This window comes from Niabella aquatica, assembly GCF_054779315.1.
Genome location: NZ_BAAGYM010000006.1, coordinates 57,672 through 242,182, shown reverse-complemented (window position 1 = coordinate 242,182; position 184,511 = coordinate 57,672). Strand labels below are relative to the sequence as shown.

The window sequence follows — 184,511 nt, the reverse complement described above, 5'->3', positions numbered from 1 at the left end:
AACTTAAAGCGAAAGAACTATCCTTACTTCAAAGACTTGCTAAAAAGCATGAATTGCAAGTCATTGGTATTTAGACAGTTGCTTCACTTGTCATTAACAGCTTGTCGAAGCATAGCCCGATAGTAAAATGTCCTTCGTCTTCCGATAGCTATCGGAACAGGACGACTATTTTTTTAAACAAATAATAAAAGCTTAGTATGGCTCTTACCAATCTGCTTCCTCATGACGGCGAAGCATTGTATTACGGAAAAATTTTTTCTGCTGAGGAAGCAGATCGTTATACTTTGGAACTGATGAATACTATTGCATGGAAAAACGATGAAGTCATCATTTTCGGTAAGAAAATCATTACTAAAAGAAAAGTAGCCTGGTATGCTGATGAGCCTTTGGAATACCGGTATTCCGGCATTACCAAAACAGCACTTACCTGGACAGATGAATTGTTGCAACTTAAAAAGGGTGTAGAAAAAATCTCAGGCGAAACCTATAACTCCTGCCTGCTGAATTTATACCATAATGGCAGTGAAGGAATGGCCTGGCATAGCGATGCAGAAAAAGATCTTAAAAAAGAAGGTGCTATTGCGTCTTTAAGCTTTGGGGCCGAAAGGAAGTTTGCCTTTAAGCATAAACAAACCAAAGAAGTGGTATCAGCAATTCTAGCGCATGGCAGCCTGCTGGTAATGAAAGGCACCTGCCAAATTTATTGGTTGCATCGTTTGCCACCGGCAAAAAAGGTTGACCAGCCACGTATTAATCTTACGTTCAGGACTATTGATGCTGATCTTAGAGACCTTCAAAAATAGGCTTCGTTTAATCATATCAGCAAACAACTACACAGCTGGTTCCTGCTGGCTCAGGCAATGAAAGCTACCCAGTCCCCAGATGATTTCGGTAGAGTCAATACCGGTAACTGAACGGTCTTTAAAATGTTCCTGTATGATCCTTAAAGCCTTATCATCCTTACTGCAACGGTAAGTAGGAACAATAACCGATTTATTAGAGATATAGAAATTAGCATAAGAAGCGGGTAAACGCTGGTCTTCGTAAATTACAGGGTCGGGCATGGGAAGTTCCACAATGTTTAGCTGTCTGCCATTTAATAACCGCATTTGCTGTAACTGCTTTAAGTTGTTTTGAAGCAATGCGTAGTTTTCGTCGTTCTTGTTTTCTTCAACAACAGTAAGTACCGTGTCTTCATTTACAAAACGAACGGTATCATCAATATGCCCGTCTGTGTCATCTCCCACAATACCGTCATCTACCCATAGTACCTGCTCGGCTCCATAATAATTGTACAAATATGCTTCGATCTGCTGCCGGCTCAAATGCGGGTTTCGATTCTCGTTTAATAAACAGGCTGTAGAAGTAAGTATAGTTCCTTTCCCGTTAAATTCTACCGACCCGCCTTCCATTACTATACCCGGATGAAAAACCGGGATTCCCAATCTTTCACCTATTTTAGTTGGTATCACATCGTCCAGGTCGTAAGGCGGATATTTGTCTCCCCACGCATTATAACCCCAGTCCACTATTACCTTTTTATTCGCTGTGGCTTCGGGGTTTACCAGGAAGGCCGGACCATGATCGCGGCACCACGCATCATTAGTAGGGTGGATATAAAATTCTATTTTAGAAAGATCTGCTCCCTGCTTTTGCAGATGCTTGGTAGCAAAGTTCTTCATTTTGTCGCCCGTTATATTGATACGAACGGTCTCACCTTTTGCAAGTTCTTTTACAAAATGGGCATAATAAGGAAATATAGCGTCCAGTTTTCCGGGCCATGATGCTTCTTTGTGCGGCCAGCTCAGCCAGGTAGCTTCATGCGGATGCCATTCGGCAGGGAAAAAATAACCGAGTTGGTTGGGAGTAAGTCTGGAAGTCTGATGTCCGATGTCCGAAGATATAGATAGAGTCATTCTCGTAATTTTTTGATAAGTGCGGAAATCATTGAAAGGATTTCTTCACACATTTTATAAATTTGCTCAAAGCTTCTTTTGAAATAATCGCTGCTCTTTTTATTTGAAATGTAAGAATGAAAAGCTCATCTTTAGGAAATTGCTCAGTCGATTATGTACGAGTTTTGTTCAATCTAAAGACTTTTGCCATACTCGTAACTGTTCAAATTTGAAAGCCATATTTTTTATTGAGAATATACGTATCAGCAACTAAATGATAAATTTAATTTACCGGGGCGGCTTCAGACTTCCCGACTTTCTGACTATCCTTCATCAATAAATCTTTTCGTAATAGACTGATACGAATCAATCCGTCTGTCTCTTAAAAATGGCCAGTGCATCCTGAAGCTGTCGGCTTCTTTCAGATCAAGTGTTACTACTTCTGTTTCTTCCCGCTCATGCGAAGCCAGGTAAAGTAATTTGCCCTGGCCGTTGGTAGCAAAGCTTCCGCCCCAGAATTTCATGGCGCCGTTTTGCTCAAACCCCACGCGATTTACGCTTATTACAGGGATGCCGTTGGCTACGGCATGGCTGCGCTGAATGGTTTGCCATGCATCGTACTGGTCTTTATTGGTTTGCTCATCCTGCTCTGTAGCCCAGCCGATAGCTGTGGGATAGAACAGGATCTCGGCGCCCATCAACGCAGTAATACGGGCCGCTTCAGGATACCACTGGTCCCAGCAGATCAATACCCCGATAGTGGCAAATTTTGTTTTGAATACTTTATAGCCCAGGTCTCCGGGAGTGAAATAGAATTTCTCATAATAGGCCGGATCATCGGGTATATGCATTTTACGATATTTGCCCAGATAGGTGCCATCTGCATCTAATACAGCCGTAGTATTGTGGTATAACCCTTCGGTCCTTTTTTCAAAAAGTGAAGCGATGATTACCACTCCCAGCTGTTTTGCTACATCCTGTAATGTTTCTGTTGAAGGGCCGGGAATGGGTTCGGCCAGCTTGAAATTTTCATAATCTTCCACATCGCAGAAATAAAGCGATGTAAACAGTTCCTGCAAACAAACGATCTGTGCGCCTTTTGCAGCAGCTTCTTTTATTTTTTCAATGGCTTTGCCCAGGTTCTCCTGCTTATTGGCAGAGCAGCTCATCTGAACCATGCCTATTTTTACTTTTGCCATAATGGGATTTTTTTTTGAAGTCTCCTTCATAAAGGGTGCAAAGGTACTTTAAATATTACTGACAGGAAGAAAACCTGTTTCTTTAGTCCATAAAAAATGCGAAGTATGAAAAACTCCGCATTTAAATGATTAGGTAGGAGCAAATTATCTTAATCTGTTCAGATCTTTTATTAGTTTCTGATCGTGCCGGATGCCCCTGATGGCAAAAAAGAAGCCAATAATAATAAGCAGGGTAAGAACAGAAGTTAATGCGAAAGTGCCTTGTGAGAAATTCTTAATGTACATAAAATAAACAACCATCAGGCCTATGGAGCACAGCAACCCTATAAGACTAAACCGGATCTGTTTTTTCCTGTCTTTAAACAGGAAAATGGTAACAGCAGATAATGCTGCTACTGCAACTGTTAATAAAATTAAATAGATGTTATCTGTTGCTGTAAGCTCCGGCCCTTCAACTCCGGTAGTATCAGGCGCTACTATGCCAATATAAAAAGGAAATTTGAAAGTAAGCGCGCTGCTGATGGTGGAGAGCAACAGCCATAGTGTCTGTTTTCTTTGGATCATGTTGGGAAAAGTTGATGGTTAATGGTTCATGGTTCATAGTCAATGAACTATGAACTATAAGCTATGAACTACATTCAGGAACCCAGCTCCGGGTACAGCGGAAACTGCTTCATAAATGCTTTTACGTCTTCACGTACCCCCGCAATCAATTGTTCGTTATCGGTGTTCATTAATACTTTATCTATCATGTCCACTACATCAATAACGTGATGCTCTTTTAAACCACGGGTGGTTACAGCAGGAACGCCCACGCGAATGCCGGAAGTTACAAAGGGGGATTTATCGTCAAACGGAACAGCATTTTTATTGAGCGTGATAAATGCTTTGTCCAGCGTTTCCTGTGCTTTTTTACCGGTAATGTTCTTATTGCGCAGATCGATCAGCATCAGGTGGTTATCTGTTCCCCCACTAATAAGGTTATAACCTTTATCAACAAAAGCTTTGGCCATAGCCTGGGCATTACTTACCACCTGTTGGGCATATACTTTAAAACTGTCGTCCAGTATTTCACCGAAAGCTACTGCTTTGGCCGCAATAATATGCTCAAGAGGTCCGCCCTGTATGCCGGGAAAAACGGCCAGATCCAGCAACTGGCTCATCAGGCGCGTATTTCCTTTAGGGTCTTTTAATCCCCAGGGGTTCTCAAAATCATGACGAATCATAATAACGCCGCCACGCGGCCCACGCAGGGTTTTATGTGTGGTGCTGGTAATGATGTGGCAATGGTCAAACGGGTCGTTCAATAACCCTTTGGCAATTAAGCCTGCAGGGTGTGCAATATCGGCCATTACAATAGCCCCGATTTTATCAGCCACTGCACGTATACGGGCGTAATCCCAGTCACGGCTGTATGCCGAAGCACCGCAAATGATCATTTTAGGTTTGTGCATCAATGCTTTTTGCTCCAGGTCATCGTACTCCACTAAGCCGGTTTCTTTATTAACGCCGTAAGAAACTACGTTATATTGCTTGCCGCTGAAATTGGCAGGGCTGCCATGAGTCAGGTGCCCGCCCATGCTCAGATCAAGGCCCATAATAGTGTCACCGGGCTTTAGAACTGCCATGAATACAGCAGCATTAGCCTGCGCTCCGCTATGAGGCTGAACATTGGCCCATGTAAGGCTGAACACCTGTTTCAGCCTGTCAATAGCCAGGTTTTCAATTTCGTCCACTACCTCGCATCCCCCGTAATACCTGCGGCCCGGATAACCTTCCGCATATTTATTGGCAGGTACGCTGCCCATAGCTTTCAGCACCTGGTAAGAAACAAAGTTCTCTGAGGCAATCAATTCAATATCATTGCGCTGCCGCTCTAATTCTTTATTGAGCAGATCAAATAGTATAGTGTCGTTTTGCATGGCGCAAAATTAAGGTTATCAAAATTTATGTACAATGTTTTTATTCGCAGTATTTGCACAAAGTTGCAATGTACTGCACTATTAAAAAAGTACGGGGCATTATTATATTCTTCAGCCGGATCAAAAAAAACGGGGCAAATCATAAAGACTCCATAATATTTCCATTTTTACTTACCTTCACGCTCTTTTTTACTAACTACATTCAGTATCTTACACATCACTTATTATGAAGGCAATTATTCCTGTTGCTGGTACCGGAACTAAATTAAGACCCCACAGTTATACGCAACCCAAGGCGTTGATTCCTGTGGCAAACAAAACGGTTTTAAGCATTATTATTGATCAGCTAAAAGAAGCAGGTGTCGATGAGTTTATTTTTATAATAGGATATCTGGGCGATAAAATTTACCATTATGTGAAAGATAAGCACAGCGATATTACAGCTCATTTTGTAAGCCAGGAAGACAGACGGGGAGTAGGACATGCTATCAGCCTTGCCCGAAACCTGGTAAAAGGAGACGAAGTACTGATCGCACTGGGCGATACCATTTGTGAGTACGACGTCAATGAAGTGCTGCGCAGCCCTGGTTCCCTGATAGGGGTACGTAAAGTAGATAACCCTAAGGATTTTGGTGTAGCGGAGATTGATGCCGGCGGTTTTATTGAATCTGTAATTGAAAAACCCAATATCCCCAAATCCAATATGGCGATGGTAGGGATTTATAAAATAACCGAAACCGATATTTTATTTGAATGCCTTGAGAAAAATATTACGGCAGGCCTGCTCACGCATGGAGAGTTTAATATTACGGACGCTATTGACTGTATGATAGAGAAGGGTGTAAAATTTCAATCTTTTAAAGTAGATAACTGGTTTGATGCGGGCAATAAAGATACGCTCCTCAAATCCAACGCCACCTTACTGAGAAAATCCGGCATAGAGAGCGATGCTTCAAAATATCTGAATACAGTAATTATTCCACCGGTAAGCATTGGGGTAGGCTGTAGCATTGAAAACAGTATTATCGGCCCTAATGTTACTTTAGGTGAATATACCAGCATGACACAATCTATTGTTAAGAACTCTATTGTAGGGGCCTATTGCAATTTGCACGACATTGTTCTGGAGGATTCCCTTATTGGCAGCGACACCAGCCTTAAAGGGGAAAGCCGCAGTCTTAATATTGGTGATAATACCAGCATTGACTTAGGGTGAATAGTGAGTAGGAAGGGGGATGTGCCTGACTAATTACGCAATAATCCCCGCCTGGCCAGTCATTCGGGCAGGAATGTTTAATGAATATTGAAAATTGAGGATTGAATGTTGATTATTTAGGTAAAGACATTAGATTTTAGTACTTAGACGTTAGATAGTAACCCATCACCAGCATCAGGTAAAATGTACGATGTAAGGTTTACGATGTACGATATGAAAGCGGAAAGGCCGGAGGCGGAAGGCGCCGTGCGGACCTGAAACCAGAAACTTGTAACCAGCAACCAGTCTCCAGCATAAAGTAAGAGGTACGATGTAAGGGGTACGATGTACGAGATGAAAGCAAAAAGCCTTATACCTCTTCCAGGTTTTCGGCCTTTAGCCATAAACCATATAGTACAGAAATTCTATACCTGAATAATCAATGTTCGATGTTTATTGACAGAACGCCTTAAGCCTTACGCTTCCAGCTTTATGCCTTCTGCTCGTAACCAGTAACCAGCATCCATATTTAAATCGTAAATTGCCGGTATCTGTCAACAGTCAGCAAAAGCGATGTCTATTATCCAGCTCTTCAATATTCAATATCCCATTATCCAGGCGGGTATGGTTTGGGCAAGTGGCTGGAAGCTTGCTAGCGCTGTAAGCAATGCAGGCGGATTAGGTATTATTGGTGCCGGCTCTATGAGCCCCGATGTTTTAAGGGGTCATATTCAGAAATGCAGAGCTGCTACAGATAAGCCTTTTGCGGTAAACCTGCCGCTTTTGTACCCCGGTATAGAAAAGCAGGTACAGATCATTATAGAGGAAAAAGTACCTGTTGTATTTACCAGCGCCGGCAATCCTGATACCTGGACCTCCACTTTTAAAAATGCCGGATTAAAAGTAGTGCATGTGGTGAGCAGCAGCAAATTCGCTGTTAAGGCAGCAGGTGCCGGTTGCGATGCGGTGGTGGCCGAGGGCTTTGAAGCAGGTGGTCACAACGGCAGAGAAGAAACCACTACAATGGTACTGGTGCCGCTGGTTGTGAAAGCTGTCTCCATTCCTGTTATAGCAGCAGGAGGCATTGCAACAGGCAGGCAAATGCTGGCTGCTTTTGCTTTGGGCGCAGAAGCTGTGCAAATGGGGAGCCGTTTTGTGGCCAGTGAGGAAGCCTCATCACATATTCATTTTAAAGACCGGATCGTAAACGCAGCCGAAGGCGATACGCGGTTATCTATGAAAAAGCTAACGCCGGTGCGATTGCTTAAAAATGAGTTTTTCTATAAAATAAGCGAAGCGGAAACCTATGGCGCTTCTGAAGAAGAGCTTTACTCTTTGTTAGGAAAAGGCCGTGCCCGTAAGGGCATGTTTGAAGGCGATCTGCAGGAAGGAGCGCTGGAAATTGGCCAGGTTAGTGCATTGATCAGCAATATTCTCCCCGCCGCAGAAATTGTACAGCAGGTTTGGAACGAATTTATTGCAGCTAAAAAAGAAATGACCGATCTTTAGCAACAGGATGTTCTGTTTATCAATATTCTATGCCAGGTATATGCAAAAAATAGGGTTTCTGAATGGTTTATTCCTTTTCCTTATTTCTGTGGCAAACGCACAATTTGACAGTCTTCAGCAAAAGATAGAGATGTATGATAGCATGGCCACTTTTGATGGAAGAGAAAAAATTTTTATTCATTACGACAGGTCGCAATATAACCTGAACGATACTTTATGGCTTAAAGGGTATGTTGTTGCCGGAAGCCTGAATATAGTAAATGACAGCAGCCGGATCGCTTATATAGAATTGATTGATGCCTCTGGAGAAGTGATAAAACGGATAAGCGCGGCGTGCAATATCGGCCTCTTTTACAGCAATATTACTTTAGGGGAGCAACTGTTTACCCAGGGCATGTATACAATAAGGGCATACACCAATCGCATGAGAAATTTCGGCGATTCACTTTTTTTTACCGGTACTTTTAAAATAATAGACCCGAAAGCTGAATTATGGAAAGCTACTTTGCATGAGCTTGGCTTTTCAGATAACCGGCTTTTTATATCTGCCGGTTTAAAACAGGATAACCAGGCTCCGGTGGCAAACAGCAAAGTGCAGGTAGCATTAATGTTTAAAAACAGGGCATTGTTTCGCCGGCGTATGGTTACTGATGCTGAGGGTAATATTTATATCGATACTTTATTGAAGGATTCCCGGTATCATAAAAATCTGCGGCTGGAGATCACCGGTAAAAACATGCAACTGCAAATACCGGTTCCAACCACCAACAAAAATACAGACCTCCAGTTTCTGCCTGAAGGAGGTAGTTTTATTGCCGGGTTTAAACAGCGGCTGGGATTTAAAGCCCTGGATATTTACGGAGCAGGCATAGATGTAAAAGGCGTCATTAGAGATAGCCGTGACAATATGGTTTGCCCCTTTGCTTCTGTTCACAAAGGAATGGGCATTGTATGGATAACCCCGCAGGCGGGTGAGTCCTATACCGCCCATCTCGAAAACGGTGTTGTTTATAAGCTGCCACCTGTGCAAAGCGAAGGCCAGGTTTTGCAGGTCAGTTATTCTGACAGCGGGGATAGTATTATTGTGAAAATAAATTTCAGCCCCCGTGCAGCCGGTAATACCTGGTTTATAACAGGGAGTACAAGGGGTGGCTTTTATGTAAAAGGGAGGCTGCAAAATAAAAAGCAATACGAGTTGAAAATAGCTACGGCAGCTTTTCCCAGCGGGGTGGCCAGATTTACGCTTTATAATGCAAACGGAACACCTGTAAATGAACGGGCTTTATTTGTGTGGCATGAAGATGCTTTAAAAATGAATATTGTTGCCAATAAAGAGGCGTATGCAAACAAAGATAGTGTAATGCTGGCGCTGTCTGTAAAAAACCATACCGATGAAAAAGTGCCCGGAAGTTTTTCTATAGCTGTTATTGATACCAGCCAGGTAGGAATCACGCCCGACGCCGAAAATATAGTAAGCTATATGGCATTAAGTGCTGATCTGAAGGGAAGGGTGGAGGAGCCTTATTATTATATTAAAAATGCAAAGAGCGAAGCCACTGATGCGCTGCTGCTGACACAGGGCTGGGTACGCTATGATTTTTCAGATACAGCGAGAAAATATGCGTATGAAAAAAGTTTCCATATTAGCGGTAAAGTAACCAACATTTTTAATAAACCGTCACCACATACCAGGGTAACGCTTTTCGGGCGTATGAATAATGCCGGCATGTTCTTTATGGATACGGTTACTAATAATGATGGTACTTTCATTTTTAAAGACTTTCCCTTATTTTATACAGATAGTGTCAGCACGCTTATTCAGGCGGTAAACAAAAAAGACAAATCATTTGGGATAGGAGTGGATGTATCCACTAAAAATTATCCTCCCGTTCCTGAGCCGGATGTGGTGTATGACCGTAACAATATCGTGTTCGATACAGTGCTTAAAAAATCGCTCGACCGGAGAACGCTGATCATGGAGCAATTAAAGCGTGATGGCCGCTACCTCGAAGAGGTGGTAGTAAAGGCAAAAGCCCGTGTTCCGGGATCGAAAAACTTAAATGAAGACGGCGGTGCTGATCAAACGATTACCCAGGCTATGTTAGAGAAAACGCCTAAAGCAGATTTGCTTACTGTTTTAAGCAGGCAAATACCCGGGTTCCCGGTTGTAAGAGGCACCCCGTTTTCTATTGGGAAAAGCCCGGTATGGATTATAATTGATGGCATGGATCTGAAGTTTTTTGAAATGAACCCTTATGATGTGTTGCAATATTATTCTGCAGAAGATGTGAAAGGCATAGAAATAATGAGAAGCATCAAATATGGTTTACCTTATCAATCTAAATATACCCCGGATAAAGTTAATTTTTTAGACCCTCCGATTGTTATTGAAATTACAACTCATGGAGGGGTGGGTCCTTTCCTCAAAAAAATACCAGGAATGTACCTGCTGAAACCTGACGTTCCGTTTGTCGGGCGCAGGTTTTACAGTCCACGGTATTCGTCACCTGAAGAAGAAACGGTATTTCCTGATCTGCGGCAAACGGTTTACTGGAACCCTGATGTGGTCACAGATCAGAACGGGGAAGCCCGGGTTTCGTTTTATACCTCAGAAGCCAGGGGAGGAGGATACCTTATTGTGGTACAGGGATCAGATCTGAAAGGTGATTTTGGGATGCTTATAGCACCTTTAAAATTGAGGCATGACTGATCATCCTTTAAAGATAAAGTACACCGCCGCTACCAGCAGTATAAATCCGATTAAATGATTTAACGAAAAATGAAAGTTTTCAAAAGCAATTTTTGAGAATGCCACAAATACCACTAAAGTGATCACTTCCTGTATCACTTTTAGCTGGATAAGTGAAAAAGGGCCGCCTGTTTCCGATGAGCCTATCCTGTTTGCCGGCACCTGGAAACAGTATTCAAAAAAAGCAATACCCCAGCTTACCAAAATGATGGCCCATACAGGCGTAGCAGCATGAGCGCTTCCTTTACCAAAAAATTTAAGGTGCCCATACCATGCAACGGTCATAAAGGCATTGGATAATAGCAGTAGTCCTACTGTGCTTAATGATTTCATTGATATTTAGATTGTAGACTTTAGATTTTAGTATTATACTTTATAGATATTAATATTTATATTGTCTTTGTCATCACCATCCTTCCGCGCTGTCATCTCCACGGATATCTGCTACTGCTTCAAATAAACCATTGGTTAATACTTTGATCACTTCTGTGCGGCCTATCTGACTGCGCTGGCTGAGCTTGTATCCCATGGCAGAAAGGCTGTCGGCAGTAGTACCTGAAAATCCTTTTTCAATAAATACTTCATCGGGCAGCCATTGGTGGTGGAATTTGGGTTTGTTTACAGCATCGCTTGTGCTCATTTTAAAATCAATGATATTTAAAATAGTTTGGAAAACAGATGTAGGAATGGTTGTGCCTCCCGGTGTTCCCACTACCAGGAACGGTTTTTTATTTTTTAGTACGATCGTTGGCGCCATAGAACTGAGCATTCTTTTACCCGGTTCTATAGCGTTAGCTTTGCCACCCACGGCACCAAACAGGTTAGGCGACCCCGGTTTGGCGCTAAAATCGTCCATTTCATCATTCAGCAAGAAACCGGCGCCCCCAACAACTGTTCTGCTGCCATAATTATTATTTAAAGTAGTAGTAACGGAAACAGCATTGCCCTTATTGTCTATAACGCTGATATGCGTGGTTTCTTCACTTTCGTAACCTGGCACAATGCCTGCAACTGTTTGCCGGCTGTTACCCGCTTTCCCCGGCATATAGTCTTTCATTCTTGCTTTTAGATAGGCATCATCTGAAAGCCCGGCTACCGGTACGCTATAAAAATCAGCATCGCCCATGTATTTTGCCCTGTCTGCATAAGCTCTGCGTTCAGCCTCTATCATCAGTTGCACTGATGTTGGGGTTTGAAATCCCGTTTTGCCTATATTAAACGGCTCTGTCATTTTGAGCATCTGGTGAAGCAGTAAACCGCCACTGCTCGGCATAGGCATACCAATAACGGTATAGCCTTTATAGGCAAATACCAAAGGCTCCCGGAATTTAGCTTTATAGTTCTTCAGGTCTTCTTTAGTTATCAGTCCTTTGCCACGTTGCATCTCCGCTACAATCAGGACTGCCGTTTCGCCTTCATAAAAGCCTTTTGCACCGTTGTTGCTTATTCTTTTGAGGGTAGCCGCCAAATCTTTCTGAACCAGAGTGTCGCCTTCTTGCCACAATTCCTCCTTTACAAATACCGGTTGCTGTGTATTATATTTTTCAAAGGAGCTTTTGGCATTGTTTAGTGCGGTCGCTTCAGCCCTGGTGATGGCAAAACCTTTTTCAGCCAGCTCAATGGCAGGCTGTATCAGCACTTTCATAGGAAGCTTGGCATATAAATGGGTAGTAAATAACCCGGCAACGGTTCCGGGCACACCGCTGGATAAATGGCCATAAAGACTTTTCTCACTGACGGCGTTTCCTTTACTGTCCAGGTACATATCTTTCCGGGAAGCGGCGGGGGCCGTTTCCCGGTAATCCAGAGCAATGGGCTTGTGTTTTAAGGACGTAGCTACCATAAAGCCTCCGCCACCAATATTACCGGCACCCGGATAAACCACTGCAAGTGCCCATTGCGTAGCAATAGCAGCGTCAAAAGCATTTCCTCCTTTTTTAAGCATGAGCAGCCCTGCTTTGCTGGCCAGCGGATGGGCAGATACCACAGCGCCTTTTTTGCAGACAGTTTTTTTGGTGCTGTTATAATTAAAGGCGTTATCCTGCGCCCGGGTATAAAAAACGGAGATCAGGGCAAAAAACAGTAAATAACAGCGCATATATTTTTGAGGGAAGATAAAAACAATCTATTAAAGGAACCGCTTCAATTATTTTGAATTTATTTCATTTTTTTACAATCTATCTATCAATAACGTGTAAACAAACTTGAACAACTAATAGAATTACAAAAATAAGCATAACCCAGCCAGAAAACTCCATAGGACTGACAGAAGGCACAGAACCCGGGAAAATTAGATGTGTTTTTGCCCTGATCATTTACCGATAAATGCCGTTTTTTGGAAAAGTTTTTGCATTTTTGCATAAACCGGCCTTTATCTACATGAAGATGAATATATACAATTCCCTGTTGGAAAAGAAGAAAAATGCGCAGAAGTCTTTTTCTGTGTTAATAGATCCGGATGGAGTTACAGCATCTTCACTTAACCAACTGATCTATTTGTCTGTTCAGGCAAAAGTAGATTATTTCTTTGTGGGGGGCAGTTTAGTTATTTCCAATCATTTGGATGAAGTTGTGCAACAACTGAAAACCAGCTGCGATATACCTGTAATACTTTTCCCGGGCAGCCCTTCTCAGGTAAGCAAATATGCTGATGCGTTGTTGTATCTTTCTCTTATTTCCGGCAGAAATCCTGAACTGCTGATTGGCCAGCACGTGGTATCGGCGCCTTTTGTAAAAAAGAGCGGACTGGAGATTATGCCTACCGGTTATATAGTAGTAGATGGGGGAGCTCCTACTACAGTTTCTTATATCAGTAATGCAGCTCCTGTTCCTTCCGATAAAAATGAGATAGCAATGTGCACCGCACTTGCAGGCGAAATGCTCGGCATGAAACTTATTTATATGGATGCCGGCAGCGGGGCTAAAACACCTGTTACCGAAAGCATGATACAGGCCGTAGCAGCACATGTGGAAATCCCCCTGATTGTTGGTGGTGGTATTACCGATCCTGAAAAGGCTTATCTCAATTGTAAAGCTGGCGCCGATGTGATTGTAATTGGCAACGCTATTGAAAAAGATCCTGCTCTTATTGCAGAAATGAGCCAGGCCATTCACGCCTCTTACAAGGTTGTTTAGTTAATCTGGAAAGCCCGGACGAGAAGTTACCGGAAACCGGTTTTCAAACAATTATTCCTTTGCTCTGTTAATCATATAATCAAATAAATAAGAGTTATATAATGGAATTAGGAATAGGTATGTTTGGTGATGTACAAATAGGCGTGAACGGAAAACCACAACCGGCACAGCAACGTTTGCAGGAAATTATTGAAGAAATAAAGCTGATGGATGAGGTTGGCCTCGATTTCTATGGGATAGGAGAGCATCACCGGCCTGACTATGCCGTTTCAGCACCTGAAATAGTTTTGGCCGCGGCATCAACCGTAACCAAAAATATTAAGCTGGGAAGCGCTGTTTCGGTTTTAAGTTCTTCAGATCCGGTAAAGCTTTACCAGAGCTTTGCAACCATTGATCTGATATCCAATGGCCGTGCAGAACTAATGGCAGGCCGGGGCAGCTTTATAGAATCTTTTCCCCTGTACGGGCAGGATCTGAAGGATTATGATGCTTTGTTTGATGAAAAGCTGAAACTTTTACTGCAAATAAATGATCAGGAAAAGATATCATGGAAAGGAAAATTCCGCCCCGAGCTTAAAAACCAGGCAGTGCTGCCCAGGGCATTGAATAATCATTTAAAAATATGGGTAGCCGTTGGGGGAACACCAGAGTCCGTAGTACGGGCTGCTACCCTGGGCTTACCGGTAATGTTTGCGATTATTGGTGGCAACCCGGTACAGTTTAAACCTTTGTTTGATTATAATAAAGCGATTTACCAGGAATCTGGTCATGATATAAACCAGTTTGAAGCAGGGGTGCATGTGCACGCATTTTTTGGTGAGCACAGCAGCGAAATAGCCGAGTATTATTATCCGGTTTATTCTGCTCAGATGGACAGGATCGGGCGCACCCGCGGCTGGCCGCCCTACCAACGCGCGCAGTACGACAGGGGACGGGGTAAAGGCGGACATTTAATTATCGGTGATGCCAGTGAAGCTGTTGATAAGATACTGGAGCTGCACGATATGTTCGGACTGACCCGTTTTTCGGCTCATATGGATGTAGGCGCGCCTTCCCATGATAGAATGATGAAGTCGATAGAAGTTTTCGGAACTAAAATTGCACCCAAAGTGAGAGCAGCGTTGCTCAAGTGATAAGTGATGTGAGAGCGTCAGCGCGAAAAATTCCCGTCAGGCAACATCATTATGGATCACCTTATGAACAAAGCGCAGTTTTTCTTTCACCTCCGGGCTGATAACGAACGGATATAGATCCTGTCCGCCCATACTCCGGTTAATGGTGTTCATGGCAAAAGTGAGCGGTAACCAGTATTCAAAAATGGTATCAAAATCTTTGAGCTGGTAAGGATTAAATAAAATAGCTGCACACATATTAGGGTCATTGGTAAAACCAGGGGGATTTATAGTTAATCCAAAAGAATAGGCTGCTTCAATAGTATCCACTATATGCAAATAATGCGCCCAGGTCTCGGCCCAGTCTTCCCAGGGATGCATGGTGGCATAGGCGCTGATATAGTTTTCATTCCAGGTGGGGGGCGCGCCTGCTGCGTAATGCCTGTTTAATGCCTCCTGGTAATTATGGGTTTCATTACCAAATAAAGTTCTGAATTCTTGCAGTAATAATGAGCCTTGTATCAGCAGATCCCAGTAATAATGCCCGATCTCGTGGCGAAAATGTCCCAGCAGTGTCCGGTAAACTTCGTCCATACTATTCCTGGCCATTTCCCTTTCTACATCATCGGCTTCTGCAATATTTATGGTTATAACTCCGTTTGAATGGCCGGTAAGTATGCGGGGGCTATCGTTTCCGGGGTCGGCCATAAAATCAAATACCAGCCCCGTATTATCAAAAGCTTTACGCTGCACCGGTAAACCCCACTGTAAAAGGGAATATATAAGTCTGTGTTTTGCTGCTTCTGTTTTTTCCCAGCGTGCACGGTACATCGGGTTACTTAAATCCGGGATGATCCGGTTTAATGCACAGGCAACACAAAAACCGGCAGGATCGGCATCCGGAATAACCCAGTTGCATACACCATAGGCATAATTGGCACAATAATGATAGTTTTTACCCGATGCCTGTTCTAATAAGCATCCATTATTTTGGTGTGCCAAAGCGATCATTGAAAGGCGGTCAGGGTCAAACCCAAGGTTACTCCCGCAAGACTGACAATAGGTATTTTGAAAATAAACAGCATAACCGCAATTTCCGCAAGTAAAAAGACGCATAAATGATTATTAGGTTGGAGTTTAAAAGAATCCGCTCAGGATGCGGATAGACCCTAAAAGTATGCCATAATTAATATTGCCATAAAAAACGCAGGCTAATAACCTGGTGTTTTAGATAGTTTTCTTAAGATTCAGCATTAATCGGAAACAGGTAACGATAGCGAAAACAGACCCGGCGCTTGCCTTGCTTTTTAAGATCAGAAACTCATTTTTTCTTTAAACTTTACAGTCTGCCTGCGGCTGATCTCTATTTTTTCGCCTCCTTTCAGCTCAGCCAGCAAGCCATTATTAAAATACGGCTCAATTTTTTCTACAGCCTGCAGGTTAATGATGTGTTTTCGGTTGGCACGGAAAAAAATTTGGGGATCCAGCCTTTCTTCCAATGCATTAAGTGATTTTAAAATAAGGGGTTTATGACCATTAAAGAAAACTTTTGCGTAGTTGCCTACGCTTTCAAAAAGCCTTACCTCGCTGAGTTTTATAAACCAGCAGCGATCGCCGTCTTTGACAAACACCCTGCTTTTATCAGTTAATATGTCATTGTTAGAGAAGCTTTCATCTTCTTTATTTTCTTTTATTTCGCCGATATGGACCTTTTTAATGGCGGCTTCAAGCCTTTTCTGATCAATAGGTTTCAATAAATAATCCAGTGCGCTGACCTCAAAGGCTTTGAGGGCATATTTATCAAAAGCCGTGGTAAAAATAACTTTAGGTACCATATCTAATTCTGTAAGCATTTCAAACCCTGTTTTACCCGGCATTTGTATATCAAGAAAAATAAGGTCTGGTTGCAGCGATTCTATTTTTTCTATGGCTTCATTGGCATTTGACGCTTCATCTACCACTTCAATTTCTGAAAAAGCCTGCAGCATTTTTTTGAGCTCGGACCGGGCCAGTCTTTCGTCGTCAATAATAATTGTTCTCATATAAAAATATTATAAGGTGACCGGGAGTTTTAGTTTTGCAGTAACAGTTGCCGGTGAAGATTGAACGATCTCAAATCCGGCCCTGTCGCCATACATTAGCTTCAGCCTTTCAAGGATGCTCCTGATGCCAAACCCGCTGCTTTTTTGCTGCTTTTTTAGGCGTCCGGTATTTTCCACTGTAAGCTCCATAAAGTTGTCCTTGAGCACCGACGAGAGTCGTACTGTACCACCATTTACCTCATGGCTGATGCCGTGTTTAATAGCATTTTCTACCAGCATCTGCAGCATCATGGGTGGTACAGGCTGCCCCGTGGTTTTATCATCAATACTATACCGGATGCTTAACCTGTCTTCAAAGCGCATTTGTTCCAGTGCAAGGTAATCTTTAACAATGTTCAGCTCATCAGCAAGCGACACTGTTTCCGATTTATCTATATTGATGCTGCTGCGCAGGATATTGCTCAACTCAGTAATAGCAGCTCTTGCCCTTTGCGGGTTTTCATCCACCATCGCACGTATACCATTAAGTGAATTAAAAATAAAATGCGGGTTGATATGCGTTTTTATAGTCTTAAGCTCCAGTTCTTTCACGTGCGATTTTAATTTCAGGTTATCGATCTGTTCTTTTTGGGATGCTGCAACATAATGGTAAATAAAATAAATAGCGCTCCAGGTAATAAAATAGGTGAACCATGCAAGGGAATTATTTAAAAAAATAAGGAGAACCGACCGGTTAACAATGATCCTTTCTTTCTCGTTTAGCAGGTTCAGTTTATTATAAATCATCAACTCGCTGATCCCCGCTATGAATGAAATGGAGATGGTGAGTACAATAAACATCCATACCTGTACGGCCACTTTTTGGTGAAGTACTTTTAGTTTCAGGATACTTATTCTCAGCAGATGCGTCATAACCAATCCCAATACCGCGAAGCCGGCAGATCTTTGTATTATTACCAGGCGTTCGTCTGGCAGGCTCATTCTTCCAACCGACCAGGCACCGAAAATATGCCATAGAAAAAAAACACCCCAACCCAGTACCTGGAACAGCCAGTAATACTTTTTGCCAATAACCATGATACAACAAATCTACATAAATTAAAATTTTAATATGTTATTAAATTATTAGTGGTTACATGGATTTATAAAGGAGGTATAATAATGATGAATGTAACGAACACTCCTGCATCTTACTTGAAATGCTTATTTTTGCGTAATAATTTTCTCTGAATGGCTATTACACCAGGTCCGTTACTTCAATCAGTTAATAATCCGGGGGATTTGAAAAAGATTCCTATAGAAAAATTGCATGAGTTTTGTGAAGAGCTCCGGCAATATATTATTGATGTGGTAAGCGTACACGGCGGACATTTTGCTGCAAGCCTTGGTGTGGTGGAGCTTACCACCGCGTTACATTATGTTTATAACACGCCTTACGATCAACTGGTTTGGGATGTGGGCCACCAGGCTTACGGGCATAAAATCATTACCGGGCGCAGGGATAGTTTTGAAACCAACAGGAAATATAAAGGAATAAGTGGTTTTCCCAAACGTTCGGAAAGTGTGTACGATACATTTGGAGTGGGGCATTCTTCTACCTCTATTTCTGCCGCTTTAGGTATGGCTATTGCAGCTAAATATAAAGGGGAGACAGACCGAAAGGTAGTTGCTGTGATCGGCGATGGATCTATGACGGCGGGGATGGCTTTTGAAGCAATGAACCATGCCGGTGTTGCGGATAGCGATATGCTGATCATCCTGAACGATAACGGTATCGGTATCGATCCAAACGCAGGGGCTTTAAAAGAATACCTTACAGATATAACTGTTTCGCCTACATATAATAAATTCAGGGACGACGTATGGAATGCTTTAGGTAAGCTGCCCATTGGAAAGAACTTTACCAGGGCTATGGCGCATAAGCTGACAGAGGGTATAAAAGGCATGGTGAATAGTAGCGCGAACCTGTTTGAGGCACTAAAGCTCCGGTATTTTGGTCCGATTGACGGTCATAACATCAGCAAGCTGGTAGATACCCTGAATGACCTGAAGCATATCCCGGGACCTAAATTGCTGCACATTATCACTACTAAGGGGAAAGGATATGCGCTGGCCGAAAAAGACCAGACGAGGTGGCACGCTCCGGGGCTTTTTGATAAGGTGACCGGTGAGATCTATCAAAAAAAATATGATACACCGCAGGCTCCCAGATACCAGGATGTTTTTGGCAAAACAATAATAGAACTTGCAAAACAAAATGATAAAATATTCGGTATTACCCCGGCAATGCCTTCGGGCTCATCATTAAAATATATGATGGAAGAAATGCCGGATCGCGCTTTTGATGTGGGTATATGCGAGCAACATGCAGCTACATTGAGCGCTGGTATGGCCACGCAGGGAATGAGGGTATTCTGCAATATCTATTCGTCTTTTATGCAAAGGGCTTACGACCAGGTGGTTCATGATATTGCTATACAAAAGCTTCCTGTGGTGCTTTGCCTGGACAGGGCGGGATTAGTGGGAGATGATGGCCCAACACACCATGGCTGTTATGATATTGCTTATTTCCGTTGCATTCCCAATATGATCATCAGCTCACCGATGAATGAGGCAGAGCTGCGCAACCTGATGTACACTGCTCAGCTGGAATCTACGCAACAACCATTTGTTATTCGCTATCCGCGTGGTGAAGGTGTAATGCCCGAATGGCAAACACCTATGGAGGAAGTGGAGATAGGTAAAGGCAGAAAATTAAAAGACGGGCAGGATATGGCCATCCTTTCTTTAGGCCATCCGGGTAATTTTGCCGCTGCTGCCATACGGGATCTTAAGAATGATGGTATCGGCCCTGCTCATTATGATATGCGCTTTGCAAAACCTTTGGATGAAACTTTATTGCATGAAGCGCTGTCTGCTTATGACAAAATCATAACTGTTGAGGACGGAACCGTTACCGGCGGGTTTGGCAGTGCTGTTCTGGAATTTATGGCGCAGCATGGTTATAAGAATGAAATAAGAATATTGGGCATCCCCGACAGGATAGTGGAACATGGTACGCTTAAAGAATTACACCGTGAATGCGGCTACGATGCTGAAGGCATTGCTGCTGCCGTAAGGGAAATGATGGAGGTTAAAGTTTCCGTTTCATTATAATAAAAAATTTTTGTTTGCGAGGCTGGTGCAGAGTGACATGGTTCAATTGTTTGATTATGCTTAAGCTTGAATAATCGTTACAGGAAACATCCATCATGAAGTGCTCATTTTTATCCTTCGGGTAATGAAAAGCTCATAACAGTGCCTGTTATCCGGTTGGATTTAAAAACAAAAAATATGCGGATGAGAAAATATTTTTGTTTACAGCTTACCCTTTGTTTTACATCCACCATTTTTTCCCAGGATTATATCGGGCAAAAAAGCTATGCCGGCGCTTCTTTAGGAACCTTCACCTATACAGGTATCTATAGTAAAAATGCGTCTTTTATCAGTCATACTTCTATGTCGGGATCGGTGTTTTATGACCATCGTCTTATCCTGGACAGACAGCTATTTATAAAAGGAGAGCTAATGCTTGGGGAAATAGCCGGAAACAACATGGATAAGGATAAAGAAGTATCAGACAGCCCCTTTAAAGGAGGGTTTAGGGGTTATGTTGTAGAAGGTAGCGCTAAAATAGAATATGAATTGCTTAATCTGTATCGTCACAGGATAAGCCCTTATGTAAGTGCCGGTATTGGAGCCTATTATTTATTCGATTATGAATTCAAACAAGGTGAGCCCAAAACCGCCGCTGATAGCTGGGGCATTGTGGCGCCTGTAGGTGGTGGTGTAAAGTTCAGGCTGAATAAAAGGGTGAGATTATTTGCCGGGGGCCATTACAGGTTCTTTGCCAGGAATTTTGATAACTTCCCTGACGAAACAATGAAGAATCCAAACAGGTATTATACATTGGTTGCAGGTGCGTCTTTTGCGCTTCAAAAACTGAACCGGCTTTGGTAATGGGTTTGTGGAAAATGTAGTTTATGTGTCTGTATTAAAGATACAACTACATTTTATGTGGAAATTGCCAATTGCAGCAATTGTTTTGATTATATCCTTTATGGTACTGGCGCTCACTGCCGGCAACCCATTGAAAGATAACTACCGTGCTGTTTCCTTTTCTTCATATTCTTCATATCCTGCTCAACACAAACCGGAGAGTTTTGTAATAAGTGAATTGCGAGCTGCAGCAGCAAAGACATTTACAGTACGTAATAAATACAATCAGCAGCTATGTTTTTTTATAGATATGTCTTTACCTTCCCGGAGCCCTCGTTTTTTTGTTTATGATCTGAAGAAAGATACTGTTATGAATGCAGGGCTGGTAACACATGGTAATTGCAACCAATATTGGCTGGAGGGCAGGCAGTATGGGAACACAGTAGGTTGCGGGTGTACTTCTCTCGGCAAATATAAAATAGGGAAAAGCTATTATGGTAAGTTTGGACTGGCTTATAAATTACATGGTTTAGACAGCACAAATGATAAGGCTTTTGAACGATTTGTTGTTTTACACTCGCATGGCTGTGTGCCGGACAATAAGCGTGAACAGGATATTTGCCAGAGCAATGGTTGCCCTACTGTCAGCCCTTCTTTTTTAAACATACTGCAAGCCAGGATTGATGCATCTGAACAACCAGTATTGCTGTGGATTTACGAGTGACGCTGAAGATGAATGGCAGGAACAGGGACTGACCGGAAGATGTTTCCTGGGGTTTATCTCAGCTCTGAAGGGGAGGGCATATAGTGCCTCTTATATTTTCCATTTTTAATTCTGCATTTTCAATTTATCTTCGCGGCTTATGAGTACTATTAATGAAGCCGTGCAGGCGGGCAGGCAGGTTGTGGTAAGTGGCGTTCGCCCCACAGGAAATTTGCATTTGGGTAATTATTTTGGTGCATTGCGTAACTACGTTAAAATGCAGCACGAATATCAATGCTATTTTTTTATAGCAGATCTGCATTCACTTACCACCCATCCCGATACTAAAGAACTAAAGGAAAATGTACTTCATGTTGTTTCAGAATACCTGGCCAGTGGATTAGACCCTGACAAAGTAACTTTATATTGCCAGAGCGATCTTCCTGAAACTTCCGAGCTCTATCTTTTTCTTAATATGATGGCTTACAAAGGCGAACTGGAAAAAACCACTACGTTTAAAGACAAAGTGCGCCTGCAGCCGGAGAATGTAAATGCAGGATTATTAACTTATCCTGTTCTGATGGCTGCTGATATACTCATTCACCGGGCTAAATTGGTACCGGTAGGTAAAGACCAGGAGCAGCATCTGGAAATGACGCGCACTTTTGCCAATCGCTTTAATCACAGGTATGGCGACGTATTCCCCGAACCGCAGGCATTTAACTTTGGAGCACAGCTGCTGAAAGTACCCAGCCTTGACGGAGCCGGGAAAATGAGTAAAAGCGAAAACCAGTATGCTACCATTTACCTGTCTGATGACGATGACCTCATCCGTAAAAAGATAATGAAGGCAAAAACAGATGCAGGTCCAACCGCGCTTAACAGCCCCATGCCAGATTATATTGAAAATGTTTTTGATCTCATGAAGCTGGTGAGTAAACAAGAGGTGATCAGTAAGTTTGAAGCCGACTATAATAACTGCAATATACGTTATGGCGATATGAAAAAACAGCTGGCAGAAGATATGGTGAACTATATTGCACCTATTCGTCAAAAAGCCAGGGATATTCGCGCTAATGAATCGGATCTGAATATTATTTTAAAAGTGGGCGCTCAAAAAGCTGCTGAAAGCGCAGACAGAACCATCCGGGAAGTAAGAAAGGCTATGGGGTTAAAATATTTTTAGTGCATTGAAAAAAAACACTACTTTGCTGAACTTTAAAATATCCTGCTGGTAAGCCTGTGCTTGGCGGCAATAAGCATTTTTCAAAATGGCCAAATCAAAACCTAAACCCAAGCACATTGCTGTTGCCGGAAACATTGGTGCCGGAAAAACTACATTAACCCAAATGTTGGCGAAGCATTATAAATGGATCCCTCATTTTGAAGATGTAGATCACAACCCGTACCTGATGGACTTTTATGAGGATATGCCACGCTGGAGCTTTAACCTGCAGGTTTATTTCCTGCATGGTCGCTTAAAACAATTGCTCGATATTCAAAACGGTACTGAAACCGTTATTCAGGACCGAACTATTTATGAGGATGCCAATATATTTGCACCGAACCTGCATGAAATGGGATTGATGAGCAAACGCGATTTTGATAATTATTTTGAATTCTTCCAAACCCTCAGAACAATGGTGAAGGCGCCCGACCTGTTGATCTATTTGAATGCATCGGTGCCTACGCTTGTAGGACAGATACAAAAACGCGGTCGCGAATATGAAGAAAATATCCGCCTGGATTACCTGAAGCGCCTTAACGAGTTTTACAATAAATGGATCGCTTCGTACAAAGAAGGTCCTTTGCTGGTAGTGGATGTAGATAAAAATAAGTTTGGCGAAAATGAAGAGCATTTTGGAGAGATCATCGCCAGGGTAGATGCCAGTTTATATGGCTTGTTTTAATAAATTAATGGTTAATTCCTGATACCTGGCATCTGTACGCTGTTATTTGCTAACTTATCAAAACCTGTTCCTGAGCGCGTTGATTCGTATTTCCCGGACTTTTCCTGAAAAAAAGGACCAGCATTGTTGCGTTTTTATATAAAGGATCGTTTTATATACTAAACACAATTGTAAATGCTATGAGAATAGGTACATCTTTTATTTTACCAGGATGCGTATTGCTATTGCTTGCCTGTCAAAAAAAATCAGCCAGAACTATGGGTTATGAACCCGTTTACGAAGATATCACCAGCTTTCTTGCCGTAACCTATCAGCCGCAGGGGCAGGCTGTTCAAAACGGAGGTAAGATTTATCTTTTGGGAGATACATTGTACCAGGTAGAAACTGATAAAGGCATACATATTATTGATATATCCGATAAAGCAAAACCTAAAAACACCGGTTTCATAGCCATAAAAGGGTGCAGGGAAGTAGCTGTGCAGGGAAACGTAATTTTTACCAATAATTATACAGAGCTGCTGGCCTTGCGTTTGGAAAGTAAGGGCCTGAGTGTGCTAAAGCGAGTACTGGAAGCTATTGCACCGGATAATTCCCAGGCGCTTCCGCCAGAGAAAGGATACTTTGAATGTCCGGTAACTGTTCCGGGGAAAAAGATTACCGGATGGATAAAGACAGAACTCACAGACCCTAAATGCTTTTACTAAAACTAAAAATTATTTTATGAGAAAATACCGGATACTGTTTTACCTGGTAGCCATGCTTATAGCCGGCAGTTGTTCAAAAGGGGACACAGGTAATGCCCATAGAGATTCTGCCGGCAGAAGCGGGTCTATTGCCCGGATGACGATCAGTAACAATTATCTGTACATTGTGAACCTGCAGGAGCTGAAAGTGTATGATATTGCTGACCCTTCCCGTACTGTTTTGAAAAACACTGTCTCTGTCGGGTTTAATGTAGAAACCATCTTTCCCTATAATGGTAAACTTTTTATTGGATCCGGGTCTGCGATGTATATCTATGATATCAGCGATCCTAAAAATCCTGCGTTACAGGGAACGGTAAACCATATCAGGGCCTGTGATCCTGTAGTTACGGATGGTAGCTATGCCTATGTTACTTTGCGTAATAACAATAGTGTTTGTGGGGGTACTCAAAATGTGCTGAATATATATGATATTTCCGGGGGCAAAATTTTAAACCCTGTACTTACCAGTACCACGGCGCTGCCCCAACCGTATGGCCTCGGTATTCATGAAAACACTTTGTACGTATGCTGTGCCGCTGCGGGGCTGGCAGTAGTAAATGTGACAGACCGGAAAAAGCCGGAGGTTACGAAAGTGATTACCGAAGGTAAAACCTATACAGATGTAATTGCTTTTGACAATACCCTCTTTGCTTATGTACAGGGTGGTATTGCGCTTTTCGATATATCTGATCCGCAAAACCCTGCTTTTATTTCGGAAATAAAAAATAATTTATGAGAATCATTTTATTAATAGCCTTTGCATGTTTTAATGCCGTTGTTTGTAAAGCGCAGGACAGTATTTTTTTAAGAGATAAAACGATTATCCCAGCCAGGATATTAGAAATAAACGAGAGGAGTGTTATTTATAAAAAAACGGGCAATCCCTCCGGGCCTGATTATAAAGTATCGGTTAACAGGGTGAAGCATATCATATTTGAAAGTGGTGCGGTAGAGGAATTTTCCAGGCGGGCACCTCATCCACCGGCACCTGTTAAACCCGATTTTTCCAGGAGAGTAGAAGCGATTATCAGAAATAAAAAATTATATCCTCATACTTTACCTGATAACCTGTTATCCGCCGGTTATTTTACCGGGCAGAATGTTTATTATGGTGCCCCAGATGATAAACTCGCCCATGGTTTATATATCAAATACCAACGGTTGCTATTTAATGAAGTGGTAGGGTTAGGTATTGCACCGTTTATTGCCTTTAATCAAAAGCAGGTGGGCGCTAAATTTACTGCTACAGCATATACCAAGTTTTTTGGAAAATTGAGGATCGGCGCAGGGCCCTATTACAGCATTTCTCATCAGGGATTTACACGCTATTATTGGGTTAAAGGCACCATGCCCGGATCCCGTATAGGATGGGTATATATGAATGATGACAAAGCTACTGTAGGAAGCGTTGGTCTGTCTGCTGTTGCAATGTTGCATTTGAATACCAGCTATCTCCTGTCTTTTGGTGCCGACATAGGTGGCGCAGCTCACATTAATAAGTACAAAACATTACCCGAAAGCTGGGAGCAGCAGCCGGTGGGTCATAATGTTACAATAGGTCAGCTAAGCCTGGGTATTACGCGCAGGTTTTAGGAAAGTGCTCGGATGATGGATCGTTGTTACGACTCAAATGTTATAGATGCTTCCGCAACGGTAGTTTGATCATAATCAATTTCGGCAAATAGCTCCAGGTGCGGGGCTATTTTATTTTCAGGTTATCTGGCAATTAATTATCACTGACCGGATTATTATCAAACACCATTTGGTTTATCTTTACCATCTTAAACACTTTTTGTTACGAAATAGCCATAAAAATGTTTTATGCGAAAAGGAATGATTATTTAGGCTATTCCATGTGACCATTAAAAACAATAAAAAATAAATACATGAAATATTTGCCAATAAATCCGAAGCTTTTCATTACCAATCGCAAAAGGTTTACGGATAAAATGCAAAATAATTCCATCGCCATTTTTGTCGCTAACGACGAAATGCCACAGAATGCGGATGCTGTTTATAAGTATAAGCCTAACAGCTCTCTTTTCTGGTTAACGGGTATCAGGCAGGAAGACTCTATGCTCATCTTTTTTCCTGATAACCCCGATCCCAGATATCGTGAAGTACTCGTACTGATGCGGCCTGACGAATTGAAGGAAAAATGGGATGGCAGACGTTTAAGAGCAGCTGAGGCTACGGCTATCAGCGGTATCCAAACAATAGTGTGGGCCGATGCTTTACCCCCGCTTTTCCAGGCGTGGATGCATGCCGCCGAAAATGTATATTTGGATTCTAACGAACATGACCGCAAAGGTTCCTGGTCCGATACTGCTCAAACGCGCTACATCAAATACCTGAAGGAGCGTTACCCGTTGCACCATTATATACGTGCAGCACCTGTCATGCGCATGCTGCGGGCTGTAAAAACGAAGTATGAAGTAGAAGTAATACAAAAAGCCATTGATATTACCGGGCATACTTTCCGGCGCCTGTTGCAGTTTATAAAGCCCGGCGTTTGGGAATATGAGATAGAAGCAGAAATTGTTCATTCTTTTCTGAGCCAGCGCGCTACAGGAGAGGGCTATAGCAGCATTATTGCCAGCGGTGATAATGCCCGTGTATTACATTATATTTTCAATAATAATCAATGTAAGGATGGCGCATTGGTATTGATGGATTTTGGTGCGGAGTATGGTGGGTATAATGCAGATCTTACCCGTACTGTTCCTGTAAATGGTACATTCACTAAAAGACAAAAAGAAGTGTATAATGCCTGCCTCGAGGTGCACCGGTATTGTGCAAAAATTTTAAAACCCGGCATTACCATAGCCGGGTATCATGAAAAAGCAGGCGATGCCTTTACAAAGCAATACCTGAAATTAGGGTTGCTTACCAAATCCGATGTCAAGAATGAAGATCCGCAGAACCGTGCTTACAGGAAATATACCTATCATGGTATTTCACATCACCTGGGTGTAGATGTTCATGATCTTGGCCCCAGTTTCTTTCAGCCCGTTCAGGCTGGTATGTTGTTCACCATAGAGCCTGGCATTTACATTGAGGAAGAAAAAATGGGTATCCGTATTGAGAACAATTTCTGGATCACCAAAAATGGCAATGTAGATCTGATGAAGCATATTCCAATTGAAGCAGATGATATTGAAAGACTGATGAAGAGAAGCTAATAGTTAATAGTTCATGGACCGTAGTAATCAATACTATGAACCATGAACCATGAACCATGAACTAAAATGAAACAAATTCCCAATCTTTTTACACTGTTAAACCTGGTATTCGGCTGCATAGCGATCATTTATATTTTTAAAAATGACGGCTTTCTGTTTACCAATGCTCCCGGCACGTTTTCTATGGGCCTGATAATCGGCGGTGTTTATATTTTTTTTGCTGCCGTTGTTGATTTTTTAGATGGTTTTGTTGCTCGCTTATTTAAAGCAACATCTGAAATGGGAGCGCAGCTTGATTCACTGGCCGACGCTGTAACATTTGGGGTAGCACCTGGTATGATCATGTACAGGCTGTTGCAGCTGGCGTTAGTAAAATCGGGTATGCCTGCGGATAATATCGGGTTATTGCTGCCTGCATTACTCATCCCATGCGCAGGGGTATGGAGGCTGGCAAGGTTTAATCTGGACAAAGAGCAAACCTATTATTTTAAAGGGGTCCCCATACCGGCAGCCGGCCTTGTAATAGCTTCATTGCCTTTTGTGCTTAACAACGATAATAACAGTTATATTGCGGCTTATCTTCATAATCCTTATATTTTATATACTGTTACCGGGATCGTTTCATTTCTTATGGTATCGCGTATTCCGTTGATCAGCCTGAAGTTTAAAAATTTTAGTCTGAAGTCTAATACAGATAAATTTGTTTTGCTGCTCATAGGATTGTTGTCTGTCATATTTCTAAAATGGCTTGCTGTGCCGGTTATATTTGCAGCCTATGTCGTATTGTCATTAATTTTCAGGCCCAATAAATAGTACCCGGCAATAAGCATAATTTGTAACTCGTACATCGAATAGTGTACATCATATATTTTATATGTTATATCTCGTTCCTACACCTATCGGCAATTTAAAGGATATTACATTAAGGGCTTTGGAAGTGCTTAAGGAAGTGGATATTATTCTTGCGGAAGATACACGCACTACTTCGCATTTGCTCAATCACTACGGGATATCAAAGCCGCTAACTCCTTACCATCAGCATAATGAGCATAAAATAGTGGAACACCTGATACAGCAGTTGGCCGGTGGCAAAACAATGGCGCTGGTAACAGATGCCGGTACTCCTGGTATTTCCGATCCTGCCTTTCTGCTGGTACGCGCCTGTGTGCAGAATCATATTGAAGTGCAAAGCCTGCCCGGCGCTACAGCATTGGTGCCGGCACTGGTCAATAGCGGGCTCCCTACCCATAGCTTTTGCTTTGAAGGCTTTCTGCCCTTAAAAAAAGGCCGCCACACCACGCTTGAGCAACTGAAAACTGAAGAGCGGACGATGATTTTTTATGAATCGCCAGTGCGGTTAGTAAAAACATTGAATGACCTGGCAGAGTACTTTGGTGCAGACAGGCCATGCAGTGTGAGCCGCGAGCTTACCAAAATGTTTGAGGAAACCAAACGCGGAACACTACAGGAAGTGGGGCAATACTTCTCTCAAAAAACAGTGAAGGGAGAAATTGTGATTGTGGTAGATGGTATGAAAACGGAGAAAGCAAAAAAGAGGGAAGATGATTGAACGGATGAATTTCAATTGCCTGCATTAAGCTATGGCCAACTGGTTCAATCCACAATAATCAATGCTCATTTCATTTGACAGTGGCTAAGCGGTTGAAGCTTTCTGCTGCTGTAACTGGATATTGAAATCGGATATTTGCGTATTGACAATTGTTTGCTGATTATTAGAATCATGCCGTTGCTGTCATCTTCTATGCGCTATTGATGCTTTGAGTTTCCTGTGCATCCCCTTATATTTGTATTTTTCGTATTTAAGGAAAATGATTATGACCAAAAATGTTGCAGCCTTTTCGGCTACTGTATTTTTATGTTTTTCATCGTTTGCCCAAAATGGTTACTGGCAGCAAAAGGTTAAGTACACAATGGATGTGGATATGAATGTACAAACCAACCGTTTTACAGGAACGCAAAAGCTGGAGTATTGGAACAATTCGCCGGACACACTGAAAAAAGTGTTTTACCATTTATTCTGGAACGCTTTTCAGCCCGGGAGCATGATGGATGAACGCAGCCGCAGGCAGGGTACTTTTATGTCTACCCGTGCAGATTGGGACCCGCGCGTAAAAGACCGGATACAAAAGCTACAGCCTGATGAAACAGGTTACCAGAAAGTAAAATCGCTGAAGATGAATGGCGTTCCTCAAAAATTTGAGGAACTGGAGACCATACTTGTGGCGCCGCTTACCAGGGCCATTTTGCCTGGGCAGAAGGTGATATTGGATATGGAGTTTGAAGCACAGGTGCCTTTACAGATAAGACGCAGTGGCAGGGATAACCCTGCTACGCAGGTACGTTACTCTATGAGCCAGTGGTATCCGCGCATCTGCGCTTATGATAAAGAGGGCTGGCATCCCACGCCTTATGTAGGCCGCGAGTTTTATGGCCCTTTCGGCACTTTTAATGTGAATATCAGCATCAATAAAAACTATATACTGGGCGGAACCGGCTCTCTCATCAATGCCAACCAGGTAGGCTATGGTTATGAGGCTGCAGGAATCAGGGCAAGGCTGCCGGCGGGTGAAAAACTTACCTGGAAATTTACGGCAGAGAATGTACATGATTTTATGTGGGCAGCTGACCCAGGGTTTATTCATAAGAAAACGCAGATAGCAGACGGTATAACATTGCACCTGCTATATAAACCTGCAGGAAAAGCACCTGAAGAATGGGAAGATATTCTGACCAAAGCAACAAAGGCATACCCATTCATAAAAAAACATTTCGGGCCGTATCCATATAAGCAATACTCATTTATCACCGGTGGCGATGGTGGAATGGAATATCCTATGGCAACTCTACTGGCAGGCCCGGGAGCATGGCTGCACGAGTGGCTACACAGCTGGTACCAGGGGGTACTGGCCACTAACGAAAGCAGGTATGCATGGATGGATGAGGGCTTTACCACTTATGCCGAACAAAGAACTGACGCCTGGCTGAAAGGTGATTCTGCCTCTTTTGCGCAGGCAGACAGCTATAAAGGTTATTATGCGCTTGTGCGAAGTGGTCTGGAAGAACCGCTTTCTACTCATGCCGATCATTTTAATACGAATTACGCTTATAGCGCTGCCAGCTATAATAAAGGCGCTGTTTTTATGGAGCAACTGGGTTACATTGTTGGAGCACAGACAAGGGATAAAATTTTGCTGGCGTATGATGCCCAATGGAAATTTAAGCATCCGAATGCTGATGATTTCATCCGGCTTGCCGAAAACATCAGCAATATAAAACTGGACTGGTATAAAGAGTTTTGGGTGAATACAACAAAAACGATCGATTATGCTGTCGATAGCGTATGGGAGCAGAACGGGAAAACGCAGATAAGGCTTCGCAATAAAGACCTGATGCCCATGCCTGTGGACCTGGTAATTACTAAAGAAGATGGCAGCAAAGAGATATACTATATTCCCCTGGACCTGATGTATGGGACCAAACCTGCCGAAAGCAGCATGCCACGCAGGATACAGCCTGTATGGCGATGGACCAGCCCGACTTATACGTTACCGGTTGAGTTAAAAAGAGCAGATATTGCTGCTATTGAAATCGACCCCAGCTTACGAATGGCAGATATTAACAGGCACAATAATAAGGTGAGTTTTTAAAAAACTATAAGTGCTACTCGTTAAAAAGTGCCGGGCAATTGCCCGGCACTTTTTTAATTAAAATTTTGTAATACAAAAATATATTCTACATTTGTAGAAATAAATCTATAATTGTAGAATGGTGAAATTATCAAAATCAGAAGAACAACTGATGGAATATATCTGGCAAAAGGAAAAAGCATTTATGAAAGATCTGATCGATTGCTTTCCTGATCCCAGGCCTGCCAGTACAACGGTGGCTACGCTTTTAAAGCGTATGATAGATAAAGGAGTGATCGCATTTACCCAATATGGTAATTCACGGGAGTATTACCCCCTGGTTAAAAAGGCGGATTATTTTTCCAGGCACGTGAACAGCATGATCAAAAACTATTTTGATGATTCCGTATTACAGTTTGCTTCTTTTTTTACTAAAGAAACCAATTTGAGCAAAGCGCAGCTGGAAGAGCTGAAAAAGATCATTGATTCTGAAATTAGAAAAAAGAACTAGTATGGTAATTTATTTGTTAAAAATGATCATATGCGGTGCGGCTTTTTACGCGCTGTATGCCTTGATTTTTCAAAGAGAAAAAATGCTGGTATTTAGCCGGTTTTATTTGCTGGGCGGGTTGGTGGTTTCTTTCTTTATTCCGTTCATTACAATCATGCTACCTGCTCGTACCGGCCTGCCAGCTATACGTTCTATAAATGAAGTAATTTTTTCCAAAGCGCTGCATGTGCAGCCTACAGGATTCCCAGCTACTGGCATTATTATTTATAGTATGACCGCTGTTTGGGTTGTAATAAGCTTTTACTTCCTTGTTCGCTTTGTGGTGAATTATTCAAAGCTAAGGACAACTGCAAGGAATAGCAAGAGCTTTTGTATTGATGATATAAAGGTTGTCTTGCTGGGCAGTGAAACGGTTCCGCATAGTTTTTTAAAAACGGTTTTCTTAAGCAAGGCCGAATATGAAGCAGGAAGGATAGAGGCCGAGGTGCTGGAGCATGAGCTGGCCCATATCCGGCAAAAGCATAGCTGGGATATTTTATGGGTAGAACTATTACAAATTTTTACGTGGTTTAACCCAATGATTTACCTGTACCGCCGATCTATAAAAATCAATCACGAATTGCTGGCTGATGCAGCTGTAATAAAAAAATTTGATAATGTGCGCAGTTATCAGCATATTTTATTACAAAGAGCCGTTGCGCAACCTGCTCTGGCCTTTGTCAGCAGCTTTAATTTTTACATCACTAAAAAACGATTCATTATGTTACAAAAGAAATACAAAAAAGAGAAAGCATTTTTGTTAGGAATGATTGTTGTTCCATTAATAGCTTTATTGCTATTATTTTTTACAGAAAAAGTGTACGCCCAGGAACCGGTAAAGGTTGAAACATTAAAATTGGAATCAGTACCTCACGATCCTGCAACCCGTAAAGACCTGGAATGGATTTCTATTACTTATGATAAAAATCAAAAACCAATTGTAGCAGAAATAAAACTTAAAAAAAGAAAGGTGATAAAAGAAAATATTTCAACACCTGAGCGATTAACAAAAGCGGAAGAAAAATACGGAGTGCAACTGCACCTACAGAATACTGCTCAAGCGCCGCCACCTCCACCACCTCCCCCCGGTAAGAATGAAGAACCTCATCATTTGATTCCTCCTAAGATTATCAAAAAGAAACAGGTGTCCTTCGCACCGCCTAAAATTGTGAAAGATGAAGTGGAATCGTTTTCTCCACCTATAATAATAAAAGATGATGAAGTGCAGAAAATGATCAAAGAATCTCCCAAAAATGAAGGCATTGATAAGCCTTTAGGGTTGAGCTTTTAGAAAGTAATAACATTAAAGACTGTTATCAGAAAGCGCTGTGCATTTTGTTCAGGAGCTGGTGATGACAAGGTTGCGGATAATAATTTCTCTCGTTTGCAGAAGAAGCAGATGAGAGAAATTTCATTGCTGCTATAATTCTGATCTTTTCAACGGTGCTGGCTGCTGTTTCCGGAATCTGGAAAATGATGCTTCGTAAGCAATTCTTTGTTTATATATTCGACAAGCGAATTGAGGAGCCCTGTCAGGCCCTTTGATGCGGGAGATTGCCCCGGGAAATACATCGCTGGACTTTTCCTGCCTTAACTCGCAGCTTGAAGTATACCCTCTAAATCGGCAGGAGAATAATTAACAGACTTAAGCACCTTGTTATCTCCCTTCCTATATACAAGGAACAGGTCTCCCTCTTGTTGACAGTAAGATTCACAGTCATGGAACTCCTTATAGAATTGCATGGTTTGCTCTGCTTCCTGGAGTGTTTTACAAGCTTTACTCATGTTCGAACGGTGCACTTCATCGAAGAGTGACTTAAATTGATCCGCCAGCCCAAATTCCAGTATTGCCCCGGATAGAACATATTGCAGATCACAAAGTGCGTCGGCAATTTCTACTATATTATCTTTATCAATACCCTGTTGTAATTCTTTCAGTTCCTCAGCTAGTAATTCAACCCTTAACTTGCACCTTTCCTTTGAAGGGATCTGCGGGCTCTTCAAAACCGGGTGTTTAAAAGTGTCATGAAATTCAGCTACTGCATTTAACGGAGTGGGATCAAGCATATTAGTAAGTTTATAATTTCGCTAAAAATAGGCGATAAATACTTTACTTAAAATTTATTGTTTGTAGCAGGCTTAAATAAGTATACGTAGGTGAAGATTGCAAAGTGGATTTAATTTCCTGAATGTTGCTGCCTTTATAACTTTGAGTATCTTCAGGGTATCTTAAACCTTCCTGCAGCAAATAACCAAAATTGACAGTATGAGAAATATACTTACAGCCCTACAGGTCAGATATTATGCTATCTGAAAACCATTTTGAAGACACAAAAACCGAACAAAGTACCCCTGCTTTTCCAATTAATGCAATTAATTACCTAAAATATATTTGGGAATTATCTGAATCATAAAGCAACTGGGTTGTCAAATCTAGAAATTGTTGAAAAGCATAGTAAAAATAAAATCTGCAAAGCGGTATTACGAATGCCGCTATGTGTTTATACTTTTCAGAGTGTAGCCAATTTAGCCCCCAGGGACTATTGTTGGGGATATAAGGCTCCCATATCTTTGAAGCCTCTAAAACCAAAAATTATTTTATTAAATATGCACCCTCTTTTACTCATGCCGTGCTTTCTAATTGAACGACCATGTTGAAAAACAAGTAAGGATCTGTAAAATCCGTCCAGTGTAATATAACCTGGGCCTCAATAGTATTTATTGATTACCGGCAGTGGCGTATTTCATGCAGGCTGTATAGGTTTGTTAGCAACCGTTACAGTCATTAAAACCTTTGATATTTTTAACTCTAAAACCATATTACATGATTTTTTGTAGGCGATCCGTGTTTGTATTATCACTACTTTTTACTGCTGAAATATTGAGTGCGCAGTGTATTTCTTTTAAAGAAGTTTTTTGCGGGCCGGGCTGCCAGAATACTTTCGTTATTACATCGGATGACAGGTTATTGGCAACCGGTAGAAACTATAAGGGTAGTCTCGGCAATGGCACTCCCAGTGATAACGCGCTGTATGGCCTGCAGGAGATTGTGCCGGGCACCCAATGGCGTTCTGTAGTCGGCACCTTCTCGTATACCATAGCCATCCAGTCCAATGGTACGCTTTGGACATGGGGAGATAATCTGTTCGGTCAATTAGGCAATGGCTCTACAACAGGTAGCACCATCCCGGTGCAGGTGGGAACCGATACCGACTGGAAGTCCATTGCGGTGGGTTATAATCACTCTTTAGCTTTGAAAGAAAATGGAACACTCTGGGCTTGGGGACAGGGTGGTGATGGCCAATTAGGTAATAGCTCCGCAAGTAGCAGTAACAGACCAGTGCAGGTGGGAACCGATACTGACTGGGAGTCCATTACAGGGTGTGGATATTCCTCTATGGCCTTGAAAAAGAATGGTACCCTTTGGGCTTGGGGAAGTAATCAGTATGGGCAATTGGGTAATGGCACTACCAGTAGAAGTAACAGACCGGTGCAGGTAGGTACTGCTACCGACTGGCAATCTGTAGTAGGTGCGGGGTCTTATTGCATAGCCATTAAATCGGATGGCACGCTCTGGTCGTGGGGATCTAATGAGTATGGCCAATTAGGCCTGGGTACTACTACTAATAGCCGGGTGCCGGTTCAGGTCGGATCGGCAACGAATTGGCGATCTATTGCGGCTAGCTACAATCAGGTCCTGGCTATCCAATCTAATGGCACGCTCTGGTCGTGGGGTTCTAATGAGTATGGCCAATTAGGCCTGGGCACCACTGTTAATAGCCTTGTACCTGCGCAGGTAGGTACTGCTACTAATTGGACCTCGATTGCCACAGGTTTTGGCCTTTCGCTCGCTGTGAATACAGGGGGACGTCTTATGGGATGGGGATGGTCTGCCGATGGAAAACTCGGATTTAAATCAAGTATAGTAGGGAATGTTGTTAAACCTTATCCTATTAATATTTACAATACAGGCTGGCCCGGCAGTAACGCCAGCGCCACCCAGGACTATCTGGTGGCGCTATTGCCGTATACCTTTGAAGCAGGCTGTAACCCTATTGCTACTGTTACGATTAACACCGCCGGCAATGTTACTGCTACTGTAAAGGTGTTAACAGGACAGCCGAAAGAGTATTTAAAAAGATATTACGAAATTACACCTGCTGTAAACCCGGCTACTACCAATGGAACGGTAAAATTGTATTTCACCAATGAAGAATTTAAGAGCTTCAACGGGCAGGTGCCTGCACCTGCTTTGTTATTGCCGGATATGGATGATGCTGCTACCGTAGCGGCACGTAAGGCGAACTTGCGAATTGAAAAGAGAAGCAGCGATGGCAGCTCCATACAGACCATAAATCCTGGTACTTCCGGCGTTGTATATAACGCTGATGCCGGGCGTTGGGAGGTGACTTTTAATGTAAGTGGTTTCAGTAGCTTCTATGTAAAAACCCAAACCGCTAACCTGGTATTACCGGTAACCTTTGGCCGTATAGCTGCTACGGTACAGGATAATGAATTGGATGTAAGCTGGCAAACCCTCTCAGAATCGAATAACGATCATTTTATAATAGAGGCTTCTGGCGACGGAGAGATTTTTAAAGCGATAGGGCAAACGCCCTCACTGGCAAAAGGCGGTAATGCAGATACAACCCTCAACTACCGGTTTCGGTTCAATACCCACAGTAATGGTATAGCAGCGATGCTCGGAGCAGGCCTTTTTGCGGGTTTACTGTCTTTGTTTAAAAGAAACCGGAAATGGGCAACAGCAGTGGCTGTAGCAGGTGTATTGAGTATTATTGCGTGCAATAAAGCGGAAGTGAAAGAAGTAAACGTTGGAAACAACCTCTTTATTCGTATAACACAGGTCGATAAAGATGGTACTGAAACTCAATCTGCCGTTGTAAAAGCGGTGAAGCATTAACCGGCTTGTTGAACAGGGAATTGCCTGCCTGGAAAATGGACTTCAATAAACTCAGTGATAAAGTCCTGGAAGACTTCTTTGTGAAGCAGGAAGAACCTCCGGTAAACACAAAGGTACAGGCTATGATGAACAGTTCCTGCCAGCCCAGGAAACAAGCAATATCATAGCCTGGTTTTCCCACTTTAACAAGTCAAAATTTAACCTGGTAAATGGCAGCGAAATGTTCAGATTATACCTTACATTTCAGTTGACTGCTGTAGTAAAGCATTAATTTTCCGCAATACTGCCGGCTATCTGATCCTTATGTAACAAGGCCCATTTGGTCAGAGCGCTGTTTTCATCTTTCAGATTAAGCTTACGACAAATACGGTGACGGTGATTCTTAACGGTGTGAGGACTGATAAATAAATCTGAAGCAATTTCCTGGGTACCCTTGTTTTGAGCAATTAACCGGATGACTTTAAGTTCAGTTGCACTGAGCACCTGTTCAAATGAGGATGCTTCACGCAGCTTTCCGATCCCTTGATTAGCGATCAGCGATGGCCAGGCCAGCTTCAGGCCTGCAAAGATGGTCGCTTCATCAACTGGTTTAATGATATAATTGAGCGGTTGGTGCGTAAGGGCCCGTTCGATCATACCTTTCGATTGATAAGAAGTAATGAAGATCACTTCAAATACATATTGTTGCCGGAGTTCTTCGATCAGTACGATGCCATCTTTATCTTCTTCCAGGTTGATATCGCACACAATCAGGTGAGGAAGAAATGCCGGCAAGCTATTCAAGACTTCTTCGCGGTTAAGCGCAATTACCGTACTGCAGTTAAAGTTTTCATTAATTTTATCCTCGATAAACCGGGCAATAATAATTTCATCTTCAATAATCAGGATCCGCATGCACATTTACGTTTTATTAGGAAAATTAAATTGATAATAGGTACCGTTGTGGCTATCTAATTGATAATGGCCTTTTAACTGTCGGGTAAGATCGGCAATAAGGGTCATTCCAAAACCTTTACGGGAATTGATAGCAATTCCTGTACCATTGTCCCGGAAATTCATATACCAGCATTCAGTTTCTGTTATTATGTCGACCTGTATCCGGGGCATAACCTGCTTTGAAAAAGCATGTTTATAGGAGTTGGTCAGAAGTTCTGTAACAATAAGTCCCACGCACAAACGGTCAGATGGGTTTAAAAGAGGACCTTCCTTTATATTCAGGGTGATGTCCACCGTTACGCTATGAGTAAACATATCTTTGGTATGCTTAATGATGCCTGCAAATAGTTTGTCACTGGACAAGGTATCACCATGGATGGGGTTAGCAGCACTAAGCTGGTCATTGGCCAGCATCATGGCATTGATACGGGATACATTGTCTTTTAATATATTACTGACGAAAACATCTTTGCTACCTTTGAGTTGAAGACTGTTGAGGCTATAGAGCAACTGCAGGTTATTCTTGACACGGTGGTTCAGCTCATTCATCAGCAATTCGATATGCTCACTTCTCCGGTGCAGCTCCATCGTTCGCTGGGTAACTTTGTCTTCTAAAAGCTGGTTTTGCTGTTCCTGCAATTGGTTGAGTTGTGCAAGGTAGGCTGCTTTTTCCTTTTCATTATTCCAGAGTTTACCGTTAATGCCGATCAGAAATAGCAAGCTGACGGTTATGAGTATACTGCCGGATAAAATATTAAATAAGCTATAAATTTTTTCTCCGACGATAAAGATGCCCGCGGATGCGAAGACTGCGATCGACAGGTAGATGATAACGCCATAAGCCAGGAAACGTTCCTGCCTGTCGAAACTCTTCCAGAGCAGCAGTACCCGGATGAGATAAATGGACTGGAGGATCAGGAAGCATCCGTTAAACTTACTCATGAGACTGAAATCGGCTGTTGTGTAATGGATCAGGAAGGATAAAACGGAAAGCAGGAGTATGCCCCATAATATCGCCCGGCCTATCCTGTAAAGAGGTGGGTTTTTTTCTTTTAGTTTCCAGAAGTTTAACAGCAGTAGATAGAATCCTGCCAGGCCCAAATGCAGGAAATGTATGATCAATCGCCAGCCCAGTTCAGGGCGGGAAGGGAAAACCCAGTCGATCAGGTAGCGACTTAACGCAAGATTGTACAGCAAAAGCCCGCAAATGAACAGAGCAAGCCACAGGTAGGGCCGGTACCGTGTGTTGATCCAACTGATCATTACATAGATCAATAGCAAAAAAGATGCGCCCTGGAACCAATAGTCAGCCAGCTCCGATTTGAATTTGGCTGCCATAAAACTATCGCGATCATCCAGCTCAAAGTCCAGGATGGGCTTGTATTGCTTGGTATGACGACTGCGGATTAATACCCGGTAATGAACACCCGCTTCCAGCCGGAACTGAAAATAAAAACGGTCGTCTCCCGGATATATATCTGTTGATGGCCGGAATGCTCCTGCTTTTCGGTGTGAGATGACTGCTCCCGGGATATCAGGCAGCAGGTAAAGGTCTGCATACGTAAGATGTTTGAAGGATAAAATTACTTCAGCATTGGTAGAGCTGTATAAATGAGTCAACAGCCAAAAGATATTGCCGGGCTTTGCAGCTGTAAAACCTTCGCCCGATTGGAAAATATCCGGGCATGTTAACAGCAGGCCGGGACTATACTGTGCCGCCTCATCTTCCACGATGCTGAGGTAGGGACGTATGCTAACCGCTTGGGCGGCTGCCTTAAAATGAATAGTACCTGATGTAGCAGATAACCTTCCGGCTACCATCAAAAAGAGCAAACAGAGAACTACGGCCCTTTGGGGATAATAAAATGATCTGTTTATTGAACCTAACCTGTTCGCTGATGACTGCACCATTAAAGTAAATAAGATCCCTGGATGTTTAGAGAAAATAGGGGTGCAAGCTAATTAATTTCACTTAGTATAATACAATTTAGAACCCCGGGGTCTATTGGCCCGGAGAGGCCTGCTGTATATCTTTTACGGGATAATGGTGGTTGCGGGACTAAGTACACAGGGAGAATTGTCGTGTTGGTGGACGCCACAAGTCATCGCTGTTCCCGAAATTGGGTCCGTATCCGGGTTTGGTTTTGTTCCGGACTATCATAAAGAATTGAAGGTAGAAGATCTGGTACCCGAAAGGATCGTTCAACACTTCAAATCCCCATAAAAATGGTTCAAAAAACTCCAGGGTCGTTCACCGAACTAAAGTATTTGCTTTGAAAATTTTCGAGTGAAAAACCATTGTGATTTTTTGAAAATTAAAGCTGGTATAGATCTGGTCATGATTACTATCTTTGTTCTCTCGAAAGAGGATACGGGATAAAATTTTAAATCATCTTGATACTATGAAAAAATTAGAAAACAAAGTAGCCTATATTACAGGTGGTACAAAGGGTATTGGTTTTGGAATAGCAAAGGCTTTACTGGAACATGGTATCAAAGTCGCAATTTCTGGCAGAGATATTGAAGCTGTTGAAAAAGCAAAACTAGCTTTGGGAAACCAGAATGTATTGGCCTTACAGGCTGATGTTAGAAATTTTAATGATGAAGTGAAGGCGGTTGAGCAAATCGTGGCAACGTACGGAAAATTAGATGTTGTTATTGCCAATGCAGGTTTGGAAAAATTTGCTTCGGTTGACGAATTGACGTTGGAAGATTGGAATGCCATGATAGATACCAATCTCACGGGTGTATTCCATACATTAAAAGCAACAGTTGACCAATTAAAACAGAATAAAGGATATTATATTTCAATTGCATCATTAGCAGGAACAAATTTCTTTGCACAGGCTGCAGGATATAACGCCTCAAAATTTGGAGTGGTTGGCTTTACACAGGCTGCAATGTTAGATCTGCGGAATTACGATATAAAATGTACAACCATTATGCCTGGTTCGGTTACTTCCCATTTTAACGGGCACATTCCCGATGAAGCAGATGAATGGAAAATTCAACCGTCAGATTTGGGACAAATCGTAGTGGATTTATTAAAAATGAACGCCAATGTTTTACCCAGCAAAATAGAAGTTCGTCCAACTAAAACAAAATAACCAAGCCAACGGGTAAACTGTTGACATGAGGTATTATGTTCCGAGCTTCAGGGTTCAAACATGTAAATTCAGCATTATATTCAGGAGTACACCATAACGCTATCATTTATATCTCCGCCAATCGCTCCAAACCCTCCAGAAATGGTTCGGAAAACTCCGGTCCCGGGTACAAAATGTTTTATTTGAACCGTTGCTGCCTTCTGAAAAGTATAATTTTCTTTTTCGGAACGATTCGACAAAAAAATGAACAAATTATACTATTAATTTTTTACTACTTGCAGTAGTAAAGTTTTGCTTAATTAAACACATCAATTGCTTTGAAATCGAATGTACGCTTGTCTTTGAAACTTTTGCATTATTAAGCTTAAGAACGGTTCCCTGATCTTTGTATCTTTAGCATAATATAACTGCTTTTTTTCAACGTTAAAACCTACGATCGATTTGCTGTAAATGATGTTCAATATTGCATATTGATAAAAAACATACATAGGGAGCAATATGTTATTTCTTTGTTTACCCAAGGAAGTGAGGAAGCGTTCAATGTAGTTGATGATCGCTATAAAAATCGTATTTACAGCCTGGCCCTGCGCTATTTGTCTTCTCCTGCACTTGTCGGGGAGGTTGTTCAGCTGGACCAGACAGGAGCTATAAGACGTTTACGTATACACTTACCAATTAAATCCATGAAAGTTTTGATGCGGAACATCTTTTTTTTACTGGCGATGGGAATGACCTCGCTGCTGAATGCACAGAAGGACGAAAAATTTAATGCAGATATCTGTATCTATGGTGGTACTTCTGCCGGTGTGATGGCTGCTTATACGGCGGCTCTTCAACAGAAGCGGGTGATATTGATCGAGCCCGGGCATCGCCTGGGAGGTTTATCTTCAGGCGGCCTGGGATTTACCGATATTGGTAATAAATATGTTGTTACGGGATTGGCCAGGGATTTTTACCGGCGTGTTGGAAAGCATTACGGGAAATTTGAGCAATGGATTTTTGAGCCTAAAGTGGCAGAGCAGGTTTTTTTGGATTATATCAAAAGATCGGGCTGTAAGGTTTTATACGGGAAGCGCCTGAATAAGGTGAATAAATCAGGGACCGTTATACAATCGGTCGTACTTGAAAATTCAGACGGTACACAAGGTACTGTTTTAGTAAAAGGCAGGCAATTCATCGATTGTTCTTATGAAGGTGATCTGATGGCCGGGGCTGGGGTGAGCTATACCACCGGGCGGGAGTCAAACGCTCAATATAATGAAACGGTAAATGGTGTGCAATTGAAAGACAAGCATCAGTTTCCTGATGGCGTGGATCCCTACAAGGTGCCCGGCGATCCGGAAAGCGGGTTGTTGTGGGGCATCAGTAGTGAGCCATTACAGGAATCCGGTTCCGGCGATCAAAAGATACAGGCCTATAATTTCAGGATCTGCCTGAGCAGCGATCCGCCAAATCAGCTGCCGATAGAACTGCCTGAAAATTATGACCCGGCAAAATACGAATTACTACTCCGTTATCTTTCTGTGAAACCGGTAAAGCATTTAGGCGAGATTTTGAAAATGGACCTGATGCCGAATCATAAAACGGATATCAATAACCAGGGGCCTTTCTCCACGGATATGATCGGCATGAACTACGCTTATCCTGATGGAGACTATGCGGTCAGGGATACTATTTTTAAGCAACATGTGGATTATACAAAAGGACTTTTATATTTTATAGGGCATGATCCGCGTATGTCGTCGCATATACGAGAACAAATGTTGCAATGGGGATATCCCAGAGATGAATACATAAAAACGCAGCACTGGACGCCTCAGCTGTATGTGCGCGAGGCCAGAAGGATGGTGGGGGCCTATGTAATGACACAGGCCAATTGCCAGGCAAAAGAGGTGGTGGAAGATGGAATTGGTATGGCTGCATACAATATGGATTCTCATAATGCACAACGCATTGTATGGAATGGCATGGTTAAAAACGAAGGGGATGTACAGATCAGGGGGATACAGCCTTACCCGATAGCGTACCGTTCTATAACGCCCGATCGCAAAGAGTGCACCAACCTGTTGGTTCCGGTATGCCTGTCTGCAAGCCATATGGCCTATGGCTCTATCCGCATGGAACCGGTATTTATGGTGCTGGCACAATCAGCGGCCACAGCGGCCGTAATGGCTATTGACAAAAAATCCGGGGTACAGGATGTGAACATCAGATCCCTGCAACAGCAATTAAGAGATAACCCGTTAGGAGATGGAAGCACTGCAGAAATACTGGTAGATGATGTGGATGTTACAACCATTAGCGGGCAATGGGAAAAAAGAAGTACAGGAGGTTATGGCCCTTCATTTTTATTGAACAGTACTAAGGCGGCAGCCAGCGTACGTTTTGAACCGTACATTAAAAAGTCGGGGAGGTATAATGTATATATTTATTATCCCCAATTGCCAAAAGCTTCAGATCAACTGGAAGTAAAAATACACGATGGCAAAAAGCAGGTATTAAAAACCATTCGCAGATCGGATATAAAAATAGCGGGCCAGACTTCAGGAGAATGGGTAGATGTTGGTGTATTTAGTTTACCTGAAGGCGACTCAAAAGTATATGTCGAAATAACGAACCGGCATGCCAATGGGGTAATAGCGGCCGATGCTGCTTTGTTCGTTCCTGTATCCAATCAAAATCCTGTAAGACAGAAATGAATCATTCAAGAAGGTATTTTTTAGAAAAAGGGATGGTATGCGTTGGAGGTCTTACGTTTGGAGGCTGTTTGTCTGCAATCGCAAGTGTGCCGGATAAAAAAAATGTAGTGCCTGTGGCGGATCAGCTTCCGGCAATCAACAAAGGCATTGGCGGAAACAATACCGTTGATTTGCTGAATCGCATGGACAAGGATTGCCTTGCATACAAGCCGCAACTTACTATTTTAATGGTAGGGACCAATGATATGAACAGTGTAAAGCATGTGCCATTGGATACTTATGAAAGCAACCTTTCAATAATTGCCGGTCGTATTGTGAAAAGCGGGAGCCGGCTGTTAATGATGACGATTTTGCCCATGTATGAGCCTTACCTGCTTACCCGCCATCCCGGATCTTTTTATCAACCTGAAGGAGTTGCTGAAAGAAGGAAGCAGGTAAACACCGTGATTAAAACCGTTGCCGGTCAATACAACGCAGTTTTTTTAGATATCGGGCAGCGGTTTGATGCCATCGGGAATGTTGGCACCGATGCTTCCTCCCTGATACAAAATGAAGCGAACGCAAATAAAACAGATGGTATTCATCCTACTGCAAACGGATACCGGTTTATCGCACTTTCGGTATTTGATTGTATCATGTACCACAGCCTTCCTAAAGAACAGATTGTATGTTTTGGCGATAGCATTACCAAAGGCGATGGCTCAAACGATCGTAATAGCTATCCCGGGTATTTAAACAAATTATTAACCATCATCTGATGATCATTCAGCACAAATATTATATGTTCAAAGCAAATCGTTTATCAATTATCGGAATTTTTACGGTACTGTCATTGTATTCAAATGCCCAGAAAGAAGCTTTTGAGATGACGCCTTCTGCAGCACAATCTGTTTTTTTAAAAACCGGCGAAAGCACCGGCGTTGCCTGGGTTATGCAAAAAGCGGATAAAACTGCATCGGGTGAAACGGTGTCTTCTTTGTCGTACAAGGCAGCAGGCTGGTTGCCGGCAATTGTTCCCGGAACGGTTTTAAACAGCCTTGTTCATAACAAGGAATATCCCGAACCCTATTATGGAGACAATAACCGCCGTTCGCGCAATCTTATACCCGATCTTCACGAAGCGGGGAACGATTTTTATCGTTATTGGTTCAGGACTTCATTTACGGTTCCTCCGGTATTAAATCGTGAAAAATTATGGTTGAAACTACATGGCATTAACTACAGGGCAGCTGTTTGGCTGAACGGGAAAAAGGTAGGCACGATGGCCGGTATGTTTGAGCCGGCCAATTTTGACATTACGGATATTGTAAACCGGAAAGGTCAAAATGTTTTAGCGGTAGAGGTGTTACCGGTAGATGTGCCGGGTGATGTGTATAGGAATAATAAAAAGCGCACCGGCGCCATTGGCGAGAACAATAATGGCGGTGATGGCGAGATCGGTAAAAATGTAACCATGCTGATGTCGGTAGGCTGGGACTTTACCACGCCGGACGGTATCCGCGACCGGAATACCGGTATATGGCGGGATGTGGAATTGTATACTACCGGCAATGTTATATTACAGCATCCCTTTGTGCAAACCAAGCTGCCATTGCCGGATACCAGTTTCTCTATGCAGACGGTAACGGTAGAAGTGCGCAATACAACGGACATTAAACAGAAAGGAAAAGTTGTTGGCACCATTGCCGGTACAGCCATTCGTTTAGAAAATGAGGTGGAGCTGCAACCAGGGGAAACAAGGTCCATTGTTTTCAGTCCCGACCAATATCCGCAGCTTCAACTAAAGCACCCTAAATTGTGGTGGCCGCTTCATAAGGGCAATCAGCATTTATATACGCTGAACCTTCAGTTCCTGCAGGGCGGCAGTGTTGCTCACGAATTAACGACGCGGTTTGGTGTGCGCGAGGTTCAAACCGATACGAATACGCCTGATCAATCACGCCGTTTTATAGTCAACGGGCACCCGGTATTCATCAGGGGTACCAACTGGGTACCTGAAGCCATGTTACGTACTTCTGCCAAAAGAACAAGAACAGAGCTTCGTTATACCCAACAGGCAGGCTTTAACCTGTTGCGTCTTTGGGCCGGTGGAATTGCAGAGTCTGACGAATTTTACAACGTTTGCGATGAGTTGGGGTTGCTGGTGTGGAATGAATTCTGGGTAACCGGTGATACACGTCCCCCTGCGGATACTGCGCTGTATTTTCAGAATGTACAGGCCACTGTTAAGCGAATCCGTTCGCATCCCTCAGTTGCTTATTATGTTGGTACTAATGAAGCTAAGGCAATTCCCGGAACAAAAGAAGTGATACAGGCATTGGATTCAACAATTGGTTATCAAGATGAATCAGAATGTTGCGGCATACATGACGGCAGCCCGTATAAATATGAAAATCCCATGCAGTATTTTGAAAATACAGCCTCTGCAAGGGGTAGCCGTGTAGACGGTTTTAACCCCGAGTATGGTACTCCCTGTTTGCCGTTGGCAGAATCCTTAAGGGAAATGATGCCTGAAAAGGATCTTTGGCCTATCAATGATTCGGTATGGAATTACCTGGACGGAAATGGTTTTCACAACGTGAACACGAAATACCGCGAAGCAGTGAACCAGTTAGGCCCTTCATCTTCTATTGATGAATATGCGCAAAAGGCACAACTGGTGGGTGCTATGAACTACCGCGCCATTTGCGAGGTATGGAACTATAATAAGTTTGGCTGGGGCGACCGCTTTGCTTCCGGTTTTTTGTTCTGGTATCACAACAGCCCGTTGCCGCAAACCGCCAGCCGTATGTACGACTGGTACCTGCGCCCTACAGCGGCATTGTACTATGCTCAAAATGGCCTTGCTCCTTTACATCCGCAGTTCGATTATTTGAAGAATACGGTTTCCGTGTATAATGATTACCGAAAGTCTTTTGCCGGTTATATGGTGGAAGCAAAGGTGTACGATTTTAACTCAAAGCTGGTGCAGCATCAATCCCAAAAAATAAACATCCCGGCAGACGGATTGGTAAAAGATGCGCTGAAGCTGGATTTTGATGCAAACATAACGCAGGTGCATTTTATTAAATTAATACTGAAGGCTCCTGATGGTAAAGAAATAGCTTCGTCTTTTTACTGGAGATCGAAAGATGCTTATAAAGGCGCCTGGACAATGACCGGTCCGGCTGTATCTGGTTTCTCAGATATCGGCAAACTGCCAAAAGCTGCTTTAACCGGCAACGTGAAAAAAAGAGTGGTTAACGGAAAGATGTTGTTGGGTGTGCACATCAAAAATACATCTGATAAAATAGCATTCTTTACACAGTTGCGCCTAACAGATAGTATGGATGCCGTATTGCCCGCTACATTCTATACCGATAATTTCTTTTCCCTGCTACCCGGCGAATCGAAAGCAATTACCATAGAAATAGCGGAAAACCACCGGAACAAAGCAAAACACCTGTCCGTACAGGCTATGAATTCAGATGCGGTCAATCTCAAGTTTTAAAAGTATAAACAGCATGGGTAGATCACAATGAAACCGGACCGGATATCGATTTTTGAAATAGCGAAACACCTGGGCGTTGCAACATCAACAGTATCACTTGTTGTAAATGGGAAGGGCAGGAGAACAGAATATTACAGGTGTAATCGTGCCGGATATTTCAGACCCACTATATTCAGGAATTGGCCGGGAAATCGAAAAGAAATTGCTTTTGCTGGGATTTAGCATGATTTTTATGAATAAAGGAAAAAACAACTATGAGTCCCAGTTCATGTACCGGAAAAAGGCTTTCGTGCAGCATACGGACTTTCTTACAGGCTGGGGGCAAACTGTAAACTGAATAAAGAAGAAGATAAGATAGACCTGCAGTTGAGCACTGAAAATTTTAATAATTTAAAGGGCGCGACTTTCAATATGTACAAGGGAATAGGTTATGAGGCAGAACCAGGGATATCGATGGGCCCGATAGCTTTTACAGGTATTTTTCCGGCGATAAAAGCGATCTGCATTTGGATGTGTAAGTGATATGCGGGCGCAGGAAACTACTGGTAAGTACACCGAAAATCCTGCGTCATGTTGAAAACCGGGATAACGCAAAAGCTTTAGTTATTGACTTGCAGGATCATGCTTATGGAAAGCCCTCCCGGACAGTTACCATAGATGCTGGTATGATTTTCTTTGATTGTTCAGGAGCAACGTGCTTTGGAGAAACGTTATGCAGGAATTGAAACGGGCGAAAATTCATATACCGATCCGGCAATGGGCGGCGTAAGCGAATCATTAAATTGATAACAATAAATGCGAAAGTATAGCTGTTGATTGCTGGAACCGGCCAACTACGCTAATCTGAATACAGCAACCACGTAGGTAAGAATATTGAAATGGTATTAGAAGGCCTATTTCAGTAATCGGATCTTAATATTCCTGTAGCTTACTTCATTACCATGATCCTGCAAAAGGATATGGCCTTTGTCGGCTTCTCCAAAATTTTTCCAGACCTTGTATTTGCTAACTTTAACCAGCTCCCGAAACTCAGGCGACTTGCGTTCATATTCCAGTACTTTTTTCCCGTTTAGCCAGTGCTCCACATGATTATTGGGATAAACAATTACTTTACCGGTATTCCATTCGCCGATAGGTCGGGTGGCCCCGGTCTTATCGGATGTTTTCAGATCGTAAAGAGAAGCTAATGTGCGGTTGCCATTGCGGCCCAGCTTAGCATCGGGATGAACCTCATCGTCGAGTATCTGATACTCCAGTCCAATTGCAGAGGCACCTGTTTTTTCTTTAAGGGTTACAAAATATTTCACCCCGCTGTTGGCTCCTTTGGTTAACTTAAAATCGAAGCTAAGTTCAAACGCGCTGTATTCATCTGTGGTGACAATGTCCCCTACATTCTGGGATTCTGATCCATCGGCCGCCTGGATAGTTAAGATACCATTCTTAATGATCCAGCCATTAGCCGCTGCAGGAAAGGTATTAGAATTGGCTCCGCGCCAGCCTCTGCTGGTTTTGCCATCAAATAATAGTTGCCAGCCTTCCTTTTTTTCTTTGGGAGTTAAGGTATTTATTTTTTGAGCCGATATGCTATTACCTGCAAATAATAGCACGGAAAAAGCAAATGCTTTACAGAGGATATGTATGTTCATGATGAGTTGTTTTAAGTTATAGTTGAATGAGACTGTTGGATACTGTTATATCCTCACTTGTTTAATATTTAAAAATTTTACCATTAGCCATCACTTCCTGTTTCTGTTCATCGAAGGTAGCTTTTGTACCGGTATGAGCCGCGGCTGTTGTCATAATATTGGCGATGCTGTGGCTGTAACCTGCTTCAACCGGGGCATTGGGTTGCTTACGGCTGCGCACACATTCCATCCAGTTGCGGACATGATTCGAAGTAAGCACATCGCCGCCCGTGTTGGCAGATGCTATCACCTGTTCATTATTGGGAAGGCTTAGATTAGGTAGCAGGTTAGATTTCATATTCATAGCAGCGGCCATCTTTTCGGTAAGGCCTCCTTTCGGTGATATTTTGTTCGTAATAAGATTGAGTTCACCACCATTAGAGTAGTAAATTTCTGCGGGGCGTTCCTCTCCGTTATGCATACGCGATCCGAAAGTTACCTGGAAGCCTTGCGACATATCATCCTGCGGGCCGTAATCAAAAACTGCCATGATCGTATCCCAGTTGCGGCGGCCGTCTTTCCATTGATAAATACCGCCGTTAGCTACCACGCTGCGTGGATGCCTGAGGCCGGTGAACCAATGTACAGTATCTACCTGGTGGCTCATCCACTGGCCGGGAAGGCCGGATGAATAAGGCCAGAACAGGCGGTATTCGAGGTATATGCGCGGATCGAATTTTTCAAAAGGTCGGTTCATGATAAAGCGATTCCAGTCGGTATCCTGTTCTTTCAGTACTTTAAGTAAGTCGGGGCGGCGCCAACGTCCTGGCTGGTTTACATTCCAGGTTAATTCAACCATAGTAATAGGTCCGAATTTACCGGATTTGATAAATTCATAAGCCGCATGATAGTTGGCTCCACTGCGGCGCTGCGAGCCTATCTGTACAATTTTCCCGGTTTCCTTTACCGCTTTAAGTGCCGCCCGGTTATCTTCCATCGTTTCTGCAAATGGCTTTTCAACATAGGCATCACAACCCGCTTTTACCGCTTCTATCGTATGCAGCGCATGCTGAAAGTCTGCAGTGCCTATAAAAACCGCATCTACCATTTTACTGTTATACATTTCCTCATTATTGCGGAAAGCCCTTACATCGTTTTGCATTTTTTCTTTCCACATAGCGGCTCCCTGTTCGCGGCGTAGCTTCCAGATATCCGATACAGCAACAACTTCAAAATTCAGCTCCTTATAATGGTTCATAAAGCAGGGCATATGAGAAAAGCGGTGACGATCTGAAAAACCTACTACACCAACCCGAACCCGCTCATTCGAACCCAGGATACGGCTGTAACTTTTAGCACTAAAAACCTTATTGGATAAGAAAATACCAGCGCCTGCTACAGACGCGTGTTTAATAAATGTACGACGTGATTTTTTCATCTGATTCATAAAAGTTTTGAGTATAATTATGATTGCAATCGAATAAGAAAGAAATCTGCAGCAGGAAGACTCACTGCCTCGCGAAAATAATAAAACGTCATAAACGATTCAACACGTTGTCGCCGGCATTGCCATAAACAGTAACATATACCTTTTAAAATCAATGTATTGCATGCAGGAGGTCTCATCTTTTTGAAACAATTAGACAAATAATTGAACAACGTGTATCCTGCCTGAAAAGCATGGCTATACTAACATAAAAAAAGAGTACAGGTTGCGAACAGGCATTTTTACTCCTTTCTCCCAGGGTTTTAGATATTAAATATTTTTATAATTCATTATAAAGTGTTAAGGGAAATTGTTTTCATAAGGCAATTTGGAACGATTCGACAAAATGTTGAATAGGGTGTGCAAAAAATGTTCTGTTGTTTTACATCCTGGAAAATGCGAAGGTTTAAACGATTGCGTCTGTAACGCAAGACTCTTTAAAGCTTGCCAGAAGAGTGAACAGGCCATCTGCAATAACCTCACTATCAGAAATCATACGCTCGAATTTCATTTAGAAACGATTAAAAGACTATCATGAAGAAAAGTTTCAGAAGAATCAGGCAATGCGAGGCCTTCTCCCTGTGCCGAAAATGTTTATTACCAAAATTATCTCCGCTCCTGGTGTTTTTACTGTTGCTCTCTTCTGCCACCTACGCGCAGGAGCCGGTTACAACCGGGAAGGTTACAGACTCTCTGGGTACCGGCCTGGCTGATGTTACCGTGGCGGTAAAAGGAACCGGCGTTAGCACAAAGACGAGTACAACCGGCGATTTTAGTATCCGGGCAGGCACGGGCGCTGTTTTAGAAATATCGCACGTGAGCTACATTAGCCGGGAAATAGTGGTAGAGGGCTCCGGACCTTTAACTGTTGTGCTACAGCAGGCAGCTACAGGTCTGGAAGATGTAGTGGTGATCGGCTATGGTACAGCAAGAAAAAAAGACCTTACCGGTGCTATCACACAGATTAAGCCCGATAAAATTGCCGACGAAAACCCCCGAACAGTGCAGGATGTGTTAAGAGGCACGCCGGGCTTAACCATCGGGTTAGACGCATCGGCAAAAAGTGGCGGTACCATCAACATCCGCGGGCAACGCTCCGTATATACCGACGGCGGCCATAACAACCCGCTGATTGTATTGGATGGGATGATATTCTACGGCGAACTTTCGGAAATAAACCCCGATGATATCGAGCAGATTGATGTGCTTAAAGATGCGTCGGCAGCTGCCATCTATGGTGCGCAGTCTGCCAACGGGGTGCTTATCATCACCACCAAAAAAGGGAAAAAAGGCAAGCCCAAAATTAATTTCACTTCCAACTTCGGACTTTCAACTATGTCTGTTAATCGGCCGGTTTACGGACCCGAAGGGTATATAAAGTACAGGCAGGACTGGTACGTAGGCGCCACTTATGGTATCAACCCCACAACAGGAGAGTATCTGCCTTATCAGGTAGTTTCAAGTACTGAGCCCTCTTCGAACAAGCCGGGCTATTATGAAAAACCAACCCCGGAATTATTAGCCAGGTATGGCATAACAGAAGACCAGTGGAAAGCCTATTCGGTAAACGAGACAGGCGCCACCATAGACCAGATTTACGCGAAACGCCTCCTGCTGGACCATAACGTGTATAATAACTACCTTACCGGGAAAACCTTCGACTGGTACGACCATAGCTTCCGCAACGGTTTTAACCAGGATTATAATATCAGTGTTTCCGGTGCCAGCGACAGGATAAACTATTACATGTCCGCGGGGTACCTTAAAAACCAGGGTGTTATTATGAGCGATAATTACCGTGCGGTACGCTCCAACCTTAAAGTGGATGGAAAAATTACCGACTGGCTGAATATTGGTGCCAACGTAAATTTCCAGGACAGGTCGGATGGCAATATAGATTTGGACTGGAACAGGGCGATTACCTCCAACAGTCCCTTCGCGTCTTACAGGGATGAGAACGGGAACCTGGAGAAAAACCCGCAAGGCTCTGGCTATACCGGTTATACAAGAGGCTATAACTATGATTTTGACAGGCAGTACAGAGAATTGGAAAAAGGGTATACGGTTTTAAACACCATTCTAACAGCCAAAGTAAAGCTACCTTTTAATATCAACTATTCGTTCAATGTATCGCCCCGGTATCAATGGTTTTATGACCGGTTTTTTGAATCAGCTCAGCATCCTGACTGGGTACCGACTGGTATAGGGACAAACCGCGAACAGGCAAAACGTTTCGACTGGTCGATGAACAATACCATCAACTGGGAGCAGACTTTTGCTGACAAACATCGGGTAAATGTAACCCTCGTGCAGGAAGCCGAAGAGCGCCAATCCTGGAGGGATCGTATTGAAGCACGCAATATACTGCCCACGGATGCCCTCGGTCTTCACGAAACCGCCACAGGCGACAAACTGTTAAGTTCATTTGACTCAGAAGATACACGCCAGACAGCGGATGGTATGCTGGCCCGTTTATTCTATTCTTACGACGACAGGTATATGTTCACCGGCTCTGTACGCCGCGATGGGTATTCTGCTTTTGGCACTTCCAATCCCCGCGCCACTTTCCTCTCTGCCGCCCTGGGCTGGACCTTTACCAACGAAAAATTCTTTAACTGGAATACATTAAGCAATGGTAAGCTGCGCTTGTCCTACGGGCAAAACGGTAACCGTGCGCTTGCAAACCCCTATATAGCTTTAGCCGATTTAGCCTTGGGTACAGGTACACAGGGCTACATCAATGCCGCAGGCGACTATGTGCAGTATTATTACCTGCGTATATCCCGTATGGCCAATAAAAACCTGCAATGGGAAAAAACAGCTTCCTTTAATGTAGGCTTAGACCTGGGCTTTCTTAACAACCGTATCACTACTACATTGGATTATTTCCAGATGTCTACTACCGACATGATTATGAACCAGTCCCTACCCGATTTTGCAGGATTTTCCAGCGTTACCTCCAACCTGGGAGAAGTGCAGAACAACGGGTTTGAAATATCTGTAAACTCCCGCAACATAGCGCGGAAGGATTTTAGCTGGAACACCACTTTTGGTTTTTCCTACTACAAGAACAAAATCAAGCACCTTTATTACCGGTATGAGGATGTGCTGGATGCTAATGGCAACGTAGTGTCGAGCAAAGAAGTGAATGATAGGGACAACGGGTGGTTTATTGGCAAGCCTATAAGTGCGATATGGGATTACAAAGTAACCGGTATCTGGCAGGTAAGCGAGGCCGAAGAAGCTAAGAAATACGGGCAGCGTCCCGGCGACCCCAAAGTGGAAAACAGCTATACGGCAGATGATAGGGTAAATGCTGACCAAACCACCACTCCTGTTTACAATAATAACGACAAGCAGTTCCTCGGGCAAAAACAGGCGCCCGTAATGTGGTCTTTGCGTAATGATTTTACCTACAAAAATTTGAGCTTCTCTTTCAATATCTATTCCTACATGGGGCATAAAAGCCTGAACGGAGCTTACCTGAACCAGGATAACAACACATCGCTGGTAACGGCCGGGGCCAATACTTACGAAAAACCGTACTGGACAGCCGACAACTCCAGCGATTTCTGGGGGCGATTAGATGCAAGAGGACCTTCAGGCCTTAACGCACCCAAACGGGTATTTAACCGTTCCTTCGCCAGGTTAGACAATATAACCCTCGGATATACTCTTCCCGGTAAATTGCTCCAGTCAGTAAATATTGAAAACCTGAAAGTGTTTGGCTCCATACGTAATGTGGCGGTTTGGAAAAAAGACAAGAACTGGCGCTACTGGGACATTGAAAATACGAATGACCCCAATAGTGAAATTGGTGTAATTGCGCCACGGATATTTACACTTGGTTTAAACCTGAATTTTTAAATGAATGCAATATGAAATGAGCCATAAAAATTATTGAGCAATTGATATTAAGAGCGAAAATAATTTTTATAGCGAATTCCATCTGACAAGTAAAAACATAAAAACAGATGAAAAGGAATAAGTTTTATATATCATCAGCTTTATTAGTAACGGGTATATTATCCCTTACTATATTTCCCGGCTGTAAAAAAGAATTTTTGAAGCCCAACCCGCTTTCATTTTACGAGCCGGACAAAACATTTACCGACCGTGCCGGCATTGAGGCTACCGGCTATCTGCTGGACAGGCACTTGCGCGCCTACTGGAGCCATTTATCCACAAGAGACATTTCCGTGCCAATGAACACGGAGTATATGCTGTCTGATGTGGCAGTGTCCGGCAAAACGGACGATGGCGGTATTTTTGCCGATGTGTCTACCCGCCTTACGCCTACGGATGGTATGTTTGACAATGACGTGAACATGATAAGGTACTTTTGGGGTGAAACCTATAATGGTATCAAATACGCCAATACCATAACTACTTATATTGACAATGTGCCGGGCCTGGATGAAGCCTCCAAACAGCAGTTTCTGGGAAGGGCCTATTTTCACCGATCGTTCCGTTACCTGGCGCTTTGCTTCCAGTTTAAGGATGTGCCGCTGGTAACTAAAATTTTGCAGAATGGCCCTAAGCAGAACTATAAGACCACCAGTCGTGAAGCTATTCTCAACATGATCACTTCCGATATGGAGAAAGCGGTGGCATGGGTACCGGACCAGTCGCAAATGGCTTATATAGGTATGATAAACAAAGGCGCCTGCCGCCAGTTGCTGCTCAAGTGCTACCTCGCCACCGGCCAGTGGGACAAAGCCATTGCCCAGGCAGACACACTTATCAACAATTCCGGTTATAAGCTGATGAATACCACATTCGGCAGCTTTGACAATCCTGCCCCGGATACCTGGCCCATTACCCGCAACGTGGTATGGGACCTGCACCGCCCGATAAATAAAGCAATCAAAAATAATACGGAAGCCATCCTGGTAATGCCCAACCGCGAAAATACCGATGCTACTATCAGGTACAAATCCATGCGTAACTGGGGCCCCATGTGGAACCAGCCCGCTCTTAAATCCCCAAGCGGAAAAGTGCTGGGGGCCTACCCGAAGAGTGCCAAACAATACAATGCGAAATATGATATCCTGGGCGCTTTTGGCAGGGGTATTGGCATGATACGGCCTACACATTTTGCCCAGTACGGCCTTTGGGCGGTAAACGGGATAAATGACGCTACCGACCTGCGCCACAACAGCACCGTAGGCAACTGGGTGCGTATGGACTCAATGAAGTACAACGACCCTACCGATCCTTATTTCGGCCAAAACCTGAGGCTTTACAATGGCAACACGATTTTGTGTACAGATACCATACGTAGCTGGTTCGACTTTCCACAATATAAAATGTATATTGACGACCCCGTGTTTTTGGCAAATCCCAACTCCAACCGGAATGATGGCGGCGCTGCCGACTGGTATTGCTACCGCCTGGCAGAGACCTACCTGCTAAGGGCGGAAGCGCATTTCTACAAAGGGAATATAGCGCAGGCAACAAACGATGTAAACATGGTAAGGGCAAGGGCGCAGTGTAGCCAGCTTTATACCACTGTAAATATTGGCGATATTGTGAATGAGCGCGCAAGGGAACTATGGATGGAAGAATGGCGCCACATGGAGCTGAGCCGTATCTCTTACAGCCTGGCTTTAAGCGGCAAAAGCGATGAGTGGGGCAACACCTATAATGTAAATACCTTGTCCGAAAACAACTACTGGTACCAGCGTATTCAGCATTACAGCGATTATTACAATAAAAATAAGGTAACTGTAAGAGGAAGAAGTTATACTATAGCGCCGCATAATATCTACTGGCCCATTCCCCAATCGGCAATAGACGCCAATCTTTACGCCAAATTGCGCCAAACCCCCGGTTATAATGGTTATGACGCGAATACAGAAGTATGGACGAACTGGCAGGATGCAGTTGCTGATGAAAATACAAATTAAGAACAGCAGAAGTACAAATAATCGCTACGGATACCAGTGTTGTGCGTTGATCGTTTGCCACGCTTTGAGTGCTGTTAAAACATAGGTCAACGCTGACAAATACGGAGGTTATACAAAAACCAAATTTTAAAACAAGTCCAACAAAACAGAATTATGTATAAAAAACTATTGCTGTCGCTAATTACAGTTCTTTCATTCCGGTTTATGTTTGCGCAACAAAACCTCCTGTCTGGTTTCCAAAAAGGATTCAGTCCTCACGAAATAGGCAAAAAGCTGGCCTATCATTTTATAGATGGCCGGCACGACTTATACGCAGCAAAATACATTCACTATGCCGAAGTGTGCAGCTGGAACGGTGCGCTCGACTACGCAGTAAAAGTAAATGACCGAAAACTCATTAAGCTTCTGCAGGACAAGTTTGAGCCGTTTTTTACTTATGAAAAAGTACTGCTGCCACCCATGAATCATGTGGACTACAATATGTTTGGCAGCCTGGCACTGAAACTGTACCAGATAACGAAAGATGAACGCTACAGGAAAATGGGATTGGCATATGCCGATACGCAATGGGAGCTTCCAGAGAATGCAAACCGTGAGGAAAAGGCCTGGGCAGATAAAGGTTTTTCCTGGCAAACACGCCTGTGGATTGACGACATGTACATGATCACCGTAGTGCAGAATGAAGCCTACAAAGTAACCGGCGACCGTAAGTATATTGATCGTGCGGCAAAGGAAATGGTGATGTACCTGGATGAGCTGCAACGTCCCAATGGTCTTTTCTATCATGCGCCCGATGTACCTTATTACTGGGGCAGGGGCGATGGCTGGATGGCAGTAGGGATGCCCGACCTGCTAAGCTTGTTGCCGAAAGATCATAAGGATCGCCCGCGCATTATGCAAGGTTATCTGACCATGATGAAAAGCCTGAAAGAACACCAACGGCCCAGTGGTATGTGGAATCAGCTCATTAACGAGCCCGACTTCTGGCCGGAAACCTCTGGTACTGCAATGTTTACTTATGCTTTTATCCGCGGCATTCAGCATGGATGGTTAAATGCTGCAGAGTATGGCCCTGCTGCCCGTAAAGCATGGTTGGCAATGGTTCCATATATAGATGAGCGAAACAATGTAATGGAAGTTTGTATTGGTACGGGCAAAAAGAATGATAAAGAGCATTACCGCGATCGCCCGCGCAATGCAGGTGATTTCCATGGACAGGCACCTTACCTGTGGTGTGCAGCGGCACTCCTGGGAAAATAGCATTAGCTATAACAGCCTCTTTTTTAAAAAAGATATAATGAGACGAGTGTTTTTATTATTTCATTTAATTGTTCTTTTCCTGGCCTGTTCCAATGGCAGTAAGGAAGATGTAACAACAGAACCTGTCCAACAGGTGTTTGAAGGAAAAAGCCTGACAACTTTTGGAAACAGCATTACGGCGATTTGCCGGCCGATGAAGCCTATAAGTTAAATATATCTTTTAATGGACTAATAAAGCCATCCTTCATGTACAATGCCGGGTAAATGGCAGCTTAGAGTGCAATAGTAAAATCTGCCTATAAGGGGATTGCTTCCAGCAATAGCGATAAAGGTCTGGATATGTTGTTGAAGTTGCTGAACCCCGTTCGGGTCTATAAGTGGTATATGTTACATAATCATAATCAGCCGATCGTTGCATTCTGTATCATTGGGAGCTGGATACGGTATGCTAAAGTTCAATTTTTAATATCAGCCCTGCAGTGTAAATTTGTAAATTATGAGTAATAATAGTTTAAAGTTACTGTTTCTGATAGGTTGTTTTCCTGTTGTGCTGTTTGCAACAGCGCAGCATCAGCTTCCCGATTGGTCTTTAGGTCCATTCAAAAGGCCGGCTAATGTCAATCCTATTCTTTCCCCGGACGTACAAAGTGTTTTTCTCGATCCTATGAGTCAGAAAAAGGTGGCCTGGGAGGCAGGCGATGTTTTTAACCCTGCAGCAACAGTGAAAAATAATAAAATATATGTGCTGTATCGTGCAGAGGATAAATCCGGGGTCGGGATCGGTAAGCGCACTTCCAGGTTGGGAATGGCCGAAAGCGGGGATGGTATTAAAATGAAAAGAAGCCCGGAACCTGTTTTTTATCCGGATGAAGACGGGCAAAAGGAGAATGAATGGCCGGGCGGCTGTGAAGATCCGCGTATAGCGGTTACAGAAGATGGCCTATATGTAATGTTGTACACACAATGGAACCGGAAAGTGGCACGCCTCGCTGTGGCTACTTCCAGGGATCTGAAGAACTGGACGAAGCATGGACCCGCTTTTCAGAAAGCGCATAACGGAAAGTTTAAAGATATGTTCTGCAAGTCGGGATCTGTTGTGACTAAGATTGAGCATGGCAGGCAGGTGATCGCCAGGGTCAACGGGAAATACATGATGTACTGGGGCGAAAGATTTATGAACATTGCTGTTTCTGACGACCTGGTGAACTGGGTGCCCACTTTAAATACCACTGGTAACCTGGATATGATCGTACAACCCAGGAGGGGTTATTTTGATAGCGACCTGACGGAATGCGGCCCTCCTGCTATCATCACCAACAAAGGTATCCTGGTATTGTACAACGGAAAAAATAAAGGAAACAGCGATAGAGATACCAATTATACGGCCAATACATACGCAGCGGGGCAGGTGTTGTTCGACCTGAATAACCCTTCAAAAGTTATAGGCCGTTTGGATAAGCCGTTCTTTATTCCTACAGAGGCTTTTGAAAAAAGCGGTCAATACCCGGCCGGTACTGTTTTTATTGAAGGCCTCGTTTATTTCAAAAACAAATGGTTCCTGTATTACGGATGTGCAGATAGCAGGGTAGGTGTTGCCATTTTTGATCCAAAGGCTGACAATTAATCAATCTTATGAGGTATTGCGGGGAGCTTGTTGAAAAGTTTTTCTTTGTAAATTAATTTCTTGATTATTTAAATGGAACGTTCGGCGCATATTACAGCATGCCTGGCACGGGTTGCTTTGGGCGATGAAGCGTCTTTCGAAACGTTATTTCGACTTTACAAGGACAGGACATATTCAATAGCGTTGGTATATACTGAAAATAGAGAGGATGCAGAAGACGTTGTGCATGATGTTTTTTTTCGCATCTGGAAATACAGAGCCCGGCTAACGGCTATAAGAGATTTTAATGCGTGGATAGTTATTGTTACAAAATATCGTTCACTAACCGTTTTAAAGAAGAAAGCAAAAGAATACGTTCAGCGGGAAGCATTGATGAAATGTCTCAGGTTCGAAATCAATGATGCTGAGAGTTCTTTATTGGACAAAGAATTGCAGCAAATGCTTCATGCGCTGCTTAACCGTTTGCCCGCCCAACAACGGAAAATATTTGAATTGTCCAGATTACAGGGGCTTGACCGGCATACAATTGCCCAAAAACTGCGTTTATCTCCATCAACGGTGAGCGTTCACCTGACAAATGCCCTAAAAGCCATTCGTCTGCTCCTTAACCAGCAAGGTAATGTAGACCTGATTTGCTTATTTCTATTTCTTTATATCTGGGAATAAAAAAATATTTCAAATCAACTAATAATGTTTCCGATTTCGTGAGTCTGTATATAAATAACGGAACCGAAAGAATAATGATATGCTTGTATGAATAAGGGAAGATTGCGCCTGCTTTTTAAAAAATATATTCAAAAGGACATTTCTGATACAGAAAGAAGTGAGTTTTTTCATTTAGTTCATCAACCGATGGCTGATAAAATACTACGTGAATTCAGCCGCGAGTTTGATATTCCGGATAGGTTATGGGAAAGATTGCCTGAAGATGCTACGAAAAAAATTTTACAGTCAATTTTTAAGAATCAATCCCCAAATAATAAGCTCACCGTAGTGGAGAACGCTGATAAGGAAAATGTGAAAGTGGTGAAATGGTGGAAAACGATGGCTGCAGCTGTTGCAGTTTTGTTAGTAATCGTTGGAGCTGGATATTATTATTCTGGAGCTTATATTAAGAACAAGGCCAGTGCGATTGCTAAGGAAAATAGGGTGATAAAAGATGCTCCGCCCGGTAAAACAGGGGCCATACTCACGTTATCAAACGGTGAGTCATTTTTGCTGGATACGATACAGAATGCTACATTAAAGCCGGGTATTGTAAAGTCAGATAGTGTTTTGGAGTTAAATGGTGCCAATGAACTGAACGCAATGGTTGAAACCCCTATGGCCCGGCAGCAGACTTTACTGTTAAGTGATGGTACCCGGGTCTGGCTGAATGCAGGCTCTTCAATAAAATTCCCTCTGGCATTTAAACATGAAAGAAAAGTAGAAATTACAGGAGAAGCATTTTTTGAAGTAAGCCATGATGCCAGGCGTCCTTTTATTGTCAAAACAGGCAAAGAAGAAATTGTGGATTTAGGTACCCGCTTTAATGTGAATGCATACAAAGATGAGATGGGGGTAACTACCACACTGGTAGAAGGCCGTGTTCAGATAAACAACCATATTTTAAAACCCGGAGACCAGCATATTAATAATAGAATAAGTAAAGTAGATGTAAACGCTGTGATCGCGTGGGTATCTGGCTATTTTTATTTTGACCACACTGATTTAAAATCGGTGATGCGCCAGATATCAAGATGGTATAACGTTTCCGTTGAGTATCAGGGAAATATTCCTGTACAGTATTTTGACGGAGAGATCCAGCAAAGTCTCAATTTATCACAGGTTCTGGAATTATTAAATGCCACTGGCATTCACTATACTTTAGATGGCAAACGATTGACCATCCGGCCATAAAAAGAACCAGGTCGCAACTGACGATCGGGACCTGGTTTGCCATTTGAATTAAAGCAATTCCTTTTTTAAGGAACTAATGATGATTTGTTTAACCCAAACATTGCAAAAATATGCAAAAAAAACTTTTATTAAGAGCCAAACTACAAACTGTTTTAACTATGAAGCTGGTTGGTGTTTTATTGTTTGCCGCAAGTCTGCAGGTTAGTGCAGCTGCTAAATCACAAAGAATAAGTATTTCCGCAACAGGTACTAGTTTAAAAGAAGTCTTTAATAGTATAAAGAGGCAAAGCGGCTACGTGTTCTTTTATAAACACGGCACCTTACAAAATACAAAACAGTTGGATCTGCGCGTTAAAAATGCGGGAATTAATGAAGTTTTGGATTTATGCCTTAAAGACCAGCAACTGTCCTACCGGATTATCGACAAAACAGTTTTAATAGAGCCCTTAAGAAATCAAAAGTCCGTTGGAGTACCTGAACCAACATCTATACCTCTTATAAAAGAAAATTTAGTTCGCACTATAAGAGGGCGTGTAACAGATTCTACCGGAACTGCGATTGATGGCGTTTCTGTTACGGTCAAGGGCACTTCAAAAGGAACCGTAACCAACAAAAATGGTGAATACCAGATCGAGGTTGAGAAGGGAGAGGTCTTACAGTTTAGCTACGTGGGATATGAAGTACAGGAGGTGGTTATTGGGAACAAGTCAGAGATCAATATTCAATTAGAAGTAAAGAAAACGAGCCTGGTAGACGTTGTTGTAGTTGGTTATGGTACGCAAAAGAAAGCAGATGTAACAGGCTCCATCGCTACTGTTAGCGAAGAGGCGATCAGGTCCGTACCAGTGAGTAACTTAGTCAGCGCGCTCCAAAGCCAGGCTCCTGGTCTCGACATTCAAAAAGCTGGCGGAAAAAGCAGCCCGGGTGCAACGCCGTCTATCTCTATCAGAGGCCAGCGTTCTTTAGCTGCCGGTGCCACAGACGATGTGTTGTACGTAGTGGATGGTATACCTTTTAATGGCACGTATATCAATGATCTTAACCCGGATGACGTTACTTCCGTGAATATACTGAAAGACGCTTCTGCTACCGCTATATATGGATCGAGAGGTGCGAACGGCGTTATTCTGATCACTACTAAAAGAGGTAAAACCGGTGCCCCGGCCATCACTTATAGCGGATATGCCGGCGAAGTAAAAGTATTAGGTTATTATGATGTAATGGATCCGAAGACCTTTGAAACCTATAAAAAATGGGGAGTTTATAACGCGAATAATCCGAATACAATTGGTGCGCCCAACCCTTACAATGGTATAGATGATCCTAAGTTCTACACGGATGGTGTTACTTTTCTGCCTGATGAATTAGAAGGAATCAAAAACGGAACTTTTACTGACTGGCAAAAACTGATCTTTAAAAATGGCCTGCAAACCAATCATCAATTGAGCGTTTCTGGTGGTACACAAACGACCAAATACGCGATCTCTGCCGGTTTTTTTGACGAAACCGGGGTTTTCCCGGGGCAGTCATTTAAACGTTATTCGTTCAAGGTAAGTATAGACCAGCAATTAGGGAAAATATTTAAAATCGGGGTGAGTTCACTGAATACGGTCAGCAAGATCAACGGTGAAAGCATCAATCCGATCGCACAAGCACTAACCACCAGCCCGCTGACCGTTCCTTACGATGCCGACGGTAATCTTATTCCTTTTCCTAACGGCGGCTCGTTAATCTATAATCCCCTGGCTAACCTTGTACCAGGCGCAGTTGTTCAAAAACGTTCCCGTTACAATACTTTTACCACCGCTTATGTTGAAGCGCAGTTAACTCCGCATTTAAAATATCGTTTCAATGGCGGTATTGAATTAACGCCTGAAACTTACGGCGATTTTTATGGAAGCGCAACCTACCAAAATTTAAGCGGGCCTTCTACTGCGCGAAACACCAATTATGAGTTCTATGACTACACGCTTGAGAACCTTTTAATATACGAAAATACTTTTGCTCAAAAGCATCACTTAACGGCAACTGGCCTATTTAGCTATCAGGAAGATTATAAGGCATCAACGACTTTCAACTACAATAATATTTTAGCGGATTATATTCAATATTTTAACCCTGCGTTAGGCGCTAATCTTAGAGGTTCCGGCACGTATTCTATGTTTAACATTGTGTCTTTTATGGGACGTGTTAATTATGATTTTATGAGCAAATACCTGGTGACGCTGACTATGAGATCAGACGGCTCTTCTACATTAGCGCCTGGAAATAAATACCATCTTTTCCCATCAGCGGCTATCGGCTGGAATATCGCAGAGGAAAATTTCATGAAAAATATCCCATTGATATCAAACCTGAAACTGCGGGCTAGTTATGGAACTGTAGGAAATGCTGCAGTAGACCCCTATCAAACGCTGGGAGGGCTGGCCTTGATTAATTATAACTACGGAGGTACAAATGTAACAGGAACTTATCCCAATAATGTACCAAATCCAAAGCTTGGCTGGGAATATACCTCTACCGTTAATTTAGGTTTGGATTTTGGGTTACTTAACAACCGTATTTCCGGTTCAGTAGATGTTTATCGGCAACATACCACCGATCTGATCCTGCCCCAGAATTTACCGATCACTACCGGCTACACTTCCCAGTTTTTCGCGAATGTTGGACAAACAGAAAATCGTGGACTGGAAATTAACGTTAACTCCGTTAATATCAAGGCGAAGGACCGGAAAGGCTTCGGTTGGACAACCAATTTCAACATTACCTTTAACCGAAATAAGATATTAGCGCTGCAAGATGGTGTAACGCAGGACATTGGCAGTAACCGTTTCGTAGGTGCTCCGATCAACTCGCTTTACAACTATGTAAGGCTGGGTATCTGGCAAAATACTCCCGAAGATTCTGCCCTGGCCAAAAAGTACCAACTCAGCTTAACGGGGACAGGGTCGGTTATAGGTACGATCAAAGTTGCTGACCATAATGGCGATGATGTGATCAATTCAAATGACCGAATCATCGTGGGTAACCGCCAGCCGAAGTTTTTGGGCGGGTTTACAAATCGGTTCAGCTACCGTGGAATCGATTTGGCAGTGGTGGGCACTTACCGTGTAGGCGGTACGCAAATAGCTTCCTGGCTCCAACCGGGCAGCACCGTCAATGGACTAACCGCTAAGCCGAACAATTTGAATATTAATTATTGGACACCGTTCAATCATGAAAACACCTATCCGAAACCCATTTTTGGCTCCAACACACCGACCTATGGTGATTTGCTGGGATATTATAGTGCTACCTATCTGAAAATCCGGACGATCAGCTTAGGTTACACTGTTCCGCAAAGGATCGCCGACAAAATCACTGCTAAATCCCTGCGCTTCTACGCCACACTTAATGATGCGATTATTCTTTTTTCGCCGTTACACAATCGCTTCCCTGGAGCTGACCCTGAATCGGCAGGTACGCTTGGTGTGGATACACCGCCAACCAAGTCGATTTTATTTGGATTGAATGTTTCATTTTAATTTATAAGAGTATGAGATATAACATAAATAAACTTATTGCACTTTCTATCATCATATTGGTGAGCATAAGCTGTAAAAAGCAACTAATCGAAGATCCCCATTCTTTATTAATCCCACAGTATTTCAGTACCGCGCAAGGTTTTAAGTCAGGGCTGGATGCAGCCTACGCTGGAAACCGCAACATTTGGGGTACCGAAAATTTCATGACTATGACCGTACCCGGCACAGATGAATTCCAGTCCGGTGGTGGCGGCAACAAAGATTTTAATATCTATTCCACCAGCTTCGATGCCAGGAGTGGCTGGGTTTCGGGCATTTGGAATGCCTGTTATACCTTTATCAATAATTGCAACGGTGTTATCGACAACGGATCAACAGTTAGTGGGATTGATGCCGCGACAATACAAAAGAGTATTGCGGAGGCTAAGTTCCTGCGTGCCAATTTTTATTTTATTTTGGTACGTTTCTGGGGCCCGGTTACACTGAACAAAAACTTTATTACCGAACCCTCCACAAGTGCCTCCCGTGCGCCGATCGCCGATGTCTACAATTTTATTATTCAGGATCTTAAAGATGCCGTTGCCGGCTTGCCTCCAAGCCCGGTGCAGAACGGTGTGTTGCCAGGTAAAGCTACAGCGGCTGCCGCAAAACACTTGCTGGCAAAAGTTTATCTGACCAGGGCTTATTCTTCCGCTAAACAACCTGATGATTTTCAAAATGCCTACAATACAGCCAAAGGGCTTATCGAGGGCAGTGCTGGCTTAGGATTGGGTCTACTGCCTGATTTTGCCTCGGTATATGCAGAGGGAAATGAGGCAAACAAAGAAGTGCTCTGGAGTGTACAGCACACCTCCAACCTGACCTACAATAATAATAACAACGAGTTGAACTATCATTACGTCATGGGCTATGAAAATTTTCCGGGATTAGTTCGATCCATGGCTTACGGCCGTCCGTTTGCACGCGTTCAACCAACCAGCTGGATGAGTGATACTTGTTTTGCGGATAAAACCAACGATACCAGATATTTTAAAACCTTTCAATCGGTTTGGTTATCTAATTCTGCTGCCAAAATCCCTAAGGACAACAACGGCGTGCCTAAATATGCACTGGGCGACACAGCGATTTATATGCCTGGCGTTGATGTTAGTGATGCCAAAATTAATTCCAGCCGCTATCTTTTGCTGCCACCCCGGAAATACACCTTGCAATTATTCCCGACGATGCTCAAATACCAGGACACTAAAAGGGCAGGTATTAATGACCCGTCGATACGCCCCATCATTGCTTACCGGCTTGCAGAAACCTATCTGCTGGCCGCGGAGGCCGCAATTAATTTAAGCGATAATCTTAACGCGGCGAAATATATCAACGCAGTACGTGAAAGGGCCGCCTATCCCACCGGAAATGCCGCAGCTATGGACATCGCGCCTGCCAATGTAACACTCGATTATATTCTGGATGAACGGGCCCGTGAATTAGCCGGTGAGCAAACACGCTGGCTGGATCTGGTCAGAACAAATAAGTTGTTGGAAAGAGTGAGACTACACAATCCGGATGCTTCGGTGAATATCAAGGATATACATACCTTGAGGCCTATCCCACAAAGTCAAATAGATCGAATTATCACTGGCGATAAATATCCTCAAAACCCTGGTTACTAAATAACAGGTGCACATCCGGGTTCAGGCCCGGGTGTCATTAACATATCTCTATGGTGATAAATTATAAAAAACATTTTTTTTCATTCTTGTTATCCGGTGTGGTGCTGATCGGTTGCACCGTACAGCGCAACTTAAATAAGCCTTTCTTCTTTATTCAGATGCGGGATCCTCAGTTTGGTTTTTTTACCGCAGACAAAGACTTCGCAAAGGAAACGGACAATTTCGGGATGGCTATTGCCACGGCCAACCGGCTGCATCCTGCTTTTTTAATTGTTACCGGAGATCTGATTAATCATCCCGGAGATCCGGTACTACTGGCCGGGTATCAAGGTATCGCAGCCAGACCTGATTCTGCCATAAAATTGTATAATATACCCGGCAATCATGACATAACCAATCACCCTGCACCGGCCACACTGGACGCTTATCGCAAACGCTTTGGCCCGGACTATTATATATTCCGGCAGGGGAAGTTATTTGATATCGTTTTAAATTCCACGCTTAATGCCGATCCGTCCGGGGCAACCGATGCTGCAGCAGGGCAGGATAAATGGTTATTAAAGGCCCTGCAGCAAGCGAAAGCTTCAGGATGCAAGCATATTGTTGTATTTCAGCACCACCCGTGGTTCTTAAAAGACCCGGGCGAAAAGGACGGATATTATAATATAACCATTAAGCGACATAAAAAATACCTGCAGTTATTAAGTGACTATGGGGTGAGTTATATCTTCGCGGAGTATTTGTATTATAGCTCTTTCGGAAAGTTTGGCAGCACCGGATCAATAGGGCGTCCGTTGGGTAAAGATCCCTCGGGCTTCCGTATGGTTATAGCAGGTGCTGATCATATCGAATATCAGTACTATAGCCTGGATTCTATCCCAAGCGAGGTTAAATCTTAATATAAAAAAGACAATAATGTTATGAAGAAACGAAGAGATTTTATAAAAAAAATGGCGATTACATCAGCCGGAGTTATGGCAGGGAACAGCCTGTTGGGCATGAGCGCCAAAAGCTACCGCAATATTATTGGCGCCAACGAACGGATCCATATAGCCATCCTCGGATTAAATGGCCGCGGTACCAGCATGGCAGGCACCTTTGCGCGGCAAAAAGATGCAGAGATACTTACACTTTGCGATGTTGATACGCGTGTATTTACCAAAGCCCTAAAAGCTGTTGCAGGTCATCAGCAAATAAAAACCCCAAAAACCGAAGGCGATTGTCGCAAGGTGATGCAGGACAAAAATATTGACGCTATCTACATTGCCACGCCCGATCACTGGCATACGCCCCTTACCATTATGGGTTGTCAGGCTGGTAAGCATGTATATGTTGAGAAGCCACTAAGCCATAACCCGCATGAGGGTGAACTGGCTATTGCTGCTGCCAGGAAATATAACCGGGTAGTGCAAATGGGTGCGCAACGCCGTTCGGCACCTATACTGACCGAGGGTATACAGCAGTTGCACGAAGGTATTATTGGCAGGGTTTACTATGCTAAAACCTGGTATACTAACGATCGTAAACCCACTTTCCTGAAACCCAGCACCGCCCCCGCAGAACTTAACTACGACCTGTGGCAAGGCCCTGCGCCACGCCTGGCTTACCAGGATGGGCTGATCCATTATAACTGGCATTGGTTCTGGCATTGGGGCACCGGCGAGGCGTTGAACAATGGTACGCACGAGGTTGACGTGGCCCGCTGGGGATTGGGCGTAGATTATCCTCTAAAAGTAACCTCCTCGGGTGGCCGTTATGCGTTTAATGATGATTGGCAAACACCGGATACTCAGGTAGTGACGCTGGAATATCCCGACCGCAAAATGATTATGTGGGAGAGCAGCAGCGTTAATGGCCGTAAAATCGAAGGCGAAGAACGCGGGATCATTTTTTATGGCGAAAACGGAAGCCTAAGCACCGGGACCGATGCCTACAAAGTGTTTGATTTGAAAGGCAAACTGGTAAAAGAGGTTGGCGCAAAAACAAAAGAAGAAGCTTTTGCAGGACGCAATACTGCCAGTGTGAGCCTGAGTTTGGATAGCCTGCACGTAGCCGATTTTTTGGATGCGATACGCAATAACCGTAAGCCAAATTGCGATGTGGAAACCGGGCATAAAAGCATCATAGGCATGCAGCTAAGCAATATTGCCTGGCGCGTGGGCCGCGAATTGCGTCTTGATCCAAAGAACGGCCATATCCTGAACGATCCGGAAGCGCAAAAGCTATGGCAACGCAGCTACGAGCCGGGATGGGAACCTAAAGTTTAATAGCAACTATCAATATAATCTGTATAACTATCAATTTCAAAATATGATACATTCTCTCAAAAAAGGATTACTGACCATGGGTTTGATAGGAGGCCTGGTCTGCAGCCAGGCATTCGCCCAAAAGCAGCTCTTCCCGGAAGCACCAGGTATAGTTTCATACACTTACAGAACCCAGTTTGCCAAAGATGTACCCGGCACACTGGATATGATAAAAGGTAACAAGATAACCGATGTCGAATTTTCGAGCCTGTTTAAACAAACCCCTGAAGATTTGCGCAAAATGTGCGATGCCAGGGGGCTCAAATGTTCGTCATACGGAGTAAGTTATGATGATTTGGTCGGTAAAACTGACGAGGTAGGCCGAACTGCCAAAACATTAGGTGCAAGCTATGTCAGAATAGCATCCATTCCTCATAAAGCCCCTTTTACGCTGGATGATGCCAAAAAGGCCGTCGCAGATTTTAACAAGTATGGTAAATTGCTGAAGGACAATTATGGCCTTACTTTCATTTATCATAATCACGGTTTTGAGTTTCAGCCTTATGAAGACGGAACCTTGTATGATTACCTGCTGAAAAATACGGATCCTAAATATGTAAGTATGGAACTCGATATCCTGTGGGCATTTTTACCAGGACAGGACCCGGCAGCTTTGCTGGCTAAATACGGTAGCCGCTACAAAGCCCTGCACATGAAAGACTTGAAAAAAGGTGTAGAACGTGGCAGCCTTTCAGGAGGTACCGCGAAGGATAACGATGTGATTTTAGGCACCGGCCAAATTGATATCCCGGCGATAATAAAAGCTGCACGTAAAGCCGGAGTAAAACATTATTACATTGAAGATGAAAGCAGTTTATCGGTTACGCAAGTGCCCGAAAGCATAAAATACCTGAATAGCTTAAAGAAAGACTAAAACAGCGTTCTTAGTTTCCATTTCGTTGCGTTGTTAAAAGTTTACACAAATAGCCTGGATAGATCTCCTTTCAATAAAACGGTAACCATTAGGCGTTTGGGTGTATACCGTCTGTTTTATTCGCGTTCAATTTATTCTGGATCAGGGATTTTTATCTATTCGTTTAATTACCTCGTTTACCTGGTCACGACAGCCTGCTGCTCCTTCCGGTTCATAGAATGCTTTAGGATGGCGGGTAAATAAATAGGGTTCATAACAGGGTAAAATGGTCATCATTAAAAGCTTGCTGCTCCAAAGTACCCGCATAATAAGGGGTATTCAAAAACTTACGCAAAGTCGGCATTTTACAATGATGTAATTAAAAAAACATCTTGTAAACTGTTTTAATACGATAACAAGGCGGTTTAGATGCCCGGAATCGGTTGCCCGTTAGTAAATAAAGAGAAAGCCTTATACCTGCTTACTCTCTGTATAATGAATTGAAATATTCGATGGGCGACATTTTAGAATACTTTTGAAAATTTCGCCTGCAGTTCAGGTATTTCAGGTGGATGCCAATATCGGGCCATGGCAAGAGAGAAGCAGCCGACCTGGCAGAAGAGCCCACCCTCCGCTATAAGGATTAAATAATACTTAAAAAAGTGTGGATTTAGCAGTAAAGAATTTTCGTCATCCAGATGAGGCGAAAGAGAAGATAAAAAGCTCATTGCTTCAGGGGTAAGTCAACCTGGATCGGTTCTTGTTTTATTCCTTAGTCAAAATCTTTATTTTTTTATTATTGCTGGCCGTTTCTTTTCCCCATTGAGCGATAGATCTAAGCAAGGGAACAAGTGTTCTGCCAAAGTCTGTCAGTTCATAGTCCACCTTCAACGGAGGTTTGCTGGTATGGACGGTACGTTTAACCAGACCGTCCTCTTCCAGTTCTTTTAGCTGCAGGGATATTGTTCGCTCAGTTACCATTGGAAGTTCTTTTCTCAATTCACTGTATCGTTTTTTTTTAATTAGGTGAATAAGAATTACCGCCTTCCATTTGCCGCCTATATACTTCATTGTCAGGCTGGTACTACATGGATATTGTTTGTTGTCTATACAATACATCGGCTACTATCATTTTTGACCGTTATTGTAAAGATACAGGACTATATTTATGTTTGTAACAGGAAAAAGTATAGTATAATTAACAATTATAGAAAATGAAAGCAATTATTTTAAACGAAACCGGAGGGGCGGACCAATTAACACTCTCAGCATTGCCCTTACCGGAAATCAAAGAAAACGAAGTCCTTATAAAAGTAAAGGCAATCAGTATCAACCCTGTGGACTACAAGACCCGCACGAGCCAATCGATGGTTCAGAATTTCTATGGCGGAAGATACCCGGTTGTTCTGGGCTGGGATGTATCAGGTGTGGTGGAACAGTCCAACTCTGGTAAGTTTAAGATTGGCGATGAGGTTTTTGGCATGATCAACTTTCCCGGTAACGGAAGTGCTTATGCCGAATATGTAGCCGCGTCTGACCAGCATATTGCACTTAAACCCCAAAATATATCGCACGAGGATGCGGCGGCTGCTACGCTTGCGGCACTGACTGCCTGGCAGGTGCTGGTTGCTTACGGTGGACTGACCCGGGGGCAGAAAGTGCTTGTACACGCGGCTTCGGGTGGAGTGGGGCATTATGCTACACAGATCGCAAAGGCGCTTGGTGCTTATGTCATAGGCACCTCATCGGCAAAAAACAGGGACTTTGTACTTGCCAATGGAGCTGATGAGCACATTGACTACGTCAAAGAAGATTTAGTAAAAGCAGTGGCTGATGTTGACTTGATACTGGACACAATAGGTGGTCAAAATGCACTTAAATCGGTTCGGGTTGCCAAGGAAGGAGGAAAGGTCATCTGCATCACTAACGGTAATTTTCCGCAGGAATACCTGGATGAAGCCGCCGGAAAAAATGTAGCGCTTTTCTTTATCCTTGTTAAATCTTCTGCTACGGATATGGAAATCATTGCCGAAATGCTGGAAAAGGGTACGCTTAAATCACACATATCTGAAATTTTCCCGTTTGAAGAAATGCCAAATGCCCACAAAGCCCTTGAAACGGGAAGAACGGTAGGCAAGATTGTTATTACGCCGTAAATTAATAACGAACAGAAATATAATATAAGGGGTAGCGTTTGGCATGTAAGCTAAAGCGCTGCCTTTTAGTTGAATCGATGGAGACAGGATCCATTAATTAAAGGCTGCCCTGAACGCAGAAGGAGTTATATCTGTTTTATTCTTGAACAGCTTACTAAAACCCTGAGGGTGTTCAAATCCAAGCTCGAAAGCTATTTCGTTAATGGAAAGCTTTGTGGTGGATAATTTTTCCTTTGCCAGCTCGATTATTTTATTGTGAATATGCTGTTGCGTAGTTTCTCCGGTTAATGTCTTTAAAAGCCCGCTGAGGTAACTCGGGGAAATACATAAGGTTTCTGAAACAAATTGTACAGTATGAATACCTTTTTCCACTATATCGTGACGCATATAGTCATTCAGGAGTTTCTCCATACGCCCTAAGATCTCGTGATTGGTTACATTTCTCGTGATAAATTGTCTTTGATAAAACCGTTCTGAATAATTCAGGAGTGTTTCTATATGCGATATGATAATGCTCTGGCTGAATTTATCCAGGTTAACCTGGCACTCCTGCCCGATATTGCTGATGATATTGTTCAACGTATCTTCTTCTCTTTCAGAAAGAAAAAGAGCTTCATTTGTGTTGTAATCAAAAAAATCATGTTGCTTAATGGTAGAAGCCAGGTGACTGTTCCAAAGAAAATCGGGCTGTATTAATAATAACCATCCGGTATGCTGTGGTGGAATATCCCGGCTGTGCTGAATGCTGAAAAGTTGTTTCGGCGCTAAAAAAAACAGGACACCCGAATCAAAGTCGTATTGCTGTTGACCATATCTTATTTTCGTACGTTTTAGCGAGATGGAGTAAAAATCAAGAATAAAACTATCAGACCCTCCATTTGTACGGGGTTGTATTTTGCTGTAGTCCACAACGCTGATCATGGGGTGCTGTGGTTGGGCCAGTTCCCTTTATTGGGGAACGCGCTAATGGTTTTTATCGGCCTGGGCTCTTCGCTTTTCATTTTCCCAAAGTTATTTTTTTAACGTAAAAGCCCTGGCAAACTCTTCAGCAAATTCCTCCAGTTTTACTTTTCCAGGTTGTGGTTGATGTAGATCGTAATCTTCACGAAGTTTTCCTGTATGAATGGCGTCACCTAATTCTATTAGTTTTTCGCAGTATTCATCTGGCAAGCCGGTTTTTTTTAAGTTATTCAAAACGTCCTGCTTTGGTAAGGTGACCCACTTTAGATCCGGTTTGTCAATAGCGTTTCCAATTACCGTTGCAATTTCATTACAGGTTCTGTCATCGCTTCCAACATAGCGGACACCGTGGATGTTTGATCCCTTAACCAGCTCTTCTGCAGCCGCTTCCGCAATATCTTTGGGAGACGCCAATGCTACCTGGTCGTTATCTCCATAAACAGCGCCTATAAATCCTGCTGTTCTGATCATAGGAATGAAGGCGAGCAGATTATAATAAAAGGAAGTTGGACGGAGGTGAGTGAGTTGTATACCGGGAATGGTATTCAGGATTTGCTCAACCTGATAAGACCCGGCGATAAATCCCGTACCAGATGGTAAATGCGCTCCGTAGCTGCTCAGATGCACTACTCTTTTTACCCCGGTTTCCACGATAGCTGCTTTATAATTCGCGCCGAGTTTTTTATAGTAAGCGATCTGATCTGGTTGTGTATAGCTGGGTGGGATCATACAGAATGCAGCGTCTGCACCAGCAAAAGCTATTTTCATAAACGCTATGTCTTCCAGTGAGCCTATTGAAGGTGTTGCTCCCAGTTTTTCAATTTCGTATCGCTTTTCCGCATTGCTGCTGATAACTATTACCAAATGTCCATTTTCAATTAGTAATTGACATAGTGGCCTGCCTATATGCCCTAAAGAACCTGTAATTGCTATTCTCATTTTTATTGATTTTATAATTGCAAAGTTCTTTGCTGATATGCTTACCGAGGTATCCGGATCTACTTTTGTTTTATCCAAAAGCACTCAGATAGCCAACCCGGGGAGTTTCCTTTAAGTTGTTCGTAGAACTCATAACTTTTTCCCAAGTAACTGACGTAAAAATCGATTGGATGACACTGTTTCATAAAGTATGTAAGTTAAAATCGAGTCTTAACGGGTTCGATTACACGATCGGCTACGTTTGTATGCGATTTACCAGGTTTCGCCGGGGCAACCAAGCCGAAAGTTGGAAGAGTTGTATAATAAAAAGAATAAAAGAATAAAGGAGTTACTTTTAAATGAATCACCGGATGATTTCGGGTTCAACATTGCTACCTGGACGGGGTCATTGTTAATAGGGTGGGGCAGGGAGCATTTTGGAGTAGACTATAAAAAAGCCCAGATATGCAATATTATTCATTCGCTGGGGCTAAGTTATCAAAAAGATAGCGGCATTTTCCCTGAGGCGGGCGAAGAAAAACAGAGGATTTTTAAAGAAGGGTTTAAAAAACTGCTCGAAGAAAAGGCTGATGCTGCTTTGCTTTATGAAGATGAGTTTTCCTTATCCAATACGGCCACTGTTAGTTATCAATGGTCTGCAAAAGGTAAACAACCCGAGTTGTCTTGTAAAAAAAGTAAAAGAGAGCGCCAAACGGCCTTTTGCTGTTTGAATTATAATACAGGGCAGATGACCATAAGTTTTACAGATAAAGACAATAGTAAAACATTCAAAAAATTTCTGCGTAAGGTCTTATCTGAATATAGAGATGTGTCGAAAGTAATAATGGTACTGGATAACATAGCCTATCATCATGCTCATAGAATCAAATACTGGGTAGAAGCTCAACCTAAATTGGAATTGTACTTTTTACCAGCATACAGCCCTGATCTGAACGCAGTAGAAAGAGCCTGGTGGTATGTGAGAAAGAAAATAACACATAACAGGTTTGTCAAATCATTAAACGAACGAAAGGTCGCATTTTGGAAAATGTTTTCACACTATCAAAAACCAAACAAGGATATGACAACAGTTTGTGAAGTCAATTATTAGACTTTATGTAACTTCCATGAATAAAATGAATTGATGCTGAAAAACAAGGATAGAAGTTTGCTGCGTTGTTTTAGAGACTCGCTTCAAAATAGGCGTAAAAGCCCTTTTTTGTTTTAGGTATCTTTAAGCAGTAAAAGAAAAAAGCCTTTAGCACATAAGCTAAAGGCTTGATTTTCAGTGTAGCGGGAACGAGAGTTGAACTCGTGACCTCAGGGTTATGAATCCTGCGCTCTAACCGCCTGAGCTACCCCGCCAACGGGCCGCGAAAATAGAGATATTTTTTTGAATAACGAAATGATTTTTAAAGGGAATTTTCTATAATCTCATCCATATAAATGGCACTATGACTTTCGTTGAAAATACACCTTCCATCTTTTATTAGCAATGCCTGGGGCGACTCATGGGCTACCTCGTATTTCTCCGCAATAGCATTGGAAATATCCCTGTTAGCGATCAGATCAAGGTAATAGAAGTCTATATTTTCAGGAAGGGTACCTTTATACAGCCTGTTTTTAATTACTGAACTTATAGAACAACGTGTGCTGTGTTTAAAGATCAGCTGAGGTTTGCTGAATGACTTTTTATTGATCTCATCCAGTTGTGCTTCTCTGTCTAAAATGATCCAACTCATACTTTGTATTTAAATGGCCGTTCGAACGGGAACGGCCTTATTCAGTTACAATCTTTTCAAAATTTCTTCTCCAATAGCATCTGTTCCCAAAATTTTATCTTTAGGAGTAGCCGCATCTGCTATATCGCCGGTTCTGAAACCTTCTTTTAATACGGCATCTACCGCATTAATTACGGCAGTACTTTCTTCTTTCAAGCCAAAAGAGATATCTAACAGTAAAGCTGCTGAAAGTACGGAGGCCATAGGATTGGCTACACCTTTTCCGGTAATGTCGTGTGCCGAACCGTGAATAGGCTCATAAACCCCTGTACCATCGCCAACCGATGCAGAGGCAAGCATGCCCATAGAACCGGCAATCTGAGATGCTTCATCAGTTAAAATATCACCAAATAAATTAGCGGTTACCACCACATCAAACCGTTTCGGGTCTTTTATTAGCAGCATGGCCACAGCATCTACAAACTGGTGCTCTACCTGAACCTCAGGATAATCTTTTGCTACCTGCTGTACCACTTCACGCCAAAGGCGGCTTGTTTCCAGTACATTAGCCTTATCCACACTGCACACTTTTTTATTACGTGTCATGGCCGCATCAAAAGCTTTACGTGCAATCCGCTCTACTTCATACCTGCTGTATTCGGCATGATCATAAGCCGTATCACCATCGTTCTTTCTTCCCTTCTCCCCAAAATAAATATCCCCCGTTAGCTCACGGAAAAACAGAATATCAGCGCCTTTTAAGATTTCCGGTTTTATACTGGATGCATCGAGCAGCTCATCAAAAAGCTTAATAGGACGCAGGTTGGCATACAGCCCCAGTTCTTTACGCATTTTAAGCAGTCCCTGTTCCGGTCTTACTTTTGCCGAAGGGTCATTGTCGTATTTAGGATGACCTACTGCTCCGAAAAGCACAGCATCACTATCTTTCATTTTCTGCAGGCTTTCGTCAGGCAACGCTTCACCGGTAGCTTCAATAGCCACATGCCCGATCAGGGCCTCGTCATAGGTAAACTCATGACCAAACTTTTCGGCGATTTTATCCAATACCTTTTTACCAACCGCGGTTACTTCCTGTCCAATCCCGTCCCCGGGAACTATTAGGATGTTTTTTTTCATCTGCTTATTTTATTTTTTATAGTATTTATCTGTGTCCTGTTTTAAAGCTATGGATAGTAAATAGCCGGTTAAAAGACTTTCTGTTATGAGTTCACCGCCATCTTCCAGTGTTCCTAAAATTACATTATATTTCCAGTTATACTGAACAATAGCAAGCCGGTGCACCTGGTCTATCACAATAGCACAAAATAAGAATAAAGCCAGTAATATAAATATGGCTTTTGAATGTTTCCTGAATAGCGCATCTCCTTTTTTGTAAGCTTCAAAAACCGGGGCCATAAAAATAAAGCCTAAAAATGCAGCGGCAAAAAGCTCCATGATTTTTCCGCCGCGCCTCCCGCTGGTCATACCAAACACATCATAGAAAAAATGGCCCAGAGCTCCATGTATCCTGAACACATCTTCGAGAAACAGGAAAATGAAAACCAGTATCCAGGTAAAGTATTTCTTTTCTTTTCTGAACAGGGCGATCATTGCGAGTGCAAGGATCATAATGATCCATTTGAAATTCTGAAAATCCTCGGCATAGCTGTCATCCACTTCTATTTCATACAGCCGCGGGTCTGGAAAAGGATGATAAAAATTAATTACATTAAGAACAATGAGTACAATGTCTATCGCCAGTAAAATAAATAACGGTATAAAATATTTTATGTTATGGAGCTTTTTCAAATCTTTTACGCTTTAGTGAACTCGTTGTGTCTGCCTTGAAGAAAGGCCTATGCCTATAGTAATTTTATGTACTGTACCCGAATAATCTAAAAAATTATTCTTAAGGGGTGTCGCAATAAAGTCATAACCTATACGGATGGATGTGGTAGCTATGGTACCCCGTGGATAATAGCTGCCATTGCTGTTATCTTTTGTTTTAAGCTTAATATCACTGATAAAACCAATGTTACCGGATATATTGGTTTTTATACCGGCGCCTTTGTAATCGGGCTCTTTGTTGGTGTCGGTGTTAGGATCCAGCCCAAACACACCGATGCCCAATAAGGGTGCAAATGCAAAATTTTTACGATCCACTATATATTTGCCTCCAGATAAATTTACCTGGCCGCCTATAGCCTTTGAATGTTTAGGCCAGGTTGTTTCATTGGCAGGCATATCGGTTTTGGTTTTGCTAAAGCCTATGGAAAGATTTAACTGGTAAACCCAGTTTCTTCTGATAGCTTCCAGGGATAAACCAAACAGGGTAGGGTGCCTGTAATAATCAGTTAAATTGCCGGTAAATAAAAATTTTCCCATATACAAGGAATACGCAAACCCATTTTGGGTTATTTCATATTTTACCCTGATAAACCGCCTGGTAAAACCAGCGTATTCGCTGTTAGGATACCGGCTCAAAAAATCATCAGCAAGCTGGTTCAGTTCTTCCCTGTTTCTTTTTTCATCTGTATTTTCTGATAAAAGATACCGCAGCTTCATCAGCAGAAACGATTTTTCTTCTTCGCCAAGCTTCGCACTTCTAATATGTTGTAAAAGTGTATCTTTTTTTTCAATCGATTTTTCAATCAGCTTGGGTATTAGATAGTCCCGTTGTGGCGGGATCTGCAGGTTTTTATTATTGCTAAGGCTATCCAGCCTCAGCGATTTATCAGAAAGCAGAATAGTTTCATAGTCTTCCAGCCAGTAAGAAAGCAACCAGAATTCGATAGGATAGAGGGCCAGATAATCGTTATTGTCAAGCATCAGCAGCCGGTCCATTTCTAACATGATCCCCAGCTTATCATCTTCCATGAACTTATCCAGTAATATTCTTCTCGTTTTTGCGATCTCCTCCGATTTCGTCATTGCAACGGCGGGACTGTTTTGGGCAAAGCTCCCTGAAACAACAGAAATAAAGAAAAGAAGCCAAATTATTTTCCGCATATTCGTTTTTTACCTATGATGCCGTACCTTATAAAAATACACAGTTTATATCAGGTTCAGCATTTTTTGTGTGGCTTTTATAGCTGCCACCGTTTGATCGCTATCTAAACCCGTAGTGGTAAATTCACGTCCGTTCAGCTCCCAGGTAATTAAGGTTTCACAAAGGGCATCAGTTTTGCCGCCCGGCGGAATACGTACAATATAATCGAGCAGTTTGGGCAGCGGCAATTTTTTCTTGGAATAGATCTTCTGGAGCGCCTTCATAAAAGCATCATACTGCCCGTCGCCGGAACCGTTTTCTTCCATCACACCGTCCTCGAACCGTACCCGTACGGTGGTTGAAGGACGCATATGCTTGGAATGGGTGAGTACATAATCTTCAACCAGCACTTTTTCTACAATAGTATGACTGTCTAAAACATCGGATATAATATAAGGCAGGTCATCCTGCGTAACAGTTTCCTTTAGGTCTCCAAGCTCAATAATGCGCTGGGTCACGGTTTTCAGGTCATCATCAGACAGCTGTATACCCAACTGGGCCAGGTTATTTTCAATATTAGCTTTGCCGGAGGTTTTACCTAATGCATATTTGCGCTTACGTCCAAAACGTTCGGGCATCAGGTCGTTATAATAAAGATTTTTCTTTTTATCGCCATCAGCATGAATGCCGGCGGTTTGCGTAAATACATTTTCCCCTACCACGGGTTTGTTAGCAGAGATCCTGAAACCGGAAAATGCTTCTACCAACCGGCTTACTTTATAAAGCGCCTTTTCATTTACTGATATTTTTACATTTTTCTGGAAATCATTCAATACGGCCACTACACTTTCCAATGGCGTGTTTCCTGCCCGCTCGCCCATACCATTTACGGTAAGGTGCAAACCTTTTACACCCGCTTTTACAGCTTCCAAAGCATTAGCCACGCTAAGGTCATAGTCATTATGACCGTGGAAATCGAAGTGCAGGGATGGATAACGTGCTACTATTTCTGAAAGAAATGCCGAAGTTTCGGAAGGAACTAATATGCCCAGTGTATCAGGTAATAAAATCCTTTTGACCGGCTGGGTTTGCAGAAAATCTATATACTGGAACACATAGTGCTTGGAATGGCGCATACCATTGCTCCAGTCTTCGAGGTATACATTGCAGTCAATACCCTTTCTAGCAGCCAGCTTTACAACAGCCGCAATTTCGCTGAAATGCTGTTCGGGTGTTTTTTTAAGCTGGTTGGTTAAATGATTTAACGATCCTTTTGTTAGCAGGTTCATTACCCTGGCACCGGCTTTTTGCATCCATTTAATAGAAGTGTCACCATCTACAAAAGTCAGCACTTCCACTTTATCTATAAGTCCGTTGGTTTTAGCCCAGTCGGTGATCTTTTTTACGGCCTGCAGCTCACCTTCCGATACACGGGCAGAGGCAATTTCTATCCTGTCTACTTTTACTTCCAACAACAGCAACTGTGCAATGGTCAGCTTTTCCTGTGCTGAAAATGATACACCGCTGGTCTGTTCTCCATCCCGCAGCGTGGTATCCATTATTTCAATGTGTCTTGGAGCCTGCCTATTCTGTACATTCATTACTCTAATTATCTTCGTCTATTTTTATTATTCGCTCAGCTTGCAGTGTGGAAGAGATCGTGGCATACGAACTGAAAATAAGCTCATCATTCAGATCAATACATACTTTTTTCTGAAAAATCAGTTATTTCTTTTTTCATATCCTGCAGATAATCAATATCATCGAAGCCATTCATTAAATTATGCTTTTTATAGCCATTAATATCAAAAGATTCACTTTGGCCGGTTGATAAGATCGTAACTTTCTGTTCGGGTAGGTTTACCTCAATTTCTGCTTTAGGATCTGCCTCTATGGCTTTGAAAATTTCGTCCAGAAATGCCTCGCTTACCGTAACAGGAAGAATACCCACATTCAATGAGTTTCCTTTGAAAATGTCTGCAAAAAAACTGGAGATAACGCACCTGAATCCATAATCATAAATAGCCCATGCTGCGTGTTCACGGCTAGATCCGCTGCCGAAGTTTTTGCCAGCTGCCAGTATCTTTCCGGAATAGATCGGATTATTTAATACAAAATCCTGCTTGGGCGTGTCATCATTGTTATAACGCCAGTCACGAAACAGGTTATCGCCAAAACCTTTGCGCTCGGTCGCTTTTAAAAAGCGGGCAGGTATGATCTGGTCTGTATCCACATTTTCGATAGGTAAAGGAACTACTGTGGACGTTAATACGGTAAATTTATCGTAAGCCATATTGTAACTTGTAATTTGTGATTTATGATTTTCGGTTTTAAGTTGACCTTATTTTTGTCATCAGTCTACTTATATCTGCTGATCTAAGCTGTAGCTTCTTCTATCAGCTCCCTCGGGTCGGTAACCACACCGGTAACCGCTACAGCCGCTGCAACATAGGGGCTTGCCAGCAAGGTACGTGCGCCGGGACCCTGGCGGCCTTCAAAGTTCCGGTTGCTGGTACTTACCGCGTATTTGCCGGCTGGGATTTTATCATCGTTCATTGCCAGACAAGCAGAACATCCGGGCTGCCTCAATTCAAAGCCGGCTTCGGTAAGGATATCTAAAATGCCTTCTTCTTTAATCTGGGCCTCTACAATGTGCGAACCGGGAACGAGCCATGCAGTAATATTATCCGCTTTCTTTTTCCCTTTCACAATTGATGCAAAAGCACGGAAATCTTCAATACGGCCATTCGTACAGCTACCTAAAAATACATAATCTATTTTCTTCCCAATCAATTGATCCTCTTCGTTGAAATCCATATAAGCTAAAGATTTTTTGTAGGATGCTTCCCCGTCTTTAACTTCTGAGGCTTTAGGTATTTTCCTGGTAATGCCGGTACCTAAACCCGGATTGGTTCCGTAAGTGATCTGAGGCTCAATATCAGCACCGTTAAAAGTGAGTTCATAGTCGAAAACGGCACCAGCATCTGTTTTTAATGTTTTCCAGTAAGCGAGCGCCTTATCCCAGGCCTCACCCTTTGGTGCTTTATCCCGGCCTTTTATATAGTTGTAAGTAGTTTCGTCGGGTGCTATCATACCGCCACGCGCACCCATTTCAATAGACATATTACAAACGGTCATGCGTCCTTCCATGCTCATATTTTCAAAAACCTCACCCGCATATTCGGCAAAATATCCTGTAGCACCGCTTGCGGTAATTTGGGAGATGATGTATAAAGCCACATCTTTTGGTAAAACACCTTTGCCCAATTTGCCGTTAATGGTAATACGCATTTTCTTAGGTTTGGGCTGCATGATGCATTGAGAGGATAGCACCATTTCTACTTCAGAAGTACCAATACCAAAAGCAATACTTCCAAATGCGCCGTGCGTGGAAGTGTGCGAATCACCGCAAACAATGGTCATGCCAGGCTGGGTGATGCCATTTTCGGGTCCTACTACGTGTACAATACCGTTTTTCGGGCTTCCTAACGCCCAGATAGAGATACCATATTTTTCCGCATTGCTGGATAATGCTGCCAATTGTTTGGCAGACAGGGGATCGTTTACCGGTAAATGCTGGTTGATGGTAGGTGTGTTATGATCGGCGGTGGCAAAAGTGCGTTGTGGGTACATTACGCCAATTCCCCTGCTCTCAATTCCCAGAAAAGCGACGGGGCTTGTTACTTCGTGAATAAAATGACGGTCGATAAACAATACATCAGGTCCGTCTTCAATTTTTCTTACCACATGGGCATCCCAAACCTTATCAAACAAAGTAGTTGGATTTGTACTCATTTGTAATAAATTCTTATAGTTAAAAATATCAATGCAAACGCTGCTTTTCGAAAGCATGTAAAGGTAGCAATTATTTAAAGTAAAATGAAGGGAACCGGCTGGTTTTTAACCAGTGTGCTATGTGGATGCACTATATTGGAAATTGTAAATACTCTAAACCAGACTAATGCAAAGAAGTGTGGAGTGCACTGCTTATTATAGTATTATTAATTTTATAAATTACTTATTATAAAATAATTATGAAATATATATTTACATAAATATAATATATGGTTTAGCTGATACATGTCTGCTGGAAAATGTAATAATAATTTGGATACTGTAATTGAAGTATCATTTTATACCAGACTTCAATTCTTTTACCATTACAAAATCATTCATCCAAAAGCCATTACCGATATCAATATCTTCTGTTTTTACAACTTTGTAGCCCTGGCTTTTGTAAAAATCCACAGCAGTATTTTGACGGTTTACATTAAGATAGAGGGCACCCGCGCCATAGTTTTTTACCAATTGCTCTATATATTGCAGCTGGTACTTTCCCAATCCTTTTCCATGCAGCTGATGCGAAAGATAAATTTTGTGCAGTTTGTATGATGTGTTATCTTTTTTTTCAATGGCCGTATAGCCTACATCTTCCCCTTTATAATTAAGAATATAAAATACTATGCCACGTTGCAGCTCTTTTTCAAGAACAGGAATGGCATACATCATTTCCATCATGTAAGCAATTTGTTGTTGAGAAAGAATGTGTTCAAAAGATCTTGGCCAAATGGACGTTGCCAGGTAATGTATCTTATCAATTTCACCTTTTTGACATTTACGGATCATGCAATTTTCGGCAGCTGACATTTTTCAAAGTTAATACCTCTCAGCGTTTTACGGGTATGATCTTTTGACAGGGTGTATAACAAAATCAACCTGTTACAGATCACAAAAGTAAAATATAATGTGTTATTATATCAGCGCGGCTCTTCTTCCTGTATCCTATGCACGTTGTTATTAACGTCATGTAATATTCCTCCTCTCTTGTCACAGGCAGGCTTACATAATGGAAAGGCTTTGGTGATCCGGAGTTAATCGGACCCTTTTAATGTGAACAAATCATACGATAGTGAGAAATTGATTACAAAGTTTTTAATATCGCTTATAGCTTTCTCTTTGGTGATACCGGTCAGCCCTTTTTCCAAACCTACCTGTGCAGAGAGTTTCTCCGTAATCTTATAACCTGCAAGAAGCCCTATACCAATATCAAATCTTTTGTGATAGGCATCATTGAATTGAGCTTTCTTTTTTTCTATACCTTCTACTTTGCTGTACAGGGATGTACTATAGGCAAAATAAGGTCCTGCGCCTGCATAAAATTTGTTGGATGCTCGCCCGAAGCTGTACACTGCATAAAGAGGGAGTTCGATGTAAACATAGCCACTGGTCCATTTTTTACGATTCTCTTCTGTATCGGTCATCCCTCCGTCCGCTACATCGATCAGCTTTTTGTAGCGGGCTCCTTTACTGCTGTACAGCAACCCTGTTTGGACGGAAAGGTTATTAATTACATCCATGTCTACATTAAGTCCCACATGATATCCCGGTTTTATCAGCTGATCTTTACGGCTATTCTTTCCGGTAAACTTCGAGGCATTAAAGCCTGCTCTCAAACCCAGATCTACCGTTTGCTGGGCCCGCGCCGCGCTGGCGAATAAAAGCATAACACAGATGCTGATAATTGTTGTTGTTTTCGCTGTCATTATTTTTATATGATGTTTATGTTATTTAATTGATCACCAATATATCATTGATCCGGGAAAGAAGCGGGTACAGCGTTGGTTCGCCATTTTTCCAGTAAATCCCTCCTTTGCTGGATGTACCACACACATATACATTATTACCGGCTACATAAATGGCAACGGGCTGTACAGCCGTGGTTCCTTCAGGTACCTTCAGCGGTACTTTGGTTTGATTCTTCCAGTACACGGGTTTGTTTCCGCTTTCTTCAAAGCCGCAGATATAGATATCATTCCCGCTTTTAATGATCGCCCTGGCGTTAGCGTTGCCAGTTGGAGCAATATCCAATGGCATTACCGTTCCGTTTTTCCAGAAAAGCGCCACGCTTTTAGAGGCTTCAGTAGCACTGTATATATTACCGTATCCAACGGCATATACATCATTTCCATCTACCAGTATGTCCATTACATAAGCATAATCTGCCGTACCATAGGGCAGCGACACTTTCGTATCGTTTTTCCAGTAGGTAGGCCGGTCCTTTAAATATGGTGCCTGGTTAATGCGTATCTCTTCATAACCGCCCATGTACACATCGCCGTTATTCACATATATACATTGCACCGACGTGGGATAATCGCCTCTGGGTATAAAATGCTGCTGGCCATCTTTCCAAAAACAGGACATGCGTTCGGTAGCTCCGGTAGCTTTATTATCTTCATAACCGGCAATGTAAACGCTTTTATTGTGCATGAAAATATCATAGGCCCTGGCATTTTTACTGCCATTGGTCAATTCAACAGCGGTTTGGTTTTTCCAGTATTTGGCTACAAGCCGTTTTTGATTAAATTCATTAAGCGATCCGGTACTTTCAAAGCCTACAGAATATATATCCTTCTCCAGGAAAGCCAGTTTATAATTGTCAGCAATATTCGACCTGTTGGTCAGCGCTTTTGCCTCCGCATCTTTTACATGAAGTGCCAGAATGTCATTATAAGCCCAAACCTGAGCACCGGATAGATATACGCCCGGATCAGGCTTTTGTTCCACGGGATCGGGTTCTTTTGGTTTACGCGGTTTGTCTTTTTCACACGCTGATAATAATATCATGAATATCAGTGCAAGGAATAATATGTTTTTTTTCATTGCTTGTTTAGTTAATTGTTTCATGCTTGTTCTTCAATACCGCACAAGAAAAGAGGGGTGTGCCCGCAAAATTTTTTGACAATATGTACAATCGTTATGGCTGTGTGGGCGATGTACCATTCGTAGCCGGCTTTTTAAATTTTTCATAATTTCATATTTATTTAGCTATATCTGAATAGAAGGCAAAAGGTCATCACCTTTTAATCCATTTTTTCTGCAGGCAATTCCTGGAAAACAGGCGAGGGGCAAATTTTTTTAACTTGATGTAGATATTCGTGCTGTTATAGCATTTGATCAGATCGCATACATCTTGTTGTACCCGTTTTGATTTATTTCACAACGGTGTACTTGCTGGTGCATCATTGATTGCTATGCCGAATGGTTTACCGGATATTGCTGGTACACATTCGTTTATTAAGGCTGGAAACAAATTTTCCCGCTGCTCAAAAATAACGGGGACTCCCATTACCTGCTGCCTGGTATCTCAATGGCAGCCACCCCTGAACGCGACAGGATAAAACCATAATTATATATTGGTTATCAAATAGTAATAGAAGAATATATCATACAACGGGAATGGGAATATTTAAGATTCGTGTTTGAAAGGCAGCCAGCTGTTTATGAATAACACGAAAATATGATCAAAACCGAAGGGGTTGACTGTTTTCAGGGAATAAAAAAAGCACCAAAATAAATTGGTGCTTTTAAAAAAAACTGAAAGCAGTTTATGCTAATTTCTTTTTCAGGTTTTCGTCGATAGCTTCTAAAAACTCTTCGGTATATAGATAATCTTTACCGTGCTCTACTTTATTACCATGGATACAAACAGCAAGATCCTTGGTCATTTTCCCTTCTTCTACTGTTTCAATACAAACGGCTTCTAAAGCATCAGCAAAATCAATTAAAGGCTGGTTGCTGTCTAATTTACCCCGGAAAGCCAAACCTCTGGTCCAGGCAAAGATGCTGGCAATAGGATTGGTGCTGGTGGGATTGCCTTTCTGATGCTCACGATAATGGCGTGTTACAGTGCCATGTGCCGCTTCAGCTTCCATCGTTTTACCATCGGGTGTAATGAGTACAGAGGTCATCAGGCCCAACGAGCCGAAGCCCTGGGCTACCGTATCGCTTTGTACATCGCCATCGTAGTTTTTACATGCCCATACAAAATTGCCGTTCCATTTCAAGGCGCTGGCCACCATATCATCGATCAGGCGGTGCTCGTAAGTAATGCCAGCTTCATCAAATTGTGCTTTGAATTCGTTTTCGTAAATTTCCTGGAAGATGTCCTTAAAGCGGCCGTCATATTTTTTAAGGATGGTATTTTTAGTAGAAAGATACAAAGGCCATTTTTTACTCAATGCCATATTAAAGCAACTGCGGGCAAAGCCTTTAATGCTTTCATCGGTATTGTACATCGTAAGAGCCACACCGTCTCCTTTATAGTTATATACGTCAAAGGTCTGGGGCTCGCCACCATCTTCAGGAGTAAAGGTCATGGTTAATTTTCCTTTTCCCTTGATCACGGTATCTGTAGCGCGGTACTGGTCGCCGAATGCATGACGGCCTACAATAATGGGGGCCGTCCAGTTGGTAACCAGGCGTGGAATGTTTTTTATTACTATCGGTTCCCGAAATACAGTTCCGTCTAAAATATTACGGATGGTTCCATTAGGACTTTTCCACATTTGTTTCAGGTTAAACTCTTTTACACGTGCTTCGTCGGGAGTAATGGTTGCACATTTAATGCCCACGCCATGCTCTTTAATAGCATGAGCGGCATCAACAGTTACCTGGTCATTCGTAGCATCGCGATGCTCAATGCCAAGGTCAAAATATTTAATATCTACATCTACATAAGGCAGTATCAGCTTGTCTTTAATAAATTTCCAGATGATGCGCGTCATCTCATCACCATCAAGTTCTACAACAGGATTAGCTACTTTAATTTTTTGAGCCATAGATAAATCTTTTAAAATTTTTGATTGCGGCAAATCTACATATAAAAGATTAATACACCATAATGGCACATTAGAATAAAACGCAAATATCAAGATATCATGACCAGAATCAGTATTTGATGCAGATCAATTTTTATTACCTTTGATTACATGGCAGTTAATGAAAAGATTGCAGGGGAATTCATAAAGTTTCTACGACACTTTGTACCTCTCACAGACAATGAAATAAAAAAGGAGCTGCTTCCTATCGTCAACGTTAGGGAGTTTACCAAAAAACAGGTTATTGCCGAAGCGGGCCAGGTTGAAAATTATATGAATTTCATCAACCAGGGGCTGATCCGGAAATATTATAAGGCAGGGCAAGATGAGCATATTGTGCAGATCTCAAGAGAAGGGCACCTGATCAGCAGCCAGGAGTCTTTTTATACACGTACTCCTTCCGAGTATATAATAGATGCTATTGAGCCTACTATATTACTTTCGCTTACTTATGAAGATATGGAACGGCTTTTTCAATCGAGCCACAGTTTCGAGCGCCTGGGCCGCCTGGTAACAGTACATACCATGGTATTGAAAGATAAATGGCAAACCAGCCTGATCATGCAGGCTCCCCGGGAAAGATTTTTAAATTTTGTAGAGAGCCACCATGAGATATTACAGCGGGTACCTCAAAAATATATTGCCTCTTACCTGAACATAAAACCCGAAACATTTAGCCGGTTTAAGCATCTGCTCAGAACAAAAAGGCCTGTATCCTGATGAATAAACGCCTCAGTTTTGTACTATTAAAACCGGTATCTTAATTAAATGGCGGAGATTATTGATGGTTTCGCCGTAAATCAGGTCCTTAAAGCCTTTATGTCCGTGTGCACCGATCACTAAAAGCTCTGCATCGGATTCATTGATGATCTTTGCAATGCTGTCTGCAGTGTTCCCAAAGCCCAGCCTGGCTTCAGCCTTGTAGCCTTTTTGCTGCAACTGTTCCACATAATTGTTAAGAAACTCTTTGTCGCTAAGCGTTTCATTATCTGCACTTTCATAATAGTTGGCACCGCCGGCCACACTTTCTGTTATATGAATCAGCATAAAAACACAGCCCGGCGCTCCCTGTGACAAAGCATGATTAATTACCTGTTGATCCAGCTCTTCGAAATCAACCGTAATAGCAATTTTATTGCGGGCTGCTACGGGCTGTATTTCCAAAGCCCCCGGTTGGTTATGTATTGTTATTTTTTGAAGGGCCCTCCTTTTCTTTTGAAGCGGGTAATAAGTAGTATAAAATAACAATACAACAAAGCCAGCAGCGCCCAGGATAATAAGGCTTTTCCATAATAAATTGTCTGATGCAGTAAAATAATCGGCCGCCTGTTCAACGATCAGCCTTATATTTAAATAAATCAATACTATTGTAATGAGCCATGCCGAAATTTTTACCACAGGCTTGATAGCAAATTTTCCCATAGTAGCTTTATCACTTACAAAATGAATCAGCGGTATAATGGCAAATCCCAGCTGCATACTCAGTATCACCTGGCTAAAAATCAGCAGGCTATCCACCTCTTTCTCTCCATTAATTAATATAACTAATGCGGCAGGTATTACAGCTATTAAACGGGTTATGAGCCTGCGTATAATGGGATTGATACGTAACCGGAGGTATCCCTCCATCACAATTTGCCCGGCAAGAGTGCCTGTTATAGTACTGCTTTGGCCTGCAGCAATAAGCGCTACAGCAAACAGCTTGGCAGCAAAGGTACTTCCCAGTTGCTGGGGAAGAAGCTCGTAAGCCTGCTTGATTTCTCCCACATCCGAACGGCCGGTTTTATAGAATACTGCTGCCGCAAGTATAAGAATGGCCGCATTTACCAAAAAGGCCATATTCAGGGCCACGGCGCTGTCGATAAAATTGAGCTTTAAAGCTTTTTTGATACTTTTTTCATCAGTATTGAATTTTCTTGTCTGCACCAGTGCCGAATGGAGGTAAAGGTTGTGCGGCATCACTGTAGCACCGATAATACCTATGGCGATATACAGTGCGGTATCGTTCTCAAGATGTGGTACAAAGCCCGATACTATTTCTGACGGGTCGGGCTTTGCCACGATAATCTGTATAAGAAAAGACATGGCTATAACGAAAATGAGGCCAATGATAAAAGCTTCCAGCTTGCGCATTCCTAACCGCTGCAATGCAATCAGTAAAAAAGTGTCTAATGCCGTAATAAGAACCCCCCAGATCAGTGGCATACCGGTAAGCAGCTGCAGGCCTATGGCCATTCCCAGTATCTCTGCAAGATCTGTTGCCGCAATAGCCACTTCGGCAAGTATATAAAGCGCAAGGTTCACTTTTTTAGGATATGTTTCCCTGTTCGCCTGTGCCAGGTCGCGGTTGCGGACAATGCCCAGCCTGGCTGAAAGGCTCTGCAATAACAGCGCCATAATATTGCTCATAACCAGCACCCACAATAAAGAGTAGCCAAACTGGCTACCCCCCGCCAGGTCTGTGGCCCAGTTCCCGGGATCCATATAGCCCACGCTTACCAGGTAAGCCGGTCCAAAAAAAGCCAGCACCCTGCGCCAACGCGACTTTTGGGGTAGGGTGGTGTCTACCGACTGATGTACTTCACTTAACGATATTTCTGAGTGATGCCTTGCCATTAGTTTTTGATAAAGATGTTTTGAGATAACTCTTTGGTGATATGAGATTGGTGCCTGTTGTCTGTTTTTACTTCCATCGATTCATCAAAAGGATATTTCTTTATCACCTGGATGCGGGTACCAATGGTAATATTTTTCTCATCCAGCATTTCCAGCACCTGGGGCGATTGGTTGCCTATCTGCGTAACAACCGCTGCCTTTTTCTCGGGGAGGCAGGCCAGTGAAATTTGTTGCTGCCTTACAATTTTTCCTTTGGCATCGGGTATGGGGTCCCCGTGCGGATCCGTACGCGGAAAACCTAAAAACTCATCGAGCTTATGAATCAGTTTTTCATTGCTTACATGTTCCAGTTCTTCTGCTACCTCATGTACTTCTTCCCAGCTAAAGCCCAGCTTCTGAGACAGGAAGTACTCCCATAACCGGTGCCTGCGGATAATTCCGAGTGCTTTATCGGTACCCGATAAGGTGAGATGGCAGCCGTAATAAGCTTTATAGCTTACCAGGCCCTTTTTACTTAGCTTTTTAAGCATATCAGTAATAGAAGCCGGGGCTGTGCCAAGCGCAGCAGCCAGTTCGTTTGTACTTACAGTTTCGGCTGCCTGCTGCAGGTGATAAATGGTCTTCAGATAGTTTTCTTCGGCAGGAGAAAAAGTTGCCATATCTAAATAATAATTTAGACAAATCTAAAAATATTTTTTATAGTACAAAAATAATTCTTGGTGTGTCGTGTTGGGTATATGCCACGGTTACTACCTGGTTTGTAAGCTCATGGATCAGAAAAATATGATGCACATAAAATAAGTATGGTATTATTCGCTAAGTATTGTTTATTTGTAATAATTAATATCACAATTATGCTGTACAGGGTTTATTTTCTGGTACTATTGATTCTGGTTCTTGCCTCCTGTAAAAATGAAAAGAAAAAGATGGCTGGCGAAGATAAGGTCAACCTGGAGGAGTTTGTGGCATTTTTCCCCGAAGTAAAATTGCCCTTTATGTACGCCGACAGCTCTTTGCATACCCCATCAGATGATAGCCTGCTGATAAGCGCGGAAATTTTCAACCAGTTTACTCCGGATAGTATTTTATCCGGTAGCTTTGCAGCCGGTGAAAAGCCTAAGTTGTATGCGATTGGAAAGCTGTCAGAGAAAAAAGGTACTACCTATCTTATATCGAAAGCATTAACAGCCAGGCAGAAGGTGATGCTTATTACTGCCTATGATAAGAAAAACAATTTTTTAGCTGGTTTTGCCGCTATGAAAAGTACAAAAGACAAGGGGATCACTACTGCTATTACTATTGATAAGCTTTTTAATATTAATAAGAAAACAGCAAAAAGGCTACCGAATGATGTTGAAATAAGTGGCGACGATGTGTATGTGCTAAATGCGGCGGCTAAAAAATTTATGCTGGTAATGACCGATTCGCTGGGAGATGATGCTGAAATTATTAATCCTATAGATACCCTTGGAAGGAAATACAAATATGCCGGTGATTATGGTACGGGCAACAGGAATATTATTTCGATAAGAGATAATGAAAAGCGTGGCCGCGTGCACTTTTTTATACACCTTGAAGAAAAAAACTCTCAATGCAACGGGGAGCTGAAAGGTGAAGCCAATATCGTTTCTGATAATACGATCGAATACAGGCTGCCGGGCGATCCCTGTATACTCCGGTTTATATTTGATAAAAACAGTGTAACCCTTCAAGAGGTAGAAGGCTGCGGGTCACGGATGGGCGCACTCGATTGCACTTTTAACGGAAGATATGCCAAAAAGAAAGCGCCTAAAAATACTGATCAACCGAAAAAATAAACCCGGGCATCGTATTCTCCTTCTGATAAGCGCCTGTTCCAGGCTGGTTACCGGTGGTTAGCCTGCCCAAACAATATGAAGCAGGCAGACCGATCAGGCAGTGGTACGCTTTATGAAGTAAAAAGGGACTTTTACTTTATCACATTTATGCTGTAATATACAATCGGCAACGATCTTTCCCATTTTTATAAAATCTGTTGTAATAACAGTTACATCCAGAAGTTCTTTCAGAACGGTTTCATTAAATGAAATAATTCCTACATCTTTTCCGGGCTTTAACTGCTGATGCCGGGCCTTTTTTATCAGAAGTGCCAGATCCTGCTCGGAGGTATCTATATAAAGGGTGTTTTTTTCAAGAATAATATCTTCTGCTCCATTTAAAACCTCAAATTTTTTCCCGGTCTCCGAGCAGATTTTTTTTACGCCATTAATAATTTCCTCCGGATGGTATTCTTCTTTCCTTAATATGATGGTAATTTTTTTATATTTTTTGATCAGCTTTTGCTGCGAATGCAGAGCGTGATAAATGTCATTTTTAAAATCCTGGTAAACCTCGGTACATTTTCTTTTAAATCCCTCAATTTTTTTGTCCAGTATAATTAACTGATTATCCGGAATAGCTCTCAGAATCTTCATTATACTATCCGGTGCCACATCATAATGAAAGTGCGGCATCAATATATAATAGTTGTAACGGCCCAGGCTTGAATCAATAATTTCTTTCAAATATTTTAAGCTATAATGATGGATCTTTAAATCCACTACCGCTTTTTTACCCAGCGTTTTAATAAGGCTGTTATACACATCTTTTTTGAAGGCGCTCAATTTATTCATTAATAAAAGAACTTTCACCTTTTGTTCGGGAGCGTCCAGCACAAAATATCCTTTCCCTCTAACGGAGGTTATATATCCGTCTTCCTTTAATATTTTATAGGCCTTTTCAACGGTATCTCTGGCAAAATTGTATGTTTTGCTAAACTCATTTATCGAAGGCAGTTGTACTCCTTTCTTCAACCGCTTAGCTTCTATTTCCTTTTTTACGGCCTCTGCCACCTGATTTACCTTGCTGAGCTGCCATTCATCTGTTATATGAAAAGTTATTGTCATGTAAAATTCTTAAAAAGTAGTTCTTTATTGATAGTGCTGACGAAAATACTTCTTTACCTGGTAATATATACATAATGCGGTAACAGATATGCAGTAGGGTGTACAAGGCTATATCTATTCGCAGAAAATGCGTGAGAAATAATTCCGGGCATTTTTGATCGGCGGCACGATACGCTTATATATCTTAGATTAGAACAGCAACAGGGAAAAGGAAGACAAAAAAGCATTGCGCTGCTCTGTTTGTTGCGCAGTTATCTTCTTTGTGCGAATTCTTTTGATAACTGCTCAATATTGTTCAGATCAAGATCTTTTGAAGCTATGGCTATCCTGTATCTGAAGGTAACGGATTGCCGGGGGAGCAGCGTATAGTTCAGCTCTTCCTTTCCGTTGCTGAAGACCTTTCTGCCTAAAGGATTGACAGCAAAAAGACCATATCCTCTTGCATGCCAGTAAGCAGGGTAACCTATATTCTGCGGATGATCGAAAATGGCTATTGTAACAGGCTTCCCGTCTTTTTCTCCTTTTAGCATGGCCCATGGAGCTTTACTGCTCCATACACTATCTCCTTTTACACCATCACTATTGTAGTACATTCCTGTAATACGATCGTTGCCAGATGGGTCAACCCTGGTTGTATTACCATGCATATCTATAAAGATGCCTGGTTCTTTAGATGGCATTTCGAGCGCTCTTGCTACCCGGATAGCAAAAAAGCCGTCTTTTACATCTTTAAATATAACAGGCTCCGTAGCTGCAGTGAGCGTTGTGACGCGATCTATAATAAAAACATCATTTTCCACGTTAAAAGTATATGAGCTGCTTTCCTTCAGAAAAAGACTCCCTTTATTATTATACCAGCCTGCCGTTGCAGTAAGAAAAGCTGTTTTCCCCGAAGCACCTGTTTTTACGATCTTTTCATGCTTAATGGTTCCGTACAGGTCTTTTTTTGCTGCAGGAATTGCAGTAGAGTTATTCCAGAAATCAATACCATTTACAGATTCATAATTCAGCCAGATACCTATATGATGCGGATGGTCTGTTCTTTCTCCTTCTTTTGGATTAATAGGGTAGCCTCGGGTTACAGTAATACCATCTATTGTGTTTACAGGAAACAAAACCGGTTTTGCAACAGAATCATAATAACAATAAGAGGTAAGCAGCTGACCATTATATAAGATATCGGCCTGCTTTTTTTCAGGCAGTGTATGAATGGAAAATCCTTTTTGAGCAGACAGGGCTAAGGCCGGCAGAATAAAGCATATAAAAGCAAGCGCATGTTTCATTTTATATTATTTACAGGGTGAGGCTCAGGCATTAAGTTACATATACAAAACGACATAGCATAATAAATATCTGTGACAGGCATAAAAAAAGCCGGATACTGACGTAGCCCGGCTTTAAAAAATGATAGAAGATTTATTTTTTTACAGCTCCTGCCTTGGGAGCGTGTATATCAACATGGGCCTTCTTTTTACGGATACCACCTTTAAGATCAACCAGTACCGGTGCTGCCACAAATACGGTAGAGTAGATACCGGTGATTACCCCGATTAACATCGCAAAGGCAAACCCACGGGTAACTTCACCGCCCACAATAAACAGGATAAGAATAGTGATAAACACCGTTAAAGTGGTCATGATGGTACGGCTTAAGGTTTCATTGATCGCCTTATTTACCAGGACTTTCTGATCCATATCCGGATGGAACTTCATATCCTCACGTATCCGGTCAAAGATCACCACCGTATCATTCATGGAAAACCCTATTACCGTTAATATCGCTGCAATAAAATGCTGGTCAATTTCAAGCGGGAACGGTACCCATTCTCTTGCGTAAGAGAAAACGATCAATGTTACCAAAGTGTCGTGTATTAACGCGAAAATGGTACCCAGGGAGAACCTCCAGTCGCGGAAGCGAAGGAAAATATAAAGGAATATGACCACCATTGCAAAAAGGGTAGCCTGCAAAGCGCCTTTCTTAAGATCATCGGAAATAGTAGGCAATACCTTTTTAGATTCTTTTTTATGTACCGTATCAAACTGCTGGTAAGTAGTACCTTCAGGAAGGTATTTTTTTAATCCCTCAAATAGTTTGTGCTCTACTATAGAATCGGCTACCTGTGTTCTCGGATCGCGTATCAGGTAAGAAGTGGTGATGTCCAGCTGGCTGTTATCGCCTACTGTTTTAATAATAGGATTTTCATCTTCAAATGTGGTTTTAAGATCGCTTCTTACAGCTTCAACATCTACTTTTTTTCCAAACTCTACTTTATAGCTGCGTCCTCCATCAAACTCAACTCCATAATCAAATCCATTGAAAATAGTGCCTATACCCAGCAGGATGATGATAATTGAAATTATGTAAGCTTTCTTCCTGAACTCAATAAATTTGAAATTTGACTTCTTCTCAATCGCATTGCTGATTTTGCTGAAATAGTTCAGGTGCCTGTTCTTGTTGGTGAACCAGTCGCTAACCCAACGGCTAACCAGGATACCGCAGAACAATGACAGGAACAGACCCAGGATTTGCGTGGTAGCAAAACCTCTTACAGGACCCAGACCAAAATAGTAAAGAATGAATGCTGTAAGCAAGGTAGTAACGTGTCCGTCTAATACAGGAGCCAGCGACCGGTTGTACCCGTCGTTAATGGCCGGTATATATCCTTTGCCTCTTCTCAGTTCTTCTTTGATCCTTTCGTATATAATTACATTGGTATCCACCGCCATACCAATAGTTAATACCAGACCTGCAATACCGGGAGCTGTTAAGGTGGCGCCTAAACCGGCCAGCACACCTACTGTAAACAGGAGGTTTAATATCAGTGCAATATTAGCTACCCAGCCGGCTGAGTTATAATAGATGATCATTAAAGTGAAGATCACTATAAATGATATGAGGAATGACCACATACCTCCTTTAAGCGCCGCGGCTCCCAGGGTAGGGCCCACTGTAGTATCAGAAACAATTTTAGCCGGCGCCGGGAGCTTGCCTATCTTAAGAATATTGGCAAGATCGCTTGCCTCCTCCTGCGAAAAGCTTCCCGAAATGCTGGAACGTCCACCTTCGATCGCTTCATTTACATTAGGAGCTGAATACACAGTGCCATCCACAACAATTGCAATAGAACGCCCTACATTGGCCCTCGTCAGATCAGCCCATATTTTAGCGCCTATAGGGTTCATTTCAAGGCTTACATTGGTTCTGCCTGCATGATCAAAGTCGTAACCGGCATTAGTAACGGACTCTCCTTCCAGCTTGGCTTTTTCGCGGCCAAAGGTTTTGATAGCATATAATCCAACGGCCTGGGACTTTTTTTCAGGTATGCCAAACATCCATACGAGGTCGGCAGGAAACTGGGCTTTTACAACAGGCGATTCCAGGATCTCCCTGATAGCGGCTGTATCTTTTAACAGAACCTGGCCAATAACACCATTGTCAATTAACTGGCCCCGTTGCGGATCAACAGAAAAACCGATCCATCCATATAAATGTTTTTTAGCTTCTGCTTCCTGGTTGTTGGCTGTAGCCTCAGCTTTGGGTGTTTCTTTGGTAGCCAGCTGTTTGAGCTGTTCCTGCAGATTACCTGTATCTGTTTTAGCAGTGGCCGATTTTGCAGAATCTGCCACCGTATTTCTGGCACTATCGCTGGCAGTGGAATCTGCAGTACTTTTACCGCCCTTAGCAGCAGTAAACAGCTCATCTGCCTTTTGAACATTCGGCCATATTTCGCTGATATTGTATACCTCCCAAAACTGGAGATTGGCGCTGGCCTGCAGGTTTTTCCTTACGCGCTGCTTGTCCTGAACGCCGGGCAGTTCTACGGAAATGATCTGCTTTTCAGCATCGGGGTTGATGCTTGGCTGTGCAACACCGAATTTATCAATACGGGTCGTGATCAGGCGGGCAGTGTTATCAAATGCCGATTTGGCCTGGGCATTTAAAAAACTGATCACTTTGCTATCGCTGTCAGTTGCCTTAATCTCACTGTTATTTGCATTGGCAAACACAGCCGCAAGGCGTCCGTTGGGAACCAGTTTTTTGTATTCTTCAACAAAAAGCGTTACAAAATTGGCATCACTATTACCTTTTCTGGAGTCTGCATTGGCAAGTGCTTTCAGAAAGTTGGGATCTTTAGAGTTATTTGCCAGTGTTTTTAAAACACCGCTCATCTCCACTTCCATAATCACGTTCATACCGCCCTGCAGATCTAAACCCAGGTTCAGCTCTTCACCCTTGGCTTTCTGGTAGCTGATGGGGCCGGTAAAGCCATAAGTAACCGTTTCGTCCTTTGTACTGTCTTTTAAACGATTTAATCTTGCTTCATAAGCTTCGTTCAGCCATTCCTGGTAAACCTCCTGCGAATCCTTATTGGCAGGATACTTTATAGCTGCAGAGGGGTAATTTTTTTCCACATAGCTGCGGGCTTGTTTTTCTAATTTCTTTTCGTGATTACGAACAAACCAGGTAAAGGATAACTGGTATAAAGAATAAATGATAAGCAAAATCGTAAAAAAACGAACCAGACCTTTTAGTTGCATACAAGTTTAAAATTTATAAATTCACTGAGCCTGGTAAAGAAATTTGACATAACAGTACATCAAAAAACCCTACATGGCCTTTTTTAAAGGCTGCAAAGATAGGGTGTTACGGTGAAAACTTAACCGGTTACTCAACCGGAAAAATTCACAGTCTTGGCACATTCCGTAAATAGAGCCTTTAAATAACATGGCTGTATAAAAAAGCTGCCCGAGTTTTAAGATTTTAAACGGATCAACCATTACTTTTGTGTGATTTTTTAATTAAACAGAAAAATAAAAAAAATGCAATTATCCTCTCTTTTAGAACGCTTTGCGGAGCCGGAAACGCTGAAAATGGCAAAACTGGGGCGTGAATTAAGGGCAAAAGGTGTTGACGTAATTGACCTGAGCCTTGGTGAACCAGATTTTGATACGCCCGATCATATTAAGGAGGCAGCAATAAAAGCTATTAATGATAACTGGAGCCATTATACACCGGTTCCAGGTTTCCTTGATCTGCGTGAAGCGGTTTGTACCAAGCTAAAAAGGGATAATGATCTTGATTATAAGCCCGAGCAGATTGTTGTTTCTACAGGAGCTAAACAGAGTCTTGCTAACGTATTATTAGCTTTGGTAGACGAAAACGATGAAGTGATCATACCAACCCCTTACTGGGTTACGTACTCGGAGCTGGTAAAAATTGCCCGCGGCAAGGTGGTGGAAATAAGGACCAGTGTGGATAAAGGTTTCAAAGCCAGCGCCGAGGAAATAGAAGCGGCCATCACACCCAACACCCGGGCTTTTTTATTTTCTTCTCCGTGTAACCCTTCAGGAGCTGTTTATAACAGGGAAGAGCTGGCAGCACTGGCAGAGGTATTCAAAAAACACCCCCAGATCACCATTATTTCAGACGAGATCTATGAATATATTAATTACGTTGGGGAACATGAAAGCATCGCCCAGTTTGAAGATATAAAAAACAGGGTGGTTATTGTAAATGGTTTAAGCAAGGGTTTCGCTATGACCGGCTGGCGTATCGGCTATACCGCCTCAACTATAGAAATCGCCAAGGGAATGGAAAAACTGCAGGGCCAATTTACCAGCGGCACGTGCTCTATTGCTCAAAAAGCAGGAGTGGCAGCTCTTACCACTGATTTAAGGCCTACACAGGAAATGGCAGCAGAATTTACCCGCAGGAAGAAACGCGTACTGGAGCTGGTAAACGAAATACCCGGTATCAAATGCTCAGAACCGGACGGGGCTTTTTATATTTTTCCCGATATGAGCTCTTACTATGGCAAAACAGACGGTGAGATCTTTATTAAAGATTCTGCTGACCTGTGCATGTATATCTTAAATACGGCGCATGTATCTTCCGTAATGGGGGCTGCTTTTGGCGAGCCCAATTGCGTGAGGTTTTCTTTTGCCAACAGCCTGCCTAATATTGAAAGAGGATGGGCAAGGATCAAAGATGCTTTATCAAAGCTGCAATAAACCGGTAAAGAGGCTGTATCAGGAAAACTGCTTCACAGCACACAGAGCATATAACGAAACAATCATCAGCGTTTGGTGTTCCCTGTTGTCTGTACTTGAATATGGCTAAGTTTTTTGATACGGCCTCTTTTGCACTGGAAGTAATAAAATATCTCCTCTATACAGCTCTCCATGGAATAAATTGGTTGCCCGTATTATCATAATAACTATATCTTTAGAAATACGTGTAAAGGTATTTTCGTGTTTTACTTCTTGATCAAAGTTCCGAACAGTAGGAGCATGGTTACTAATGGTTACTATACGTATTTTCACTCAGTAATTACTATTCTTTATTTGGGAAGAAGTTTTTTAATTCCCGAAAATAGAAAATCAGATATTGAAAAAAATATTTATATTTGAACAGGTGTTTTCAGGCCTTCTTAAAACTACATTAATTCCAAACTAAACCATGACCTGTTACAAAGAAATGAGGAAAGTCATATGCATTGCCATTGTAATGATATTATTTTTTTCAGCGAATTCTTTGTTATTAGCACAATCAGCAAAAAAATACCCGGTATTATTAATGCCTGACAGCAGGGAAAAAGTCGATTCCCTATTAATCACTGCAGAACACCTGCGCCAGGATCCTAACCGGCAGATTTTATATTCTGAAGCATTCAGGCTGGTTAAAGAGCTGAACTATAAAAAAGCGGAAGCCGCCGTTTACGATGCTTATGGGGTATACAAGAGAGATATGTCGCAGTATGACGAGGCAATTAATTATCATGATATTGCATTCGACCTGGCTTTACGAAGGGGCGATGTAAAAATGCAGATCAGAGCATGCAATAATCTCGGGGTAGCATACCGCCGGATAGATGATTATAATACGGCCATCGAATATTTGCATAAATCTTTAACCTTATCGGAAGGAATAGGAGATGATTATAATATAACTATTGCACTGAACAGCATCGGTAATATTTATCTTTCAATAGAAGACTATGCCGAGGCTATACGGCATTTTAAAAAATGTATTCCAATTGCTATTAAGGCAGGCAACAGCCGGGGTATAGCTATTAACCTGCAGAATATAGGCGATTGCTTCGAAAGGATGGATAAAACAGACTCTGCAAAAAAATATTATCAAAATGCGCTCGCTTATAATATAAGCAGGGGCGATGAAAAGGGTATTGCTATTTGCTATAACAGCCTGGGTAATATTTTTAAAAAACGGGGGCAGGTAGATAAAGGCCTGAACCTGCTCAAAAAGGCTCTTGCTATTAATACGAAACTCGAAGACCAGCTTTTTGTGGCAGTGAGCTATAACAATATAGGCGATGCGTATTTTCTGAAAAAAGATTATAAACTGGCTAAGCAATTTTTTGACACCAGCTTATTTATCGCTAAAAGTATAGGATCAATAGCTGAGGTTAAAAATGCGTACGAGGGGCTTACCAAAATTGCAGTAGCGGAAGAAGACTGGAAAAATGCATATGCTTATAATAATATTTTTAAAAGACTGTCGGACAGTATTTTTTTAAAAAGTAATATTACCCTAAGAAACCAGGAAAAAAAGTACAACGAGGATAAGATTGCATTACTTCAAACCAACGATCGAAATAAAAATATTATAGTTGCGGGAAGCCTTGTTCTTTTCTTATTACTACTGATATCGGGTGTCTTGTATTACTTAAGAAATCGCTTGCTGGAGCGCAACCGTTCTCTTCAACGGGAGCTGGAGATCAGATCGCAAATTGCCTCCGACCTCCATGATGATATGGGCTCATCTTTGAGCAGCATTCATATTTTCAGTGAACTGCTCCGGAAAAACGGGCACGATTCACACGATCTTTTATCAAAAATCGAAGCCAATGCCAAAGACACTCTTGAAGCGCTGGACGATATTATATGGCTGGTAAAGCCAAGTAATGATAAATTCAGTAATCTTAGTATGCACATCAGCGAGTTTTCTATCCCTCTATTCGAATCAAAAAATATCAGTTTTGAGATTGATTTTCCTGAATCAATTGCAGAAGTACCGTTGCCTATGGAAACCCGCAGGAATATTTTTCTCATTATTAAAGAGTCGGTAAATAACCTTGTAAAGTATGCTGAATGTACCAAGGCTTCTATTAAAGCCACTTATGATGAGCATACCCTGTGTTTTATCATTAAAGATAATGGTAAAGGATTTGACCCTGAAAAGCTTACCAACAGGAACGGCATTAAGAATTTAAAGGCAAGGGCCAAACAAATCAATGCTAACCTGCAAATTTATTCAGAGCCTGGTGAGGGCACCGAAATAATACTGGTAGTAAGGGATAAAGAGCTGACCGTGCTGCATGCCGTTTAAAATACCTAACCAATAATATCTATATCAGGATTTACTCTTTTCAGATGATCCAGGAACTCCTTTTGAAGGCTGGGTGAGATAATCACACAATCGTGCTCATTATATTCAATAACAAGCCGGTTTACAGAGAATCCGGGCCCGCTGAGCAGGTTCTTTCTTTTGCGGGTTACTTTCTTAATACTGTTAATTTTCAGGGATTCATTAAAAATAAAACCGCTTTTGATACTCAGGGTGTTTTCATAAATAACATAATAGGTATGGTTGAATATATAAATAATTACAGCGGATAGCGCAATAGCTACTGTGAATAAGGCAAGGCTTTTTTCTATTAAGGCAATAATGAGAACCACGGTCAGGGCTATTGCAAATAACAGTTTGATGATGAGACTGGCTTTTGTTTTATACACTATCATCATAGGGGCTTACATATTACCTCTAAGTTACATTAAAGTAATTGTTATAATGATAAGGTTATCCAGTATTTTTCAACAGGAAAAAATAGATACCATTGCAGATAGTATAACATTGCAACATCGTGTGCAATAGCTGCTATCCGGGAAAATTATCCATCCCTAACACCAAAAAGTTTCTCCTGCCTGTTCTGTATCCGCACCATGTAGTATTTCTCTTACATTGCTGATATAATGCCCGCCAAATAATACGGCATGTACCAGCAGGGGATAAAGCTGCGAATATGCAAGGCGTTGCTCCCAGCCGGTTTCCAGCGGGTATATATCCTGGTAACCCGCATAAAACTCCTGCGAAAATCCACCAAATAGCCGGGTCATGCCTATGTCCATTTCCCGGTGCCCGAAATAAACAGCCGGGTCAAAAATGCCGGTACACCCGTTTTTTGTGGTGAAGTAATTACCACTCCATAGATCTCCATGAAGCAGCGCAGGCTTTTCATCCGGAAAAACCGGATCCAGCGCAGCACAAAAGTTTTCTGCTGCTATTACGTCTTTTGCAGAAAATATTCTGGTATCAGCAAGTATTTTTACCAGTGGCAAGATCCTGTAATGGGCATAAAAATCAGTCCAGTTTTTGCAGGGGGTATTCACCTGGCGAAGGCTGCCGATATAATTATCCTCTTCCAGTCCGAAATAATCTGTTGTGGTCTGGTGCATTTGGGCTATACTTTTTCCAAACTCATATTGAGCACCCGTAATAGCCGGTCCTTTATCCAGCCATTCCAGCATCAGGTATTGTGTTGTTTGGCAAATGCCCCGTGCTATTACATGTGGTATCACCAAATCAGAATGTCGCTTTAGTAGCGCCAGGCCGTTTGCTTCCATTATAAACATGCCTGGAAAGCGATTGGCATTGTTTGTTTTCAGGAAATATCTCTTGTCACCGGTATAAATACACCAGGCATTATTGATGTCGCCGCCATGTACCTTTTCTACCCGTTGAACTATTATATCCAATTGATTAAAAATAGCTTCTAAGTTCATTGTTACCGTTTTTTACCGGACCCCACCCGCTGTTTACCGGTTTTTGTAATTATTTATGAAAATATGCGGAAGGTTCTTTTATTTTTAAAGGTTACCATACGCACAGATGTGTATTAAAAATAGCTTAGCAATAGCAAAATAGGTAATATATTTATGATTATATAAGGTGGAACAGGATGGAAAATGAAGGCATACATGGCTATTCTTTAAAATATAAGCTGGGCGACGGCGGAATGGCCGAGGTTTGGTATGCAGAAAATGATCTGCAAAAACCTGCTGCCATTAAAATTTTACTGAAAAAATGGTGTGATGAGCCGGAAATTGTTTCGCGCTTTCAAAACGAAGCGCAGCTTATGGTTCAGCTCGATCATCCTCATATAAGAAAGATCCTGGATTATGGAGAAATAGACGGAAGGCCTTGCATGGTTATGGAATACCTCGAAGGAATGGACCTTTCAAAACGCATGAAGAGCGGTGAAACATTTACCAGTGAACAGTTGATACAATGGTGGAACGATATGGTAGATGCGCTACAGTATACGCATGGCAAGCACATTATTCATCGCGATATAAAACCTTCTAATCTTTTTGTTACACAAAATGGAAATATAAAGCTGCTGGATTTTGGTGTAGCAAAGATCAGGGATAATATTACGGTTACTCAAACCGGTTCCCGCATGGGCACCTTAATGTATATGAGCCCCGAGCAGGTGTATGATGTAAAGAATCTTACTTATAAGACCGATATTTATTCGCTGGCTGTAACCTTTTATCACCTGATAACCGGTCATCTGCCTTATGACAGTTCTCGTATATCCGATTTTGAGATCCAGGAAAATATTGTCAGGAAAAATATAGATATTTCGGTATTGCCACAACCATGGCGTTACATGCTACCCGGGTATTTTCATAAGAATGCGGCGGAAAGAAAAGACCTGCATAAGATTGATAAGGAGCCGGATATAGCAGCAGAACCTATTTTGATCCATCCGCTTTCTGAAGCTGAAAAACCGGGAGCTACCCCCATACAAAAATCTCAGCGGCCTGAACCTCATTACCAAAGGCGAAAAAGCAGTCCTTCTTTTTTTACCCTGCTGCCTGTTGCCATCATACTGGGGCTTATTGCTTTAGTCCTTAATAAAGACAGGATAGCCCGGTATTTTGATAACCAGGAGGGAAAAAGTACGAAGCCAGCAGCAGCAAAAGTGGTAAAAAAGAAAACAACACAACCCATGGCTCAACCGGAAATTAAGGAAGATACTATGGTGCCGGATCCTGATACTGTTACCACTGACGGCGGCAACGGCAGCATTGACCAGGTGGTTATTGATGCAGATCTATCAAAAAAAGAAAGCAAAATAAAGAACTTAATCAATGACTATTATCGCAGCCGTAGTAATTGTGCTAATCTTTCAAGATTTTTTGGCAGTGTTGTCAAGCAATACTATAGTAAGTCCGATGTATCTTTAAGCAGCATTCAGAAAGAATGTGCTGATTATCATAGCAGGTGGAAGTTTATAGACGCGGATATAAAGGACAATTCGTACGTGTTTACACATCCGTCATCCCTTAATGATCGAACAGTGTATGTAGATTTTACGATGTTGTATTATATTAAACAAAAAGAAGAAGATCCCTGGATACCGTATAAGATAGACGTGTCGATGGTTATAGACGGTAACAATAAGATAGAGCGCATCGTGGAAAGGAGGATAGAGAAGTTGTAAGGAGGGAGTTGGAAAGTTGAAAGGTTTAAAAGTTGATAAGTGGTTTAAATCAATAAATATTAGATGTTAGGATGGACGTATAAAACTTTTTCGCAGTTTTCTTGTGGCTGTATCAAAAGTCAATTTGGTTATCATATTGAGCTTGACGAAATATTGACACCCAAATCGTTAGCCTTCGACAAGCTCAGGCTGACATACCTTTTGAGACAGCCTCGCGGGGGGTGAGGTTTTACTGCGAAAATGTTTGTGCCCAGTTAGTATTTAGACATTATGTCTATAATCTATCGTCTAATGTCTGTCATCTTTCTAAAATAAAAATTATTGAAGATGTTGAGTAAAATAAAAAAATGGCTTTTGGCTGATGAAGAGGATGAGGATAAAAAACTCACCAACCAGGCATTGGTCAACCAGGTAGTGGCATCGTTTAAAGAAACCGTTGAAAGGGAGTCTTTCAACAGGCGCATGATGTACGATTGCAGTTATCTTATACTGATGCGTCCCGACGATTATCACCATGCAGAGTTGCGCCTGGCGGGCATTACAGAAGGCATCCTTGATGAATTTTACGATTATATCAACGAAAAAAAGAGCCAGTACCCCCGGTATGATCCTATAGGCAGCTTCTGGGACTTTCAATATTGCCCGGCAGAAAGGGGCATCGATAATTCGGAGATAGAACCAGGTTCTGTACAGGTTATAAGCGCACCCACCTCTGAAAAATCATGGATAGAATTATCGGGCGAGCAAATTAAGGTTTCGGTGAGCAGTAAGCACTCCAGGTATTCAAAGTATGATCTGAATCCCAATACTTTTGCCAATATTGATATCTTATCTAAAGGACATTTCCGGGTCAGGTTCAATAAAGATCTTTTTGCCGGTGGGGCAGAGGCTTCCCGGACGGCAGCTGCCAATACATCAGTAACTCCAAAAAAAGATAAGCTGGCAACTATTCAGTTTGTAGTGAACAAGCAGCGTTACAGCTTCCCTATGCGCGAAAAACAACTGAAGATCACCCGGGCTGTAGAAGGCCTTACCAGCACAGCTACCTTGCTTTGTATTAATGAACCAACCGGCAGCCTTCAAAAGGAGCATGTAATGATAAAATATGAGGAAAGCGCCCGGTTGTTCTATGTCGCCTTATTTGCTGATGCTTTTGTAAACGAGCAGAAGCTGGAGCTCAGCAGGATGGGCGAAGCGCCCGTATGGCATCCGCTGAAAAGCGAATCAACTATTGTATGTGGCATTTTTCAACTGGATTTTAAAGCAGAAGTATAACGGGTCATGGCTTACAGATAATAGTTCATAGCTATTACTATCAATGAAGAACGATGAACCATCAACCATGAACTTAAAAAATGATTCAAGCACTTTTCATAGCATTTATATTATTGGTCTTTTATCTGCAAACAAAAACTAAGAAATGAGCAGGAATATAGTTTCTCATGTGCAAACGGATATTGGCCGCAGGCGCGATAACAATGAGGATAATTATGTATGGCTCTCCAACCTGTGGGCTAAACCCGGTATGGCTTTGATAGGCGCCATTGACGGGGTTGGAGGTTATGAAGGAGGTGAACAAGCCGCGGCTATTGCAAAAAGCACCATTGAAAATTATCTGCAGAATTTTAGTTTCGGTGCACCTTTGCAATTGCTGAAAGAAGCCATGATACAGGCTAACAATACCATTCATACCAGGCGGTCTGAGGCGGGTTTTGAAAGAATGAGTTGTGTGGCTTCTGTGGGTATATTGGATGCAGAAAAAGAGCTGCTGTATGTGGGTCATGTTGGAGATAGCCGGGGATATATTTACAGGAACGGGGAACTGATCAAATTTACTAAAGATCATTCTGCTGTCGGGTTTAAGGAAGACAGCGGCTACCTGACAGAAGAAGAAGCCATGCAGCATCCCAACAGGAACGAGATCAGCAAAATGCTGGGGGAATATATCATAGATGCGAATGACAGTGATAATTATTTCGATTTTTTTGAGCATAGTTTTTTACCCGGCGACATAGTTTTGTTCTGCAGTGACGGGTTAACAGATCTGGTAAACAGGACAGGTATTGCTGCCGTGCTTTCAAACGATATACCGCTGAGCGCAAAGGCACAGGCCTTAATTGATAAGGCCAATGAGTTAGGCGGCAAAGACAATATAACGGTGGCGCTGGCTACTTATCATGCAAAAGTTGCCGGCAAAAGAAAAACGTATAAAAATACGATTGAGGTTCCTGTTAACAACGAAGAAGAATTATTAACAATAATGGACAATAAGCCAGCACGTAAAAAAAAACAGTGGTTGTGGTTACTCCCGGTAGTGTTCCTGGCGGGGTACCTCGCAAACTGGGCGGGAACAAAAAAAATCTTCCTGCCAAAAAACGCAAACGTTGATACCGTTTATATAAGAGATACCATTGTTGTGCCAGACAGCCTGTTTAACAGGGATACATTAATACAGGCTACTGATACTATTTTTAACGACAGCACGCGTAACCGGAGCAATGCGGGATATTAATACAGGAATGAAGAAAAAGCAAAAAATAGAATTATACGCACGCAATACTGAAAGGCTGCTACTGGCATTTGTTACTGTGATCATAGCAGTAATGGTATTTTCCTTTTACTTTAATATTAAAGAAGCGCTTACCAAAGCCGGTGAAGGATATGCCAATGGGAATATGATTAACCTGTCTGCACCGCTAAATGCAGGTATTGTAAAAAATGCTTTCAAAAAGGGTGGATATTTTACGGATCAAGACTATATCAGCTTTATTGCCAACAACCTTAAAGTAAAAGTAGACCAGGAAAAGAAACTCCCTAATCTTGGCGCTTTAAACAAAAAACCTTTACTCCTTAAGGCAACTGATTTCCTGGAAACCGGAAGTGAGTCCGGCAAGCTCAGGTTCATTAATTCGCTGGCACATATCGGTTTAGACTCGGCCCTGTATGCCCGGGAAAAAAGAAATCCGCAGGCATATCCTCCAGAAGTGAAAGTAGGTGAATTGTCATCGGGTGTGGATTTGAGCGGATCAGTCAGTTTAAAGACAGAAGGTGAAGGCCCGGCTGATAAAAAGGGTATATTAATAAAACTAACGCGTATTTTTCCTGATGCTTATTTTGATACATTGCCTGGCGATAACAATACTGTTCAAACAGAGTTTTTTGCAAGAACTGATGAAGATGGTGATTATCAGTTTAAGGATCTTGACCCTGCAGGCAATTACAGTGTACTGCCTATCAAACCTGGCTACGAATTCGGCCCTTCAAAGGGAACCGCTGAAATAGGCAAAAGCCGTACTTATGATTTTACAGGTCAGCCACATCAGTTAAGGTTATTAGACAGGATAGAGTATCGGCAAATTAAGAACGATAAGATTTTTACAGTTAGAACGCCGGAAGAATTTAAAAAAGAGTTCTTCACCTCTGTGATTGTATTGGTGCTGGCATTTTGGGCATTACATATTGCCTTGTATCTGAAAAATTACCGGAGCGACCAGTTCATACTTCCCCTTATTATGTTTATTCTGGGTATAGGTGTAATGGTTTTATACAGTGTGCAAGACCCATTGCGCGATGAAGTATATGGGACCGGTATGGCAAAATATGCGGCCGCTATATTGCTGTTATTTTCGGTGCTCATCTTTGTGTTTCAGCAAAACCCCGTTAACCGGTTTTATCATTCAAAATGGTTTGATCCGGTCCATTATTTACAGGCTGCCGGAGGACACCTAAAAGCACCCCGGGGCTATACCTGGCTGCTGGCTTCTATTGCCTTAATGTTATTGCTGGCGCTTTTTGGTACCGGCCCGGAAGGCAGTGGTGTAAAAGTGAACCTGTTTGGTTTCCAGGTAAGTGAATTGTCTAAATACCTGATGGTGGTATTTTTCGCTGTTTATTTTACTGTTAATGCGGGATACTTCAGGAACATTCCCGACAACCGGTGGCTGACAAAGAAAAACCTTCAGATGTTTGCTTTGTTTATTTTTTTGCTGACTGTATATGCCTTGCTTGGCGACCTGGGTCCGGCTGTGGTACTTTGTTTGACTTTCCTGTTTTTCTATTCGTTTGCCAAAGATGAGTTTTTTGAAATGATCGTAGCAGCAGCGGTGTATGGCCTGCTGATCTTCTTAACGGCTAAGTTCATCAATGGTGCCGAAAGTAATTACCTGCCCTGGCTGGCAGTTGCAGCCTGCACCGGCACTTTCCTGTATGCTTTCTTTAAAAAGAAGCAGGAGTCGGTGTTCTTTATTACGCTGATCATTTCTTCATTTATATTGTTGGCAGCACTGCCTTTCAGCTTTACCCAGCGCCTTGCAGACAGGAACGGCATGTTTGCTGACATCTGGGAAAATAAGCTCGTTGGCGGCGACCAGGTAGCGCACGGGGTATGGTCGTTAAATTCCGGAGGATTTACCGGGCAGGGTTTAGGCAAAGGTTTTGCAGACGTGATGCCTGCGCATCATACGGATATGATACTCGAAACGATCGGCGAGGAGCTGGGCTTTCTGACTTTAATTACTCTCTTCTTTGCTTTCGGGTTATTGGTGTACAGGTGTATATTAGCTGCAAGGCGTACAGGCAAGCCTTTTATGTTTTACCTGATGTCAGGGATAGCTATCGCCACTATGCTCCAGCTGATGCTGATAACAGCCGGTACTTTAGGCCTGTTGCCGCTTACAGGCATATCCGTTCCTTTTTTAAGTAAAGGCAATGCGGGGATCATTGTTACGCTCGCTGCTTTTCTTTTGGTGTTGGTGATGTCCAACGAAAAGGGCGATGCACTTGAAATGGAATACGTAAAAAAGAATTTTGACAACGTGAACACGTATGCCATTCTCACGTTTTTCACTGTTGTTTTAATATTTACCGGAAGTCTTATCTGGTACCAGGTCAAAAGCAATGAATATATTACCAAACCTGCGCTGGTGCTGAATAAACGGGGCGAATGGCAGTACAGTTACAATCCGCGTATCGGGCTATTGCTTAAAGAGATCAAAGCGGGGAATATTTATGATAAGAACGGCATCCTGTTAGCGACTTCTGATAAAGCCGGCTTTCAAAAAAATAAAGGCAAGCTGACCGGCTATGGCGCTAATGTGGCGTTATATAACGAGCAGCTTTCACGTGATCAGGTCCGTTATTATCCTTTCGGCTCCGACCTGCTGTTCTGGCTGGGCGATTACAATAAAGAGATCGCGAGGGAAGAGAGCGCGGGCTATGCTGCCGAGTTCAGGCACTTTACATCGTTACGTGGTTTTGATGTTAGCTATACTACTACTGAAAAAACTACCGACCGCTACAAAGAAAATAAATTTTTACCGGAAACTACAAAAGATAACGAGCTGGCGCTTTACGATTACAGCGCGCTCGCCCCGTTTATAAAAGCCGGCAGGAACAGCGATCTTATAAATCAGCAAAACAGTAAGCAAAAAGATATATGGCTTTCGCTGGATATCGTATTGAACGAAAAGATCAATGCCCTTATCCAGAGCCGGGCTCCGTATAAAAATTTCCGCACTTCGGTGGTAGCTGTTAATGCTCAAACAGGAGATGTGCTGGCTTCAGCATCCAATCCTTCACCTTCCTATAAAGATCTGAAGCTGATCAGCAATATCGAGCCGGAAGATTATCGCAATATTTATAAGCAGATATTCAATGATAAGATAGTAGTGCCGCAGGATCTGGGCATTACCTATACTTCGCGTCCCGGTTCTACCGTTAAAATTATTGATGCGTATGCTGCAATCAATCAGTACGGGTTACAGGCCACAAGGTTCAGCTTTTTTGTTCATCCTGCAGAAGCGATACGTGCAGATGAGCCTTCCGGCGAAACCGTGGATATGCACAAAGCTATTGTACGTTCCAGTAATGTTTATTTTATCAAGCTGCTTAATGAAAAGAACCTGCAATCGTCGGTGTTTAACATGTATGATAAGCTGGGTATGAATCTCATCAACAGGGGCGGTTTCAATTTTAAACGACCTGCTGATTATAACAGTGAAAAATATTTTAAGGAATGGGCCGCATTTGCTCAGAAGGGTAAAGGCATTTATAATACAAAAAACAAGAACCTGGTCAATACAAGAAAAAGATTTAATTCTAATTATTCCAATATAGCCTGGGGGCAGGGAGAATTAATGGCCACTCCATTGCACCTGGCTAAAATGAGCGGCGCTATTGCTAATAAAGATTCTTTACAGCCTTCAAGATTTTTATATAAAGCCTGGAATCAACCATTGCGCAAAGAACCGGCAATAGCTATTTCGGGACATGTTGGGGCTTCGGGTATTATGGCAGGTTACATGAAAGAGCAATCGGCGAAAGTAAGTGTTGCAACGGGTTTGGAAGTATTTGGTAAAACGGGCAGCCCCGAACGGGATAAACTTATCAGAAAAAATGGAAAAACCGTTCGCAAACGTGTTACAGATGCCTGGTACACTTTTTATGTGCAATCGCCCAAAATAAGCGCACCTGTTGCTTTTACAATAAGAATTGAAGAGATCGGTAATTCGGAATCGGCCAAGCAATTGGCTATAGAAATGCTCAAGGAGCTGAAGGCCACAGGATATTTTTAACTTTGACAACGAACTATTAACCATCAACTATGCATTAAAAAATGAACTGGTTAAAACGAAAAATACAACAATTATCGGATAAGCTGAATGCGGATGAATCACCAGATTTGAAAAAGGAGCAGAATGCTGTGACCGGTTATACCACGGGATCAGCTCCTTTGAAGCAAGCGGCCCCGGATAATATCGAGGAACTAAAAGAAATAACTATTGGCGCCATTACCCGGGCTATAAAGATGCTGGGCTATGGTAATACTGTGGTATCTGGTTTAACTTTTCATTCGCGGTTTGCAGATAGCGCCGTGGAGAATGTAGGCTTGCAGGCTTTAATGAAAGATATCGATTTTGTAAAACAGATTAAGCGTACATTAAAATCAAAAGGTGTACGTTATAAAGATGATTTGAGGGTTGAAGTGCTCCATCAGTCGGAGCTGACTGATAAGGTAACGAAAATAACTGATGGTATAGGAGTGGAAGTATTGACACCCACCGAAATATCACGAAAAATAAGGGCCAGGCTTATTGCAACGGAAGGCATTACCTGGGAATCCGAATATATCCTGGAGCCTACCGGAAAACCTTATTTTATAGGCCGGTGTAAAGACCCTAAAATTGACCACGGTCCTAAAATACATAATGATATCGCTTTTGTGGGCATTGAAGAAAAGAATGAAGCGCTGTACCAGATCAATAATTATGTAAGCCGGTCTCACGCCTATATAGTTTTTGATAAGGAAACAGCCGCGTATAAGATATACCGTTCAAAGTTTTTGAACAATCCGGCCCATAAAATAAAAATATATAATACCGGCCTGGGCGATTTTACCGGCATCAGTCTTACACAGCCGGCGGTTCCTCATGTTTTAAGAAACGGGGATGCCATTTGTTTTAATGATAAGGTTGTGCTGGAGTTTTACGTGGTGAGTTGAGAATAAAAGTGTACGGATAAGTTTATTAAGAATAAAGTTCTTTGAAATGACAGGTTATGGAATCTCATAAAAGCATACTTGACAAATCATCAGTAAACACATGTCTGTCGCAGGCTGGTTTGTTGACGCTGATCCTGTTTTCAGCGTTTTGAGATGGCCTTGAAAAAATGGCGTTAAGGAAATAATCTTGTAGGCCGTTAAGAAGCCGCCACTGTCTGAGCCCGCGGAGTCTAAGTGATTATTAGAATCTACGGAGCGAGTTTGGCGGGTTTAGGTTTACAAGATTATTTTTAGCCGATTTTTTCACAGCCTTGTCCCGAAAGCTTTCGGGATTGCTCCACCTTTTTATCAAGAAAAAGGTGGATAGAATATGAATTATATATATGGTCATTAATTGATTGTGTAACTTGTCATTAATACCTTTTTGGCAAACAAAAAGCGTGGAAAAAATATTTGTCATTCAATAATGCCAGTTTACATACAACGATCATGGCATAAATATTATGAAAGAATTAGCATCAACATACGATATTTTAAAAGTCCTGGGACATGGCGGCTTTTCTGCTGTTTTTAAAGCACGCCGGAAAGCGGATGGAAATATTGTTGCCTTAAAACAGCTGGATCTTACCCTCGACAATGAGCATGATAAAGAGTACCGTGACTTTAAGGAAGAGGTGGACATGCTCAAGCAACTTGATCATCCCAATATTGTAAAGGTTTATGAGGAACATATTCTTGATCATAAACCGTCTCTGGAAATGGAATTTGTTGATGGAGAAACCCTGGAAACTATCTTAAGAAGAGATAAGTATTTTTCAATAGAGGATACGCTGGATCTTATTGAGCAGATCGCAGGTGCCCTGAACTATTGTCATCATTATTATATTCCGGATGCCGTTGCCCGGCATACAGATTCTGCATTGTTGAAAAGAAATGGAGTAATCCATAACGACATCAATCCCAAAAATATTATCCGAGCAAAAAAGGAAGATGGCAGCTATCGTTATGTACTGATAGACTTTGGCTTGTCTTTTTCCGATCCCGATACGGTTCGCCACAGTAAAAAGGAAGAGGGGATGGCAGAGTATAAATCGCCCGAAAAATGGAACGGTGCGATGGTAGATGCGCCCTCCGATATTTACAGCCTGGGCATTGTTATTTACGAGCTGCTTACAGGCTCTGTACCATTCCCTGTGAAGGATTACAAGACTACGGGCGAAATGATACAGTTAGAAGAAAAGCACAAGACGGCGTCTATACCTGATATGTGTGATAAGAGGGTGGAAGCCATAAAAGCCAGGAAGCCTGCTGATGATACGAACCCTGAAAATATAGAGTGCGATATTCCCGCATGGCTGGAGCTGATGGTAAAAAAATGCCTCGAAAAAGACCCGGCGAAGCGGTTTAAGACCGGGCGGGAGCTAAGCAGCTTTTATTATGAAGGCATTGAAGGAAAGATCGCCATTCCTGTATTGCAGGAGCAGCAGGTAATAGATATAGACCCGGTATCAGGTAATTCCAACATTACTTCGGGAGCTTATATTGAAGTAGTACCTAATTTTCTCACTACCACACAACATTTCTTTGTTAATAAAGAAATAACGACTATTGGCCGTTGGCACGATATGCCCGGCGCTCCTTTAGCCGATTTTGCAATAAGAACGGCTGACAAATTTATCTCCAAAAACCATTGCCAGATTACGCGGAAACAAACCGAAAACGGGCGTTATGTGTATCAGTTAGGCGATACCGGCTCCAGTAAGAACGGCACTTTTTATAACACCGATAAAAACACGCAACGCCTGGGCCAGTATATAAAAGTAAACCTGAAAGACGGGGATTATTTCTGGATAGGCAATACCAAGATCATTTTTCATGAATAACGTTTCCGCAAGAAAAGCAGGTTACTGCAATATTACTGTTCCTAACTGATCTGTTATTTCACGTTCCATATCTTTTAAGGATTTATGTATGAAATGCAGTTCGGGAAACTTCTCGTATCTTTTATCCAGCTCCATATCCTGTTGGTTTTGAAGCAACATGCGCTTTATTTTCTTTAATTTCAGATAGTGTATAGCAGATATAACAATATCTTTGGTGCGGTCTTCAGCACTTAGCTTAAAACTCTGGAGCTCATTTTCATTGCCATCGGCAACTGTCCTGATAAATTTCTGAAAATCCTGCCGGAACAAGGTATGCTGGTAGCCTTCGTTCTGGTCTTTTTTTGCCCAGTTCCTGCTTTCCTCGTAAGGATGATTGAGGAGTGAAATAGCAAATGTGCTCAACGCTTTATTTTCATTATAAACAAAGTACTTTTCACTGAAGTGTTCGGGCCGGCTCTGCAGGAGTTCTTTTATAGCATGTATAAGGCTGGCTACCTCTTTATCTTCAATATCCAGCTCATCAATCTCATTTAAAATATAATCCGCCACCAGGGTTTTGTCATCCCATTGCCTGTTACCATACTCCAGTAAGATCCTTGCCAGTTCACGTTCCTGCAGCTGATCCTTAAACAACATATCAAAAGTAGCATCGTCAAAGTTGGATGCTGCTGCTTCAGCAACTGCTGCTTTATCCGGGCCGCTGGCAATAGCTTTTTTTTCCTGGATGGTGATGCGGTCGCGTATGTATTTATTAACCAGTGCGTGCAGGCCGGCTTCGTCAATACCTAAGATCTGGGATGATTGTTTAATGTAGTCCTGCTGCTTCGTAAAGTCTTCCGCTTTATTAATACGTGAGATGGATTCAGCAATTTTATTAACCAGCTCTGATTTTTTTACGGGGTCGCTGCCGGCATCCTTCAACGACAGTTCCAGCTGGAAAAGGATGAAATCCTTTTTATGTTCCTGTACAAATGCTGTAAAAGCCGAAGCGCCGACTTTGTTAACATAGCTGTCAGGATCTTCATTATCTGGTATCAATACCAGTTTTACGTTCAGTCCCTCTTCCAGTGCCAGGTCAAGCCCGCGCAATGCCGCTTTTATACCAGCGCCATCACCATCATAAATAATGGTCAGGTTATTCGTGTACTTTTTTATGAGCCTTAGCTGGTCAACTGTTAAAGAGGTTCCGCCGGAAGCTACCACGTTTTCTATACCGGCCTGGTGCAGCGAAACAACATCAGTATAGCCTTCTACCAGCAAACATTCATTAGCTTTATCAATAGCAGTACGCGCAAAGTAGGATCCATATAGGATCCTGCTTTTTATATAAATTTCGTTTTCAGGAGTATTAATGTATTTGGGAGCACGATCATTAGCTTTTAAAATCCTGGCTCCAAACCCAATCACCTTGCCACTATTATTGTGAATAGGAAAAATAACGCGTCCGCGATAATTATCCTGCAGACTGCCATTACGTTCTGCGATCAGGCCGGTCTTTAAAAGCAGCTCTTTGTTATACTGATTTTTAACGGCTTCATCAGTAAAAGCGGTACGTGCCTCAGGCGAATACCCCAGTTTGAACTTTTCAATGATCGCCTCTCTAAATCCTCTCTCCTTAAAATAGCTCAGGCCAATATCACGGCCTTCCTCTGTTTTAAAGAGCTGGTCGGTAAAGAATTTTTCTGCAAAGCTGTTAATGATATACAGACTGTCCGCCGTCTGGAATTGTTCTTTCTGTTCCTGGCTTACAAAGGTCTCTTCTACTTCAATCCCATATTTATGGGCCAGCCATTTCAGCGCTTCTACGTAGCTGTATTTTTCATGCTCCATCACGAAGCTGATGGTATTACCGCTTTTGCCGCAGCCAAAGCATTTGTAAATTTCCTTGGATGGAGAAACTGTAAATGACGGTGTTTTTTCGTTATGAAAGGGGCAGTTGCCCAGGTAATTGGCGCCCCGTTTTTTCAGCTTTACAAACTCACCGATCACATCAATAATGTCGATGCGGGAAAGAATTTCCTGTATGGTTTGCTGCGAGATCACGCACCGAAATTAAGGAATTATTGAATCAGCTTCAGCAGGTTGTAGGTACGGATGCATAACATTTTTGAGGATGGGAGTAACGCACGGTGTATTATGAGGTTATCTTTGGTATACCCTCATACCCAAAATGTCTGTGGCGCAACACTATAGGAAAGACAGGTCATAAACAAACTGGAGCCGGTATCGGCCAATGAGTTCAGATATCAAATCCGGCATCTATAAAAACGCATGCTTCATTTCTTCCACCAGGTCTCCTGATATCATCGCGTCCATTCCATATTTTTCAGCTGCCCTGTCGCCTGCCAGGCCATGTATATAAACACCCATGATGGTTGCCTGCTCTGAGGTATAGCCCTGTGCCAGGAGTCCTGTGAGAATACCTGTAAGAATATCGCCGCTTCCGCCTTTTGCCATACCGGCATTGCCTGTAGTGTTAAAATAACCTTTGCCTGAAGGAGTAGCAATCAGCGTATAATGGCCTTTCAGCAATATAACCGCATTGAGCTCCCTGGCTTTTTGAAGCGCTATTTCGGTCTTTTCAAAGTCGTCCATAGTCTCATCGAACAGCCTGGTAAATTCTACCGGGTGTGGGGTAAGAATCGTGTTTTCAGGAAGAAGGGAAAACCAATCTCTGTTTACTGATAATATATTTAAGGCATCAGCATCCAATACCATCGGTTTTTTATAGTTCTGAAGCAGTCCGAACAGTAGGTTTGCCGTATCCTGTTCTTTCCCGATACCGGGTCCAATGCCTATGGCCGAATACATACCGAGGTCATAATCAATTTCTGAAACAATATCACCCGAATTGTCAATTTTGCACATCGCTTCGGGGGTGCTTGTCTGGATCGTGTCAATTCCTTTTTGCGGAACATGCGCAGTAACCAGCCCAACCCCACTGCGAAGACAAGCTCTGGTGCATAGAATGGCAGCGCCCATCTTACCAAAGCTGCCGGCTACAATAAGTGCATGTCCAAAGCTTCCTTTATGTGCAAATGCTCTCCTTGGCTTATAAAATGATTGTACAAGTGTTTTATCAATCAACTCAAACTTACTTTCAACTGTATCCAGATAACCGGGATGAAGGCCAATGTTTAAAATATGTACTTTCCCGAAATTTTCTTCATTTTCCGGGATGAGGAAAGCCTTCTTCAGGCACTGAAAAGTAAGTGTATCATCTGCTTTTATAGCAGTATAATTTTTGGAAGAGCTATCGCATAACAGGCCGCTTGGCATATCTATAGAAATAACCCTGTTAGGAAGACTGTTAATATAATTGACCAGCTTTTCACTAAGCCCATCCAGCGGCCGGTTCAGCCCTGTACCGAATATCGCATCAATAATTAAAGCATGCTCTGGTATATGAGGTAGCTCTGTATCGGGCTTCAGCCATGTAATCGGTACGGTAAAAATACTTTTCAACCGTTCTAAGTTGATGTTAAAGTCGTTGCTGTAAGTGCCGCCGTCATCTAATATAAGTGCCCTTACCTGAACGTCCAGTCTGCTTAACAGCCGTGCAATGGCCAGTCCATCCCCTCCATTGTTTCCATAACCGCAAAAAACAAAAAAAGTTTTTGCGTCTGTATTGCTTTCAAGCCAGTTAAAGCAGGCTTTAGAAGCTTTTTCCATCAGGTCAATAGACGATATGGGTTCCTTATGAATGGTATATTTATCCCATTCTTTCATTTGTGCAGCGCTGAGTAGTTTCATATCTTATTAAACTAAGGGATAAAGATAATATAAGTTGCCTAAAAAGATATGACAGAAATCATGATTAACGGATGACTTTTTTACGCAGCCTTTTTTCTTTTTGCGGGCTGCTTTTTTAGAGCAGGGGTCGTTTGTTTTTTTACAGGCTGCTTTGTATTTTTTTTAACCTCCTGTTTTGCCCTGGTTTTGGGAACAACAGGTTGAGTTGTGGATTTACGTACTATTTCCTTCTTAGAAGCGGGTTGTTTTTGTAGGGGGCGAACCACTTCCTTTTTCTTGGGCATTACTATCGGTTTCGGTGCAACAGGCAGGGCTGGAGCCGTTGCCACGGCATCTTCTTCAACGGCCATATCGTTCTGCATATAATCTCCAAAAACATTATAAGCCATTTTAGCGGTCTTGTAGATAGCTGCGTTATATTTATTACCTAAAATGATAATCACTGCTTTCTCATCAATGAGCCTTGCAAAAGCAGGAGTAAAGCCATGCCATTTGCCGTTATGATAAATAACATGCTTACCATTAGGCAGGTTTAATATACGCCATCCCAGACCATAATTGTGGATGGACGGACGTTCATTACTAAGCGGGTGGTAGGCGGAGTCAAGCAGTGACTGGCGGATAAATTGTTCGCTGTATAAAGCGGCATCCCACTTTAACAGATCTCGCGGAGTACTATAAATATTTTTGTCCCCGTAAGTATCGTCAAATATATCCTGCTCCCATAACGCTCCGGAAGGCTTGTAAGACATAATTACTCTTCCGGCATCTGTAGAATTGTACACAAAAGTATGTTTCATTCCCAGAGGGCCGAATATGGTTTGCTTCATATATTCTGGATATGATTTACCGGTTACTTTTTCTATGATCAGAGCCAGTAATACATAATTGGTATTACAATAGCTAAAGCGGCTACCTGTTCTGTAACTTAAATCAGGCTTATATTGTATGAGAAAATGAAGCACATCTTTGTTGCTCACCATTTTCCCGGCAGGCCACTTTTCTTTATCATCCATAAAATACAGGTAATTAGGTAACCCGCTGCGATGGGAAAGCAGATCTTTTACAGTAACACCTTCATAAGGAAATGCCGGGAAAAAAAGGGTTATATCATCGTTTAATCCTATTTTACCTTGTTGTACCAGTCTTAGTATAGCGACCCCTGTAAACGGCTTACTGGTAGATGCCAGGTGGAAGGATGAGCTATCAGTAATAGGAATTGCCTTTGATTTGGGGTCTGTAAAGCCTGCGTATTTTTCATAAAGAATATTACCTCCTTTTGCGACCAATACAGCCCCGTTAAAATTCGGATGGATCAGTTTGCTGTCAAAAAGTTCGGTCAGTTTATTATGATAAGCTGATAATTCAGTATTGCTTATTTTTTGCGGAGCAGGTAAACTGATAACAGACGAATCGGTTTTAAGAGCGGCAGGTTCAGATGAACCGGATTTACAACCCATAAAAAGCAAAACCAGACCAATAAGAGGAATAAATTTACTCAAGATTCAATACTTTTTAAGGTTGCAAATGTAAACGTATAGCCTTCTAAATAGGACTATGTTGACAAATATTTCAGGATTTTAACAGTATATGAACTGATCCGGTGAGCTATTTTGATCTCAGTATTTTTTTCGCCCTTGATTTAAAGGCTGGCGCTGCATTTGGTAACCTGCTTTCAATAATAATATCCAGCTCAGATTTTATCTCGGGGTATATTTTAGCCAGTTTAGCTAATATGCCCAGGGCAAATGCCTGTGAAGCGATGGCTTCATTTGGGTCTTCTATATACCTGAAGCAGGCATCCATTATAGCACCATGGTATAGCTCCGGTAATTCTTTTAGCTGATCGAAGGTCCTTAGAATGTTTCTTCTGACTGCAGTGGGCTTACCCGGTGCGCACATTTGAGCGAGCAACTTTGTATAGTGCTTATTTATTAAATGTGGATGTTTGGCTGCACAATAGCTTAACGGCCACGAGGCTCTCTGTATAATTGCCGCATTTTCTTCACTAAGAAAGATCTTTAGCAAACTATCAAAACGCTTTTGATGAGCACCCACCCAATTCACAATTTCATGAGCCTGCTGCTTTGTGTAAGGTTTTTGAAATACGGAAAGGAGATCCATAAAGTGGATAAACAAAGGTTGATTTAATAAAATATACATGATTTCAGGGAAGCACCAACAGCCATGAAAGTTTAGTTACCCTATTGGCCTCAAAATGGACCAAAATTTACCAGAGGTGTAACTTACGGTATCTAAGTATCATTAAAATACACTTTATGGCTACGGTATTATTCCCTGTTTATGTTGAGCGAGGCTGTAGCCCCGATGTTCATCAGCAAACTGTTGTTGCTTCAATTGCGGGTAAAGATATAATACCTGAGACAAAAACCCTCAATCAATCAGCCACATACGAAAATTATCCGGGTCTGTGGGTTTATAATGCACAATTTCGCCGCTTTTCAACAAATGCTGAAAAGACCGGAAGCCTCTATATATCTTACTAAATTATCTGGAGCATATTCAAATCCAGGATAGGCGCTCTTGGTTGCAACAATTTTCGTCATGGTTACAACAAGATTATCCATCACAATAATTGTATCCTACATCTTTTTGCCAATAAAAATTGTAAACTTTATAGCTTAAAGGAACGGGAATGGCTGCTTGACCTGGGCTCTTATAACTTTACACAACGGGCTGATGCCGGGAGCATATAGCCATCTTGCTGTGGTAAGTAGGCCGCGTTACAAGCTTGTTTTTACCAAACCGGTTATAAAACAATCTTTTTATTCAGTAACTGAAGAGGGAAAAGCCTGCTTTAAATTAATATACAAATGAAGTCAACTAAATATTACTGGTTAATGAGTATAAGCAGGAAATACAAATTACATACAGGTAGGTACCAGTATGAACAAAAGCGATACTGGATGTATAAAGTTTTTGGGCAGGAAGATCGCATGCCCGCCCGCTTTATACTACCTTACAGTATGAACCCGGTGAAGAAGGTAAGCCTGGTCAAAGCTTTTAAGCATCTGTTTTACACTATTATGATGCCGGTAATATTACTTGCCTCTTTTTCTCTTTCGCTCTTTGCACAATCTAACAGCGACAGTGCCTATGCGCAACCTTTAAAAGATGTATTAAAAGACATAGAAAAACATTATGGCGTAAAGGTCCGGGCCGATGAAAAGCTGGTAGCTGGTAAAATATTGAGGTATGCCAGGTGGAGATACAGAACTGATGTGGACGAAACGCTCCGGAATGTTTTAGCCCCATTTGATTTGAAAGTGAAGCCGGAAGGGGATAAAAAATATAAAGTAAGTGAGTTTGAATATTACCGCTGGCCTGTCGCGGAAGGTTGGGCCGAAATGGACCGCATCGCTGCGCAGTATAAAAATCTTAACGAATGGGAGGAAAGAAAAAAGCTGCTCAGACCCTGTTTAATGGAAGCTTTGCATTTGGCACGGCTACCTGCCTATCCCATAGCTCCACCCATTATCACCCCCAGGCGAACATATAATGGCTATACGGTAGAAAATATTGCTATTGAGATTTTAAGAGGTGTTTGGGTAAATGGTTCTGTTTACCGCCCTGCAAAGTTTAAAGGCAGGATCCCGGTTATCTTGAATCCTGACGGGCACTGGGCCGATCACCGCTTTCGCGCCGACTGCCAGTTGCGCAGTGCTGCATTTGCCAAAATGGGTGCCATCACCATCAGCTACGATCTGTTTGGCTGGGGCGAATCAAGTTTGCAGTTTAAATACGAAGATCACCGGAAAAGCCTTTCACAAACCATACAAACCCTGGGCGCTATCCGGATACTGGATTACCTGCTCAGTCTTAAAGAAGCTGATCCCGGCCGAGTTGGTATAACAGGTGGTTCCGGCGGAGGCAGCCATACTGTTTTAATGGCAGCGCTTGATGATCGTATTAAAGTCTCTGCACCGGTAGTTTCTGTATCTTCTTATATGTATGGAGGCTGCCCCTGCGAAAGCGGAATGCCTATCCATTTTTGTGTTGGTGGAACCAACAATGTAGAACTGGCTGCAATGGCAGCGCCTCATCCGCAATTATTGGTATCGGATGGGGGCGACTGGACAGATAAAATGCCGGAGCACGATTTTCCTTACCTGCAAAAAATATATAGCTGGTATGGAAAAAAAGACAATGTGGAGAATGTGCATCTTCCTGAAGAGAAACATGATTTCGGTATTAATAAAAGAACAGCCGTATACCGCTTCATGGCCCGGTATCTTGGTTTAAATATAGCTGCTATTACTGACAAAGCCGGCAACATAGATGAATCTGGCATTACCATCGAAAAAATGAGCGATATGTATGTATTTGGTGAAGACGGCAGGCTTTTACCGGCTCACGCAGTGAAAGGTTTTGAAAACCTGGAAGAAGTATTTGCCCGAGCCATTAAATAATGCACTTCGTCATATAGGCTCCTGTTTTAAATCATAAAATATTTAGTTCACCCTGCTTAGTTTCGCAGCGCGAAGCAAGAAAAATGTATAGATCGGATATGAAGAGAGAAATGAGAAGAATAGTCCTGGTTTTCATTGCAGTTGCATTATTTACGTTACCTGCATTGGCTCAGAAAGACAGGTATAAGATTGGCCTTATAGACCTGATGTTGTTAAAGCGGCAGAAACTGGGCGCCATTACAGTGGCAAAAGAGCTGGATGCAGATGGGATCGAAATAGATATGGGAGGCCTGGGCAATCGCCCCACTTTTGATAATAAGCTCTTAACAGATTCGGTGAGAGCACAGTTCTTAAAAACTGCAGCAGAGAATAATATAGAGATCTTCTGTCTGGCTATGACAGGATATTATGCACAGTCCTTTTGTGGCAGGAAGGCCTATGTGCAGTCCATTGAAGATTGCATCAGCACCATGCAGCTGATGCATGTAAAAACAGCTTTTCTTCCACTGGGCGTTCAGTGCGATCTTAAAAAAAATCCATCGGTGAGGGATTCCGTTGTGGCACGCCTGAAAGTTGCCGGTAGCATGGCCGAAAAAGCAGGCGTAACCATAGCTGTAGAAACGGCGCTAACGGCAAAGGAAGAGGTACAGCTGTTAAAAGAGATCAACTCCCCGGCGGTAAAAATTTATTTTAATTTTTCTGCACCACTGAAAGAGGGCAGGAATCTGTACAAAGAATTAAGGGTGCTGGGCAGAAAACGTATTGCAATGATCCATGCTACCAATAAGGATAGTGTATGGTTGCAGAACGATCCGCAGATTGATCTGCACAAAGTAAAAAGAACATTAGACAAGATGAAGTGGCGCGGATGGCTTGTAGTAGAGCGCAGCAGGGATGCAACACAGCCAAGAAACGTAAAATATAATTATGGGGCCAACGTGGCTTATTTAAAAAAGATTTTTCAGCCGGAACAGCAGAACGTACCAAGATAGCAGGCTATCTGATAGATTCAGGTATATACAACGCCTTTTACACGGGGATGTTCCAGGAAAGTCAGTAAGCATACAGTCACCGGATCCATAAAAAACATATGATGGGCTTCATACGGAGGGTGTATTAATTAATGGTACTTTTTGGAAAAAACACCCTTCGGCAAGCTCTTCTGAAAAAAATAAGGATGGCAAAAAAACGGGCAGCTGGACAGAACAGGATACAAAAAAATGAATTGTTTATTACACTTGCAGGGTTATATAAAGTTATTTTTGCCTGAATAATTATTTTATGAGTACAGATTTACTGCAATACAATACGAAGTATCCGTCTGTAGCGGACTTAAAGCGAAAAGCCAAAAAAAGAATTCCCAAATTTGCCTTTGATTATCTGGAGGGAGGATGTAATGATGAGCTGAATGTATGGCGTAATGAAGAAGATTTCAAGCATGTTTTTTTGATGCCTCAGTATTTAAAAAAACACAAAGGGGTAGATATGCGTACCGAATTGTTTGGCCATATTTATGACGCTCCTTTTGGTATAGCTCCTATAGGGCTGCAAGGTTTAATGTGGCCCAATGCGCCTGAAATCCTGGCTAAAGCTTCTTCAAAACATAATATCCCCTATGTATTAAGTACGGTATCAACCAGCAGCATAGAACGTATCGCAGCGCTTACAGAAGGCAGGTTTTGGTTTCAGCTATACCATCCTACAGAAAACTCACTGCGCGATGATATATTGCGTCGCCTGGATGAAGTGAATTGTCCGGTACTGGTTGTATTGATTGATGTACCTTCTTTTGGCCTGCGCTACCGGGAAATAAAAGCAGGTCTTTCTATGCCCCCCAAAAATACGGTCAGCAATTTCGTACAGGCGGCTATGCACCCTGTATGGGGTATAGAAACTTTGCGTGCGGGCATTCCGTCCTTTGCTACCTTAAAACCTTATATGAAAAAAGGGATGGATATGAAGCAACTGGGCAAGTTCATGAACGCTACATTTACCGGCCGTGTAGACGCGGATAAAGTGCAGGCGATAAGGGATAAATGGAAGGGAAAACTGGTAGTGAAAGGGGTGGTAAGCGAGCAGGATGCCGAAATATGTGCTAACATAGGGGCAGACGGAATTATTGTTTCTAATCACGGGGGTAGACAGATAGAGGCAGGGGAGTCTACTATAAAGCCACTGAAAGGTTTGGCCGAAAAATTTGGCAGTAAATATAAAGTGATGATTGACAGCGGGCTTCGGTCTGGCCCGGATATTGGCAGGTCATTGGCTTGCGGCGCCGATTTTACTTTCATGGGAAGGCCATTCATGTACGGTGTTGCAGCGCTGGGTAGAGAAGGAGGCGATCATACCATAGCCATGTTCAAAGCGCAGCTAAAACAAGTGATGGAGCAGGTATGTTGTGAGACCATAAAAGATTTTCCCGCAACGCTGATACAATAAAGACAACTACGAGATATAATATACTATTACTAAATACTGAGCAATGAACCGATCTGTGTACATTATTTCGCCATCCGCGCAAAGTGGAAAATTATTGATAAGCCTGGGGTTGATGCAGATGCTGCACCGTACCACTACCAAAATCGCCTATTTCAAGCCATTAATTGAAACGAAAGACGTTAAGGATAATCATATTGATACAATTCTTACCCATTTCAAAATAAATATGGCCTATGAAGATGCTTACGTCTTTACAAGGGCCGAATTAAGTGAGCTGGAAAACCAGGGAAAGATCAATGAGGTGTATGAGCAGATCATTAACCGTTATAAGGATCTGGAATCGAAGTTTGATTTTGTTTTGGTTGAAGGAAGTGATTTTAATGAGGAGGGATCCATTTTTGAGATAGATTTTAACGCTTCCCTGGCGCAAACGCTTGGTATTCCTGTACTACTGGTAACAAAAGATAGTTTTGAAACCACTGCCGAGCTGGTAAGCAATGCCATTGCCGAAGTACATTCCTTTATTGCTAAGGATATCAATATTATCAGCCTGTTCGTTAGCCGCTGTACCAAACAGGTGCAGGATGTAAAACAAAAGCTGGAAAGATATCTCTCCGATAAAATAGAAGTGTCTGTTATTCCTAATAATTATGAGCTTACCAAGCCCAGCATGAAGGAAATTGCAGAGCAACTGAAAGCGCATATCCTCTTTGGCGGTGATAAGCTTGAAACTATTGCTAAAACTTCTATCATAGGGGGTATGCAGTTAGGTAATTACCTGCCGCGCATGCAGGAAGATTGTGTTTGTGTGATCCCGGGAGACAGGGGAGATCTGATCGTAGGTACTGTGCTTGCCAATATGTCGCCGCAATATCCTAATGTGGCCGGCATTGTGCTTTCGGGCGGATTTTTGCCTGAGCGCTCTATTGTTAATCTGATGGATGGCACCCAGAAACCACTGCCTGTTTTAGCCGTTCCAACCGGCACTTTTGAAACAGCCAGCAAAGTAGCCAATATTAAATCACGTATTTCTCCCCGAAGCCAGTATAAGATAAAATTAAGCATCGATCTTTTTGAAGCGGCAGTGAATGCTACATCGCTGAACGAAAAGATCAACTCTGTAAAAACAGAAAGCATTACACCGCGTATGTTCCAGTATAATATGCTGGTAAACGCCAAAAAGCTGCAGCGTCATATTGTACTGCCAGAAGGAGGAGATGATCGCATTTTAACGGCTGCATCGCACCTGGCTAAAGACAAGATCGTGTACCTTACCATACTTGGAAATAATGAAGCGATCAAAGCAAAAGTTACCCAGTTGGGTTTGTATTGGGACGATTCTCGCATCAAGATCATAGATCCGGAAATGAGCGAGAAATATGAAGATTACTATCATACCCTTTATGAACTGCGTAAATCGAAAGGCCTGGAACTGACCACTGCGGCAGACCTGATGCTGGATGTTTCTTATTATGGAACGATGATGGTGCACAAAGGTGAAGCAGATGGTATGGTATCGGGTGCTGCCAACACAACAGCCCATACTATAAAACCGGCCTTACAGTTTGTAAAAACGCGGCCGGGTGTTAACACGGTTTCTTCTATATTCTTTATGTTGCTGCATGACAGGGTACTGGTTTATGGCGACTGTGCAATTGTGCCTAATCCCACAGCTGAGCAGTTGGCTGAAATAGCAATTTCATCTGCCGATTCGGCCAGGGCTTTTGGTATTGAAGTTCCTAAAGTAGCCATGTTGTCTTACTCTTCAGGTTCATCGGGCAGTGGCGAGGATGTAGAAAAAGTAAGAGCCGCTACTTTGATGGTAAAAGAAAAAAGACCGGATCTTTTAGTGGAAGGACCTATACAGTACGACGCGGCAGTTGATCCCGTGGTAGGTAAAAGCAAGCTGCCCAATTCACCTGTAGCTGGTCAGGCTAATGTGCTTATATTCCCCGATCTGAACACCGGTAACAATACGTACAAAGCTGTTCAGAGAGAAACCGGCGCCCTGGCCGTCGGACCGATGTTACAGGGCCTGAATAAGCCTATTAATGACTTGAGCCGTGGCGCTACTGTTGATGATATTTACAATACGGTTGTAATAACCGCTATCCAGTCGGCAAATAGTTAGGGAAATCGGTAAGAGCGTGCGTGCTCGTTTATCTCCCAACTATGGGGAATGCGATGCAATTTTGATAATATATATGTATAATAGTTGGCAAACAAAAAATAACAAAAATAGCAATGGAAATATTGGTTATAAATGCGGGTAGTTCATCTTTAAAATACCAGCTGATAAATGTGGAAAGTGGAAAGGTACTGGCCCGGGGACTTGCGGAACGCATTGGTATGGGAAGTGGTAATATCAGTCATACATGGACAAAGGGAGTGCAGGAGTTCAAAAAGAAGATCGATAAGGATCTGCCGGATCATAATATAGCTTTTGATATGATCTCTGAACTGTTGACCGGAGAAGAAACCGGGGTGATCAAACAGCGGGAGGATATAAAGGCAATCGGCCACCGGATAGTACATGGTGGTGAGCATCTTTCGGAAACACAGATTGTTACAGAAGATGTAAAACAAAAAATAAGAGATGTAATTCCCCTGGCGCCTTTGCACAACTTCGCCCATCTTATTGGTATTGAAGCAGCCGAAAAAACTTTTTCGAATGCGGTGCAGGTAGTTGTTTTTGATACTGCTTTTCACCAAACCATGCCGGAGAAAGCTTTCAGGTATGCTATCCCCGAAAAGTATTATAAGAAGCATGCCATACGGGCCTATGGTTTTCATGGTACCAGCCATAAGTATGTGTACGAGCAGGCGGTAAAATATCTTGAAAAGAACGATCTGAAGGCAATAACCATCCATTTGGGTAACGGCGCCAGTATGAGTGCTGTTAATGAAAACGGACAATGCGTGGAAACCAGCATGGGGCTTGGGCCCCTGGCAGGACTGATTATGGGTACCCGGTCAGGAGATATTGATCCTTCGGTCATTTTTTATATGGCTGAGGAGTTAAATATGTCGCTTACAGAAATTAAAAGCCTGCTGAACAAAGAAAGTGGTATGCTGGGACTGGCGGGCAGCAATGATGCACGGGATGTGTCAAAAGCCTATCATGAAGGAGATAAAGCTGCCATACTTTGTTATGAGATGTATACGCACCGTATCAAAAAATATATTGGTGCGTACGCAGCCGTCTTAAATGGAACCGATGCTTTGATATTTACAGCAGGCATTGGAGAGAACGATACTTTAACACGCAGTCTTTCCTGCGCCAATTTATCAGGGTTAGGAATCGTAATAGATGAGGCGGCCAATCTTTCCAAAAATCACCCTTCCGCTCCTGTAGAGATACAGACTGCCAATAGCAGGGTGAAAGTGCTTATTATTCCCACAAACGAAGAACTCGAAATTGCACATCAGACCTATGAGGTAGTGAAGAAGATGGGCTTATCATAGGTCAGAGAAGTGGTAGGAAAGGGTAGGTGAACCTATCAGATTGATGTGCTACAACGAATATACGGGCGGACTAAACTGGTTCCTGCTGTATAGCTTTTGGAGAACTGTTGTTTTGTGATTTTACATTGATGATGAAAAAAACAATAAGTAATCTGATATTAGTTTGATGATTAAAGTTTAAAAAATCAGGTTGAATATCCTGAAATATTCCGGTCGGTGAAAATCAGGATATTCAGAATCAATCTTAGTCCAGGAAAGATAATGCGGTTTGTCATACCCGTCTCCGCTAAATCCGGAACAAATTTTTTGAGTTAAATTATTGCCTGGATAAATTAATATAAAAAGCGATTCTTCTAAAATGCTATTAAGTTAAGTATATGTTTCCACGATAAGGTATCACCCGGTAGCAGACTCTTACAACAATTGACGTTTTTCACAAAATCGTTATCAGCCAAAGTATTTTTTCATTACTGACATACACCTGTCACTGCCTCAACAGAGCTTTGTTGTATTCAATCATCTAAAATGAATGTTATGAACACAACAACTACTATTGAACGTCCTGTTATCACTCCTGAAGAATTATTAGCTGCATGGCAGGGCCATAGAAAGCTTACCAGAAAAGTAATTGAGGTTTATCCGGAAAAGGACCTTTTTACTTTTTCTATTGGAGGTATGCGTCCTTTTTCTGAGCTCTGCAAGGAGATGATTGTTATTGCCGCCGGGGGTATGAAGCAGATTGTAACCGGCGTGATAACGCCGTTTGAAGATGCAATGCCGGAAGTAAAGGAAAAAGCAGATTTACTGGAAGCCTGGGACAATGCTACCGGGCAAATTAATATATACTGGAAGCAGATGACACCAGAAAAGTTTCATGAAGAAGTTAATCTTTTTGGCGAATACAAATTTCCGGCAATAGAAAACATACAGTATTTTATTGATAATGAAATCCACCATCGTGGGCAGGCATACGTTTATTTGCGGGCTTTAGGCATTGAGCCGCCTTTCTTTTGGGACAGGTATTGAGCTGGTTAATTTTCCTCACTGTTAACTGCATTGCTTTGATTAATACGCTGGGCAATATCATTTGCACATTCTTTTAACCGTAGTTTCAGGCTTTGCGGTTCAATGATATCTGCTTTATCTGCAAGCATAATGAACCATCGGATAAAATATTCGGGATTGTCGGCATATTTAAAGAGCATCTCAATTTTATCGCCAATATTTCTTTCAGATACAAAGCCGTAAAAATGACGGCTTTGTTTTATATATTTCGCAAAGGGCTTGTCTATTTCAATTTTAATAACGAGCTCCTGTTTTTCACTGCCGGGTCTCTGTAAATAAAAAGATAGCTCGCGGTGTTGAAGTTCAAAAGATTTGTTCAGCTTTACGATTTTAAAGATCCTGTCAGCCCTGAATTTCCGGTAGTCTTTGCGAAGGTGGCAATAAGCCATCAGGTACCAGTAGTCATGTTCATGATACAGCCCTATCGGTTCGATCACTCGTTCATTCGGTGCATCCGATTCAATGGACTGATAAGAAAACTGTACCTGCTTTTTGTTCGCTATGCCATACATTAACACTTCCAGCGCATTGGGAACTTCTTTATTAAACAGGTTTTCCTTAGGCTGTACCATTATTTTGGTATCCAGTTCATTTATCCAGTCTTTTTCAGCCCAGCGCAGTACCGATTTTACTTTATACATTGCCGACAGAAAGGCAGTACCTACAGATTCATCCGTAAAATGCTGCATCAGTTTTTCTGCTGCTACAAAACTCACAGCCTCATCGCGGGTAAACATTACCGGAGGTAATTTATAACCTTCTACTATGGAATAGCCTACACCTGCTTCTGAAGAAATCGGAACGCCCGATGCTTCCAGGGTCCTGATATCCCGGTAAATGGTGCGCAGGCTTACGCCAAACCGGTCGGCCAGCTCCTGCGCTTTTACAATGCGTTTGGATTGTAATTGCGTAAGAATAGCAACCACCCGGTCAAACTTTTTAGGACTTTCATCTATTTCTTCTCTGAATGACATAGCTGCAATTTATACAACAATTATAAATTATGGCAGGTTTCTGATCTTTAGTAAATTACCGGTCTCTGTTAGTATAATGCTCATAAAGCAACCGCACGATATTACAGGGTTTTACTGAGTACTTTAAAATTTATAACCTAAAGAAATACCAAAACCAACATTTTTGATATTGCCATTGGTTTGCTGCCCATTGTCTTTTGATGTTATATTAGCTATACCAAACTGGGCGTTTAGCTGAATTGAGAGGTTATTCCAGAATTCATAGCCCGCTAACAGGTTGCCACCACAGTCCAGTGGCTTACCATAGTAATCTTCATCGTCCTTTAAACGCTCCCAATCATCATCAGAAATATCATCTTTAAATTTCAACTTACCGATTTCACTTTTGCCATCATATCTCTTTTTCCATTTTCCTTCCAAACCGTAAGCAATATATGGACCCATACCTAACAATAGCCGCCCGTTTCCTGATCCAGGCTTATAAAGGAAATTAACAGGTATTTCTGCATAATAAGGAACCGTTTTATAATAATCATCCTCATCTTTATATTGAGCACCTTTTGTGCTGAATAATAACCCCGGCTGTACAGAGAACCCGCCTGCCACAGGTATATCAAAAGTAACACCTGCATGAAACCCCGGTATTAATTTATTATTTTCAATCTTCTCACCATTTTGATATTTGCCTGTAAGGTTGGAAAAATTAACACCCGCTCTTACACCTATCTGTACCTGTGCAGAGGATCTTATGGCAATTATATTTAAACAGCCGATAAGCACGCAGTAAAGCATAAACTGTATGGATTTCATAAACAATCGTTTTTTTATAGAAAAAAACATCTAAAAATAAAAAAACTTTTACGGACTTACCCAAACATGATTGATTTGAATGAAGCTCTTTCGTCAGGCGACGGCAACACTTTTTTAAAGTCTAATTGGTATTATTTATTATTGTCTGAACAGGATTAGCATAGAGTAATGCAAGGGGTTTTCGGAGCAAATACGGCAAAATGATTTCTGGATCCGTATGATATCCCGGCCAGCTGATGTTAATAGTAAAATTTTCCATTACAACAATAAAAACGACCATGAGCATAAGATACGTCTTTGGTAAATTTACCATCCGTTAAATATAAATTATTGCTCGTGAAACGATTGTTGCAGGTCATCTTCTTATTCGTCTATTTATCTGTTTCTGCCCAGACCGGTGCGGGCAGGCCCGGTAACGTTGCTCCTGATGCAAACGTATATATTGCCATATCAGGTAATGATATGAATCCTGGAACAATAGATCAACCTAAAGCTACGCTTTATGCGGCCTTGCGCCAGGTAAGGGAAATAAGGAGATTGAACGGGCCGATCCTTATGCAACCTGTTCATATTATTATACAGCCGGGCACTTATTATTTACAGGAACCTGTATTTGTAAGGACCGAAGATTCGGGCACCCCCCAAAGCCCTACTATTATCAGTGCTGCTGAAAATGCAAAAGTTATTCTAAGTGGTGGTGTCCCGATCAGCGGCTGGAAAAGGCTACATGTAGCAGTTGCCGGATTGCCAGTAAAAGCGCACGGGCGTGTATGGGTAGCCGATTTGCCGGAGGATCTTTATGGCTTGCCTCCTGTACGCCATCTATGGGTAAATCACATAAAAGCTACCAGAGCCAAATGGCCAAATGGTGATGAAATGAAACGCATTATCAGCTGGGATAAAAAAGAAGAGACCTGCCAGATTCCCGTGCCTCCCGTTTCAGTTGCAAATAGCAGTGGTGTGGAAATGTTTATTCATCAATGGTGGGAAATTGCCATTTTACGTTTAAAGCAGATAAAGATGAATGGCGACAGCGCTCAGCTCAGCTTTCGCCAGCCGGAGAGCCGCATACAAAGTGAGCACCCATGGCCGGCGCCGTGGATATCAAAAGAAACCGGTAACTCCGCTTTTTATTTATCCAACGCCATTGAATTTTTAGATGAGCCCGGCGAATGGTTCGCTGACAGGGCAGGGAAAAAGTTATACTACTGGCCGCGCCAAGGAGAAGACCTTGAAACGGATAAAGTGATAGTGCCCCTGCTCGAAAACTTAATAAATATAGAGGGCACTACTGATGAACCGGTAAAGCATATAGTTTTCAAAAATATTGCTTTTCAGCATACACGCTGGAACCGGCCTTCATTGCAGGGGCATGTGCCGCATCAGGCTGGTATGCCTATGACAGATGCCTATAAGCTAAGGCCGGCGGGAACAAAAGATAAAGTATCGCTGGAGAACCAGGCATGGATCGTAAGGCCCGAAGCTGCTGTGAAAGCGTCCTTTGGCAGCCATCTGCTTTTTGAAGACTGCTCTTTTCAGCACATAGCCTCCACAGGTCTGGATTATAACCGTGGCATACAAAACAGCGCTATCAGGGGTAACCTTTTTAAGGATATTGGCGGCACAGCAATCCTGACGGGTGTATTTGCCGATGATGGGATGGAGATCCATCTGCCTTACAACCCCAAAGATGAAAGGGTAATAACCGATGCAATCACCATTACCAACAATTTGGTTACCGATGCTACCAATGAAGATTGGGGTACTGTGGGGATAGGGCTGGGATATACCCGCAATGCGGTGGTATCGCATAACGAAATTGAGAACGTAAATTATTCAGGTATTAGCATGGGCTGGGGCTGGAGCCCTAAACCGAATGTGATGAGGAATAACAAGATCATCTCTAATAAGATCCATCATTTTGGAAAACAGAATTATGATTGTGCAGGAATTTATACTTTAAGCGCGCAACCCGGGTCGGTTATTAGTGAAAACTATATTGACAGCATTTACAAAGCTCCTTATGCCCACCTTCCATCCCATTGGTTTTATCTATACACCGATGAGGGATCTTCTTACATCACCATAAAGAATAACTGGACGGCTTCTCAAAAATACTTACAGAATAATAACGGCCCGGGGAATGAATGGATCAATAATGGCCCGCAGGTAGATATAAAGATAAAACAAAATGCAGGGCTGCAGCCGGCTTATCATCACCTGCTGAAAGAAACAACGTACCGGCAGGTAAAGCAGCCCATTAATACAGATCATGAAGAGCTGGTAGAAATAGTAGCGACTAAAGGAAAGCTGAACATAACGAAGCTGAAGGATTTTTTACGGCAGAACCATATCAGCCCTAACAGTATTTACAGGTGGAAAGACCGCTATGTTATTTTTGATAAGATCCAGGACCTCTCTGTATTTGAAGGCCGGCTGAGAAAAGCATTTCCCGGACTTACCGTAAGACCTTATTATGATATGTATTACCGGTTCGACCGGGGCCGTTGCGGCGATACTTCAACAGCCGGGCAATGGAAGCACATTATTTTAACGGCCAACCTGGTAGCTGATGCACAGAAGCAAAAGGAGTATTTAAAGTATCATGCAGCACAGTTTGAAGAATGGCCCGAAGTGGCTAAGGGCTTTTGTAATGCCGGTTTTCAGCGGTTAATGATGTTTCGCAACGGAAGGCAGCTCATGCTTATTATAAGTATACCCAGAGGGAAAACCCTGGATGAGCTGAATCCCAAAACAGTGGAAAATAACCCGCGTGTAAAAGAGTGGAATAGATTAATGGCCCAATACCAGGAAGGTATCTCGGGAACAAAAAAGGGAACGGTTTGGGTGTTTTTAGAAAAAGTCCATAAACCATAGTCTATAGGGCTATCGGCAAATGATTTAATTGCTAAATAACAGGCGAATGTTAAATATTGGTATCCTCGGTTTGGGTGAAGGGCGAAGCACTATCAGCGCTGTTTTGCAAAGTAAAAAATTGCGGTTAAAAATGCTTTGTGATGTGAGTGAAGAAATGTGCCGGCAACGTTGTAAGGAGTTTGATTTTGACCATTATACCACGAGGTATGAAGACGTACTGAATGATACCGATATAGATATTATTGCTATTTATACGCCGGATCATTTACATGCAGCTCATGTGAGCCAGGCATTGAAACATGGAAAGCATGTGGTTTGCACCAAGCCGTTCATTGACGACCTCGAAGATGCAAAAGCCTTGATGGACTTGCAGCAGCAAACAGGGAAGAAGGTTTTTATAGGGCAAAGCTCCCGTTTTTTTGAACCGGCAAAACGCCAGCGCAAAGATTTTGAAGCCGGTGAAATAGGAGATTTGATTACAGTGGAAAGCCATTATCATGCCGATCACCGTTGGTTCCTGGAAAAGAAATGGGCATTGGAAGATGCTTTTAAATGGCTGTATGGCGGTTTAAGCCATCCTGTAGATTTTATCAGGTGGTATTTGCCGGATATACAAGAAGTAATGGGATATGGTATGATCAGCGCTAACGGCAAGAAAGCCGGATTGAAGCATGAAGATACCATGCATTTTATTTTTAAAGCAATGGATGGCCGTATTGCCCGTGTAAGCGGGGTATATACATCACCCATTCAGCCGGCTTACAGGGAAAGCGGGATGAGCACGGTATTGCGCGGAACGAAAGGCGCCAGCCAGGCTGACTATCATGAATTACGTTATGCAATTACCGACAAAACAGGGGAAGAAAAAATAATAACATGGGGAGAGGGTGCGTTAAAGCATTATTTCCGTTTTGAAGGCCAAAGCCACCATGCAGGCGAGTACCAGAATTATTTAGAATACTTTGCCGATTCCATAGAACAGGACTTCACCGCTTATCCTGACATGTCGGAAGGTATCGGAACAATAGCGTTGTTACAGGCAATGGATGAGAGCCTGAAAACAGGAAAGCCGGTGAAGGTAAAGGAGGTACTGGAAAGATACAACCTGGAGCTGGATTTATAAAGACGATGGGTGCATTACAGGTAGTCATGGTCGTCATGCCGACTAAAGGATTTTCGGTGCCAAATCAATGAGGTAATGGCAAAAAAGAATCGTCACTTTGAGCGGAACCCGCCAAAGGCGGGAAAAGCCTAAAAGTCTCCTGAATTGAGGAGATCCCTATCCAGCTTCGCAGGTATCGGAATGACGTATAACAAGGGGATTTGCTCCGTGCGACAATTTGAAATACTTAATAAGGCGATGGAAGACGGCTCGTATACCATAAGTTTATAACTTATGTCTTTGGCTCTTTGTGAAAAATTATTCTTTTGGATCAGTCTCTTGCGTGGGAATTGGCTGATTAAATAAAACAATACGTGAACAATATTTTATCAAAACTTCAAACTATTGATTATATAATAGTCGCAGTGTATCTGGTGATACTGCTATATATTGGCTATAGGGCGAGTTTTGGCAGCAAAAAGAAGTCTGATGAAACATTGTTCCTGGCAGGCAGGTCGCTCAACTGGTATAACATTGGCTTTAACATGTGGGGTACCAATGTCGGGCCTTCTATGTTGCTGGCTTTTGCCAGCATTGGCTATGCCACCGGCATTGTAGCCGGTAATTTTGAATGGTATGCCTTTGTGTTCCTGTTACTGCTGGCACTGGTGTTTGCGCCACGCTACCTTGTTAGTAATGCTACCACCATGCCCGAGTTTATGGGGCAGCGGTTTGGCGACAGTACCCGCAATATACTGGCCTGGTATGCACTGGTTAAAATGCTGATATCCTGGTTGTCATTGGGCCTATTTGCCGGGGGATTTTTGGTGCGGCAGATTTTAGGTATTCCTATGTGGCAATCGGTTATTGTGCTGGTACTGTTTGCAGGCTTGTTTGTTTTTGTCGGCGGACTGAAAGCCATTGCAAGAGTGAATGTGTTTCAGATGATCCTGCTGATCGCAGTTTCATTTCTATTATGCATCCTGGGCATACAGAAAGTAGGTGGCATACAGGCATTGATCGGTAATGCTCCCGAAGGCTACTGGCGCCTCGTGAAGCCTGCCTCAGATACTTCCTATCCCTGGCCTGCAATTTTGCTGGGTTATCCTGTTTCGGCCATTGCTTTCTTTTGTACCGATCAGGCCATGGTACAATCGGTATTGGGCGCGAGGAACCTTGAGCAGGGACAGCTGGGCGTAAGCTTTATCGGGTGGCTGAAAATCTTATCGCTGCCGTTGTTCATTCTTCCCGGGATTGTTTGTTTTCAGCTGTTTCCCGACCTTTCAAGCCCCGATCTGGCTTATATGACACTGGTAACGAATCTTTTTCCTGCAGGACTAAATGGGTTGGTAATCGTTGTGCTGATTGCGGTGCTGGTAGGTACTATTGGTTCTTCACTGAATGCTTTAAGCACAGTATTTACAACCGATATATACGTAAAAAATATCAATCCGGCAGCCAGTAACCGGCAGATCATCAAAATCGGCCGTATTACCGTACTGGCCGGGTGCTTCTTTGCTATACTCATGGCATTGGCTATCGACAGTATTAAGGGTTTGAATTTATTTGATGTGTTTCAAGCCGTATTGGGCTTTATTGCACCTTCATTGGCTGTGGTATTTTTGCTGGCTGTTTTCTGGAAGAAAACAACCAGGCTTGCTGTGAACTTCACTTTGTCGTGGGGCTCTTTTATCAGCCTGGGCACCGGCGTTTTGTATTTGTGGGTATTCCCCTCAAAAGAATATTATTTCTGGCCGCATTATTTAATGTTGTCGTTCCTGATTTTTGCTTTGCTCATGGTACTGGCGGTCATTATTTCACTATTAGATAAAAACGGTGTAAGAGGTGCCATGATCCGTAAACATGATCTGCCCAGGCCCACCCGCAGGGTGAAGGCCGTTTGGGGCGCATTGGTTCTTGTAATGATCACTTTGTATATAATATTTCATTAAATAATGCATTTGAAAAATGTTTTTATGAAGTCAACTTTAGAATATATGCCGTCAGTCTCACCTCCCTGTCCGGTAGGCAGGCGTTGCACGCTTATGCGAAAAAATATAGCTGGTCAGCAGATACTTCGCTATGGCCTGGTTATGTTATTCTTTCTTTGGGGGTTAGGAGGCCATGCTCAAACCTGGATCTGGTATCCCGGTGATTATGAAATATGGCTATCCAACCAGATGCAAAACCGCCGTACCGAGCGGGGCGTGTTCTTTCCTGTATTCTGGAAAATAGATAATCATTATCCGCTGATAGATTTTCACAAGGTATTTGACCTTGCGGTTCCGGAAGAAGTAGAGATCCGCGTACAGGGACAGTACAATGTAAAGCTGGACGGAAAGGCGTTGGAAGGTTACCCGGAAAAGATCGTTGTTCCCGCTGGAAAACATAAGATCAACATTAAAGTGTTCAACCAGCGCGAAGTGCCCGCCATCTTTGTAAAAGGAAATAAGGTAGTAAGCGATAACACCTGGCTGGTAACTTTTGAAGATAAAGAATGGATCGATGAGACCGGCAAAACCTCTGATATATCCACTACCAAATGGATGAATGCTGGTGCGTGGAACTTTAATGAAGCAGCACAATTACCATCAGCATTTAAGCTGCCTGTAAAGCCGCTTGAAGCTGTAAGTGCTGTCAAAAATACTAATAATACATTGGTGGATTTTGGAAAAGAAACCTTCGGTTATATAAAGTTACATCATTTAAAAGGAAAGGGCAAACTGGCATTGTACTATGGCGAAAGCACGGAAGAAGCGGTTGATACCGCGCATACCGAAACCTACGATAAGCTCAATATCGATCAGCCGGGCGGCGATTATACACTGAATCTTTCCAAAGCTTTCAGGTTTGTAAATATTATTGCCGATCCTTCTGTCAGTTTCGACAAAGTATCGATGTTGTATGAGTATGCCGATCTGCAGGATAAGGGTTCGTTTAAATGCAGTGATGACGAGATGAATAAAATTTACGAAGTAGCTAAATACACTTTTCATTTAAGCACCAAAGAGTTTTTTATAGATGGTATTAAACGGGATCGCTGGATATGGAGCGGGGATGCCTACCAGAGCTACCTGATGAATTATTATTTAACCAACGATAACGAAACAGTGAAACGCACCACGCTGGCACTTCGGGGGAAAGACCCGGTAACCAGCCATATCAATACCATTATGGATTATACTTTGTACTGGTTTTTAGGTGTATATGATTATTATTTATATAGTGGCGATGAAGCTTTTGTGAAGGATAATTACGACAGGATGAAATCACTGATGAGCTATGTGTTGGGCCGTACCAATAAGTATGGTTTGCTGGAGGGCCTGGCGGGGGATTGGGTATTCATTGATTGGGCAGAAGGCTTGAGCAAGCAGGGAGCAGTAAGCTTTGAACAACTGTTATTTGCACGCAGCCTGGAAACAATGGCTTTGGTGGCTAGCCTGGTGAACGAAAAAGAAGATGCTGCTAACTATGCAAAGCTGGCTGAGGGTGTAAAACAAAAGCTATTTGGTCTTTATTGGAACGAACAAAAGCAGGCCATTGTGCATAGCTATGTAAATGGCAAACCAACGGATCATGTAACGCGTTATACGAATATGTTCGCTATTTTCTTTGATTACTTCAACGCCGACCAGAAGAAAAATATTTTACACTCGGTTTTATTAAACGATAAGGTACCACCGATTACAACGCCTTATATGCGCTTCTACGAAATGGAAGCATTATGCGCATTGGGCGAGCAAAACTATGTGACCCAAGAAATGAAATCCTATTGGGGTGGCATGTTAAAGCTGGGCGCTACTTCTTTCTGGGAAGAGTATAACCCCAAAAAATCAGGCGCTGACCATTACGCTATGTATGGCAGGAAATATGGTAAAAGCCTTTGCCATGCCTGGGGCGCCAGCCCGCTGTATTTGCTGGGCAAATATTACCTGGGTGTTAAGCCAACAGGTGCTGGCTACAGCACTTATACGATCGAGCCGGCCTTGGGCGGGTTAAAATGGATGGAAGGCAAAGTGCCCACACCGGCTGGTAATATCGAAATGTATTGCAGCACAAATAATCTTAAGATTTCCTCACCTGTAGGGTTGGGTAAATTAGTATTGAAAAGTAAAAGGAAGCCCAAATGCCGGGAAGGAAACTTTGTGAATAAGGGTAATAGCGTGTATGAGCTGGATATTGAAAAAAATAAGCAATATAATATTATGTACCAGTCATTGTAGTGCAATAAGGGAATGAAATATAATCAATATCGTCATCCTCCCTCCCAAGCCAGAGGAATAGGAGATCTCTCCCAATTCAGAAAATCTCGACCGGAGGGAGAAATGACGTAAGGTTCACTTGCAGCCGGGTGTCTCATAAAGCATCGTACGCTGCCCGTAGAGCCGGCGCCTTATAAAATATTCTTTAAATGAAAATAATGAAAGATTTAAAAAGCATTTTACTATTTGCGGGATTAGTGTGCAATGCCTTTGCACAGTCACAAACCGCATTGATCAATACTTCGCAGAGCAGGTATGCGAGGTTATCCGGTGTGGGTTTGGGCGACGTACATTTTTCCGGCGGTTTCTGGAAGGAGCGTTTTGACGTGGCAAAAAACGAAATGGTACCAACGCTTTGGCGAACCTACACCAGCGATACCATCTGTTATTCTTTTCAGAACTTTAAAGTAGCGGCAGGTTTGCAGGAGGGGCGTTTCAGGGGACCCTCTTTTCATGACGGGGATTTTTACAAAGCACTGGAAGCATTAGCTGCCATGTATGCCGTAACAAAAGATAAGCAGCTGGATATATGGCTGGACGAAGCTATAACTGTCATTGGCAGGGCTCAAAGGCCTGATGGATATATTTATACCAAAAATATCATCGAGCAAAAGCAGTCTGGTGAGGATAAAATGTTTGATGACAGGCTGAGTTTTGAAGCATATAATTTCGGGCATCTAATGACTGCCGGATGTGTGCATTATCGTGCTACCGGCAAAAAAACGCTGCTGGATATAGCCACCAGGGCTGCTGATTTCCTGATAGGCTTTTATAATGCTGCCACGCCAGAGCAGGCGCGCAATGCTATTTGCCCTTCTCATTACATGGGCCTTGCCGAGCTGTATCGCACTACGCAGCAAAAAAGATACCTGGATCTTTTAGTTAAGCTGGTTGATATACGGGGCACAGTTGAAGGAACTGATGATAATAGTGATCGCGCTCCTTTCAGGGATATGCAAAAAATTGTAGGGCATGCCGTACGGGCTAACTATTTAATGGCCGGTGTTGCAGATCTGTATGCCGAAAACGGGGATGCTACCCTTAAAACTACTTTAGACCGCCTTTGGGACAATGTAATTCTTACTAAAATGTATGTAACAGGTGGCTGTGGTGCCTTGTATGAAGGGGTTTCGGTAGATGGTACTTCCTATAAACCGGATTCTGTGCAACGCGTACATCAATCTTATGGAAGAGATTTCCAGTTGCCGAATTTTTCTGCGCATAATGAAACCTGCGCCAATATAGGTAATGTGCTTTGGAATTATCGCATGTTCCTGCTTACCGGTGAAGAGCGCTATATGGATATTGTGGAGCTTGCTTTATTCAACAGCGTGCTGAGTGGTGTAAGTATGGATGGTAAAGATTATTTTTATACGAATCCTCTGGCACATACTTTAAACTATCCTTATAAATTGCGCTGGTCTGGCGGGCGTATTCCTTATATAAAGATCTCTAATTGCTGCCCGCCTAATGTAGTACGCACTATGGCCGAGGCCGGGGATTATATGTATAGCGTTGGGAAAGACGGGCTGTATATTAATATTTTTAGCGGTAATAATATCAATACAAAACTGGCAGATGGTAGTGCCATAGCCTTAGCGCAACGCACCGAATATCCCTGGAATGGTAAAGTTAGTATGACGCTTACGCAAGTGCCAGGCAAAGCATTTGCATTGCATGTACGCATACCTGGTTGGTGCAAGGGAGCTACTGTTAATTGGGATGGAAAAATACAAAAAGTTACCGGTGGCCAATATATTACCCTGGGCAAAAAATGGAAAAAGGGTGAAAAAGTAGAGTTGGAGATGGAGATGCCCGTAACCTTACTGGCATCTAATCCTTTGGTAGAAGAAACACGCAACCAGGTGGCTGTAAAGCGCGGACCTGTTGTGTATTGCATTGAATCTCCCGATTTACCCGGCAAAAATATTTTTGATGTGGTACTGCCGGCAACTGCTGATCTTAAACCGGTGCCGATGAAAATAGGTAATGGCAATGTTATGGCGCTGAAGGGAGATCTGAAATTGCTGAGCAGCGAAAACTGGAACGGAAGTCTGTATAAAGAAGTAAATACATTCTTACAGCCGGTGCCGGTAAAGCTGATACCTTATTTTGCCTGGGCAAATCGGGGTCAGTCCGATATGTCTGTATGGATGCCGTTGATGCGATGAAAACTTTACAAAGCTTTGCAATGGACGGGGAATGCTTACACGATATCCTTTGCTGGGAATAGAGATCCCCTGTATGAATATCAGCGGAAGTATATTAGTTAATTACTGGCGGCGCAGGCCGGTTATAAATAAACAGAATGGAGCTCAAAATGGAAACAATTAATAATTTTTCAGTTTATACAGCAAAAACAGCGTTAAATAAACCTATTGCAGATGCTACACACACACTTACAGAAATATCGTTTATGATATTAAGATTGCATCTGCAAAGTGGTATTATAGGTGAATCTTATCTTTTGAGCTTTCAATATAGCCCCCAGGCTATTGCCGGTGCGCTGAAAGATATCGCGGCAATGACTATTGGGGAAAAGGTATACGATACAGTGGCTGTTTATAAAAAAATAGATACAGCGAATGAGTATTTTGGCAATGAAGGGATTAACCGGTGGGCGCAGGCTGCTGTGAATATTGCGATGTGGGATGCCTGGGCAAAAACCTTGCAACAGCCCATATGGAAGGTTTTAGGCGCTAATCATTTTAAAGTACCTGTGTATGGCAGCGGCGGCTGGTTGTCTTATACTGCCGAGGAACTGATAGATGAAGTAAGCCGCTACAAAAAGCGTGGCTTTAACGCGGTAAAAATAAAAGTAGGCAAGCCCGACTGGAAAGAAGACCTGGAGCGATTGGCCAAAGTAAGGGAAGCAGTAGGAAAAGGCATTGGTATCATGATGGATGCCAACCAGGGGATGACGGTACCCAATGCTTTGCAATTAGCACGCGCGGCACACAGTCTGCATATCCACTGGTTTGAGGAACCCATTGATCATACGGATTTTCAGGGATACCAGTTATTGAAAAACCAGGCAGGCATTTCATTGGCTATGGGAGAGCGGGAGTATTCGACGCTTCCTTTGAGAGAACTGATTAAACTGAATGCGATTGATATCTGGCAGCCGGATATATTGAGGTTGGGCGGAGTAGAAGCATGGCGCAATAGCGCCGCGCTGGCGCTGGCACACCATATTCCTGTGCTGCCGCATTATTATAAAGACTATGATGTGCCTTTGCTTTGCACGGTTTCTAACGGCGCTGGTGCAGAATCCTTCGATTGGATCGATCCGCTGATCAATCATCCGCTTGTTATCGAAAATGGTTTTGCTGTTCCGCATAACAGGCCGGGATGGGGTTTTTCATTTAAAGATGAGTATTTAACAGAGATATGATGAGAATTATAATTATCGCATTATTATTGATTACAGGTAATGCATGCGCATTGGCGCAGCTGGTAGATAAAACACCGGCGGCAGTTCCTAACGCACCTGAAGTATATAATACGGAACCTTATGAAGATCCCCTGGTAAGCGGTATTAACAGAGATCCCTCAAGAGCTACTGCGTACTCCTACTCAAGTGTTGCCGAAGCGCTTTCCAAAAGCAGGGAGCAAAGCGGCCGGTACCTGTCGCTTAACGGGGATTGGGATTTCAGCTTTGCACTAAAGCCTGGGGATCAACCTAAAGATTTCTATAAGCAAAAAGTTTCGGGCTGGAAGAAGATCGCTGTTCCTTCTAACTGGGAAATGCAGGGGTATGATAAGCCCATTTATAAAAGTGCGGTGTATCCGTTCCGCCCGGTTAATCCGCCTTTTGTGCCCAAAGATTATAATGGGGTGGGTTGCTATCAGCGCTCTTTTACTGTTCCTACAGACTGGAAGGATAAGAATATCACTTTACATTTTGGTGGTGTAAGCTCGGCGTACAAGGTTTGGGTTAACGGTAAATTCTTAGGCTATGGAGAAGATAGCTTCCTTTCGTCAGAGTTTAATATAACGCCCTACTTGCAGGATGGTGAGAATATTGTTTCAGTTTGGGTGATCCGCTGGAGCGATGGGAGTTTCCTCGAAGACCAGGATCAGTGGCGTTTAAGCGGTATTCATCGTGAAGTGTATTTAATGGCCGAGCCGAAATTGCGTATTGCTGATTTTTTCTATCAAACTAAGCTGGATAAGGAATATAAAGATGCCGTATTAAGCATTCGCCCCCGGCTGGAAAACCTTACAGGTAAAGAAGTGCCGGGCTTTGTGGTAAAAGTGCAGTTGTATGATGCAGACAATAAAGCGGTTTTAAAAGATGCCTTAAAAATAACGGCTGATGCTATTATTAATGAAATTCACCCACGCCTCGACAGGGTGAAATTTGGTTTGCTGGAAACAATAATTACCCATCCTAAAAAATGGAGCACAGAAGATCCCAATTTATATACTTTGGTGCTGAGCCTGGAAGATAGTACAGGAAATATATGGGAAGCTAAAAGCTGTAAGCTGGGTTTCAGAAGTATAGAATTTAGAAAGTCAGACAGCAAGCTTTTGATTAACGGGAAAGAAACTTATTTATATGGTGTGAACCGGCCCGATCATCATCCTGAAAAAGGGAAGGCATTGTTAAGAGCGGATATTTTGCAGGATGTGAAGACCATTAAGCAGTTTAATTTTAACTGTATCCGTTTAAGCCATTATCCCAGCGATCCCTATTTGTTAGACCTGTGCGATCAAATGGGTATTATGGTAATAGATGAGGCCAATCATGAAACACATGGCCTGGGAGGAAAGCTCGATCATGATCCCCGCTGGACGGCAGCGTATATAGAACGTGTTTCCAGGATGGCGCTGCGGGATAAGAATCATCCGTCCATTATTATGTGGAGCCTGGGCAACGAAGCAGGCAGCGGCCCCAATCATGCGGCTATGGCGGGCTGGATAAAGGATTTTGATATCACCCGCCCGCTGCATTATGAGCCTGCAATGGGCAGTCCGAAAGAAGAAGGGTATATTAATCCCTCAGACCCCCGTTACCTGAAAGCAAACGATCATTCGCATCGTATACAAAACCCAAAGGATCAATACTATATTGATGTGATCAGCCGGATGTACCCGGCATTATACACTGCGCCGCTGCTGGTGAATCAGCAGAATGGAGATAACAGGCCGATATTCTTTTGCGAATATGCACATGCGATGGGTAATAGCGCCGGCAACCTGAAAGATTTCTGGGATCAGTGGCGTAGCCTGCCCCGGGTAATAGGGGGGTGCATTTGGGAGTATAAAGACCAGGGGCTAACGAAGTATGATGTTGCTACCGGTAAACCTTATTACGCTTATGGCGGTGATTTTGGTGAAAGATATTTTGACAACTTTACAATTAAGGGAATTGTTGCTGCAGATGGAAGGCCTAAAGCGGCCATGTACGAATGTAAACGGATATTTCAACCGGTTCAATGCGAATGGGCCGATGCTGCAAGAGGTTTGATAAAGGTAAGTAACCTTAGCCCGGTTAAGAATGTGGCAGCATACCAGGCATTGCTGCTGATCAGGGAAAACGGAGCAGTAGTGGCTACACACACTTTGCCGGCGGTTTCATTAGCACCAGGTGATTCAGCCGTCATAGATATCAAAAAATATTATCCCAGGTTTAAAAAACGCAAAGAGTATCATGCTGATATTATTTTTCAAACCAAAGAAGATACTCCCTGGGCCGATAAAGGCTTTGTAATAGCAAGCAACCAATTATCCTTAACACCTTTAGTAGAGCAACATCTTGTAATGAATGCAGTTACTTTTACAGAAACCGCTTCATCCTTTATTGCTCAGTCTAAAGGAGCAGTTGTTGTGATTGATAAAGAAAGCGGTGCTTTATCATCGTATAAAAAGAACAGTGAAGAGCTGCTTACCCATCCTTTACTACTGCACTTTACGCGCCCGCAAACTGATAATGACCGGCGCGGCTGGAAAACGCAGAGAGTGTTAAGACAGTGGTACGAAAATGAACCGGTACTGCGATCAGTAAAACCGGCCATTGTTGATAGACTGAATGGTATATTAAGCACTTATACTTTGATCAGCGACAGTGTACAGGTAACCGTTTTTTATGCAGTAGATAAAGAGGGCTCAGTAAAAGTAAATTATACATTGGAGGCCGATCCCGGTTTGCCCAATCTGCCTAAAATAGGTATGCAGGGCGGTATCAATAACAATTTTACGCAGGTAAGATATTTTGGTAAAGGCCCTCTTGAAAATTATATTGACCGAAATTATGGTTTTGATGCCGGCTTATACCAGTCTTCTCTTGATGCCTTTATGGAGCCTTATGTAGTGCCGCAGGAAAATGGCAACCGCACGGATGTCCGCTGGATGAGTTTTCAGCATCCCAAAGGCAAACCGGGCCTGATAGTGATAGCTGATAGTCTTTTGAGTATCAGCGCCTGGCCTTACACAGAAAAGAATATTACAGATGCAAAGCATACCTATAATTTAAAGAATGAGGGTTTTATTACGTTAAATATAGACCTGAAGCAAATGGGAGTAGGTGGCAACGATAGCTGGAGCGAAGTAGCAGCACCATTAGAACAATACCAGTTAAAGCCGGGAAAATATAGTTATAGTTTTTATATTCGGGCCATCAAAGATTAATAACGAATGAATCTGCGTTTGAAAATATTGATTATTGCCATTATCTGTTTATGGATAAATGCGGGTTGTTATGCGCAAAAGGCCCAACCCGTTTCTCTTGAAGAGATTTTTACTAATCCCCCCGAATCTGCGAAACCCTGGGTGTTATGGTATTGGATGCACGGCGCTGTTTCTAAAGAAGGTATTACTGCCGACCTGGAAGGAATGCAGAAAGCTGGAATTGGAGGGGCTTACCTGGCCTGTATCTATGATACTGTGGCAAAGATATCTTATGATAAACCTGCACGGCAATTAACACCGGAATGGTGGGGAATGGTGAATCATGCCCTCGCGGAGAGTAAGCGGCTTGGATTAAAAATGGCCTTTCATGTAAGCGACGGATTTGCTCTGGCCGGAGGTCCGTGGATAAAGCCCGAGCAGTCTATGCAAAAACTGGTGTGGACCAAAAATTATATCAGGGCTTCCCGTAATGACAGTATTAAACTGGAGCAACCCGAAACGAAGGAAGATTTCTACAGGGACGTGGCTGTTTTTGCCTATCCCGCCAATTCCTCTAATGCTTTTAGTGAAACGGTATTGGTGCCGGCCGTTACTACCAGCACAGGCGAAAAGGCATCTTACCTGTGTTTTCCAGGCGATGATTCAAAAACTTTCCGGAGCGATACTACCTGCTGGATACAATATAAATACCCCAGGCCCTTCACCTTACGCTCTTTGAGAACACATACAGCTGGCAGGCAGTACCAGTCACAGCGCCTGGTGCTTCAGTCCAGTGATGATGGCATTAACTTTACAACAATCTTACGCCTGCAGCCACCGAGACACGGCTGGCAGGACTCGGATCAAGATTATACGTTTTCCATTCCTGCAACCACGGCAAGATATTTCAGGTTTGTGTATGATAAAGAGGGAACCGAAGCCGGATCAGAAGACCTTGATGGTGCTAAATGGAAACCGACTCTGAAAATACAGGGTATCTATTTAAGTGATGAGCCGGTTATTAACCAGATAGAAGCAAAGAACGGCAGTATATGGCGTGTGGCTGAAAATACAACATCGCAGATGATAAGTCCTAAAGAAGCAATTGCTTTAAAAGACATCATCGATCTTACAGGTAAGATGGACGAACAAGGCAATCTTAACTGGAAACCTGAATCCGGGAATTGGGTAGTGGTCAGGATAGGGCATACATCTACCGGGCATACCAACGCTACCGGGGGCGCGGCCAAAGGCCTGGAATGTGATAAATTCGATCCTGAAGCGATCAAACTACAGTTTGACAACTGGTTTGCCAGGGTTTTTAAGGAAACTGACCCCGGTCTGGCCAAAGAAGTGCTTAAAATATTTTATATAGATAGCTGGGAGGCCGGCAGCCAGAACTGGAATAAGAACTTTGCAGCAGCATTTAAAAAAAGACGGGGTTATGATTTATTACCTTACCTGCTGGTGATGACCGGAGTACCGGTAAATGATGCCGCCACCTCTGAAAGGGTATTACATGATGTGCGTGAAACCATTGCAGAGTTGGTGAACGATGTATTCTATGCCACACTCAGAAAGGAAGCCGATAAAATGCAGCTGAGCTTTATGGCTGAGAACGTAGCACCAACTATGGTGAGTGATGGTTTGCTGCATTTTAAAACAGTAGATTTACCTACCGGGGAATTCTGGCTGAACAGCCCTACGCACGATAAGCCCAATGATATGCTGGACGCTATCAGCGCAGCACATATTTATGGAAAAAATATAGTGCAGGCCGAGGCTTTTACTAACCTGAGGATGAGCTGGACAGAGCATCCGGGCAATTTAAAAACAGTTGGAGACAGGAATTTTGCAATGGGTGTCAACCGTATGATACTTCATGTAACTACGCACAATCCCTGGCTTAACCGAAAACCTGGAATGACATTGGGAAGTATTGGCCTGTTCTTTCAGAGAGACCAGACCTGGTTTCTTCAAAGTAAAGCCTGGATAGAGTATATGACAAGGGTTTCATCGTTATTGCAGCAGGGGAAGCCGGTGGCAGACATAGCAGTATTTATCGGAGAGGAAGTGCCGCGCCGGTCCATATTACCTGACAGGCTGGTAAGCACATTGCCCGGTATATTTGGTAAAGAAAGGGTAGCAGCTGAAAGAATAAGGTTAGAAAATAAAGGGCAGCCACAACGAACCATCCCCGATGGCGTGTCTCATTCCGCGAACATGGCTGATCCTGAAAACTGGACGGATGCTTTGAGGGGATACAAATATGATTGTTTTAATCCTGATGCTTTAATGCACGCTAAAGTAATAAAAGGTAAAGTAGTTTTTTCATCCGGAGCTGCTTATTCTATTTTGATTTTTCCGGGTAAATTATTAATGAACCCTAACAGCGGCTTAATGTCGGTAAACGTGGCTAAAAAAATATTACAGCTGAAAAAAGCCGGTGCCACCATTCTTATTGATAAAAGAGAAATGGAGACTCTGGGTTTTAAAGATAATCATGCGCTGCTTCAGAAAATATGGGAACAACTGTTTACCGGCAAAGGAAAAGGCAGGTTAATAGAAACGCCTTTTAACGGAGAAACTTTTGAAACGCTTGGCCTTAGCAGGGATCTGGACGCTACTCTGAACAAAGAACCTGTTGCATGGGCACACAGAGTACTGGACCAAGGGCATATTTACTTTATTTCAAACTCCGAAAAGATAAGGCGGGAGCTGGATGTATCCTTCAGGGTTGCCGGTTTTGAGCCCGAGATCTTTGATCCTGTCAGCGGTAGTATTTCATCAGCCAGCAATTGGGAAGTCAGGGGGGGCAGAACCTATGTACAACTACCATTGTACGCCAATGGTTCGGCATTTATTATATTCAGGAAGAAGGTGAATGCGAATAAAAAGAAGCAGCCAGGTACATCGATGAAGCAGGTTGCCAATATCAGTACCGGTTGGAAAGTACAATTCGATCCGGCCTTTGGTGGCCCTGAAGCGGAAATGCACTTTCCAGCGCTTCGTTTGTGGAACGAATACGATAATGACGCTGTAAAATATTACTCCGGTACGGCTGTTTACAAAAACAGCTTCAGTATTGAGCATCCTGATAAAGAAAAGCCGCTGTATCTTACTATCGACAGTGTATTCAATATTGCAACGGTAACTATAAACGGTATCAACTGCGGTACTGTCTGGACGCCCCCTTATCGCCTTGATGTTTCAAAAGCGTTAAAAGCGGGCGTAAATACTATCGAAATTAAGGTTACTAATACCTGGGCTAACCGTCTGACCGGGGATTTAGCCCTGCCGGAAGATAAGCGCATTACCTGGACAACGGCTCCGCTTGATGTTCTAAAAAACAAGCCGTTGCAGAAGGCAGGTCTGGAAGGCGCGGTGATGATAGCGCAATAACAGATATTGTCGATTTTATTTCAGGTAGTAATCCAAGTGAAATACCTCATTATAAAGTTGCAATTATTTTGTGTCATGCTATTGTAGCATCAATACTATGTCTTTCTCTCTTTCACGCGGCCATACTACTAATGATCGTATTTTGCCCTGCTTCAGTATTACTTCTATGGTAGTTTGTTTTGGCGCATGCAGTTTAAAGTGAACGTCCCATGCTCTCGGCCATGCCGGAAAAAGATAAACTTTGTCATCTACTGTTTGCATCAGCATTTCCTGCAAGCCGATCATGCCGCTGCCACCCCAGTTATGATCCGGTACCCAATCGAAACCCGGTCCCCAGAAGGCGGGAAAACGTCGTTCGCTGTTTTGCAGTTTCAATACAGTCAGTTTTTGAGCATCTTCGGTTAGTCCTAAACGGGCAGCAAAAATATTATCCTGCTTCCAGCCTTTATGGCTACGGAATTTCAGGGCAAATGTATCCAGCAGGTAAGTATTACGGGCTGTATCCAGCCCCGGCCTGCCAATACCATACAATCCCCAGGGATATACCGGGTAGAGCTGTGCGCTTTCTACATTGTTTACTCTTGCCCATACTTTTGCAGGAGCAATGGTTGCATGCCCGTTATAGCTTGCAAACGGGATAGGGGGAATACGTTCCAGAAATCCTTCAAAATAATCCTTCTCTTCTTCGCTTAAATAGCTGCTGCCTGTTTGCAGCAGTTCGGTAATCACCACTTTCAGCGCTGCAATGGTAGAGCTGGCGTTATAGGCCATTTTAAAAGTTTCGGCACCCGAGCCGGGATACAGGATCAGATGCCTATTTCCATCAAGCGCTTTATTGCTCAGCTTTTTTGCCTGGTACTGGTAATGTTCATCAAAAAAGATCAGCGAATTTTTGATCAGTGGCAGGTATTCCGAAATATCATTGCCCGCATAAGACGCAGATTGCAGGATCATCATGCAAAATTCCAGTACCGTGTCCCACTCATATTCCAGCCAGGCATTATATTCTACGCCGGGATCAAAAGCGGCAGGCCGTTTCCAGCCATATTCGGTAGGATTAGGAAATCCGAAGTTTTCAACCTGTTCATTAAAATTAGCACCGTTATGCCCCCAATAGATTTTAGTACGCAGCATGGCTGTTTGCAAAAGGCGGTTATAAAAATCGAACTGGGGTTTCATCATTTCGGCATCGCCGCTTTTCAGCATCGGCCAGTAAACCAGGCGTTGGTTTTGCGCTGTAAAAGTGCCGCCGCCCCAGTTCCGGTGGTCGGGAGTTCCTTTAATGGAGCTGTCTGTAAAAACCGGGTCGACGGTAAAGAACCCCCCGTTGAATTTGGTAGGATAGCTGCCATAAACATTACAGCCCAGCATATACCGGAACAGCTGATAGTTGCGTCCCACCTGCCAGGCTTCATTATTTTCTTTTTTTACAGCTCCGGGCTGGTCATCAGTATTGATAAAAATAAAGCTCCGTTTCCAGTAGTCATTCCACCAGCCAATTGTTTTTTGATGAGATGGGCGATATTGTGCTGCTATATTCAGCGCTTCTTTTTTCCAATCGGTAACAGTAGCGGCCTGGCTATTGTGCAAATAAATTTCAAGCGATTGCTGTTTAGCAGCTTTTCTGCTTACCAGGCTATGGCTTTTATAGGCAGTGTTAATATAAGTCCCTTCACCTGTTACACCTTTAATGAAATGAGGCCCTTTTATAAATCCGCCACTGGTAAGGTTTTTAAGCGGATTGAGCAATTGGTTCTTTACCGAATCAAGCCCCTGCTGTTTTACGGTGGCGTCAAAAACAGTAGGATCGGTATTGCGGTGGTAAAAAACAATATGGTTATCATCATACCCAACCTGGTCGGGCCGGGTAACGATGGGTACATGCGAAGCCCATTTCCAGGAGTTGGCATTGTTTTCTTTTCCTTTCTGCACGCGATCTGTAAAACGCCAGTTCTCATAAAACGCCTCGGCATGAAACGGTTTATTGCCATTTATATCAATATGAATAACCGGCTTAAAAACGTCTACCCATATTTTTACCGATGCTTTGATGCCGGCGTTGGAGGATTGGATGTGTATATAACCATCTTTTAGAACCAGCTCCTGTTTAAAACCGGTATTGCTGAAAGGGTTAGGTGAAAGCTTTAATCTTAACCTCCCGCTTTTGAGAAAAGCATTGTTCTCGTCAAAGCTGCCGCTTTTAGAAAAGTAGAGCAGCAGCTCATTATTTTCAACCCATACGTTACAGCCAATATCCCCGCCACCCACCGGCATTGATTCACCTGCATTTTTACTCTGGCTTTGCCAGGCAATATTATAGCTGCTGAGCTGTGCGTTTGCCGTAACAAAGCATAATGTCAGCACCAGCATCGTATATACCCGTTTTAACCTCATTCGTTACATTATTTTATTTCTGCCTCCATCTTCCAGTCATCTGTTCTGAACGAAGACGCAGGAACCCCGGCTGTATTAAACAGATCGCCTTCCGCATAATCTTTGAAAGCATATCTTATTGCTACAGGACTTTTAACCTCGGGTGCGCTAACCTCCACACCTCCGTTTATCAGTTTAGCTGTTGCAGCATAGAATTTTTTATCGCTGCCGGCTATTTCAAAATGGCGCAATGGTTTGCCATAGCTGGTGAGCCCTGTCGGCGCATTTTTAAACCGGATTAAGGCCGTTCCTCCTTTAATGGTCATTGATTCATACAGCGGGCTTTCGCAGGCAAATCCTTTACAGTTATAGGTGTTAGCCAGTGCCATTAATGCCAGCCGTTTGCCGATCATTTCTTTTTCCCGTGGATGAATAAACGCTGCATCGCCTATATCCATAGTAACGGCCATGCCGCTGTTGGGTATTTTATCCAGCGCTTTTCGCTGGGCATCGCGCAACCATGCAGCATTGATCAGTGTATCGCCTTTCTTTTTATCCCTGTTATAGTCAAAAGGCGCTATCTGCACATAATAAAAAGGAAAATCTCCTTGTCTGAATTGTTCCCTTAGCATTTGTACAAATGCCGGGAAAAGCGTTTCATATTGCTGCGGGCGATCGGCATTCGATTCGCCCTGGTACCAGATAAAGCCTTTAATACCAAATCCGATCAGCGGGTGTATCATACCGTTATACAATACGCTAGGTATTTTATTGCTTAGCCGGGACGTATCATTAGGATTGGGCAACCCGAAACCGTATGCTTTCAAAAAAGTTGCATCCATAAAGGCTTCTACCGGGCTGCCTCCGTAGCTTACATTAATAAGGCCGATGGGTACCTTAAGCTTATCATACAGGAATTTGCCGAAAAAATAACCTGTAGCGCTGAAATTGGCTGCATCCGCAGGATTGGAAATTTTCCAGCTGAAGTTCTTGCTGGTATCCATGGGTGTCGGCCGTGTAGAGCGTGGGATATTATAAAGCCGTACCTGGTTATTATCGGCTGTAAAAATGGCGTCATTGCTGTTGTATATAGGCTGATTGGCGAAGCCCTTCAACGGCATCTCCATATTCGACTGGCCGCTGCATACCCAAACCTCGCCGATGAGGACATTTTTGATCTTTTTTACTTCTCCATCGCTGATAGTTATTTCATAAGGCCCCCCGGCTTTGGGTGTTGCAACAGCCGCCTTCCATTTTCCTTTCGCATCAGGGAGCACTGTATATTTTTTATTATTCCAGGATGTGGTAACCGTTACTGCATTTTTACTCTGGGTCCATCCCCAGATGGGCGGGTTGGATTGTTGCTGAAGCACCATATTGTCGCTAAAGAACCAGGGCAATTGAAGCCGGGCAAAAGAAGATAAGGGCAACAGCAAGACAAGTAAAGCAATGTGCAGGCGCTTCATCGTATTTCAATTTTAATTTAAGGTTCTAATATAAGAAAATATGAATCTGCGGGTGCAAAATGATGAAATCCGACAGGTATTTAGTAAAAATGTGGATGGAAATGATTGTTAAACTGCATTTTTTTGATCAGATATATTATTTAAAACCTTTAATTTAGTTTTGATAACGAATGTGTAAGAAAACTTTTGTTTTTACTTATATTGCCGATTGTATATGGATGAAATAAAACAAGGCTCTCATAAAAATATCTGGTATGGTGTGGGAAGGCAACGTATAGAAATTCCCCGCCCTGTGATAAAGTCAAATGTGCTTAATAATCCCTTATTAAACGGGTTGTATATAGCCAGCCTTGGTTTTTACCCTAAAGCAAAAGGACATTTCACCAAGCGAAAGAACGGCTTGCACGAAAACTTCTTGTTTTATTGTGTGGATGGTTACGGGTGGTACGAGCTGAACGGGGAGAAATATGAAGTGGGACCTAATGAGTTTTTTATTCTTCCGCAAAATGTAGAACATGCATATGCCAGTGCCATGCATGATCCCTGGAGCATTTACTGGGTGCATTTCGGGGGTAATTGTTTACCGGATCTGAATAATGTACATACGGTAAAAGAGCATTTTAAGCCCCGCCACATAAAAGATAACGGTGAAATTGCCGGTCTTTTTCAAAAAATGTACAAAGCATTGGAGCTGGGTTATAGCCTGGATAACCTGCTTTTTGCCAACCTCTGCCTGTCGCAGTTCCTGTCTTTATTTATTTATAATTCGCGGCATCACCCCGCTTCCCAAAGCAGTAAAAATGATTGCGTGGATAATGCTATTCTTTATATGCAGGAGCATATTACCGATATGCTGACCTTAAAAGATATCAGTAGTTACTCTAATTATTCCGTATCCCGGTTTTCTAATTTATTTAAGCAAAAAACAGGCTATGCGCCTATGGATTATTTTATGCAGATGAAAATTCAGCAGGCCTGCCAGCAACTGGATTTCACTGATAAATCTATTAAAGAAATTGCGCTTACCCTTGGGTTTGATGATCCGTATTATTTTTCAAAAAGGTTCAAACAGGTTACGGGCATGCCCCCGATAAAATACAGGGGCGTGAACAAGGATTAACCGGGCATATATCCTGTATATAGAATTTCTATATAATCCCGAAGCTATAACCGTTAATGCAGGGTGTTGCAGAAATCGTATACCGTTAACCTCTTTCCATTATTTTCGAATGCGTTGGTACCGGAATTTTTTTTGACGCTCTTTTTCTGCGTTTATAATAGTAGTTTGGTTGGGCCTTTTCGTACTTTTTAAGGCTGCATGGCTTGCTGGCGGGAGGGAAGCACCTGTACAGGAGCATTGCGTGTAATTTATTCTGCATTCTGATTTAATGACCTTATGGAAATTGGTACGGTTTTTATTATATTTCTCCTGGATATTTGTTGTTCTTTTAGCCAGGCGCTCTAATGAAATTTTTTATTTCTCTTTTGTGTAATCTATGAATGAAAAATTTCATGTAGGTTTGAGTAACGACTATATCTCTATCCAACTTATACTGTATGCCTCAAAAAATCTTTAACGAACGTATTAAACAGGTTTTAATACTTGCTATTATTGTTTTACTCATCATAACGGTTATTAAAGAACTGGTAGGTTTTCTTCCTGGTCTTTTGGGTGCCGTAACCCTGTATATAGTAAGCCGCAAGCAGTATTTCGGCTTTGTATACAGCAAAAGATGGAAAAAGGGATGGACCGCTATGGGCTTTATTCTTTTTTACCTTATTGTGATAGGTATCCCGATCAGCCTTGCCGTAACACTGATCAGCCCCAAGATCAATGCGGTTCTCGAAGATCCCAATAAAATCCTTACTTCGGCCCAGCAATCCATTGATGTTATTGAAAAAAAAGTAGGATTTGATCTCATCTCTGAGAACTCCATTTCCAGCGCGGTTAATAAGCTTACTGCCTTTGTGCCCAAGCTGCTGAACAGTACCCTCAACCTTGTGTCTAACCTGGCTATTATGCTGTTTATCCTCTATTATATGCTCTATAATGGCCGGGAAATAGAGAGATATTTAAGCAGGGCAGTGCCTTTAAAAAGACGTAACATTAAGATTTTATCCGATGAAACAAAGAAGGTAGTTATTGCTAACGCTATCGGAATTCCCATGATATCCATTATACAGGGTATAGTGGCAACCATTGGTTATGCTATTTTTGGTGTAAAGGATTGGGGCCTGTATGGCTTTCTTACAGGGGTATGCGCCTTTTTCCCTGTTGTAGGAACGATGATTGTATGGGTACCGGTTGTTATTTACATGTATGCCACCGGCGATACATTGAATGCCACTCTGTTATTAGCCTATCACGCCATTGTAACCGGTAACGTGGATTATATAGCCCGTATTACGCTGCTGAAAAAGATCGGTGATACGCACCCGGTTATCACTATTATGGGCGTGTTGGTAGGTTTAGGCTTATTTGGGTTTGTGGGTCTTGTATTCGGGCCTTTATTAATAAGCTATCTCATCGTTTTATATGATATTTATATGAACGAGTTTGTAAATACCGATCCGGATGAGGGAGAAACTCCTGTTCCTGAACCGGAAGCTTTAACTCCACGGCTTGTAGAAAAAGAGAATGGAAACACGGGAAAGGAAAGCTAATACTTTTCTTTCAGGATCTTCGCTACCACCTTATCGATAGGCAGGGTCATCACCGATTCGTTGAAGTACTGCCAATCAACAAACCTGAAGATTTCAGCAACTTTTTCAGGATACATGGCGGCGGCATTGTTTACTTGTATATGGAGCGGTTCCAGGGGCTTAATGAGGTAATAAACAGAGATAATCTGGTGCTCGGGGTTGAAAGCAGACTGCTGAAAAAAATCGGTGGTATAAAGATGATCGGTCACTTCCACATCAATACCAATTTCCTCCCTGCACTCCCTTAGAACGCAATCCCGCGTGCCTTCGCCCAATTCCAGCCCGCCGCCAGGAAATTTTGTAACTTCGATATTATTATAATAAATACGTTCATCACTTACCAGCACCTGCTTTTTATCGTTCACCAGCACGCCATACACCCGTAAATTAATAGACCGGATCATACTTTGGTTGATCTAAATATTAAAAATGCCTTCGTAAACCTTTACTGCAGGGCCTTTCAGCCAGATATCGTTGTACGATCCATCTGCATTCCTGTTATAGCTTACGCTAAGCCTGCCGCCTAAAACTTCTATGTCAATAACATTGAACCCTTCTTCATTTTTATAAAAAACCAGCGCAGCCGCCGTGGCGCCGGTACCGCAGGCGAAAGTTTCATTTTCCACGCCACGCTCATAGGTTCTTACTTTAAGTGAGCCATCGTTCATTACCTCAACAAAATTTACATTAATTCCCTCTTCCTTAAATTCATCGCTGTAACGTATTTTCCTGCCTTCAGTGTATACATCCGTAACGGCAAGGTTATTGACCTGTTTTACATAATGCGGTGAGCCTGTGTTTAAAACCGAGTGGGTTTCAAATTTGTTAATATCGCTTACATCGATCATTTTTAAAGATACCAGCCCGTCTTTGATATCGGCCAGGTGTTCTCCATCCACGGCCAGGAACTTAAACCGGCTCCTGTCAATACCGGTATCATGTGCAAAGCGTACAATACAACGTCCTCCATTGCCGCACATGCTTCCTTCTCCGCCGTCAGCATTGTAATAAATCATTTCAAAATCATATCCGGGTTTTTGGTTCAGCATCATTAATCCGTCTGCTCCAATACCAAACCGCCTGTCGCAAATGCTGCGTATGGCTTCCTGTGACAAATGCCTGTAGTTGATTTCCCTGTTATCAACAATTACAAAATCGTTTCCTGCGCCCTGGTATTTGTAAAAATGCATATCTGATATTATTTTTCTGTCATTGGTATTATATCCATCCGGTTCAGGCGGATGTCAAAAAAGCTCCCATAGCTATCGGTGTTATTTTTAGGCGTAGCATTTATCTTTTTATATTCGCTGCTGCCGGAACTCAATTCTTAAAATTCGGCAACGAATATTTCCAGGAATTTTTGTATCAGGTTTTCGACAGCAGCTCTGCCATCTTTACTGAATTCTTTCTTTACCCGGTTGGCTACAATAGCGTTCAATGCCAGGCAATGATGCCCCAGCAATTTGCCCAGGCCATAAATGGCCGAAGTTTCCATTTCAAAATTGGTGATCCGGTGCTGTCCGAAACTAAAGTCGGTAAGCCGGTCAATGAGGGTAGGATTGCTGATGCCAAGTCTTAGCACGCGCCCTTGCGGACCATAGAAGCCGGGACAGGTAACCGTTATACCCTGGTGAAAACCCTGTGCAAAATGTTTAAGCAGGGAAGGGGCAGCACCTGTAATATAGGGAGCTCCTTTTATTTGTGCATGCGTGATAAATGATTGCAGGAGCTGCGCTTCCTCGTCGTTCTTTTCGTGTAAATAAAAGTTCAGGAGGTTATCAATGCCCAGCCCGTGTGTGGATGCCACAAATTCATCTACGGCAATATCAGCCTGTAGCGAACCCGACGTTCCTACGCGAATAATATTGAGCGAGTGAAGTGTATTTTTAATGCTCCTTGTTCCAAAATCAATATTCACGAGTGCATCCAGTTCATTCATCACAATATCGATATTGTCGGGGCCTATACCTGACGACAGCACCGTTAATCTTTTACCTTTTATAGTACCGGTATGTGTTACAAATTCCCGGTGTTGTCTTTGTACTTCAATTACATCAAAATATTTGCTGAACTCTCTTACCCGGTCAGGATCGCCTACGGTAACCACGGTTCCGGCAATTTCTTCCGGTCTCAGGTCGAGGTGATATACTGCACCCCGGTTATTTAATATCAATTCGCTTTCCGCAATTCTTGCCATAATTTTTGATGATTGAGATTAAAAATTTACCAAAAATACCCTATTTTTGCAACCCCTCAAAAAAGGTCTCGTGGCCGAGTGGCTAGGCAGAGCTCTGCAAAAGCTCCCACAGCGGTTCGAATCCGCTCGAGACCTCTCTTAAAACCCACACAACCCGCTATAGCAGCGGGTTTTTGATTTAAATGCTGCTGTAAAGCTCCTGTGAATTAATTTAAAGTACAATATGTGTTGATATTATTTTAATACCCGTCGTGTGATGCGTTAAGCGTAGTTTCTTAATAACGGATGCAGCGTTGTTACGGCCCCGGCGTCACAGACTATACCTATTTTATACCTGATAAAGCATCACTGTTTTCATTCTGGCAATTAAAAAACCGGCCCTGTGGAGCCGGTTATCAGCAATGTTTATGATTTTACAATTAAACTTTTTCAAAGTGGTTAAAGAAAAAGCCGCCTTCAATTGCAGCATTTTCATCACTGTCACTGCCGTGAACTGCATTTTCGCCAACAGAAGCTGCAAAGTCTTTCCGGATAGTACCTTCTGCAGCATTGGCCGGATTGGTAGCCCCGATCAGTTCACGAAAATCTGCCACTGCATTCTCTTTTTCCAGGATCGCAGCAATAATGGGCCCGCGGCTCATAAACTCCACTAACTCTCCGAAAAAAGGTCTTTCTTTGTGAACAGCATAAAAATCTCCGGCTTTTTCAGCAGAAAGTTTAGTAAGTTTTAAGGCTACCAGTTTAAATCCGGCTTTAGTGATCCGGTCTAAAATAGCGCCTGCGTGGCCGTTTTCCATAGCGTCAGGCTTAATCATCGTAAATGTACGGTTACTCATATATTCATTTTTTTGGGTCGCAAAGGTACAAAAACTAAATATTTCCTGATGATCTTAATTTACCTATTTTTGCGCCTCCTGAATGAAACCGCTAAAAGACATATTTCCAATTATTTCCCAGCCTGCCCGGGTTGTGATCACTATGCATCAGAAACCCGATGGTGATGCTATGGGATCTGCATTGGGCTTACGTGGCTTTTTAAAAAAACTGGGGCATGAAGTATCTGTGATTTCTCCCACCAATTGGGCCAGCTGGTTGAACTGGATGCCCGGATGCGAGGGTGTTTTGAATTTTGAAAAATACCACGACAGGGCAGTAGAGCTCCTGAATCAGGCAGATTATCTTTTTTGCCTCGATTTTAATATCTTTCACCGTACCAAAAATCTGGCTTCTGTACTGGCTGGCCTGGATTGCATAAAGGTTTTGATCGATCATCACGAGCAGCCCGATACACCCAGCTTTAATTATGGTATCAGCGATATTACCAAAAGTTCTACCTGTGAAATGGTTTATGATTTTATTGTAGACAGCGGTAACGACAAATTGTTAGATGCCAGCATCGCACAGTGCCTGTATGCCGGGGTAGTAACCGATACCGGATCTTTCAGGTTTTCCTCAACCCACGCTTCTGTTCATTATATGGTAGCCCGGTTAATGGAAGCAGGACTGAACCATACGCAGGTACATAGCCATCTTTTTGATAATTTTTTAGAGAACCGGTTGCGTTTTATAGGCCATATATTAAGTAACCGCATGGAGTTCTTTTACGAATATAACACGGCGCTTATCGCTGTTACCAAGCAGGACCTGCTTAAATACGAAATAAAAACGGGCGATACAGAGGGTTTGGTCAACTATCCACAAAGCGTACAAGGCATCAAGCTGGTAGGTTTGGTAATTGACAGGGATGAGGAAAGAAAATGGAGCTTTAGAAGCAAAGGAGACTTTGATTGTAATACCTTTGCGCGCAGGTATTTTAACGGTGGCGGACATTTTAATGCATCGGGCGGCAATACTAAAGACAGCTTGCAGCAAACTATAGAAAAATTTAAGCTTGCTATCAGGGAAAATGAACATTTACTCTCATAGTAGCAATAACAGTGTGTAAACAATAAAATCGTAAATAACAATTTAACACATAACAAAAATGAGACGTTCTAAAATTTTAGGAGCAGTGGTATTTGCAGCTGTAACATTTGCTGCATGTAAAAACACTGATTACCAGACCAGCCCTAACGGATTAAAGTACAAGATATTTGACGGGGGAAGCAAAGACAGCACTAAAGAAGGCTATGTTTTAAAAATGAACATGACCGTAAAGTTAAGCGGCAGCAAGGATACCCTTTTAGTGGACACTTACGGGAAAATGCCTTTCTTCCAGCCTGTGCAGGCGATTCCTGCCGGTCAGCCTTTTTACGATCCTGCAGAAGTATTTCACAATCTGAAGAAAGGAGATAGTATGGTTGCTGTTATATATATAGACTCAGCTATCAGTAAAGGATTGGCACAGGAAGCCCAGTTACCTCCATATATGAAAAAGGGAGATAAGCTTACTTATACCTATAAAGTGCTTGAAGTATTTAAACAGGATAGTATAGCAAGAGCCGATTATCAGAAAGAAATGGAAAAAGATGCCCCGCGCCAGAAAAAAGAGCAGGAGGAAATGATGAAGAAGTTTAAAAAGGAGCAGGAAGAGAAGCAAAAAGCTGATGAAGCTGCACTGGAAAAATCCGGTGAAAAAGCTAAACAAATCAAAGAGGTGCAAACTTACCTGGACAGCAAAAAAATCACTGCAACGCAAACTCCTGGAGGTACCTTTATAAAAATTGACGAACCGGGTACAGGTGCGCAGGTTGCTGACGGAAAATATATCACCGTTAAATATGATGGGAAAAGAGTGAGCAATGACAGCACTTTCGATGCCAACCAGATGACTGTAAAGCTGGGCGATCAGCCATTCATCCGCGGTTTTGAAGATGGGTTAAGACAATTTAAACAGGGCGGTAAAGGAGTTATCTATATTCCCGGCTACCTGGCGTACGGAAAAGATGGTGGCGGAGGCACCTTCAAGCCTTATGAACCTTTATATTTTAAAGTTGAAATTGTAGCTGTAAGCGATACCGATCCGGCAGCCGCAGCGCATGGACCTAATGACGGGCACGGACATTAATAAAATAATATAAGCGCTCATAGCTGATTATAAAGCCACTGTATTTTACAGTGGCTTTATCGTTTCCGGGCACCCCGGTTTCAGGATGCAACATGACAGTTCTGCTATTGCTTTTTTTATATTGGATGCTGGAAAATAATTATTACAGGAAACTTCCCGGATTATTTTGAATGCTAAAACTATTTTCAGTGAACAGAATGGTATGGTTACTGCTATTGATGTTGCCAGGTAACGCAGCAATTGCTCAGCGCCTGATGGAAGCATTGGACAGGGGAGTGGTGGCCGTTCCCGCAAATGATGGAAAAGTATTGGTAAGCTGGCGTTTATTGGCTTCTGATGACGAAGCTGCTGCCTTTAATGTTTACCGCAAAACAAATCGGGCTACAGTAAAGATTAACAAGGAGCCTGTTACCCGTACTACTTCTCTTATTGATGATTTTACAGATAAAACGGGTGAAAGAACGTATATCGTTCGGCCCGTTATAAAAAATAAGGAAACCGGTAAGACGGGGTCTTTTACGCTGAAGAGCCTGGCTGATCCTTTTATATCCATCCCGCTTCAGATACCGGATGGATATGCAGCAAATGACGGTTCGGTAGGGGATGTGGATGGTGACGGCGCCTATGAAATTATATTGCATGTGGCAGGGCGTGGCAGGGATAACAGCCATGCGGGATTCACCGATCCCCCGCTAATACAGGCATATAAGCTGAACGGGCAGCTGTTATGGACGATCAATCTGGGAAGGAATATTCGTGAAGGCGCTCATTATACCCAGTTCCTGGTTTACGACCTGGATGGTGACGGTAAAGCTGAGGTGGTTATGAAAACTGCTGATGGTTCGGTCGATGGCCGTGGAACTGTTATTGGAGATGCTGCTAAAGACTGGCGCAACGAAAAGGGATATATACTATCCGGTCCCGAATACCTTTCTGTATTTAATGGCTTGACCGGGGAAGTGATCCATACAACCGGTTTTATCCCGCCAAGGGCTTTTTCTCTCAATCCCTCTTTCCAGGAACTAAAGCAGATCTGGGGTGATGGTTACGGAAACCGTATGGACCGTTTTTTAGGAGCAGTGGCCTACCTGGATGGAAAACATCCAAGCCTTATCATGTCGAGGGGATATTATACAAGAACCGTTATTACAGCATGGGACTTAAAAGATGGTCAGTTGCAGAAACGCTGGACCTTTGACAGCGATACACCGGGTAATGGCAGCTATGCGGGTCAGGGCAACCATAATCTTACCATTACGGATGTGGATGGCGACGGAAAGGATGAAATTATATTCGGAGCTATGTGTATTAATGATGACGGGAAAGGATTATACAGTACAGGGTTAGGGCATGGCGATGCCTTGCATGTTTCGGACCTGGATCCGTCTATCCCCGGCCTCGAAGTATTTGACATCCAGGAACGGTTTGATGATGCGGGATGCAGCTTCCGTTCTGCGGCCACCGGGGCCATTTACTGGAAGAAGCCATCGGTACAGGCAGGAGCAGATGGAGAAGGTCCGGGACGTGGCCTGGCCCTGGACATAGATCCGCGGTATCCGGGTTTTGAATGCTGGGTAGCAGGGGCGGGAATAAAAGGACTGTTTGATTGTAAGGGCAATAAAATATCTGACCGTACTCCACCCTGTAATATGGGAATTTACTGGGATGGCGATGTGTTGCGGGAAATTTTAAACGGAACCTTTATTGGTAAATGGGATTATGAAAATGGCATTACCGTAGAATTGATGAACACTGCAAAATACCAGTGCCGCAGTAATAACGGCACTAAAATGAACCCGGTTCTATCGGGAGATATTTTGGGCGACTGGCGCGAGGAAGTAATTTACAGGACAGCCGACAATAAAGAATTGCGTATTTTTTCTACTTCTGTACCAACAACGCACCGGTTTTATACTTTAATGCACGACCCGCAATATCGCCTGAGCATTGCCTGGCAAAATGTAGGATATAACCAGCCTCCTCATACCAGCTTTTTCATGGGTGCAGGGATGAGCACGCCGCCGAAACCTGATATTGTTTTTGCTGATAAATAAAGAGCGGCATAATACAATTTTCTTTTTATACCAGCTGTCAAAATACATTATCCACTTCCGGCCGGCTATATTGCTCCTGTGCACTACTTATTTCAGGCAGGCCAAAATAGAAATATAAGCGCCTTTTTACAGGGGCATCAAAAGTAACCGGTTCGCTTTGCGGTCCCAGTGCTTTTGTGTCAGGACTTATATTTAAAGCCAGCTTGGTGCCCATTGCAGGTATAGCATCTAAAAACGAAATGTCGCCCTGTGGAAGCTCAGGAAAAGGCCTGGCACCTGTCAGACCGTAGAAATTGAACAACCTTACAGAGAGGTTCTCCTCTTCGCTGGCTACATAAAACTTTCCTTCCACCGTGTTCAACTCCATCCAGGTAATATCAGTGTAATATCCTTTAAATTCAGGATAAACCAGGGGCGAATAGCCTGTCTGCGTATTGTTGTAAAGGTTTTGCCATACGTTTACGGGAGTTCCGTGCGTTCTGTTTTTCCATTGCCGGTAAGGGCCCTTCCCTAACCATTTTGCAGCCAGAATAAAGTTTTCGGGGTAACTGAATGAGACGCCGGCAAATGGATAGGTGCCACGGATATCATACTCATAATCCAGCGCTATCCAGCCGTTTTGCTGCATGGTCCATTTTACGTACTTCATATTACCTTCATATTTAAAAATAGCTGATACGGCACCATTATCTTCAGCGATTTTCACATCCGTTACTTTCGCAGTACCGTTTAGTAGTAAAGGACCGTTTTTGAACGAGAGGTTATCCAGTCCGATGACAGGATTTTTAACGCCTGATAATAAGCCGGTATTCCTGTTAAGAGCAACTTCCAGTCCGTTACAGGATAAGATAATGGTAGAATCTGCTTCCGAAGCAAAGGCACGGGCCTTTTGTGTTCCCCAGATATTTGCAAGCAAGGCTTTATTATCCTTCAGTTTCCATGTCCACTGGTAGATCTCATTGCCAGATTTATCGGTTGCTTTTAGCTGCAGTGCATCATAATTTCGGTAATCGGCAGGCAATGGTAGCTGCAGTGTGCCTTTTTGAAGAGGTTGTATGGAAGGCGCCGGAGCCTTGCCGGCTTTTACAGTGGTACAACCGGCAAATTGCATATCAAAAGTGCTACGAAAATTGATCAGTGCCCATTCATAGGTGCATTCATTCAGGTTGGTAAAATGGTAACGGTTTTCCAGCTCTACAGCACCTGTAAAGTTTTGAGGCAGTGTGGTAGTTTCAATTCTTACAGGAGAAAATATTTCACGCAGCGCGTAAAAGCTGCCTTCTTTTTCCCTGTGCGGACCTAAAATACCATCGTTGGCATTCAGGCCGTTGGCATCTATCACATTATTCATATCTGTGCGAACAATACCTTCATCTAAAAAAGCCCATATAAATCCGCCACCGCTTCTTTTAGCGTTCCAGTGCAGTTCCCAGAAATCATACATCGCTGCCCCGCCGCCGCCATCATCCTGCGAGTGAAGAAACTCTGTAGGCATATAAATGAGGCTGTCATTAAGTATGTTTTTAGTGCTGTAATAATCTTCGTAATGATTACAGTCAATACCGTTAAAATCGTTACCCGGCCTGTGATGTGGATGGATGACCGGTCGTGCAGAGTAGTCCCATTTGGTGAATATGGCGTCAAGTTCTTTATTCGTACCACCTTCATTCCCATTGGCCCAGAAGATGATGGAAGGGTGGTTCAGGTCTCTGAGCACCATTTCTTTAACAAGCGGGGTTCCTGCCTCCGTTTTGTAGGCTTTTTGCCAGCCGGCCAGCTCATCTATTACATATAAGCCCAAAGAGTCGCATAGTTCCAGAAATCTTTTATCAGGAGGGTAATGGGAGCAGCGTACGGCGTTCATATTCATCTCTTTTATGAGCCTCACATCCAGCAATTGTAAGCTGTCATTCAGGGTTCGCCCGGTTTCAGGCCACCAGCAATGGCGGTTCACCCCTTTCATTTTTACCTGCACATTATTAATAAAAATACCTTCGCCATGTTTTATTTCTATCGTTCTGAAGCCAAACTTTTCCCGCAGCTGGTAAATCGTTTTATTGTTTTCCTTTAAATAAATATCAACAGAGTACAGATCGGGTGTTTCGCTGGTCCAGCGTTTAGGCGATTTTATCAGCGATTGCAGGTTAACGGCTGAGTCGCTTTTATTAGCTTTAACAGATATAGTGCTTACTGTATTTCCCCGGGCGTCTTTAATTTCGGCGACTATGGTTTTAGCCCGTTGCAGGTTTTTGGGGAAAGCCATCATTTTAAAACTTCCGTCGGCCTTAGCATCTATAGCTACGTAATCAATATATTCTTTATTTACAGCTTCCAGGTAAACCGGCCTGAAAATCCCACCCAATACCCAATAATCAGCCAGGCGCTCTGCATTATTGACAGACGTGTTTGCAGACATTTTACTTACTTCCGCTTCCAGCAAATTGGAACGGCCATAATGAAGTTTATCCGTAATATTATATTTGAACCTGTAAAAAGCACCCTGGTGCCTGGTGCCGGCCGTTTTGCCATTGATTTTTAGCTCAGTGTCTGTCATGCTGCCTTCAAATACAATAAATATTTCTTTGCCTTTCCAGGCAGCGGGAACGTTGAAATGGTAGCGGTACCTTCCTTTTTCATCTGCAAAACGAAAGTTTTTGCCATAAGTTTTATAATCACGTCCATAATTGTAAGTGCCAAATCCCTGTTGCTCCCAATGCGAAGGGACCTCTATTGGGGTCCAGTAGCCGCTATTACGGCCACCTGTGCAATAAAAATCCCAGGTTATGGTGTGGTTATTACCTGTTCCGGAAAGATATTGAATCTGCTTCTGCTGTGCTGCAGCCTCCCGGCCATAAAAAAATACAGGGCTAAAAAGCAGGATGTTTAACCATTTGTTCATAGAAACAAAATTTAGAATTGTACCTTGTGAATGATCAATGATCAATAGTATAGCAAAACTTTTGAATGCAATAAAGGGCTTTGCCTTTGATAAAGGCTCATAGTATTTGCCAGTTACAAACAAGCGTTATGATCATTGATCTTTGCGGCTAAAAGTAGAGAACGTTTTTAATTAGGCCATCCTGATGTATCCTGAGATGAGGAGGGACGTTTTTTGAACACGAGGATAAATCTGTTATTTTGGAAGCCATTGTACAGTTCATACAGTGTCCGTTCTGTGACCAATAACAGCCGTTTATATTCTTCGGATAAGCCTATTTTTGTGAATAGGCTGCTTTGTAACGGGCTTGTATTGCAATTAGTTTTTCAAGAAAAAGCCTGATAGAAGCTACTGCTTCGTTGTTAATATTGCCATAAGAGATAGAATGAGAAGCGTTACCCTGCCTGATAGTAACACGGGCATCGCAGCCATCGGCACATACATTGCAAACGTTCAGGCCGATGCTATTGAACTTTTCCCTGTTAAGGAGTGATATCAGTTCGTTCCATTCTGCATTATTGGTTTCCTGTACTTTGCTTTGCCCTTTGCTATCACATGAAGAAGGAAGATAAATAAAAACAGTATTTTCTTTGCCCATGGTCAGCGAGTCTCCCGGGGCGCACCATCCACAAACGGTAGTATGACTTATTTGTAATTCGCTGTCAGAAAACAGCACCTGCTTTTTTGCGCAGGAAAAAATGAATACTGTAATGGCCGGCAATAACGAAATTATTATTTTCATCGGTGTATTTTTTGTTTTCGATCAGGGCAGGGAGGCTGTCCACTTACTTGTTCATCCCGATACCCCTGCGGGAGGTTACCGGTACATTTTTGACCTGAATTTACTTTTTTTTAGACGCAACAGGCAACAAAAATGCAACAGGAATTTTGTTTTCAATAATTTTGGTATTTTATTATATAAATAAACCCCGGTGAAGCTCAATTATTATCCTTTTCATTTAAAATTCCGTCATCCGTTCACTATTTCCAAGGGTACTAAAACCCACCAGCCTACATTGATTGTAGAGCTGGAGCATTTTGGCATAAAGGGCTATGGTGAAGCGCCTGCCATAACCTACTATAATATCACGGTTGAAAAGATGATAGAAGATCTGCATGCCAAACAGATGATGATAGAGCGGTTTGCGTTTACAGAGCCGGACAGGTACTGGCATTTTTTGCACCACCTGTTACCTCAAAATCCCTTCCTGGTTGGTGCTTTGGATATAGCAGCCTGGGATCTTTTTGGTAAGATGACCCGTAAGCCACTGTATAAAATATGGAATGGAGATATTACGAAAAGCCCGGCAACAGATTATACGATTGGCATCGACAGCGTGGAAAAGATGACCGCCAAGCTTAAGGAAAAACCCTGGCCTGTTTATAAGATAAAAGTAGGTACTGCTGATGATATTGCTATTGTAAAAGCCTTGCGGGCCGAAACAGATGCCATTTTCAGGGTAGATGCCAATGCCGGTTGGGATCTTGAAACGGCTTTACAGCTTATTCCACAGTTGAAAGACCTGGGAGTTGAGCTGGTAGAGCAGCCATTGGCTAAAGATAACTGGGAAGATATGGCGGTTTTATATAAAGCATCGACCATACCATTGTTCGCTGATGAAAGTTGTGTATTTGAAAAGGATGTAGCCAAATGCGAAGGCTATTTTCATGGTATTAATATAAAGCTGACCAAATGCAGCGGCATTACACCGGCATTGCGTATGATTCCCGATGCCCGTAAACGCGGTCTGCAGGTAATGCTTGGTTGTATGAATGAAAGTACTATTGGATCAGCCGCCATGGCCCATTTAGCCCCGCAGGTGGATTACCTGGATATGGATGGTCCCCTGCTTTTAGAGGAAGATGTTGCTACGGGTATTGGTTATGATAATGGCAAAATAGTATATAGCAACGGGCCAGGGCTAGGAGTGGAGTATAGCGGGTTATACTATAAAACAATATAATTGATATTAATTAATAGTGGTAATAATTTGTCCTCGCTTTCGAAATGAAAATACTGATATTTTTTAATTTATTTTAAAGCAGGCTGAATTAATGCGGAGAATCACTTGTATAGCAACCTCATACCGGATGAAAAACTCCGTCATTCGAGACAGCATTGCACCCAATATACTTTTCTGTAAGAAATACTTACAGCGGAGCCGCAAAATCAAGCGTCCAGTATAAACCGCTTTTTGCAGCACCTATCTCGGTCGCCTTTTTGCTCATTATGTTTTTACAATGGCCGGGGCTGCTCAACCAGCTTTGCATCACTTCCTCTACACTGCGTTGCCCCATGGCAATATTTTCTGCAATAAAGCTCCATTTGTAACCGGCAGCGCTGATCCTGTTGCCGGGTGTGGATCTTTTAGCCCCGGTATGGTTTAAAGTTTTATTGCGGCTCATATAATCACTATGACTTTGTGCTGCTGCTTCCAGCTTATTGTTCCATTGAAGCGCTTGTACCGGCGGCATAGCGCTTTCGCCACATTTGCACCCTCTCGCTCTAACTTTATTAATAGCCTGTAACAGGTCGCGGGCAGATGCAGCGGATGAACCTGGTGCATGGGTACGGGTGGAACAGGCGCCTGACAAGATTACCATACCTGCAAGAATCGGTAATAAAAAAAACTTCATATCCAATGGTTTTGACGATAAGTTGCTAATATGATGCCTCAAAAATTGCTCCTGCAACCGAACGGAAACCGGCTGAATTTGGATGGGAACTTTGTATGTAAAGAGCGCTAGTGGGCAAAATCTGCTTCATAATTTCCTTTAATACGCTCCATGGGAGGATTAAAGTATCCGTATTTCAGATCAGGGAATTCATCGCGTATCTCCAGCAAAAGCTCTTTTACACCCAAACAATCGCCCGTATCAGCAACTCCGATCTTTCCGAGGTACCAGTCAGGATCAATATTAAAATTACGCCACTGTATCATTTTAAGATTTGTATCCCTGATCAGTTTTCGTAATGCTTCATATTCGGCCATACTATCTGTCATGCCGGGAAAAACGAAATAGTTAATAGAAGTCCAGCCCCCAAAACTATCTACAACCTTCAGGCTTTCAATAATATCTTCAAATTCGTAATTATTAGGACGATAGTAAGGCATGTAAATTTCACGTCTTGCGCTATTGGTGCTTACGCGGATAGAATTAAGTCCTGCTTCACATAAACGTTTTACTGCATCGGGTTTAGAACCATTGGTATTAATATTGATGCTGCCTTTATCTGTATGTTTTCTTATTTCGATAATTGCTTTTTCGATGGTTTCCCACATCAGTAATGGTTCTCCTTCGCATCCCTGGCCAAAGCTGATCAACGGATAGGGCGCTGTTTCGAGGTGCGGAACAGTGAATTCTACTATTTCTTCAACCGAAGGTTTGAATTTTAACCGGTCCTGCGTGGAGACGATCATTTCTTCATCGGGCTGAAGGGAAATACATCCTACGCAATTGGCATTGCAGGCCGGGGAGGCCGGTACAGGGCATTCCCAGCGGCCCATGAAATAATTACGGGCGGCAGGACAGTGATAGGTAAGCGCACAATTTTCTGCCAGGTGCTTTACCAGCCGGTTGTGAGGGTAGGCAGTTATTAAGTGATCTACACCATGTTCTATCTTATGCGCATCAAATCCCCCGCATTCCTGCCTGATGTCCTGTTCAATTCTTTCGGCAGGTACATAAAATTTTTCGTTAAGCCATCCAACAGCAGTATAACAAAAAAGCGGAAGTGTGGGAGCATCTTTTGCTGTTTCGTAAGCGGATAAATAAAAACCTGTGTGCGCAGGAGGGATAAAAGCGGCTACGGCCCAGCCTTTCTCACAAAGCCGCATTTCACCGGTTTCTACATCAATACCAATTCCTCTGCGCCCGGGAAGCTCATATAAAGACCCTCCCTCAGGTAATTCGATCCACTCATCATGAGGTATAGGCATGGCATCCCAGCCTGTGCGGCCTGTTACGTAAAGAGAAGTATCTTCAAAAATATTTCCTTTTCCGTCAGAATATAAAATAAACGGGGATGAACATAATGACATGAGAGTGATTTATCTGTGAATAGTAAGTAGTGAATTGGCTATTCATTAATGTTATTTATTCAGCGTTTTAATGTAGTTGCGGTGTTACCACCTGTATTTTCAAGAAAACGACATGAATCAACCATTCACTATGAGCTGTTTCCTGCAAAAGTCGTTAAATTCTGCTTCATTTACTGTTTCTTTACCTGTATATTCAATAATATGCTGATAAATTTTGTTGTTTTTGTGATCGATCGTTAAGATATCATCTTTCAGGATCATATGACTGATATCGTCCCAGCCTATCTTTTTTTCAGGAAAAGAAGGATAAACGATACCCGCAGCATCTGCAGTAATGACCAGCTTTCTTTTGGAAATCATATATAAGGCCCATAAAAGAATATCCAGTAATAATAAATAGGGATAGCCTATATTTATCCAAAAGATACCGCATAATAAAATCAGTATACCTATAGATTGCAGCGAGCCTTTCTTTTTGTACCGGTATATATCCCATAAAATAATAAGTACAACAGCTATCATGGCGGGTACTATATTAAACTTTTTTTCTCCAGCAACTGGCTGCACGAAAAATAAGCCCAGCAAGTTTAATATAATTATTCCGTAAGCAAATACCTGGTAAGTCAGTATTTTTTTATTAGGTATAGTAAACCGGTACATTATTGAATTTAAATTTAATATAAAATATTTAAATCATTAATTATAAATTGTTTAAAATAAATATATAAAATTTTATTAGATATAATAATTATCAATGATTACAACATGCTAATATATTGCAAAGCTTGAATAGTGCCCTGGCACCTACATTGGCGTTCCACTCTGTATCACCAACACCTACTTCTACCAGGTCAAAGCCGATGATTTGTCTCCCGGTTTTTAATATTTCATGGAACAGGTAAAAGACCATTTCCAGTTCAAGTCCTCCCGGAACAGGTGTTCCTGTATTAGGGCAAAGTTTAGGATCGAGCCCGTCAATATCAAAGCTGATATGTACTTTCTGAGGTAACCGGCCAATTAGTTCATCCACAATATTTTTAAAAGTATCTCCCGTAAATAGTCTTTCCTTCATGTCCTGGTCGAAGTAAGGAATAACCCTTCCGTTACTATTTTGAATATACTCCCATTCATCCTGGCTGATATCTCTGAGTCCCAACTGTACGATGCTCCTGATCTGGGGAACTTCGGTCAGTGCATTATACATAATGCTGGCATGTGAATAGGTAAAGCCTTCATAAGCTATTTTAAGGTCGCAATGGGCATCTATTTGCAAAATCCCATATTCCTCATGTTTTTCTGCAAGCGCCTTATAGAGGCCCAATGGAGTGCTATGGTCACCTCCCAGCAGTCCTACGAGTTTGCCATTATCTAAATAGGTTTTTGCCTGTTTATACACCCAGTCATTCAGGTAATGGCCGCCAGCATTAATTTCTTTGATGGTTCTGCACATAAACTGGTTGGCCCCAAGTTCTTCTCCGCGGGAAATATAATCTATATATAATTCAGCCTCTCTTCTCAAATAGGAGCTTTTGAGCTGTAATTGCTTATCAGCGGGAGTTATATAAAAACCTCTTTTCCAGGTATCAGGGAACTGGGGATCGTACAAATCTACCTGCATACTGGCTTTACAGATAGCTTCGGGAGCTTTTGCGGTTCCCGATCCGTAACTTACTGTAACTTCCCAGGGGACACTCATAATGACCAGTTCGGCATTTTCTTCAGTACTGGGCAGGCCGAAAATATTATTTTCAGGGTTGCTGACGGCGTTCTGATCGAAATTTTTTAAGTCTAACATCGCTCAAAAAATATTTAAAAGGGGTGCAAGATACATTGTTTATGTTTAAAAAGCTATAAAGAGGACATGGAGGTACTGGTCAAATGCATCCGATTATGAAGGTTTCTTATATTGTTCCTTGCAGCGTTTCATCATAACTGCCCTTACTTTTATAATTATTTCAGTTTTTCAGACTTTTTGCCTGGTTATTTGTAAATCCATAGGAACGCAACGATTACAAAGAAGGTACAGCATCTACGTTAAAATCTGGAAAAGTGGACTGAACAAAATGATTGCGGGCTTATAATTTAAAGATGTGTTTGCATGCCCCAACTACAACATGCCAGCCATTACCATTCGCGCAGATACGAATGGGCTATACATATTTCAGCTTATAAAGAGCTGCATCTGCCAGGTTCAATTTGTGTGCCCGACCGGGCATAGAGAAACTGTTCTTTTTGAAACCTCGATTAGTTTGATATCTTTGGGCCATTTGTTACGAAAACAGGGGCGGAGTGAGAAAAACTTATTTAAGAAAATATCACAGTTTTTTAAGATTTAAAAGAGACTTTACCCGTTACAGCATTAAAAAAGTCAAAAGCTATGAGGTACTGCTATATTGGTTGAAAAGCCATATGAACAGAACCCAGTTTCTCATTCTTTCAGGTATTTTGGTGGGCTGTACAGCAGGTCTTGCCGGTGTAGCTCTTAAGGCCCTTGTTCATTATATTCATTACCTGATCACACATAAGATACACTTTGAATACCAGATTCTTTTTTACATAATATTTCCTTTTCTGGGTATTGTGCTTACTACGGCAATTGTACTTACCTTCTTTAAAGGGCAGGACCGAAAAGGCATTGGAGCTATTCTCTATGAAATTGCCCGTAATTCGAGTATTGTTTCTCCGGTAAAAATGTATTCACAAATAATACAGAGTGCCGTAACGGTGGCTTTTGGTGGTTCGGCAGGTCTTGAAAGCCCTATTGCAGTTACAGGATCTGCCATAGGAGCAAATTTTGCTCAAACCTATAAGCTGAATTATAAAGAAAGGACCTTACTGTTGGCCGCAGGAGCTACAGCAGGTATTGCATCCGCTTTCAATGCACCTATAGCAGGAATCATGTTTGCATTTGAAATATTATTAACGGGTGTTGTTTTCTCAGATTTTGTTCCTTTGGTTGTGGCAGCCGTTTGTGGTAGCCTGGTATCGAAAATAATATTACAGGAAGATGTATTGTTTCGTTTTCATGCGCGCGAGCCATTTAATTATAACAATATTCTTTTTTACCTGGCGTTAGGCCTGCTTACTGCATTTTATGCCAGGTATTTTGTTGTGGTAGCTCAAAAAGTAGAACATTTTATAAAAAGGCTTCATCTTTCAAAAATGAAACGGGCTATGGCAGGAGGTGCGGCGCTCTCTATATTATGCGTTTTACTGCCACCTCTTTTTGGTGAAGGCTATGATGTGATCAAGTCTTTCACTAATGGTCATGTTCAATTTGTGATCAATAATAGTTTCTTTCGTTATATTGAGTTGAAGGATTGGTCGATTATTATTTTCCTGGCACTTATTTGCCTCCTTAAAGCCTTTGCGACACCTATAACGATCTTCAGTGGTGGTAACGGGGGTAATTTCGCACCATCTTTATTTGCAGGGGGAACATTAGGTTATCTCTTTGCCCAACTCTGCAAACTTATGGGCTTGAGCCACGTACCAGAGACCAACCTGGTGCTGGCGGGCATGGCAGGCGTAATGAGTGGCGTTTTGTATGCACCTCTAACTGCTATATTTCTGATCGCTGAATCCAGTTTTGGATATGATCTGTTTATTCCGCTGATGATTGTATCTGTGATTTCTTACCTGGTGGCTAAACGCTTTTCTCCCGTGTCTCCTGACTTAAAAAAACTGGCCGACGAAGGAAAGATTTTCACCCATGAACATGACAGGAATCTTATTACAAGACTTCAGATAGTTGATATGATTGATAAAGATCCACAGATCATTTCGATCGATGCCTCTATAAATAAACTGCTGGGTATGGTAAAAACAGGCAGCAAGAATGTTTTTGCCGTTGTAAATGAGGCAGGCAAATTTTCAGGTATGATAACTATAGATGATTTAAGGCCTGTGATTTTTGCCAGCGATCCCGAATCTTTTAGCATTTCCAGCCTTATGAAAATGCCTCCTGCAATAGTGTATGAGAATGAAGATATGCTGGAAGTTGTTGAAAAGTTTGATACAACAGATGCCTGGTACTTGCCCGTACTTAATGCGCAGGAAAAATTTACCGGTTTTATATCTAAACCGACGCTTCTTATTAATTACCGGAAACAGTTGCAAACTTACTCAGAATAACATTTCCGTTGAAACTTTACGGAACTACCGGATCTGGCCTCATACCAATTAAATGCTGGCTGACAAATCTCTGATTGGGTCGTACACGGGATGGGCCACCTGACACAATATTGTGCGGTTTTTTTTTGTGCTGTTTTAGCAGGTGCGGAAAAAAATCCACATATAAGAGAAACAGCGGGAAAAAATCTGCCAGGCAGAAGGGAAAAGTAAGGTATAGTCTATGCTTATTGCTCATGGCTTTATTATTGATCAGCAAATGCTGTAATACACGTTTTAATAAGCGAAGCGATACACCGGGTAAAGCAACTCTCTGGTAGCGTTTATTAGCCTGCTTAACGGTATTGCTATACAAGGTACTCTTCAAGAGAACTTTTACCTATATTATGAAGTGATATGTTCTTTATATGAATAACCATTGTTTTAAAAGAATGATATGAACAGAGACGGGGCAATGCAAAGTGCATGGCAGCCAGAAATAAGACGGTTCGATGAGCCTTCGGCTATTGCAGACATATATGATGTAGCCATTGTAGGCGGAGGGATCACCGGTATTACCTGTGCTGAAAAACTGCAGGCATCCAATAAAAGCTGCATTGTGCTGGAAGCATATAATATCGCTTATGGAACAACCGGTGGCACTACAGCACACCTTAATACTTTTTTTGATTGCAGCTATGATGAGGTTATTAAAAAGTTTGGTTTATCCCAGGCCTGCCAGCTTGCAGAAGCGGGAAAAGAAGCCATCGCAGCTATTAAAGCAAATGTTCGGAAGTATAATATAGACTGCGACTTTGAAGAAAAGGAAGCGTATCTTTTTGCAACTCACGAATCACATGAAAAGAAGCTGGACCGTATTATAGAAAGTGGCCAGCAGGCAGGGATAGACATCAGCAGAAGCACTAAGATCGTTTTTCCCATTCCCTTTAAAAGCCAGGCCAGGATCAGCGGTCAGGCTCAGTTCCACCCGGTCAGATATATCCGTGCGCTGGCATCGGCATTTGTAAAAATGGGCGGTACCATCCTGGAAGAGGCAAGGGTGCAGGAAATAAAAGAACACGATAATACTTTAACGTTAGATACTTCAAAAGGCAATATCAGATGCAGGCATGTTATTTATGCTACACATACGCCTCCGGGCGCCAGTTTTCTTCACTCTCGCTTAATTCCGTGGCGCAGTTACGTACTGGCTGTAAGGCTGAAAGAGACTCATTATCCTGATGCTCTAGGTTATGACCTGAACGACCCCTATCATTATTACAGAACCCATACTATTAACGGGGAGAAGCTCTTAGTAGCCGGCGGGAAAGATCATAAGACCGGACACGGGGAAGATACAGAACAAGTATTCAGGGAGCTGGAGAAACATGTTCAATATTATTTCCCCATCGACACTATTGCCTATAGCTGGTCTTCGCAATATTACGAACCGGTGGATGGTTTACCTTATATAGGACGTTTGCCCGGCGGATCCGGCCGGGCCTATGTTGCTACCGGTTATAATGGTAACGGGATGATCTTCGGAACCCTTGCGGGATGTATGCTCACTGCGCTGATTAATGCCCATGAGCATCCGTATCAGTCTTTGTTCGACCCATCCAGAATAAAGCCTTTGGCAGGCTTCAGTAAATTGGTAGCGCAAGGTGCAGACTTTGTTTCCCATTTTATAAAAGGTAAGCTTCCTGCTGAAAAAATCCGAACATTGGTTGCAATTAATCATAACGAGGCAAAAGTTGTAAAATACGATGGTAATTCCTATGCCATGTATAAGGATAATGGTGGCGTATTGCATGCGATCAATAGTATGTGCTCTCATGCCGGGTGCCATATTGCCTGGAACAGTGCTGAGAAAACCTGGGACTGTCCCTGCCATGGGTCCAGATTTAGTATAAACGGAAAAGTTATAAATGCACCAGCAGTAAAAGACCTCGAGCGCGTTAACCTTATAGAACCTTCAGGAAATGATGACAGCATACTGATGCCATCAGCAATAAGCTAACCTTATTTTCTTTATGAGGAAATAATTACACTCCTCTAAAACTCTGTAGAACAATGTTCCCCGTATTTACATGAAAACAAACTACGACACAGGTACAATGCTGCTGTAATACCTAACGCTTCCTGAATAAGTACTTAAGGCACAGGAATTGTTTAAATGATTCATTGATATAGTTTTCTTTAAGCCCTGTTGTATCCCTATATAATAATATATATCAATGACCCAATTCATTCATATGAAAATGCAAAAAACAGATTTAATCGTATTCTCTCATTTGAGGTGGTATTTTGTTTATCAGCGGCCTCAGCATCTGATCAGCCGGTTCACCGATGTTTATCGCACTATATACATTGAAGAGCCTGTTTTTGTACAGGACGACGATAATTACGCTCTTTGCTATGACAGTTCAGGAGTTATTATCATTACTCCCGGCATTAAAGAAGAGGGTACAAGAGATGTGAGCCAGGTAATGAAAAATATTTTACAGCAACTGTTTGCTGATCTTAACATCACCGATTATATTTTATGGTATTATACACCTATGGCGCTGCCGTTTAGCAGGCAGCTCGCTCCTGTATTTACTGTATATGATTGCATGGATGAACTCTCCGCTTTTAAATATGCACCTCCTGAATTGTTGCGCCTTGAAGAAGAATTGTTGTCGAAGGCAGATATTATTTTTACCGGTGGAACCAGCCTGTATGAACACAAAAAAAAGCAATCCCATTCGAATATTTATTGCTTCCCGAGCAGTATAGACAAGTGCCACTTTAATAAAGCCCGGCTATTACAATCCGATGCTCCTGATCAAAATAAAATACCCTACCCCCGCTTTGGATTTTTCGGAGTAATTGATGAACGTTTCGATATCAACCTCATTAATGAGGTGGCACAGCTCAGGCCGGATTGGCATTTTGTTTTAATTGGACCTGTAGTAAAAATTGATGAAGCCTGTTTGCCTAAGAGAGAAAATATTCATTACCTGGGGCAAAAGAAATACGAAGAACTGCCAGCCTATATCAGCTGCTGGGATGTGGCCATATTGCCTTTTGCTATAAATGAATCTACAAAGTTTATCAGTCCTACTAAAACACCCGAGTACCTGGCTGCGGGTAAGCCTGTTATTGGAACGCCTATACAGGATGTGGTAGAGCCATATGGCAGGCTAGGCTTTGTGCGTATAGCCGGTAACGCGCAAGAGTTTATTGCGTGTGGAGAAGAAGAGCTATACGCTGACAATATTTACAGATCTCAGAGGATAGATGCCTTTCTGGACACCATGTCCTGGGATATTACCTGGTCGGCTATGCATGACCTGATGACTGAATCAATAAAGTTTAATTAAATTATACAAATATGTTCGATTACCTGATAGTGGGATGTGGTTTTGCCGGTAGTGTGCTGGCGGAGAGATTAGCTTCTCAGCTTAACAAAAAAGTTTTAATTATCGATAAAAGAAATCATGTAGGCGGTAACGCTTTTGATTATTATAATGAGCAGGGTATTTTGGTGCATAAATACGGCCCTCATATCTTTCATACCAATTCCAAGGAAATATTTTTATACCTGGGCCAGTTCACCCAATGGCGCCCTTATGAACATCATGTGCTGGCCAGCGTTGACGGGCAACTGGTACCGGTGCCTATTAACCTTAATACAATTAATGCACTTTATAACCTGAACCTGGATACCTCTTCTGTTGAAACTTACCTGAAAAGCCGTTCAGAGCATGTAGTATCTGTTGCTACGGCCGAAGACGTGGTAGTAAACAGTGTAGGAAAGGACCTATATGAAAAGTTCTTTAAGACCTATACCCAAAAACAATGGGATATGGATCCCTCAGAGCTGGACTCATCGGTAACTGCCCGGGTACCGGCCCGTTATAACAGGGATAACAGGTATTTTACAGATACTTACCAGGCCATGCCTTTGCACGGATATACTAAAATGTTCAACAATATGCTATCGCATAAGAACATCCATATCATGCTAAATACAGATTATAAGGATGTGAAGGATAGTTTACCTCACAAGGCTACGATTTTTACAGGGCCTGTAGATTATTTTTTTGATTATTGTTATGGAAAACTGCCCTACCGGTCAATTGATTTTTCTTTTGAAACATTGGAAACAGAAAGTTTTCAGCCTTGCGCTACGGTTAATTATCCGCAGACAAATTTATACACAAGAATTACAGAATTTAAAAAGCTCACAGGTCAGGTACATCCTAAAACCACTATTGTTTACGAGTATCCTACAGATAATGGTGATCCTTATTATCCTATACCAAGGAAAGAAAACCAGGCCCTGTATAACAAGTATAAAGCGCTGGCCCAATCCTTTCCGAATGTGTATTTTACCGGCCGCCTGGGCACTTATAAATATTATAATATGGATCAGGTGGTGGCACAGTCGCTCACTTTGTTCAAAAAGATGGCATCTATGCAAAAAATACCGTTTCAGGAGTTTACAAACGGAAACCATAAGCTAAACGGATTTAATCACAAGCTATGATCCATGTCAGCCCGTTTAAAAGCTTTTGGATGGGAGGGTATGAGTGTTGTGATATGATTAACCGGTATGGGAACCGGGCAGATCTTTTAACCCTTACCGGACATGACAGCCAGCTAACTGGAGATTATGGGTTGTTGGATCAGTTTGGCATCAAAACAATAAGAGAAGGTATCAGGTGGAGCCTGGTAGAACAATATCCCTACATTTATAACTGGCAGTACACTGAACAAATGATCCGCATTGCAGGTGAGTCAGGTAAGCAGATCATTTTTGACCTTTGTCATTTTGGGCTGCCATCAGATATTACACCTTTACATCCGCACCTGACCGCAAGATTTGTAGCCTTGTGCAGGTCTTTTGTTGAAATGTACAGGCGCATCAACAAAGAAGGGCCGCTGATTGTTACACCTATTAACGAAGTGAATTTTATTGCCTGGCTGGGCGGAGAGATGGCCGCAACAAGTCCATATTGTACGGCTAAAGGTTGGGAAGTAAAATATCATTTAATGCAGGCCTTTATTGAAGGCGTGCAAGCGATGAAAGAAATGGATCCGGCTATTATTATTCTGACTGTAGAACCGCTCGTTAATATTGTTGCGGATGGAGATGATGCTGATACATTAAGTATAGTGCAACTAATGAACAGCTATCAGTATCAAACGCTGGAAATGCTTACAGGGCAAATTTGCCCGGAATTGGGCGGACGGCCCGAATACCTGGATATCATTGGTTTGGATTATTATTATAATTGTCAATGGTCCTATCCTTTCAATCATATTCTTGACTGGAAAGCGCCTGATAAGCAGTTAGGTTACCGTAACTTAAGTGACCAGGTAAAGGAAGTGTATGAAAGATACCGCAGGCCAGTTGTGCTTACTGAAACCAGCCATCCGAAAGAAGACCGTCCTCTCTGGATAAAAAATGTCACGTCTGAATGTGTAAAGATCCTCTCACAGGATATACCGTTCTGGGGTATCTGTATTTATCCGCTGATCGACCGACCCGACTGGGACTTTCCGTCTCTGTGGCATCGTTCGGGTATTTGGGATATTGACGAGACCCATGAAAGCCTGCCGCGTACGTTATATGAGCCTTATGCACATGCTATAAAGCAATGCCAGCTGCAGCTGTCTCCATTTATTAACAGCGCCTCTTTGCCCATTACTATATAATCTCCGTTAAGAACACCTATACCAGGCCATTCTACAGCGATCATTGAAGCAAGATTTCTTTCTATGCTTGTATATACTGGTTGTAATTGAATGTTGATAGCGCTAACTGTGGATACATTTACACAGGAGCTACCGGAGAAGCGCATTTTTTTACACTGGCTAAAAAAGGAAACCTTTCGCTATCCTGTCTTTGAAGTACTGCCAGCAAACTTAAGGTACTGATCTTCAATAAAAATATTTATCCTTTTCAGGTGCAGTCAATACCGGTACATCAATTGCTTTTATTATCTAAAATTACTCACCTAAAAATGATTTTATGAAAAAGAACAACGAATCGCAAGAGAAAGATCAGAAATCTGAAACTACTGCTCATTCCGGCCAAAACCGAAAAGACGGTAAATCTTCTCAAGAAGGAAGCTCCAGGCAAACAAAGGGAAGTAAAGACACTGATAAGACCGCAAAGGGAACGTCCCGAAAAGATTAGTTTTAATGGGGATCGGAGCTTTATGTTTTCGATCCCCTTTAAGATTGAACAATAAGACCCGTAGCGTGTTTACTGGATCCCAGGGCGTAAAAAGATCGTAACTGCACCATATCATATTGGTATTGTATTTGATCTTGAAATATAAAATAAATATATGGAAGACTTCAATGTAACCGACTTACCCGATTCGGAAAAAGATAAAAAAGAGTTAAGACCTGATAAGGCTGTAATAGATTTACCAGATATAGAAGATATTGACGGGCAGGAAAATGTGAAACCTCCGGAAAGCAGTCAGGCTGAAAACCTGACCATCGCCTCTGATGATGAGGAAGGTATCGGCGTTATTGACGTGGACGAAACAGATCAGCTGACAAATAATATATCTGATGTTACACAAGAGGAGCGGGAACTGCTCAAAGCATCGGAAATGATTCATACTGCGGATGATGAAGATCTGGACCGAGCCGGGTTGGATAATGAAGATTTTGAAGGGGAGAAATTAAATGAACATACCGACAGAGACGGAAAAGACCTGGACGTGCCCGGCGAGGAGGAAGATGATGCTGATGAAGACAGGGGTGAAGAAGATGAAGAGAATAACGAATACAGTCTTTCTGATAATAAATGATCTGTTAAGGCTCCTTATACGTCACACTTAAAATAGGCCGGGAACAAAAAGTTCCGGCCTTTTATATTATTGGTCTTGGCATAAAAAAGCTGAGGTGCCTTTTCCACACGTTGTGTTGCAATATTTGCCGCTTGTCCTGATCTATATTCCAACAGTACCCGGTAATTTGTTAAAAGAAACATTTTTATTGTTGTCTTTATGCGTCTTTTCAGGGGCAGCAGGTAATTGGCTCATTGCTTGATTTATACCAGGAAGGATATTCAATTATTTTAAACTTAAAATTTATTTTCTATGAAAGCAAAGCAAAGTTCCAGAAGCAGCCGGGGCAATCAATCAGTTAATTCCGTATTCGAAGAAGTTTATAAGCTGGGTTATAAGCACGGTTTTGATGATGCCAACAAAGACGATGACTATGACGATGATTTTTCAGAGTATGAAGATGAATATGATGATTATGAAGTAACAGAAGGTCATGACCAGGGTGAAGATGATTATGATGACGAAGATAATGAGGGAAATGAAAATGAGCAGGAGCCTGGAAGGGGCCAGGGCAATCGTGGGGCATCAGGAGGAAGGAATAGCTCATCGGGCAGAAGCGGATCTTCTTCATCGGGGCGCAGAGGTAATAGTGGCTCATCTGGCAGCTCTTCATCAAGCGGAGGGTCAAAAAGAGGCTTTGCGGCTATGAGCAAGGCACAGCGTACCCAAATTGCAAAAAAAGGCGGCAAAGCATCTCATGGCGGTAATACCGGTTCCGGAAGGGGATCCAGAGGGCAGCGTTAAAGCATTTTTGTAAAAAAGAGGGTATAATGCCCCCTAAATCAATTCACTTATAAAGCTGTATAATGGAAAAGGAAAAAAAAGAAGAATTGCGTCCCGGACAGGTGCAGGAAAAACCGGGAATCGAGCAGGATATGCATCCGCAACCTCAAAGCAGTCCCCGGCATTATGAAGGCGGGCGGCTGGAAGGTAAGGCTGTATTGATCACAGGTGGAGACAGCGGCATTGGTAAGGCAGTCGCTTTATTATTTGCTAAAGAAGGAGCAAAACTGGCAATTGTTTACTTAAATGAAGACGAAGATGCAATAGCCACACAACAGCTCATTATTTCAGAAGGAGGCTATTGCAAACTGTTGCGAGGCGATATCAGCCAAGAAGAAGAATGCCGGAGAGTAATTGAAGAAACAATAAAAGATCTTGGCAGCCTGGATGTGCTGATCAATAATGCCGCAACACAATGGGATCAAACTTCCATTGAAGATGTTAACACAGAGCAGTTGCTGAAAACTTTTTATACAAATTTCTTCTCCTGTTTCTGGATGTCGAAATACGCACTGGGATATATGAAAAAAGGGAGTTGTATTATTAATACTACTTCCGTGACTGCGTACAGGGGCAGCCCTTCATTAATAGATTATGCAGCAACGAAAGGTGCTATTGTAGGCTTTACGAGGAGTTTGGCCGGTAGCATTGTAAAAAGAGGGATACGGGTAAATGCAGTAGCTCCGGGCCCTGTATGGACTCCTTTGATCGTTTCTTCTTTCGACAATGAAAAGGTGGCCACTTTCGGAAGCGATACACCCATGGGCCGGGCGGGAGAGCCTAACGAGATTGCTCCCTGCTATTTGTTCCTTGCTTGTGAAGATGCCAGCTTTATGACCGGGCAGGTATTACACCCTAACGGGGGAGAAATTATTAACGGATAATTAAAACAATATATTATGAAACAATATTATTTTAAATTGGCAGGAATGATGCTGTTTATAGGGGCGATCATGCAGGCTTGCAATACAGCGCCGGATAGCAAGAAAGCGGCTGAAGAATCTAATGAAGAAAAATTCAGTAAAAGGGATACCATTGCAGGCCCTTCTTCGAATGTACTTGAAAAAGATGCAGATTTTGCGGTGGCTGCTGCAGACGGCGGCAGAATGGAAGTAGAGCTGGGTAACCTGGCTCAGAGTAATGCCGGTTCGCAGAATGTAAAGGATTTTGGAATGATGATGGTTCAGGATCATTCTAAAGCTAATGACGAGTTAAAGTCACTTGCAGCAGAGAAAGGTATTACACTTCCTGATTCTCTTAGTAATGAAAAAAAGAAAAAGTATGAAGAGCTTAGCTCACTCACCGGCAACCGGTTCGATAAAAAGTATATGTCCTTCATGGTATCTGATCATAAGGAAGATATTGACCAGTTCCGTAAATATGCGGATAATGGTGCCAATGCCGACCTGATGCAATGGGCCTCGGACAAGCTTCCTGTATTAGAGCTGCATCTTCAGCATGCCCGGCAGATAGACAGTACTATAAAGAAGTCGAGATGATTTTATCAATGGGCATTCTTGTAGTGCCGCTTTTTTAAAAAGTTGTAATACCTCATCGTTTCAATAAGCATTCCAGGAGCAGATGGCCTTTCAGTAAATTTTGTGATTTACCGGACAGGCCTTCTTCTTATTTATACCGAGCATTACTTGCACTGGTTTTTCAGATGTGTTTAATCACGTTAGCTAATTCCCCTGCTGAGCTTTTTCAAAAAATGAGGGCATACTCTCCTGTGCAGCTTCTTCAATACTTTGCAGGCAACCATGTTTTTACACATAAATGATGGAATGCAGATATTAAATAAAATAAAGAGGAGCCATTTATAATCAAAATGGCTCCTTCACAGGGCAGGTAAAAAAATTATTAAAAACCGGACCGTCTTATTCTGCTGTTGCCTGCTCGTTAATAAAACTTTCTGCAATTTTTGTAAGCGCTACATCTGTGCTTTTTTCATTGTCTAATGTTTGCTGTAATAATTCTGCAACATCTGTATGTCCCATTTGCTGTGCAAATGCGTATAGTGTTCCGTAAGTTGCAATTTCGTAATGCTCTACTTTTTGGGCAGCCAGAATCAAGCCTGCATCCCGGGTAGAAGAATCGCTTTCGGTATCCGATATGATTTCTTCTGCCTCTTCTGTCAGGCCTTCCATTGCTTTACATTTTTCAGCAACCGCTTTTTCTTCTAAAAGCTCAAAAATTTCTTCAAGTGTTTCTGCATGTCTTTCAGTTTCCTGTGTATGCTTTTCAAATGCTGCAGCCAGTTCACTACTGGTACTGGCCTTTTGCATCTTGGGGAGCGCCTTGGACAGGTGTTTCTCTGCCCAGTAAATATCCTTGAGCTCATCTACAAAAAACTGGTGAAACTCACTGTTTCTCATTTTAGAAGAAGGAGCAGAGGACTGGGCTGCCGTGCTTTTTGGGGATGTGCCTGTTTTGTCTGAATTTGTTTGTGCCATAATTTTTGTTTTTGAAGTTCGAAATACAAAAGAACGTTTCTAAGTAAATGTATATGATAAGAGTAATGCTGTCCTAAGCTTGCAGGACACACTTTTCTTTTTGCTTTTTAGATAAATGCCAGGCCCGTGAGTATATGTATGTATTTCATCAGGACTTTGCCTTCTTCCTGGCAGCTGATTTTTTAGGAACACTGGCTCCTTCTTCACGCGCTTCTGAAAGTCCTATTGCAACGGCCTGTTTGGGATTGGTAACTTTCTTACCACTGCCACTTTTTAATTTACCTTCTTTCATTTCATGCATTGCCTTTTCTACTCTGTCTCCGGCTTTTTTCGAATACTTTGCCATAACATTTATTTTTGTTTAGTACTTATTATTCAAAAGGCTTGCCAGTTAACGTTAATATTGTTCATACCAAAGCGAAATTTGTTTACCGATCGCATTCACCAGCTTTTGAGGCTTTACGTTGCTCATTCGCCACCCGTTCCTGGTACATCGTGTAATGCCCTGGTATTACCGGCCTGTCGCTTGGTAACGGAAAAGGTGATATCCCACATTGGTCGGGGGTTATCTTCTTTCCTGCCATACACCGCTATCATCATTCCGTTTATGACTGCGCCCTACCTGCATGCCGGTATAAATCTTTCCTTTATATTCTTTAAAGGCATTATAGTCATTTCCTGCTTTGCTTCGGCCTGTTCTTTTCCCGGTCTTTCCTGTCTGTGGCATGTTGTCTTTTTTATTTCACCATATCAAAAATGCTGCCTTTTTGTTTAACGCCAGGAGCAGATGTCCTGGTTTATTTTTCATTGTTTTTGAGCGGGATTAAATAGGATACAGAGGAAAAAAAGGGTCACTCAGGCAGGAAGATGTGCAGAAAAGGCAACACTTTTTTTATGATATCTTGCCAGCAGCGGTTAAAGAAGAAGTGGCTTCATGTTTGAAAATTAAAGAGAAAACGTTTCTACATGATCACAAAAAAAAACAGGTACCGTGTATTTACCTGGCATGTGCATGGGTCTTATCTTTTTTATTTGTCGCAAGGGCCGTTTGAGCTATTTATTCCTGTTAAACAGCCTATAGAAGAAGGCTATTACGGCAGGGGTGCTACTTTCCCCTTTGGGCCTAATGTGCATGAAATACCAGTGGAAAAGGTGAAGGATATGGAATTTGATGTAGTGCTGTTTCAGTCTGCACGTAATTACCTAAAAGATCAGTTTGAAATCCTTTCTCCCCGGCAAAGAAAGCTGCCCCGGATCTTCCTGGAGCATAACACACCTCACGATGCTGCTGTAAACACAAAGCACTGGGTGGATGATCCCGGTATTATGCTGGTGCATGTTACCCATTTTAACAGGCTGATGTGGAATAATAACCGCACACCTGCTATTGTCATTTCGCATGGCGTTACAGATTCCCGAATCTCTTATAAGGGTGCGCTGCCAAGGGGATTGGTGGTGATCAACCATCTTAAAAGCAGGGGCCGTACCCTTGGGTGGGATATTTATGATGAAGTACGACAGAAAATTCCACTTGACCTGTTAGGAATGGGAAATGGCAGGGATGGTATAGGCGAAGTGCTTCACCCGCAGTTACCGATGTTCAGGAAAAACTATCGTTTCCTTTTTCACCCGGTACGGCATACCAGCCTGGCGCTGGCAGTTTGCGAAGCTATGATGCAGGGGATTCCGGTTATTGGGCTGGC

At 42.5% G+C, this 184,511-nt stretch carries 142 protein-coding genes and 2 tRNA genes (1 of these 144 only partly in view); 84 read left to right on the top strand and 60 right to left on the bottom strand.

Annotated features, from left to right (window positions below; all coding sequences use genetic code 11):
- Positions 1-197 precede the first annotated feature (197 nt).
- Complete coding sequence (locus ACYVBM_RS06815; protein ID WP_460684883.1) at positions 198-803, top strand: alpha-ketoglutarate-dependent dioxygenase AlkB family protein; 606 nt, start codon at positions 198-200, stop codon at positions 801-803.
- A gap of 27 nt (positions 804-830) precedes the next feature.
- Here ACYVBM_RS06815 and ACYVBM_RS06810 read toward each other — a convergent pair whose 3' ends face one another.
- The 4 genes from ACYVBM_RS06810 to glyA all read right to left on the bottom strand — a co-directional run bounded on the left by ACYVBM_RS06810 (position 831) and on the right by glyA (position 5,016).
- Positions 831-1,916, bottom strand: coding sequence for an agmatine deiminase family protein (locus tag ACYVBM_RS06810; RefSeq protein ID WP_460684882.1), 1,086 nt, complete (start codon positions 1,914-1,916; stop codon positions 831-833).
- Between the two features lie 302 nt (positions 1,917-2,218).
- Positions 2,219-3,094 carry a carbon-nitrogen hydrolase gene (locus tag ACYVBM_RS06805; protein WP_460684881.1) on the bottom strand — a complete coding sequence of 292 codons (876 nt, stop codon included), beginning with the start codon at positions 3,092-3,094 and terminating at the stop codon, positions 2,219-2,221.
- 144 nt (positions 3,095-3,238) lie between these two features.
- Positions 3,239-3,658, bottom strand: coding sequence for a DUF4293 domain-containing protein (locus ACYVBM_RS06800; RefSeq protein ID WP_460684880.1), 420 nt, complete (start codon positions 3,656-3,658; stop codon positions 3,239-3,241).
- Positions 3,659-3,732: 74 nt separating this feature from the next.
- Entirely contained in the window at positions 3,733-5,016 is a 1,284-nt protein-coding gene (gene glyA / locus ACYVBM_RS06795; RefSeq protein WP_460684879.1) for a serine hydroxymethyltransferase, read from the bottom strand.
- A 226-nt stretch (positions 5,017-5,242) separates the two neighbouring features.
- Between glyA and ACYVBM_RS06790 the strand changes: the two genes are divergently transcribed.
- From ACYVBM_RS06790 to ACYVBM_RS06780, 3 genes are all read left to right on the top strand, one after another.
- On the top strand, positions 5,243-6,232 hold the full coding sequence (locus ACYVBM_RS06790; RefSeq protein WP_460684878.1) for a sugar phosphate nucleotidyltransferase: 990 nt from the start codon (positions 5,243-5,245) through the stop codon (positions 6,230-6,232).
- A 552-nt stretch (positions 6,233-6,784) separates the two neighbouring features.
- Entirely contained in the window at positions 6,785-7,720 is a 936-nt protein-coding gene (locus ACYVBM_RS06785) for an NAD(P)H-dependent flavin oxidoreductase (RefSeq protein ID WP_460684877.1), read from the top strand.
- A 40-nt stretch (positions 7,721-7,760) separates the two neighbouring features.
- Positions 7,761-10,430: a hypothetical protein gene (locus ACYVBM_RS06780; RefSeq protein WP_460684876.1), complete on the top strand. Its 2,670-nt coding sequence runs from the start codon at positions 7,761-7,763 to the stop codon at positions 10,428-10,430.
- Here the strand turns inward: ACYVBM_RS06780 and ACYVBM_RS06775 are convergent, their stop codons facing one another.
- Complete coding sequence (locus tag ACYVBM_RS06775; protein ID WP_460684875.1) at positions 10,431-10,802, bottom strand: DMT family protein; 372 nt, start codon at positions 10,800-10,802, stop codon at positions 10,431-10,433.
- 73 nt (positions 10,803-10,875) lie between these two features.
- Positions 10,876-12,567, bottom strand: coding sequence for a gamma-glutamyltransferase (gene ggt, locus ACYVBM_RS06770; protein WP_460684874.1), 1,692 nt, complete (start codon positions 12,565-12,567; stop codon positions 10,876-10,878).
- 281 nt (positions 12,568-12,848) lie between these two features.
- Here ggt and ACYVBM_RS06765 point away from each other — a divergent pair, with 281 nt between their 5' ends.
- Together ACYVBM_RS06765 and ACYVBM_RS06760 are read left to right on the top strand one after the other, a co-directional pair.
- A complete protein-coding gene (locus ACYVBM_RS06765; RefSeq protein WP_460684873.1) occupies positions 12,849-13,604 on the top strand; it encodes a phosphoglycerol geranylgeranyltransferase in 756 nt (251 codons plus the stop codon).
- Between the two features lie 101 nt (positions 13,605-13,705).
- The gene (locus tag ACYVBM_RS06760) at positions 13,706-14,737 is read left to right on the top strand and encodes an LLM class flavin-dependent oxidoreductase (protein WP_460684872.1); all 1,032 of its coding nucleotides are present in this window, start codon (positions 13,706-13,708) and stop codon (positions 14,735-14,737) included.
- 36 nt (positions 14,738-14,773) lie between these two features.
- Here the strand turns inward: ACYVBM_RS06760 and ACYVBM_RS06755 are convergent, their stop codons facing one another.
- From ACYVBM_RS06755 to ACYVBM_RS06745, 3 genes are all read right to left on the bottom strand, one after another.
- Entirely contained in the window at positions 14,774-15,832 is a 1,059-nt protein-coding gene (locus ACYVBM_RS06755; RefSeq protein ID WP_460684871.1) for a zinc-binding metallopeptidase family protein, read from the bottom strand.
- 197 nt (positions 15,833-16,029) lie between these two features.
- Positions 16,030-16,758, bottom strand: coding sequence for a LytR/AlgR family response regulator transcription factor (locus ACYVBM_RS06750; protein WP_460684870.1), 729 nt, complete (start codon positions 16,756-16,758; stop codon positions 16,030-16,032).
- A gap of 9 nt (positions 16,759-16,767) precedes the next feature.
- Complete coding sequence (locus tag ACYVBM_RS06745; RefSeq protein WP_460684869.1) at positions 16,768-17,835, bottom strand: sensor histidine kinase; 1,068 nt, start codon at positions 17,833-17,835, stop codon at positions 16,768-16,770.
- Between the two features lie 153 nt (positions 17,836-17,988).
- Between ACYVBM_RS06745 and dxs the strand changes: the two genes are divergently transcribed.
- The 14 genes from dxs (at position 17,989) to ACYVBM_RS06675 (ending at position 32,765) form a co-directional block, all read left to right on the top strand.
- Positions 17,989-19,914 (top strand): 1-deoxy-D-xylulose-5-phosphate synthase, encoded by a 1,926-nt coding sequence (dxs, locus tag ACYVBM_RS06740; RefSeq protein ID WP_460684868.1) that lies wholly within the window; start codon positions 17,989-17,991, stop codon positions 19,912-19,914.
- A gap of 183 nt (positions 19,915-20,097) precedes the next feature.
- Positions 20,098-20,757, top strand: coding sequence for a P44/Msp2 family outer membrane protein (locus ACYVBM_RS06735; protein WP_460684867.1), 660 nt, complete (start codon positions 20,098-20,100; stop codon positions 20,755-20,757).
- Between the two features lie 25 nt (positions 20,758-20,782).
- On the top strand, positions 20,783-21,460 hold the full coding sequence (locus ACYVBM_RS06730) for a murein L,D-transpeptidase catalytic domain-containing protein (RefSeq protein ID WP_460684866.1): 678 nt from the start codon (positions 20,783-20,785) through the stop codon (positions 21,458-21,460).
- Between the two features lie 139 nt (positions 21,461-21,599).
- Positions 21,600-22,625, top strand: coding sequence for a tryptophan--tRNA ligase (trpS, locus tag ACYVBM_RS06725; protein ID WP_460684865.1), 1,026 nt, complete (start codon positions 21,600-21,602; stop codon positions 22,623-22,625).
- Positions 22,626-22,710: 85 nt separating this feature from the next.
- Entirely contained in the window at positions 22,711-23,349 is a 639-nt protein-coding gene (locus tag ACYVBM_RS06720) for a deoxynucleoside kinase (protein ID WP_460684864.1), read from the top strand.
- 179 nt (positions 23,350-23,528) lie between these two features.
- Entirely contained in the window at positions 23,529-24,053 is a 525-nt protein-coding gene (locus ACYVBM_RS06715; protein ID WP_460684863.1) for a hypothetical protein, read from the top strand.
- Between the two features lie 16 nt (positions 24,054-24,069).
- Entirely contained in the window at positions 24,070-24,831 is a 762-nt protein-coding gene (locus tag ACYVBM_RS06710) for an LVIVD repeat-containing protein (RefSeq protein WP_460684862.1), read from the top strand.
- Positions 24,828-25,688: a hypothetical protein gene (locus ACYVBM_RS06705; protein ID WP_460684861.1), complete on the top strand. Its 861-nt coding sequence runs from the start codon at positions 24,828-24,830 to the stop codon at positions 25,686-25,688. The genes ACYVBM_RS06710 and ACYVBM_RS06705 overlap by 4 nt, the downstream gene beginning before the upstream one ends.
- A 293-nt stretch (positions 25,689-25,981) precedes the next feature.
- Positions 25,982-27,277 carry an aminopeptidase P family protein gene (locus ACYVBM_RS06700; RefSeq protein ID WP_460684860.1) on the top strand — a complete coding sequence of 432 codons (1,296 nt, stop codon included), beginning with the start codon at positions 25,982-25,984 and terminating at the stop codon, positions 27,275-27,277.
- Positions 27,278-27,343: 66 nt separating this feature from the next.
- A complete protein-coding gene (locus tag ACYVBM_RS06695; protein ID WP_460684859.1) occupies positions 27,344-28,090 on the top strand; it encodes a CDP-alcohol phosphatidyltransferase family protein in 747 nt (248 codons plus the stop codon).
- Positions 28,091-28,151: 61 nt separating this feature from the next.
- Complete coding sequence (gene rsmI, locus ACYVBM_RS06690) at positions 28,152-28,847, top strand: 16S rRNA (cytidine(1402)-2'-O)-methyltransferase (protein ID WP_460684858.1); 696 nt, start codon at positions 28,152-28,154, stop codon at positions 28,845-28,847.
- 265 nt (positions 28,848-29,112) lie between these two features.
- The gene (locus tag ACYVBM_RS06685) at positions 29,113-30,945 is read left to right on the top strand and encodes a M1 family metallopeptidase (RefSeq protein ID WP_460684857.1); all 1,833 of its coding nucleotides are present in this window, start codon (positions 29,113-29,115) and stop codon (positions 30,943-30,945) included.
- A gap of 118 nt (positions 30,946-31,063) precedes the next feature.
- Positions 31,064-31,435: a BlaI/MecI/CopY family transcriptional regulator gene (locus tag ACYVBM_RS06680; RefSeq protein WP_460684856.1), complete on the top strand. Its 372-nt coding sequence runs from the start codon at positions 31,064-31,066 to the stop codon at positions 31,433-31,435.
- 1 nt (position 31,436) lies between these two features.
- Positions 31,437-32,765, top strand: coding sequence for a M56 family metallopeptidase (locus ACYVBM_RS06675; RefSeq protein WP_460684855.1), 1,329 nt, complete (start codon positions 31,437-31,439; stop codon positions 32,763-32,765).
- A 299-nt stretch (positions 32,766-33,064) separates the two neighbouring features.
- Here the strand turns inward: ACYVBM_RS06675 and ACYVBM_RS06670 are convergent, their stop codons facing one another.
- Positions 33,065-33,541 (bottom strand): pyrophosphohydrolase domain-containing protein, encoded by a 477-nt coding sequence (locus tag ACYVBM_RS06670; protein WP_460684854.1) that lies wholly within the window; start codon positions 33,539-33,541, stop codon positions 33,065-33,067.
- Positions 33,542-34,298: 757 nt separating this feature from the next.
- Here ACYVBM_RS06670 and ACYVBM_RS06665 point away from each other — a divergent pair.
- Positions 34,299-36,395 carry an RCC1 domain-containing protein gene (locus tag ACYVBM_RS06665; protein ID WP_460684853.1) on the top strand — a complete coding sequence of 699 codons (2,097 nt, stop codon included), beginning with the start codon at positions 34,299-34,301 and terminating at the stop codon, positions 36,393-36,395.
- Between the two features lie 267 nt (positions 36,396-36,662).
- Here ACYVBM_RS06665 and ACYVBM_RS06660 read toward each other — a convergent pair whose 3' ends face one another.
- Together ACYVBM_RS06660 and ACYVBM_RS06655 are read right to left on the bottom strand one after the other, a co-directional pair.
- Positions 36,663-37,289, bottom strand: coding sequence for a response regulator transcription factor (locus ACYVBM_RS06660; RefSeq protein ID WP_460684852.1), 627 nt, complete (start codon positions 37,287-37,289; stop codon positions 36,663-36,665).
- A 6-nt stretch (positions 37,290-37,295) separates the two neighbouring features.
- Complete coding sequence (locus ACYVBM_RS06655) at positions 37,296-39,242, bottom strand: histidine kinase dimerization/phosphoacceptor domain -containing protein (RefSeq protein WP_460684851.1); 1,947 nt, start codon at positions 39,240-39,242, stop codon at positions 37,296-37,298.
- Between the two features lie 133 nt (positions 39,243-39,375).
- Here ACYVBM_RS06655 and ACYVBM_RS06650 point away from each other — a divergent pair, with 133 nt between their 5' ends.
- The 6 genes from ACYVBM_RS06650 to ACYVBM_RS06625 all read left to right on the top strand — a co-directional run bounded on the left by ACYVBM_RS06650 (position 39,376) and on the right by ACYVBM_RS06625 (position 46,964).
- Positions 39,376-39,555, top strand: a complete 180-nt coding sequence (locus ACYVBM_RS06650; RefSeq protein ID WP_460684850.1) for a hypothetical protein — start codon at positions 39,376-39,378, stop codon at positions 39,553-39,555.
- A gap of 178 nt (positions 39,556-39,733) precedes the next feature.
- Positions 39,734-40,438: an SDR family oxidoreductase gene (locus ACYVBM_RS06645; RefSeq protein WP_460684849.1), complete on the top strand. Its 705-nt coding sequence runs from the start codon at positions 39,734-39,736 to the stop codon at positions 40,436-40,438.
- Positions 40,439-40,947: 509 nt separating this feature from the next.
- Entirely contained in the window at positions 40,948-43,137 is a 2,190-nt protein-coding gene (locus ACYVBM_RS06640; RefSeq protein ID WP_460684848.1) for an FAD-dependent oxidoreductase, read from the top strand.
- On the top strand, positions 43,134-43,895 hold the full coding sequence (locus tag ACYVBM_RS06635) for an SGNH/GDSL hydrolase family protein (protein ID WP_460684847.1): 762 nt from the start codon (positions 43,134-43,136) through the stop codon (positions 43,893-43,895). The genes ACYVBM_RS06640 and ACYVBM_RS06635 overlap by 4 nt, the downstream gene beginning before the upstream one ends.
- A complete protein-coding gene (locus ACYVBM_RS06630; protein ID WP_460684846.1) occupies positions 43,895-46,627 on the top strand; it encodes a glycoside hydrolase family 2 protein in 2,733 nt (910 codons plus the stop codon). The genes ACYVBM_RS06635 and ACYVBM_RS06630 overlap by 1 nt, the downstream gene beginning before the upstream one ends.
- Before the next feature lie 106 nt (positions 46,628-46,733).
- Positions 46,734-46,964: a hypothetical protein gene (locus tag ACYVBM_RS06625; protein WP_460684845.1), complete on the top strand. Its 231-nt coding sequence runs from the start codon at positions 46,734-46,736 to the stop codon at positions 46,962-46,964.
- A 556-nt stretch (positions 46,965-47,520) separates the two neighbouring features.
- On the opposite strand, the gene ACYVBM_RS06620 is transcribed toward ACYVBM_RS06625, so the two are convergent.
- Both ACYVBM_RS06620 and ACYVBM_RS06615 read right to left on the bottom strand, forming a co-directional pair.
- Positions 47,521-48,273, bottom strand: a complete 753-nt coding sequence (locus tag ACYVBM_RS06620; RefSeq protein WP_460684844.1) for a 3-keto-disaccharide hydrolase — start codon at positions 48,271-48,273, stop codon at positions 47,521-47,523.
- A 61-nt stretch (positions 48,274-48,334) separates the two neighbouring features.
- The gene (locus ACYVBM_RS06615) at positions 48,335-49,690 is read right to left on the bottom strand and encodes a Gfo/Idh/MocA family protein (RefSeq protein ID WP_460684843.1); all 1,356 of its coding nucleotides are present in this window, start codon (positions 49,688-49,690) and stop codon (positions 48,335-48,337) included.
- A 582-nt stretch (positions 49,691-50,272) separates the two neighbouring features.
- On the opposite strand from ACYVBM_RS06615, the gene ACYVBM_RS06610 reads away from it, so the two are divergent.
- The 12 genes from ACYVBM_RS06610 to ACYVBM_RS06555 all read left to right on the top strand — a co-directional run bounded on the left by ACYVBM_RS06610 (position 50,273) and on the right by ACYVBM_RS06555 (position 68,798).
- Complete coding sequence (locus ACYVBM_RS06610; RefSeq protein WP_460684842.1) at positions 50,273-53,605, top strand: SusC/RagA family TonB-linked outer membrane protein; 3,333 nt, start codon at positions 50,273-50,275, stop codon at positions 53,603-53,605.
- A gap of 107 nt (positions 53,606-53,712) precedes the next feature.
- On the top strand, positions 53,713-55,647 hold the full coding sequence (locus ACYVBM_RS06605) for a RagB/SusD family nutrient uptake outer membrane protein (protein ID WP_460684841.1): 1,935 nt from the start codon (positions 53,713-53,715) through the stop codon (positions 55,645-55,647).
- Between the two features lie 153 nt (positions 55,648-55,800).
- On the top strand, positions 55,801-56,907 hold the full coding sequence (locus tag ACYVBM_RS06600) for a glycoside hydrolase family 88/105 protein (protein WP_460684840.1): 1,107 nt from the start codon (positions 55,801-55,803) through the stop codon (positions 56,905-56,907).
- Positions 56,908-56,944: 37 nt separating this feature from the next.
- A complete protein-coding gene (locus ACYVBM_RS06595; protein WP_460684839.1) occupies positions 56,945-57,118 on the top strand; it encodes a hypothetical protein in 174 nt (57 codons plus the stop codon).
- A gap of 285 nt (positions 57,119-57,403) precedes the next feature.
- Positions 57,404-58,531 carry a glycoside hydrolase family 130 protein gene (locus tag ACYVBM_RS06590; protein ID WP_460684838.1) on the top strand — a complete coding sequence of 376 codons (1,128 nt, stop codon included), beginning with the start codon at positions 57,404-57,406 and terminating at the stop codon, positions 58,529-58,531.
- Positions 58,532-58,603: 72 nt separating this feature from the next.
- Entirely contained in the window at positions 58,604-59,197 is a 594-nt protein-coding gene (locus ACYVBM_RS06585; RefSeq protein WP_460684837.1) for an RNA polymerase sigma factor, read from the top strand.
- A gap of 87 nt (positions 59,198-59,284) precedes the next feature.
- Positions 59,285-60,430: a FecR family protein gene (locus ACYVBM_RS06580; RefSeq protein ID WP_460684836.1), complete on the top strand. Its 1,146-nt coding sequence runs from the start codon at positions 59,285-59,287 to the stop codon at positions 60,428-60,430.
- Between the two features lie 110 nt (positions 60,431-60,540).
- Positions 60,541-63,954 (top strand): TonB-dependent receptor, encoded by a 3,414-nt coding sequence (locus ACYVBM_RS06575; RefSeq protein WP_460684835.1) that lies wholly within the window; start codon positions 60,541-60,543, stop codon positions 63,952-63,954.
- 59 nt (positions 63,955-64,013) lie between these two features.
- Entirely contained in the window at positions 64,014-65,618 is a 1,605-nt protein-coding gene (locus ACYVBM_RS06570) for a RagB/SusD family nutrient uptake outer membrane protein (protein WP_460684886.1), read from the top strand.
- Positions 65,619-65,668: 50 nt separating this feature from the next.
- Positions 65,669-66,517 (top strand): metallophosphoesterase, encoded by an 849-nt coding sequence (locus ACYVBM_RS06565; RefSeq protein ID WP_460684834.1) that lies wholly within the window; start codon positions 65,669-65,671, stop codon positions 66,515-66,517.
- A 21-nt stretch (positions 66,518-66,538) separates the two neighbouring features.
- The gene (locus ACYVBM_RS06560) at positions 66,539-67,885 is read left to right on the top strand and encodes a Gfo/Idh/MocA family protein (protein WP_460684833.1); all 1,347 of its coding nucleotides are present in this window, start codon (positions 66,539-66,541) and stop codon (positions 67,883-67,885) included.
- 43 nt (positions 67,886-67,928) lie between these two features.
- Positions 67,929-68,798: a sugar phosphate isomerase/epimerase family protein gene (locus ACYVBM_RS06555; RefSeq protein ID WP_460684832.1), complete on the top strand. Its 870-nt coding sequence runs from the start codon at positions 67,929-67,931 to the stop codon at positions 68,796-68,798.
- Between the two features lie 141 nt (positions 68,799-68,939).
- On the opposite strand, the gene ACYVBM_RS06550 is transcribed toward ACYVBM_RS06555, so the two are convergent.
- Complete coding sequence (locus ACYVBM_RS06550; RefSeq protein ID WP_460684831.1) at positions 68,940-69,104, bottom strand: hypothetical protein; 165 nt, start codon at positions 69,102-69,104, stop codon at positions 68,940-68,942.
- A 438-nt stretch (positions 69,105-69,542) separates the two neighbouring features.
- The gene (locus tag ACYVBM_RS06545; protein WP_460684830.1) at positions 69,543-69,848 is read right to left on the bottom strand and encodes a winged helix-turn-helix transcriptional regulator; all 306 of its coding nucleotides are present in this window, start codon (positions 69,846-69,848) and stop codon (positions 69,543-69,545) included.
- Between the two features lie 143 nt (positions 69,849-69,991).
- On the opposite strand from ACYVBM_RS06545, the gene ACYVBM_RS06540 reads away from it, so the two are divergent.
- Positions 69,992-70,933 (top strand): NADP-dependent oxidoreductase, encoded by a 942-nt coding sequence (locus ACYVBM_RS06540; protein ID WP_460684829.1) that lies wholly within the window; start codon positions 69,992-69,994, stop codon positions 70,931-70,933.
- 93 nt (positions 70,934-71,026) lie between these two features.
- On the opposite strand, the gene ACYVBM_RS06535 is transcribed toward ACYVBM_RS06540, so the two are convergent.
- Together ACYVBM_RS06535 and ACYVBM_RS06530 are read right to left on the bottom strand one after the other, a co-directional pair.
- Positions 71,027-71,854 carry a helix-turn-helix domain-containing protein gene (locus tag ACYVBM_RS06535; protein WP_460684828.1) on the bottom strand — a complete coding sequence of 276 codons (828 nt, stop codon included), beginning with the start codon at positions 71,852-71,854 and terminating at the stop codon, positions 71,027-71,029.
- A gap of 90 nt (positions 71,855-71,944) precedes the next feature.
- Positions 71,945-72,832 carry an NmrA family NAD(P)-binding protein gene (locus tag ACYVBM_RS06530; RefSeq protein ID WP_460684827.1) on the bottom strand — a complete coding sequence of 296 codons (888 nt, stop codon included), beginning with the start codon at positions 72,830-72,832 and terminating at the stop codon, positions 71,945-71,947.
- Positions 72,833-73,118: 286 nt separating this feature from the next.
- Here ACYVBM_RS06530 and ACYVBM_RS06525 point away from each other — a divergent pair, with 286 nt between their 5' ends.
- Positions 73,119-73,922, top strand: coding sequence for an IS630 family transposase (locus tag ACYVBM_RS06525; protein WP_460684826.1), 804 nt, complete (start codon positions 73,119-73,121; stop codon positions 73,920-73,922).
- Between the two features lie 180 nt (positions 73,923-74,102).
- On the opposite strand, the gene ACYVBM_RS06520 is transcribed toward ACYVBM_RS06525, so the two are convergent.
- The 12 genes from ACYVBM_RS06520 to ACYVBM_RS06465 all read right to left on the bottom strand — a co-directional run bounded on the left by ACYVBM_RS06520 (position 74,103) and on the right by ACYVBM_RS06465 (position 86,142).
- Positions 74,103-74,176: transfer RNA gene (locus ACYVBM_RS06520), tRNA-Met, on the bottom strand.
- A 47-nt stretch (positions 74,177-74,223) separates the two neighbouring features.
- Positions 74,224-74,553 carry a bacillithiol system redox-active protein YtxJ gene (gene ytxJ / locus ACYVBM_RS06515; protein WP_460684825.1) on the bottom strand — a complete coding sequence of 110 codons (330 nt, stop codon included), beginning with the start codon at positions 74,551-74,553 and terminating at the stop codon, positions 74,224-74,226.
- Positions 74,554-74,598: 45 nt separating this feature from the next.
- Positions 74,599-75,669 (bottom strand): 3-isopropylmalate dehydrogenase, encoded by a 1,071-nt coding sequence (leuB, locus tag ACYVBM_RS06510; protein ID WP_460684824.1) that lies wholly within the window; start codon positions 75,667-75,669, stop codon positions 74,599-74,601.
- A gap of 9 nt (positions 75,670-75,678) precedes the next feature.
- The gene (locus tag ACYVBM_RS06505) at positions 75,679-76,341 is read right to left on the bottom strand and encodes a hypothetical protein (RefSeq protein WP_460684823.1); all 663 of its coding nucleotides are present in this window, start codon (positions 76,339-76,341) and stop codon (positions 75,679-75,681) included.
- Between the two features lie 12 nt (positions 76,342-76,353).
- Complete coding sequence (locus ACYVBM_RS06500; RefSeq protein ID WP_460684822.1) at positions 76,354-77,541, bottom strand: hypothetical protein; 1,188 nt, start codon at positions 77,539-77,541, stop codon at positions 76,354-76,356.
- A gap of 45 nt (positions 77,542-77,586) precedes the next feature.
- Positions 77,587-79,122, bottom strand: coding sequence for an alpha-isopropylmalate synthase regulatory domain-containing protein (locus ACYVBM_RS06495; RefSeq protein ID WP_460684821.1), 1,536 nt, complete (start codon positions 79,120-79,122; stop codon positions 77,587-77,589).
- A 95-nt stretch (positions 79,123-79,217) separates the two neighbouring features.
- Entirely contained in the window at positions 79,218-79,814 is a 597-nt protein-coding gene (leuD, locus tag ACYVBM_RS06490) for a 3-isopropylmalate dehydratase small subunit (RefSeq protein ID WP_460684820.1), read from the bottom strand.
- An 83-nt stretch (positions 79,815-79,897) separates the two neighbouring features.
- Positions 79,898-81,316 (bottom strand): 3-isopropylmalate dehydratase large subunit, encoded by a 1,419-nt coding sequence (gene leuC / locus ACYVBM_RS06485; protein ID WP_460684819.1) that lies wholly within the window; start codon positions 81,314-81,316, stop codon positions 79,898-79,900.
- 333 nt (positions 81,317-81,649) lie between these two features.
- The gene (locus ACYVBM_RS06480) at positions 81,650-82,168 is read right to left on the bottom strand and encodes a GNAT family N-acetyltransferase (RefSeq protein WP_460684818.1); all 519 of its coding nucleotides are present in this window, start codon (positions 82,166-82,168) and stop codon (positions 81,650-81,652) included.
- 224 nt (positions 82,169-82,392) lie between these two features.
- Positions 82,393-83,064: a porin family protein gene (locus ACYVBM_RS06475; RefSeq protein WP_460684817.1), complete on the bottom strand. Its 672-nt coding sequence runs from the start codon at positions 83,062-83,064 to the stop codon at positions 82,393-82,395.
- Between the two features lie 25 nt (positions 83,065-83,089).
- On the bottom strand, positions 83,090-84,184 hold the full coding sequence (locus ACYVBM_RS06470; RefSeq protein WP_460684816.1) for a hypothetical protein: 1,095 nt from the start codon (positions 84,182-84,184) through the stop codon (positions 83,090-83,092).
- A 725-nt stretch (positions 84,185-84,909) separates the two neighbouring features.
- Positions 84,910-86,142, bottom strand: a complete 1,233-nt coding sequence (locus ACYVBM_RS06465; protein WP_460684815.1) for an isocitrate dehydrogenase (NADP(+)) — start codon at positions 86,140-86,142, stop codon at positions 84,910-84,912.
- A 150-nt stretch (positions 86,143-86,292) separates the two neighbouring features.
- Here ACYVBM_RS06465 and ACYVBM_RS06460 point away from each other — a divergent pair, with 150 nt between their 5' ends.
- Positions 86,293-86,901, top strand: a complete 609-nt coding sequence (locus ACYVBM_RS06460; RefSeq protein WP_460684814.1) for a Crp/Fnr family transcriptional regulator — start codon at positions 86,293-86,295, stop codon at positions 86,899-86,901.
- Between the two features lie 12 nt (positions 86,902-86,913).
- Here the strand turns inward: ACYVBM_RS06460 and ACYVBM_RS06455 are convergent, their stop codons facing one another.
- Both ACYVBM_RS06455 and ACYVBM_RS06450 read right to left on the bottom strand, forming a co-directional pair.
- The gene (locus ACYVBM_RS06455) at positions 86,914-88,797 is read right to left on the bottom strand and encodes an Nramp family divalent metal transporter (RefSeq protein ID WP_460684813.1); all 1,884 of its coding nucleotides are present in this window, start codon (positions 88,795-88,797) and stop codon (positions 86,914-86,916) included.
- Positions 88,797-89,456 (bottom strand): metal-dependent transcriptional regulator, encoded by a 660-nt coding sequence (locus ACYVBM_RS06450; protein ID WP_460684812.1) that lies wholly within the window; start codon positions 89,454-89,456, stop codon positions 88,797-88,799. Before ACYVBM_RS06450 ends, ACYVBM_RS06455 begins: the two co-directional genes overlap by 1 nt.
- A 195-nt stretch (positions 89,457-89,651) precedes the next feature.
- Between ACYVBM_RS06450 and ACYVBM_RS06445 the strand changes: the two genes are divergently transcribed.
- A complete protein-coding gene (locus ACYVBM_RS06445; RefSeq protein WP_460684811.1) occupies positions 89,652-90,614 on the top strand; it encodes a hypothetical protein in 963 nt (320 codons plus the stop codon).
- A 93-nt stretch (positions 90,615-90,707) separates the two neighbouring features.
- On the opposite strand, the gene ACYVBM_RS06440 is transcribed toward ACYVBM_RS06445, so the two are convergent.
- From ACYVBM_RS06440 to secDF, 3 genes are all read right to left on the bottom strand, one after another.
- On the bottom strand, positions 90,708-91,721 hold the full coding sequence (locus ACYVBM_RS06440) for a winged helix-turn-helix domain-containing protein (protein WP_460684810.1): 1,014 nt from the start codon (positions 91,719-91,721) through the stop codon (positions 90,708-90,710).
- Positions 91,722-91,972: 251 nt separating this feature from the next.
- Complete coding sequence (locus ACYVBM_RS06435; RefSeq protein ID WP_460684809.1) at positions 91,973-93,004, bottom strand: DUF6807 domain-containing protein; 1,032 nt, start codon at positions 93,002-93,004, stop codon at positions 91,973-91,975.
- Positions 93,005-93,137: 133 nt separating this feature from the next.
- Positions 93,138-96,260 carry a protein translocase subunit SecDF gene (gene secDF / locus ACYVBM_RS06430; RefSeq protein ID WP_460684808.1) on the bottom strand — a complete coding sequence of 1,041 codons (3,123 nt, stop codon included), beginning with the start codon at positions 96,258-96,260 and terminating at the stop codon, positions 93,138-93,140.
- A gap of 282 nt (positions 96,261-96,542) precedes the next feature.
- Here secDF and ACYVBM_RS06425 point away from each other — a divergent pair, with 282 nt between their 5' ends.
- A complete protein-coding gene (locus tag ACYVBM_RS06425) occupies positions 96,543-97,733 on the top strand; it encodes a pyridoxal phosphate-dependent aminotransferase (protein WP_460684807.1) in 1,191 nt (396 codons plus the stop codon).
- 565 nt (positions 97,734-98,298) lie between these two features.
- Complete coding sequence (locus ACYVBM_RS06420; RefSeq protein ID WP_460684806.1) at positions 98,299-100,071, top strand: ATP-binding protein; 1,773 nt, start codon at positions 98,299-98,301, stop codon at positions 100,069-100,071.
- 5 nt (positions 100,072-100,076) lie between these two features.
- Here the strand turns inward: ACYVBM_RS06420 and ACYVBM_RS06415 are convergent, their stop codons facing one another.
- Positions 100,077-100,487 carry a PH domain-containing protein gene (locus tag ACYVBM_RS06415; RefSeq protein ID WP_460684805.1) on the bottom strand — a complete coding sequence of 137 codons (411 nt, stop codon included), beginning with the start codon at positions 100,485-100,487 and terminating at the stop codon, positions 100,077-100,079.
- A 156-nt stretch (positions 100,488-100,643) separates the two neighbouring features.
- Positions 100,644-101,525, bottom strand: a complete 882-nt coding sequence (locus tag ACYVBM_RS06410; protein ID WP_460684804.1) for a fructosamine kinase family protein — start codon at positions 101,523-101,525, stop codon at positions 100,644-100,646.
- A 176-nt stretch (positions 101,526-101,701) separates the two neighbouring features.
- Between ACYVBM_RS06410 and ACYVBM_RS06405 the strand changes: the two genes are divergently transcribed.
- The 6 genes from ACYVBM_RS06405 to ACYVBM_RS06380 all read left to right on the top strand — a co-directional run bounded on the left by ACYVBM_RS06405 (position 101,702) and on the right by ACYVBM_RS06380 (position 112,633).
- Positions 101,702-103,252: a serine/threonine protein kinase gene (locus tag ACYVBM_RS06405; protein ID WP_460684803.1), complete on the top strand. Its 1,551-nt coding sequence runs from the start codon at positions 101,702-101,704 to the stop codon at positions 103,250-103,252.
- 327 nt (positions 103,253-103,579) lie between these two features.
- Positions 103,580-104,527 (top strand): hypothetical protein, encoded by a 948-nt coding sequence (locus ACYVBM_RS06400; protein ID WP_460684802.1) that lies wholly within the window; start codon positions 103,580-103,582, stop codon positions 104,525-104,527.
- 145 nt (positions 104,528-104,672) lie between these two features.
- On the top strand, positions 104,673-105,764 hold the full coding sequence (locus ACYVBM_RS06395) for a PP2C family protein-serine/threonine phosphatase (protein WP_460684801.1): 1,092 nt from the start codon (positions 104,673-104,675) through the stop codon (positions 105,762-105,764).
- A gap of 7 nt (positions 105,765-105,771) precedes the next feature.
- Entirely contained in the window at positions 105,772-109,824 is a 4,053-nt protein-coding gene (locus tag ACYVBM_RS06390; RefSeq protein ID WP_460684800.1) for an FtsW/RodA/SpoVE family cell cycle protein, read from the top strand.
- Positions 109,825-109,865: 41 nt separating this feature from the next.
- The gene (locus ACYVBM_RS06385) at positions 109,866-110,750 is read left to right on the top strand and encodes a hypothetical protein (RefSeq protein ID WP_460684799.1); all 885 of its coding nucleotides are present in this window, start codon (positions 109,866-109,868) and stop codon (positions 110,748-110,750) included.
- Positions 110,751-111,253: 503 nt separating this feature from the next.
- A complete protein-coding gene (locus ACYVBM_RS06380) occupies positions 111,254-112,633 on the top strand; it encodes a protein kinase domain-containing protein (RefSeq protein WP_460684798.1) in 1,380 nt (459 codons plus the stop codon).
- 21 nt (positions 112,634-112,654) lie between these two features.
- On the opposite strand, the gene dnaG is transcribed toward ACYVBM_RS06380, so the two are convergent.
- The 4 genes from dnaG to ACYVBM_RS06360 form a co-directional block, all read right to left on the bottom strand.
- Positions 112,655-114,676, bottom strand: coding sequence for a DNA primase (gene dnaG, locus ACYVBM_RS06375; protein ID WP_460684797.1), 2,022 nt, complete (start codon positions 114,674-114,676; stop codon positions 112,655-112,657).
- A 216-nt stretch (positions 114,677-114,892) separates the two neighbouring features.
- Positions 114,893-116,386 (bottom strand): NAD(P)H-hydrate dehydratase, encoded by a 1,494-nt coding sequence (locus tag ACYVBM_RS06370; RefSeq protein ID WP_460684796.1) that lies wholly within the window; start codon positions 116,384-116,386, stop codon positions 114,893-114,895.
- A gap of 80 nt (positions 116,387-116,466) precedes the next feature.
- Positions 116,467-117,888, bottom strand: a complete 1,422-nt coding sequence (locus tag ACYVBM_RS06365) for a serine hydrolase domain-containing protein (RefSeq protein WP_460684795.1) — start codon at positions 117,886-117,888, stop codon at positions 116,467-116,469.
- Positions 117,889-117,994: 106 nt separating this feature from the next.
- Entirely contained in the window at positions 117,995-118,510 is a 516-nt protein-coding gene (locus ACYVBM_RS06360) for a hypothetical protein (protein WP_460684794.1), read from the bottom strand.
- Positions 118,511-118,665: 155 nt separating this feature from the next.
- Between ACYVBM_RS06360 and ACYVBM_RS06355 the strand changes: the two genes are divergently transcribed.
- The 6 genes from ACYVBM_RS06355 to ACYVBM_RS06330 all read left to right on the top strand — a co-directional run bounded on the left by ACYVBM_RS06355 (position 118,666) and on the right by ACYVBM_RS06330 (position 126,720).
- Positions 118,666-118,893, top strand: coding sequence for a hypothetical protein (locus ACYVBM_RS06355; RefSeq protein ID WP_460684793.1), 228 nt, complete (start codon positions 118,666-118,668; stop codon positions 118,891-118,893).
- 327 nt (positions 118,894-119,220) lie between these two features.
- On the top strand, positions 119,221-120,816 hold the full coding sequence (locus ACYVBM_RS06350) for an alpha/beta hydrolase family protein (protein WP_460684792.1): 1,596 nt from the start codon (positions 119,221-119,223) through the stop codon (positions 120,814-120,816).
- Between the two features lie 98 nt (positions 120,817-120,914).
- Positions 120,915-121,808: a sugar phosphate isomerase/epimerase family protein gene (locus tag ACYVBM_RS06345; protein WP_460684791.1), complete on the top strand. Its 894-nt coding sequence runs from the start codon at positions 120,915-120,917 to the stop codon at positions 121,806-121,808.
- Between the two features lie 289 nt (positions 121,809-122,097).
- Positions 122,098-123,255 (top strand): alpha-hydroxy acid oxidase, encoded by a 1,158-nt coding sequence (locus ACYVBM_RS06340; protein ID WP_460684790.1) that lies wholly within the window; start codon positions 122,098-122,100, stop codon positions 123,253-123,255.
- A gap of 43 nt (positions 123,256-123,298) precedes the next feature.
- Positions 123,299-125,386, top strand: coding sequence for a phosphate acetyltransferase (gene pta / locus ACYVBM_RS06335; protein ID WP_460684789.1), 2,088 nt, complete (start codon positions 123,299-123,301; stop codon positions 125,384-125,386).
- Positions 125,387-125,499: 113 nt separating this feature from the next.
- Complete coding sequence (locus ACYVBM_RS06330; RefSeq protein ID WP_460684788.1) at positions 125,500-126,720, top strand: acetate/propionate family kinase; 1,221 nt, start codon at positions 125,500-125,502, stop codon at positions 126,718-126,720.
- A 177-nt stretch (positions 126,721-126,897) separates the two neighbouring features.
- Here ACYVBM_RS06330 and ACYVBM_RS06325 read toward each other — a convergent pair whose 3' ends face one another.
- Positions 126,898-127,023 carry a carbohydrate-binding family 9-like protein gene (locus tag ACYVBM_RS06325; RefSeq protein ID WP_460684885.1) on the bottom strand — a complete coding sequence of 42 codons (126 nt, stop codon included), beginning with the start codon at positions 127,021-127,023 and terminating at the stop codon, positions 126,898-126,900.
- A 231-nt stretch (positions 127,024-127,254) separates the two neighbouring features.
- Between ACYVBM_RS06325 and ACYVBM_RS06320 the strand changes: the two genes are divergently transcribed.
- Positions 127,255-127,746 carry a DinB family protein gene (locus tag ACYVBM_RS06320; RefSeq protein WP_460684787.1) on the top strand — a complete coding sequence of 164 codons (492 nt, stop codon included), beginning with the start codon at positions 127,255-127,257 and terminating at the stop codon, positions 127,744-127,746.
- Positions 127,747-127,751: 5 nt separating this feature from the next.
- Here the strand turns inward: ACYVBM_RS06320 and ACYVBM_RS06315 are convergent, their stop codons facing one another.
- On the bottom strand, positions 127,752-128,759 hold the full coding sequence (locus ACYVBM_RS06315) for a helix-turn-helix transcriptional regulator (protein ID WP_460684786.1): 1,008 nt from the start codon (positions 128,757-128,759) through the stop codon (positions 127,752-127,754).
- Between the two features lie 123 nt (positions 128,760-128,882).
- Positions 128,883-129,569, bottom strand: coding sequence for a porin family protein (locus tag ACYVBM_RS06310; RefSeq protein WP_460684785.1), 687 nt, complete (start codon positions 129,567-129,569; stop codon positions 128,883-128,885).
- 336 nt (positions 129,570-129,905) lie between these two features.
- Between ACYVBM_RS06310 and ACYVBM_RS06305 the strand changes: the two genes are divergently transcribed.
- The 8 genes from ACYVBM_RS06305 to ACYVBM_RS06270 all read left to right on the top strand — a co-directional run bounded on the left by ACYVBM_RS06305 (position 129,906) and on the right by ACYVBM_RS06270 (position 147,824).
- On the top strand, positions 129,906-132,446 hold the full coding sequence (locus ACYVBM_RS06305; protein ID WP_460684784.1) for an L-rhamnose mutarotase: 2,541 nt from the start codon (positions 129,906-129,908) through the stop codon (positions 132,444-132,446).
- 46 nt (positions 132,447-132,492) lie between these two features.
- Entirely contained in the window at positions 132,493-133,569 is a 1,077-nt protein-coding gene (locus ACYVBM_RS06300) for a Gfo/Idh/MocA family protein (RefSeq protein ID WP_460684783.1), read from the top strand.
- Positions 133,570-133,922: 353 nt separating this feature from the next.
- Positions 133,923-135,500 (top strand): sodium:solute symporter family transporter, encoded by a 1,578-nt coding sequence (locus ACYVBM_RS06295; RefSeq protein ID WP_460684782.1) that lies wholly within the window; start codon positions 133,923-133,925, stop codon positions 135,498-135,500.
- 24 nt (positions 135,501-135,524) lie between these two features.
- Positions 135,525-137,771, top strand: coding sequence for an alpha-L-rhamnosidase-related protein (locus tag ACYVBM_RS06290; protein WP_460684781.1), 2,247 nt, complete (start codon positions 135,525-135,527; stop codon positions 137,769-137,771).
- Between the two features lie 197 nt (positions 137,772-137,968).
- The gene (locus ACYVBM_RS06285) at positions 137,969-139,981 is read left to right on the top strand and encodes an aceric acid hydrolase (protein WP_460684780.1); all 2,013 of its coding nucleotides are present in this window, start codon (positions 137,969-137,971) and stop codon (positions 139,979-139,981) included.
- Between the two features lie 149 nt (positions 139,982-140,130).
- On the top strand, positions 140,131-141,204 hold the full coding sequence (locus ACYVBM_RS06280; RefSeq protein ID WP_460684779.1) for a mandelate racemase/muconate lactonizing enzyme family protein: 1,074 nt from the start codon (positions 140,131-140,133) through the stop codon (positions 141,202-141,204).
- Entirely contained in the window at positions 141,201-144,443 is a 3,243-nt protein-coding gene (locus ACYVBM_RS06275) for a glycoside hydrolase family 2 TIM barrel-domain containing protein (RefSeq protein ID WP_460684778.1), read from the top strand. The genes ACYVBM_RS06280 and ACYVBM_RS06275 overlap by 4 nt, the downstream gene beginning before the upstream one ends.
- Positions 144,444-144,449: 6 nt before the next feature.
- On the top strand, positions 144,450-147,824 hold the full coding sequence (locus tag ACYVBM_RS06270; RefSeq protein WP_460684777.1) for a glycosyl hydrolase: 3,375 nt from the start codon (positions 144,450-144,452) through the stop codon (positions 147,822-147,824).
- 78 nt (positions 147,825-147,902) lie between these two features.
- Here ACYVBM_RS06270 and ACYVBM_RS06265 read toward each other — a convergent pair whose 3' ends face one another.
- Entirely contained in the window at positions 147,903-150,218 is a 2,316-nt protein-coding gene (locus ACYVBM_RS06265) for a DUF5703 domain-containing protein (RefSeq protein ID WP_460684776.1), read from the bottom strand.
- Positions 150,219-150,226: 8 nt separating this feature from the next.
- On the bottom strand, positions 150,227-151,663 hold the full coding sequence (locus tag ACYVBM_RS06260) for a sialate O-acetylesterase (protein ID WP_460684775.1): 1,437 nt from the start codon (positions 151,661-151,663) through the stop codon (positions 150,227-150,229).
- A gap of 214 nt (positions 151,664-151,877) precedes the next feature.
- On the opposite strand from ACYVBM_RS06260, the gene ACYVBM_RS06255 reads away from it, so the two are divergent.
- Together ACYVBM_RS06255 and ACYVBM_RS06250 are read left to right on the top strand one after the other, a co-directional pair.
- A complete protein-coding gene (locus tag ACYVBM_RS06255; protein WP_460684774.1) occupies positions 151,878-152,783 on the top strand; it encodes an AraC family transcriptional regulator in 906 nt (301 codons plus the stop codon).
- Positions 152,784-153,220: 437 nt separating this feature from the next.
- Positions 153,221-154,327 carry an AI-2E family transporter gene (locus ACYVBM_RS06250; protein ID WP_460684773.1) on the top strand — a complete coding sequence of 369 codons (1,107 nt, stop codon included), beginning with the start codon at positions 153,221-153,223 and terminating at the stop codon, positions 154,325-154,327.
- Here the strand turns inward: ACYVBM_RS06250 and ACYVBM_RS06245 are convergent.
- The 3 genes from ACYVBM_RS06245 to ACYVBM_RS06235 all read right to left on the bottom strand — a co-directional run bounded on the left by ACYVBM_RS06245 (position 154,324) and on the right by ACYVBM_RS06235 (position 156,563).
- Complete coding sequence (locus ACYVBM_RS06245; RefSeq protein WP_460684772.1) at positions 154,324-154,770, bottom strand: NUDIX domain-containing protein; 447 nt, start codon at positions 154,768-154,770, stop codon at positions 154,324-154,326. The two genes, ACYVBM_RS06250 and ACYVBM_RS06245, sit on opposite strands and share 4 nt — an antisense overlap.
- Positions 154,771-154,782: 12 nt before the next feature.
- Positions 154,783-155,556, bottom strand: coding sequence for a diaminopimelate epimerase (gene dapF, locus ACYVBM_RS06240; RefSeq protein WP_460684771.1), 774 nt, complete (start codon positions 155,554-155,556; stop codon positions 154,783-154,785).
- Between the two features lie 137 nt (positions 155,557-155,693).
- Entirely contained in the window at positions 155,694-156,563 is an 870-nt protein-coding gene (locus ACYVBM_RS06235) for a nucleoside phosphorylase (RefSeq protein ID WP_460684770.1), read from the bottom strand.
- Positions 156,564-156,627: 64 nt separating this feature from the next.
- Between ACYVBM_RS06235 and ACYVBM_RS06230 the strand changes: the two genes are divergently transcribed.
- Positions 156,628-156,698: transfer RNA gene (locus ACYVBM_RS06230), tRNA-Cys, on the top strand.
- A gap of 284 nt (positions 156,699-156,982) precedes the next feature.
- Here the strand turns inward: ACYVBM_RS06230 and ACYVBM_RS06225 are convergent.
- Positions 156,983-157,399 (bottom strand): nucleoside-diphosphate kinase, encoded by a 417-nt coding sequence (locus tag ACYVBM_RS06225; protein ID WP_460684769.1) that lies wholly within the window; start codon positions 157,397-157,399, stop codon positions 156,983-156,985.
- Between the two features lie 82 nt (positions 157,400-157,481).
- Between ACYVBM_RS06225 and ACYVBM_RS06220 the strand changes: the two genes are divergently transcribed.
- The 3 genes from ACYVBM_RS06220 to ACYVBM_RS06210 all read left to right on the top strand — a co-directional run bounded on the left by ACYVBM_RS06220 (position 157,482) and on the right by ACYVBM_RS06210 (position 161,624).
- On the top strand, positions 157,482-158,489 hold the full coding sequence (locus ACYVBM_RS06220; protein WP_460684768.1) for a DHH family phosphoesterase: 1,008 nt from the start codon (positions 157,482-157,484) through the stop codon (positions 158,487-158,489).
- 58 nt (positions 158,490-158,547) lie between these two features.
- The gene (locus tag ACYVBM_RS06215) at positions 158,548-159,570 is read left to right on the top strand and encodes an FKBP-type peptidyl-prolyl cis-trans isomerase (RefSeq protein ID WP_460684767.1); all 1,023 of its coding nucleotides are present in this window, start codon (positions 158,548-158,550) and stop codon (positions 159,568-159,570) included.
- A gap of 197 nt (positions 159,571-159,767) precedes the next feature.
- Positions 159,768-161,624: a rhamnogalacturonan lyase gene (locus ACYVBM_RS06210; protein WP_460684884.1), complete on the top strand. Its 1,857-nt coding sequence runs from the start codon at positions 159,768-159,770 to the stop codon at positions 161,622-161,624.
- 37 nt (positions 161,625-161,661) lie between these two features.
- Here ACYVBM_RS06210 and ACYVBM_RS06205 read toward each other — a convergent pair whose 3' ends face one another.
- Together ACYVBM_RS06205 and ACYVBM_RS06200 are read right to left on the bottom strand one after the other, a co-directional pair.
- Positions 161,662-164,523, bottom strand: a complete 2,862-nt coding sequence (locus tag ACYVBM_RS06205; protein ID WP_460684766.1) for a glycoside hydrolase family 2 protein — start codon at positions 164,521-164,523, stop codon at positions 161,662-161,664.
- A gap of 313 nt (positions 164,524-164,836) precedes the next feature.
- Complete coding sequence (locus tag ACYVBM_RS06200) at positions 164,837-165,304, bottom strand: hypothetical protein (protein ID WP_460684765.1); 468 nt, start codon at positions 165,302-165,304, stop codon at positions 164,837-164,839.
- A 190-nt stretch (positions 165,305-165,494) separates the two neighbouring features.
- On the opposite strand from ACYVBM_RS06200, the gene ACYVBM_RS06195 reads away from it, so the two are divergent.
- Positions 165,495-166,526, top strand: a complete 1,032-nt coding sequence (locus ACYVBM_RS06195) for a dipeptide epimerase (RefSeq protein WP_460684764.1) — start codon at positions 165,495-165,497, stop codon at positions 166,524-166,526.
- A 187-nt stretch (positions 166,527-166,713) separates the two neighbouring features.
- On the opposite strand, the gene ACYVBM_RS06190 is transcribed toward ACYVBM_RS06195, so the two are convergent.
- From ACYVBM_RS06190 to ACYVBM_RS06175, 4 genes are all read right to left on the bottom strand, one after another.
- A complete protein-coding gene (locus ACYVBM_RS06190) occupies positions 166,714-167,199 on the bottom strand; it encodes a CAP domain-containing protein (RefSeq protein WP_460684763.1) in 486 nt (161 codons plus the stop codon).
- A gap of 107 nt (positions 167,200-167,306) precedes the next feature.
- A complete protein-coding gene (locus tag ACYVBM_RS06185; protein WP_460684762.1) occupies positions 167,307-168,605 on the bottom strand; it encodes a radical SAM protein in 1,299 nt (432 codons plus the stop codon).
- A 117-nt stretch (positions 168,606-168,722) separates the two neighbouring features.
- Positions 168,723-169,265 carry a hypothetical protein gene (locus ACYVBM_RS06180; RefSeq protein ID WP_460684761.1) on the bottom strand — a complete coding sequence of 181 codons (543 nt, stop codon included), beginning with the start codon at positions 169,263-169,265 and terminating at the stop codon, positions 168,723-168,725.
- A gap of 91 nt (positions 169,266-169,356) precedes the next feature.
- On the bottom strand, positions 169,357-170,400 hold the full coding sequence (locus ACYVBM_RS06175) for an agmatinase family protein (protein WP_460684760.1): 1,044 nt from the start codon (positions 170,398-170,400) through the stop codon (positions 169,357-169,359).
- Positions 170,401-170,894: 494 nt separating this feature from the next.
- Between ACYVBM_RS06175 and ACYVBM_RS06170 the strand changes: the two genes are divergently transcribed.
- Entirely contained in the window at positions 170,895-172,739 is a 1,845-nt protein-coding gene (locus ACYVBM_RS06170) for a chloride channel protein (protein ID WP_460684759.1), read from the top strand.
- 16 nt (positions 172,740-172,755) lie between these two features.
- Here ACYVBM_RS06170 and ACYVBM_RS06165 read toward each other — a convergent pair whose 3' ends face one another.
- Positions 172,756-173,103, bottom strand: coding sequence for a hypothetical protein (locus ACYVBM_RS06165; RefSeq protein ID WP_460684758.1), 348 nt, complete (start codon positions 173,101-173,103; stop codon positions 172,756-172,758).
- 69 nt (positions 173,104-173,172) lie between these two features.
- On the opposite strand from ACYVBM_RS06165, the gene ACYVBM_RS06160 reads away from it, so the two are divergent.
- From ACYVBM_RS06160 to ACYVBM_RS06120, 9 genes are all read left to right on the top strand, one after another.
- Positions 173,173-174,735, top strand: coding sequence for an FAD-dependent oxidoreductase (locus ACYVBM_RS06160; protein ID WP_460684757.1), 1,563 nt, complete (start codon positions 173,173-173,175; stop codon positions 174,733-174,735).
- Positions 174,736-174,952: 217 nt separating this feature from the next.
- The gene (locus tag ACYVBM_RS06155) at positions 174,953-176,080 is read left to right on the top strand and encodes a glycosyltransferase (RefSeq protein WP_460684756.1); all 1,128 of its coding nucleotides are present in this window, start codon (positions 174,953-174,955) and stop codon (positions 176,078-176,080) included.
- Positions 176,081-176,091: 11 nt separating this feature from the next.
- Positions 176,092-177,249 (top strand): UDP-galactopyranose mutase, encoded by a 1,158-nt coding sequence (glf, locus tag ACYVBM_RS06150; RefSeq protein ID WP_460684755.1) that lies wholly within the window; start codon positions 176,092-176,094, stop codon positions 177,247-177,249.
- Complete coding sequence (locus ACYVBM_RS06145; protein ID WP_460684754.1) at positions 177,246-178,421, top strand: amine oxidase; 1,176 nt, start codon at positions 177,246-177,248, stop codon at positions 178,419-178,421. Before glf ends, ACYVBM_RS06145 begins: the two co-directional genes overlap by 4 nt.
- 316 nt (positions 178,422-178,737) lie before the next feature.
- The gene (locus ACYVBM_RS06140; RefSeq protein WP_460684753.1) at positions 178,738-178,905 is read left to right on the top strand and encodes a hypothetical protein; all 168 of its coding nucleotides are present in this window, start codon (positions 178,738-178,740) and stop codon (positions 178,903-178,905) included.
- Between the two features lie 154 nt (positions 178,906-179,059).
- Entirely contained in the window at positions 179,060-179,533 is a 474-nt protein-coding gene (locus ACYVBM_RS06135) for a hypothetical protein (RefSeq protein WP_460684752.1), read from the top strand.
- Between the two features lie 291 nt (positions 179,534-179,824).
- Positions 179,825-180,316, top strand: a complete 492-nt coding sequence (locus ACYVBM_RS06130) for a hypothetical protein (protein ID WP_460684751.1) — start codon at positions 179,825-179,827, stop codon at positions 180,314-180,316.
- Positions 180,317-180,378: 62 nt separating this feature from the next.
- Positions 180,379-181,239: an SDR family oxidoreductase gene (locus ACYVBM_RS06125; RefSeq protein WP_460684750.1), complete on the top strand. Its 861-nt coding sequence runs from the start codon at positions 180,379-180,381 to the stop codon at positions 181,237-181,239.
- A 15-nt stretch (positions 181,240-181,254) separates the two neighbouring features.
- Positions 181,255-181,854, top strand: coding sequence for a DUF4142 domain-containing protein (locus ACYVBM_RS06120; protein WP_460684749.1), 600 nt, complete (start codon positions 181,255-181,257; stop codon positions 181,852-181,854).
- Positions 181,855-182,232: 378 nt separating this feature from the next.
- Here the strand turns inward: ACYVBM_RS06120 and ACYVBM_RS06115 are convergent, their stop codons facing one another.
- The 3 genes from ACYVBM_RS06115 to ACYVBM_RS06105 form a co-directional block, all read right to left on the bottom strand.
- Complete coding sequence (locus ACYVBM_RS06115) at positions 182,233-182,808, bottom strand: YciE/YciF ferroxidase family protein (protein ID WP_460684748.1); 576 nt, start codon at positions 182,806-182,808, stop codon at positions 182,233-182,235.
- Positions 182,809-182,956: 148 nt separating this feature from the next.
- Positions 182,957-183,154 carry a DUF6496 domain-containing protein gene (locus ACYVBM_RS06110; protein WP_460684747.1) on the bottom strand — a complete coding sequence of 66 codons (198 nt, stop codon included), beginning with the start codon at positions 183,152-183,154 and terminating at the stop codon, positions 182,957-182,959.
- Positions 183,155-183,373: 219 nt separating this feature from the next.
- Complete coding sequence (locus tag ACYVBM_RS06105) at positions 183,374-183,535, bottom strand: hypothetical protein (RefSeq protein WP_460684746.1); 162 nt, start codon at positions 183,533-183,535, stop codon at positions 183,374-183,376.
- A gap of 239 nt (positions 183,536-183,774) precedes the next feature.
- Between ACYVBM_RS06105 and ACYVBM_RS06100 the strand changes: the two genes are divergently transcribed.
- A protein-coding gene (locus ACYVBM_RS06100) for a glycosyltransferase (protein ID WP_460684745.1) crosses the window boundary here: on the top strand, positions 183,775-184,511 show its 5' portion. The gene runs 250 nt beyond the window's last position; 737 of the gene's 987 nt are visible here — the first part of the coding sequence; it begins with the start codon at positions 183,775-183,777; its stop codon lies beyond the right edge, outside the window.

Bases quoted from the DNA above. Each gene is read 5' to 3' on its own strand.
- ACYVBM_RS06390 (WP_460684800.1), top strand. From the start codon at position 105,772: ATGAAGAAAAAGCAAAAAATAGAATTATACGCACGCAATACTGAAAGG.
- ACYVBM_RS06655 (WP_460684851.1), bottom strand. From the start codon at position 39,242: ATGGTGCAGTCATCAGCGAACAGGTTAGGTTCAATAAACAGATCATTT.
- ACYVBM_RS06350 (WP_460684792.1), top strand. From the start codon at position 119,221: ATGAAGTCAACTAAATATTACTGGTTAATGAGTATAAGCAGGAAATAC.
- ACYVBM_RS06575 (WP_460684835.1), top strand. From the start codon at position 60,541: ATGCAAAAAAAACTTTTATTAAGAGCCAAACTACAAACTGTTTTAACT.
- ACYVBM_RS06735 (WP_460684867.1), top strand. From the start codon at position 20,098: ATGAGAAAATATTTTTGTTTACAGCTTACCCTTTGTTTTACATCCACC.
- ACYVBM_RS06340 (WP_460684790.1), top strand. From the start codon at position 122,098: ATGAGTACAGATTTACTGCAATACAATACGAAGTATCCGTCTGTAGCG.
- ACYVBM_RS06105 (WP_460684746.1), bottom strand. From the start codon at position 183,535: ATGCCACAGACAGGAAAGACCGGGAAAAGAACAGGCCGAAGCAAAGCA.
- pta (WP_460684789.1), top strand. From the start codon at position 123,299: ATGAACCGATCTGTGTACATTATTTCGCCATCCGCGCAAAGTGGAAAA.
- trpS (WP_460684865.1), top strand. From the start codon at position 21,600: ATGAGTACTATTAATGAAGCCGTGCAGGCGGGCAGGCAGGTTGTGGTA.
- ACYVBM_RS06595 (WP_460684839.1), top strand. From the start codon at position 56,945: ATGAGACGAGTGTTTTTATTATTTCATTTAATTGTTCTTTTCCTGGCC.
- ACYVBM_RS06330 (WP_460684788.1), top strand. From the start codon at position 125,500: ATGGAAATATTGGTTATAAATGCGGGTAGTTCATCTTTAAAATACCAG.
- ACYVBM_RS06200 (WP_460684765.1), bottom strand. From the start codon at position 165,304: ATGAAAATAATAATTTCGTTATTGCCGGCCATTACAGTATTCATTTTT.
- ACYVBM_RS06440 (WP_460684810.1), bottom strand. From the start codon at position 91,721: ATGACAATAACTTTTCATATAACAGATGAATGGCAGCTCAGCAAGGTA.
- ACYVBM_RS06190 (WP_460684763.1), bottom strand. From the start codon at position 167,199: ATGAAGTTTTTTTTATTACCGATTCTTGCAGGTATGGTAATCTTGTCA.
- ACYVBM_RS06210 (WP_460684884.1), top strand. From the start codon at position 159,768: ATGGTATGGTTACTGCTATTGATGTTGCCAGGTAACGCAGCAATTGCT.
- ACYVBM_RS06810 (WP_460684882.1), bottom strand. From the start codon at position 1,916: ATGACTCTATCTATATCTTCGGACATCGGACATCAGACTTCCAGACTT.
- ggt (WP_460684874.1), bottom strand. From the start codon at position 12,567: ATGCGCTGTTATTTACTGTTTTTTGCCCTGATCTCCGTTTTTTATACC.
- ACYVBM_RS06260 (WP_460684775.1), bottom strand. From the start codon at position 151,663: ATGAAGCGCCTGCACATTGCTTTACTTGTCTTGCTGTTGCCCTTATCT.
- ACYVBM_RS06125 (WP_460684750.1), top strand. From the start codon at position 180,379: ATGGAAAAGGAAAAAAAAGAAGAATTGCGTCCCGGACAGGTGCAGGAA.
- ACYVBM_RS06720 (WP_460684864.1), top strand. From the start codon at position 22,711: ATGGCCAAATCAAAACCTAAACCCAAGCACATTGCTGTTGCCGGAAAC.
- ACYVBM_RS06670 (WP_460684854.1), bottom strand. From the start codon at position 33,541: ATGCTTGATCCCACTCCGTTAAATGCAGTAGCTGAATTTCATGACACT.
- ACYVBM_RS06535 (WP_460684828.1), bottom strand. From the start codon at position 71,854: ATGATCAGCGTTGTGGACTACAGCAAAATACAACCCCGTACAAATGGA.
- ACYVBM_RS06435 (WP_460684809.1), bottom strand. From the start codon at position 93,004: ATGAAACATGCGCTTGCTTTTATATGCTTTATTCTGCCGGCCTTAGCC.
- ACYVBM_RS06500 (WP_460684822.1), bottom strand. From the start codon at position 77,541: ATGCGGAAAATAATTTGGCTTCTTTTCTTTATTTCTGTTGTTTCAGGG.
- ACYVBM_RS06460 (WP_460684814.1), top strand. From the start codon at position 86,293: ATGGCAGTTAATGAAAAGATTGCAGGGGAATTCATAAAGTTTCTACGA.
- ACYVBM_RS06415 (WP_460684805.1), bottom strand. From the start codon at position 100,487: ATGATGATAGTGTATAAAACAAAAGCCAGTCTCATCATCAAACTGTTA.
- ACYVBM_RS06290 (WP_460684781.1), top strand. From the start codon at position 135,525: ATGAAGTCAACTTTAGAATATATGCCGTCAGTCTCACCTCCCTGTCCG.
- ACYVBM_RS06270 (WP_460684777.1), top strand. From the start codon at position 144,450: ATGAATCTGCGTTTGAAAATATTGATTATTGCCATTATCTGTTTATGG.
- ACYVBM_RS06815 (WP_460684883.1), top strand. From the start codon at position 198: ATGGCTCTTACCAATCTGCTTCCTCATGACGGCGAAGCATTGTATTAC.
- leuC (WP_460684819.1), bottom strand. From the start codon at position 81,316: ATGAGTACAAATCCAACTACTTTGTTTGATAAGGTTTGGGATGCCCAT.
- ACYVBM_RS06445 (WP_460684811.1), top strand. From the start codon at position 89,652: ATGCTGTACAGGGTTTATTTTCTGGTACTATTGATTCTGGTTCTTGCC.
- ACYVBM_RS06580 (WP_460684836.1), top strand. From the start codon at position 59,285: ATGAATAAGGGAAGATTGCGCCTGCTTTTTAAAAAATATATTCAAAAG.
- ACYVBM_RS06180 (WP_460684761.1), bottom strand. From the start codon at position 169,265: ATGTACCGGTTTACTATACCTAATAAAAAAATACTGACTTACCAGGTA.
- ACYVBM_RS06275 (WP_460684778.1), top strand. From the start codon at position 141,201: ATGATGAGAATTATAATTATCGCATTATTATTGATTACAGGTAATGCA.
- ACYVBM_RS06790 (WP_460684878.1), top strand. From the start codon at position 5,243: ATGAAGGCAATTATTCCTGTTGCTGGTACCGGAACTAAATTAAGACCC.
- ACYVBM_RS06360 (WP_460684794.1), bottom strand. From the start codon at position 118,510: ATGGATCTCCTTTCCGTATTTCAAAAACCTTACACAAAGCAGCAGGCT.
- ACYVBM_RS06120 (WP_460684749.1), top strand. From the start codon at position 181,255: ATGAAACAATATTATTTTAAATTGGCAGGAATGATGCTGTTTATAGGG.
- ACYVBM_RS06625 (WP_460684845.1), top strand. From the start codon at position 46,734: ATGGGAAGGGCAGGAGAACAGAATATTACAGGTGTAATCGTGCCGGAT.
- ACYVBM_RS06400 (WP_460684802.1), top strand. From the start codon at position 103,580: ATGTTGAGTAAAATAAAAAAATGGCTTTTGGCTGATGAAGAGGATGAG.
- ACYVBM_RS06345 (WP_460684791.1), top strand. From the start codon at position 120,915: ATGAAGAGAGAAATGAGAAGAATAGTCCTGGTTTTCATTGCAGTTGCA.
- ACYVBM_RS06785 (WP_460684877.1), top strand. From the start codon at position 6,785: ATGTCTATTATCCAGCTCTTCAATATTCAATATCCCATTATCCAGGCG.
- ACYVBM_RS06665 (WP_460684853.1), top strand. From the start codon at position 34,299: ATGATTTTTTGTAGGCGATCCGTGTTTGTATTATCACTACTTTTTACT.
- ACYVBM_RS06560 (WP_460684833.1), top strand. From the start codon at position 66,539: ATGAAGAAACGAAGAGATTTTATAAAAAAAATGGCGATTACATCAGCC.
- ACYVBM_RS06610 (WP_460684842.1), top strand. From the start codon at position 50,273: ATGAAGAAAAGTTTCAGAAGAATCAGGCAATGCGAGGCCTTCTCCCTG.
- ACYVBM_RS06140 (WP_460684753.1), top strand. From the start codon at position 178,738: ATGAAAAAGAACAACGAATCGCAAGAGAAAGATCAGAAATCTGAAACT.
- secDF (WP_460684808.1), bottom strand. From the start codon at position 96,260: ATGCAACTAAAAGGTCTGGTTCGTTTTTTTACGATTTTGCTTATCATT.
- ACYVBM_RS06235 (WP_460684770.1), bottom strand. From the start codon at position 156,563: ATGGCAAGAATTGCGGAAAGCGAATTGATATTAAATAACCGGGGTGCA.
- ACYVBM_RS06380 (WP_460684798.1), top strand. From the start codon at position 111,254: ATGAAAGAATTAGCATCAACATACGATATTTTAAAAGTCCTGGGACAT.
- ACYVBM_RS06805 (WP_460684881.1), bottom strand. From the start codon at position 3,094: ATGGCAAAAGTAAAAATAGGCATGGTTCAGATGAGCTGCTCTGCCAAT.
- ACYVBM_RS06465 (WP_460684815.1), bottom strand. From the start codon at position 86,142: ATGGCTCAAAAAATTAAAGTAGCTAATCCTGTTGTAGAACTTGATGGT.
- ACYVBM_RS06315 (WP_460684786.1), bottom strand. From the start codon at position 128,759: ATGTCATTCAGAGAAGAAATAGATGAAAGTCCTAAAAAGTTTGACCGG.
- ACYVBM_RS06590 (WP_460684838.1), top strand. From the start codon at position 57,404: ATGAGTAATAATAGTTTAAAGTTACTGTTTCTGATAGGTTGTTTTCCT.
- ACYVBM_RS06395 (WP_460684801.1), top strand. From the start codon at position 104,673: ATGAGCAGGAATATAGTTTCTCATGTGCAAACGGATATTGGCCGCAGG.
- ACYVBM_RS06130 (WP_460684751.1), top strand. From the start codon at position 179,825: ATGAAAGCAAAGCAAAGTTCCAGAAGCAGCCGGGGCAATCAATCAGTT.
- ACYVBM_RS06715 (WP_460684863.1), top strand. From the start codon at position 23,529: ATGAGAATAGGTACATCTTTTATTTTACCAGGATGCGTATTGCTATTG.
- ACYVBM_RS06410 (WP_460684804.1), bottom strand. From the start codon at position 101,525: ATGAACTTAGAAGCTATTTTTAATCAATTGGATATAATAGTTCAACGG.
- ACYVBM_RS06450 (WP_460684812.1), bottom strand. From the start codon at position 89,456: ATGGCAACTTTTTCTCCTGCCGAAGAAAACTATCTGAAGACCATTTAT.
- ACYVBM_RS06405 (WP_460684803.1), top strand. From the start codon at position 101,702: ATGGAAAATGAAGGCATACATGGCTATTCTTTAAAATATAAGCTGGGC.
- dxs (WP_460684868.1), top strand. From the start codon at position 17,989: ATGGCTATTACACCAGGTCCGTTACTTCAATCAGTTAATAATCCGGGG.
- ACYVBM_RS06245 (WP_460684772.1), bottom strand. From the start codon at position 154,770: ATGATCCGGTCTATTAATTTACGGGTGTATGGCGTGCTGGTGAACGAT.
- ACYVBM_RS06700 (WP_460684860.1), top strand. From the start codon at position 25,982: ATGAAATATTTGCCAATAAATCCGAAGCTTTTCATTACCAATCGCAAA.
- ACYVBM_RS06645 (WP_460684849.1), top strand. From the start codon at position 39,734: ATGAAAAAATTAGAAAACAAAGTAGCCTATATTACAGGTGGTACAAAG.
- ACYVBM_RS06370 (WP_460684796.1), bottom strand. From the start codon at position 116,386: ATGAAACTACTCAGCGCTGCACAAATGAAAGAATGGGATAAATATACC.
- ACYVBM_RS06630 (WP_460684846.1), top strand. From the start codon at position 43,895: ATGATCATTCAGCACAAATATTATATGTTCAAAGCAAATCGTTTATCA.
- ACYVBM_RS06470 (WP_460684816.1), bottom strand. From the start codon at position 84,184: ATGAAAAAAAACATATTATTCCTTGCACTGATATTCATGATATTATTA.
- ACYVBM_RS06420 (WP_460684806.1), top strand. From the start codon at position 98,299: ATGCCTGACAGCAGGGAAAAAGTCGATTCCCTATTAATCACTGCAGAA.
- ACYVBM_RS06300 (WP_460684783.1), top strand. From the start codon at position 132,493: ATGTTAAATATTGGTATCCTCGGTTTGGGTGAAGGGCGAAGCACTATC.
- ACYVBM_RS06780 (WP_460684876.1), top strand. From the start codon at position 7,761: ATGCAAAAAATAGGGTTTCTGAATGGTTTATTCCTTTTCCTTATTTCT.
- ACYVBM_RS06585 (WP_460684837.1), top strand. From the start codon at position 58,604: ATGGAACGTTCGGCGCATATTACAGCATGCCTGGCACGGGTTGCTTTG.
- ACYVBM_RS06660 (WP_460684852.1), bottom strand. From the start codon at position 37,289: ATGCGGATCCTGATTATTGAAGATGAAATTATTATTGCCCGGTTTATC.
- ACYVBM_RS06185 (WP_460684762.1), bottom strand. From the start codon at position 168,605: ATGTCATTATGTTCATCCCCGTTTATTTTATATTCTGACGGAAAAGGA.
- ACYVBM_RS06710 (WP_460684862.1), top strand. From the start codon at position 24,070: ATGAGAAAATACCGGATACTGTTTTACCTGGTAGCCATGCTTATAGCC.
- ACYVBM_RS06750 (WP_460684870.1), bottom strand. From the start codon at position 16,758: ATGAGAACAATTATTATTGACGACGAAAGACTGGCCCGGTCCGAGCTC.
- dapF (WP_460684771.1), bottom strand. From the start codon at position 155,556: ATGCATTTTTACAAATACCAGGGCGCAGGAAACGATTTTGTAATTGTT.
- ACYVBM_RS06545 (WP_460684830.1), bottom strand. From the start codon at position 69,848: ATGAAGTATATAGGCGGCAAATGGAAGGCGGTAATTCTTATTCACCTA.
- ACYVBM_RS06225 (WP_460684769.1), bottom strand. From the start codon at position 157,399: ATGAGTAACCGTACATTTACGATGATTAAGCCTGACGCTATGGAAAAC.
- ACYVBM_RS06310 (WP_460684785.1), bottom strand. From the start codon at position 129,569: ATGAAATCCATACAGTTTATGCTTTACTGCGTGCTTATCGGCTGTTTA.
- ACYVBM_RS06475 (WP_460684817.1), bottom strand. From the start codon at position 83,064: ATGACAGCGAAAACAACAACAATTATCAGCATCTGTGTTATGCTTTTA.
- glyA (WP_460684879.1), bottom strand. From the start codon at position 5,016: ATGCAAAACGACACTATACTATTTGATCTGCTCAATAAAGAATTAGAG.
- ACYVBM_RS06115 (WP_460684748.1), bottom strand. From the start codon at position 182,808: ATGGCACAAACAAATTCAGACAAAACAGGCACATCCCCAAAAAGCACG.
- ACYVBM_RS06155 (WP_460684756.1), top strand. From the start codon at position 174,953: ATGACCCAATTCATTCATATGAAAATGCAAAAAACAGATTTAATCGTA.
- ACYVBM_RS06555 (WP_460684832.1), top strand. From the start codon at position 67,929: ATGATACATTCTCTCAAAAAAGGATTACTGACCATGGGTTTGATAGGA.
- leuB (WP_460684824.1), bottom strand. From the start codon at position 75,669: ATGAAAAAAAACATCCTAATAGTTCCCGGGGACGGGATTGGACAGGAA.
- ACYVBM_RS06320 (WP_460684787.1), top strand. From the start codon at position 127,255: ATGAACACAACAACTACTATTGAACGTCCTGTTATCACTCCTGAAGAA.
- ACYVBM_RS06765 (WP_460684873.1), top strand. From the start codon at position 12,849: ATGAAGATGAATATATACAATTCCCTGTTGGAAAAGAAGAAAAATGCG.
- ACYVBM_RS06205 (WP_460684766.1), bottom strand. From the start codon at position 164,523: ATGAACAAATGGTTAAACATCCTGCTTTTTAGCCCTGTATTTTTTTAT.
- ACYVBM_RS06760 (WP_460684872.1), top strand. From the start codon at position 13,706: ATGGAATTAGGAATAGGTATGTTTGGTGATGTACAAATAGGCGTGAAC.
- ACYVBM_RS06650 (WP_460684850.1), top strand. From the start codon at position 39,376: ATGGTGGTTGCGGGACTAAGTACACAGGGAGAATTGTCGTGTTGGTGG.
- rsmI (WP_460684858.1), top strand. From the start codon at position 28,152: ATGTTATATCTCGTTCCTACACCTATCGGCAATTTAAAGGATATTACA.
- ACYVBM_RS06220 (WP_460684768.1), top strand. From the start codon at position 157,482: ATGAAACCGCTAAAAGACATATTTCCAATTATTTCCCAGCCTGCCCGG.
- ACYVBM_RS06160 (WP_460684757.1), top strand. From the start codon at position 173,173: ATGAACAGAGACGGGGCAATGCAAAGTGCATGGCAGCCAGAAATAAGA.
- ACYVBM_RS06775 (WP_460684875.1), bottom strand. From the start codon at position 10,802: ATGAAATCATTAAGCACAGTAGGACTACTGCTATTATCCAATGCCTTT.
- ytxJ (WP_460684825.1), bottom strand. From the start codon at position 74,553: ATGAGTTGGATCATTTTAGACAGAGAAGCACAACTGGATGAGATCAAT.
- leuD (WP_460684820.1), bottom strand. From the start codon at position 79,814: ATGGCTTACGATAAATTTACCGTATTAACGTCCACAGTAGTTCCTTTA.
- ACYVBM_RS06615 (WP_460684843.1), bottom strand. From the start codon at position 49,690: ATGAAAAAATCACGTCGTACATTTATTAAACACGCGTCTGTAGCAGGC.
- ACYVBM_RS06565 (WP_460684834.1), top strand. From the start codon at position 65,669: ATGGTGATAAATTATAAAAAACATTTTTTTTCATTCTTGTTATCCGGT.
- ACYVBM_RS06110 (WP_460684747.1), bottom strand. From the start codon at position 183,154: ATGGCAAAGTATTCGAAAAAAGCCGGAGACAGAGTAGAAAAGGCAATG.
- ACYVBM_RS06620 (WP_460684844.1), bottom strand. From the start codon at position 48,273: ATGAACATACATATCCTCTGTAAAGCATTTGCTTTTTCCGTGCTATTA.
- ACYVBM_RS06385 (WP_460684799.1), top strand. From the start codon at position 109,866: ATGAACTGGTTAAAACGAAAAATACAACAATTATCGGATAAGCTGAAT.
- ACYVBM_RS06530 (WP_460684827.1), bottom strand. From the start codon at position 72,832: ATGAGAATAGCAATTACAGGTTCTTTAGGGCATATAGGCAGGCCACTA.
- ACYVBM_RS06605 (WP_460684841.1), top strand. From the start codon at position 53,713: ATGAAAAGGAATAAGTTTTATATATCATCAGCTTTATTAGTAACGGGT.
- ACYVBM_RS06175 (WP_460684760.1), bottom strand. From the start codon at position 170,400: ATGTTAGACTTAAAAAATTTCGATCAGAACGCCGTCAGCAACCCTGAA.
- glf (WP_460684755.1), top strand. From the start codon at position 176,092: ATGTTCGATTACCTGATAGTGGGATGTGGTTTTGCCGGTAGTGTGCTG.
- ACYVBM_RS06145 (WP_460684754.1), top strand. From the start codon at position 177,246: ATGATCCATGTCAGCCCGTTTAAAAGCTTTTGGATGGGAGGGTATGAG.
- ACYVBM_RS06425 (WP_460684807.1), top strand. From the start codon at position 96,543: ATGCAATTATCCTCTCTTTTAGAACGCTTTGCGGAGCCGGAAACGCTG.
- ACYVBM_RS06675 (WP_460684855.1), top strand. From the start codon at position 31,437: ATGGTAATTTATTTGTTAAAAATGATCATATGCGGTGCGGCTTTTTAC.
- ACYVBM_RS06550 (WP_460684831.1), bottom strand. From the start codon at position 69,104: ATGCGGGTACTTTGGAGCAGCAAGCTTTTAATGATGACCATTTTACCC.
- ACYVBM_RS06455 (WP_460684813.1), bottom strand. From the start codon at position 88,797: ATGGCAAGGCATCACTCAGAAATATCGTTAAGTGAAGTACATCAGTCG.
- ACYVBM_RS06255 (WP_460684774.1), top strand. From the start codon at position 151,878: ATGGATGAAATAAAACAAGGCTCTCATAAAAATATCTGGTATGGTGTG.
- ACYVBM_RS06600 (WP_460684840.1), top strand. From the start codon at position 55,801: ATGTATAAAAAACTATTGCTGTCGCTAATTACAGTTCTTTCATTCCGG.
- ACYVBM_RS06635 (WP_460684847.1), top strand. From the start codon at position 43,134: ATGAATCATTCAAGAAGGTATTTTTTAGAAAAAGGGATGGTATGCGTT.
- ACYVBM_RS06135 (WP_460684752.1), top strand. From the start codon at position 179,060: ATGGAAGACTTCAATGTAACCGACTTACCCGATTCGGAAAAAGATAAA.
- ACYVBM_RS06705 (WP_460684861.1), top strand. From the start codon at position 24,828: ATGAGAATCATTTTATTAATAGCCTTTGCATGTTTTAATGCCGTTGTT.
- ACYVBM_RS06745 (WP_460684869.1), bottom strand. From the start codon at position 17,835: ATGGTTATTGGCAAAAAGTATTACTGGCTGTTCCAGGTACTGGGTTGG.
- ACYVBM_RS06695 (WP_460684859.1), top strand. From the start codon at position 27,344: ATGAAACAAATTCCCAATCTTTTTACACTGTTAAACCTGGTATTCGGC.
- ACYVBM_RS06680 (WP_460684856.1), top strand. From the start codon at position 31,064: ATGGTGAAATTATCAAAATCAGAAGAACAACTGATGGAATATATCTGG.
- ACYVBM_RS06755 (WP_460684871.1), bottom strand. From the start codon at position 15,832: ATGCGTCTTTTTACTTGCGGAAATTGCGGTTATGCTGTTTATTTTCAA.
- ACYVBM_RS06685 (WP_460684857.1), top strand. From the start codon at position 29,113: ATGACCAAAAATGTTGCAGCCTTTTCGGCTACTGTATTTTTATGTTTT.
- ACYVBM_RS06265 (WP_460684776.1), bottom strand. From the start codon at position 150,218: ATGAGGTTAAAACGGGTATATACGATGCTGGTGCTGACATTATGCTTT.
- ACYVBM_RS06250 (WP_460684773.1), top strand. From the start codon at position 153,221: ATGCCTCAAAAAATCTTTAACGAACGTATTAAACAGGTTTTAATACTT.
- ACYVBM_RS06215 (WP_460684767.1), top strand. From the start codon at position 158,548: ATGAGACGTTCTAAAATTTTAGGAGCAGTGGTATTTGCAGCTGTAACA.
- ACYVBM_RS06540 (WP_460684829.1), top strand. From the start codon at position 69,992: ATGAAAGCAATTATTTTAAACGAAACCGGAGGGGCGGACCAATTAACA.
- ACYVBM_RS06355 (WP_460684793.1), top strand. From the start codon at position 118,666: ATGGCTACGGTATTATTCCCTGTTTATGTTGAGCGAGGCTGTAGCCCC.
- ACYVBM_RS06480 (WP_460684818.1), bottom strand. From the start codon at position 82,168: ATGTCAGCTGCCGAAAATTGCATGATCCGTAAATGTCAAAAAGGTGAA.
- ACYVBM_RS06800 (WP_460684880.1), bottom strand. From the start codon at position 3,658: ATGATCCAAAGAAAACAGACACTATGGCTGTTGCTCTCCACCATCAGC.
- ACYVBM_RS06280 (WP_460684779.1), top strand. From the start codon at position 140,131: ATGGAAACAATTAATAATTTTTCAGTTTATACAGCAAAAACAGCGTTA.
- ACYVBM_RS06495 (WP_460684821.1), bottom strand. From the start codon at position 79,122: ATGAATGTACAGAATAGGCAGGCTCCAAGACACATTGAAATAATGGAT.
- ACYVBM_RS06285 (WP_460684780.1), top strand. From the start codon at position 137,969: ATGAAAGATTTAAAAAGCATTTTACTATTTGCGGGATTAGTGTGCAAT.